The sequence below is a fragment of the Sphingomonas sp. GW821-FHT03E12 genome (assembly GCF_059420685.1).
The window spans coordinates 115344-335869 of sequence record NZ_JBWKUF010000003.1 but is presented as its reverse complement, the minus strand read 5'-3'; the positions used below and the strand labels follow the sequence as shown (position 1 = coordinate 335869).

Sequence of the window (220526 nt, the reverse complement as noted above, 5' to 3'; positions counted from 1 at the left end):
CCGGCGAGACCTGCCCGCCGGGCGAGGCACGGAACTCAGTCGGGCAGCAGCCATTCGCCATTGGTGACGAAGAAGCGTTCGAACACCGCGTCGCCATGGCCATGGGCGCGGAGATTCTCGGCAAGGCGGTGGATGGGCGCCTTGCCGCCCTCGACATGCGGATAGTCGGACGCGAAGCAATAGACCTCGGACAGGCCGTGCTTCTCGATATACTCGCCCACCGGTTCGAAATCGAACGGCGCGACGCGGACGTTGCGGCGGATATAGTCGGAGGGCTTCATCGAGAGTTCGCTGGCCTGCTGCCCCGCGACCAGCACTTCGTTGCGGCGCGCCATGTCGTTCCACATGTCGAGCATCGGCGCGAGCGGGCCGATGAAGTGCGCGCCATATTCGACGACGCCCACGCGCAGTTCCGGATGCCGTTCGAACACCCCGCCCAGCACAAGCGCGGAGACGAAATTCTGCGCGGCGAGGTGCATGGTCGACAGACGAAGCGGATCGCCGCTCATCTCCTCATTGACCTTGAACCCGTCGAACGCCTGTGCGTCGGTCCACACGGTTGAGCGGAACAGCATCGCCTCCCCGCCGACATGCATGGTCAGCGCGACCTTCGCCTCCGCGAGCATCGCGTAGAAGGGATCGAGCGCATTGTCCGCAGGCGACACGCCGCCGGGCGGAAGCGAGGCGGAGATCATCAGGGCGCGGATGCCCTGCCCGATCAGCGCCCGGGCATTGGCGGTGAGTTCCTCCACCGTCTCGCCATAAAGGTTGGCCACGGGGCGGACGCGGTCGGAGATGCGCGCCTGCGCCACCATCCATTCATTGCCCGCGGCCATCATGCGGCGGCCCATGTCCCGGCTGGCGTCGCCGAACACCCGCCACATGCCGCTGCCCTCGGGCGCGGTGTAGACGAGCATGCCATAGATCCCGGCCGCGGTCGGGAACATGAGCTGGCGGCGAATCTGCATCAGGTCCATCACCTCGAGCCGGCGGCGGACATCGACCGCGCCGGGGGCGATACACCCCTTGTTCGTCCAGACATTTTCGCGAGTCAGCGCGATCGTATCGCCGGCATAGCCCTCGACATTGGGATGATTGCCGTTGGCGTGCGGCTGGGCGAGCTTGACCTCGGCGAAGGGGCGCATCGCCTCTCCGAAGGTCTCAGCCCACAGCTGAGCCGGGACTTGTTCATGCGAATCGACGTCGGTGATGCGCCCCGCATAGGGCTGGACCGACGGCGGGAGTGCGGATGCCTCGACGCCCATAAGCCTCTCCTCTCCGGCCGGAGTCGCATGAACGCGACCTCTCAGCCGGGATGCAGGCTAGACTCGATTCGGACTATTTGTCCAGACCAATTAACGCTCAACGCGACGGACGGAGCATCGACCAGAAATGCGGCCCGCCGCCAGGGACATCCCATTCCTCACGGACATGGAAGCCGAGACTCTCATAGAAGCCGAGATTCTCCCGCTTGGCGGTCTCAAGATAGGCGGGCGCATTTCCGATGCGATCGAGTCCCGCCTGCACGACCGCCCGCCCAAGCCCCTTGCCCTGATGCGCCGGGTCGGCGCCGGCGATGTGGAGGTACCAGAAGGGCTGCGGCGGGAAATGCGCCTCGACCGCTTCGCTGATACGCTTGAAGCGGAAGAAGGCGCTGCCGGCCACGCGCCACAGATGCCATGCCTCGCGAAGGCCGCCTTCATCGGGAGGGTTCGGCGCGTGCCAAAGGGTAGCGGCAGTGCAGTCCCCGGTGACCAGGCGCATATTGGGCGCCGCGTTCTGCGCGAAGAACATGTCGAAGACCTTCGGGCCGCGCCGCGCACGGACAGCCGGATCGGGGAACACCCAGCCGAACACCGGGTCCTCCGCGAACGCCCTGGTCAGCGTGGCGACCACGCACGGCGCATCGGCCGGCGCGGCGTCGCGGACTTCAATGGGCGTCGGCCTTTCCATGAAACAGCTTCCCGATGACGAGCGCGATCACCGCGCCGATGACCAGGCCGACGATGCCCGAGCCGGTCGCGGTGACGACCCAGTTGATGACGCCGTTATGCGACACGGCTTCGGCCGCGTGGTGGATCACCTCCTCGGGCGCATGCCAACCGAGCTGAGCTGCGCCATGGACGAGGATGCCGCCGCCGACCCAGATCATCGCCGCAGTGCCGATGATCGAGAGCGCCCGCATCACCACGGGCATGCCCTTGACCAGCCCGCGCCCGATCGCCTGGGCGAGCTGAGCCGGGCGGCGGGCAAGGTGAAGCCCGAAATCGTCCATCTTCACGATCAGCCCGACGACGCCGTAGACGAGTGCGGTAATGCCGATGCCGACAATGGCGAGCACCACCCCGCGTTCCCAGAGCGGCTTGTCCGCCACATCCGCCAGTGCGATCGCCATGATCTCCGCCGAGAGGATAAGGTCGGTGCGGATCGCGCCGGAGACCTTGCTTGCCTCAAGATGCGCGGGATCGCCGATCGCCTCGTCCTCGGCGCCGTGATCGCCGGCGCCGAACGCCTCGATCACCTTTTCCGCACCCTCGAAGCACAGAAAGGCGCCGCCGATCATCAGCAGAGGCGTGATCGCCCAAGGCACGAGCCAGCTGAGCAGCAGCGCGCCCGGGAGCAGCAGAAGCAGCTTGTTGCGGAGCGACCCCATCGCGATCTTCCAGATGATCGGAAGCTCGCGGTCGGGCGAAAGGCCGGTGACGTAGCGCGGGGTGACCGCGGCGTCATCGACCACCACGCCCATCGCCTTGCTGCCCGCCTTCCCCGCCGCGGCGCCGACATCATCGAGCGAGGCAGCGGCGAGCTTGGTGATGGCAGCGACATCGTCGAGAAGCGCGGCAAGACCTGACGGCATGAAATCCCCTGTGTCTGGACCGCGATGGCGGATCACGCCTCTCTATGCCGCTCCGCAATGATTCTGCACAGCAATTCCGAAACGGCCGGCGTCAGGCGGCGCGCGACACCGACTGGCTGGGTGCTTCGGCAGGAGCGCCAAGGAAGAATCCCTGGACCTCGTCGCACCCTTCGCTTTCGAGCATCTTGAGCTGGGCGGCGGATTCGACCCCCTCGGCCAGCACCGGCACGTTGAGGCTCTGCCCCAGCGCCAGCACCGCGCGGATGATCGCCCGTGCCTGCGGGCTCTCCCCCGATCCGAGCACGAACGACTTGTCGATCTTGATCTTGTCGAACGGGAAGGAATGGAGCGTGTCGAGCGAGGAATAGCCGGTGCCGAAATCGTCCATGGCGATGCTGATGCCCAGCGCCTTGATCCGGCGCAGCACCTGAAGCGCGCGGAGCTTGTCGCTGATGATCGCAGATTCGGTGATCTCGAGCTCAAGGCGTGACGGCGAAAGGCCGGTCTCCAGCAGGATCTCGGTAACCCGCTCTGCCAGATCGGGCTGCATGAGCTGTACCGGGGACAGGTTGACCGCGATCTTGGTAGCGCCTGGCCAGCGGCCGGCTTCGGCGCAAGCCTGGCGCAGAACCCATTCGCCGATGCGGAAGATCTCACCGGTCTCCTCGGCCACCGGGATGAATTCAGTGGGCGAGATCCAGCCGCGCGTCGAATGGTTCCAGCGCAGCAGCGCCTCATAGCCGCTGAGCTCTCCATCGCGCAGCGAGTGCTGCGGCTGATAGGCGAGCGAGAATTCGCCGCGATCGATCGCCTGACGCAGGTCGTTGGCAAGCTGGCGCCGCGCGCGGGCGGTCTCGTCCATTCCCGGCTGATAATAGCAGGTCGCCGAGCCGATCATCGCCTTGGCGCGATACATGGCTAGATCGGCGTTGTTGAGGATCGTCTCGCGATCCGCCGCGTCGGCGGGCCAGGTCGCGACGCCGATGCTGGCGCCGACGAGGAAGCTGGTCTCGGCATCCGCGAACGGATCGGCGAAGCAGGCTTCGAGCCGGGTCATGAACGCCTCGAGCTCGGCATCGCTCTGAAAGGTCTTGGCCGCGGCGAACTCGTCCCCGCCGAGGCGCGCAACCACCTCGCCTTCGCCGAGCGCCGAACTGAGCCGGGCGGCGAGCGCGGCGAGCAGCATGTCGCCCGCGGCGTGACCGTGGGTGTCGTTGATTTCCTTGAACCCGTCGAGGTCGAGGACGATCACGGCAAGGCGCAGACCGCAACGCTCGGCGCGCTCCATCTCGAAATCGAGCCAGAGGTTGAAACGCGCGCGGTTGGGCAGGCCGGTGAGGCTGTCATGCATCGCGAGGAAGGCGATCTTCTCTTCCGAACGGCGGCGTTCGGTGATGTCGTCGAAGGTGCTCACCCATCCGCCATCGGGCAACGCGCGGCTGGCGATCGACAGGACGAGGTTGGGACCGATCTCCGCGATCACCGGCGCGGCCTCGGGGCCGGCAAGGCTTGCCGAGAGCGCACCGTGCATCCGTGCATACCAGTCCTCGTCCGGCGGAACCGCGGCGCGACCGCCGAGCGCGGCGAAGGCGACTTCCTGCAGAGTGAGGCCGGGGATGCAATCGTCCGGAGACAGACCCCAGAGATCGAGAAACCGCTGATTGCGGAGGATCAGCCGCTCATTGCGGTCGAACAGGCACAGCCCCTGATGCATGTTCGACAGCGCGAGGTCGAGCTGCCGGCGCAACGCAGCCTGCGTCCGCCGGGTCACCAGCACCGCAGCGCAGGTGAGCAGCAGGATGCCGATCGCGCCCGCAGCCAGTGAAACCGACATCGTCCCCGACGACAGCAGCACGCCGTGGAGTTCGTCACTCGGGATCGGCACGACCTTGAGCGCAGTCATCCCGGTGAAGTGGAGCAGAACGATCGCGAGCGTCATCAGCCCCGCAGCGGCCGCACCGCGCGCGAGGCTGCCACCGTCGAGCGCCAGCCGCAGCGCGGGATAGACCGGCAGGATCGCGAAGAGCAGCGACAACAGCACGTAACCGGTGTTCCACGAGAAGGTACCGGGGAACTCGACCGCCGACATGCCGGCATAATGCATCGCGGCGATGCCGCCGCCGATCATCAGTGCCGCAGCCGCGCGCGGAAAACGGTTACGATTGCGGACCGCGACGAAGAAGCCGGCGGTGGTCAACGCCATCGCGATCACCAGCGAAAGCGCGGTCAGCATCAGGTCGTAGCCGACGACGATCCCTGGATCGTAGCCGAGCATCGCGACGAAATGGGTGGTCCAGATGCCAAGGCCGGTCGTGACGCCCGCAACGATCGTCCAGTGCGTGCGCCCCTGCCGCCCCGACAGTTTCGCCTGGCGCAGCAGCAGCACCGCCGATGCCGTCGAGACGAGGCAGACGATCGCCGCCAGGATCACCAGGCGGATGTCATGCTCACCAGTGATGCAATAATAGAGATCGAACATGGGTGCCCCGGCTGGAATCCAAGCCGTCCAGACAGGGGGCGCGGTAAAGTCCGAGTTAATTCAACCGGAACGGACCGCAAAAATATGAGGATTTCCGGGTCATTACCCATTCCGGTCACCGGAATGAGGGGCGACGCATCCGTTTCGGGTAAGTCCGGCATGAAAAAGGCGCGCCCGTTGCCGGAGCGCGCGTTCCTCAATTTCGCGATTCGCGCGAGCAAGAGTTTGGCAGGCATGGATCGTGCCGGACACCTTGGCAGCCTTCCTCTCAAGGGCGAGAAAACCCTTTCCTACACGGAATGTTTCCTGTTTGTTCTGAACGCAATCAAGCAGGAGACACAGGATATGGCCCTCCCCCAAACCACCGTTACCTATAATCGAGGCGACGCGGGCGCTACGACAAGAACGATTGAGAGCAAGCTCAGCGAAACCCTGTCGATCACCGACTTTGGAGCCGTTGCGGGAGACAGCGGAGACCAGACGGCAGCCATCCAGGCGGCCATCGACGCGGCTGCCGCAGCGGGCGGCGGCGCTGTCCTTATTCCGACGGGCGTCTTTCGTATCACCAGCGCGCTAGCGCTCCACAGCAATGTCGAGATCTACGGCTCAGGGCATAAGTCCGTGATTCATCTCGTGAACACCAGCCGCTCCAATGCGTTCCTGGCTATCGGCACACAAGCGCTCCCGCTTTCGGGCATCCGCCTGCGGAACTTCGCGATCCTAGGCGACAAGACATACGACCCGCCCATCTTCCTCACCAATGGCGGCGGCATATTTGCTGAATTCTGCAATAACTGCTCATTCTCGGAGATGCTGGTCGACGGCTTCTCCGACGGCGGTATCTTTGTCCTGAATGGCAATGAGAACAGCATTTGCAACAACCGGATCCGCCGCACCGCTCAAGGCTGCGGCTATTATGCCAATGCGATCAATTGCTACGGAAACGTCCTGATCGGCAACCAGGTGTCGGAGACCGGGCTCTATAACGGGTTGCATCTGGAGGGATCCTTCGGAGATGTCGGCGATGGTTTGGTCATCGGCACCGTCATCACCGGAAACACCGTCATCGATACGCATGAGTGCGGCCTCAATATCGAGCTAGCACCACAAACGGCAGCGACTGCCAACACGATCATCAACTCGGGCCTGGGCTCGACAACCATCGATATGGGGATCAAGCTCTTCGGTGCATATCAAAGCACCGTCGTGGGCAATATCGTCGTCAATGCGCGGGGCTACGGGATCATCGCCGGTGCCAACAGCGGCAACAGCACGATCGCGGGAAATACGACCTACGACAACGGAGGCGGCAGCCTCCTCGTCACCGACAGTTCGCACCCCGGGGGCGCGCCCATCCAGACCTGCGAGAACATATGTATCGGGGCGAACCGCTTCATCGAAGGCGAACCTGCGTTCAGCGGCAACGCGAGCGCCGCCAGCACCGTCCTCGCCTCTACCGATCCCAACCTGCTGGTGCTCAGGCGCGTTTCGTCCAGCAAACGAAACGCGCAGATCGTCTATGGAGATACGCTGACCGCCACGGCGTGGCGCATGGGGGTCGACATTTCGACCGACAACGGGAGCACCCAGTTCGAATGGTGCCGGGACGGAATCGGATCCCTGCTGAAATTGCGGGCCGACGGTCAATTGGTGCCGACGCTGATTCAGGCGGCGGACGATACTGCCGCCGCCGCGGCGGGCGTCGGCATCGGTGCCCTGTACCACACGGCCGGCAATATCCGTGTGCGCCTGAGTTGAGCCCGAATTATCGGCGGGGCTAACACATCAAAGAAAGCGAGCAGGCGCCTGGAAAGGGCGCCTGCTCTCTATCGCTTCGAGGCTAGGCGGCGTCGCCCGTGGCCCCGGCCTTCTTCTTCTCGGCATAGACGCGGATCGGTTCCTTGCGGCCCTCAACCACGTCCTTGTCGATCATCACTTCGTCCACCCCGTCCATCGACGGCAGGTCGAACATGGTGTCGAGCAGAATGCCTTCGAGGATCGAACGGAGGCCGCGGGCGCCGGTCTTGCGCTCGATCGCCTTCTTGGAGACCGAGACCAGCGCGTCATCGGTGAAGCCGAGCTTGACGTTCTCCATCTCGAACAGCTTCTGATACTGCTTGACCAGCGCATTCTTCGGCTCGGTCAGGATCTTGACCAACGCCGCGATATCGAGGTCCTCGAGCGTCGCGACGACCGGCAGACGGCCGACGAATTCGGGGATCAGGCCGAACTTGAGCAGATCCTCCGGCTCGGTCTGGCGCAGCACCTCGCCGGTGCGGCGCTCTTCCGGCGCGGCGACATAGGCGCCGAAGCCGATCGACTTGCCCTGAAGGCGATCGCCGATGATCTTTTCGAGGCCCGAGAAGGCGCCGCCGCAGATGAACAGGATGTTGGTCGTGTCGACCTGGAGGAATTCCTGCTGCGGATGCTTGCGGCCGCCCTGCGGCGGGACGGAGGCGGTGGTGCCTTCCATCAGCTTGAGCAGTGCCTGCTGGACGCCCTCACCCGACACGTCGCGCGTGATCGAGGGATTTTCGGCCTTGCGGCTGATCTTGTCGATCTCGTCGATATAGACAATGCCGCGCTGCGCCCGCTCGACATTATAGTCGGAGGCCTGGAGCAGCTTCAGGATGATGTTCTCGACGTCCTCGCCGACATAGCCGGCTTCGGTGAGCGTCGTGGCATCGGCCATGGTGAAGGGCACGTCGAGGATGCGCGCCAGCGTCTGCGCCAGCAGCGTCTTGCCACAGCCGGTCGGGCCGACGAGCAGGATGTTCGACTTGGCCAGCTCGACCTCGGCACCCTTCGCGCCGTGGTTGAGACGCTTATAGTGGTTGTGCACTGCCACCGAGAGGACGCGCTTCGCCTGCTTCTGGCCGATCACATAATCGTCCAGGACGTCGCAGATCTCCTGCGGCGTGGGCACACCGCCGTCCTTCTTGCTGACCAGCGCCGACTTGGTCTCTTCACGAATGATATCGTTGCAGAGCTCCACGCACTCGTCGCAGATGAACACGGTCGGTCCGGCGATGAGCTTGCGCACCTCGTGCTGCGACTTGCCGCAGAACGAGCAGTAGAGCGTGCTCTTCGAATCGCCGCCACTCAATTTGGTCATTCAATCACCTTTCGCACCAGAAGGGGCGCGTTCCTTTTCCGGGCACATATCCTAACGCGCGCCGGTAAACCCACAATAAAAATCCGGCAGCGCTAACGAAGCGTCACATCGGACTGCCGCATTGCCTCGATATAGTCATGGGCTTCCTTAAGCCCAACCCCCGTGCGGTCACGCACCAGCTTGATCGCCATGATCGGGTTTCCGGTGTGGATCAGCTTCCACAATTCGAGCCGCAACTCCTCCGGCACGTCGATCGCCCTCGCGCTTGCCTCTGCGGGTACGGGAGGGAGCGGTCGCGACGAATCGAAACGCGGCGGGTCGAAACGCGGCGGGGCGATCAGATCATTCCGCTCCCCTGCCCTCCGTCGCAGCGCCCAGAAGAACACCGCCAGCACGACGAGCGCGCCAAGGATCAGCAGGGGAAGCGGGATGTAGATCGCCCGGTCTCCGCTCAGGCGGCGCTGCCGCCCTCGCCTTCCGCCGGCTGCGGACGCTTTTCATACACTTCGTCGACCAGACCGAAGGCCTTGGCCTCGTCCGCCTCGAGGAAGGTGTCGCGGTCCATCGCGGCTTCGATCTTCTCGAGCGACTGACCCGTATACTTGACGTACAGGTCGTTCATCCGGCGCTTGATCCGCAGGATTTCCTTGGCCTGGATCTCGATATCCGACGCCATGCCCTGCGCACCGCCCGAAGGCTGGTGGACCATGATGCGAGCGTTGGTGAGCGCGACGCGCAGGCCCGGCTCACCCGCGGCGAGCAGGAAGCTGCCCATCGACGCGGCCTGGCCGATGCACACCGTGCCGACGCGCGGACGGATATACTGCATGGTGTCGTGGATCGCCATGCCGGCGGTGACCACGCCGCCCGGCGAGTTGATGTACATCCAGATGTCCTTCTTCGGGTTCTCGGACTCGAGGAAGAGCAGCTGGGCGGTGATCAGCGAGGCCATATGGTCCTCGACCGGTCCGGTCACGAAGATGATCCGCTCACGCAGCAGCCGCGAGAAGATGTCGAAGCTGCGCTCGCCGCGGCTCGACTGTTCGATGACGATGGGAACCAGCGCACCGGTGACGGGGTCGGCGGTCATCTGACCGATAAGGGGATGCATGTGCGGGAATCTCGTGCGTGTTGTTTTTGCCCGGGGACTACATCGGCGCTCGGCAAGCCCCGCGCAAGGGGGGAAGACGGTGAACGGATCACCGCTCACGCGGAAGCCGCACGCGAACGGTGAAGCCGCGACCGCCATGCTCGAACCCGATTTCGCCGCCATGGCTGCGCACCGCGTCGCGGCTGATGGTGAGGCCAAGGCCGGTTCCCCCGGTCTCACGCCCGCGCGAGCTTTCGAGCCGCACGAACGGGGCGAAGGCGCGCTCCGCCTCCTCGGGCGGGATGCCGGGGCCGCGGTCACGGAAGGCAATCGAGGCCCAGCCCTCCTCCGCTTCGAGCACGATGTGCACCGCCTCGCCATATTTGCAGCCATTGGCGATGAGGTTGGCGAAGGCGCGCCGTATCGCCACCGGACGGCAACGTATGTCGAGATGGTCCGGCCCTTCGTAGAGGACATCGTCGCCAAGGTCGTGATGCGTGTCCGCAAGGCTGATCAGCATCGCGGCGAGATCGACGGTCTCCATCGGCTCCTGGCTCGCCTCCTCGCGCATGAAGGCCAGCGCGTCGGTCACCATCGTCTCCATCTCGGCCACGTTCGAACGCAGCTGGGCACGCTGATCCTCGTCCTCGACATATTCGGCGAGCAGGCGAAGGCGGGTGAGCGGGGTACGCAGATCGTGCGAGATCGCAGCGAGCATCTGGATGCGCTCATCCACGAAGCGCTTGAGGCGGAGTTGCATCGCGTTGAAGGTGCCCGCGATCGCGGCGAATTCGGGCAGGCGCATGTCGCCGATCAGCGTCGGCTCGCGGTCGCGCCCCAACCGCTCGGCGGCATTGGCGAGGCGGGTGAGCGGCGCGACGATGCTGCGCGCCATCCAGATCGAGAAGATCATCAGGATCAGGAAATTGCCCGCAAAGGTCAGCACCATCCGCATCTGGTGCCAGCGCGCGTCCGTCGTCCGGCGCGCGGTCACGACCAGCCATTGCCCATCGGCGCGCCGCACAGCGATCTCGAGCCGGCCGAGCACGCTGCTGCGGTTGCTCGCCAACTCCTCTGCCGTCAGCAGGGTCGGCACCTTCGGGATAATCGCAACCGCAGTATCGGAAGAACGCTCCCAGGCGTTGTCGCTGAACGTATCCGCCCAGACGCGTACATCGCCTTCAGGCTGTTCGAGCGCGGCCGCTATGGCAGTGCGCAAGCCGCGGCCGAACTCGGCACCGCGGCCGCCCTGCTCGAACGGTGGCGCGACCGAAATACGGTATTCGAGGAAGCCGGCGGCCTCGGCATCACGCGCCGCCTCGACTGGAGCCTTCGCCTCGCGGGCCACTGCCCCGACCAGCCAGTCGCGTTCGACCATCAGAAAAGGCGGCGGCGGGATCAATATGCGCAATGCCTGATCGAGGAGGAATGACGACACCACCGCCAGCACGATGGCAATGCCAAGCCGCATCGAAAGCTTGAGCCGGGGGAGCCGCGGGATCATGCCTGCCCCAGCGGGTCCGCCGCGGCGGAGAAGTAATAGCCACCGTTGCGCACGGTCTTGATCAACTCGGGCGCGTGCGGATCGGCCTCGATCTTGCGTCGCAGGCGGCTGACCTGAACGTCGATGCTGCGATCGATGTTCAGGCTGGAGCGGCCATGCACATAGTCGAGCAGCTGATCGCGGCTGAGCACCTGTTGCGGATGCTGGACCAGCGCGACCAGCAGGTCGAACTCACCCGTGGTCAGCTCGACCAGCGAGCCCGCGGGCGAAACCAGCGTGCGCTTGGCCGTATCGAGCGTCCAGCCCGCGAAACGGAAACGGTCGGCGGCGATCTCCAGCGGTGCAGCCGGGATCATCGCGGCGCGGCGCAATGCCGCCCGGATACGGGCAAGCAGTTCGCGCGGGTTGAACGGCTTGGGGACATAGTCGTCAGCACCGAGTTCGAGCCCGATCACCCGGTCGGTATCGTCGCCCCTTGCGGTCAACAGGATGATCGGGATCGTGCTGCGTGCGCGCAGCCGCTGGCATAGAGTGAAACCGTCGTCGCCCGGCATCATCACGTCGAGCACGACGACATCGAAGCGGAACTTGCCGATCAGCTCGGTCATCTGCCGCCCGTCTTCGGCCGCCGTCACGCGCAGGCCGTTGTCGCTGAGATACCGAGCGAGCATCGTGCGGATCTGCCGGTCGTCATCGACGACGAGGATATGGGCGCCTTCCTGCCTTGCCATGGCCGTCAGATAGCGTCCGGCCGGACCCGAGTCTGCAGCCGTAACATTCTGCAACAAACCGAAACCGGGCTGAAATCGGGTGGGCCGCACCGCGGCCTATAGCGCCGCTACCCCATTCCCCATGGAGTATCCCCTATGCCCGTCATGCTTGCATTCCATTGCCGCGTCAGCCTGCGCAGCGCGCTGCCGCTTCTCATCGTTCCCGCCATCTGCCTGATCGCATCGCAGGCGCGCGCGCAGTCGCGCGAAGACGAGGGCGGCGACTGGCAGGTGATGCTGGGCGCGGGCGCGATCTACTCGCCCGATTTCGAAGGATCGGACGAATATGAGGTTCAGCCCTTCCCCTTCGTCTCGGTCGAGTATCGCGACCTCGCCTATATCCGCGGGCCGGAGATCGGGGTGAACCTGATCCGCCTCAAGGCATCCGACGACTTCAGCATCAAGGCGGGGCCCCTTGCGCGCTATCGCCGCGACCGCAAGGTCAAGCGCAATGCGGACCTGAGCGGACTTGGCGATGTCGGCACCGCGGTCGAGCTGGGCGGCGCGGTGGCGCTCGAATACAAACAGGCCTGGGTCCGCCTGTCGCTGGCCAAGGACGTCGCCGGCGGTCATGACGGCCTGGTCGGCGAAGGCGAAGCGGGGGTCCGCTTCAACCTCAGCGACACGCTGATCGCCTCCGCCAGCGCCAAGGCGAGCTGGGCCGACAAGGACTATATGGGTACCTATTTCGGGGTGACCGCGGTGCAGGCCGCGCGAAGCGGCCTGCCGGTCTATCGCGCCGAAAGCGGGCTCAAGGACGTCGGTGCAGGGCTGAGCCTCAGCTACATGCTCGGCCGCAACTGGATGGTGACCGCGGTAGGCGGCTATTCGCGGCTGATGGGCGATGCCGCCGATGCGCCGCTGGTGAAGCGCTACGGATCGCCGGACCAGTTGCAGGGCGGGCTGTTCCTCGCCTACCGATTCTAGGATCCGTAAGTCTCTTCCCCGCCTTCCTCCTCCGCCATTCCCCCGGCGGAGGGGGATTTTCTATTCGGGGCGAAGCGGTCCGGGCAGGGCCAGATAGGCGAGGCGCCGCACCTCGCGCCGCCCGCGCACCACCGTATCGAGGATCAGCCCCGCGAACAGGCTGAGCGCCGAGAGGATGACGAGACCGGTAGCAAGGATCGCGGTCGGGAAGCGCGGCACCAGGCCGGTCTGCGCATAGGTGATCGCCAGCGGCACCGAGAGAAGCAGCGCGAGGAGTCCGAGCAGCCCCGCAACCCAGCCGAAGAACAGCATCGGCTTCTCGATCCGGTAGAGCGTCAGGATCGTGCGTGCGATGCGGAAACCGTCGCGATAGGTAGAGAGCTTCGACGCCGAACCCTCGGGCCGGGCGAGGTAGCGCGTCTCTGCCTCCCCAACCGGCATCTTGAGCTCGAGCGCGTGGACGCTGATCTCGGTCTCGATCTCGAACCCCGCCGAGAGCACGGGAAAGCTCTTCACGAAGCGGCGCGAGAAGACGCGGTAACCTGAGAAGATGTCCGTGAAGCTGCGCCCGAACAGCCGCGCAAGCAGCCCGGTCATCACGCGATTGCCCAGCACATGCCCGCGGCGATAGGCGTCGGTCGCCTCATGCACGCGCGTGCCGACGACCATGTCGAGGCCGTCGTTCAGCACCTTGTCGATCATCGCGGGCGCGGCGGCGGCGTCATAGGTCGCGTCGCCATCGGCCATCACATAGATGTCGGCATCGACGTCGGCGAACATGCGGCGGACGACATTGCCCTTGCCCTGCATCCGCTCGCTGCGGACGATCGCACCAGCTTCGCGCGCCACCTCGACCGTGCGGTCGCGGCTATTGTTGTCATAGACATAGATGGCCGCCCCCGGGAGCGCAGCGCGGAAGGCCGCGACGGTCTGCCCGATCGCGGCTTCTTCATTGTAGCAGGGCAGGATGACCGCGACTTTGGATTCCATAGCCGTGCCATAGGGCCGAAATCGTAACGATTCGACCACTTTGTGGTGTGGCGCCGAGGCACTCGCCTGAAACGAAGAACCCCGCCGCGCCGGGTGGCGAGGCGGGGTCCTTGTGTCGCTTGCGCGGAAGAAAGCGTTAGTCGGCCTTCTTCTTGGCCGGAGCCTTCTTCTTGGGGGCTTCCTCAGCCGCGTCGTCGGCCTTGGCGGCTGCCTTCTTGGCCGGCGCCTTCTTGGCAGGAGCCTCGGCTTCGTCAGCCGCAGCTTCCTTCTTGGCGGCAGCCTTCTTGGCGGGCTTCACCTCTTCAGCGGCAGGAGCCTCGTCCTTCTTGGCCTTGGCCTTCTTCGCCGGCTTGTGGTCGTGGTCATGGTCGTGACCGCAGCCCGGGCCGTGGACGTGGGGGACCGCGCCCTCCTCGCTCTCGATCGCGGCTTCCAGTTCCTCGCGCGTCACTTCGCGCTCGGTGACTTCGGCCTTCTCGAACAGGAAGTCGACGACCTTGTCCTCGTACAGCGGCGCGCGCAGCTGGGCAGCGGCCATCGGCTCCTGCTGGATGTACTGGACGAAGCGCTGCTGGTCCTCGGGGCGGTACTGCTGGGCTGCCTGCGCGATCAGGCGGTTCATCTCCGCCTGGGTCACCTCGACGCCGTTCGCCTGGCCGATCTCCGACAGGAGCAGGCCGAGGCGCACGCGGCGCTCGGCGATCGCCTGATAGTCACCCTTCTCGGCTTCCAGTTCCTTCTTGGCAGCCTCAGGATCTTCCTCGTGGCTCGCCTCATGCTCGAGCTGAGCCCAGATCTGCTGGAACTCGGCTTCGACCATCGACGGCGGGACCGGGAAGTCGTGGCCCGCGGCGAGCTGGTCGAGCAGCTTGCGCTTCATATAGGTGCGGGTCAGGCCGCCGGTCTCGTTCTCGAGCTGGCCCTTGAGGATAGTGCGCAGCTGGTCGAGGCTCTCGAGGCCGAGATTCTTCGCGAAATCCTCGTCCACCTTGGTCTCGCCGGCGGTCTTCACCGCGGTGATCTTGAGGTCGAAGGTCGCGGGCTTGCCGGCCAGCGTGTCGACGCCATAATCCTCAGGGAAGGTCACTTCGATCTGCTTCTCGTCGCCGGCCTTCACGCCGACGAGCTGGTCCTCGAAGCCCGGGATCAGACGGCCGGTGCCGATCTCGACCGACATCGCTTCTCCGGTGCCGCCGTCGAAGGCGACGCCGTCGACCTTGCCGACGAAGTCCATCGTGACCTGGTCGCCCTGCTTCGCCTTGTGCTTGGCGGGCGCGTCTTCCCATGCCTTCTGCTGACCGGCGATCTGCGCGATCTGCGTGTCGATCGCGCTCTCGTCCGCCGGGACGATCAGGCGCTCGAGCTTCAGGCCCTCGATCGACGGGGTCGGGACGTCAGGGAGCACTTCGAGCTCGACCTTGACCTCGGCGTCCTTGCCGGGCGCGAAATCGCCCTCGAGGCTGACCGAAGGCTGCATCGCCGGACGCAGCTTGTGGTCGGCCAGAAGCTGCTGAACGCCTTCCTGGATCGTCGTGTTGAGCGCGTCCTGGGTCAGCGCTTCGCCGTGCATCTTGCGGACGAGGTTGGTGGGAACCTTGCCGGGACGGAAGCCGGGCATGCGGATCTGGGGCGCCACCCGCTTCACTTCGGCATCGACGCGCGAGTCGATGTCCTTCGCAGTGATCTTCAGGGTGTAGGCGCGCTTCAGGCCCTCGTTAAGCGTCTCGACAGTCTGCATTTCTTTCAGGCTTCCTGCTCTGGAAGTGGAATCGGTTTCGCGGCGTCCACCACGTGCGCCGGGCGGAAACTGGTGCGGGCGAAGGGACTCGAACCCCCACATCTTTCGATACTGGTACCTAAAACCAGCGCGTCTACCAGTTCCGCCACGCCCGCATTCAGGGACACCGCAGGTCGGGCGCGTCTATAGCAAGGGATGGGCCGGGGGCAAGCGGCGATACGTCCGTGGCGTGACGGAACCATTGCAAGGCGAGACGGGCAAGGATGAACCGCGGCGCGGCGCGGCGCGTTGATCGAGGGAAAAGGAGTTTCCCGATGCCCGTCGAACCGCCGATCCGTCCAACGGTGCCCCCGCCAGAGGCGCCCCCTGCCCCGCAGCCCGGCCAGCCGGTGCCGGGCGGGCCGGAGATCCACCCGCCCCAGCCCGATATCGATGTGCCGGCGCCACAGCCCGACGGCGATCCGCCCGCGACGCCGGTCCAGCCGGTGGCGTGAACCACGCATGATGGAAAGCAATCGGCCGCCCCGCCTTCTCCAGCGGTTAACCGGCTACCGCGAACTCATACACCTGTTCCGATACGTCCTTCTTCCGGGCGGAGGCTGGTGCAACCACGACGCTTATGAAACCATATTGCCCGGGCTCGAGGTCGCGGGACGGGGTCACCCGATACTGGCCCGGCGCCACCTCTTCGCTCGTGAACGGAATCGCGGATTGCGAAACCTTGCCCTCAGGGCCGGAGAAGCCGCCGACGGCAGCCAGCGTCAGTTGCCGCTGATTCTCATGCACTTCAAAGCGGACCAGTTGATAGTCACGCGGCGAAATCCCCGTCGTAACACCGACATAGTCGGACGATGCGCCGCCGGTGGCGGCCGGTGCGGCGAAGCAGAAACGAAATGCGGGCCGCACGGCAGCCAGCCGGGTCGATGCGCTCATCCCGGGCAGGACCGTCTTGACCTTCATCTTGTTGCCGCCGACCGGACCCAGCAACATGGCACCCAGCATGCCGGTTACCTTGCGGCGATCCGCCTTGACCAGCGGCAGCGCGATCAGCGTATCATCGGCAGCGACGGCGTGGACACCAGGGGCACAGGCCGAGGCGGCGTCCTGCTGCGGTACGGTGAGGACCAGCGATTTCAGCAGCATTGCCGAGGCGAAAGACATCATGCTCATTGTCCGGCCTCGATCGGCAGCGCCCGGTTCAGCAACTGGCCGGCATGATTGCCGAAACGCACGGCCGCCGTGTAGCGCGCCGGCTCACGCGCCAATCCGCTGACGCCCTGCGGCAGGCTCATCGACTCGCGCCAGGGCTGCACCTGCATCGCCTCCGCCACGGTATAGGCGCGCTCCTCGATGTCGGCGCTCGATCGCAGCGGTTTGAGTGCCGCCCAGGGGGAACTGCCGTTCTCCGGCCCGATATGGATCGTGCCCATGTCCGTGATACGGCCGGGAGCGACTTCGAACTGATAGCTGCCGAGGCAGAAGCAGGTCGTCGGCCCACCCTGGATGACATAGAGGCCGGGCGTGACCGCGACGAGATAGGTGCGAACATGATCGCCCTCCGCCACGAACGGCTTGGTGCCGATCGACACGGTGCGATCCGCACCCTTCGCAACAGGATTGCCCTTGGCCCGCCCTTCGCCGCGAATGTCCTGCAAGACCGGATCATAAGGCGCGATCTGCAGCACGTTCCACAGATCCGGCGCCCGTTCGCCCATCCGTACCAGGATATAGCCGCTGGCAGGGTCAAGCGTGGCGGGCACCGTCTTCATCACGGTGGCGGGCGGCGGTGCGGCAGGAGCAGCCGCGAGCGCAGCGGCAAGAACGAGCGTCTTCATGGTTCCATCCTCGTCATGCCGTCGGTCGAGGCGAGCGCGCGATCGGCGAGCTTCTCGCGCATCTCCTTCCACGAACCGTCATAGGTGAGCTTGGCCTGCTCCTTGCTCATCGGGTAGCGGGCATAGCCCTTGACGCTCATGCACTTACGCAGCGCCGCGTCGAACATGTGCCGCCGCTGCGCGCCCTTCATGAAGCCTTGCACCAGACCGACCGCGGCGGCACCGGCGATACCGGGCGCATAGACATAGCCCGGCTGCGGAGGCTTCACCCCGCTCGCTAGGTCGCGACATTCCTCAAAGTCGGCCAGAACCTGCTCGCGCGATGCGGTGGGCTGGCTGAAGAAGTTATATTTGTCGGCGTCGTCCGCTTCCTGAGCCCGGCCTGCGGCCGCCGGCTCCCGAGCCGCCGCAGTTCCCGGCAATATCGCCGACACGGCCACAAGCACGGCGCAGACGCGACGCGCCAATCCACTCGATGGCATCGAAATCCTCCCCCTGTTCAAAGGCTTCCCGCGATTCGCCGGGAGGCCGCCCCAAGGTGAAGACTATCGCGCGTGCAGGGCCGCGCAAGCGGGAAACCGGAGGGTTGCGTTCGCGCGAACTAGCGCGTGCAGAAGGCGACGAAGTGCTTGATCGCCTGTTTGCCCGCCGCAGTGCCGGTCATGCCGGTGGTGGTGCCCGCGGCGGTCATGCGCAGCCAGCCATTGGCGGCGAAGGCACGGATGAATGGCGAACCCCCCGCAACTTCCTGCGAGGTGAAGTGCGGGGGCTCGTCTTCCAGCGCCTCGGTCGTGCCGGGGAGGCGCAGGGTTTGCGGGCCCGATGTCAGCACGATCGCCTTCAGCGCGGGATCACCGCCGGAAATGCTTGCGAAGATCCGGTTGCCGCCCTGCTCGCAACTGAAGTTGAGCGGCTGATCGTCGGTGCCGTCGACCTCATAGGCGAGGATCGCACTCGACACGCGGCTCTCCTCGTCGATGCGGATCGCCCAGTCATAGCCGTCGCTGACCGGCGGCGGAGCGGCGACGCGCTGAGCGCTGGCCGGACCCGCAATCAGCAGGCCGAGCACAGCAACGGACAGCAACGGCTTGCGCTTCATCGACCCGTTCTCCGTCCGCTCAGCCGGCGAGTGCCTTCTTGAGCAGCTCGTTGACCACGCCCGGATTGGCCTTGCCGCCCATCGCCTTCATCGTCTGGCCGACGAAGAAGCCGAACAAGGCTTCCTTGCCGCCGCGATACTGTTCGAGCTGGCCGGGATTCCTGGCGAGGACGTCGGCGATCATCGCCTCGATCGCGCCGGTATCCGAGGTCTGCTTGAGCCCGCGCTCCTCGACGATCGCCGCCGGGCTGCCGCCGGTTTCGAGCATGATCTCGAACACCTGCTTGGCGAGGCTGCCCGAGAGGGTGCCGTCTGCGACCAGGCCGAGCAGTTCAGCCGCCTGAGCGGGCGAGACCGGGCTGTGCTCGATATCCTTGCCGAGCTTGTTGAGCGCGCCGAACAGCTCCGAGGTGACCCAATTGGCCGCCGCCGGCCCCTTGGCGCCCGCGTCGAGCAGCGCATCGAAGTAACGCGCCGATTCGACCTCGGCGGTCAGCACGCCCGCATTATACGGGGTGATGTCGAGCGCGAGGTAACGCGCGCGCTTGGCGTCGGGCAGCTCGGGCAGCGAGGCACGGCAGGCGTCGAGAAACGCGTCGTCGAGCTCGAGCGGGAGCAGGTCGGGATCGGGGAAATAGCGATAGTCGTGCGCATCCTCCTTGGAGCGCATCGACCGCGTCTCGCCCTTGTCCGGATCGAACAGGCGGGTTTCCTGGACGATCTTGCCGCCGCTCTCGATCACGTCGATCTGGCGCAGCGCTTCGATCTCGACCGTCTGCATGACGAAGCGGACCGAGTTGACGTTCTTGGTCTCGGTCCGGGTACCGAAGGCCTCACCCGGCTTGCGCACCGAGACGTTGACGTCGGCGCGCATCGAGCCCTGGTCCATATTGCCGTCGCACGAGCCGACATAGCGCAGGATCGAGCGCAGCTTCGACAGATACGCCCCTGCTTCCGCGGGCGAGCGCATATCGGGCTTGGAGACGATCTCCATCAGCGCCACGCCCGAACGGTTGAGGTCGACATAGGAGAGGCGCGGATGCTGGTCGTGCATCAGCTTGCCCGCGTCCTGCTCGACATGGATGCGCTCGACGCCGATCGTCTTGATGGCGCCTTCCACCTCGATCTCGATCTCGCCCTCACCCACCAGCGGGTGGTAGAGCTGGCTGATCTGATAGCCCTGCGGCAGATCGGCGTAGAAATAGTTCTTGCGGTCGAACCGCGACCATTTGTTGATCTGGGCGTCGATCGCCATGCCGGTGCGCACCGCCTGACGGATGCACTCGCGGTTCGGGACCGGGAGCATGCCGGGCATCGCCGCATCGATCAGCGACACCTGGGTGTTCGGCTCGGCGCCGAACTCGGTCGCGGCGCCCGAGAAGAGCTTGGCGTTGGACGTGACCTGGGCGTGGACCTCAAGGCCGATCACGACCTCCCACTCACCGGTTGCGCCTTTGATGCGATAGCTTGATTCAGTCATTTGCCTGCAACTTCCGTTCGGCGCGCTTAGCGCGGCGCCTTTTGGAGTAGTATCCCCAGCCCAGCCCCGCACAGAGACCGAACACATCCGCAGCGAACATCGCGAGCGGCATAGCGACGATGGCTATGGCCGCGATGCACGCATCTTCCATCCTACCACCATTGCTCCGGCTGTGCCGTGAACCCGGCGCGCTGTTCGATCGCGAGCGACGCATTGAGCACGCCCTGTTCGTCGAACGGCTTGCCGATGATCTGCAGGCCGAGCGGGAGCCCGTCCTTGTCGAGCCCGCCGGGGACCGACATCGCCGGGATGCCCGCGAGGCTGGCCGGAACCGTGAAGACGTCGTTCAGATACATCGCCAGCGGATCGGCCTGCTTCTCGCCCAGCGCAAACGCCGCCGAGGGCGCCGTCGGGGTGAGCAGCAGGTCGCACTGCGTCCACGCCTTCTCGAAATCCTGCGCGATCAGCGTGCGGACCTTCTGCGCCTGCGTGTAATAGGCGTCATAGAAGCCTGCCGAGAGCACATAGGTGCCGATCAGAATGCGGCGCTGCACTTCCGGGCCGAAGCCCGCGGCGCGGGTCGCGGCGTACATTTCCTGCAGGTTTGCGCCATCGGGCAGGTCGCGCTGGCCGTAGCGCACGCCGTCATAGCGGGCGAGGTTCGACGAGGCTTCCGCCGGAGCGATGATGTAATAGGCCGGGAGCGCGTATTTGGTGTGCGGCAGCGAGACCTCGACGATCTCGGCGCCCGCATCCTTCAGCCAGTCGATGCCCTGCTGCCACAGCGCCTCGATCTCGGAGGGCATGCCGTCGACGCGATATTCCCTGGGGATGCCGACCTTCTTGCCGCGCAGATCGGCCGAGAGCGCCGCTTCCCAATTGGGCACGGCCATGTCGAGCGAGGTCGCGTCCTTCGCGTCGAAGCCGGCCATCGCTTCGAGCATGATTGCGCAGTCGCGCACGTCGCGCGCCATCGGCCCGGCCTGATCGAGCGAGCTGGCGAAGGCGACCACACCCCAACGCGAGCAGCGGCCATAGGTCGGCTTGATGCCCGAAATGCCGGTGAACGCCGCAGGCTGACGGATCGAGCCGCCGGTGTCGGTGCCGGTCGCCGCGGGAACGAGCCGCGCGCTGATCGCCGAGGACGAACCGCCCGACGAACCGCCCGGCGCGAGCGCGGCATTGCCGCCATCCTTGCGCCGCCAGGGCGAGATCACGTTGCCGAAATAGCTGGTCTCGTTCGACGAGCCCATCGCGAACTGGTCGAGGTTGAGCTTGCCGAGCATGCCCGCGCCCGCATCCCACAATTTCTGCGAGACGGTCGATTCATAGACCGGCTTGAACCCCTCCAGCATGTGGCTGGCGGCGGTGGTCTGCACGCCCTTGGTGCAGAACAGGTCCTTCATGCCGATCGGCACGCCGGCGAGCGGCTTGAGCGTCTCGCCCGCAGCGCGCGCGGCGTCGGCAGCGCGGGCCGCGGCGATCGCGTGATCGGGGGTCTCGACGATGAAGGCGTTGAGCTGCTTGGCGGCGCTCACCTTGGCGACGAAAGCGTCGGCGACCTCGACCGCGGAGAAATCGCCCGAACGGACGCCGTCACGGATCGCCGCGACGCCGAGGGTGGTTACATCAGTCATTATTCGATCACCTTCGGCACGGTGAAGAAGCCATGCTCGGCGAGCGGCGCATTGGCGAGCACATCCTCACGGATGCCGCCGTCAGTAACGACGTCGTCGCGCAGGCGCAGCGTGTTGGGGATTACGGCGGTCATCGGCTCGACCGACGAGGTATCGACCTCGCCCAGCTGCTCGATCCAGCCGAGGATGTTGTTGAGCTCGGGCACGAGGCGCTCGGCGGCGGCATCGTCGATCGCGATGCGCGCGAGGCTCGCGACCTTCTTCACGGTTGCGGTATCTACGGACATGAAGGGGCGCCTAGCAGCGACGCCCCCATTGCATCAAGCGCGGTTATTCGAAGGGGACGCCGACCGGTTCGCCACCGACAAAGACCTGGCGGCGTTCAACCTTGCGGATTTCGACCGCGCCGGACTTCAGTCCCGCCTCGGTGCGTGCAGCAGCGACGGTATCGACGGGCGCCTCAGGGAGCTTGCCGGCAGGGGTCCATTTGTTGTCAACGAACACATAGCGATCCAGATCTGAGAGCGCGCAGCCGCTCCCTCTCTGCTTTCTGCTCTGCACCGCAGCTGCCCCGAAACAGGAATCGATCAGCAACACCGCCTCGCGTCCGCCGGGCTGGAAGGCCAGGGTGCAGGGCACATCACGACACTGCCAGCTCGCGGCAATCGCCGCACGCAGATCGGGCGGCAGGGCAGTCCCCACTGGCAGGACGCGAAGCGTCCTGTCGAGCGCGGCAAGGCGGGGCGCGGGATCGGGCTCCGTGCGTTCGACATCCCAGCGGGATTCCTTCTTGGCGATGTCGGCGGCGATCCGGCGGAAGACCGGGTTCCCGGATGCCGCCAGCTTTTTGAGCGCCGCCCTACCCGGCTCACCGAAGTCGAAGGCCAGCGCCGCCCAGTCGAACCTGTCGGGCGCGACCCGCCCCGATTCGAGCCGTGCGACCTGATCGCGGGTCGAGATCGCGTTGAAGCTGACGATCGGGGTCGCGAGCAGCAACGCGACGCCGCAAGTGATGATCGCCAGGTTGAGGTTGGCGGGCCGCACCTTCTCCGCCCAGTCCTTGCGCCCCCGGATCACGCTGACGAGATACGCGACCGCCACCACGCTGGCGAGAATAACGAAGGTCAGCGCCCAGAGCCGGTCGGGCGTAAAGCCGTATTGGCCGATGCGAAGCCCTGTCGCGACCGCGGCAATGCCGGCGAGCGGGAAGATCACCACCGCCAGGATCATCGCGGCCCAGCGCAGCACGCGGTTGCGTGGGGCGTCGTCGGCGCCATTGCCGATCACCGCATTGACCAGCAGCAGGGCGCCGAGCGTGCAACCGAGCAGGATCGGCGTGGTCGACTTGGTTGCATCCCACAAGGGCTGAAGCCCGGTAAAGGGCAGTGCGAGCAGGAACAGGCCAAGGCCGATCGCCAGCACCGGCGCGAGTACGCCCAGCACCAGCATCGCAACATTCTGAAGCAGCGAGACGATCCGGCTATGCTCGCGGAGCAACGCCAGGCCGGTACCGAAGGACAAGCCCACCAGCGCGCGCCAGAACCATTCGTCCCGCAGCAGGTTGCCGAGGAACTTGATCCCGATCAGTTCGAACAGCGCCGCGAGCAGGAACGACAGCAGTAACGTCACCCCGACGAACGCCCAGCCCAGGCACCACAGCACCGCGTTGGTCCAGGCGTGATCGTGCGCGGCAGCGTAGGCGATCGGCCGGAAGCCCGATTCGCGCCCTGCCTGAAACAGCGGCGCGGCGATGCCGACGGCGAGCGCGAGGCTGAACACGCGCCACCCCTCGGTGCTGCTCCAGCCCGATGTCGCGCCGTTGAAATAGAGGATCAGCGCGGCCACCGCACCGCAACTCAGCGCGAACGCGACCGAGCGCCGCAGGTCCGTGCGGATCACCACAAATCCGAACACCAGCGCCGAGACGCTGGCGAAACTGAGCAGCGCAAGCCGGGCGGCACTGATCTGAGCCTGATAGCCGGTGCCGACGATCCAATGGACGACTAGTCCTGTGGCAAGGCCAAGGCCCGCCAGAATCGCCGGCAAGAGCGGCCAGCGCTCGTCCTGATCCTCAATCCGAATCGTCATGCCCCTGCCCTCTCCCACGGTGCCGTGTCATGAAGGTTGCATCCTTCGCAACCATCGCGCAACGGAACGCGATTGCCCGGCAGCGCATTATGCTGCAATGCACAATAGGAGCCCTGAGTGGCGCGCAAGTTCCTCTATATCGTGGCGGTATTGATCGTGCTCGCGATTGCAGCAACCTTTGCCTATCGGATCTGGGGTGCCGAACTGCTGCGGCAGGCGATGGTGCCGGGCGGGCGATTCGAATCGCAGGCGGCACTCCCGGCTGACAGCTACAAGCGCGCCGAAATGTGGCTGGCGCGGCCCGACAAGCCGGGTAATCCGGCGCTGTGGGTGCCCGAAGGCTATGCGGCGGCGAAGGAACCGGCCGCAGCTGTGTTCTTCATCCACCCGACATCCTACCTCAACCGCGCGCACTGGAATGCACCGCTGGAGGACAAGGAGGCAAATGACCGCGCCGCCCTGTTCCTGCGCGGACAGGCAAGCGCGTTCAACGGTGCGGGCGCGGTTTGGGCGCCGCGCTATCGTCAGGCGACCTTCGGGGCCTTCCTGACCAGCAAGGAAGATGCTCAGCAGGCGCTCGACCTCGCCTATCGCGACGTTTCGGCGGCTTTCGACCAGTTTCTCGCCGAAGCCGGCGACCGCCCGATCATCCTGGCCGGACACAGCCAGGGTGCACTCCACCTGACGCGCCTGTTGCACGACCGGGTGGCGGGCCAGCCGCTCGCGAAGCGGGTGATCGCGGCCTACGTCGTCGGCTGGCCGGTTTCGAAGACCGCGGATCTGCCCAAGCTCGGCCTCGGCGAGTGTACCGCCGCCGACCAGACCGGCTGCATCCTGTCGTGGCAGAGCTTCGCCGAGCCGGCCGATCCCTCGCTGCTGCTCGATACCTTCGACGCCTCGAACGGCTTCACCGGTGCGGCGCGTGCGGGCACGCCGATGATCTGTACCAACCCGATTACCGGCACACCGGGCACGAAGGCCGATGCGAAGGCCAATCTCGGCACCCTCGTCCCCTCCGCCGATTTCTCGAGCGCGGCGCTTCAGAAGGGCACGGTCCCGGCGCGATGCGACGGGCGCGGCGTGCTGACGATCGGTAGCGCTCCGGAAGGCATTGGCGGGCAATATGTGCTGCCCGGCAACAATTATCATGTGTTCGACTATTCGCTGTTCTGGGCGAATGTCCGCGCCGATGCCGAACGGCGGCTGGGCGCGTTCCGCAAGCAGCGCGTAGCGGCGCTGATCACGCAGAGCGCATTCGGATGATCACCACCGACCGAGATACCTTTCGCGAGGCGCTGCCCCAAGGCGGGCGGCTGCTGGGGCTGGACGTCGGCACCAAGACGATCGGCACCGCCCTTTGCGATGCGGGCTGGTCGTTCGCCAGCCCTGCTCACCTGATCAAGCGAACCAAGTTCACCCTGGACAAGGCGGCGATGGCCACCCTGATCGCCGAACAGCAGGTGAAGGGGCTGGTGATCGGCCTCCCGCTCAACCTCGACGGCACGGATTCGCCGCGCACCCAGTCCACCCGAGCCTTTGCCCGGAATGTCGAGGATCTGGGCCTGCCCGTGCTGCTGTGGGACGAGCGCTGGTCGACCGCCGCGGTCGAGCGGCAGATGATCGCCGAGGATCTGTCACGCGCCAAGCGTGCCGAACGGGTGGACAAGCTTGCCGCCAGCTACATCCTGCAAGGGGCGATCGACGGGCTGGCCACCGGCTGAACGGTTTCCGAGGTTACAATGTTGCACTAGCGCGCCGGAACGGGCAGCGTCGCGCAACTTCACAGACTCGGGGGTTCTTCATGCGCCAGTTGCTTCTCGCCGCCACGTTCCTTGCTGTTCCCGCTTTGACACCGGTCGCGGTCGCGCAGGACAAGCCCGCAGCGGCAAAGGACGGCCCCCTCTCCGCCAAGGCAGAGGCCGAAGCGGCGCAGGTGCGTGCGCCGGTCGAGGAGCAGAGCGCGGTGAGCAAGGGCAGCGTCACCGTAAGCGGACAGCGCATCGCCTATACCGCGACCGCGGGGACGCTGACGATCCGCGACGACGAGGCGAAGCCTTCCGCCAGCTATTTCTATACGGCCTACACCAAGGACGGCGGCGGTAGCGATCGCCCGGTCACCTTCTTCTACAATGGCGGTCCGGGGTCACCGACGATCTGGCTGCACATGGGCAGCTTCGCGCCGGTGCGCGTGACCACCGCCAATCCCGAATATATCCGCCCCGCACCCTATGGCTTCGGGCCGAACCCCTATTCGCTGATCGACAAGAGCGACCTTGTCTTCATCGACATGATCGGCGCCGGCTGGTCGCGGCCGCTGGGCGAGAAGACCGGCAAGGACTTCTGGGGTGTCGACCAGGATGCCGAGGGCTTTGCGCGGGCGATCACCCGCTACATCACCAAGAACAACCGCTGGCGCAGCCCCAAGATCCTGTTCGGCGAAAGCTATGGCACGCTGCGCAACCCGGTGGTCGCGGCAAAGCTGGAGCAGGCGGGCGTCAGCCTGAACGGCATGGTCCAGTTCTCGACCATCATGAACTATGGCGTGCGCCAGTCGGGCTATGACCAGAATTACCTGACGCTGCTTCCGACGATGGCGGCGACGGCCTGGTACCATAACCGCCTGCAGAACCGTCCGGCCGACCTGCGCACCTTCCTCGACGAGGTGCGCGGCTTCACCACCGGCGCCTATGCCGCGGCGCTGGCCAAGGGATCGAACATCCCGGCGGAGGAGAAGCAGGCGGTCGCAAGGCAGATGGCTGGCTATATCGGCCTCAGCAAAGCCTTCATCCTGCGCGCGGACCTGCGCATCGACCTGTCGCATTTCCAGACCGAGCTCATGCGCGACCGGCGGCTGGCCGCTGGGCGGCTCGATTCGCGCTACACGCTCAACATGACCGACGCGAATGCGGACAGCCCGGGCGACGACCCCTCCTCGACCGCGATCTCGGGCGCCTTCGTCGCGACGTTCCAGGATTATGCCACCCGCGTACTCGGCTTCAAGACCGACCTCACCTATCGCATGACCGCGCGCGGACCGGGGTTCAACTGGGACTGGAACCACCGCGCGCCCAATACGACCCAGCCGCAGACCACGCCCAATACCGGGCTGGACCTTGCCTGGACGATGCGGACCAACCCCTATCTCAAGGTGATGTTCGTCAACGGCTATTACGACTTCGCCACGCCCTTCTTCGGCGCGGAGTTCGACGCCTCGCACATGCTGCTGGACGAGGGGCTGCAGCGGAACATCGACTTCACTTACTATGAGGCGGGGCACATGGTGTACCTCAACCCCGACGAGCTGGCGAAGATGCACGCCGACCTTGGCCGCTGGTACGACAAGGCGCTCTCCGCCCCTGCCCGTCCGGCACCGCGTCCTGCGACGCAGCCCGCGGACTAGGCCGGCGGCGGGCCGTAGCGGTTGGCTCCGGGCGTCCCGCTCTTGGTGGTGAAGAACACGAGCAGCAAGATCGTCGCCAGATAGACGACGTTGTTGACGAACAGCAGGAAGAAGAGCTGCATATCGGGGGCCGCACCGCGGCTCCCGAACAGCTGGGGCATCAACCAGAATCCGACCAGCAGAAATGGGATTGGCAGCAATGCCCAGAACCCGCTCCGCCCGCTGTCATGGAGACGGCGCGTCAGCGCGGCGCCGAGGAGCAGGATCACAATCGCGCCGAATGCTGCGCTTAGCGTCAGAAAGGGGAGAAACGCCGGAACCAGCTCCGGGTGATGTCCCTCGACTCGCACCGAATAGTGACCCGGGCCGACCGTGCGGGTGACGAGCTCGGGATTCTCTCGCGCAATCCGTTCGACGCCGGCGAACCAGCCACTCAAGGCGAAGCGCGCCGCAAAGCTGAAGGCGACGAACAGCGTGAACAACACCGTTCCCGCCCATGCCCAGAACTGATCCACCGTCTCGCGCCCGGAAAAGCGGTGGAAGCTGGTCAGGTGACGCCGCAGGTTCGCGAGATAGATCTTCATCGCCTTCAACGTCCCGCAACCGAAACGACCGGTCAAGCGGCTTGCGCCCCCCGCCCTCCCCCGCTAACCGCAGGGTTTAATGCAACCGCCGATCGATCATCGCCCCGGCGCCCAGATTCAGGGGCGCGCCGTGTTTCCGCACGCGCACCTGACGGGTATTTCCGGGCTTCAGCCGCACGAGATATTGTTCCTCCTCGACGAGGCCGAACAATGGATCGAAGCCAATCGCAGCCGCGCCAAGAGCGACCACCGGCTCGACGGGCTCACCCAGATCAATGCCTTTTTCGAGAATTCGACGCGCACGCTGCTCTCGTTCGAGATTGCGGGGAAGCGGCTGGGCGCGGATGTCGTCAACATGCACGCCGCGCAGTCGAGCGTGAAGAAGGGCGAGACGCTGATCGACACCGCGATGACGCTCAACGCGATGCGGGCGGATGTGATCGTGATCCGGCACATGAGCTCGGGCGCGGTTCAGTTGATCGCCGACAAGGTCGACTGCCCGGTGCTCAACGCCGGCGACGGCAGCCATGAACATCCCACTCAGGCACTGCTGGATGCGCTGACGATCCGCCGCCGCCGCGGGAGCATCGCGCATCAGCGCGTGGTGATCTGCGGCGACATCCTGCACAGCCGCGTCGCGCGCTCGAACATCCTGGCGCTCACCGCGCTCGCCGCAGAAGTGCGCGTGGTCGCGCCCTCGACCTTGATGCCCGCGGCGATCGAGAAGATGGGCGTCACGCCCTATACCGATTTCGATGCGGCGCTGGAGGGCGCGGATGTGGTAATGATGCTCCGCCTCCAGAACGAGCGCATGTCGGGCGCGTACATCCCGTCGACCCGCGAATATCACCTCAACTACGGCCTCACCGAAGAACGGCTCAAGCGCGCCAAGTCCGATGCGCTGGTGATGCACCCTGGCCCGATGAACCGCGGAGTCGAGATCGACTCGTCGGTCGCCGACATGCCGGGCCGGTCAGCGATCACGGAGCAGGTCGAGATGGGCGTCGCGGTACGCATGGCGTGTCTCGACGTGCTGACGCGCCGCGCGCGCGGCGTGGAGGGCTGGGCATGAACCTGATCTTCAAGAACGCCCGGCTGGTCTGCCCTGAAGGCGGCGAATATGCAGGCGAGCTCTACGTCGCCGATCACGAGATCGTGACCAAGGCGCCCGAAGATGCGCAGGTGGTCGATTGCGGCAGCAAGCTGCTCGCCCCTGCCCTGATCGACCTTGGCGCCTTTGCGATGGACAAGGCCGCATGCCGCGCGGGCGGCATCGCGCGCATCGGACTGATGCCCGATCAGTCGCCGGTGCTCGACGGCCCCGGCATCGTCCAGCGCGCCGCCGACATGGGCAAGCCCGAGCTGTGGGTGCACCCGATCGCCGCCGCGACCCGCGGTCTGGAGGGCGCCGATCTCGCCGAGTTCGCGATCAACGCCGAGGCCGGCGCGCGCGCCGTCTCCACGGGACGGCGCTGGATCGCCGATTCGGGCGTGATGCGACGCGTGCTGGCCTATGCGCGCGACTGCGGCCTCACCGTCATCGCGCATGCCGAGGATAGCGGGCTTGCGGGGCAAGCGGTCGCGACCGAGGGCGAGACCGCGACCCGGCTGGGTCTGCCCTCCGCGCCCGCAGTCGCAGAGGCACTGGCGATCGCGCGCGACCTGATGCTGGTCGAACAGACCGGCGCGTCGATCCATTTCCGTCAGGTGACTACGGCGGCAGGCTTCGACCTGATCCGCGGCGCGAAGGACCGCGGCCTGCGCGTCACCTGCGGCATCACCCCGGCGCATCTGCTGCTGTCGGACATCAACGTCACCGATTTCCGCACCTTCGCCCGCCTCTCCCCGCCACTGCGTGACGAGAACGACCGGCGTGCAGCGCTCGCTGCGCTGGCGGACGGGACGATCGACATCCTCTGCTCAAGCCACGATCCACGCGGGCCGGAAGAGAAGCGCTTGCCCTTCGCCGATGCGACGCCGGGCATGGCGGGCGCCGAGACGCTGCTGACCCTGGGGCTCGGCCTTGTCCGCGACGAGCGCATCACGCTCGACCGGCTGTTCGCACTGGTTGCAAGCAATCCGGCGAAACTGCTTGGGATCGAAGCCGGAACGCTGGCACCCGGCATGCCCGCCGACCTTGTCCTGATCGATCCCGGCGCGCCGTGGCAGATCAACTCGGACCGGATGGCGGGCAAGGCGGGCAATACGCCGTTCGATGGCCTGCCCGTTCAGGGCAAGGCGGCCCGCCTGTTCAAGGGCGGTGCCGAGATCGCCTGAAACGAAAAAAGGCCGGGCGCATACCCGGCCTTTCCCCCTTTTCGTTGAAACGCGGATCTAGCGCGACGCGACCTGGGTCCGCGCCGGCTTTGCCCAGCTCGCGGCCTTGTCGCCGGCGCCCGAACGGACGAAGCAGTTGCCGCCCGTCACGCGCACCTTGCGGCACAGCGTATCGGCGCCCGCGCGGTCGAAACCGCCGACGGCGAGCCGCTGGAAGCTGCCTGCGCGGGTCGAAACGCTGGCGCTCGACGGCGTCATGCCCTTGAGTGCAGGCGTACGCTTCACCGCGCGGCCCCACGCACTTTGCGCAATACCGGCGCTGTCATAGGCGCCCAGCTGGACGAACCAGCTGCCCTTGCCGGGATTGAACTCGTCGACCGGTGCCTTGACCGCAATCGCAAGCGGCTTGCGCGCGCCGACATCGGCCCTCGCCACCGCCGGAGCCACCGCCGGTTTGACCGCACGAGCGGGGATCGCCTGAACGACTTCCTGGCGCGGGCCGAACACGATCTGCGTGCCGCTGGGCGCGGTGATCGCCGGTGCGATCTCGGCGCCGGTCATCGCGGTGTCCACGGCAGTCGCGGCCGGAGCCGCAGTGGCCGAAGCCGTCGCGACGCCCGTATCGGGCATATAGTTCTCGACCGGATCTGCGACCTGCTGCGCGGCGACCGCGGTGGTCATCGAGCGGGCGAGCGCAAGCTGCTCGGGCTGGCCGCGATCGGCGGCGGGCGTTACGCCCAGCAGCGACGCGACCTGATCATAGGCGTTCTGCGGGCGCGAGAAGCTGGCCCATTGCATCAGCCGCGCATCGAGCTTGTCGGGCGACAGATCGACGCCTGCAACCGCGCGCGCCTGCTGCCACTGACCCGCCAGCGCGAAGCTGAGCGCAAGGTTCTGGCGCGTCTTGGCGTCGGCACCCGGCTGACGCGCGGCGTCGGTCAGCAGCGTGACGGCCGTTGCCGGATCGCCGGCCAGCGCGATGGCGAGGCCGCGATCGCTGGCCGGAATGCTGCTGGCATGGGTCTCGAGCGTCTGGCGCGCGGTGCTCCATTCGCCGACCGCGATCTGCGCCAGCGCGAGGTTGAGCGCGGTGCGGCCATTGGCCGGATCGAGCGACAGCGCCTCGTTGAGCGCCTGCGCGGCCGAGACGAAGCGCCCGGCGCGCAGATAGGTCTCGCCCAGAAGCTGGCGATACTCGCCATTCTTCGGGTCGAACGCGACCGCCGCTTCGGCATGGGTCACGGCCTTCTGCGGATTGTCACCCTTGAGCGCCTTGCGCGCGGCCTGTGCTTCCTTCGCGGCCCGCTTCGCGTCCTGCGCAACGACATCGCTGGCGGCGGCGAGGCCACCGATCAGCGACGGACCGCCGACGACCGGCGCACCAAGGACCAGGGCTGAAACCCCGATGGTGAGAAAACGACGTGGGTTCATGGCTCCGATCCCCCCGGTTAGCGAGCCTTGCCCGCCGGGAGCTGGCCAGCCAGCGCCGCGACTTCGGGCAATGTATCGAGAAACGCGTCGAGCGCCTCGGTCACGAGCAATTGGGCCGAACGGCCCGACAGCGCCGAGGCGAGACGAAGCTTGAGATGACGTTCGGTATCGAGACGCAGCGTGAAGGCGGCCTTGCCCTTCTTCGACGCGACCTCGCGGCCGATGCGGGCCGCGGTTGCGGTCGAAACGGGGCGCGGTGCGGGCGCTTCAGGTGCGAGCTCCGGAACCGCCTGTGCGACCGGCTCGGGCGTTGCGACGGGTTCGGGAATCGGCTGCGTCTGCACCGGCGGAGCCGGCTGCGGCTGCGGCTGCGGCGCGAACTCCTCGACCAGCGCGTTGCGCTGTGCAAGCACCGGCGGCATCTCGTGCGTCACGGGCTGCGCGGACTCGAAGCCCTCGAACCCCATGTCGTTCCAGCCGAGATCGTCGAGCGAGGTGCCGGGGTTGAGGCCGACGAACCCCTGCGGGCGCATCGCGGGACGAGCCTGGCCCTTACGGGCCAGCAGGCCCGAGGAAAGCGAGGCGGCGGGTTTTGCGGAACCGAACATCAGCTCACCACCCGGCGGCCGAAGCCACCCTGCGGGCGTCCCGTGAACGCGACATGGGTCGCGGCAGGCGCAGTGAATACGGTGCGGCGGAAATTCTTCTCGAGCCGGTCGTTGATGTACGACCAGAGCGCGGTGACCTCGAGCGAGGACTTGCCGTTGGGATCGATCTCCATGACCGTCCGGCCGTCGATCATCGACGAGGCGAAATCGGTGCGCTGATGCAGCGTGACCGGTGCGACGGTGCCGTGCTGCGACAGTGCAACCGCGGCTTCGCTGGTGATCTTGGCCTTCGGCGTCGCGGCGTTGACCACGAACAGCAGCGGCTTGCCCGCGCGATCGCACAGATCGACCGTGGCACCGACCGCACGCAGATCGTGCGGCGACGGACGGGTGGGAATGACGATCAGTTCGGCGACCTGGATCACGCTCTGGATCGCCATGGTGATGGCGGGTGGCGTGTCGATCACCGCGAGGCGGAAACCCTGCTGGCGCAGGACTTCGAGGTCCGCGGCGAGCCGGGCGACCGTGGTCTGCGCGAAGGCGGGGAAATCCGTCTCGCGCTCGTTCCACCAGTCCGACAGCGAACCCTGGGGGTCGATGTCGATCAGCACGACCGGGCCATGGCCCGCGCGCTGCGCCTGCACCGCAAGGTGCCCGCTGAGCGTGGTCTTACCCGATCCGCCCTTTTGTGATGCCATCGCGAGTACGCGCATCTACCCCTCTGAAAATCCCGGTTGCCCAACGCTGGGATGCCAGTGGGAAACTAAGAAGCGGTTAATGGCGCGACAGCGACACCTTCTTCATTCTGACGGAACTATTCCGGTCGCATTTAACGCTTGTGCAAGCATTGCTTGGCCAGATGTTGGTTAACTGGCATTATCCAAGCGGTGCCAATGTGACCGGGGACTGGCGGTATGCGTAAGATTTCATGGGCGATCTTGCTCGCGGCTGCGGCGCTGCCCGGCGCTCCCGCGCTGGCTGACGTCAAGGCGGGCGTCGATGCATGGCAGCGTGGCGACTATAAGAAGGCGCTCGCCGAATGGCGCGGCCCGGCCGCGAAGGGCGATGCCGATGCGCAGTTCAATCTCGGCCAGGCCTATAAGCTCGGCCGCGGCGTTCCCGTCGATCTTGCCATGGCCGAGGACTGGTATCGCAAGGCGGCGCTGCAGGGACATCCGCAGGCCGAGGAAAGCTATGGCCTCACCCTGTTCGAGAACAACAAGCGCGCGCAGGCGGCGGAATGGCTGCAAAAGGCCGCGAGCCGCGGTGAGCAGCGCGCGCAATATGTCCTCGGCACCATGTACTTCAACGGCGACGGCGTGGAGCGCGACTGGGTGCGCGCCTATGCCCTGACCGTCCGCGCCGCCGCGCAGGGGATGCAGCAGGCGTCCAGCGCACAGGCGCAGATGGACCGGCATATCGCGCTGGCGGACCGGCAGAAGGGGCTTGAGCTGGCGCGGCAATATGAGCGCGACGCCGGACGGCCGCAGGTCGCGATGGCGGCGCCTCCGCCCGCCTCCCGCCCCGGCAACCCGGTCGCCCGGACCGACATTCCCGCCAGACCGCAGGACCGCCCGGTGCAGACGACGGAGGTGCGCCCTGCCCCGCCCATCGTGCGCCCTGCACCGCGGCAGACCGTAGTCGCAGCGGCGCCAGCCCCGGTCCGGCCCACTGCCGCGGTGCGCGACGGCGGCTGGAAGCTCCAGCTCGGTGCGTTCGGCGATCCCGGCAATGCCCGGCGGCTCGGCACACAGATGAGCGGCCGCTTCCCGGGGCGGCAGGTCTCCTATGTGAAGGCGGGCAAGCTCACCCGCGTGCTGGTCGGTCCCTTCGCCTCGAATGCCGAGGCCAGCGGCGCATGCCGCGGTATCGGCTCCTGCGTGCCGGTCCGGAACTAGGCCGTCAGTCGACCCACTCGGCGCGCGGAATGCCCTGCGCGTAGAGCAACGCGGTCAGGTCATTATGGTCGATCCGCGCACCCGCTGCCGCGGCAACGATCGGCTTGGCGTGGTAGGCGACGCCCAGGCCTGCCTTCCTGATCATCGCAAGGTCGTTGGCGCCATCGCCCACTGCTAGCGTCGCGCTCGCGTCGAGGCCGAGTTCCGCCATGGCACCGAGCAACGTCGTCTCCTTGGTCGTGGAATCGACGATCGGCTTGGTCACGGTGCCGGTCAGCGCATCGGCCTCGATCAGCAGTTCGTTGGCGATCACGCGGTCGAAGCCGATCTGCTCACCCACCGGCTGGGCAAAGCGGGTAAAGCCGCCCGAGACGAGGATCGCAGTGGCGCCATTGGCCTTCATCGTCTGCACCAAAGTCCTCGCGCCAGGCATCAGTTGAACGCGTTCGGCAAGGCACCGGTCGATGGCATCCGCGCCCAGCCCCTTGAGCAGCGCGACGCGCGCATCGAGCGCCTCGGCGAAGTCGAGCTCACCGCGCATCGCCGCTTCGGTCACCTCGGCGATCTGCGCCTTGATCCCGGCATAGTCGGCCAGCTCGTCGATGCATTCGACGGTGATCATGGTCGAGTCCATGTCGGCGACGATCAGGCGCTTGCGGCGGCCTTCGGCGGGCTGGACGACGATGTCGACGCGGTCGAATACGCCTTCGAGCGCGGCGCGGGCGGCATCCGGGTTCGCGGCGAAGGGAAGGTCCGCCGCCCTGCCCGGCTCAAGCTCGACCGCTTCGCCCGGTTCGCAACCGGCATCGCGCAGCTTTTGTTGCGCGGAGGAAATATCGCCCGCTTCAAGCCGATCCGCTGCTATCAGCGTAACGATGAACATGCCGCACTCCCAGAAGCCAAGGGTGGCGCTCATTGCAGGCCCGACCGCCAGCGGCAAGTCCGCATTGGCGATCGCGCTCGCGCAGCGCACCGGCGGGACGGTGATCAACGCGGATTCGGCGCAGGTCTATGCCGAGCTGCGCGTGCTGAGCGCGCGGCCGTCGCCGGAGGAAGAAGCACAGGCACCGCACCGGCTGTTCGGTCATGTGGCAGGGACCGAAGACTATTCGGCAGCGCGCTGGGCCGAGGAAGCCAAGACCGAGATCGCCGCCGCGCACGAACGGGGGAGCCTGCCGGTGCTGGCGGGCGGGACCGGCATGTATATCCGCACCCTGCTCGACGGCATCGCGCCGGTGCCGGAGATCGATCCGGCGATCCGGGCGGAGATCCGGGCGTTGCCCGTCGCGGAAACCCATCGCCAGCTCGAGCAGGCCGATCCGGAAGCGGCCGGCCGCCTCAACCCGTCCGACACGACGCGCGTCGCCCGTGCGCTGGAGGTTGTACGCTCGACCGGTCATACGCTTGCGGCGTGGCAAGGCGAGCGGGTCGGCGGGATCGGTGATACGATCGACCTCGCACCACTGATCCTGCTTCCCGACCGGACATGGCTGGCGGAACGTTGCGATCGTCGCCTGGGCTCGATGTTCGACGAAGGCGCGATCGAGGAGGTCGAAAGCCTGCTGCAGCGCAACGACATTCCCGCCAACGCGCCGGTCCGGCGGGCCATCGGCGTTTCGGAAATCGCAGCGTTTCTAGAGGGTTCGCTCGACCGCGAAGAGGCGCTAGAACGCGCGCAGGCGGCGACGCGGCAATATGCCAAACGCCAGTACACCTGGCTCCGTCACCAGCCGCCGGCGGACTGGCCGCGCACAAGCTCGACAGATATTTCCAAACAAGCCGATCATTTTGCACGATTCTTATAATCTTTATGCTTGACACGTAGTTTTCATACGCATAGCAGCGCCATTCCCCGACTGCTATTGCAGTGCGGAAAAACTGGAAGGAGACGTACAGTGACCGAGAAAAGCGGAGCAGACATCCTGATCGAGGCGTTCAACGACCTCGGTGTGGAAGTCATCTTCGGCTATCCAGGCGGCGCTGTACTTCCCATTTACGACGCGATTTTCCAGCAGTCGAAGATCAGGCACATCCTCGTCCGCCACGAGCAGGCGGCGACCCATGCGGCGGAGGGCTATGCCCGCGCCACGGGGAAGCCCGGCGTGGTGCTCGTCACCTCGGGCCCCGGCGCGACCAATGCCGTCACCGGCATCACCGATGCGCTGATGGACTCGATCCCGATGGTCGTCATCACCGGACAGGTGCCCTCGCACCTGATCGGCTCGGATGCGTTTCAGGAAGCCGACACGGTCGGCATCACGCGCCACTGCACCAAGCACAACTATCTGGTGAAGGATCCGGCACATCTGGGCAGCATCGTCCATGAGGCGTTCCATATCGCTACGTCGGGCCGCCCCGGTCCGGTGGTGATCGACATCCCCAAGGATGTCCAGATCGCGACGGCACGCTACAGCAAGCCCGGCCCGATCCAGCACAAGACCTATCGCCCGCAGGTCAAGGCCGACAAGGCGCTGATCGAGAGCGCGGTCGAGATGCTGGCCGCAGCCGAGCGCCCGGTCTTCTACACCGGCGGCGGCGTCATCAACTCGGGCCCGCAGGCCTCGCAGCTGCTGCGCGAGCTGGCCCGGATCACCGGGGCACCGGTCACCTCGACCTTGATGGGCCTGGGCGCCTTCCCGGCTTCGTCCGACCAGTGGCTCGGCATGCTCGGCATGCACGGCACCTACGAAGCCAATTACGCGATGAACCAGGCCGATCTGATCATCGCGATCGGCGCGCGGTTCGACGATCGCGTGACCGGACGTCTGGACGCCTTCGCGCCGCACGCACGGAAGATCCATATCGACATCGACCGTTCGTCGATGAACAAGACGGTGCGCGTCGATCTGCCGATCGTCGCCGATGTCGGCCACGCGCTCGAAGATATGCTCCATATCTGGAAGGCGCGGCAGCATCCCAAGCCCGATTTGTCCGAATGGTGGAGCCGCATCGAGGGCTGGCGCGCCGTGCGCTGCCTCGACTTCCCCGAGGACAGCAACGAGATCATGCCGCAGCGCGCGATCCGGGCGCTGTGGGAGGCGACCAAGGACAAGGCGCCGATCATCACGACCGAGGTCGGCCAGCATCAGATGTGGGCTGCCCAGCATTTCGACTTCGAAAACCCCAACAAGTGGCTGACGAGCGGCGGTCTCGGCACGATGGGCTATGGCCTGCCCGCAGCGATCGGCGCGCAGCTGGGGCATCCCGACGCGCTGGTGATCGACATCGCCGGCGAAGCCAGCATCCAGATGAACATCCAGGAGTTGGCAACCGCGACCCAGTACCGGCTTCCGGTCAAGATCTTCATCCTCAACAACGAGTATATGGGGATGGTCCGCCAGTGGCAGGAGCTGACCTATTCCAGCCGTTATTCAGAAAGTTACAGCGACGCGTTGCCGGACTTTGTGAAGCTGGGCGAGGCCTATGGCTGGAAGGGCATCCGGATCGAGGGCAAGGATCAACTCGACGACGGCATCGCCGCAATGCTCGCCCATGACGGGCCGGTGATCGTCGATTGCCGCGTCGCGAAGCTCGCCAACTGCTTCCCGATGATCCCGTCGGGCGCCGCCCATACCGACATGCTGCTCCAGTCCGCCGAAGTTTCCGGCGAAATGGACGACGAAGCCAAGGCACTGGTCTGAACCCATGCACATCAAGGAAGAAAAAGCCGAGCGGCATACGCTTGCCGTGATCGTCGACAACGAGCCGGGCATCCTTGCCCGGATCGCCGGCCTGTTCACCGCGCGCGGCTACAATATCGAGAGCCTGACCGTGTCCGAGATTACCGAGGACAAGGCGGTAAGCCGGATCACCATCGTCACCTCGGCGAGCCCCGCGACGCTCGAGCAGATCGTCGCGCAGCTCGACCGGCTGGTGCCGGTGCACAAGGTCCACGACCTGACCGCCGAGGGCGAACATGTCGAGCGCGAGCTGGCGCTGGTGAAGGTGGCCGGTACCGGCGATCACCGGATCGAGGCGCTTCGCCTGTCCGAAGTCTATCGCGCCCGTGTGGTCGATGCGACGATCTCGAGCTTCGTGTTCGAGGTGACGGGGACGACCGAGAAGATCGACAAGTTCATCGAGCTGATGGGCGAAGTCGGCCTGATCGAGGTCGCCCGGACCGGCATCGTTGCCATTTCCAGAGGGAAAGAGGCGGCCTGAAACCGACGGCCTGATCGGCCAACAGATTAATTGTCCCCCGCATTGCGGGCGAATGGATTAAGGCGCGGCGGAATGACGCCGTCCGCGCGGGAATGACGAAAGGGAATTTTCGAAATGCGTGTCTATTACGATCGTGATGCCGACCTGAACCTGATCACCGGCAAGAAGATCGCCATCGTGGGGTACGGTTCGCAGGGCCATGCCCATGCGCAGAACCTGCGCGACAGCGGCGTCAAGGAAGTCGCGATCGCGCTTCGCGAGGGCTCGGCGACGGCGAAGAAGGCCGAAGCCGCGGGCTTCAAGGTGCTGTCGAACAAGGAAGCGGCACAATGGGCCGACGTCCTGATGATCCTGGCGCCCGACGAGCATCAGGCCGCGATCTGGGAGAACGACCTCAAGGGCAACATGAAGCCCGGCTCGGCGATCGCCTTTGCCCACGGCCTCAACATCCATTTCGGCCTGATCGAAGCGCCGGCGGATATCGACGTGATCATGATCGCGCCCAAGGGCCCGGGTCACACCGTGCGTAGCGAATATGTCCGCGGCGGCGGCGTGCCCTGCCTGATCGCCGTCCATCAGGACGCGTCGGGCAACGCGCATGACGTGGCGCTCGCCTATGCCAGCGGCGTCGGCGGCGGCCGTTCGGGCATCATCGAGACCAATTTCCGCGAGGAATGCGAGACTGACCTGTTCGGCGAGCAGGCGGTGCTGTGCGGCGGCGCCACCGCGCTGGTCCAGGCCGGGTTCGAGACGCTGGTCGAGGCCGGCTATGCCCCCGAAATGGCCTATTTCGAGTGCTTGCACGAGCTCAAACTGATCGTCGACCTGATGTATGAGGGCGGCATCGCCAACATGCGCTACTCGATCTCGAACACCGCCGAATATGGTGACATCAAGACCGGCCCGCGCATCATCACCGAAGAGACCAAGAAGGAAATGAAGCGCGTGCTCGCCGACATCCAGTCGGGCCGCTTCGTCAAAGACTTCGTGCTCGACAATCGCGCCGGCCAGCCCGAGCTCAAGGCTTCGCGCATCGCCTCCAAGCGCCACCAGATCGAAACGGTCGGCAGCGAACTGCGTGCGATGATGCCGTGGATCGGCGCGAACAAGCTGGTGGACAAGGAAAAGAACTAAGTCCTGCGAATAAGTCCTGAAAAAAGGACGGAGAGGATGCTGGGGCGGGGTTGGATTCCCCGCCCCAGCCACATACACCGGGGCATGTTCCGCCCCGCTTTCCCCGTCGCCCTCGCATTGGCGTTTCTGGCGGGTGGGTGCGGCCAGCGCCCCGACGATATCGCGGTGGTGGCGAGCGCGATCGGCGGCGACGCGAAACTTGCCGATCCGGCCCGCGGCGAACTCGATTTCGCCGCCCGCGTCATGCTCGATTCGACCGCACAGGGGCTGGTCCGGTTCGACGCCAATGGCGGGATCGAGCCGGGGCTTGCCGAGCGCTGGATCGTCATCGATGGCGGCCGAAGCTACATTTTCCGCCTGCGCGCGGCGGAGTGGCCCGACGGAACGTCCGTCACCGCCGCCGACATCGTCAGCAGCCTCAAGCGGGCGATCGAGCCGCGCAGCCGCATCGCCATCGCCCCCTTCATCGCGGTGATCGACGAGGTCGTCGAAATGACCCCGCAGATCGTCGAAGTGCGGCTCAAGCGCCCGCGCCCCGATCTGCTCAAGCTCTTTGCGCAGCCCGAACTGGCGATCCTGCGCCGCCCCGCGCTCGCCGGGACCGGCCCGTTCCGTGTCGAGCCCGGCGCAGGGCCGGTGCTGCTGCGCCCGGGCTTCGATCCCTCGCACGTGGCGGAGGAGCTCGAGGAACCCGATCCGGCGGACAATATCCGACTGCGCGGGGAACGGGCAGCAAAGGCGATCGTGCGGTTCGCGGCGCACGAATCCGATCTGGTGCTGGGCGGCACCTATCGGGACTGGCCATTGCTCGCGCGCGCCGATGTCGCGCCGGCCAATATCCGGATCGATCCGGCAGCCGGCCTGTTCGGCCTCGCCGTGGTGTCGCGCACCGGCTTCCTCGCCAAGGCGGAGAACCGCGCCGCCATCGCGATGGGGATCGATCGCGCCGCGCTGACCGCATTGTTCCGGCCCGAATGGCAACCGGCCGAGACGCTGTTGCCGGGCAAGCTCGATTCGGCAGGCGATCCGGCAATCCCGGAATGGACCGCGCTGGCGCCCGAGGCCCGCAAGGCGACCGCACGCAACCGCGTCGCGGCCTGGCGCTCGCTCAACCCCGGTGCCTCGCTCACCATCCGCGTTGCGCTTCCCCGCGATCCCGGCAGCACCTTGATATGGGTCCGGATCGCACGCGACCTGATGGACATGGGCCTGCGCCCCGAGCTCGTGGCCGAGAATGTCGATGCCGATCTGCGGCTGATCGATGCCGTCGCACCCTATGACAGCGGCCGCTGGTACCTCGTCACCGCCTGCCAGTCCTGCCCCGCGCCGCTGATGGAGGCGATCGAGGCGGCGCGCGACGCCCCCACCCTCACCGATCGCGCGCAGCGTATCGCCGACGCCGACATGGCGCTGACCGCCGACTCCGCCTATATCCCGATCGCACAGCCGCTGCGCTGGTCGCTGGTCGCGCTGCGTCTGCGCGCCTTCCAGCCCAACGCACGCGCCTGGCACCCGCTCACGCATCTGCGCGAGCGCGGACAATGAAGGATGAACTGATGGCCGAGGCGACCCGCATGGATCAGGAACCGGAGACGGTGTCGTACACCGGCAACGATCCCGCATCGGTGCGCTACCGGATCGAGATGATCGAGAAGCTGCTCGAGCGCGCAATCATCATCCCGGGCACGCGCCAGACGGTCGGCTTCGACGCGGTGCTGGGGCTGATCCCGGTCGCGGGCGATATCGTCGCGGCGGCGATGGGCGCCTATATGATCTGGGAAGCGCGCAACCTGAACATGCCCAAGAGCGCGATGTTCCGCATGGCCGGCAATGTCGGGTTCGACTGGCTGATCGGGCTGGTCCCGGTGCTGGGCGACACGGCGGACTTCTTCTTCCGCTCGAACAGCCGCAACCTCAAGATCATCAAGAAACACCTCGACAAGCACCACCCCGGCACCGCGACGATCCGGAACTAGCGCCAGATCCGGACCGGCACGTGCGCGGGTATGCCGCGCTGGTGCGCCGGACAGGCCCGCGGGCGGAAGCGCGTGTCGAGGCACACCCACAATTCGTCGAGCCAGCGATCCCTGCCCGCTTGCACGCGGAGCATCGCCGGGGTCATGCCCGGATTGGCGCGTGCCACCGCTGCGGCGAGCTGGCCCGCCGTGAGGCCGGGACGGCGCGACAGGCCGTCCATGTCGGGATAGCGGACGGCGGCATAGGCCTCCCGTGCCCGGTCGAAATAGGCAGCCGGCGGCAGGCCGGAGCAGCTGCCATGCTTGGCATATTGGTAGCGCTGGAGCGCGGGCGAGGGCATCGCGCAGAGATTGCGCCGCACCACTGCTTCGGGGATGCGCGGCGCGGGCGCGCAATATTGCGGCCAGCTCGCCCCCTGCCCGTCCGGCCACAGCCCATGAAGCACAAAGCCGAAGCGGTTGCCGGGATCGCACTGGAACCGGTCGCGATTGGCCGACTGGCGGCAAAAGCCCGGATTCCAGGTCAGCGCCAGCGTATAGCCGCCGACCGGCGTTATGCGGCGCGGGCCCGGACGCCCAAGCTGCTCCGAAGCCTCGGGAAGCCGGTCGGGAACCACGCAGCGATCGGCCTGAGCCGCCGCGACGCCGGGAAAGGCCAGCATCAGGGCGAGCAGCGCCGCGCGGCGGATCATTCGAACGGCGCGCTGTCCGATCGCGCGTCGTCACCGGCGAACCAGCTCTGCGCGTCGGGCCGGAACAGGAGCCAGACCGCATAGGCGGTGCAGGCAAAAGTCGCGAGGCTCAGCGCCGTGCCGAGCACACCGGTCACCGGATAGCTCATCACCGTGAACGGCAGCCCGAGCACCGACACGCCGAACAGCACCACCACCACCCATTTCGCGACCGAGCTCGCCCGCCGCGCGGTGAAATACCAGAGCAGCAGCCACAGCGCGAGCATGGCGAGCGAGACGGCGATCATCATCGTCTCCGCGATCTCCGCCATCTGCGGATTGCCGGCAAAGGCCGGGTTCTTGTTGACGCTCTCAAGCCGGGTCCCCCACCCCTGCGCCAAATTGACCAGCCACAAGAGGGTCGCCCCCAGATAGGCCTGCTCGAAACGGACAATCGATTGCGGACGCATGGAAATTCCCTCTCTGTTGCGTCCAGCTACGACTCAAGCCTGCGCGAAGTCCAGCCCGATATCAGCAGCAGGCGCAGACTGCGTAAGCCGCCCGACGCTGACGAAGTTCACCCCGGTCTCGGCAATCGCCCGGATCGTGTCGAGCCGTACCCCGCCCGATGCCTCGGTCGGCACGCGTCCGCCCACCAGGGTCACCGCACCGCGCAGCGTAGGCGGGTCCATATTGTCGAGCAGCAGGTGCGTCGCGCCGGCGGCCAGCGCGGGCTCGATCTGCTCGACGCGATCGACCTCGACGATGATCCGTTCGATCCCGGCATTCACGGCACGGCGCACCGCCTCCCCCACCGATCCCGCGACCGCGACATGATTGTCCTTAATCATCGCCGCGTCCCACAGGCCCATGCGGTGGTTCTGCGCGCCGCCCATGCGCGTCGCATATTTCTCGAGCCGGCGCAGGCCGGGAATGGTCTTGCGCGTATCGAGCAGGGTCGCGCCGGTTCCCGCGATCCTGTCGACATAGCCGCGCGTCATCGTCGCGATGCCCGACAGATGCTGGACGGTGTTGAGCGCCGCGCGTTCGGCGGTGAGCAGCGCGCGCGCATTGCCGCGCAGCCGCATCAGGTCGCTGCCGGCCGCAACCTGTGCGCCTTCCTCGGCCAGCAGCTCGATCTCCACCATCGGGTCGAGCGCACGAAAGAACGCCGCGGCGATCGGCAGACCTGCCACCACGATCGCATCGCGGCTGTCCATGACGCCGGCGAACACCGCATCCGCCGGGATGACCGCCGCGGAGGTCACGTCTCCGCTGCCGACATCCTCTGCCAGCGTGGCGGCGACGAACGCCGGAAGATCGAAGCCGTCGAGCTGGAACGAAGTCATGCGTCTATCCTTGGCCTGAACCGGCCGCGGCTATAGCCGAACCGGCGTCACAGCGAAGCCCCTGTGCGGCAGGAATTCGGTCAACCCGTTGTCATGCCGCAATCGCGAACCTATCTCCGAGCCGAAACAATCAAGGGGTTTTTAGGGATGACGACCTTCGACGATCGCGAGCGTGCGTTCGAGGCCAAGTTTGCGATGGACGAGGAAATGGCGTTCCGCGTCACTGCGCGCCGCAACCGCCTGCTCGGCCAATGGGCGGCGGCAAAGCTCAACCTGACCCCGGAAGAGACCGACGCCTATGCCAAGGCGGTGGTCCAGGCCGATTTCGAGGAAGCGGGCGACGAGGACGTCATCCGCAAGCTGCTGGGCGACCTGACCGCGGCGGGCGTCGAGGTCGACGAAGCGACGGTACGCCAGGCGGTCGAGGAACAGACCGTCGAAGCGCGCCGCCAGCTGATCGAGGCAAAGTAATCATGGCGATGGCGGCGGACGAGATCGAGGCGCTGATCCGGCAGGGCATCCCCGATGCCCAGGTCGAGATTACGGACCTTGCCGGTGACGGCGATCACTATGCCGCCCGCGTGGTGAGCGAGACCTTCCGGGGCGTTCCCCGGATCCGGCAGCATCAGGCTGTCTATGCAGCGCTCGGCGGGCGCATGGGGGGCGTGCTGCACGCCCTCCAGCTCACCACCGCCGTGCCCGCGAACAATGAATGACCTCGGAGCGAGTGACATGACCGACGAAACCCAGACCCACATTCAGAGCATCGTCGATGCCAACGACGTGCTGCTGTTCATGAAGGGTACGCCACTGTTTCCCCAGTGCGGCTTCTCGAACCGGGCGGTCTCGATCCTCAACCATCTGGGCGTCGCGTTCGAAAGCGTCGACGTGCTCCAGGATCAGGCCGTACGTCAGGGGATCAAGGAATTCTCCGACTGGCCGACCATTCCCCAGCTCTATGTGAAGGGCGAGTTCATCGGCGGTTCGGACATCATGATGGAGATGTACGAGTCGGGCGAGCTGGCGCAACTTCTGGAAGAGAAGGGCGTTTCAGCAGCGTAACAACCGCGGTGTTTTGCGCGGTTTTGTAAAGGTAGCGTATCATGTTCGTGCAACCTCTGGCTGCGGCGCTTGGCGTCGCGGCAAGGGACAGTGCGTCCCTGACGATTTGTGATTTGACGCAGAGCTATTCACCTGCGGGCGGCGGCGGGATCAGCACCTACCTCCGCGAGAAGCGCGATTACGTGCTCAACCATACCCCGCACCAGCTGCTCCAGATCGTTCCCGGCCCCGAGGACAGGGTGACGATCAACGGCCGTCACATCTTCGCCGAGGTCGGTGCCGAGCCGGTGCGCGGCAGCCCGAACTACCGCTTCATCCTGCGGACCGATGCGGTACGCGACCTGCTCGAACATTATCGGCCCGACATTATCGAATCGCTCTGCCCCTGGGTGCTGCCCTGGACCGCGATCAACCACCGGCGCGACTATCCCGAGACTATATTGGTAGCGGGCTACCGTACCGATTTCCCCAATGCGCACGTCCATCGCGTCGTTGAGGCGAAGGCCGGCAATCTCGCGGCGCGCTTCATGCGCATGCTCGCCTATGGCTATGCCGAGATCACCTATCGCGAGTTCGACCGAGTCTACACGCTGAGCGAGGACGCGCAGCGCACGCTGGCGCGCAAGACGATCACGCGCACCGACGTGATGCCGCTGGGCGTCGATACGACGATGTTCACTCCCTCGAAGCGCGACCTCGGCTATCGCGCCTCCCTGGGGCTTCCCGGCGACGGACCGCTGCTTATCTATGCCGGCCGCATCGATAACGAAAAGCGCACCGACCGGCTGGTCGAGATGTTCCGCAAGCTGCCCCGCGATCTCGGCGCCGCCATGGTACTGATGGGCGACGGCAAGCTGCGCGAGCGGCTGATGCGTGAGGCGCAGGGCCTGCCGATCGCCTTCCCAGGCTTCGAGAAGGACCGGATCGGGCTGGCCCGCGCCCTCGCCTCTTCCGACATCTATGTCTCCGCGATGGCAGACGAGACCTTCGGCATCTCGGTGCTCGAGGCACAGGCCTGCGGCCTGCCCGTTGTCGGGGTCGCGAGCGGCGCAATGCCTGATCGCGTGCCCGAAGGGCTCGGCCTGCTCGGCCCGGTCGACGACACCGCGGCAATGGCCGCCAATGTCACGAAGCTGTGGAACGACGGCGCCCAGCTGATGGGTGCCCGTGCTCGCGCGATGGTGGTGGAGACCTATGGCTGGCACCGCACCTTCGAGCGGCTGTTCACCGAAATCTATCCCGCCGCCCGCGCCCGCGCCGCCGAACGACTCGAGGAAGACGCCGCGAAGATCTTCCGCCGCCGCACGCGGCGCGATGGATCGCCAGTGGTATATGGCGCTGACAGACGGGGGCTAGAAACGGGCGAGGCGGGCAGCCCGGTATGTGCTGCCCGCCTCTGAAGCGTTACACGCGCTTAGTGAACAGCGGTGTGCCCTTGTCGTTGCAGTCCGCGTGCCAGAATGAGTAACCTACGGAAAACCGGCGTTTTCATGGTTAACGAAATTCTCGCCCTACCCATTTTGTAAGAAGTTCCGACACTTTCCCCGCCTCCTTCGCCTGAATGCCGTTCAGACAGTGTTCAGCCTATTGACTACAGATGTGGTCGAAACGATTACAGGCGTAATCGAAGGGGAGTGAAATGACCGAACGGATCAGCGACGCCGAGCACGCCGTGATGGAAGTGCTGTGGGACGAATCGCCCCTCACCGCCAACGATGTTGCCGAGCGCGTGGCCCCGTCACGCGGCTGGAGCGCCAATACGGTCAAGACCCTGCTCGGCCGCCTGCTCGCCAAGAACACCATCGCCGCCGAAGAAGACGGCCGCCGCTACCTCTATCGTCCGCTGGTCGAGCGCGGCGATTATGTCGAGGGTGAATCGCGCCGCCTGATCGACCGGCTGTTCGGCGGCAAGCTCACGCCGCTGGTCGCCCATCTCGCCGAGCGCGATGCGCTCACCGACGAAGACATCGCCGAAATCGAAGCACTGTTGAAGGAGATCAAGCAATGATCGCCTGGGTTGTAGAGACGTTCGTCGCGACGACGCTGCTGATGCTGCTGGTGCTTGTGATCCGCAAGCCGGTGAGCCGTCATTTCGGGCCCAACATCGCCTATGCGTTGTGGGCGCTTCCTGTCCTTCGCCTTGCGCTGCCCCCGCTTCCCGAAAGCTGGCGGGCGAGCGCCGAGACCCCGGTCGCCGCGGCGAGCGAAGTCATCACATATTACATGGTCGATCCGGTCACCGTCCCTGCGGCGGCGGCAGCGTCCGCCACGGCTCCGATCGAGGCCGCACCGTTCGACTGGCTGCCGGTGATTGTCGCGATCTGGGCCGTGGGGGCGCTTGCCTTCCTCGCTTATCATCTGATCGCTCATAGCCGGTTCTGCGCACGGCTGCTGCGCCGCGCGAAGATCGAACGCACTGTTGCCGAAGGGCGCGTGCACGTGATCGAGACCGATGCGGCTACCGGCCCCCTCGCCTTCGGCATCTGGCGCAAGTACGTCGCCTTTCCGCGCGACTTCCATGAGCGCTACGATCCGCTCGAGCGCAACCTCGCGCTTGCCCACGAACTCGGTCACCACCTGCGTGGCGACTTGATCGCCAACTGGATCGCGCTGGTCGTGCTCGCGCTCCATTGGTTCAACCCGGTCGCATGGCGGGCGTTCCGCGCCTTCCGTGCCGATCAGGAGATGGCCTGTGATGCCCTGGTGCTCTCAGGCCGCGCCCCGGCGCTGCGCCACGCCTATGGCCGCGCCATCGTCAAGTCCGCGCATGGGGGTGCGGTCTCGGCTGCCTGTCATCTGCATACCATCAACGAACTCAAGGGGAGGCTCAAAATGCTCGCGAAGCATGACCGGAAGTCGCGCACGCGGATCACCGCCGGCGTCACGGGCGCCGCGGCGCTGACGCTGGCCGGCCTGGCGTTCACCGCATCGGGCACCCAGGCAGCGGCGAACCTGCGTGCCGATGTCGGCGACGCGATCGGCGTCGATCTGCAGGAAGTACCGCCTGCGCCGGAAGCGCCTGAGGCCCCCGAAGCGCCCGCCGCCGTTGCAGCCGCCCCGGCCGAACCGGCTGAGCCGGCCGCCCCCGCCGACGAGGCCAAGGCGGTCAAGAAGATCCGCATCGTCACGCGCGACAGGGACGGCAAGATCACCGTCACCGAAGATGGCGACACCGACAGGATCGTCATGCGGAACAAGCGTCTCATCATCAAGGATGGCAAAGTCGTCAGCGGAGACGGGATCCCCGACGATCTGCCGGTTGTCCTGTCGGCCAAATGCGGTGCGCCCGCGGACGGTGAACTCAAGATGGAAAGCAAGGACGGCAAGCGCCGCACGATCACCATCTGCAGCGACCGGATCGAGATGCGCGCCAATGCCGCCACCGCCCGGGCGCTGTCCGCCCAGGCAACGGCCGACCGGGCGCGTACCATCGCCCTCGCGCAAGCCGACCGGGCACGCATCGTCGCCCTCGCAAAGGCTGATCAGGCGCGTTTCGTCGCCATCAGCCGGGCCGATATAGGCAAGCGCCACGCCATGATCGGCCTCAAGATGGCCCGCAAGTCGATCGAGGCGCAGGACGACCTGACCGCCGCGCAGAAGGCCGCAGCGCTCAAGGGCATCGATGACGCCATCCGCGAAGTCGAGGCTGCCGAAAAGGATTGATCCGCACGATCAACGAAAGGGTGGAGGAAAGTCCGCGGTCTGATGCCCATCGCCGCGGAGGGTGCTCCAACCGGGCCGGTCGCTTCCCCTATGGCGGCCGGCCCTCCTTTTCCCGTTGCGGACTTGCCTGAGCGCCGCGCAGCCGCCATCTCGGCGGCATGACCGATCCCGCAACCGGTGAAGCGATCCGGCTCGAGCCGCTAGTGACCCGCATCCTCGCGGCGAACCCCTCGCCCTTCACCTATACCGGCACCGAAACTTATCTGGTCGGCACCACCGATCTGGCCGTGATCGATCCGGGTCCCGACCTGCCCGGGCATGTCGATGCGCTGCTGCGTGCGATCGATGGCCGCCCCGTCGTCGCGATCCTCTGCACCCACACGCATCGCGACCACAGCCCGGCGAGCCGTGCCATAAAGACCGCGACCGGTGCGCCGATCATCGGCTGCGCGGCGCTTGCTCTGGACGACGACGGCCCCCGCGCCGACGCGGCGTTCGACCGCGACTATCTGCCCGATCGCGTCCTGGGTGACGGCGAGCAGCTGCGCGGCGACGGCTGGACGCTCACTGCGGTGGCCACCCCCGGCCATACCTCCAACCATCTCTGCTTCGCGCTCGAAGAGAGCGGCGCGCTGTTCACCGGCGATCACATCATGGGCTGGTCGACCAGCGTGATCGCGCCGCCGGACGGCGACATGGGCGACTATATGGCCAGCCTCGACAAGCTGCTCGCCCGCAAGGATCGCATCTACTATCCCGCGCATGGCGATGCGGTGGAGAAGCCCCAGCGGCTGGTGCGCGGCATGATGGGGCATCGCAAGCAGCGCGAGGGGCAGATATTGCGCCTGCTCGGGCAAGAGGCTCGTGAAATCCCCGCGATGGTCGAGAAGATGTACGTCGGGCTCGACCCGCGCCTCACCGGTGCGGCGGGCCGTTCGGTGCTGGCGCATCTTATCGACCTGCGCGAGCGCGGCATTGTCACCGGCACGGAGGGCGGTCCGTGGCGGATGTCGTGACGCGTGATACGCTGGTCCGCGGCCTGCTGGCCGCCGCCGCGATCGCCGTCATCCTGGCGGCGGCGTGGATCGCATGGGATCGCTATGCCGAAACCCGGATGGCGACCTTGCCCGAAGACGGCGGCGCGCCCGTGACCCGGATCGTCACCGCCAAGCTCGCCGGTACCGGCAAGCTTCAGGTCGCCGAGCTTTCCGGTATCGTCCAGGCTACCGCGTCCGACATTCGCGGCTTTGGCTGGCTGCGGAGCGATCAGGTGGTCAAGATGCCCTATTCGGTGGGCTATTTCGTCGATCTGTCGAAGCTGCGCGACAGCGATCTGCAATGGAACGCGCAGACCAAGACGCTGATCGTCGATGCGCCCGACGTCACGGCTGCCGCGCCCAATACGGACGAGGGCCGCCGCACCCTTGTGGAGACCAGCGGGCTGTTCGTGACGCGCGATGCCGCCGAAGCGCTCAGCCAGCGCACCTCGGCCCGTGCGACCGATGTCGCCGGGCGCGAGGCCCGCAGCCCCGAACGCATGGCGCAGGCCCGCGAGCATGCCCGGCGCGCGCTTGCTCGCCTGCTCTCCCAGCCGCTCACCGCCGCGGGTCTCGGCGATGTCCGGGTGGTCGTCACCTTTCCACCCGAGCGCGGCGCGCAGACCCGCGAACATTGGGACGTATCGCGCTCCCCCGAACAGGTGATGAAGGACATCGAGGCGCGCGAGGGCGCAAACTAGTCATTCGGACCGCCCGCCAAACGTGATAGTCTCCCCACCGGGTGATCTTGGGGAGCATCACCATGGCCACAATTTACGACATCACAGATGTACCGCAGCGTAGCGACGACAGGTTCTTCCTGTGGAGTGCCTTCGCGATGGCGGCGGTGCTCGTCGCCGGCTTCTCGCTCCATCTCGCCGCGGGACGATCGAGCTTCGGCGCACCGCTCTATGTCCACGCCCATGCCATCGTCTTCTTCGGCTGGGTTACGATCTATTGCGCGCAGGCCGTGTTCGCGACGCGCGGGCCGCTGCGGTTCCATCGTCTGCTCGGCTGGGTCGCGGTCGGCTGGGTGGTGGCGATGGTGGTGGCCGGGATCGCGGTGACCGTCCTGCGCATCCGTGCCGGACAGGCGCCTTTCATCTTCCGCCCACAACATTTCCTGATCGCTAATCCGCTGATCGTGCTGCTGTTCGCCGGGCTGACCACCGCCGCGGTCAGGATGCGGCGGCGTACCGACTGGCACCGCCGGCTGCACATGTGCGCGATGATCGTATTGCTCGGCCCCGGCTTCGGCCGGCTGCTGCCGATGCCGCTGCTGATCCCCTGGGCCTATCAGATCGCGAACCTGCCCGGCCTGATCTTCCTGTTTGCCGGCATGATCGCCGATTACCGCCGCGACGGGCGCATCCATCCCGCTTGGTGGTGCGGTCTGGGCGCGATCCTGAGCGTCATGCTCGCCACCGAGCTGATCGTCTATTCGCCGCTCGGCACCGCAATTTACCAGACGGTGACCGCGGGTTCGCCCGGTGCTGCGGTCGCCCCGCTCGATTTCGCGCCGCCACCTGCGCCAATGGGTTGAACCCGGCCCCGGACAAGGCCATGTGAGGGCCAAAATCTGAGGGTCATACAATGAACGCACCGAGCAACCTGTCCGGCGTCGATATCCGTGCCGAGATCGAGCGTCTGCGCAAGGAGCGCAACGCAGTGATCCTCGCACACTATTATCAGAAGCCCGAGATCCAGGACCTTGCCGATTTCGTCGGCGACTCGCTCGAACTGTCGCGCAAGGCGGCAGAGACCGATGCCGAGGTGATCGCGTTCTGCGGCGTGCGCTTCATGGCCGAGACCGCGAAGATCCTGAGCCCCGACAAGACCGTCATCCTGCCCGACATGGACGCCGGCTGCTCGCTCGAGGACAGCTGCCCGCCCGAACAGTTCGCCGCGTTCCGTGCGCAGCACCCCGACCATATCGCGCTGACCTACATCAACTGCTCGGTCGAGGTGAAAGCCCTGTCCGATATCATCGTCACCAGCTCGTCCGCCGAGAAGATCCTGAGCCAGATCCCCAAGGACCAGAAGATCATCTTCGGCCCCGACAAGCATCTGGGCGGCTATATCAACCGCAAGATGGGCCGCGACATGTTGCTGTGGCCGGGCGTGTGCATCGTGCACGAAGCGTTCAGCGAAACCGAGCTTCTCAAGCTCAAGGCGCTGCACCCCGGCGCGCCCGTCGCTGCACACCCGGAATGCCCGCCGCACGTTCTGGATCATGCCGACTATGTCGGGTCGACCAGCGGCATCCTGCAATATGCCAAGGATTTCGACGGCGACACGATGATCGTCGCGACCGAGCCGCACATCATCCACCAGATGGAAAAGGCGGTTCCGGAGAAGACCTTCATCGGCGCGCCCGGCGCGGACGGAAACTGCAACTGCAATATCTGCCCCTACATGGCGATGAACACGCTGGAGAAGCTCTACATCGCGCTCCGCGACCTGGAGCCGCGGATCGAGATCGAGGACGAGATCCGGCTCAAGGCCAAGAAGAGCCTCGACCGGATGCTGGCGATGGCGAGCGGTACGGTGGGCCTCGGTGATCTCGGCCCGCTCAAGGTCACCGGCGACTGAAACGATCGGTTTCCGCTGGCGGGATTGATCAAACCGGGCAAGCGTGAAAGGTTTCACCTGCGCAACGGCGTTCAGGCCGCGCGAGGAGACCCATCATGCCGATCCCTGCAAGCTGGTCCGACAAGCTGCTTTCCGTCCTGCGCATCGTCGCGGGACTTTCGTTCCTTCAGCACGGCACGTCGAAATTCTTCAACCTGCCGCCCTTCCCCATGCCGCTCAATCCGCTGCTCTATGCAGCCGGCGCGATCGAGCTGGTCGGCGGCGCGCTGCTGGTGATCGGGCTGTTCACCCGCCCCGTCGCCTTCATCGCCGCGGGCATGTGCGCCGTGGGTTACTGGCTCGCCCACGGGTCGAAGGGCTTCTTCCCCGCGGCCAATGGCGGCGAGGCGATCCTGCTGTTCACCTTCATCTTCCTCTACCTCGCGGCGGCTGGCGGCGGCGCGTGGGGCCTGGACGGAAAGAAGGCCTGACCGTTCAGCGCCACTCCGGATGCGTGGTGAGCGCGGGCGAGTAATAGGTGAGATATTGCGCCAGCCGTGGCCGCGCCGAGCGGTTCGGGCTGGCGCCATGCGGCAGATCCTGCCGCCAGATCACCAGATCGCCCGCGCCCGCCGGAATCGGGACCGCCTCACCACTCAGGTCGATCCGGCGCGGATCGCGATCCCCGATTTCCGCCAGCCAGGTTTCGAGCCGGTGGTGGAAGCCCGGAACCAGCGTGAACGCGCCCTGATCCGCCGCAGTGTCGGTGAGGTAGAGGATTCCCTGCGTCGCGAATGGAATGGGCAAGGTAAGGCTCGCGTCCCAGTGCAGCCGCGGCCCCTGAAACCGGCGCGTGGCCGTCTCGGGCGGATTGAAGCTCATCCGGTCGACCGTGACCCACAGATCCGCCGTGCCCCAAAGCTGCGCGAACGCCTTGTGGATCCGCGGCGACCGCCGGGCGGCTTCAAGCGCCGGGTGCTGGAACTGCTGCACCATGATCCCGTTGCCGCGATAGTCGTACCAACTCGCCGGAACTGCCGGATCGCCGCCCACGATCTCCCATAACAATGCTTCGGCGGCAGCGGCCTCGTCGGCGCTGATCGCTTGCCGTAACAGCACCCAACCCTCGCGCTCCCAATGCGCGAGATCGTCGGCGTCGAGTGCAGGGGCCGCCGCATCGATCGCATCGATTCGCGCCTGCGCGCTTGCGGGAGGCGGCGCGCGGTCCAGCCAGGCATGATAGCGCGCAATCGTCTCGGGATCGGGCGGCCCGGCGGTGGCAAGCACCCATGTTTCGAACGCCGCCAGTTCGGGCTGTTCCTGCCCAAGATACTGGATCGCTTGCTCCAGCCCCAGACCGAGCGCATCGAACAGCATACGTTCGGTCTGATCACGCAGAGCCCGCCGTGGCGCGCGGAAAGTGAGCTGCGCCCAGAGGTCCTTGAAACCGCGAACATCGGTCAGATCGAGAGAGGGCTGCATTGCCCGCACCTTTCAGGCTGAGGTGCAGGCGTCAACGGTCGATACCTTCCCCGGACCGGATCGACTATGCGATCAGCAAAGCTGATGCGCCCCCGCGCCGGACGGAGCCTGCAACCGATGTCGAAGATCCCTGCCCTGACTGCGATCCTGCTGGCCGGCACCGGCGTTGCGCAGGCGGAGGAACTGCGACCGCTCTGCGCGGACCGGCCCGGGCTCGGCACGCCCGCCTGCACGGTGGACGCGGGCCGCACCGTCGTCGAGCTCGGCGGGCTCGACTGGACATTCGATCAGGATGACGCGCAGCGCAGCGACACGCTGATCGCCGGCGATCTGCTGATCCGCCACGGCGTGACACCGAATCTGGAGATACAAGCAGGCTGGACCGTGTTCGGCACGGTCCGCGTGCGTGACAAGGTGACTGGCGCCGTCGCGCGCAGTTCGGGGGTCGGCGATGTTACTCTCGCCGCGCGCTACAATCTGTCTAACCCGGACGGCTCGGGCCTCTCGGTGGCGATCATGCCCTATGCGACCCTGCCTGCCGGTGGAGACGCCATCGGCGCGGGCGATTGGGGGGCGGGCCTGATCATCCCGGTCAGCTACAGCCTGAACGATACGATCGGGATCGCGCTGACACCCGCGATCGACGCAGCCGTCGACAGCGACCGGAACGGGCGGCACCTCGCTTATGGCAGCGTCATCGGCCTCAGCGCCGCGCTCAGCGAGTCGGTGAGCGGCGCGCTCGAAGTTCAGGTGACCCGTGACGAAGACCCGGCCGGGTATACGACAGAGGCGCTTGCCAGCCTGTCCTTCGCCTGGGTGTCAAAGGATCGTCTGCAGATCGACGCGGGCGCCGTGGCCGGTCTCAACGCCGACAGCCCTGACCTGCAGCTTTATATGGGAATAACGCGCCGTTTTTAGGCGGCGCGTTATTCGATCTCAGCGGGTCAGCTTCTTGTAGGCAAGGCGGGTCGGGCGATCCGCCGCGTCGCCCAGGCGGCGGCGCTTGTCTTCTTCATAGGCCTCGAAATTGCCCTCGAACCATTCGACATGGCTGTCGCCCTCGAAGGCGAGGATATGGGTAGCGAGACGATCGAGGAAGAAGCGATCGTGGCTGATGACCACGGCGCAGCCCGCGAAATTCTCGATCGCCTCTTCGAGCGCGCCGAGCGTTTCGACGTCGAGGTCGTTGGTCGGTTCGTCGAGCAGCAGAACGTTGCCGCCACGCTTCAGCATCTTGGCGATGTTGACGCGGTTGCGCTCACCGCCGGAGAGCTTGCCGACATTCTTCTGCTGGTCCTGGCCCTTGAAGTTGAAGGCCCCGACATAGGCGCGCGTCGACTGGTCGTGGCCATTGACCTTCATGTAATCGAGCCCGTCCGAGATTTCCTCCCAGACGTTCTTCGACGGGTCGAGATGGTCGCGGCTCTGGTCGACATAGCCGAGGCGGACGGTGGTCCCCATCTCGATCGTGCCCGAATCCGGCGTTTCCTGGCCGGTGATCAGCTTGAACAGCGTCGACTTGCCCGCGCCGTTCGGCCCGATCACGCCGACGATGCCGCCGGCCGGAAGGGTGAAGGACAGGTTCTCGAACAGCAGCTTGTCGCCATAGGCCTTGGAGACGTTCTCGACCTCGATCACCTTGCCGCCCAGGCGCTCGGGCACCTGGATGACGATCTGCGCGCCGCTCGGCTTGCGGTTCTCCTGGCTTGCGACGAGTTCGTCGAACTTCTTGATACGCGCCTTGGACTTGGTCTGGCGGCCCTTGGTGCCGGCGCGGATCCACTCCAGTTCGTCCTTGATCGCCTTCTGGCGGCCCGTCGCTTCACGGTCCTCCTGCTCGAGGCGCTTCGACTTCTTTTCGAGATAGGTCGAGTAGTTGCCCTCGTACGGGAAATACTTCCCGCGATCGAGCTCGAGGATCCAGTCCACCACATTGTCCAGAAAGTAGCGGTCGTGGGTGATCATCAGCACCGCGCCGGCATATTCCTTGAGGTGGTTTTCCAGCCACTCGACGCTTTCGGCGTCGAGGTGGTTGGTCGGTTCGTCGAGCAGCAGGATCGACGGCTTCTGGATCAGCAGGCGGGTCAGCGCCACGCGGCGCTTTTCACCACCCGACAGGTTGTCGACGGTCCAGTCCGACGGTGGGCAGCGGAGGGCTTCCATGGCGACTTCGAGCTGGTTGTCGAGCGTCCAGCCGTCGACCGCGTCGATCTTGGTCTGGAGATCGCCCATCTCCTCCATCAGCGCGTCGAAATCGGTGTCGTCCTTGGGATCGCCCATTTCGGCCGAGATCGCGTTGAAACGCTCGACCAGGTCGGCAGTCTCGCGCGCGCCGTCCTTGACGTTCTCCAATACGGTCTTGGTCGGATCGAGCTGCGGCTCCTGCTCCAGATAGCCGACAGTGATGTTCTCGCCCGGCCAGGCCTCGCCCGAGAAGTCCTTGTCGATCCCCGCCATGATCTTGATCAGGGTCGACTTGCCGGCGCCGTTGGGACCGACGATGCCGATCTTGGCACCCTGATAGAATTGCAGGTTGATGTTGCTCAGCACCGGCTTCGGGGCGCCGGGGAAGGTCTTGGTCATGTCCTTCATCACGAAGGCGTATTGGGCGGCCACGTGCGGGTCTCCGTTCGAATATCTGGGTGTCCGGGAATTTGGCGCCGATGTAGCGATGCACCCGCCGATTGGCAAACCTGTCGCTTGTCGAAAAGACGCCGCGGACGGGTTGCCGCCGCCCCGGCCCTTCCGTTACGTCACGCCGCAACAATATTTCGGCGGAGGAAAAGAATGCGTGTGAAGACCCTGACCCTGGCTGCCATGCTGAGCCTCCCCCTCCCCGCACTCGCCCAGACCGACCCGGCCGCGCTGCGCGACGCCGCACTGAAGGACGAGATCGCCTGGGACATCACCGAAGGCCTCACCACCGAGATCGGCCCGCGCCTTGCCGGAACCGAAGCGGAAGCGCGCGCCCGTGCCTGGTCGGTGAAGAAACTCGCCGCGCTCGGCTTCAGCAATGTCCGCAACGAGCCGTTCCAGATGAAGACCTGGGTCCGCGGCGTCGAGACGCTGGAGGTGCTCGCGCCCTTTCCCCAGCCGCTGCGTCTCACCGCGCTCGGCAATTCCGGCGCCACATCCGCGGCCGGCCTGAATGCCGAGATCGCCTATTTCCCCAACCTCGCGGCGCTCCAGGCCGCCCCTGATGGCAGCCTCAAGGGCAAGATCGCCTTTGTCAGCCACAGCATGACCCGTACCCAGGACGGATCGCAATATGGCGCGTTCGGCGCGGTCCGCCGCTCCGGCCCCGCGACCGCCGCGCGCAAGGGCGCGGCTGCGATCCTGATCCGCTCGGTCGGCACCGACTATCATCGCAACCCGCATGCCGGCGGCACCGGTTTCCCCGAAGGCGTGACGCCGATCCCCGCCGCCGCACTCTCGCTCCCCGATGCCGAACAGCTCGAGCGCATCCTGAAGCGCGGCCAGCCGGTCAGCGTCAAACTCACCCTCACGCCGAAGCAGGTCGGCATGACCGAATCGGGTAACGTCATCGCCGAAGTCCCGGGCAGCGACCCCGCAGCCGGAATGGTCGTTGTCGCCTGTCACCTCGACAGCTGGGATCTGGGCACCGGCGCATTCGACGACGGCGCGGGCTGCGGCATCGTCACCGCAGCGGCCAAGCGGATCATGGACGCAGGCAAGCCCCGCCGCACGATCCGTATTCTCTGGGCCGGGGCCGAAGAGGTCGGCGTGTTCGGCGGCCGCGCCTATTTCGAAGCGCACAAGGGCGAGAGGCACGCGCTTGCCGCCGAATCCGATTTCGGTGCGGACCGGGTCTGGCGCGTCGATTTCAAGCTTCCGGAAAGCGCAAAGGCGGTCGGCGATCGCGTCGCCGCGGCCCTCGCGCCGCTGGGCATCAGCCGCGGGCGCGATGCCGCGAGCGGCGGCGCCGATGTCGGCGCGCTGATCGCTTCAGGTGTCGCAGGCGTGGACCTGCAGCAGGACGGCACCCGCTATTTCGACCTGCACCACACGCCCGACGACACGCTCGACAAGATCGACCCGGAGCAGCTTCGCCAGAACGTTGCGGCGTGGACCGCGATGCTCGCCGTGGTTGCCAATGCACCCGAGGAAATTGGCGCCGTTCAATGACGCAGCGCATCATTTCGGCTCGCCGCAAAGCTTGCTGTCAGATGAATTCCCATTGACGACGGCGTAACGGGCGTTATTCCGACTAACTCGCACGGCAATCGGGCCGGGGCGAACCGAATAATTTTTGCTTGGGAGCAAAACGAATGAAGAAGGTCCTCATCGTCGCTGCCGCGACCGGCCTGATGTCGCTCGCCGCCTGCAACACCACGCCGGCTGCGAACAACACCGTCGAGAACGTTGCTGAGTCGCTCGAGAACGGCGCTGACCTGCTCGCCGCCGAAGGCGCGAACGCAGCGAACGAAGTCGGCGCGATGCTCGACAACGCTGGCGAGACGCTCGACAACGTTGCTGCTGGCAACACCGCCGAGTAATCGGATCAGTTCTTCCTGGGCTCGCAAGAGCCCGGTTGAATCGAAAGGGCGCTCCTCACGGGGCGCCCTTTTTCGTTGCCCGTGCCTGCCGGCAGGGCAATGTTCGTCGCCGACGATCGGCCGTTCGTCGTATCGAACGGTTTCGGTGGACGCAGTTCGCCGCCTTATCGAGCATCGATGGCCCCTCACCAACCGGGAGCGTAGCCGGGGATCAGCGTTCAATCAGGACGCGCCCCGTAACCCCGGAGTGACCCATGTTGTCCAACCTCGCCCATGCGGCCGCGATCGCCGCCGCGCTCATCGCCGCAGTTCCGGCCAGTGCCGGCGGCGCGAAGTCCGTGAAGGTCTCCTACGCCGGTCTCAATCTTGCCAGTGCTTCGGGCAAGGCCGAGCTCGACCGCCGCGTCACACGCGCAGCCACGCGCATGTGCGGCGTCGGTCTCGAGCAGCACCTTGTCCTCGAGGCAGCCGCCCAGCGCTGTGCGATCGCAGCACGCGAATCGGCGCAGCCCGGCATCGAGCTCGCTTACCGCAACGCCGCCAACCGGCAGCTCGCGGCGCGGGATATGAGTGTCACGATAGCACCCTGACATTCATCCACCTGCCCCGCCCGCTGGATGGACCGGTGGGCGGGGCTATTTTGCCATGATCGCCTTGGCTGCGGCCTGGTAGGTGCGGCCGATGCGTACCAGGTCGCCATCGGCGAGCTCGGCGTGCCACACGCCAAGACCGTCATGCCTGAGCTTGGCGATCCGGTCCCTGCGCACGATCGTCGATCGATGGAGGCGGATGAAGCGATCCGGATCCAGCCGCCGCTCAAGTTCGCTGATCGTCTGGTGGATCAGGTAGCTCCGTCCGCCGACGCCCAGCCGCATATAGTCCCGCTCGGCATCGACACGTTCGATATCGCCCGCGCTGACGCGCACCATCTCCGACCGGTGCGGCACCCAGAATTCCTCGATCCAGCGCGAATTGGCCGGCTGGGGCTCAGCATTCGCCCGTCCCGCCACCTCGACCGCGCGGCCGATCGCTCGTGCCAGCCTTTCAGCGCTCACCGGCTTCAGCACATAATCCACCGCTGCCACGTCGAACGCCGCGACGGCATGCTGCTCGAACGCTGTACAGAAGATCACCGCCGGCCGATGCACCGTCGCCGACAAGGCCTCCGCCACGCCGATTCCGTCCCGGTGCGGCATCGCGATGTCGAGCAGGACCAGATCGGGGTCGAGCGCATCGATCAGCCGCAATGCGGCCTCGCCATCGCTGGCGGTACCGATCAGATCGATCTCCGGAATGCCGGCGCACAGGATCTGCATCCGTTCGACGGCAAGCGGCTCGTCATCGACGATCAGGGTGCGCAGGCGTTCAGCAGCCATTGGTCACCAGCGGCAGCGTCAGAATCGCGACAAATCCGCCCTCGGCCCGTTTGCCGGCGGTCAGCCAGGCTGCATCGCCGAACCGCGCGCGCAGCCGGTCGCGAACGTTGCGCAGCCCGACCCCGGTCCCGTTCGACGCCCTGGCGCCGTCGCCATCGTCGCTCACCGTCACCTCCAGCTTGTCGCCGTTCACGCGGGCGCGGACACAAATCTGCACCGGACGGCGCGCCGGCGCGACCCCGTATTTCACCGCATTCTCGATCAGCGGTTGCAGGATCAGGCCCGGGACGCACGCCCCGGCCGCCGCGGGCTCGATCTCGAAGCTCCCGCGCAGCCGCTCGGGAAAGCGCACTGCCTCGATCTCCAGATAGAGTTTCTGGACCGCAATCTCGTCCGCCAGCGGCACGTCGTCGGTCGGCTCGCTGGCGAGGCTGGTGCGGAAGAAATTGGACAGGTTGAGGATCATCGCCTCGGCATCCTCGCGCTTGCCCGACATGACGAGCGAAGAAATCGAGTTGAGCGTGTTGAACAGGAAGTGCGGATTGACCTGGTAGCGCAGCGCCCGCAGCTCCGCGGTCTGTGCGGCAGCCCGCAATCGCGCAGTCTCGCGCTCCGACGCGCGCACCGCCCCGGCATAGGACAGAGCGAGGTAGAACACGGACCATGAGAGGAAGAAGAAGTACCAGCCGAGCGCATTCTCCGCGATCAGATCTGCCGGTTTCTCTGTCTTATGCTCGGGCTCGGTCCCCGGACGCTTCTGCATCTCCGGCGGCTTCGGATCGACGACGTAGAAGGACAGATAGTTGACGGTCGAATAGGCCGTGGCGGCAACGGCGGAAAACAGGAATGCCGCTGCGACCCGAACGCGCAGCGTGTGATGGCAGAACAGCCGCAGGATCCGATAGAGAAGATAGGTGAAGCCGATGCCGAACAGGCTCACCCAGGCCCGGTTGTCCAGCATCAGCCAATAGCCGGGATAATCCATGATCCACGACCGCAGCGTGATGCTGACATAGTAGAAGACCCAGAAGGCGACGATCGACAGCACCGCAATCCGCTGCGGTACCGTGAACGGCGTGGAGTCTGAATGGTTCTCGACGGCCATTTAAGACCCTAACGCAATGGTTGCTGAAGAAACCATGTGCCGCGCTACCACTGGTCGAACACTATGGCACGCTAGTCGAAATCAGGACCGGCCGTGATCGAAATGGTCGGGGAGACAGGATTCGAACCTGCGACATCCTGCTCCCAAAGCAGGCGCGCTACCAGACTGCGCCACTCCCCGACGCTGGGCGCGGTTAGGCGCTAATGCGTCCCCGCACAAGGCCCGCTACAGCAAATGCCGCTTTATTGGCTGCTGCATGGGACGCCGCTGGTGGGCCCGGCAGGACTTGAACCCGCAACCTAGCCGTTATGAGCGGCCAGCTCTAACCAATTGAGCTACAGGCCCCCAGCGGCCCCTGCGCTTAAGGGCGAACGCGGCGTCCGGCAAGCGCCGCGCGATCCAGCGCCGCCAGGATTTCATCATGCGATGCCGATGCGATGCCGAGCTTCGCAAGCAGGCCGAACGCCGCCTCCCACCAGGCATGGAATGCGCGCAGCTCCGCGGCGTCGCGCACATAGGGGGTGTAGCCAGGCGCGGCCGAGGGGGAGTGATAGGAGAAGAGCAGCATCCGCGCCCCTTCCCCTGCCGCGATCCGGATCGCCTCCAGCGCCAGTTCGACCGGCATTTCCTCCGGCGTCAGCGCAACGCGCGCGAGCAGGCCCAGCCGTGCCGCCACACCGCGTCCGCGCGGGACATGGCCCAGCGCGCCGTACAGGCCCGCGCCGCCCGATCGCGCCGCCCCGGTGTAGATCGTCGTCAAGGGCAGTTCGGCCAGCCCGGCTTCACCCGTCCAGAAGCCATGATTGCCGATCGCGGTGAAATCCGGACCGCCCTCCGCCGAATAGTCATAGCCCGAGCGCATCGATGTATCGACGCGATACCCCTCAGCCGCCAGCAGCGGGAGCGAATTGGGGCCGATCCCGTAGCGGCCTGCCCGGAACATCACGGGCCGCCGGCCGAATGCCGAGGCGATCGCGCCGGTCAGCACCGCGAGCTTCGCGGCTTCCAGTTCGCGCGGCAGATTGCCGACGAAGCTGTTGTGCGGCACCACCGCCTCATCGAACGGCGGGTTGACCCAGGGGTGAAGCTGAGTGCCGATCGCCGAACGCCCGTCGGCGAGCATCTCGCGCAGGATCTCGATCGACATGGGGCAGGTCACGATGGGATGATCGACCATATAGGTCGCAGGCACGCCGTGCGCCGCGAACAATGCGTGCATCTCCGGAAGCGCACGCATCGCCTGCGTCGCGCGATTCTCGCGGCGCAGCGGCTGCGACCAGTCGAACTCCTCTTCGGTATCGACAAACACGGTGAAGCGCGTGCCGAAATCTTCCGGCCACGCGATTGCGCTGCCCTGCGCCGGCGCAGGCACGCGATATCCCCGCCCTTCGGCGCCCCCTTGTCCGCTTCCCATGCCGGGGTCTCTAGCGCACTTGCTCCAAAGACTTAGTTACTGCCGCCGGAAGACGGATCGTCAAGCGCTCAGGCTCGATCACCAGCGATCCGGACAGCTCGCGCGTCAGGTTCCGGATCAGCCGCAGCGCAAAACCGGTGCCAAGCAGCGCAGCCTCTTCACGTTCGTCGTCGATCGTGAAGATCGCGTCGCCCGGATAGGCGGCCAATGCCCGCGGCCGGTCGAAATCGATCGCGACGGTATCATTCTCGGCGGTCAGCCGCACGCCCATCCGCTCGCCCTCACCCGCGGCCGAGAGCAGGGTCGCCAAGGTACGCGAGAGCAGCCGTTCGATCGCGCGCGCATCGCCCGCCACGACCAGTTCGTCCGCCGGGAGCGCGACATCGGCACCGCGCATCACCGCCAGCGGCGCAAGCTCGTCCGCCACCCGGTCGAACAGCGGCTGCAACGCCACTTCCCCCGGATGGAGGCGCAGGGCCGAGGCATCGATCCGCGCGGCAATGTCGAGATCGTCGATCGCGGCCAGAAGCGCACGCGCGCGATCGCGAATCAGCGCCGCCCGGTCGCGGTAGACGGGCGCGGCCTCGCCCAGGATCTCGCGCTCGATCAGTTCGGAAAAGCCGGCGATCGCATTGGTCGGCGTCCGCAGTTCGTGCATCAGCTGGCGCAGCGAATCCGCGCCGTGGGTGCCGCCGGACTGTACTGCGGTCTCGTCGGCGCGCGGGCGCCGGGCGGTGCCGCGATAGCCGGTGAAGCGGCCGCTTGCCGGATCGAAGGCCGCATTGGCCGAGATCCGCCAGTCGCCGCCCGCGTCGCTGTCTCCTGCGACGAACAGCCGCGCGCCGGAGAAGCGCGTGCGCTGGCGGAGCGCGCCCGCCGCCACACCATCGACGCGCGAGCCGTCGGGCATCGCGGTCATGTCGAGCGAGAGGCCGATCAGCGGCGATCGCGAAATGCCGTCAACCCAGCGGATCACGCCCTGTGCGTCGGTCTCGAACCGGAATCCGCTGGCACGTTGGGGCAGGCTCGCCGCCGCGGGCCGCTCGGGCTGGCGCGTGTAGAAGGCGTCGATCCGCGCGACGACGTCGGCGATCTCGAACGGGCCGCCCGGCCCCTGAACTTCTGAAGGAACCTCCGGCCCGGTCGAGTCCTTGCGCTGGGTCTTGATCAGGTCGCCATGGAGCGCCGCGGGCTTCTGCGCTTCGCCGTCCGGCGCTGCTGCCTGCTGGAGCGCCGCGGCGACCAGCGGAATCCCGAGCGCGGCGACGCCGACGGGTATGAAGGGCGAAGCCGGTGCCAGAACAGCCGCTTCGGCCGGAACCTCTTCGTCCGATTCGGACATGACAGGTGGAGCAGCCGGAGCGGCTTCGCTCACCACCGCCTCAGAACCCAGCACGAAATCCGCCGCGCGAAACCCTTCCAGCGCGCTGTCGACGCCCACGGGCAAGTCGCGCCGCCCGCGCAGCACGCCGCGCGCCGGAGCGGACAGATGTGGCAGCAGCTCGATCCATTCGCCTGAGCTCAACCGCGCCGTGCGCAGGATCGGCGCGGCGACCGCGATCTCATCCACCACGCACAATTGCACCAGCGCAGCGGGCGGCTCCGCCATTTCGAGTGATCGGGTGCTGGTGATCCGCACCGCGACCGGCACGTCGCCGCGAATCGATTCGAGCAGCGCAAGCGCGCGCGCATCGTCCGGGATCCGCCGGCGGCCGATCAGGTCGACGAGCTGCCGCCAGGCCGAGGCCTTGCCGAACGCCGTCGAGACATCCGCTGCCAGCACCGTTTCAAGGGTATCGTCGAACCGCACCGAATCTGTCGTTCCCACCCGCAGAAAAGCCTGCTGCAATCAAACCTTAACGCGGCAAAACGCCCGCGCAAACTGGTGATTTCGGGACGTCGCATAGTGGGACAATTGCGCTTGCGCGTAATTATCTTATGTGTACGGGACACATGGCGACTGTTGCTGTCGCGCTACAGGGGAATGGATGCATGGCTTTTGACGAGATCGATCGGCAGATCATGGCACATCTTCAGGCCGATGGCCGGATGACCAATGTCGATCTGGCCGACCGCGTCGGCCTCACCGCGCCGCCCTGCCTGCGCCGGGTCCGCACGCTCGAGGAAAAGGGCGCGATCCGCGGCTACCACGCCGATCTCGATCCGGTCTGGCTGGGCTATACGATCACCGTCTTCGCGATGGTGAGCCTCAAGAGCCAGGCCGAAACCGATCTGGAGGCGTTCGAGGCGCATGTCGCGAACATTCCCGAGATTCGCGAATGCTACATGCTCAACGGCGATATCGACTTCATCCTGAAGATCGTCGCCAAGGATCTGAGCAGCTTCCAGCAGTTCCTGACCACCAAGCTGACCACCGCGCCCAACGTCGCGCATGTCCGCACCTCGCTCACCATCCGCTCGTCCAAGTCGCTTCCGGGTGTTCCGGTTGAACCCTGAAGCCCAGGCCTGAGGCGCAAACAAAAAGGGGCGGCCCAACGGCCGCCCCTTTCTTTTTGAGATGCCCCAGCCTCAGGCCAGCGGCAGATCGAGCCAGGTGGTCCAGAACTTCGCGATCTCGCCACGCGGCGTGCCCGTGACGGCGGCGAAGGCGGTCTTCGCTTCGGCCTTCTGGCCCGACAGCGCCAGCGCGATGCCAAGGCGCGTGTTCACGACATTGGTGTCGACGCCGCCCTTCTGGAGCGCGAGCCGGTACAGCTCGACCGCCTTGGGATAGTTGCGGGTGCCGAGATAGGCATCGCCGGTCTGCTGCGCGACATTGCCCTTGGGGGCGGCAGTCGCACGCTTTTCCTCGGTCGCCAGCGGAACCTCCGCCTTTTCCTGAGCGCTCGCCGTCGTGTAGAGCTGGTTGATCGCGGCGTTGGTCTTGGTGACCTTGCCGCTCGCGCGGCCCTCGTCGATCACCGACTTGACCTCGCCCGGCAGACCGCGGCGCTGCGCGACGTCAGCATATTGCAGATAGTCGCTCTCGCCGCCCATCGCCTTCGACGCGCGCATCAGGCGCAGCACGTCGAGCCGCTGGTCGGGGTCGAGCTGGACGCCCTTGTCCTGAAGCTGCTCGAGATAGATGAGCATCGACGAGCGCCATGCCTCAGGGCTCGGATAGGCAGCAATCTGGCGGCCCAGCCAATCGGCGGCCATGGCCTTCGCGCCCGACGTGTACAGCTTCGACACGACCAGCTTGTACCAGTTCTCCGGCGCCTTGCGGCCCGCAGCTTCCTCAGCCTTGATCGCCGCGTCGATGGCGGCGATTCCGGCGTCGCGCTGGCCCGCATCGAACTGTGTCTGCGCGATCAGCAGGTTCATGTTCACGCCGTTCGGCACATAGCCCAGGTCACGCGCCTTGGTGAAATAGGCCAGCGCGTCCGCCGGCTTCTTCGCCTTGTTGGCGAAATCGCCGCGGAAGAAGTTGAACCGGCCGCGATCCGCCTGCGGCGTCTTGGGGTTGGCGATCAGCGCATCGAGCGCGGTGATCGTGCTCGCGGTGTCGTTGGTGTTGGCAGCGGTCTGCAGGCGGAAGTTCGCCGCATAGAATCGCTCGTCGTCGCTCTTCGCCACCGCGTCGAGCGCGTCGAGCTGCGCCTTGGCGCCGGCCCAGTCCTTCGCCTCGATCAGCTTCTGGACTTCCGACGCAGGCTTGCGGAATTCTGCGCTGAGCTTGAGCTCAGGCGCCTTCTCGTCCTTCTTCTGGGCCGCGGCGGGCGCGGCTCCGGCGGTGGCAGGCACGCCGATCAGGAGCACTGCAGCCAGCGCGGCTTTGGAAACAGACTTCATTCGGGACTCTCCTTACGCGGGTACGCGTAGCAAATGGGGCGCAACCGCTCTAGTAATCCGCCTCGCCCGGTCAAGGCACAGCGCGTCATTTCAACCCTTGGTTGCGCGCGCTGAACGCACATTGAACGCCTTCGATCCCGGAACGCCCTTCACGCGCGTGCGCACGCGCGTGGGCTTGGCAGGTGGTCCCCGCCCCGCTAGAGCGGTCACAACACTGAAACAACCCTTCGAAAGCACCGAAACTTGACCGACGAGACCGTCCTCGCGGACCCTTCCGATATCACCCCCATCTCGATCGTCGACGAGATGAAGACGAGCTACCTCGATTACGCGATGAGCGTGATCGTGGCGCGCGCGCTGCCCGATGTCCGCGACGGTTTGAAGCCGGTTCACCGCCGAATCCTCTATGCGGCGCAGGAGGGCGGCTATCTGCCCGGCCGCGCGTATCGCAAATCGGCCCGCCTGGTCGGTGACGTGATGGGTAAATATCACCCGCACGGCGACAGCTCGATCTACGACGCCATGGCCCGCATGGCGCAGGACTGGGCGATGCGCGTGCCGCTGATCGACGGCCAGGGCAATTTCGGATCGATGGACCCCGATCCCCCCGCCGCGATGCGTTATACCGAGGCGCGCCTGGCCAAGGTGGCGATGTCGCTGCTCGACGATATCGACAAGGACACGGTCGATTTTCAGGACAATTATGACGGCTCGGAGAGCGAGCCGACGGTCCTGCCCGCGCGATACCCGAACCTGCTGGTCAACGGCGCCGGCGGTATCGCGGTCGGCATGGCGACCAACATTCCGCCCCACAATCTGGGCGAAGTGATCGACGCCTGCCTCGCGTACATGGACAATGGCGCGGTCACGGTCGAAGACCTGATGGAGATCGTCCCCGGCCCGGACTTCCCCACCGGCGCGCTGATCCTTGGCCGCTCAGGCTGCCGCAGCGCCTATCAGACCGGCCGCGGGTCGATCATCGTCCGCAGCCGCCACACCTTCGAGCAGCGCGGCGAGCGCCGCTCGATCGTCCTCACCGAAATCCCCTACCAGCAGGGCAAGAACGCGCTGGTCGAGAAGATCGCCGAAGCCGCGAAGGAAAAGCGCGTCGAGGGCGTCAGCGATATTCGCGACGAATCGAGCCGTGAAGGCGTGCGAATCGTCATCGACCTCAAGCGCGACGCGACCCCCGAAGTCGTGCTCAACCAGATCTGGCGCAACACCCCGGCGCAGTCGAGCTTCCCGGCCAACATGCTCGCGATCCGCGGCGGCCGTCCCGAACTGCTCAACCTGCGCGACATCGTCGAGGCGTTCGTCCGTTTCCGCGAACAGGTCATCACCCGCCGCTCGAAGTTCGAGCTCGCCAAGGCGCGCGACCGGGCGCACATCTTGCTCGGCCTCGTCATCGCGGTCACCAACCTCGATGAGGTCGTCCGCATCATCCGCAGCTCGTCCAGCCCGGTCGCGGCCCGCGAAGCGCTGCTGATGCGCGAATGGCCGATCGCCGAGATCGCACCGTATATCCGCCTTGTCGAAGCGGTCGAAACCGAGGTGACGGGCGACGTCTATCGCCTGTCGGACATCCAGGTCCGCGCGATCCTCGACCTGCGCCTGCACCGCCTCACCGCGCTGGGCCGCGACGAGATCGGCGACGAGCTCAAGGGCCTCGCCGATTCGATCGCCGAACTGCTCGAAATCCTCGCCAACCGCATCAAGCTCTACGAAGTGCTGCGCGAGGAGCTGGTCGCTGTCCGCGATCAATACGCCACCCCGCGCCGCACCGAAATCGCCCCCGCCGCCGACGGCATCGAGGACGAGGATCTGATCGAGCGCGAGGACATGGTCGTTACCGTGACCATGCAGGGTTATATCAAGCGCACCACGCTCGACACCTTCCGCGCCCAGGCACGCGGCGGCAAGGGCCGCGCCGGCATGGCGACCAAGGACGAGGACGTCGTCACCGAGCTGTTCGTCACCTCGACTCACACGCCGGTGCTGTTCTTCTCGACCCTGGGCAAGGTCTACCGGATGAAGGTGTGGAAGCTGCCCGAGGGCGGCCCCGCCACCCGCGGCCGGCCGATGATCAACCTCCTCCCGCTCGCGGCGGGCGAGACGATCTCGACCGTGCTTCCCCTGCCCGAGGACGAGGCCGAGTGGGGCAAGCTCCACGTCATGTTCGCGACCGCCAAGGGCTCGGTCCGCCGCAACTCGATGGACGCGTTCACCAACGTGCCGTCGAACGGCAAGATCGCGATGAAGTTCGAGGGCGAGGACGAAGACGATCGCCTGATCGGCGTCGCCCTGCTCGACGAGGCCGACGACGTTCTTCTCGCCACGCGCCAGGGCAAGGCGATCCGCTTCCCCGGCGACGATGTCCGTGAATTCCAGAGCCGCAATTCGACCGGTGTCCGCGGCATGCGGCTTGCCGAAGGGGATGAGGTCATCTCGCTCTCGATCCTGCACAAGGCGGGGATCAAGGATCAGGAAGAGCGCGACGACTATCTGCGTCACGCTCCGTGGAAGGCGGACAAGGACAGCGAACCGCAGATGACGCCCGAGCGCTTCGAGGAGCTGAAGGCGAAGGAGCAGTTCATCCTCACCGTCTGCGCCAACGGCTATGGCAAGCTGTCGTCCGCCTACGAATATCGCCGCACAGGCCGTGGCGGTCAGGGCATCACCAATATCGACAACATCGCCCGCAACGGCCTTGTCGTCGCCAGCTTCCCGGCGACCCAGGCGCATCAGCTGATGCTCGTCACCGATCAGGCGAAGATGATCCGCCTGCCGCTGACCAGCCTGCGCGTCATCGGCCGCGGATCGGCGGGTGTGCGCCTGTTCAACGTCGCCGATGACGAGCATGTCGTCTCCGCCGCCCGCATCGAGGAGACCGAGGAGGAAGAGACGGCGATCGAGGGTGAAGGCGAAGGCGCGGAAGCGGCCGATGCCACGTCCGGCAACGACGTCGCGGAGCCGGAAAGCGACGCGTAACCCCAAACCGTCACCCCGGCCTTGTGCCGGGGTCCACCGCTGGGCAAGCGGTGGGATCGAGCCTCATGCCCATCGGTTGCGTTACCGTGGATCCCGGCACAAGGCCGGGATGACGCCGGAGTGAGAGCAATGCACCCTACCACTGCCTATAAGGTGCTGACTGCCGAGCAGATGATCGCGCTCGAAGCCGGCACCTTCGCCGGTGCGCCGATCGATCTGGCCGATGGCTATATCCATATGTCCACCCGCGACCAGCTCACCGAAACGGTCGACAAGCACTTTGCGGGCCTGCACGATCTGTGGGTCGCCGCAGTCGATCTCGACGCGCTCGGCGAGGCGGTGAAATGGGAAGTCTCCCGTGGCGGCGCGGAGTTCCCGCACCTCTACGGCCGGCTCACGCTCGAAACGGTGATCGCCTATTCCCCGCTCGAGCGCGAGGACGACGGCACCGTCAGGCTTCCGGTCACGGGCTGAATCAGCCGTCCAGCCGCACGCACCAGATGCGGTCGTCATCGATCCGGTCGCCCAGCTGAAAGGTACAGCGGCCAACCTCGCGAAACCCGTAGCGGGTGTAGAAGCGCTTCGCACGCTCGTTATGGTCGAACACCGTGAGGTAGAGTTCCGGCGCGCCGGCTTCCCGCGCGGTCGCAAGACCCCATTCCATGAATCGCGCGGCAACGCCGGCCCCATGCCAGCCGGACAGAACATAGATCTGCTGCAGCTCCATAGCGCCCGGCGCAGCGTCAATTGCCGGCGCGCGCAACGGCGTCAGTTTCGCATAGCCGATCGGCGCTCCATCAACGGTGGCGACGCGCCAGCGCACTGCGCCGTCGGCAAAGTCCCGCGCCATCGGCCCGTCCGGCGCATAGACCGTATCGCAGAACGCCTCGAACGCGGCCGGGGCGTAATCGCTGGCGAAGGTGTCGGTGAAGATCCGCCGCGCAACAGGCAGCAACGCGTTCAACACCCCCGCATCGGGATCGACATACCGGACTTCCACTGGCGCTCCTGCGGCTGAACCTCTTTGGAGATTCATCATATAAAGAATTCTTTATATGATAGTCCAGCACCTCAGATTCCCCGATAGCGCCCCGGGCTAGCCCGTCACGGTCGGATAGAGCGACGCAATCAGCAGCACCGCCGCTGAGATGTTGAACATCCGCAGCCGCCGCCTGTCACCCAGCCAGCGCCGCAGCTTCACGCCCATCACGGCCCACAGGCCCACGCATGGCAGGTTCACTGCACCGAACAATCCGGCCACCAGCGCCAGCCCGATCCACGGCTCGACCGGCGGCAGATAGACCGTCACCCCGGTCAGCGCCATCGTCCACGCCTTGGGATTGACCCACTGGAACAAGGCCGCCTGAACAAAGGTCAGCGGGCGCCCGGCGGCGTCCCCTTCGCCCGGCGGCGTGGCCGTGGCGACCTTCCAGGCAAGGTAGAGCAGATAGGCGACGCTCACCCATTTGAGCACCGTGTGTGCCAGCGGATAGCGCGCGAACAGCTCCGCCAGTCCCAACCCGACCAGGACGATCATCAGGACGAAGCCCAGCGACACGCCCAGCATGTGCGGGACGGTGCGCCGGAGCCCGAAATTGGTACCCGACGTCATCAGCATCAGGTTGTTCGGCCCGGGCGTGATCGAGGAAACCAGGGCGAAGACGCTCAGCGCCGGCAATGTCTGCATCCACAACATCGCGCAAGAATATGCGATTCCGCGCCGAATGAGCTTGCAAATACACTTGATATTTGACGATAGATTGCAATCTATGGCCGATTTTGACGCGATTGATCGCAATATATTGCACGAGCTGACGGCAAATGCGCGGATCACCAATCTCGCGCTTGCCGAGCGAGTCGGCCTCTCACCCTCGGCCTGCCTGCGCCGCGTGCAGGATCTCGAGCGGATCGGGGTCATCAAGGGCTATCGCGCAATCCTCGACCAGGCCGCGCTCGGGATCAGCTTCACCGCCTATATCGCCGTCGGCCTGTCGCGCCACACCAAGAGCGAGCAGCAGGAGTTCGAGCGCGCAATCGATGCCGCCCCCGAAGTCCGCGAATGCCATAACGTGACCGGTACAATCGAATATCTGCTGCGCGTCGAGGTCAAGGACCTCGCATCCTACAAGCGCTTCCACACCGATGTGCTCGGCGCCCTGCCCCAGGTCTCCACGCTCACCTCGTACATCGTGATGGGGTCGCCCAAGGACGAGCGCGCCTAGGGGATCAGATCGACGACTTCCGCGCCCTCTCCCTCCGCAGCGATCAGCAGCGTACGGTGGCACATGGCGGGGTCGCGCTCGAAGCAGAGCAGCGCACTCGGCATCTCCGCGATCAGCGCCCGCATCTGCGCGGCCTGGGCCTGGGCCTCGGGCAATTCGAGCTGACCGGCATAGACCGTCTTCAGCGTCGCCCGATCGCCCTTCTTCGCCGCGTCGCGCCCCGGCTTGGGCGTCCCCAGTGCCTTCAGATGCACATAGCCGATGCCGTGCTCCTTCAGCGCGGCCGCCAGCGGCGCCCTGGAGAAGCCGGGGCGGCGGGAGAGCGGCAACTGGCGCACATCGATCACCTGCCGCACACCCGCCCCTTCCAGCGCGGCGAGGAAGCTCTCCATCGTCGCGCCCTCATAGCCGATGGTGAAGACCTTCATTCCGCGCTCCCAGCTACTCCGGCTTGTGGCACACCGCCTCGACGTTGATCCCGTCGGGATCGTAGACGAACGCCCCATAATAGCCCGGATGATAATGCGCGCGAATACCCGGCGCGCCATTGTCGCGGCCGCCCGCCGCCATTGCCGCGGCGTAGAAGGCATCCACCTCCGCCCGGCTCTCCGCAACGAACGCGATATGGATGCCGGCGCCCTTCGGTCCGCCATTGCTCAGCCAGAAGTCGGGCTTGCCGTGCTTCCCATAGCCGATGCCGTGATAGATGCCGCCGGTCATCGCGGGGGTGACCTCCATCACCACGCTCGCACCGATCGCCCCCAGCGCCGCATCATAGAAACGGCGCGAGGCTTCGAAGTCGCTCGCCGAGACACCCATATGATCGATCATCGCATCCTCCCGAAATAAAGGGCCAGACTAGCTCAGTGCTGCCCCACCGCTGTCAGCAGTGTGCAGTGCTTGACGATCATGCCCGGCAATCCGTGACATAGCCGTGGAAATTTCCACGCCCGCGGATACAGGCCACGGCATGATCCGGAAGCTCGCGCCCGAATACCATCATCGTGCCCTCCCGTTGCTCGGCCCGGACGATTCGATCAACGCGCTCAGCCTCAACGCCATCATCGCGGGCACGAACCGCGGCGCGGTCTATGTCGACGATCCCGAACAACCGCGCACCGCGCTGATCGACCAGACGGGCATCATCAGCTTCCTTGTCGGCGATCCGGAGAATCCCGCCTTTCTCGATGACTTTGATCGCTTCCTTGACCAGCAGCTGGGGCCGGACACATTGGCCTCCTGCGGCGGAGACACCTTCGTTGCCGTGCTCCACAACACCGCCTGGCAGCGGGCGCTCGAGCCCGTTCTCGCCCAGCGCGAGCCGGAGGGCGACGAGGAATGCTATTTCACGTTCGGTGGTGATGCGTACCTGCCTAGCCTGCCCACGCTACCCGCAGGCTTCACGGTCAGGCGCATCGATGCGGCTCTCGCCGCCAATGAGGATATCGCCGAGTGCCTGCTCGAAAGCTGGCTCGACACCGAGCACTTCCTCGCGCACGGCATCGGCCAGGCGGTGATGGAGGGCAATCGCGCGGTGAGCCTCGCCTTCTCCTGCGCCGCATGGAACGGGCGGCAGGAAATCAACTTGCTGACCTTCGACGACGACGATCAGGGCCGCGGTTTTGCCACCCATGCCTGCACCGCCTGGCTTGCCGACGCGCTGCAGGCCGGCGTCACCCCGCACTGGACCGCCATGGCCAGCAACACCGCCTCGCTTCATCTCGCACGCAAGCTCGGGTTCGTCGAAACGGCGCGGCGTCCGACGATCGAGTTCCAGTTCTAATCCCAGCGTAAGGGGCACGGCCACGCTCATTCGGGCCTGTGGCAAACCGCTTCGACATTCATCCCGTCCGGGTCGATGACGAACGCGGCATAGTAATCGGGATGATAGTGTTCGCGTATCCCCGGCGCGCCATTGTCCCGCCCGCCCGCCGTCAGCGCCGCGGCATGGAAACCATCGACCGCAGCCCGGCTCTCTGCGCGAAACGCATGATGCACGCCGGTGCTCACCGGCTCGCCATCGGCGATCACGAAATCCACCTCATCCACCCCGAACAGTATGATGGCGTTGCCAAGGCCATTGGTCTCCTCGCCCATCACCCGGTAACCAAGCGGCGCCAGCGCAGCCGCATAGAAACGCCGCGACGCCGCGATGTCGGTTACCGGAATGCCGAGATGGTCGATCATGATTGACTCCTTCAATTTCTGAAATTACAGAAATAACCAACATGACCCGCTTCGCAGACCATCCCGACGCCAAGGCGTTCATCCTCCACTGGGGTGAGATGGGAACGCAATGGGGCGTCAATCGCTCCGTGGCGCAGGTTCATGCGCTGCTCTACCTCGCCGATCGCCCGCTCCATGCGGAAGAGATCGTCGACACGCTCGGCCTCGCCCGCTCCAACGTCTCGACTGCGCTCAAGGAGCTTCAGGGCTACGGCATCGTCCGCCGCGTCCATGTCGAGGGCGATCGCCGCGACCATTTCACCGCCGAGACCGATCTGTGGGAAATGCTCATGCGCATCGTCGCCGAGCGCAAGCGGCGTGAGGTTGATCCGACCATCCAGCTGCTCGGCGAGCTCGCCGCGCGCCTTGCTGCTGACGAGACCGCCCCGCCCCAGGTGCGCGAGCGTGTCGGCCGGATGCACGAATTCATCGGCACGCTGGGCAGCTGGTATGACCAGGTTCGCGTGCTGCCCAAGCCCACGCTCGTTACCCTCATGAAGCTCGGCGGCAAGGTCGCGCGCTTCATCCCCGGTTCCCGCAACAAGGACTGATCCGACACCGCGCCCGACGCCCCGATCTCGCACGCCAACAGATTTCTGAAATTACAGAAATATCAGCAAGGGAGAAATGAGATGGCCAGACATCATCCCGCCGCCGCCGATCCGGCACTCGCCCATGTCGCATGGCGCGATCTGGTGACGATGCGCCCGCGCGACGGACTGATCGAATGCCTCCACCCCCTCCCGTGGCTCGCGCTGTCGTTCGCCTTTGCGCAGTTCGATCTCTGGCTGCTCGCCATCCCCGCCAGCTTCATGTTCTTCCTGACGGCGTTGCGGCTCAATCATGAGGCGATCCACCACAATCTGGGCTTCAGCGCGCGCGGACATCGCCGCGTGCTCCATGCTCTCAGCGCCCTGATGCTCGGCTCCAACAGCTCGGTCGCGTTCAACCATCTGCTTCACCACCAGAAGGTCGGCACCGACGACGATATCGAGGGGAAATGCGGCAATATGCGCCTGCTCGAGGTGCTGCGCTTCGGGCCTCGCTTCCCGGTTGAGACGCACCTGTTCGGCTGGCGCAACGGCGGGCCGCAGCTCCGGCGGCGCATGGCGATCGACCTTGCGTTCAACCTGTTGGTGATCGGCGCCGCAATCGCCAGCCAATGGGCGCCCCTGCTCTACCATATTGCCGCGATGCTGGTGGCGCAGAGCCTGACCGCCTTCTTCGCGGTGTGGATCACGCATCATGGCTGCGAGGAGGGGCTGGTCGCCCGCACCCAGCGTGGCCGGCTGTTCAACCTCGTCAGCTACAACATGTTCTTCCACCTCGAGCACCACCTCTTCCCCGCGGTGCCCGTCAGCCGCCTGCCTGCCCTCGCCGCCCGCATCGACGCCGCAGCGCCAAAGCTCGCGAAGCGGCTGCGGATGGTGGTGGTGCTGCCGAGATTCGGAGGTGCTCGGTGACTGGCTTCACCTATAGACGCGGCGCCTTGCTCGCCACGCTCTGCGCAGGCCCGGTGTACGTCCTGCCGATCATCTTCCTTATACTCCCTCAGGCCGACACCGTCGCGGATACAGTCGGATTAGTCTTCATGATTGCGATCTCGATCCCGTTAGGCGTGATGGGTGCGTTCCTGCCGATCTCTTTCGGCGGCTATGTCATGGCGGTGTGGGGCAGCCGCAATCCGCGCGCACGCTGTCCCGCGCTGTGGGGCATGGCTGGCGCCGCGGTGGCGGCGTTGATCGCCGCCATCCTGTACGGGGAGGACCGCGATATGCGGTTCCTGGTCGCCATCATCGGCATGTTCGCCATCACTGGCGCCATCTGCGCTCTCCTCATCCGCTTCGGAACGCGGTGGGACGACGAAGCCCCTGCCAACGTCATCAATGCTCACGAAGGAGAAGTGAAATGATCGAGACCGTCTATGCGCTCTATCTCGCGATCACGATTGCGCTCACCATCTGGGTCGCACGCACGCTCAGCCGCAACGGCATCGTGTTTCTGACGCAATGTTTCGGCCAGAACGAGACGCTGGCCCAATCGACCAACCACTTGCTGGTCGTCGGCTTCTACTTGATCAACCTTGGTTTCATCACCCTGACGCTGAGCATTGGCAGCGAACCGGTGACAATCCCCGACGCGATCCGCTTCCTCAGCGCCAAGGTCGGCCTCGCCGTAATCGTGCTGGGCGCGATGCACTTCTTCAACATGGGTGCGATCGCAAAGTTCGGGCGCAAGGTGAATGACTGGCTGAACAGCACGGTTCGCCCTGCCACCGCATAAGGCATCATCGGAGCGCCGGAAACGGCGCTCCGATACCTCTGCTACCGTGTGCTTTTCTCCGACGACAGCGTCTGAACCACGCCCCATGCGATCAGCGCCTGTGCCGCAAAATAAGTCGGCCAGATCAGCAGGCCGGGCACCGCCGATTCCTTGAGCACGCCAAAGCGCGAGAAGATCAGCAGATCGCTCACCACGAACAGCACCGCGCCGATCCCGACGCGATAGCGCGGAAACCGGCTGGTCCATGCCGTCGCAGCCATGATGCCGAGGAACGCGCCATAGGCGCCCACCGGCAGCGCCTGCCCCGCGGGGGCCGCAAGCAAAGCGCTGATCAGGATCGTCGCGGGGGCAAGCAGATAGCCGAGCAGCTTCTGGCTCGATGACGGGTTCGCCCTGCGGTTCCTCAAGTACAGCGCGATCGCTACCGCATGGCCCGCCGCAAACGCCGCGCCGCCGATGGTGAAGCCATGCGTCTCGAGCAGCAGATCGCCCAACGCGCCTAGTCCCAGCGCGCCCGCGATCAGCCAGCCATCGGTGCTCCGCGCCTGTGTCGCCGCCCAGATCGCGAGCAAGGCCACCCCGCTGGTCTTCCACGCCGCCTTCAGCGCGCCCCCGTCGGCCAGGCCCCACGCCGTCAGCGAATAGCTCGCCCCCGCCAGCACCGCGATCCAGAACAGCCCCCGCATGCACTTTCCCTTTTCCTACAGCCCTGCCCTTGGCGTAAGGGCTTTGACAAGGGCGTCCGGTACGACCGGTCGCGTGTCAAGCAGGCGCGAAAAATCCCTGCATATGTGTCAACTTCCCGAGAGAGCCGTGTCAACTTCGCTCCCCCATCAAGTCCATATCATCGGCGGCGGTCTCGCCGGTTCGGAGGCCGCCTGGCAGCTCGCCAATGCCGGTATCCGCGTGAAGCTCTCCGAAATGCGCGGCAGCGGCGACATGACACCCGCGCACCAGACCGATGGCCTCGCCGAGCTGGTCTGCTCGAACAGCTTCCGTTCCGACGACGCAGAACGCAACGCCGTGGGCCTGCTGCATCAGGAGATGCGCGACCTCGGTTCGATCATCATGGCGCAGGGCGATCTCCATAAGGTACCCGCCGGCTCCGCGCTCGCGGTCGACCGCGACCATTTCTCGGACGGCGTCACCGCCGCGCTCGAAGCGCATCCCAACATCAGCATCGTCCGCGAACGAGTGGATCAGCTTCCCGCCGAAGGCCTGACGATCGTCGCCACCGGCCCGCTTACTGCGCCCGGCCTTGCCGACAGCATCGGGTCGGCCACCGGCAAGGACAGCCTCGCTTTCTTCGACGCCATCGCCCCGATCGTCCATCGCGAGAGCATCGACATGGACGTGGCGTGGATGCAGTCGCGCTGGAACAAGGTCGGCCCCGGCGGCACGGGCAAGGATTACATCAACTGCCCGATGACCAAGGACCAGTATCTGGCCTTCCATCAGGGCCTGATCGACGGCGAAAAGGCCGAGTTCAAGGAATGGGAGAAGGTCCCCTATTTCGAGGGCTGCATGCCGATCGAGGTGATGGCCGAACGCGGAGTCGACACACTGCGCTACGGCCCGATGAAGGGCGTGGGGCTGGACGACCCGCGCACCGCCTGCGCGGAGTTTCCGAACGGGCGCTGGCCCTATGCCTGTGTCCAGCTGCGTCAGGACAATGCCAATGGCACGCTGTGGAACATGGTCGGCTTCCAGACCAAGCTGAAGCATGGCGCACAGGTCGCGCTGTTCCGGACGATCCCCGGTCTTGAGAATGCCGAGTTCGTGCGGCTTGGCGGCCTCCACCGCAACACCTTCATCCGCTCGCCCGAGCTGCTCGATCCGACGCTGCGGCTGAAATCGCGCCCACATATCCGCTTCGCCGGGCAGGTGACCGGGTGCGAAGGCTATGTCGAAAGCTCGGCGATCGGCCTGCTCGCGGGCCGTTTCGCCGCCGCCGAGATCCTCGGCCGCACGCTCGCTCCGCCTCCGGTCGAGACCGCGCTGGGCGCGCTGCTCGGCCACATCACCGGTGGCGCGGAGATCGAGACCTATCAGCCGATGAACGTCAATTTCGGCCTGATGCCGCCGATCGAGGGTCGCACCAAGAAAGCCGATCGCAAGCTCATGTACACCGCCCGCGCGCGCACTGCGTTTGCGGAATGGGTCAAGGCGGCCTGACCTACTCTTCCGCCGCTTCGGCCAGTGCCTTCGCCACCTCGGCGCGGCAATCGCATTGCGGCCGCGCCCCAGCCTTGCGCTTGGGGGCGGTGGTGGCGAATTCGGCGCGGGTCAGCCCGCCCGACTTGTCCTTGTCCGCCTCGGCAAACTTGGTCGAGGTCCGCACCGTCCACTCCTCGAACGACAGCTTGCCGTCGCCATTGGTATCGAGCTTGGCAAAGGCCTTGCGCCGCGGCTGCTGAAGCTCGGCGAGCGTGACGATGCCGTTCTTGTCCTTGTCGTTGCGGTCGAAACGCTTTTCCTCACGGCTTCGATCCGCCCGCGGGACTTCGGCAGGCTGCGCCTCCTCGCCCTTCGCCTCAGCCTGCTGCACGGCCTTGGGTGCCGGCGGTACCGGCTCTGGGGTCGCCCGGCTCTGGAACAGGAAGATTCCCGCCCCCGCCATCAACAACGCCGCGATGCCGCCCGCGAAATAGCGCCACATGCCGACTCTCCCCCCGCAAGGGAATCAACCTACGCCTTCCATCCGCGGCAGCAAGACGTCACTTTCCGGTCAGCCGGTGCCACAGGGCGCGTCCCGTCCGCCGCGGCGATCCGAGGGGCACGCCGGCGAGGTCGAGCCTCGCCAGATGCGCCATCGCCCCCAGTGCGCGTCCGTTGCGGCTCCAGCGCACTGCGGTGGCTTCGGCCAGCGCCTGCTCCGCGATCATGCGGGCACCCGCCACCTCGCGCGGATCGCTGAGCCCCTGCGCCAGATCGGCCAGCGCCCATCCCTCTCCCGCCGGCGTCAGCGGATCCTCAGGCGAGGCACCGGCGAGCGCGCCCGCAAGCTCGAACAGCCGCGCGCCGCGTTGCGCAAAGGCCTTCAGCGCCGCCCCGTCCAGCTCTTCCTGCAGCAGCGCCTGCCAGGCCTCTGCGATCCCAGCAGCCGCCGCACCGGTCACACCATCGCGCAGCACATCGCGCGCCATCTCCTCCAGAACCGGCTCGGCAGGCGGCGGCGCGCTGTCGAGTTTCACCAGTGCATCATGCCACCATTGCAGGCGGATCTGGCCCAGCATCGGTTCGGTCGTCGTGCGCACCGTCTCCGCCAGCTTGTCGTCCAGCGCCAACAGCGCCGCCAGCGCCCGGCCGGCCGCTGCACCGGGCGCATAGGCCAGGATCATCCTTCGTTCCGGATCGGCAATCATCGGCCGCCTCCGTAGCGGAGCGATCGATCACGATTGGTTAACCATGCGCTTTCAGCGGGCGTTAGCCGCACCTGGTCCATGTGGCGCGATGGAACCGGGGACGAGGCATCGATGATCCAGCGCGCAGGGGCCGCGAACAGCGCCCGCACATGGTTGACGTCACTCGCACGCGACACACGCGGCAACACGATCGCGATCATCGCGGCATCGATTATCCCTTTGGCGGGCATGATTGGCGGTGGCGTGGACATCAGCCGCATGTACATCGTCAAGACGCGGCTGCAACACGCCTGTGACGCGGGCGCGCTCGCGGGACGCAAGATGATGGGCGGCGGCAGCTGGTCAGCGAACGACTATGCGGCACGAGCCGAAGCCGGGCGCTTCTTCGACGCCAACTTCAATCCCGACGCCTATGGCACCACACGCGAAGCGGACGCGACGCGCCGCAGCTTCACCGAAAGCGCAGGCAAGGTCACCGGGAGCGCGCGCGCAATCGTGCCGATGACGCTGATGCGCGTATTCGGCAAGACCAGCGAAACGCTCACCGTCACCTGCGACGCCGAAATGCGGCTGCCGAACACCGACGTGATGTTCGTTCTCGATACGACCGGATCGATGGACTATTGTCCGAATGGCGATCCAAGCTGCAACGGCGACGCGAACTCGCGGATTGCCGCACTGCGCATCGCCGTGAAATGCTTCTATCAGATCGTCGCCCGGCTCGATGTCGCCGACACCGAGTGCGAGGCTGGCGAACCCAGCGGCGGCACCGGCAACCAGGTGCAGATCCGCTTCGGCTTCGTGCCCTATTCGACCAATGTGAACGTCGGCAAGCTGCTGCCCAACGACTATATGGTGGACCAGTGGGACTATCAGACCCGCAGGGCCAATATGGCCGTGCCGCCGCAGAGCACCAGCACCTATTGGGAGACCTATGGCGGCGGTTCGATCAGCCAGGCCGAATGCCTGTCGTTCATGAAGAACGAGGCGTTCGGCACCTTCACGCCGACCGCGGCCGACTCAGGCGGCCCCGCACCGGATCCGACCGTCGTATCGTCCTTCCCCCATGACGGCTCTGCCACGGCGGGCGGCAATAACGGCGAATGGGGCTGGTCGGGTGCGCCCAAAACGAGCGGCACGACGCGCAGCTGCCGTCGGCGCCGCACCGATACGACCACCTTCTATGTCGAGAAATTCGCCAGCTGGACCTACAACCAGATGTCGGTGAACGTCAGCGGACTCAAGGCCGGCGGCAACAACTGGAACAGCAGCTTCACCATGCCGGGCTCGCTGACCGATCCCGACACACAGTCGATCGCCGACCCGGTCACGGGTTCCAACGGCAGGGATGTTCCGCAGGCAACGATCAACTGGTCCGGGTGCATCGAGGAGCGTCAGACAGAAGCGACGACCAACTATGATCCGATCCCGTCGGATGCGCTCGACCTCAATATCGACCTGATTCCCAACAGCAATGAATCGCGCTGGAAACCGGCATTGCCGCAGCTGATGTTCACGCGCGGCACGACCAGCGGCACCAACTGGAACGGCACCAGCTGGACCAGCGGCAATACCAGCGGGTGGAGCACGGCACCGATCACCCAGAACATCGACTATGCCAACCGCTCGACCTTCTTCTGCCCCACCGAAGCGCGCAAATTGCAGAGCTGGGCCGATGCGTCGGTCTTCCAGAACTATGTCAACTCGCTCCGCACGGACGGTAACACCTATCACGATATCGGCATCATCTGGGGCGCACGCCTCATGTCGCCGACAGGGCTATTCCGGACCGAAAACCAGGCAACGCCGAACGGCGGTGAGATCGAACGGCACATGATCTTCATGACCGACGGCGATACCAATGCAAGAGCCGGCGACTATGCGGCCTATGGCTTGCCATTCTTCGATCACCGCCAGACGCCGGACAACCCGACGGACACGCAGCTCAACGAGCAGGTGAACCTGCGTTTCCTCGCAATCTGTCAGTGGGTCCGGAACAAGAACATTACCCTGTGGGTGATCAACTTCGGCGAAGGGCAGAGCCAGACTACGCAGGACCGGCTACGCACGTGCGCCTCAACCGGGCGCTATTTCTCGGCTGCGGATTCGGCTCAGCTCCAAACGACCTTCAAGTCGATCGCCGACCAGATCTCCCAGCTGAGGCTCACCCGGTGAGTCTGCGCATCCGCCTTCCCCGGCTCGCCGATGACCGGCGCGGTGCCACAATCGTGGAGTTCGCGATCGTGGCGCCCGTGCTCGGCATGCTGCTGCTCGGCGCGTTCGACATCGCGCACACGCTCTACATGCGCGCGGCGCTTCAAGGCGTGATACAGAAGGCCGCACGCGACCTGACGCTCGAATCCGGTCTGGTCGAGGCCAAGCAGAACGAAATCGACGACAAGGTGAAGGCACAGGTCAGGGCACTGGCCAACAACGGCACGGTATCGATCACGCGGCAATATTACCGGTCCTACGAACACGCCGCCGTATCGAGGTTCGAACCCTGGACCGACACGAACAACAACGGAACCTGCGACGGCCCGCAGGGCAGCACCCCGGGCGAGCCCTATGAGGACACCAACAACAACGGCCGCTGGGATGCCACCGGGGGCAATTTGAGCCAGGGCGGCGCCAAGGACGCGGTGCTCTACACTGCGTCGATCACCTATCCGCGCTTCTTTCCGATGTACAATCTGATCGGCGGATCGCGCACGACCAAGGTGACCGCGTCGACCATCCTGCGCAACCAGCCTTATGGCGATCAGGCCGTCTCTACCGTGAGGAACTGCACATGACGCCCCTCACTCTGGCCGGCAGCACGGGCCGGCGGCTCGGCCGCGACACCAGCGGAGTGGCGATGCTCGAACTCGCCTTCGGTCTGCCGGTTCTGCTGTTGATGAGCCTGACTGGTGCAGAACTGACCAACTACATCATCACCAAGATGCGGATCAGCCAGATCGCGCTTCAACTGGCGGACAACTCGGCGCGCATCGGTTCCGGCAGCCAGCTCGAATCCAAGAAGATCTACGAAGCCGACATCGACGATCTGTTCACGGGCGCGAACCTGCAATCGGGTGAACTCGCCCTGCTGGCCAACGGCTACGTCACGATCTCGAGCGTCGAACCGCATGAGACCACGGCCAATCGCTATCGCATCCGGTGGCAGCGGTGCAAAGGCAGCCAGACCAGCCTGACCTCCACCATCGGCACGCAGACCGACACCGCGACTACCATCGGCGCGGGTGTCACGGCTGTCGGTCCGCCTAGCCGCCAGATCACGGCACCTCCAGGCGGCGTTACGATGGTCGTCCAGGTCCGCTACCGGTATCAGCCGCTGATCAAGACGTCGCTCTCACCAACGAGTGAAATCGATGAAATCGCATCGATGATGGTCCGCGACGCCCGCAACACCAGCGATGACAGCCCCCTCGGTGTGAACAACGCCTTGCATCCGCGCGGCATCTACAAGGGGACTGCAGTCACACGATCGCTGTGTGCAGGTCAGTCGGACGTTATCGAGAAGCGACCGCCTTCCTAACGGCTGTAGGTCACCTTCTTGACGCCGGCGACCACCTTGTCCGCGGTGATCAGCGCCAGCTTCTCGAGGTTCGCCGCATAGGGCAGCGGGACGTCCTCGTTGGTCACGCGGATCACCGGCGCGTCGAGATCGTCAAAGCCCTCTTCCATCGCGATCGCCACGATTTCGGACGAAATCGAGCAGACCGGCCAGCCTTCCTCGACCACGACCATGCGGTTGGTCTTCTTGAGGCTCTCGAGCACCGTCGCCTTGTCGAGCGGGCGCAGCGTACGCAGGTCGATGACCTCCGCGTCGATGCCCTCTGCGGCCAGCGTCTCGGCAGCTTCAAGCGCGACGCCGACGCCGATCGAATAGGACACGATCGTCACGTCCTTGCCCGGGCGGACGATACGGGCCTTGCCGATCGGCAGCACCCAGTCGTCGAGCTTCGGAACGTCGAAGCTGCGGCCGTACATCAGCTCGTTCTCGAGGAAGACGACCGGATCTTCCGAACGGATCGCGGCCTTGAGCAGGCCCTTGGCGTCCGCCGCGTCATAGGGCGCGATCACGATCAGGCCCGGCACGCTGGCGTACCAGGGACCGAAATTCTGCGAGTGCTGCGCTGCGACGCGGCTCGCCGCACCGTTGGGACCGCGGAACACGATCGGGCAGCGCATCTGGCCGCCCGACATGTAATTGGTCTTGGCCGCCGAGTTGATGATGTGATCGATCGCCTGCATGGCGAAGTTGAACGTCATGAACTCGATGATCGGCTTGAGGCCGCCCATCGCCGCGCCGCTGCCGACACCGGCAAAGCCATATTCGGTGATCGGCGTGTCGATCACGCGCTTGGCGCCGAACTCGTCGAGCAGACCCTGCGTTACCTTGTACGCGCCCTGATATTCGGCGACTTCTTCGCCCATCACGAACACGCGGCCATCGGCGCGCATTTCCTCGGCCATCGCATCGCGCAGCGCTTCGCGGACGGTGGTCTTCACCATCTCGGTGCCCGCGGGCACTTCGGGATCGGCCACGGTCGCCGCCTTGTCGCTGGCGAGCTGCTTGGTGCCGCTGTCGGCCTTCTTGGGACCGCCATCCTCGCCCGGAGCGGGTTCGGCAACCTTGGGGGCTTCCACCGCGGCAGGCGCAGGCGCCGGGGTCGAGGCGTCTTCGCCCTCGCCCGCAATCGTCGCGATCACGGTGCCGACCTTCACATTGTCGGTACCCTCGGCGACTAGAATCGACGCGATCGTGCCTTCATCGACGGCTTCGAATTCCATCGTCGCCTTGTCGGTCTCGATCTCGGCGAGGATGTCGCCGGACTTCACGGTGTCGCCTTCCTTCACCAGCCACTTGGCGAGGGTGCCCTCTTCCATCGTGGGCGAGAGCGCCGGCATCTTGAGCTCAATCGCCATCTCAGTACGTCCCCACCAGAACATCGGTATAAAGTTCGGCCGGATCGGGCTCCGGCGTCTGCTCGGCAAAGTCGGCGGATTCGTTCACCGCCTTGCGGATCTCGGCCTCGATCGCCTTCAGCTCGTCTTCCTTGACGCCGATGGCTTCGAGTTCCTTCTTCACGCCTTCGATCGGATCGCTGTTGTCGCGCACCGACTGGACCTCGTCGCGGCTGCGATACTTCGCCGGGTCCGACATCGAGTGGCCGCGATAGCGATAGGTCTTCATCTCGAGGATGATCGGCCCCTTGCCCGCGCGCACCCATGCGAGTGCCTCTTCGGCCGCGCCGCGGCATGCCAGCACGTCCATGCCGTCGACCTGGATGCCGGGGATGCGGAAGCTCTCGCCGCGGCGATAGAGCTGGTCCTCGGATGAGGAGCGGTTGACGCTGGTGCCCATGGCGTATTGGTTGTTCTCGATCACGTAGATGATCGGGAGCTTCCACAGCTCGGCCATGTTGAACGATTCGTAGACCTGGCCCTGGTTCGACGCGCCGTCGCCGAAATAGGCCATCGCGACGCCGCCGTCCTCGTTATATTTGTGCGCGAAGGCGAGGCCGGTGCCGAGCGAAACCTGGGCGCCGACGATGCCGTGGCCGCCGTAGAACTTCTTCTCGGTCGAGAACATGTGCATCGACCCGCCCTTGCCGCGGCTGATGCCGGCGGCACGGCCGGTGAGCTCGGCCATGATCTCCTTGGGATCGATGCCATAGGCGAGCATGTGACCATGGTCGCGATAACCGGTAATCACCGAATCCTTGTCGCCGTCGAGCGCCGACTGTAGGCCCACCGCGACCGCTTCCTGACCGATATAGAGGTGGCAGAAGCCGCCGATGAAGCCGAGGCCATAGAGCTGGCCCGCCTTCTCCTCGAAGCGGCGGATGAGCAGCATCTGGCGATAGAATTCCAGCAATTCCTCTTTCGAGGCATTGTACCGATCCGGTTCGTTTGGACGTTCACGGTTAGTTACAGCTGGTTCTATTTTACGGCTCTTGGCCGGCGCTTTTGCCACGTTGACCCTCATCCTGGGGAGAGATGGAAGCGGCCCTATAGGCCGGTTATCGACCGGTGCGCAATGATGACGCGCGCGTAAGGCTGCGACTGGGCGCAGCCCTACGGTAACCGGTGTTCAATTGAGCGGGACGATGACTTCGTCAGGGTGGACGACGTTGAGCTTCTTGCGCGTCAGCTCGTCCACCATATCGGGGTCAGCCCCCTTCTGGTTGAGCAGCGCGACGCGGTTGCGCAGCTCGCCCCGCTCCTTTTCGAGCTTGGCGAGTTCACCCTGCTTCACCGCAAGCTGGCGCTTGTAGTCGCCATAGGTGAGCACCCCGTTCGGACCCAGCACCGCCGAATAGGCGAAGAAGCCCATGAAGATGATCGCGACGGCCGGGAGACCGGCTCGCGTCAGGATCGCCTTGAACGGGGTTGCACGTGCCATAGTTAATTGTCGCCCAACTCGAATCCGCGATCAAGCCCGCAAAATCGAGCGCCCCGCATAAACCGCCGCATCGCCCAGTTCTTCCTCGATGCGGATGAGCTGGTTGTACTTGGCGAGCCGGTCCGAACGCGCAAGCGAGCCGGTCTTGATCTGGCCGCAGTTAGTGGCGACCGCGAGATCGGCGATCGTCGCATCCTCGGTCTCGCCCGAACGGTGCGACATCACCGCGGTGTAGGACGAGCGCTGCGCCAGGCTCACCGCCTCGAGCGTCTCGGTCAGCGTCCCGATCTGGTTGACCTTGACCAGCAGCGAGTTGGCATAGCCGCCGTCGATGCCGCGCTTGAGGCGGGCAGGATTGGTGACGAACAGGTCATCGCCGACCAACTGGACCTTGCCGCCCAGCTTCTCGGTCAGCAGCTTCCAGCCCTCCCAATCGTCCTCGGCCATGCCGTCCTCGATCGAGAAGATCGGGTAGTTGGCGCACAGGCCTGCGAGGAAATCGGCATTCTCGGCCGAGGAGAAGGTCTTGCCCTCGCCCACCATCTTGTAGGCGCCGTCGCGATAATATTCGGTCGCGGCGCAATCGAGCGCCAGCATCACATTGTCGCCCGGCTTGTAGCCCGCCGCCTCGACGCTCGACATGATGAAGTCGAGCGCTTCGGTGGTCGACGCGATGTTCGGGGCGAAGCCGCCCTCGTCGCCCACGCCGGTTGCGAGGCCCTTGTCGTGGAGCTTCTTCTTGAGCGTGTGGAAGATCTCGGCGCCGCAGCGCACCGCTTCGGCCAGGCTCTCCGCGCCGACCGGCACGATCATGAATTCCTGGAAGTCGATCGGGTTATCGGCATGCTCGCCCCCGTTGATGATGTTCATCATCGGAACGGGAAGCACATGCGCCGAAACGCCGCCGACATAGCGATAGAGCGGCAGGCCGCGTGCATCCGCCGCTGCCTTGGCGGTGGCGAGGCTCACGCCCAGGATCGCGTTCGCACCCAGACGCCCCTTGTTCGGGGTGCCGTCCAGTTCGATCATCGCGCGGTCGATATCGGCCTGGTCCTCGGCATCGAGACCGACGATCTCCTCGGCAATCTCGCCGTTCACGCCCTCGATCGCCTCGAGCACGCCCTTGCCCAGATAGACGCTCTTGTCGCCGTCGCGCTTCTCGACGGCCTCATGCGCGCCGGTCGAGGCGCCCGAGGGGACTGCTGCGCGGCCGAAGCTGCCGTCTTCCAGCAGCACATCGACCTCCACCGTCGGGTTGCCGCGGCTGTCGAGAATCTGACGGGCATGGATGTCGATGATTGCGGTCACGAAATGGTCTCCCTACCTTGGGGTCGATACGAACGGCGTCGGTGTCGCGCGGGCCTCTATCCCGTTCGGCGCCGCCGGGCAAATCATGTAACGGATGGAACCGTCGGTCTGCGCCGTGGTTGATCCGGGGAAGCTAGTGGAAGGGATTTTGCGCATGGCTGACGAGACGAATTCGATCGACGAAGGCGGCACGCTGGTCGCCGCCGAGTCCAAGCGCGGCGCGGCCGAAAAGGTGCGCGAGGAAGCCGGCAAGCTCGCGGGCCAAGCCGGCGACAAGGCGCGCGCCTTTGCCGACACGGGCAAGGAAAAGGCGACCGGTGCGCTCGACGGCTTTTCGGACCTGATGCGCGACGCCGCCGGTTCGGTCGATGAACGGCTCGGCGAGCAATATGGCCAGTATGCCCGTTCCGCCGCCGACCAGATTTCGGGACTCGCCGAATCGCTTCGCGGCAAGCAGGTCGACGACCTGATCGACGACGCGCGCGGCTTCGTGAAGAAGAGCCCGATGGTCGCGGTCGGCATCGCCGCCGGCGTCGGCTTTGTGCTCGCGCGCCTGCTCAAGTCCGGCCTCGATGCGGCGGGCGACCTCGCGGACAAGGGCGCGACCGACGATGCCGGTTCCGGCAAGCCCAAAGCATAAGCGCCGGTTCCGGGGGGTCAGGTGGACGAGCGTCACGAGCCCGATGACGAAGAAGGCATCGGCACGCTGATCGCACGCGCGGTCGGCGATGGCCGCGCCTATGCCGAGGCGGAGATCGCCTATTGGCGCGCGCTGGCGCTCGATCGGCTGGCCGATGCGCGGGCGGCGGCGGTGCTGGGCATCGCCGTGCTCCTGCTCGCGCAGGCGGCGGCGATCGCGTTGATCGTCGGGCTGGTGATGATCCTCACCCCTTATGTCGGCCCCGGCCTTGCGACGCTGATCGTGGTACTGGCCGCTGCAGGTGCGGCGGCGCTGTTCGCCCGCGCTGCGCTCCGCCGCTTCCGCCGGGCCACTCGCCCCAAGGACGCACCATGAGCGACGAACAGCTTCCGGTCTCACTGCTCGAGGCGCAAGCGCGCGCGCATAATGCCCGCCAGCGGCTGTTCGGCACGCTCGAAGAAATGCATGGCCGGCTCAACCCGGTGACGCTGGCGCAGGATGCGGTCGAGAACGTCGCGGGCCGGCTGGTGCGCGACAGTGTCCAGGCCGTCCGTGCCCGGCCCAAGGCGATCGCCGCCGCCGCGGGGCTTGCGATGCTGTTCATGGCACGCAAGCCGCTGGCGCGATTGCTCTGGTCCGGCACCAAGCGTGCAACCGCGGCCGGCGCGAAGAGTTTGAAACGTTCGAAGAAAGGATCCAGCAAATGACCGAGAGCAACGGAGCTTCGAGCCGCCGTCAGCGCGCGAACGACAAGATCGAGAACAACCCGCTGGCGCTGGTCGCCGGCGGTGTTGCGCTGGGCGCCGTGATCGGGGCGCTCCTGCCCCGCTTGAACAAGGAGAAGGAGTTGCTCGCTCCCGTCGGCAAGCGGATCGCGGAGGGCGCCAGCGCCGCTGCGGCGGCCGCGCGCGATGTCGGAAAGGCGGAGATCGATGCCCTGCTGCCCCAGCGCGACGTCGCGAAGGATCAGCTCGGCAAGATCATCGGCAACGCTTTCACCGCGGCCAAGGACGCGGCGACCGCAAAGACCGACGCCTGACGGCTTTGTCCGAACTCCACTTGAGTGCGGTGCGAGGTGCACGCTAAGGCGACGGGGATAGCCAATCCCCAGGAGTTTCCATGAGCAAGCTGCACCTCGTCTTCGGCGGTCGCGTGACCGATCCGATGACGCTCGATTTCCAGGATCCGACCAAACTCGACGTCGTCGGCATCTTTCCCGACTATGCCAGCGCCGAAAAGGCATGGCGCGGCGCCGCGCAGCGCACGGTCGACGATGCCGAGATGAAATATGTGGTGGTGCATCTGCACCGCCTGATGGAGCCGGATCAGGCCTGAGCACCACGCTTCCGACAACGTGACCCGTCACCCCGGCCTTGTGCCGGGGTCCACCGCGCGGCGAACGATGCCTGTCAGGCTCCAGCGCAGTCCGCGCGGCACCGTGGATCCCGGCACAAGGCCGGGATGACGGTAAGGGGGAATCGCCCTCTTAGATGAACTCGATCTTGCTGACTTCGTACCAGCGGTCGCCCGCAGGCACGGTCACTTCGACCTCATCGCCCACGCTCTTGCCGATCAGCGCGCGGCCGATCGGCGAATTGTAGCTGATCCGGCCGGTCTTCACGTCCGCTTCGGCAAGGCCAACAATCTGGTAGCGGATCGACTTGTCGTCCTCGTCCAGCAGCGTCACCGTGGCGCCGAACACGATCTTGTCGCCCGACAGTTCCTTCGGATCGATGATCTGGGCGCGCGACAGCTTGTCCTCGATGTCGGCGATGGTCGCCTCATTCTGGCCCTGCTGCTCCTTGGCGGCATGGTATTCGGCGTTTTCCGACAGGTCGCCATGCGCGCGCGCTTCCTCGATCGCATCCACGATCAGGGGTCGCTCGGCTTTGAGGCGCTTCAGTTCCGTCGAGAGCTTCTCATAGCCCTCCTGGAGCATCGGCATCTTTTCGACCGTCGCCATCGCATTCGTCCTTCGTCAAAACCCCTTTCCCCGGCGCGCCAGAATTGGCTCGCCCGCACCCTAACCTTCGTTGTGGGGGATCAATTGTGCGATTGCGAATAGTAGGACTGCAACGGTCGGACTTCAAGGGACTGGACCGCAAGTGCAGCAATTGCCCGCGCCGCCGCCACGCTCGCCGGGGCGGTCGTGAAGTACGGAATCTTCAGCGACAGCGCCGAAGCACGGATCGATTCGCTGTCCTTGAGCGACTGCCAGCCTTCGGTAGTGTTGAAGATCAGGGCGATTTCGCCGTCGACGATGCGGTCGACGATGTGCGGGCGACCCTGCGCGACCTTGTTGACGCGCTCTACGGGCACGCCGTTGGCCTCCAGATAGTCCGCGGTGCCGCCGGTCGCGACAATGGCAAAGCCCTGTTCGACCAGGATGCGGACCCCCGGCAGCACCACCGGCTTGTCGCCGTCCTTGACGCTGACGAACACGCGGCCCTCGGTCGGCAGGGTCATGCCGGCGCCAAGCTGGGACTTGGCGAAGGCGATCGGGAAATCGCTATCGATCCCCATCACTTCGCCCGTGGACTTCATTTCCGGTGACAAGACCGGATCGACGCCCGGGAACTTGTTGAACGGGAACACCGCTTCCTTGACCGCGACATAGTCGATGTCGCGATCGATCTTCGGCAGATCCTTGAGCTTCTCGCCCGCCATCACCCGGCTCGCGATCTTGGCGATGGGCGCGCCAATCGCCTTGGCGACGAACGGTACCGTGCGCGAGGCGCGCGGGTTGACCTCGATCAGGTAGACTTCGCCGTCCTTGACCGCGAACTGGATGTTCATCAGCCCCTTGACGTTGAGTCCGCGCGCCAGCGCCTCGGTCTGGCGCTCGATCTCCGCGATGATCTCCGCCGAGAGCGAGTAAGGCGGGATCGAGCAGGCGCTGTCGCCCGAATGGACGCCGGCTTCCTCGATATGCTGGAGCACGCCCGCAACCACGACATCGTCGCCATCGGCGATCGCGTCCACGTCCACCTCGACCGCATCGCGCAGATACTGGTCGATCAGCACGGGCGCGTCGCCCGACACCTGGACCGCGGTCTGGATATAGTGATCGAGCTGCTCGACCGTATCGACGATCTCCATCGCGCGGCCACCCAGCACGTAGCTCGGACGCGTCAGCACCGGGTAGCCGATCCGCTCGGCCACCGCGATCGCCTCTTCCCGGCTGCGCGCGATGCCGTTGGCGGGCTGCTTGAGGCCCAGCTTCGACACCAGATCGGCGAAGCGCTCGCGATCCTCGGCCAGATCGATCGCGTCGGGCGAAGTGCCGAGGATCGGAATCCCCGCCGCCTCGAGCGAGCGCGCCAGGTTGAGCGGGGTCTGCCCGCCGAACTGGACGATCACGCCGAGCAATTCGCCCTTCGACTGCTCGACATGCAGGATCTCCAGCACGTCCTCGGCCGTCAGCGGCTCGAAATAGAGGCGGTCCGACGTGTCATAGTCGGTGCTGACCGTTTCCGGGTTGCAATTGACCATGATCGTCTCGAATCCGGCGTCCGACAGCGCGAAGCATGCATGGCAGCAGCAATAGTCGAACTCGATCCCCTGCCCGATCCGGTTCGGACCGCCGCCCAGGATCACGACCTTCTTGCGGTCCGAAACCTGGCTCTCGCACTCGGGTTCGCCAAAGCTCGGCGCCTCATAGGTCGAGTACATATACGGCGTCTTCGCGTCGAACTCCGCCGCGCAGGTATCGATCCGCTTGAACACCGGGCGCACGCCCAGCTTGTGACGGTGCGCACGCACGTCCGCCTCGGTCACGCCGCCGGTCATCGCCTTGACGACCTCGCCGATCAGCCCCGAGGAGCGCGCCATCGCGCCCGCACCTTCGCGCAGGTTCGCCGACTGCAACGCCAGCCAGGCGAGCCGCTTGTCGGAGAAGCCCATCGACTTGAGCTTGCGCATCCCCGCCGCGTCCTGCGGCAGGCCGTTGGTCGCGACCTCGGTCTCGGCGCGGACGATCTCGGCCATCCGCTCGAGGAACCACGGGTCATACTTGGTCAGCGCATGCACTTCGGCGACGGTGAAGCCCTCGCGCAGCGCCTGCGCCGCAATCAGCAGCCGGTCGGGCGAGCGGATCGCCAGTGCCGCCTCGATCTCGTCGCGCGGCGCGCCGGCCAGCGCATCGACATTGTTGAAGCCGCTGAGCCCGGTTTCGAGACCGCGCAGCGCCTTCTGCATCGATTCATGGATATTGCGGCCGATCGCCATCACTTCGCCGACCGACTTCATCGCGGTGCCCAGCGTCGGCTCGGCGCCCTTGAACTTCTCGAACGCGAAGCGCGGGATCTTGGTGACGACGTAATCGATCGTCGGCTCGAACGACGCGGGAGTCGCGCCGGTGATGTCGTTCTCGATCTCGTCGAGCGTGTAGCCGACCGCGAGCTTGGCCGCGACCTTGGCGATCGGGAAGCCGGTCGCCTTCGACGCCAGCGCCGAACTGCGCGACACGCGCGGGTTCATCTCGATCACGATCAGGCGGCCATCCTTGGGATTGACCGCGAACTGCACGTTCGAACCGCCGGTTTCGACGCCGATTTCCCGGAGCACCGCGATCGATGCATTGCGCATGATCTGGTATTCCTTGTCGGTCAGCGTCAGCGCCGGCGCGACGGTGATCGAATCCCCCGTATGGGTGCCCATCGCATCGATATTCTCGATCGAGCAGATGATGATGGCGTTGTCGTTGCGATCCCGCACGACCTCCATCTCATATTCCTTCCAGCCGAGGAGCGATTCCTCGATCAGCACCTCGGTCGTCGGCGACAGGTCGAGGCCGCTGCGGACGATCGTGAGGAATTCCTCGCGGTTATAGGCGATGCCGCCACCCGAACCGCCCATGGTGAAGCTGGGACGGATGATCGCGGGCAGTCCAACCTTCTCCAGCGCCGCCAGTGCGTCCGCCTCGCTATGCGCGATCGCCGAACGGGCCGATTCCAGCCCGATCTTGGTCATCGCGTCCTTGAACTTCAGCCGGTCCTCGGCCTTGTCGATCGCCTCGGCGTCCGCGCCGATCATGATGCAGCCGAACTTCTCCAGCGTCCCGTCATTGGCGAGCGCGAGCGCGGTGTTGAGTGCGGTCTGGCCGCCCATGGTGGGCAGGACGGCGTCGGGCCGCTCCTTCTCGATGATCTTGGCGACCACCGCGGGCGTGATCGGCTCCACGTAAGTGGCGTCGGCCAGCTCGGGATCGGTCATGATCGTCGCCGGGTTCGAATTGACCAGGACGATGCGATAGCCCTCTTCTTTGAGCGCCTTGATCGCCTGCGTGCCCGAATAGTCGAACTCGCATGCCTGCCCGATCACGATGGGACCGGCGCCGATGACGAGGATGGAGGAGATGTCGGTGCGTTTGGGCATTTTAGTGTATCAATCCAGTTTCAGCGACACATCCCCAGCCTTCATATTCGAGGCCAAAGATCAGTTCGATTTGCAAGCAAGTCTCGGTCAGCGCCCTGATCGACGCTTCATCAGCCTTTTGCGAACGCTCGAGGAAGAGGCATGGATCGCCATCCGCAGATGGTTCGGTCTCCAAAACGACGAATCCGAACTCGGCAGCGCGCTCTTCTAGAGCAGCAAGCGCTTCAGGACTTCCGCGAAAGTTCACATCGACTGGTCGAGCAATCTCGGGTCGATCACCATTCGCAGCTAAACTAGCGAGGACGTCCAGATCGGCTTCCCATTCCCTTTCGAGCCTTTCAGGATCGATTGGCAATGGGTTCATGCCCTTTCCTCCAGCATCCCCACAAACCGCTCGAACAGATAGAAGCTGTCCTGCGGCCCCGGCGAGGCCTCGGGGTGGTATTGCACGCTGAACGCGCGGCCGCCGTCGATCTCGATCCCGCAATTGCTGCCGTCAAACAGCGAGACATGCGTCTCGGTCACCCCGGCGGGCAGCGTGTCGCGATCCACCGCGAAGCCGTGGTTCATGCTGGTGATCTCGACCGCGCCGTCGCTGAGGCGCTTGACCGGGTGGTTGGCGCCGCGATGGCCCTGGAACATCTTGGTGGTCTGCGCGCCCACGGCGAGGCCGAGCAGCTGGTGGCCGAGGCAGATGCCGAACAGCGGCTTCTTCGTCTCCAGCAGTTCGCGGATCACCGGCACGGCATATTCGCCGGTCGCGGCGGGATCGCCCGGGCCGTTCGACAGGAAGATGCCGTCGGGGGCGAAGCTCAGCACCTGCTCCGCCGTCGCGGTGGCGGGCAGCACCGTCACCTTGGCGCCGGCCTGGACGAGGTTGCGGAAGATATTGTGCTTCGAGCCGTAATCGATCGCCACGACGTGCGGGCGGTTGTCCTCCGCGCCCTCTTCGCCATAACCGAAGCCGAGCCGCCACACGCCGCCTTCCCAGCCGAAATGGGTTTCGGTGGTGACGGTGATGGCGAGGTCCATCCCCTCGAGGCCCGGCCAGGCACGTGCGCGCTCGAGCAGCCAGGGGATATCGAACTTGCCGTCCGCCGCATGGGCGATCACGCCGTTGGGCGCGCCCTGCCCGCGAATGCGGCGGGTCAGCGCGCGAGTGTCGATCCCGGCAAGCCCGATGCGATCGTGCTTGCGCATCCAGTCGTCGAGCCGCTCGGCGCTGCGGAAATTGCTCGGCTCGGTCACGTCCTCTCGCACGATCATGCCGAGCGCGTGGGGATTGTCGGCCTCGACGTCGTCGGGGTTGGCGCCGACATTGCCGATATGGGGGAAGGTGAAGCAGATCATCTGGCCCGCGAAGGACGGGTCCGTCATGATCTCCTGATAGCCGGTCATCGAGGTGTGGAAGCAGACTTCCCCCGCGGCATGGCCCTCGGCCCCGAAACCACGCCCCCAGATCACCTCACCCGACGCAAGAACAAGAACGCCTGTAGCTCCTTCAGGCACGGTAAAAGGCGTCGCGTCGGCCATTATGAGAGGGCGCTCCTACAGGGGTTTCCGGCAATGTGTGCTAAGGCCCGCCCGCTAGACCCCTCCCCCCAATTCGTCAACCCTCGCGTCGGACGGCCGGGGGGGCTAAGGCCGGATAATTCCGATTCACCTGTGGGTAGAGACAAAATGATCCGCGACGATATCCAGGCCGCCGTCATCACCGCCATGAAGAGCGGCGACAAGGAAGGCACGGCCGCCATCCGCCTGATCCAGAGCGCGATCAAGAATCGCGATATCGAGGTGCGGACTCAGGGCCCAGTCACCGACGACGACGCATTGGTGGTCGAGGTCCTCCAGAAAATGGTCAAGCAGCGCCGCGAGTCGATCGAGATGTTCGAAAAGGGCGGCCGCCAGGAGCTTGCCGATAAGGAGAAGGCCGAGGTCGCGGTGATCGAGCGGTTCCTGCCGGCGCAGATGAGCGAAGCAGAGACCAGCGCCGCGATCGAGGCGATCAAGGCCGAGCTGGGCGCGTCGGGAATGAAGGACATGGGCCGCGTGATGGCGGAGCTGAAGGCGCGCCACGCCAGCCAGCTCGACATGAGCAAGGCATCGGGACTGGTGAAGGCGGCGCTCGCGTAAGGTGACGAAGGACGCCAACTCTCTCCCCCTCCCGCAAGCGGGAGGGGGCCGGGGGGTGGGCCCTCGCTATCGGCTCGATCGGCCGACCGAGCGGGCGCGCGAGCTTCGCAACAACTCGACTGAGGCTGAGAATCTACTCTGGTCCCGCCTGCGGCGATCCCAGCTTGGCAGATTCAAGTTCACCCGGCAGTTTCCGATCGCCGGTCATTTCGCCGATTTCGCGTGCCGTAGTGCCAGACTGGCCATAGAACTCGATGGCAGCCAGCATGCCGAAATGGTGGCGCGGGACGAAGCTCGCACTCGGCGGATCGAGGCGCACGGCTATCGTTTGATCCGCTTCTGGAACAATGATTTGACCACCAACATGGATGGCGTGTTGGAAACGATTCTCGCTGCAGCTCTTGCGAACGGAGAGCGGGCACCCACCCCCCAGCCCCCTCCCGCTTGCGGGAGGGGGAGCAGGAACGAATGACCCTAACCCCCGCCTTTCTCGACGAACTGCGCGCCCGGACCACGTTGTCCGCCCTGATCGGGCGCAGCGTGAAGATCACGCGCGCGGGGCGCGAGTGGAAGGCGTGCTGCCCGTTCCACAACGAGAAGACGCCGTCGTTCACGATCAACGACGACAAGGGCTTCTATCACTGCTTCGGTTGCGGCGCGCATGGTGACGCGATCCGCTGGATGACCGACCAGCAGGGCCTGCCCTTCATGGATGCGGTGAAGGAGCTGGCCGCCGCCGCCGGCATGGACGTGCCCCAGGCCGATCCACGCGCGGCGGAGAAAGCGGAGAGAGCCAAGGGGCTGCACGAGGCGATGGCCGATGCGGCCAAATTCTATGTCGATCAGCTCCATGGGCTGGCCGGTGCGGAGGCGCGCGCATTGCTCGAACGGCGCCGCATCACCGCCGACACCGCCCGCGCCTTCGGCATGGGCTATTCGCCGGATTCGCGCACCAAGCTGCGCGAGACGCTGAAGACCTATGGCGACCCCATGCTGGTCGAGGCCGGGATGCTGATCCAGGTCGAGAACAAGGAACCGTATGACCGGTTCCGCGGCCGGCTGATGATCCCGATCAAGGATGCGCGCGGCCGGGTGATCGCGTTCGGCGGACGCATCATCGGCGAGGGCGAGCCGAAATATCTGAATTCCCCGGAAACCCCGCTCTTCGACAAGGGGCGGACGCTCTACAATCTCGATCGCGCGCAGGCGGCGTCGCGCAAGACCGGCCGCGTGATCGCGGTCGAGGGCTATATGGATGTGATCGCACTGGCGCAGGCGGGGTTCGGCGAGGCGGTGGCGCCGCTCGGCACCGCGCTGACCGAGCATCAGCTGGAGCGGCTGTGGCGGATGGCCGATATTCCGCTGCTCGCCTTTGACGGTGACAATGCCGGGCAGAAGGCCGCGATGCGCGCCGCCCACCGCGCCCTGCCCCATCTGGCTCCCGGCCGCAGCCTCGCCTTCGTGACGCTTCCGAACGGTCAGGATCCCGACGATCTCGTCCGCTCGGCGGGTCCGCAGGCGTTCGAGGCATTGCTTCAGGCTGCCCAGCCGCTCGCCGATCGCATCTGGCAGCACGAACTCGCCGCCGAGCCGCTGGAAACGCCCGAGGCGCGCGCAGGGCTGAAACGCCGCCTGTCCGATCTCGCCGCGACCATTCAGGACGGCAATGTCCGCCACGAATACGTCACCGAGTTCCGCAACCGCTGCGACGCGCATTTCGCGCCCGCTCCCCGTACCTTCACGCCGCGCGCGCAGGGCGGCCGCGCGCCTGCCCGTCCCGGCCAGCGCTGGCAGCCGCCCGAGCCGCCGCCCAGCCCCGCGGTGCAGGCAGTGGGCGCGACCGGGATTGACCGCGTCCTGGCCAAGGCCGTGCTAGCCGGGCTGATCCGTCATCCGGCCGAGATCGCCCGTCACATGGAGACGCTTTCCAGCCTGCGCCTTGCCGACGGCGCACTGGGGCGGCTGTTCGAGGCGGTGATCGATGTCGCCCTTGAAGATCAGGCGCTTGATACCGCCCGCCTGCGCACCATATTGGCGGCGTCCGGTTTTGATCAGATAGCTGCGGAACTGCTCCGCGCCGACGCGCTCCGCTTCACCTTCACGCAGAAAGAGTGGGATGCGGGACGGGCGGCGCTCGATCTTGGCGAAGCGATCGCGGTGCTTGTCGCAAGGCCGCAGGTCGATGCTGCACTGGCAGAGGCAACCGCTGCGGTTCAGGCGCGTTTCAGCGACGAAGCGTTCGATCGTCAGGTGGCGCTGGTGCGGCGCAAGGCGGAACTCGAAGCGCGGCTCGCGAATCTGATGCTTGCGGACGAGGCATAATTCAGGAATAGGCGGCGTATAATAGCCGCCATCCGGTTTTCGAAGGCAATCGATGGCAAAGGCAATGATGACAGACGGCGCGGACACGACCGAGGCTGGCGACGCGCCGCTGATCGACCTCAATGAGGGGTCAATCAAGAAGCTCGTCGCGCGCGCCAAGAAGCGCGGTTACATCACCGTCGACCAGCTCAACGAAATGCTCCCGCAGGATCAGTTCACCTCGGAGCAGATCGAGGACGTGATGTCGGCGCTGTCCGACATGGGCGTCAACGTCGTCGAGAATGAAGATGTCGGCGAGGACGAGCAGCCCGAGGACGACACCCCGGACGAGGTGGATTCGTCCGACAAGGACGACGAACCCTTCGAGATCGCGAAGAAGAAAGAGACGGTCGATCGCACCGACGATCCCGTCCGCATGTATCTGCGCGAAATGGGCGCCGTCGAGCTGCTCAGCCGCGAGGGCGAGATCGCGATCGCCAAGCGGATCGAGGCCGGCCGCGACACGATGATCCTGGGCCTGTGCGAATCGCCGATCACCTTCAACGCCATCATCGGCTGGTCGGACGCGCTCAACGAAGGCACGATGCAGCTGCGCGAAATCCTCGATCTCGACGCGATGCTCTCCAAGGGGCCGTCGGCCGAGCAGGTCGAGGGTGCCGAAGAAGACGATAACGGCGAGATCAGCGAGAAGACCGCCGGCACCTCGTTCAAGGAAGAGGAGGAGCCCGAAGAGGTCTCCGCCGACGATGATGACGACGAGATGACCGAGCGCCGCACGCCGCGCCCCTCGGACGATGAGGAGGAGGACAACACCCTCTCCCTCGCCCAGATGGAAGAGACACTGAAGCCGCAGGCGCTGGAGCGCTTCGCGAGCATCACGTCGATCTACAAGAAGTTCAGCAAGGTTCAGCAGCAGCGGCTCGACGCGATGGCGGCGGGCGGCGAGCTGACCGTTGCGGACGAGAAGAAGTACCAGAAGCTGCGCGAGGAGCTGACCGCAGAGGTCGAGTCCGTGCAGTTCCACCAGGCGAAGATCGAGTATCTCGTCGACCAGCTCTACAGCTTCAACCGGCGCCTCACCGCGCTGGGCGGCCAGATGCTGCGCCTTGCCGAGCGGCACAAGGTCAACCGCAAGGACTTTCTCGACCGCTATATGGGCCATGAGCTCGACGAGAGCTTCATCGCTTCGGTCGAGAAGATCGACAAGAAATGGGCAGCGTTCGCAGCGAATGAGGGCGCGGCGGTCGACCGCATCCGCGTGGAAGTGAGCGAGATCAGCCAGCAGACCGGCATGGCGCTCACCGAATTCCGCCGCATCGTCAACATGGTGCAGAAGGGCGAGCGTGAGGCGCGTATCGCCAAGAAGGAAATGGTCGAGGCGAACCTGCGCCTCGTCATCTCGATCGCCAAGAAATACACCAACCGCGGCCTGCAGTTCCTGGATCTCATCCAGGAGGGCAATATCGGCCTGATGAAGGCGGTCGATAAGTTCGAGTACCGCCGCGGCTACAAGTTCAGCACCTATGCGACGTGGTGGATCCGTCAGGCGATCACCCGCTCGATCGCCGATCAGGCGCGCACCATCCGTATTCCGGTGCACATGATCGAGACGATCAACAAGCTGGTCCGCACCAGCCGCCAGTTCCTGCACGAGCAGGGCCGCGAGCCCACGCCCGAGGAAATGGCCGAGCGCCTGTCGATGCCGCTCGAAAAGGTCCGCAAGGTGATGAAGATCGCCAAGGAGCCGATCAGCCTCGAAACGCCGATCGGCGACGAGGAAGACAGCCATCTGGGCGACTTCATCGAGGACAAGAACGCGATCATCCCCGTGGATGCCGCGATCCAGGCGAACCTCAAGGAAACGGTCACCCGCGTCCTCGCCAGCCTCACCCCGCGTGAAGAGCGCGTGCTGCGCATGCGCTTCGGCATCGGCATGAACACCGATCACACGCTTGAGGAAGTGGGCCAGCAGTTCAGCGTGACCCGCGAGCGTATCCGCCAGATCGAGGCGAAGGCGCTCCGCAAGCTCAAGCACCCGAGCCGCTCGCGGAAGATGCGGTCGTTCCTCGACCAGTGATCCGGGGTCAGCGATAGAAACGGAAAGGGCGGGATTTTCCCGCCCTTTTTCGTGTTGTTAGCGTTCCGTGGTTGCACCCGCGCCTATCGTGGCATAGTCATATTATGACTTATCATAATATGAAATGGAGAGCGGTGAGATGGTACGGCGGACGATTGCGATTGCGGCGACCCTGTTGGCGACGGCATCCGTGTCCGCGCAGAACTATAATCTCGACCAGCGCGACGCCAGCTTCCGCGAGAAGCTGACGATCATCGAGGAAACGCAGGGGCCCGTGATCGGTCCCGACAGCAATCAGCTCGGCGACAACAAGTCCGGCTTCGAGACCGGGATGACGCTCAAGATCGACGGCACCTACCATCTCTTCATCTCGGAGATGTTCGGCCGTCCCCATCTCGATCTGCGCATCGCCCACTGGACCAGCCCCGACGCGACCAACTGGACGCGCCAGGGCACGGTGGTCGAGAGCGTACCCGGCCGGTCGCACCTCAACCACCGCTCCGAGGTCTGGCTTCAGGGCGTGATCTTCGACGAGAAGACCGATCGCTGGAACCTGTTCTACATCGCCTATCGCGGCGGCAACCGCGAGAAGGGCGAGGCGCTCAACCTCGATTACGAGGGCATCGCCGTCCGCGCCGTGTCGCAGACACCCGGCCGCAAGGGCATCGGCGGCCCGTACAAGGACGCCGATGTGTCGATGGCCCCCGGCGGCAAGGATGCCGCCAAATGGGAAGGGCAGCAGGGCCTCGACAGCTTCTTCCCCTACAAGGTCGGGAACAAGTGGGTCGCGCTGCACGGCAGCCACAATCATTTCCCGGTCTCACCCTGGTATGTCGGCGTCGCAACCGGCGACAGCCTGACCGCGAACAAATGGACCCGCGTGCCGAGCGAGCAGCCCTCGCCAATCGAGAGCCTGTTCATCGAGAACCCGATCGTCGAGAAACTGCCCAACGGCCATTACATGGCGCTCTACGATTCCAACCACTTCACGCCCGTCCAGCCCGATCTGCCGGCACGGCCCAACAATTCGGTCAGCTACAGCGTATCGAAGGACGGCATCCGCTGGCATCAGGGCCGCTCGCTGATCGTGCAGAGCGACGCGAACAACTGGGCCTCGGACCTGCGCACGCCGCTCGGCCTGGTGGCGGAGGGGAACGGGATCTACACGATCCTCTATACCGGCCGCATGAAGGACCGGCCCTTCTGGGCGATCGGCAAGGTCAAGGTGAAGCTCACCGAGTGAGCTGAACTGTGCCGATCGCGCCGCGTGCGTCCGCTATCGGGGGCCTTGACGCCTGACCAGCGCCAGGGTGCCCTTGCTACCGCCGGAACGACTGCGAATGGGTGGATTCCGGAAATTGCCGACCGGCAACAGACCGCCCGGAAGTTGACGAAGTTACGCGGAACGCGATTTATTCTGTCAACTTTGTTGACCTTGTCCGGCGCGGGTTCCGGGGACAATCGAACCGAACGGACCGATGCAAGCAAATCAATTCCAACATTGCAAGCGAGGTCGGGAATTGGGTGGTTATCGATCGTCCAGCTCATCGGCTCGTTGGTTTCTTATCTGGGGAGTCTCCTGACTTAAGTCTGCCCGCCCGGAGTATTTTTTCCACTCACGTTCGCGACGGCGCTGCCATGAGCAGAACATGTCAGTAGAGATTTCACCTACGCAGCCGATGGCCGCGACATTGCGTCTTTCCACATCCTGGCCTTCGAGCCGTGACAGAGCTGCGGCCCAACTGCCCGGGGCGACAAACACTCGCAGCAGCTTGTCCTCTTGCTCCTCTTCGCGAACCTGCTGAAGTCGATCGGCGTCTATCGGGCTTCGTTCGTGCTGCGCCTGCGCGCGCGCGTCTTTGACAAAAAGGTCAGCACATCCTCCCTGCAACAACAGAGCGAGAACGAAGATATTCTTGAGCAGATGTCGTTTACGCATTCTGGCAGAATACACGCGCTACCGGCGTCCGCTACGGGGTCGTTTGCCGACCGTCCATCTTATAGTTGGGGAAGCCTCCCGCTCCTCACTCCAGCGTATCGCCATAGCGCCGCACCGCGATCACCGCGAACACGGCGCCCAGCGCGGCAAGGATCAGCAGCTGGGTCAGCGCCTCGCTGGGGTACCAGCCCTTGAGCATCACCCCCCGCACCACGCGGAGGTAATGGGTGACGGGCAGCAATTCGCCCAGCCACTGCGCCCAGCGCGGCATGCCGGCATAGGGAAAGGCGAAGCCGGAGAGCAGGATGCTGGGCAGGATGTAGAAGAAGCTCATCTGCATCGCCTGCATCTGCGTCTTGGCGAAGGTCGAGAGGGTGAAGCCGAGCAACAGGCTCACCGTGATGAAGACGAGCGTCGCCAGCGCCAGCAGCCAGGCGGCTCCCGCAAAGGGCACGTGGAAGATCAGCCCCGCCAGCACCACGATGATCACCGTCTGCGCTGCGCCGATCAGCACATAGGGCAGGATCTTTCCCGCCATCACCTCCAGCGGGCGAAGCGGCATCGCCAGGAGGTTCTCCATCGTCCCGCGCTCGCGTTCGCGCGCCACGGCGATCGAGGTCATCATCACCATCGTCATCGACAGCACCACCGCAAGCAGACCCGGGACGATGTTGTGGCTGGTGATCCCCTCCGGATTATAGCGGCGCTGGATGACGACCTCGACCGGCGAAGGGGTTGCCGCGCGCGACGCGAGCGGACCGATCAGGTCGTGGCGAAGGCCGGAAAGCACCGCCTGCTCCACCGCGAAGGTCGCATTGCCCGTGGCTGCCGGATCGGTCGCATCGGCCAGCACGAGCAGTTGGGGCCGCTCACCGCGGATCAGATCGCGCGTGAAGTTGCTCGGCACGACGATCAGGAACTGCACCGATCCGCGGCGCAGCATCGCCTCCCCCTCTCCGGGCTTGCTCACCGGCACCAGCTCGAAATAGGAACTCGCACGAAGCGAATTCTCGACGGTGCGCGTGATCGAGCTGTGATCGTTCATCTCCAGCGCCGCGCGCAGATGGCGGGGATCGTTGTTGATCGCGAAACCGAACAGGATCAGCTGGACGAGCGGAAGCCCGACCACCATGCCGAAGGTCAGTGGATCGCGGCGCAGCTGATGCACCTCCTTGACCAGCACGGCCCAGATGCGTCGCCAGGCGAGGGCGAAACCCTGTGTCATGCGCGCGCTTCCGTACTGTTATCCGTCGCGCCGCGCATCAGGTGGATGAACACATCCTCCAGCGTCGGTTCGGTCTCGCGCCAGCTGATCTCGGGCGCGATGTCCGCCACCGCGGCGCGCAGCGCCGCCATGTCGCGGCCGCAGACATGCACCGTCGGCCCGAACGCAGCGGCCATCGCCACACCCGGCGCCTTTTCCAGCTTCGGCGCGAGGCGATCCGCGCCCGGCCCCTCACCCGCCAGCGCGACCAGCCCCGATTGCGCGACGATCTCTTCCGCGGTCCCGCGCGCGAGCAGCACGCCATAGGCGATGTACGCGATGTCGTGGCAGCGCTCGGCCTCGTCCATATAGTGGGTCGAGACGAGCACGGTCGTGCCCTCCGCCGAGAGCATATGGACCTGATCCCAGAACTCGCGCCGGGCGAGCGGGTCGACGCCGGCGGTCGGTTCGTCGAGCAGCAGGATTTCGGGATCGTGCAGCACGCAGGCGGCGAGCGCGAGCCGCTGCTTCCACCCGCCCGAGAGCGTTCCGGCCAGCTGATCGGCGCGGGTTTCAAGCCCCAGCCGCTCCAGCGCGGCATCCACCCGCTTCGTCTTCTCGTCCAGCCCATAGGCGTCGGCGACGAAGGCCAGATTCTCGCGGATCGTCAGATCCTCGAACAGGCCGAAGCGCTGGGTCATGTAGCCGATGCGGCGCTTGATCAGCTCCCGCTGGGTGCGCAGGTCCATCCCCAGCACCTCGCCGCCGCCGCCGTCGGGGATCAGCAGCCCGCAGATCATCCGCAGCGTCGTGGTCTTGCCCGATCCGTTGGGGCCGAGGAACCCGCAAATCCGGCCGCGGCCGACCTCAAGGCTGACATTATCGACCACCGTCCGGTTGCCGAACCTTTTGGTCAGCCCCTCAACCGAAATGGCCGCGCCATCGGTCACCGCGGCTGCACCTCGACCGGCAGGCCCGGACGGAATTTCTCGATGCCACCGTCCGGATAGGCCTCCACCAGGAAGACCAGCTTGGCACGGGCTCGCTCGCTGTAGATCACCGGCGGAGTGAACTCCGCCTGCGGCGCGACGTAGCGCACGGTAGCCGCGATGGGACCGCCGCAACCATCGCAGGTGACCGTCACTTTCACTCCCGGCTTGAGCGCAGCGACCGACGACTGCGGGGCATAGAAACGGATCTTCACCCGGCCAGGCGGCAACAGCCGCACCACCGGCGTGTTCGCAGGCACCCATTCGCCCGGGTTGAAATAGGTCTGCTCGACCAGCCCCGCTGCGGGAGCCAGCGGCGCGATCTCCTCGCCGCGGCGGCTCTGGGCGGCGATCGCAGCCTGGGCCGCCGCGATCTGGGCATCGGCAGCAGCGATCTGATCGACGCGGCCGGCGAGTTCGCCTGAGGCTTCGCTGGCCTGGGCCTGGCTCAGCGATGCGCGCGCGCCGTCCGCCGCCGCACGCGCCGCGTCGAGCTGGCTCTTGGTAGCGAATCCGCGCTGGGCGAGCGTCGCGATCCGCTGATACTCGCGTGCGGTCCGCGTCACTTCGGCCCCCGCCGCTGCCTGCTGCGCGCGAGCGATGTCGAGTTCGGCCGGCCGCTGGCGCGCCTTGGTCAGGTCATCGCGCTGCGCTTGCGCCGAAGCGAGCTGCGCCTGCAGCCGCTTCAGCTCCGCCTCGGTGGTCGCAGCATTGAGTGCGAACAGCGCCTGCCCCGCCGCAACCTGTCCACCGCGCTGGACGTTGAGCGCAGCGAGCTGGCCCGAGACCGGCGCCGCGACCTCGATCGCCTCGCCCTCGACATAGCCGAGCCAGGGTTCCGGCCCCTCATCGCGCCCGAACGCCCACCAGATCAGCGCGGCCAGCACCGCGATCCCGATCGCCGCCAGCGGCAATATCCGTTTCATGCGCGCACTCCCGCAAGCAGCCCATTCAACACGATGTCGATATGCGAGGCCGCGAGCCCCTCCATATCCACCGGAACGGCGCCGATCGGCTCGAACACCGTCTTCCACAATGCGCCGAGGAGCAACGCACCGGCGACCGTCCGAGCCGTCAGATAGGGATCGACTCGCCGGAAACTGCCGTCGGCGATTCCCCGCGCGACGATGCCGGCAACCAATGTCAGGATGCGATCGACGACGCGATCATGATAGGTGCGCGCGATCTCCGGAAAATTGCCGCCCTCGCCGATCACCAGCCGCGGCAGGAATGCGATCTCGGGCTCGGCGAGCTGGCGGGCACCCAGCCGCACCAGCGTCTCGAGCTGAACTGCAGGAGGGGCAGATTCCACCTCCGGCGGAAGTGCGGCGGGCAGCCGCGTCAGCAGCATCCCGTCCACCATCTCGCGGAACAGCGCCGCCTTGTCGGCGAACTGCAGGTAGAGCGCAGCCTTAGAAATGCCGACCCCCGCCGCCACATCCTCCATCCGCGTTCCGGCATAGCCGCTCGCCGCGAACTGGACGCGTGCTGCGTTCAGGATCGCCTCGCGGCGATTGGGCGGAGTCCGGCGCGGCATGGATAATAAATAACTGACCAGTCAGTTATTGTGAAGCCAGATTTCCTTTGGTCGCTCCGGACGACCCCTTCACCGTGGTAAACCGCGTATCAACCAGGTCTTTACGTGGTTCGGTATAGACCTGTGGGTCACAGCAGTTCCGCAGGCGCCGGATCGTCCGGTGCGGATCAAACGCGGGGATCGAATGGCTTTGAAGTCGGTGCAGACGGCAGGACTTGGCGGCGCTTCGGGCACGCTGACGGCGCTCGTCGCCGCAGACGGTAGCGCGAGCCACCGCTTTCTTGCGCGGCTTACCACCGGCATCGCGCCGATGCGCGATCTCGCCGACGCCGTGCATATGATCTGCCTGCTCCACGCGCGCCACCCCGATGTCGTCGAACAGGCCAGCATTCATTCGCGCGAACCGGCCACTGCGGGCTGGATGGCGCAGGCGGCCGAGGGATTCTCGGCGGAACGTGCCTTCATCGTCCGCCTGGTCGCAGCGGCGGGGCCACTGCCCAGTACGCCGGGGCAGGCCCAGTCCGAAGCCGCCGTCGCGGCCCAGCGTCACGCGCTGGATATGCTCGCCCAGTCCGACCGCACTGGCTGTGCCGACGGCACGGCGATTGCGCTCGTGCTCGATTGGCCGGTGATCCGCGGCCTGCTCGATATTGCAGCTGGGCGTATGGGACTCGATTCGCCCGAATCGTTCCTGCCTCCGGTGCACGAGACCGCAACGGTGATCGATGCGCTCGCCGCCACGTTGCCGGCTGAGCGGGCGATGCTGTTCGGCGCCCAGCAGATGCTGGCCCAGCATCGCGGCATCTGGGACGTACTCGAAGCCCGCGCGTCCGCCCGCGACATGCTCTGACGCGAAAGGGCGGGACGCTCCGCGCACCCCGCCCTCCCGATCGTCGCGTCAGATCAGCTCTTGCGTTCGCTGCAGCTCGAAACCTTCTTCTCGTCGGCATCGGTGCCGCCGACCTTACCTTCATAGAGCGTGCCTTCCGGTCCCTTGGTCCACCAGACCAGGGTCTTGCCCGCCGATCGGCCCTGATCGGTCGCATATTTGGCGCCGCTCGCGGCCTGAACGCCGGTCAGGTCATAGCTCTTGTCGCCGATCGTCAGCTTCGCCTTGGGCATCACACCGCTATTGTCATAGGTGGCGCTGAGCAGCAGCGCGGGCATGCAGTCATAGGCCGCAGTCAGCGGCGCGGCAGCGGTGCTATTAGCCGGCAGCGTCTCATTCGCCGTCATCGCAGGTTCGGACGTGTTCGCCGGTGCGGTCTCGCTCTTCTTGCCGCAACCGGCGAGGAGCGCGAGCGCGAATAGCGGCGAGGTGGCAAGAAGGATTCCGGAATACGGCTTGGGCATCGGACGTTCCTCTCTTCTGCGCGGCGATGAGTCGAACCGCGGCCGGACCTTACGAAAGCACCGGGATACAGGCAAACAGCTTGCGTCCCGGCGCCCAATCCCGCTACCCCATACCCGATCTTCCAATTTCCGGCGGGAACACAGATGCGCTTCGAAGGCACCCAAAGCTATGTCGCGACCGACGATCTCAAGGTCGCGGTCAACGCCGCGGTCACGCTGCGCCGTCCGCTGCTGGTGAAGGGTGAGCCGGGGACCGGCAAGACCGTCCTTGCCTATGAGATCGCCAAGGCGGTTGGCGCGCCGCTGATCGAGTGGAACGTCAAATCGACCACCAAGGCGCATCAGGGCCTGTACGAATATGACGCCGTCGCCCGGCTGCGCGACGGTCAGCTCGGCGACGAGCGAGTCCACGACATCTCCAACTATATCCGCAAGGGGAAATTGTGGGAGGCCTTCACCTCCCCCACCTTGCCCGTGCTGCTGATCGACGAGATCGACAAGGCGGATATCGAATTCCCGAACGACCTGCTCCAGGAACTCGATCGCATGGAATTCCATGTCTACGAGACCGGGGAGACGGTCCGCGCGACCGAGCGCCCGATCGTCGTCATCACCAGCAACAACGAGAAGGAGCTGCCCGACGCCTTCCTGCGCCGCTGCTTCTTCCACTATATCAAATTCCCCGATCGCGAGACGATGCAGGCGATCGTCGACGTCCACTTCCCCGGCATCCAGAAGATCCTGGTGAGCAAGGCGATGGATATCTTCTACGATATCCGCGAAGTCCCCGGCCTCAAGAAGAAGCCGAGCACCAGCGAGTTGCTCGACTGGCTCAAGCTGCTGCTGCACGAGGACATGCCGCTCGACGTGCTCCAGTCGCGCGATCCCAGCAAGGCGATCCCGCCGCTCCACGGCGCATTGCTCAAGAACGAGCAGGACGTGATGCTGTTCGAACGGCTGGCGTTCATGGCACGGCGGCAGGCGAAGTGACCCACGGCGCCGGATGCCTGTGCGGCGCCGCCCGTATCTGACCTTCATCCGCGCCGGCGCGCTCGACGACCCGAACCTGCGCGCGCCCGAAGCCGTGATCTGGACCGGCGCGGCGCCCGAATGGGCATGCCTCGATCCGCAGCTGCCCCAGTACTCGGCTCAGATCCCGCTGGTAGCCTGAATCAATCCGAACGGCCGGCCAAGGTTTCCGGCCTATTTGACAGGAACCGGCGCGGTATCCTACCCACGCGTCATGTCTGAACTTGTGTGAACCTCATGCGTCCCGGTGACCGGGACTGTCGGCGATCGATATGCGTTCGCGCACGATTTCGCTCGCCTGAGATCCGTCTCACACACGAGTTTACCAATGAACATCTCACGACTGGAGCAGCGCGTCCTGCACGTGCTGGCTCAAGGCGGCTATATTCGTCACTGCCGTGACGAACACGGCCGGGTTTACGAAGTCCTGTGCTTCACGCGCGAGGGCTATGTGCTGTCGGACTGCACGCTGGGCATCTTCAAGGCCTTGCGGCGCAAGCGCCTGATCGAGTCCCGGGCTTCGGCGCCCTATCGCATCTCCCACACGGGCCGATGCTCGGTGCGGGCGCAACTCGACAACCGCTGACACCCGTAACCGGTGGCAGGCAGCCCGCGACGGGCTCGCCTGCCACCACGCGGTGTTCAGTCCGCCACCTTCACCACCAGCTTGCCGATCGCGCCGCGGCTGGCGAGCTTGGCGATCGCCTTGCCGCCGTCCTCGAAGGCGAAGGTCTCGCTGACATGCGGGTTGATCTTGCCCTCTTCCCACAGCCGGAAGAGATGATCGACATGCGCGGCATTGGCCTTGGGATCGCGTGCGGCGAAGGCGCCCCAGAACACGCCGCACACGTCGCAACTCTTGAGCAAAGTGAGGTTGAGCGGCAGCTTGGGAATGCCGGCGGGGAAGCCGACGACGAGGTAGCGCCCCTCCCACCCGATCGAACGCAGGGCCGGCTCGGCATAGTCGCCGCCGACCGGATCATAGATCACCTGTGCGCCGTCCGGCCCGACCGCGGCCTTGAATTGCTCGGCCAGCGCCTTGGACTGATCCTTGTCGAATGGCGCGCGGCCATAGACCACCGTCTCGTCGGCACCGGCAGCCTTGGCCGCAGCAGCCTTCTCCTCGCTCGACACGGCCGCGACGACACGCGCGCCGAATGCCTTGCCCAGCTCGATCGCCGACAGGCCGATGCCGCCCGCGGCGCCCAGGATCAGCAGCGTATCGCCGGCCTTCAGATGCCCGCGGTCGAGCAATGCGTGGATGCTGGTGCCATAGGTCATCAGCAGCGAGGCGCCCTGCTCGAAGCTCTTGCCCTCGGGCAGCGGGAATAGCCGACGCTGATCGACCGCGATCTTCTCGGCCATCCCATTCCAGCCGGTCATGCCGAGCACGCGGTCGCCGGGCTTCAAGGCGGTGACACCCTCACCTACCGACTCCACCACGCCCGCAATCTCGCCGCCCGGGGCGAACGGGCGCGGCGGCTTGAACTGGTATTTGTCCTCGATGATGATGACGTCGGGATAGTTGAGCGCGCAGGCCTTGATCGCGACCACGACCTCACCCGGTTTCGCGACCGGGTCGGGCAATTCACCGATAGTTAGAGTTTCAGGTCCGCCCACTTCCCGCGACAGCAAGGCCTTCATCCGCTCTCTCCCATGCCACGCATTTTCAAGTCGGGCGCCAGCCCGGCGCCAGAAAATGCGATCCTGTAAGCCAGCTCGAAGCTGACCCGGAGGAGTCAGGTTCGAGCGATCCACGGGCGCGAAGCGGCGACCGTCGATTCGTATTTCGAAATCACGGTATCTTTTGCCAGCGTCAGACCGACCTCGTCCAGCCCCTGCATCAGGCAATCGCGGCGGAACGGGTCCATCTCGAAGGTGAAACGGTCCTGATAGGGCGTCGTCACCGTCATCGTCTCGAGATCGATCGTGACGGAATCGGTCTTCGCCACCTCGACCAGCCGGTCGACCGCTTCCTGCGGTAGCACCACCGCGACGATGCCGTTCTTGAACGCGTTGCCGGAGAAGATGTCCGAGTAGCTCGGCGCGATCACCGCGGTGATGCCCATATCCTTGAGCGCCCAGGCGGCATGTTCGCGGCTCGACCCGCAACCGAAATTCTCGCCCGCGATCAGGATCGGCGACCCGGCATAAAGCTCGTCGTCGAAGATGTTGCCCGGCTCCGCGCGCACGCTCTCGAACGCGCCCTTGCCCAGCCCTTCGCGGCTGATCGTCTTGAGCCAGTGCGCGGGGATGATGATGTCGGTGTCGATATTCTTGGCGCCCCAGGGATAGGCACGCCCCTCGACCTTCTTCACCGGTTCCATGTCTACGCTCCAATCATCGCTGGACGACGCGCACCGGCAAGGGCGCCCGCCCCTGCCCGGACGGCCGCCCGCAAGCCTTCAATTCGTTCGATCAGCGGGCGACGCGGCCCTGCGGCTTCGTCACGCCCGGCTTTGCCGCCGGTGCGCCCGGCTTCGCATTCGCCGCCGCATAGACCGCCGCCGCGCCGCTCAGCACGGTACCCGCCACCAGCAACACCAAAACACGCTTCACGGGTCATCCCCCTACAAGGTCACGCACGTCGGTGAGCCTTCCCGTTACCGCCGCCGCCGCCGCCATTGCGGGTGAGACAAGGTGGGTTCGGGCCCCCGGACCCTGCCTTCCTACGAAATTCCGGTTGGAAGTGGAAGCACAGCGTTCCCCGGCCGGCACCTTGTCCGGATTCATCGCCAGGCACATCGAGCAGCCCGGCTCGCGCCATTCGAACCCGGCCTCCAGGAAGATGCGGTCCAGTCCCTCGGCTTCGGCCTGGCGCTTGACCAGGCCCGAGCCCGGCACGATCAGCGCCTGACGGATGCCGTCGGCGACATGGCGGCCCTTCACCACATCCGCGGCGGCGCGCAGATCCTCAATCCGGCTGTTGGTGCAGCTGCCGATGAAGATGTTCTCGACCGCAATGTCCTGCATCCGCGTCCCGGGGGCGAGGCCCATATAGTCGAGCGACTTCTGCGCCGCGACGCGCTTGGCGGGATCGGCGAAGCTCTCGGGATCAGGCACGACACCGGTGATCGGCACCACGTCCTCTGGGCTCGTTCCCCAGGTAAGCGAGGGGGCGATGTCGCTGCCGTTGAGCGTGACGACGCGGTCATAGACCGCACCCGCATCGGTCGGCAGCGTCTTCCACCACGCCACCGCCTGTTCCCATTGTTCGCCCTTGGGTGCCATGGGGCGGCCCTTGAGATACTCGAAAGTCTTCTCGTCGGGCGCGATCAGGCCCGAACGCGCGCCGCCCTCGATCGACATGTTGCTGACGGTCAGCCGCCCCTCGATCGACAGCGCGCGGATCACCTCGCCGGTATATTCGACGACATAGCCAGTACCGCCCGCAGCGCCGGTCTTGCCGATGATCGCGAGCACCACGTCCTTGGCCGAGACGCCGAAGCCCAGCGTGCCGTCGACGCGGATCTCCATCGTCTTCGACTGGCTCAGCAACAGCGTCTGGGTGGCGAGCACATGCTCGACTTCGCTGGTACCGATGCCGAACGCCAGCGCGCCCAGCGCGCCATGCGCCGAAGTGTGGCTGTCGCCGCACACCAACGTGGTACCGGGCAGCGTGAAGCCCTGTTCCGGCCCCACGACATGGACGATGCCTTGCTCGGCCGAAGTCGCGCCGAAATAGTCGATGCCGAATTCGGCGACGTTGCGCTCGAGCGCCGCGAGCTGCTGCGCGCTCTCGCGATCGGCGATCGGCAACCGGTTGCCCGCCGCATCGACGCGTGGCGTGGTCGGGAGGTTATGGTCCGGCACTGCTAGGGTGAGGTCGGGCCGCCGTACGCGCCGGCCATTGGCGCGAAGCCCTTCGAACGCCTGCGGGCTGGTGACTTCGTGGACAAGGTGACGGTCGATATAGATCAGGCACGTGCCATCGTCGCGGCGTTCCACGACGTGCGCGTTCCAGATCTTCTCGTACAGGGTGAGCGGTCTGCTGGACATGATGCCGCCCACTTACGCCTTTGTTGCGCCGGAGCAAGCACAGGCGGCATTTTCGTACGTGAAGCTGGGGTTGGGCGACGCCCCGTTCAGCTGAACTGGGTGAAGTCGGGCTCGCGGCGCTGGGCAAAGGCCATGAAAGCTTCCTTTGCCTCGGGACTTTGCAGCCGCGCGGTGAACTCCTTGCCTTCCACCGCCATCTGCCCGGTGAGCTGCTCCGCATCCCGCATCAGCCGCTTGGTCGCCTGGATCGCGCCCAGCGGCTGTCGTGCGATACGCGCCGCAGCGGCCTCGATCGCGTCGACCAAGTCGCCAAGCGGGACAACCGCATTGGCCAGTCCCCACTCGACCGCCTGATGCGCTTCGACGGCCTCGCCGAGGGCCAGCATCGCAAAGGCCCGCAAATGCCCGATCCGCGCGGGCAGGAGCAGGCTCGACGCGGCCTCGGGGACCAGGGCGAGATTGACGAAGGGCGTGGTCAGTTTCGCATCCTCGGCAAGAACCACATAGTCGCAGTGCAGCAGCATCGTCGTACCGACCCCGACCGCACGGCCCTGAACCGCGGCGATCAGCGGCTTGGTCGCGCGCGCCAGGGCCTGAATGAACCGGCTCACATTCCGCGCGCCGTCATCCGGCTTTGCCGCGGCGAAATCCGCCAGATCATTGCCCGCGGTGAACATGTCGCCCTCGCCGCGGATCACGACGACGCGGGTGGTGCTGTCGGTCTGCGCACCCTCGATTTCGTCGGCCAGCACACCGTACATCGCGTCGGTCAGGGCATTCTTCTTCTCGGGCCGGTTCATGACCAGCGTCAGGATGCCGTCCGCCTTGCTCACAATGATGTGCGCCGTCATCTCACCATCTCCCTTGGAAATTTCTCGCGAACCGCGTCCAGCCAGCGTGCGACCACCGCCAGTTCGGCGTCGTCAAATCCCTCACACAATCTCTCGTTGAGCTGCCGCGCGACAGGCACCGCCTCCGCGCGGCGCGCCTTCCCGGCCTCGGTCAGCGCGATATTCCACGCGCGTCCGTCGTTCGGATCGGGGCTGCGCGAGATCAATCCATCGCGCGACATGCGGTCGACCAGCCCCGAAAGCGCGGATGCGCTGAGATCCAGCGCCTCACCCAGCTGCCCCAGCGGCATCGGGTCGCCGCTGGCGCTCAGCGTCATCAGCAGCCCCGCGCGCGCCGCGGTCTTGCCCTCGGCATCGCCCTGTGCCGCCGACAGGAGCCGCCGGTGCGCGACGTTGAGCAGGAACAGGAAGCGCGGTTTGCGCCCCGGACCGCGTTGCCCGTCCGTCAAGGATGCCGAATCGCTTCGCATACGAAGCATTTATTTCGTATACGAAGTATAAGGGCAAGCGCATCGTTCATACAGGCCCTGCCGCGGCATCTCCGGCATCCGCCCAATCCCCCCGCCGCCTGAGCCAGGGATTGAGGAACAGCACGGGCAGCTTGAAGAACAGAAGTTCGGAATGGATGAATCCGTCGATCGCGCGCTCCCACCATCTGGGGTCACGCTTGCCGTTCGCCTTGAGCCAGCCGTCATAGGGCGCCCAATGGCTCGGCTCGTCGCGATGGATCACTTCGAAGATGCGGATCAGCGCACGATCATGGCGGACCAGCGGGTGGCGCAGCAGGATCTCGACCTGGCGAAACCCGCGCTGCTCGGTGAGCGAGATGACGCGGCACAATTTCTCGAACAGGTCATCGCGCGCGATCACTGCGTCGGTATCAAGGTCGTCGATCGTCTGGCGGAACATGATCTCGACGAAGCGGTCGATATGGCCGCAGGTGCGATCGACCGTGAGCGGCATCTTGCCGCGCAACTCGAACCAGCGCTTGAACATCGTATAGTGTTTGTACTCGTCGGCGCGATGCTTCTCGATCGCAGCGATCAGCGCATGGTCGTCCGGAGACCGTGCCCGCACCGCCTCCAGTACCCGGTCGATGCTCGTGTAACCGCGATGCTCGTTATAGATATATATCGAGCAGAGAAGGTCGAGATAGCGGCGGCAAAACCACGCGATCATCGGCGGATGCTACGCCTACCCCAGCCCCGCGGCAAGCGCGCCGCGCCGCGGGGACAGCGCTATTTCGGCTTACCCGTTCAGCCGTACCAGATCGCGGCGATACGCCCGCCCACCAGCCCGAAATTCACGCGCCGTTCGACGTAGTCATCGGTGATCATGTCGCCGACGGTGTAGACGCGGCACGGGCGGCCATAGAGTTCGGCGATCGTTGTCGGCGTGCCGCCCCCGCCGAGCAGGCCGATCGTCTTCCCGTCGGGAACTCGCACGACATAGCTGCCTTCGCTGCCCGCGAGCAGGCGCGGAGCAAAACTGCCCTCACTGCCGACCGCGAGCCGTGCCGCATAGCTGCCTTCGCTGCCAGCCAGAAGGCGGCCGGCGTCACCATCCACCCAGGGCCGGAACCCGATCGGCCCGACAAAGCCATGAAAGAGCAGCCAGAAGCCAAGCTCGGTCAGTTCGAACGCGTTGACCTGACCCGTCGGCGCCCCGCACAGCGCGATGACCGGCCCCGGGAGCGTGCGCTTCTCGCCGCCCAGGATGTTCTCGCCGCCGATGATCGCCGCCAGCGCAGCGCGCGCCTCATCCAGCGATTCCTCGACGCCAAACCCGCATTGCAGCGTACCGTCGTGCCGCCAGACCCATGCCGATGTCATGATAGTTTCCCCCTCTCCGCAACGGTGGAAACGCAAACGCGACCCGGGCCACCGGGTCAGGCCGGGAGTATCGCCGGCCAGCGACAAACCACAACCGCCGCCCGGCCCGAAGCGGATCAAACTGCGGCTACGCGACTTCCTTGGGTGAGATATAGTCCGCGTCATGTTCGAACGGCAGCGGTCCGCCGTCGCGCAGGACGCCTAGGATTTCGGCAAATCCGGTTTCGAAGGCGAAGTCCAGCTCGCGCATGATCCGCCGGCTGTCATAGACCCGCCCGATCCGCTCGGGCAGCACCCAGCCGCGCGCGGCGTAGAGGCCCGGCGCCTCCGGAAAATAGCGCGCGATCACCGCAGCGGCATCCTGTTTGAGCTCCGCTGCATCCTCGCGCGAGAATGGCGTCGGTGCCGAGACGAGATAGGTGCCGAAGCCGATCTCCTGCGCCTTCTCCAGCGCCGCGATATGCGCGCGCGCCGCGTCCTCGACCGTCAGCCGGCGGTGAAGGAACTCATTGGCCTTGAGATTCTCACCTGGCGGGAAGCTGTGCGTGTCGTCATCCTCGGGGAAGAAACGGCCGGTACGCAGGACGATGTTGGCAAGGCCATGCTCGGCATGAAACAGGCGGCAAAGCTGCTCACCGGCATATTTGGTGACGCCGTAGATATTGCGCGGCTCGATCGGGCCGCTGTCCTCGTCGAGCCATACCGCAGTGTCCCCCGCCTCGTCGCGAATCGCCTGGCTGATCATCAGCGAGGTGGTGGAGGTGGAGACGAAGCGGTCATGCCCCGCACGCACCGCCGCTTCGAGCAGGTTGAGCGTCCCGGTCACGTTGACCTCGACGAACGTCTGTTTGGAATAGCGGACGATATCGGGCTTGTGCAGCGCGCCGCCATGGATGACGGCTTCGATCCCGTGCTCACCAAACACGCGGTCGATCAGCGCAGCGTCGGCGACGGTGCCGACCACATCGGTATCCGCGCCCGGCGCGACGTCGAGGCCAATGACCTGATGCCCGGCCTCACGAAGCATGGGCGCAAGATAGCGGCCGAGCCAGCCGGACGAACCTGTCAGAAGAATACGCATGGCGGCGCGATTAGCCGGTTCGCACGCGCAGCGAAAGTGCCAGAGGGCCTGTAAGCCGGGTTCTGTCCACGCGGCCCTTTCCTTACGGAGGTGCACGCGATGGGCGACCATTCCTCTAGGCCTGCACTTGCGTGCAGGCTCAAGCAATCAACCCGGACCGCAAGGCGGAACACCCCATGCGCGGTCCCTATTCGATCTTGCTCCCGGTGGGGTTTGCCATGCCGCTTCCGTTGCCGGTCGCGCGGTGCGCTCTTGCCGCACCCTTTCACCCTTGCCCTTAGTCCGAAGACCAGTGGGCGGTCTGCTCTCTGTGGCACTTTCCCTGACCCCGGCCGAAGCCGGAACCGCCGGGCGTTACCCGGCACCGTGTTTCCGTGGAGCCCGGACTTTCCTCGGTGTACCGAAATACAACGCGGCCGCCCGGCCCTCTGGCGCGGCCGGAATAGGCGGAAAGTTTGCGCAGGGCAAACGGCTTACTTGGCCGCGCCGCTCTTCACCGTCGCGGGAAGCCGGTAGCGCGCATCGTCGATCGCCACCTCGATCGTCCCGCCGCCGACAATCGAGACCTTCGCCTCCCGCGCGCCATCCGCCGCGACCACGCCGCGGCCATCGGTGGTGACACGCAGGCGATGGAAGCCGCCATCGGGATGGCGCACGGTCAGGATCAGCCCGTCCTCGGTCTGCGCACGCTCGATCGTGCAGTTGGAGGCGAATTCGGTCGCGCCGCCGACCGCACAGGGGATGCGATCCCCCTCGCTGCGCGCAACCTGGTTCGCATTGTCGCCACAGGCGGTGAGCGTCAGCAGCGCCGCGCTCACCCCCAGCGTCTTAGATATCCGCGTAGACATGCTTTTCGGACTTGGCCCCCGGATGCGTTACCGCTCCCTTATAGGCCGGTCCGACATTCTGCGAATACCGCCAGAGTGCCCCGGATTGATACGCATTCTCCCGCGGCTGCCAGCCCGCGCGGCGCTCGGCGAGCACATCTTCGGCGACATGAAGGTCGATCGTTCCCGCCTCGGCGTCGATGCGGATCGTGTCGCCGTCCTCGACCAGCGCGATCGGGCCGCACTCAGCCGCCTCCGGACCGACATGACCGATGCAGAAGCCGCGCGTCGCGCCCGAGAAGCGCCCGTCGGTGATCAGCGCGACCTTCTCGCCCATGCCCAGGCCATAGAGCGCCGCGGTGGTCGACAGCATCTCGCGCATGCCCGGGCCGCCCTTGGGCCCTTCGTAGCGGATGACGACGACCTCGCCCTCCTGGATCTCGCGCTTCTCGACCGCCGCGAAGGCGTCCTCCTCACAGTCGAAACAGCGCGCCGGCCCTTCGAAGACCAGCCGGCTCATCCCCGCGACCTTCACGATCGCGCCATTGGGCGCCAGCGTGCCGCGCAGCCCGACCACACCGCCCGTGGGCGTGATCGGCGTCTTGACGTCATAGATGACCTTCTGGTCCGGGTTCCACGTCACCTGGTCGATATTCTCGCCCAGCGTCTTGCCCGTCACGGTCATGCACTCGCCATGCAGCAGGCCGTTCTCGAGCATCGACTTCATCAGCATGTAGACGCCGCCGGCCTCGTACATGTCCTTGGCGACATACTTGCCGCCAGGCTTGAGGTCAGCGGCATAAGGTGTTGATTTAAATACTTCAGCGACGTCGAACAGGTCGAAGTCGATCCCCGCTTCGCTCGCCATGGCGGGCAGGTGCAGCGCGCCGTTGGTCGATCCGCCGGTCGCGGCGACGATACGCGCGGCGTTGATGAACGCCTCCCGCGTGCAGATGTCGCGTGGGCGGATGTTGCGTTCGAGCAGTTCCATCACCTGCCAGCCTGCCGCAACCGCGATCTGTTCGCGGCTGGTATAGGGCGCCGGGACCATGTTGCTGTTGGGCAGCGACAGCCCGATCGCCTCACCGACACAGGCCATGGTGTTGGCGGTGTACTGGCCGCCGCACGCCCCGTGGCCGGGACACGCGACCTTCTCGAGCGCATGGACCTCGCTGATCGGACAAGTTCCGGCGGCAAACTTGCCGACCACTTCGAACACGTCGACGACGGTAACGTCGCGGTCCTGATAGCGGCCCGGCAGGATCGATCCGCCATAGACGAAGATCGACGGGATATTGAGGCGGAGCATCGCCATCATCATGCCCGGCAGCGACTTGTCGCATCCGGCAAAGCCGACCAGCGCGTCATAGCAATGGCCGCGGACCGACAGCTCGACCGAATCCGCGATCACCTCGCGGCTGACGAGGCTGGACTTCATCCCCTGATGGCCCATCGCGATGCCGTCGGTCACCGTGATGGTGTTGAACCGGCGCGGCAGGCCGCCATTGTCCGTCACGCCCTTGCGCGCGGCATCGGCCTGCGCGTCGAGCGTGGTGTTGCACGGCGCGCTGTCGTTGCCTGCGCTGGCGAGCGCGACGAACGGGCGGGCAATCTCCTCCTCGGTGATGCCCATCGCGTAATAATAGCTGCGGTGCGGAGCGCGTTCGGGACCGACGGACACGTGGCGCGACGGCAGGCGGGATTTGTCGAAACGATTGGTCATGGCGCGAACGCCTATGTCGCCGGAGCCCCCGTTTGCGCAAGTCTGTTGCGCACATCATTTGCTATCGACGCCAGTAGCTGCGCCCAATGTGCAACACCTGCGGGGTCGGAGATCAGGTCGTTGCGGATCTCGATCCCCAGATAGGGGATGCCGTTACTCTCGGCATGGCGGTTCATCGTCGCGTTGAGGATGCGGCCCGAATAGGGCTCGTTGTCGCCGGTGACGACATCTGCCGCCTTGAATAGCTCAATCCCCATTCGCGCGGCACGCGCATCGCGGTTGTAGAGGATGCCGATCTCCCACGGACGATCGTTGCCGTCATGCTGTTCCAGCCGCGGCGTGAAGCTGTGGACCGAGACGAGCAGCTTCGGGCGCCGAGCACGGATCGTCTGCGCGACAAGCCGGTGATAGGGCGCATGGAAACGGGCGATCCGCTCGGCACGCGCGGCGCTGCCATTGCCGGAAATCGCATGCCCGTCACTGACGTGCGGAATCAGCCCGGCGCTGTCCGGCTCGCGATTGAGGTCGATGACAAGGCGCGAGACCGTGGCGAGGATCGCCGGCGCGCCAAGCTGGACGGCTATCGCCTCGCTCACCGCAGCGGCGCCGATATCGATCGCGATATGCTTTGCCAGCAATGCAGTATCGATCCCCAGATCGATATCGGCCGGAACCCGGTTGGAGGCGTGGTCACACAGGATCAGGATATCCGCGGCACCATCGATCACCTGCGCCACGCTCATCTCTTGCCCTCCAGAAACGCATCCAGCCGTTCGCGAAACGCGTCCGATCCGAACGCATCGTCAAATGTCTGCCGATGGCCCTCGCCACCCGGATCGCGCAGCACCGCCTTGAGCGCGCGCACCGCCTCCGGCACGTTCGCGGCAATGGCATTGGCCAGTTCGTGCGCGGCCGGCTGGGCATGCGCGACGCGGCGCTGCGCCAGACCGATCCGTGCAGCCTCATCGGCGTCGATCCGCGCGCCGGTGAACAGCATCAACCCCGCCTGCCCCTCGCCCACCCGCGCCTTGAGCCGCGCAACGTCATTTGCGGGATAGGTCAGCCCGAGCTTGGCAGGCGTGGTGGCGAACACCGCCTGGTCCCCTGCCAGCACGATGTCGCACGCCAGCGTCAGCGCCACCGCCGCCCCGAAGCATCCGCCATCGACCGCGCAGATCACCGGCACCGGCAACGCCGCCACCGCCTCGATCCCCGCGGCCATCGCCTCGCGAAAGCGGAAGCGCAGCGCCGGCTCCTCGGTCAGCCTCCGGAACTCGGCGAGATCGGCCCCGGCCGAGAAGACGCCCGACATCGCCGAACGGAGAATCACCGCGCGAGCATTCGAAGCGGCGATTTCGCGCGCGGTCCCGGCCAGCGCTTCCCACGCCGCGGTCGGGATCGCATTGCGCGCGCCGCCGCGGTCGAGCGTCAGGATCGCGATGCTGTCATGGAGTTGCCAGCCGATCATCGGCGGCCTCGGTGCTGGCGAGGATAGCGCCCGCTCGCATCAGCGAGCGGGGGCCATCCACGGACGTTTCGCTCCCGGCGCATGGCCCGCACAAAAGCTACAGCAAGAGCGATGCCAATCGCCTTTCCCCAGAGAGGGTCGGCGGCGCTATAGACTGAACGTCCCGTTTTGGAACAGGAAACTGTCACAACAGCACCGTTTCGAGACACCACCAGCCGGGATGCGCCTGCCGCACGGCCGCAGCTGCGCGGTCGCGCGTGGCCGCATCGCCGAACAGCGCAAAGCAGGTCGCACCCGATCCTGACATCCGCGCCAGTGTCACGCCCGCCTGAGCGCGGAGCAGCGCCAACACCGCCCCGATCTCCGGCGCCACCGCCAGCGCCGGCGGCTCCAGATCATTGCGCCCCGCGGCGGCGACTGTCAGCAATTCGCCTTCGCCCAACGCGCCGCGGTCGATCCCGTCCCAGCGCGCGAACACCTCCGCTGTCGAAACCGCGACGCCCGGATTGACCAGCAGCACAGGCGTGCCGGGGGCACCCGCGACCGGTTCCAGCTGCTCGCCCCGCCCGCGCCCGATCGCGGTTCGGCTGTAGAGACAAGCGGGGACATCCGATCCCAGTGCATCGGCGCAATCGAACAACCGCGGATCGTCGAGCGCGATGCCCTCCCGCCGCGCCAGCAGCCGCAGCGTCGCCGCCGCGTCCGCCGATCCGCCGCCCAGCCCCGACGCCACCGGCAACCGCTTGGTCAGCGCGATCCGGCCCGCCACCCCGACCCCGAACACCTGCACGAACTTTGCGGCCGCCCGGGTGACGAGGTTGTCGCCTTCCCCTGCCAGCGCCCCGGCGAATGGCCCGTCGACCGCGAATCCCGTGCCTTCGCCCAGCGCTACCGTGTCGCCGTCCGCGACAAAGGCGAACAGCGTCTCCAGCTCATGAAAGCCGTCCTCGCGCCGCCGCCGTACGTGCAGAGCGAGATTGAGCTTGGCGGGCGCAGGCTCGGTCAGAGTCAGTTTGCTGCGATCCCTTGGTCCAGTCCGTCGGCCAACTTCGCCGATAGCCGGGTCTTCTGCTCGCCCTCGGCATAGAGCGCGGCCGCACGCCAGGCGTAGCGCGCTTCGAACCGCCGCCCGATCCGCCAATAGGCGTCGCCCAGATGCTCGTTGATCGTCGCGCTGCCCGGTTCGCCCTGCGCTGCCTTCTCCAGCAACGGCAGCGCCCGATCGAGCTCCCCGCTCCGGAAATAGGCCCAGCCGAGCGAATCGACGATTGCCGGGTCGTCGGGCCGCAACTTGCGTGCGCGTTCGAGCAGCGCAGTCGCTTCCTTGAGATTCTCGCCGCGCTCGATCTGTGCATAGCCCAGATAGTTGAGCGCGATCGGCTGTTCGGGCGCCAGATCCACTGCCTTGCGCAGATGCGGCAACGCCGCGTCCCATTGTCCCGCGCGCTCCAGCGCGCCGCCCATCTGGAGATGATTGACCCAGGTGGCGTCGTCGCCCGCCTGCGCCAACACTTTGGCATAGACCGCCGCCGCCTCCGCCTCGCGCCCCTGCCCCGACAGCAGATCGGCATAACGTTGCCTGTCGGCGATGCTCGCGTCCGGCGCATTCGCCAGCGACGCTGCAAGTGCCAGTGCGCCCGCAGCATCCCCTTGCTTGCCGCGCAGTCCGACGCGCTCGCTGAGCGCCGTCGGGTAGAAGGCGCTGTTCTTCTTCACCGCGTCCAGCGCGGCGAGCGCACGCGGATAGGCCTGTTCGCCCGCCAGTGCATCGGCGAGCAGCAGCCGCGAGCGATCCTCGGCCGGATCGAGCAGCAGTGCCGATCGCGTCAGCAGGATCGAGAGTGCCTGGGTTTCCTGCCCTGCCAGGTCCGCCGCGAGCCGGGTGAATGCTCGGCTCGCGCCAAAGATCGCGCCGGGCTTCGGCCCCTTCTTCAGTCGCGCACGCAGCCCTGACAGCACCGGATCGTCGCCCGCGAGCAACGCGACCGCCGCGTCGCGCTTCCCCTTCGCCATCAGCAGTGTCGCCGCGTTCCAGCGCAGGTCGATACTTCCCGGATCGGCGCCCACCGCCGCCCGCAGCGCCGCAAGGCCATCCTCGGTGCGGTTCGACGCGATCAGAAGCAGTGCGCGATGCTCAGCAATATATCGCCGGCTCAACCCACTCTCATTCGCCTTGTCGAGCAGCGGCATGGGATCGGCACCGCGATCGAACGCCATCCAGGCGCGCAGTACAGGCGCGAGAAAGTCGAGCGGGCCCGCGCCGATCCTTCCCAGCGCATCGTCCGCCGCCGCTGTGCTGCGCCCTCGCAGCGCCACCGCAAAATCGAGGATCGACACATCCGCCGGCGCGACATCAGCGCGCTTCAACACCTCCGCTGCGCGCTGCGCGAGCAGCATGTCCCCGGCCGCCAGCGCATTGCGATAGGCGCGGATCGCGACGACCTCATCGTTCGGCGCAGTCGCCATCGCTGCGGCATAGCCCGCCGCGGCGACATCGACCGCCCCGTCCGCCGCCGCTGCCCGTGCGCGGACATAGGATCGCGCATCGGCCAGCGCCGCACTCGGGAGCACCAATCCAGCAAGGACCAGCGGCAGGATCAGGCGGCTACATGTTGGGATAGTTCGGCCCTCCGCCGCCTTCGGGCACTACCCAGTTGATGTTCTGGGTGGGATCCTTGATGTCGCACGTCTTGCAGTGGACGCAATTCTGCGCGTTGATCACGAACTTCGGCATCCCTTCGGCCTCGCCCACAATCTCGTAAACGCCCGCCGGACAATAACGCTGCGCCGGCTCGTCATACAGCGGCAGGTCGTATTCGACCGGGATGTCCGGGTCCTTCAGCGTCAGGTGAATCGGCTGATCCTCCTCATGGTTGGTGTTCGACAGGAACACCGAGGAAAGCCGATCGAAGCTCAGCACGCCGTCTGGCTTGGGATAGTCGATCGGCTGGACCAGATCCTTGCGCCAGAGGCTCTCGTGATCGGGCTTGTGGCCCATGGTGAAGGGCATCTTCACGCCCCAACTCTCGAGGAACATGGTGACGTTGGCCAAGCCCGATCCGACCAGATCGCCGAATTTCTTCACCAGCGGCACGACGTTGCGGACGACGCTCAATTCCTTGTGGAGCCAGCTGTCGCGGAACGCCTCCGGATAGGCGGTGAGCTCGTCGCCCGAACGATCGGCCTGCACTGCCGCGAACGCTGCCTCGGCCGCCATCATGCCGCTCTTCATCGCACCATGCGTGCCCTTGATCCGCGGCACGTTGAGAAAGCCCGCGCTGTCGCCGATCAGCGCGCCGCCCGGGAAGGTCAGCTTGGGGATCGACTGCAGCCCGCCATCGCTGATCGCGCGCGCGCCGTAGCTGACGCGCTTGCCGCCCTTCAGGATTTCGGCGATCGCCGGATGTGTCTTCCAGCGCTGCATCTCGTGGAAGGGCGAGAGATAGGGGTTGGTGTAGTTGAGCCAGGTCACGAACCCCAGCGCCACCTGCCCGTTGGCCTGGTGATACAGGAAGCCGCCGCCATTGGACCCGCGCGTCTCGTTGAGCGGCCAGCCCTGGGTGTGGATAACCCGGCCCGGCTCATGCAGCGCGGGGTCGATGTCCCACAATTCCTTGATGCCGATGCCATAGATCTGCGGCTCGACGCCCTCGTTCAGGTCGAACTGGCGCTGGATCTGCTTGGACAGATGCCCGCGCACGCCCTCGCCGAAGAAGGTATAGCGCGCATGCAGGTCGAGACCCGGCTGATAGTCGGGCTTGTGGGTGCCGTCGCGTGCCACGCCCATGTCGCCGGTCGCGACGCCCTTCACCGACCCGTCCTCATTGTAGAGGATTTCCGCAGCCGCAAAGCCGGGGAAGATCTCCACCCCCAGTCCCTCGGCCTGCTCGGCGAGCCAGCGGCACAGATTGCCGAGGCTGCCGGTATAGGTGCCTTCGTTGTGCATGAACTTGGGCATGATGAAGTGGGGCACGTCCCACTTGCCCGTCTTGGTCAGCAGCCAGTGCTGGTTATCGTTGACCGCGACTTCGGCGAGCGGGCAGCCCTGCTCGCGCCATTGCGGGAGCAGTTCGTCGAGCGAGCGCGGATCGATCACCGCACCCGACAGGATGTGCGCGCCAACCTCGGATCCCTTTTCGAGGATGCACACGCTGATCTCGCTGCCGGCTTCGGCAGCAAGTTGCTTCAGCCGGATCGCGGCGGAAAGGCCCGCAGGCCCGGCACCGACGATCACGACGTCGTATGGCATCGACTCGCGTTCGCTCACTCTTCGTCTCCCCTCGGGGACGCGACCTGCACATGTCGTCGCATCTGCGGCGCGTCCTGTCCCTCCCCCGATGGCGGTAGATTGACGGTGGCGTCAAGGCATGACTCTGTGAAATCGATGGGTATATCGGGGGCAATCGACTGGCGCGCCGAAGCGGCAAGCGCCCTGGAATGGTGGCGCGACGCGGGCGTGGACATGCTCGTGGACGAGGATCCGCGCGACTGGACCGTACGCGAGGCAGCACCTGCCGTAGCGTCGAATACGCCCCAGCCGGTCGCACTTGCGGAACCCGAACCGGAAGTCCCCCTCCCCGCGACCCTCGAAGCATTCATCGACTGGCGCTTCGGCGGCGCAGCGCCCGAATCGGGCTGGGTCGAGCCGATTGTCGCCCCGACCGGCAATCCTGCAGCGCCGTTGATGGTCATCACCGACTTCCCCGAATCTGGCCACGAATCGGCGGGAGAGGTGCCGTCGCTACTGTCCGGGCCGGCCGGACGGCTGTTCGACCGGATGCTCGCCGCAATCGGCCTCGACCGCGACTCCGTCTATTTCGCCCCGCTCTGTGCCGCGCGCCCGATCACCGGATCGGTTCCGCGAGAGGCGGAGGAGCGACTGGGCGAACTGGTCCGCCATCATATCAGCCTTGCCGCGCCGAAGCGGCTGCTTCTGCTGGGGCAAACGGTGAGCCGTGCGGTTATTGGGAGTGATGGCGGGCCGCAACGCGGTCGTTTACAAGCCGTTAACCAGGAAAATGGACAATCGCTGATGGTCGCGACCTTCCATCCGCGGTTCCTGCTGACCAGACCCGCCGCGAAGGCCGATGCCTGGAAAGACCTGCAATTGCTTCTCGAGGAGCAAGCCGAGTGAACCCGCGTATCCTTTTTTTCGCCGCCGTATCGGCATTGGCTCTCACAGCCCCTGCCGTGGCGCACGCCGCCGATGAATCGGCCCCGGTCGAGCGCGAGAAGCGCGGTGACAAGGACGGCGTTCCCGAACAGCTCGACCGGTCGGAGCGCGAGTCCTATCGCGCCGTCTTCGCCGCAATCCGTGAGTCACGCTGGGCCGATGCGCAGCTCCGCCTCGACGCGATGCGCCCTGGCCTGCTCCACGCCACCGCGCGCGCCGAACTCTATCTCGCCAAGGGGTCGCCCAAGGTCGAGCTGCCTCAGTTGCTTGCGCTGTTGAGTGAAGCGCCCGAGCTTCCGCAGGCCGAACAGATCGCCCGCCTTGCCCGCACCCGCGGGGCGACCGAGCTTCCGTCGCTTCCCGTTGCGCAGCGCATGGTGTGGCACAACGCCGCACCCGCACGCGTCCGCTACAAGTCCACTCCCGCTTCTGACGCCGCCGCGATGCAGGTCGTGCTGATGATGCAGCCGCTGATCAAGGCCGACGACGCCACCGGCGCCGAAGCGCTGATCGAGACGCGCGGTCCGGAGCTCTCGCCCGAAGTGCTCACCGAATGGCGCCAGCGTGTCGCCTGGATGTACTACACGACCGGCCGCGATGCGGATGCGCGCCGCGTCGCCGCCAAGGCGCAGGCGGGCAGCGGCGAATTCGCTCCGCTCGCCGACTGGGTGCAGGGTCTCGCCGCCTGGCGGCAGAAGGATTGCGCCACCGCACAGGCGGCCTTCACCTCGGTCGCGCAGCGCGCTGCCGATATCGAGAAGCGTACTGCCGGCCTCTACTGGGCCTCGCGCGCCGACATGGCGTGCGGCCGCCCCGATCTGGTCAGTGCGCGGCTCAAGAACGCTGCCCAGCACAGCGAAACCTTCTACGGCCTGCTCGCGCGACAGGCGCTGGGCATGAAGGAGGCCCCCGCCCGCCCCGAGAAATTCGTCTCGACCGACTGGAAGGCGATCGAGCGCCGTCCCAATGTCCGGGTCGCTGCGGCCTTGATCGAGATCGGCGAGGACAACCTCGCCTCAGACATCATCCGCCATCAGGCGAAGATCGGCGATGCGCGCGAGCATGCTGCGCTGACCCGCCTCGCCGCCCGCCTCGCGCTCCCCGCGACGCAGTTGTGGCTCACCCACAACTGCCCGCCGGGCGCGAGCCCGCTTGAGGAAGCGCGCTATCCCGCACCCAACTGGACGCCCGATGGCGGCTGGCGGATCGACAAGTCGCTGGTGTTCGCCCACACGCTTCAGGAATCACGCTTCAACCGCACGGTTGAAAGCCCTGCAGGCGCCTATGGCCTGATGCAGATCAAGAGCGGCGCGGCGATCGATGTCGGCCGCCGCATGGGCGTGACGATCGGCCGCGGCGATCTGTCGCGCCCCTCCACAAACATGGAGGTCGGCCAGTCCTATATCGAGCAATTGCGCGACCAGAGCTTTACCGGCGGCCTGCTCCCCAAGGTGATCGCGGCGTATAATGCCGGGCCGACGCCGGTGACCAACTGGAACTACCAGATCCGCGACAATGGCGACCCGCTGCTCTATATCGAGAGCATCCCCTATTGGGAGACGCGCGGCTACGTCATGACCGTGCTGCGCAACTACTGGATGTACGAGAAGAATGATGGCCGCGAGAGCGCGAGCCGTGCCGCGATCACGCAGGGTCTGTGGCCCAAGGTGCCGGGCCGGAACGGCGGCGGCGCAGTGCGGATGCAGGGGGTTACGGCGAGCCTGACGGGCACCACCGGTGCCAATTGACCCTGAAGCCGCGTTCCGCGCGGTGCGGATCGCGGTCCTCACCGTCTCCGACACGCGCACCCATGAGAATGACAAGTCCGGCGACACGCTGGTGGAACTGCTGACCGCAGCCGGCCACGAACTCGCCGACCGCGCAATCGTCTCTGACGATCCCGACCTGATCGTCGGCAAGCTGCATGCCTGGATCGATGACCCGCAAGTCGATTGCATCGTCACCACCGGCGGCACCGGCGTCACCGGCCGCGACGTTACGCCCGAGGCGCTGGAGCGCGTCGCCGACAAGATGATCCCCGGCTTCGGCGAGTTGTTCCGTTTTCTCAGCTACGCCAAGATCGGCACCTCGACCATCCAGTCGCGCGCCACCGCCTGCGTCGCGCGCGGAACCTACATCTTCGCTTTGCCCGGCTCGACCGGCGCGGTGCGCGACGGGTGGGACGGCATCCTGGCCCACCAGCTCGACAGCCGCCACAAGCCCTGCAACTTCGTCGAGCTGATGCCGCGCCTCACCGAGCGCTAGGCTACTTCCCCTCCGCTGCGTTCCATGCCGCGACCTTGGTCTTGGCTTCTGCCAGCATCGCGTCCAGCGCCACCCGGTCATGCACCTTGCCGTTCATCACCACGGTGCGGACCGCCCGCGTCGCCGCGATATCCTCCAGCGGGTTGCGGTCGAGCAGCACGAGGTCGGCCGCCATGCCCGGCTTGATCGCACCATAGCGGTCGAGCTTGCCGAACCAGGCCGGCCCGGCCCGCGTGGCCGCGGACAGTGCCTGCGCCGGAGTCAGCCCGTATTTCACGAATACCGACATCTCGTCATGCAGTCCGATGCCCGGATAATTGTACGAGTTGAGGAAGCCCGCATCGGTCCCCGCGATGATCGTCACCCCCGCCTTCTGGAGCATCGGCAGGATCGCGCCCATCCGGTCGATATGCGCATGGCGCGCCGCGATCGCCGCGGCATCGGCCTGCGCCGCGCGCTGAACGCGCCAGTCATAGGTCTTGCGCAGCTTCGGCCCGATATAGGCGAGATAGGCGTCCTTCGAATGATCCTCGCTGTCAAGCCAGGCGATGATCCGGCTGCCGTTCAGCGTCGGGGTGACGAACACGCCCTTCGCCGCAAAATTCTGGTATGCCGCCATCGCGGTCGCGGGGTCGAACCCGGCCGCCAGCCGCCGGTTGGCCTCGGCGCGATCGATCCGCCCCGCAGCGAAATCGGCGGCGACCTGCGCCTCGTCCTTCACCCCGGCCTTGAACGCGTAATCAAGATGCTCGATCGAACTGATCCCGGCATCCACCGCCTGCCCGACGGTCAGCGCCATCGGGATATGGCCCGACGTCCGCATCCCCCGGGCCTTGGCCTGGCGCAGCGCATAGAGGAACAGATCGGGCTTCAGGGTGCTGTCGGTGATCTTGACGAAATCGACCTTGTCGCGCTGCTGGAGCCGGTCGAGCGCGCGGTCGACATCCGCCTCGCTTCCCGTTTCGATCGTCCCTTTCCAGACCGGGGCCAGACCCTCGATCTTGGCCCCCGAGGTCAACAGGTGCGGCCCGAACAGCTTGCCGTCCGCAATCTCGCCCCGCCATGCCAGCACCTGATCGGGCAGGTCGCCCGATGCGTCCCGGACCGTGGTGATGCCGTGCGCGATATAGAGCGGCAGCAGCGCCTTGTTCTCCTCGATCAGCTCGGGCCCGCCCCCGAAATGGACATGCATGTCCCACAGGCCCGGGATCAGGAAGCGGCGCTTGCCGTCGACCGTGCGCGCGGCGCGCCATTCACGCGCGATCCGCGCATCCGGCCCCACCGCGACGATATCCTTTCCGCGCAGCACCACCGCCTGCCCGGCCACCGGCTGCGCCCGCTCGACATCGATGACCGTGACGTCGCGGATCAGCACATCCGCGCTCTGTTGCTTCGCAGCAGCGGGAGACACGGCGATGGCAAGCACCGCCCCAAAGGTCGTCAGCAACTTCTTCAACGCGCATCCTCTCGCAACATATCGACTCGTATGATGGCCTCCTGCCATATCCGCCGTGCCTAACTCTACCCGTTCGCGCGGGATACAACCGACAGGGATCGCCGATGGAATCCTTCCTCGCCGAATATGGAGTAGTCGCGATCCTCGTCAGCGCCTTCTTCCAGGGCGAGCTTGCGGTAGCGATGGGCGGCGTGCTCGCGCATCAGGATCTGGTGTCTGTGCCGGGCGCGGTCGGCGCCGGATCACTTGCCGCCTTCACCTCGAGTCAGGGATTCTTCTTCCTCGGCCGCAGCCTGCGCGACCGGCCGTTCGTGCGGCGCATGATGGCGCGGCCCAGCTTCGCGCGCGCCAGATCGCTGTTCGAACGCCATCCGAGCGGGTTCGTCTTCGGTTATCACTTCATTCCCGGCTTTCAGGCGGTCAGCCCGCTCGCGATCGGCACGACCGGAATCGGCGGAACGCGCTTCGCGCTCCTCAACGCCATCGCATCCTTCATCTGGGCCAATTCCTTCACCGGGCTCGGCTATGCACTCGGCAACAGCATGGCGTTCGTGCTGGGCGAATTGCGCCTGATCGAACATCTGCTGCTCGGGTTCGCCGCGGTGCTGGCGCTGTTCCTGATCGCCCGCCGCCTCGTCCATCGCTGGACACTGGCGCATCGCGCCTGACGCGCATGCCTAGTCCAGCCGCTTGAAGCGGATCGCCGTTCCACCACCGGGACGAAGCGCAAGCTCAAGACGGTCGGCGCTGGTGACGACGCGGCGCTCGATCTCCAGCGCAAGCGGGTTGTGCCGGAAGTCCGCGTCGGGCGCATCGCGATAGATCTGCGCTTCGTAGCGCTTGCCCGGCGCCAGGAAGTCGAGCGGCTGGAGCAGCTTGCGCGGCATCTCGTCGGTCACCGCACCCAGGAACCAGTCCTGTCCGCCGCGCTGCTGGCGCGCGACGACGGCATAGTCGCCGATCTCGCCCGCCAGCGTCTTCGAGGTCTCCCAGTCGGTCGGCACGTCGCGGATGAACTGGAAGGCGTCGAGCCGCGCCGTATAATTCTCCGGAAGGTCGGCGGCCATGTGCACGGGCGAATAGATCACGACATAGAGCGCCAGTTGCGTCGCCAGCGTCGATTGCACCCGGCGCGTCAGCTCGGTCTTGCCTTGCGTCAGGTCGAAGATCCCGGGCGTATAGTCCATCGGCCCGGCGAGCATGCGCGTGAAGGGCAGGATCGCGACATGTTCGGGCGGGTTGGTGGGGTTGCCCCAGGCATTGAACTCCTGCCCGCGCGCACCTTCGCGGCTCACCCAATTGGGCCAGGTGCGGCGCAAGCCGGTGTCCTTGACCGGCTCGTGCGTGTCGATCGCGATGCGATGTTTCGCCGCTTCCTCCACCACATGCAGATGGTGGCGGACCAGATACTGGTCGGCGAACCAGTGCTGACCGCCCGCGGTATCGACCAGCGTACCGCTCGGGCGGACATAGCCGGTCTTGATCACCGACACGCCGGCGCCCTCGTAGAGTTTGAGCGCATCGGCAAGCTGTGCCTCGTAATTGGGGATCGCGCCCGCGGTCTCGTTATGCCCGATCAGCTTGACCCCGCGCGCCTTGCCATAGGCGGCCAGCCCGGGAAGGTCGAAATCGGGATAGGGCTGAGTGAAGCTGAACTTGTCGCCATTGGCGATCCAGTCGCCGTCCCAGCCCTTGTTCCATCCCTCGACCAGCACACCGTCGAACCCGTATTTGGCGGCGAAGTCGATGTAGCGCTTGACGTTGGCGGTGGTCGCGCCGTGATAGGCGCCGCTGCCCCAGCTGGTCTTGTTGAGGTGCATCTCCCACCACACGCCGACATATTTGCCGGGTTTGAACCAGCTGACATCGCCGAGCTTGTTGGGCTCGTTTAGGTTGAGGGTCAGCCGGTTGTCGGCGAGCGCGGCGGCGCTGTCGCCGATCAGCACGGTGCGCCATGGCGTGACGAACGGTCCGGTCTTGCGCGCCGCGACCCCGCCGGGCAGCGGCATCAGCCACGCCTTGAGCGCACCCGCGCCGTCGCCCTGCAGCAGCATGCTCGGAAAATCGACCAGCGCCGCCTCATGAAAGGAGAGATGGACGCCATCCGCGCTCCGCATCGTCAGCGGTGTCTCGGCCAGTGTGATGCGGCGGGCATCGGTCTGGGTGTAGAGATATTCGTCGCGATCCGAACCCAGCGCCTGATACCACCAGGCCTGCCACGCGCCGGCCGGGCGGAACTCGGTGCGCTCGCCGGCGACCTCGACCGCCTGCCCGGCGGGGATCGCATCATAGGCGTAGCGAAAGCCGAAGCCGTCATCGAACAGCCGGAACTCGACGCGCACCGCGCGATTGAGCGGCGTATCTCCCGTCAGTGTCACCCCGAACTCGGTATGACGGTCGCGGATCAGCCGTTGTTCACCCCAGGGCTGTTCCCAGCTCGTGTCATTCGCCCGCCGCCCGGCTGCGGCGAGTGCCGTGAACCGGGCAGCGGGCTCCCCCTTAAAGTCCAGACCAAGACGCGCGGGTGCGAGCAGTTCCTTGCCGTTGCGGTGCACCGTGTAGTGCGCCTCTCCCCGCTCTACCGACACGCACAGCTCGATGACCTTGCCCGGCGATTGCGCGCATTCGGCGGCATTGGCCGCGGCGGGCGCAGCGATCAGGGTCAGCACAGTCAGGATGCGCAGGATCATCGGGAAGTCTCTTCCATGGGAGGTCGGTTTCAATGAAGCGGGTCGCGTCACGACAGCGGCTTGACCAGGATGCGCGCGAGATACTGATCATGGGTCGGCGCCTTCAGCACCTGTTCCCGCACAAAGCCTAGCATGCGCCGCAACTGTGCTTTCACCTCGTCGGGTGGCGTGCGATCGATCTCGGGCAGATGGCTTTCGGGAACAATCCCATGACCGCTGAACAGCATACGCCAGCTGTCCGGAAGGAAGCTCTCCTGCTCGAACGGCGGCATCTCGCCCCGCACGCGGAACAGGTCGATGGCATGGGACACCGCCTCCGGCCGCGGCGCAGCCCGGCCCTCCACCCAGAAGCTTCCGGCATAACGGGCGAGCGCGTAGTGCGCAGACTGGAAGTCGCGCACCCGCTCGAACGCCGCGTGCATGACGCGGTTATACTCGGCGCGACGCGCGTCATACCCCCCGTTGCCCGCGGGAAAGTTCGCAAGCAGTTGCACCAGCCCCAGCTGGATCGCATGCAGGTCGACACCATGCGCCGGATCGAAGACGCATGCCGCCTCGCCGATCGCGATACAGTTGCGCCGCCATGCCGTCCGACGGCCAGGATCGAGTTGCCGGATCACGGCATCGTCGAGTGCCAGCCCGCTCACCTTCCGGGCGCGATCCGATGCCGCGTCATCGCTGCACGCGCCCGCGGCATAGGCCTGCACGACATGCGTCGCCCCGATCGCGGGGTGGAGCGCGGTCCACCCGCCTTCCCAAGCCCGGACTTCGGCATAGACCGGGATCGGCGCGATGCCCGGCCCGCGCGCCACCAGCATTCGATCGGCCGGGAACTGGGTACGCCAGCTTTCACGCCCCGGATCGATCGCCGCAATCAGCGCCGCTTCCGGCCCGGTGGCATCGATGAACAGGTCGCCCTCGACCCGCCCGTTGCGGGTTTCGATCGCGACAATATCACCGCGCTCAGGGTCCAAGACCGGCCGCAAGCCTTGCGCCGAATGGACGACGACGCCCGCTCTTTCCGCCAGCGACTTCAGGCTCTGCGCATAGGCGGCCGCAGGCAGATGATAGCCATAGTCGCTGCGCCCATAGACTTCGGTCTCTTCGTTCGGGATCAGCAGCCGGCCATGCCGCGCCGCTGCCGCGGCGAGTGAGAATTCTTCCAGCGGGACCGGCAGCCCGTAGCGACGGGCCTTGAGCCAATAGGCGAAGAAGTCGCCGCCCGCGATCGGTGCACCGGCTACGCCATAGGCGTGGAGGAAAGCCGGTACCATGCCCGATGCGTCGGTGAAATTATGCCCCAGCGAGAAGCAGCCGCCAACGGTGCGCAGCAACGCGGCCTCGTCGATCCCGATCCGGTTGTGAAGCGCCTCCAGGGGCGGCAGCGTGGGATGGACGTCGGCGGGGCTGCCTATTCCCGGCAGTTCGACCACGGCGACCACGACACCCGCCGGCTCCAGCGCACGCGCCAGCATCACTGCGCTCAGCCAAAGCGCTGTATCGCGCCCTGCAACCACGATGCGCGTCGCCATTCTCATCGGGCGCGCTCCAGTTCGACTTCACCGCAATACCCCGCAAGGAACGCGGCATGCGAAATGCGCCCGGTCGCGCTGGAAGCAATCCGCGCGCGCAGATCATTGAGACGGCTTTCGAGGGCATTGATCGGGATGCAGTCCGCCAACCGGTTGTAGGCGCGCGGCAGCACCCCCTGCCCCTCAAGTACCGAGAGCCAGCTGTCGCGCGAGAACAGTCCGAGCGTATAGTCGGGCGCCGCCGCGCACTCCTCGAACAGCGCGATCTTGTGCGCGAGACTGTCAGGCAGCTCCATCGTGCGGACATGGTCCCACAACGGCTCACCCGTTCGCGCATTGGCGGTATAGTGCAGTACGATGAAGTCGCGGGTGCGGTCGTAGTGGAATTCGAACAGCCGGTTGAACTCGGCGGCAAGCCGCGGGTCGATACCTGTCGTCCGTGTCGGCATCAGGCCGGCCAGGTCAGTGACTGCGGCCTGGATCAGGAAGATGCTGGTCGACTCCAGCGGCTCGAGGAACCCGCCGGCAAGACCGATCGCCACGCAATTGCCCTCCCAAGCCCGGGCACGCCGCCCGGCCTGAAAGCGCAGCAGCCGCGGCTCGGCAAGGGCTGGTCCATCGATCGCCGCCATCAGCGTGGCGTGCGCTTCGTCCTCGCTGCAATAGCTGCTCGCAAAGACATGGCCGTTGCCGGTGCGGTGCTGGAGCGGGATCCGCCAGATCCAGCCGCCGCGTTGCGCGCTCGCGCGGGTGTAGGGGGTGAGCGGCGCCACCCGCTCGCACGGCACGGCAAGCGCGCGATCGCACGGCAGCCAGCGGCTCCAGTCGCACCACGGCACCGCCATCGTCTGTCCCACGAGCAAGGAGCGGAACCCGCTGCAATCGACGAACAGATCGCCGGCGATCTTGGCGCCGGACTTGAGCGTCAGCGTTTCGACGTTGCCGGTGGCCGTGTCGCGGCCGACCTCCATCACCTGCCCCTCGACCCGCTCCACCCCGCGCGCGGTCGCCCAGTTGCGCAGGAATGCGGCGTAGAGGCCGGCATCGAAATGATAGGCGTAGGAATAGGTCGAGCGGATCGACTTCGGGTCGGGATCCGGGAGCTCGAACCCGTTCGCGCGCGCCAGCGCGATCGCGTAGCTATAGTCCTGGAGCGAACCGATATCGCGCCCCGCCAATCGTGCCCGCGCCCAGCTATGCTGGAAATCCACCCCGGCCCAGGGCTCACCGAACGTGCCGAACGGGTGGATGTAACGGTCGTCCGGCCGGTTCCAGCCAACGAACTCGATGCCCAGCTTAATGCTGCCGCGCGTGTCGCGCAGGAACTCGGCCTCGTCGAGCCCGAGCATGTCGTTGAAGGTCTTGATGTGCGGCAGCGTCGCCTCGCCGACCCCCACCGTGCCGATCTCGTCGGATTCGATCAGCGTGATGCTGTAGTCTGCGGCATCGAGTAGCCGAACCAGCCCGGCCGCGCACATCCAACCGGCCGTGCCGCCGCCCAGGATCACGATCCTGAACTGCTCGCGGGAAGAGGACTGGAGGTTCGCCTGCATCTGCGCGCCCTGGCTGGTCAGCGGAAGAAAAAAGGCGCCGCCACGGCAGATCGCGGCGGCGCCAAGGGGAAAGTCAGAATTTGAACCGTGCGCCGAACTGGACGCGCCGGTCGACACGGTTCCAGGCCGAGTCGATGAACTTGGGCGCAGCGCCCGGCGTCTGCGGCGAGTCCCCGAACACCTGCTGCTGGTACACGGTGGTGGTGTTCAGCAAGTTGGATCCCTCGATCGAAAGCTCGAGGAACCGGGTCGGCGAGACACGGAGCGACGCATCGAGGAACCCGGCCGCCTTCTGGAACACCGGGAGGCCGATGCAGCAGTCGAGATTTTGCGTCAGGTAGCGCGACCGCCAGTTATACGCGACGCGCAGGCCGATCGGTCCCTTCTCATACAGCGCCACCGCGTTGAACGTATGGTCCGAAATCCCGGCGAGGCGCTTGGAGTCGATCACGAAACCGGTACCGCCCAGCGCCTGCTGCCCCGCACCGAACGCCCCGATATCACCGCTCGACGATGCGGTGATCAGGTTCGAGTTCTTGATCCCCGACTGATGGACATAGGTATAGTTGAGCTGCGTGCCGAGACCACTCAGCCAGCCGGGCAGGAAGTCGAAGAAGGTCTGGTAACCCACTTCAACGCCCATCAGCCTGCCGCCATTCTTGACGTTGCTCGGCCCGTTGATCTGGACGGTCTGGGTCGAAGTGCCATTGGGAATGGTGCGCAGGAACTGGCCATAGGAAATGGCATTGTGCAGTTGCTTGTAGAACACGCCGATCGTCAGCGACGTGCTCGGCCCCATATAGCGTTCGAACGACAGATCGAACTGGTGTGCGCTCAGTGGCTTCAACGCCGCGTTGCCCGAATTCGCCGAGAAGACGAAGTTGTAGCCCACGACATTGGCCGCGGTCTTGGGTGCGGTCGGCGAGTTGAAGATGATGTAGGGCGAGTCCGGCGTCGTGTTGATCATCAGGTTGTTGATCGCCAGCGAATTGCGCAACAGACCGATGTCGGGCCGCGACATCGCCTTGGAATAGGCGAAGCGGATGAAGTTCTTGTCATCCAGCCCGAACCGCACGTTGAAGCTCGGCAACCAGTCCGTCCGTGACGACTGGAAGGTATCGCCTGTGGCAGCACCATTGGCATAGGCGCGGATCGCTGGCGTCAGGTAGCAGCTGATGTTGACGATGTTGTTGCCTGACAACGGCGTACCGCAAGCCGGCAGCCCGTCGAAGATGTTCGCCGCCGGGAAGGCGATGCTGCCGATGCTGTCCTCTTCGGTACGCACCACACGGACGCCGACATTGCCCGCCACCGTGATCCCGCCGAAGATGGTCTTGTCGGGCCCGCCGAAGCGCAGCATCGCATAGGCCGCCTTGGTCTTCTCGCGGACCTGCATCACCTCACCCGGGGTGAAGCAATCGTCCACCGTCGCCTCGGCGCGGTCGCAGATCGCGGTATAGCCGGTGCCGAGCGGCGAGTTGGTCGCCGCGCCGCTCAGCGACGAGATCAGCTTGGGAAAGTTCTGGAGCGTCGCTCGATTGAGATAGACCAGCGGCCCGTTGGGGTAGGACTGGCCGTCATAGAAATCGCCCAGGCTCGCCGATTCCCAGATACCCGCGCCATAGCCCTTGAACGGCGCATGCCCCGCGTTGCCCCCGCAATTGCCGGTGCCGGTCGGATAGGCACCGCCCGTGGTGTTGTCGATGTTGAAGCCCGGTCCGTTGCAGTTCCAGTTCTGCGCGATCGCGGTCCAGTTGAAGGTCGAGTAGCGCACCTTCTGGCGGCGGTTGGCATAGCGCACGCCGACCTTGAGCGAGTCGAGCCAGCCGCCATCGGCGAATTCATACTCCGCGTCGGTGCGGAAGGCGAATTCCTGCGCGTCATTGTCCTCGACATGGCCCTGGATGAAGGGAAGCCAGTAATTGTGCGGATTGGCGAGCCCGCCCGCCGCATAATTGACGTTGCTGCCCGGCAGCAGTTCGACCCGTGGCGTGCCGTCCTTGTTCACGCTGTACTGCATGTTCGCCATCGAGCCGGTCGCGACCAGGATGTCGTTATTGTAGGTCGATGCGTCGATGAACTGCACGTCGGCGCTCAAGTGGAGCCGGTCGGTCGGATCCCATTTGATATTCGCCGAAAGGTCGCTCGTGCCTTCCTTGTGCGCGAAATTGCGCGCCTCGTTCTGGAAATAGAGACCGTTGCGGGGGTTGGCCCCGCACACGCCTGCGCCACAATAGTTGACGAAGGGCATGCCGGGCACCGCGGAGCCCGCGTTGATCGCCGCCTGCACGCTCTCGAACGTGCCGCTGAAGCTGCCGTGCGGCTGGGTCAGCAGGCCCGACTGCAGCATGCCGTTCGACCCGAAGGTCAGCCCGCTACTGCCAGCAAGGACGGATCCAGAACGCGGATTGAATGCCCGCGTGCCGAAATAGTTGCCGTCGAAGACGGTGTGGCTGGCACGCTCGAGCCAGGCATTGGTGTAGTGCGAGTCGATATACTGCACCACCGCCTTGAGCGTGCCCGAATTATTCTCGAACTGGGCCGCGCCGGCGATACCACGGCGTTTGCGGTCATAATCGACCTGCGAATAGCGGATGCCGTCCGGCGCATAGGCCCAGCTGGTGCCGCCGAACGGGTTGGCAGTGCACGGGATGGTGCCGTCGGCCGACACGATCGCACGATCCGCCGTGCCGAAGCCGGCGGTGCAATAGGTGTCGATCTTGTCCATGATGACGCTTTCGGTGCGCGTCACCACATGACTCTCGGCATAGTTGCCGAGGATACCGAAGCGGCCGATCCCGGTCTCGACCGAGTAGCTGATCAGGCCCGAGAATTCGTGCGTCCAGCGCTCCGAACGATCACCATAGTTCGCCTTCACGCTGCCGGTCAGCAACAGCCCCTTCTGGTCGAGCGGCAGGCGGGTGCGCAGGTTGACCGTGCCCGCGATCCCGCCCTCGATCATCTCGGCGGTCTGGTTCTTATAGGCATCGACGCCTGCCAGCAGTTCCGGCGACACGTCGTTGAACTGGAGGCCGCGCGCGGAGTCCGCGGAGAAGCTGTCGCGGCCGTTGAACTCGGTGCGGACCTGGGTGAGGCCGCGGATCAGCACGCTGGTCGGCTCACCCGACGGGTGCGTGCTGTCGTCGGCGGACTGAAGCCGGCCGACGGTGATGCCCGGCACGCGCTGAAGCGCTTCAGCGGCCGACTTGTCGGGGAAGGCACCGATATCGGTCGCAGTGATCGAATCGACGAAGGTGTCGGCGTTCTTCTTGATGTTCTGCGCCGTGGCGAGTGCGGCACGAACCCCGATGACAACGATGTCGGCGTTCGACGCGTCTTCTTGCGGCGTGCCGTCCGCGGGCGCCTGCTGCGCGGTCGATGCGCTGTCCTGAGCCTGTGCGGCCCCTGCCATTGCGATGATTGCAAGCGCCGCCAGCGATACGCCACCGCGCAAAGCGGCATGACAGCCGCGGCCCCAGTCCGTTCCCTTCATCCCCATCCTCCCCATGACCGCCCCATCGGAGTCGGCCCGTTCTGATCAGCGGGACCGGGCGCATGCGCAGCACCGCCCCTCTGACTTGCGTAACTTTGCGTAAACTGCGCAAAGAGGCAAGCAGAAATTTGCAGAGCACTCCGGATCGTGCGAATGGCCCATATTATTACTATTTTACAAATATATATATGACGTCATGGCTGATGACGCAGCCTGAATCATGCGACGAAACTCGAATACACGTTGCACATAATGCAAATATTTGCATAGATAGCGCCATGCGGAACCGCTCCCCCATGCGCGCCGACTCGGGCGGCGCAAGGATCGCGTCAGGCAGCGCAGCGTTTGGGAATGGTGAAGCTGGCGAGCGCCGCCAGCCCCAGGGACGCGGCGGAGAGCAGCAACGCCGCAATCGCCTGGCCATGGAAGACCTGCCCGATCAGCGGCCCCAATATGGTTGCGGCGACGAGCTGGGGCAGCACCAGGAACATGTTGTGGATGCCCATATAGACCCCGGCCTTGCCCGGCGGCACCGCGCTCGCGACCATCGCATAGGGAATCGACAGGATCGACGCCCAGGCACAGCCAAGACCCAGCGCGCAAAGCCACAGCATCCGTGGATCGTCGATCACCGCGAAACCGAGCATCGCGGCGGCTCCGGCGAGCAGGCAGAAGGCATGGGTCGCGCGCCGCCCGATCCGCGACGCGACCAGCGGCAGCAGGAAGGCGCCCAGCGCCGCGACCCCGTTATAGCCCGCGAACAGGATACCCACCCAGTCCGCTGCCGCGTGATAGGCGGGCAGCGTGGGATCGGCGGTGCCGTAATGGCGCTCCGCGACCGCGGGCGTCGCGTAGATCCACATCGCGAACAGCCCGAACCAGGTGAAGAACTGCACGATCGCCAGCCGCGCGAGCAGCTTCGGCATGTGCAGGATATCCTCGACGATCTCGAGCATGCCCAGCGATTGCCGGCCACGGCGGCGCAGCCACACCGCGGCGAGCTGGGCAAGACCGAAGACGACCGCCATCGCCGCAAGCAGATAGATTTCGCGCTTGCCCCCGGCGAGCCATGCGGCCAGCGCCACACCCGCCCCGCCGATCAGCCAGATGACGCCCCTGCGCGCCAGCGCCGCCGCACCCGCCGCGGTCGGGATCATATGCGCATCGATACGACCGGGATCGGCACGGCCCGGACGTTCGGACGTGGTCAGTACCGACCAGCCTACCGCCAGGAACAGGCAGGTCCCGCCGATGTAGAAGGCCGCACGCACCGACATCGGCAACACGCCGGGCTCGGCATGTGCGCTCACCCCGAACCAGTTGGTGAGCATCCATGGCAAGGCGGAGGCGAACACCGCGCCAAGGCCGATGAAGAACACCTGCATCGCGAAGCCGGTGGTGCGCCGCCCCTCGGGCAGCTTGTCGGCGACCAGCGAGCGGAACGGCTCCATCGCAACGTTGATCGACGCGGTGAGCAGCCACAGCAACAGGCTCGCGCCCCACAGGGTCTGCGCATTGGGCATCGCGAAGAGCGCCAGCGCGGCGAGCGTCGCGCCCGCGAAGATATAGGGACGGCGGCGGCCGAACCGCCCCGCGGTACGATCGCTCAGATGCCCGATCAGCGGCTGTATCAGCAGCCCCGCTGCCGGCCCGGCGATCCACAGGATCGCCAGTTCGTCGATGTTCGCGCCCAGCGTCTGGAAGATGCGGCTCGTGTTGACGTTCTGGAGGCCCCAGACGATCTGCACCCCGAACAGGCCGAGGCACATGTTCCAGATCTGCACGAAGCGCATGGGTGGAGGACCGGCGGCATCCGCCCCGGCATGATCCCCCCGCGCCTCTCCCCTTCCTTGCAAACTCACACTTTCGGTGCGTTAACCCCGGCGGTGCCGGCGAAGAGGTCAATTTGAGGCGAATGAACCACACGGGCAACAACAATACGACGCTCGAGGATCTGGCGCGGCTCGCCGGCGTCTCGATCTCGACCGTCTCGCGCGCGCTCAACGATCATCCGTTGATCAGCGCGCGGACCAAGCAGCGCATCTGGGCGCTGGCGCGGGATCATGAATATCCCTTCCGCCGCCACATGCCCGCCGCGCCGATCGGGGCGGAAGGATCGATCGCGATCGTGACGCCGCACATGCGCGGCGGCCCGCTGCCGCTCTCGCACCCCTTCTTCCTCGAGCTGCTCGCCAATATCGGCGAGGCGGCGCGCGCGCGCGGCTGCGACTTCACCGTCAGCCACACTGCGCCGACCGACTATGACGACCTCGTCTCGGTCGTCACCACCAGCCGCGCGAGCGGGGTCATCTTCCTCGGCCAGAGCATGCTGCATGAGGAATTCAACCGCCTTGCCGAGACCAATGCCCGGTTCGTGGTGTGGGGCGCGCGCATGCCCGGACAGGCCTATGGCAGCGTCGGATCGGACAATCTGCTCGGCGGCCGCCGCGCGACGCTTCACCTGGCGCGGCTGGGGCGCAAGAAGATCCTGTTCCTCGGCGGCAGCGATCCCGAGGCCGAGCAGCGCCGCCGCGGCTATCTGGAAGGGCTCAAGGAAAGCGGGCTCGAGGTCGATCCCAAGCTTTCAGCCCAGGTCGAGTTCGAGCTCGAATCCGCCGAAGCCGCCGTCACCCGCCTGTTGCGACGCCATATCGCGTTCGACGGCATCATCGCCGCCAGCGACCTGATCGCGCTCGGTGCGATCCGAGCGCTGCGCCGCGCCGGGCTGTCGGTGCCGAACGACGTGTCGGTGGTGGGCTATGACGACATGCTGCTCGCACGGCTCAGCACCCCCGCGCTGAGCACGATCCGGCAGAATACGCAGGAAGCGGGGCGCAAGCTCGTCTCGCGCGTGCTCGACCCCAATCCCGACCACCAGCCCGAATATCTGCCAACCGACCTGATCGTCCGCGAATCCTGCGGCGCCTAACTCGACCGCGTCGGATCAGTCACCGGATCGAGTTCGCGCGCGTCGGGCGCACGCGCATCGGGCAGCGATCCGGTCTGGCGCTCGATCCGGCGATGCACGACCGGCTCATAGCCCTCGATCTCGAGCGCGCGGATCGCCGCGCTGTTCGTCGCATCGGCATTGGTGCGCCGCTGGTTATGGCGGACATAGTCGATCCAGGTCGGCACATGATAGCGTTCGACCCACAGATCGGGCTCGCCCAGGTCGCGCAGCAGGGTCCAGGCGAGCGCGCCGTCGCGGCGGCGGATGCGGCGCCGCTCGCTCATCACGCGCAGGAATTCGGGGACGTTGGCCGCCGCGATCCGGTGTTCGATCGTGATGACGATAGGCCCGCTGCGGGGCTCGACGGGGATCGCGGTCTCAGGCTCCTGCCAGCCATCGCGCGGATCGAGGTCGAATTGGTTGATCGCCGGAACGCGATAGCGCAGTCCGGCAAGGATGCTGACCAGCAGCACGCTGCCCGCTGCGATCAGCGCCGCAGGCAGCCCGCGCTGCTCGACGATCGTGCCGAACGCCCAGCTCCCGCCCGCCATCCCGCCGAACGCAGCCATCTGATAGAGCGCGATCGCGCGCGCCACGACCCAGCGGGGCGACGCCATCTGGACGCTGACGTTGAAGGTCGACAGCGCGGCGACCCACCCTGACCCGCCCAGCACCAGCGCGAACAGGGTCAGGACCAGTCCCGGATCGAGCGCGATCAGCACAGCGCCGCCGCCCAGCATCAGTGACGCGACCCGCACCAGCGCTTCGGTCGACAGCAGCGTGCGCAGCCGCCGGCTGCCGATCGCGCCCAGCACCGCGCCTGCGCCGAACCCGCCGAGCAGCAGGCCGTAGGTCAGCGCTCCACCGCCCACGAGGTCACGCGCGATCAGCGGCATCAGCGCGGGTAACGCACTCGCGCCGAACCCGAACAGCGCCGCGCGCGCCAGCACCACGCGGATATTGGGCGACAGGCGCACATAGCGGATGCCCGCCGCCATCGCGACGCCCAGCCGTTCGCGCGGCAACCGCCGGGGCGGCAGGCCCGGCTTCCAGCGGAACAACACCGCGATCAGCCCGATATAGCTCAGCGCGTTGACCAGGAACGCCGCTGCGGCGCCCGCCACCGCGACGATCGCGCCGCCCAGCGCCGGCCCGGCGCTGCGGGCGATGTTGAACCCCATGCTGTTGAACGCCACCGCATCGGGCAGCACCGGGCGGGGCACCATATCCCCCACCGACGCCTGCCAGGCCGGGCCGTTGATCGCGGTGCCGCAGCCGATCAGGAAGGTGAAGATCAGCAGCGACCAGGGCGTGATCAGCCCGGCCCAGGTCAAGGCCGCCAGCGCCGCCGAGACGACCAGCATGAACGACTGGGCGGCCAGCATCACGCGGCGGCGGTCGAGATTGTCGGCGACCGCACCCGCCCAGAGCGAAAGCAGCATGATCGGCAGCGTCGTCGAGGCCTGAACCAGCGCGATCATCTGCGCCGACGCGCCAAGGCCGATCATCATCCATGAGGCGCCGACCGACTGGATGAGCCCGCCGAAGTTCGAGAAGAGGCTCGCCATCCATACCGACCGGAACAGCGGGATGGCGAACGGACTCGGGTGACTCGGCGGCATGGAAAGCATCCATGCCGGACCCGGCCGGGCGATCCAACAGGCAACACGCTTCAGGCTACCGGCAGGCGGCCTTTATCTGCGCTCCTACGCTCCGCCGGCGCGCAGCAATCCCTCCAGCATCGCCTTGAACGCCGGGATCGCGCGGCGCGAGGTTTCTGCCGGATCGGGGGCGTTGGCGATCCACATCGCCGCATCGGTCGATGCGCCGGAGATCATCCGCGCCGCTGCCTCGGGATCGATCTCGCTGCGCACCACGCCATCGGCCTGCAATTGCTCGATATGGCGGCGGATCGATGCGATGCAGGCGAGCGCACCCGGCCAGTTGGCGGGGTCGCCCAGCACCGCGGGGCCGTCGCGCAGCATGATCCGCTGCACCTCGGGCTCCAGCGCAAGCTCGATATAGCCGATATTCTCCGCTACCAGCCCGTCCCAGCGGGTCGGCGCCGCCGCGGTGACCGCTGCCAGCCGCCCGGCCATCTCCGCATCGATCTCAGCGATCACGGCTTCCAGCAGCCCCTGCTTGCCGCCGAAATGATGATAGAGCGCCCCGCGCGTCAGGCCCGCCGCGGCGGTCAACTCATCCATGGACGCCTCGGCATAGCCTTGCTCGCCGAACGCCTTGCGCGCCGCGGCGATCAGCTTGGCGCGGGTTTCGGCGATCATTTCCGGACGCGATCTGCGCGACATCTCACCCTCAGATTTTTTCCCGAGCAATGCATTGACATACGCAACGTATGTCACCACTTCACTCGCATACGGACCGTATGTAAGCTGTCAGGGCCTGCATTTCCAGTCCGGGAGATCAAGGCCATGTTCGGTTCGTATCGCGAGATTTTCCGTGCCCCGGGGACCAAGGGATTTGCCGCCGCCGGCTTCGTCGCCCGCCTGCCGATCGCGATGGCGCCGATCGGGATCGTGACGATGATGGCGCAATCGGGCACCGGCTATTGGCTGGCCGGCGCGGTCGCGGCTACCTTCACGCTGACCAACGCCTTCATGGCGCCGCAGATCTCGCGGCTGGTCGATCGCTATGGGCAGAGCCGGCTGCTGGTCCCGGCCACCGCGATCGCTGTCGCTGCGTTTACCCTGCTGATGCTCGCCACCCGCCTCGACTGGCCGGTCTGGACCCTCTTCGCCTCGGCCCTCGCCGCAGCCGCGATGCCCAGCATGCCCGCGATGGTTCGCGCACGCTGGACCGAGATATTCCGCGACAAGCCCGAGCTCAACACCGCCTTCGCCTTTGAATCGGTCGCGGACGAGCTGGTTTACATCGCCGGTGCCTCGCTCTCGGTCGGGCTCAGCGTCGCGCTGTTCCCCGAAGCGGGCGTACTGGTCTCGACCCTGTTGCTCGCCATCGGAATGACCGCCTTCGTCCTACAGCGCGCCACCGAGCCCAAGGTGCGCGTAAACGAGAACAGCGCACATCGCTCGGCGATCTTCCTGCGGCCGGTCCAGTTCGTGACCCTTGCGCTGATCTTCGTGGGGTCGATCTTCGCCACCGCCGAAGTCACTACCGTCGCGCTGACCCGCGATTTCGGAGAGCCGGGTGCGGCCAGCCTGGTGATCGGCGTCTATGCGCTCGGTTCGTTCGTCGTCGGCCTGATCCTCGGCGCGCTCAACCTGCGCTTCCCGCTCCACCGCCAGCTGCTCGTCGTGCTCGGCGTGCTGCTCCTCACCACCCTGCCGCTGCTGCTGGTCGGGAGCGTGACCGCGCTTGCCATCGCGATCTTCATCAGCGGCGTTGCGGTCTCGCCGACCTTCATCACCGCCTTCGGACTGGTCGAGCGTCGCGTCCCGCCCGAGGTGCTGACCGAGGGCGTGACCTGGGTGATGACCGGCATCGGTATCGGCATGGCGCTGGGCGCGTTCGTCGCCGGCTGGGTGGTCGACAAGTTCGGCGCACAGAACGGCTTCTGGGTCTCGGTCGCCGCTGCGGTGCTGGCGCTGCTCGTCACCGCGCTCGGTCAACGCGCGCTCGGTGGCAGCCGGGAGGCCGGCGCGGTGCCCGAAGACGCGGCGCTCGCCAGCGAACAGCCCGCCTGAGGCGCCGGGCCGCGCCGCCTATTTGGCTGGCGCGGCGGCCTTTGCCTTGGCGGGATTTTCCTCGTCGAAGAATTCGAACAGATCGCTGGTGACCACCGTCCACCAATCGAGGCTGTCCGCAAACGACTCACGCGTCCCGCCCAGCGCGGTGATGTCCATATAGGTCGAAAAGTCGCCGTCCTTGTCGATCGCCGCCTTGATGAAGCGCTTCTTCGCGTTCCACTTGTCGGTCAGCGCCGCATTGTACCAGGGCTCTTTCTTGTACCATGCGAAGAACTGGATCGACGTGCATTTCACCGCCTTCTCGCATCCGTAGAACTCGATGCTGAAGTTGGATCCGTTGGCGGCGCTGTTGATATAGGGTTCGCCGTTGTCGCGGGCCTTGAGCTCGGCCTTGTAGCCCAGATCCTGGACCAGCTTCGCGACCTTGGCGGGATCGGTGAGATCGACCGGAGTCGGCGCCTGCTGCGCCTGCGCATTCGCCGTGAACGCGGCCAGCGCCGCTCCGAACCAGATCATGTTGCGCACGATTATTCCCCTGAATTGAGGGCCTTCTACAGCGCAAACCCTGCCCAGAGGCAAGGGGTCATCCGCACCACTGGATCATCGCGCCCAGCAACACGTCCGGCCCCGCCGCCTGCCACAGCCACCAGCCCCCGGCGAGCACCAGCGCGAGCGCGATCAGGCCGAGCGCCTTCACGCCGCAGCCTCACGCAGCCGCGGCACGGGCCGGTCGGGGATCGGCGCGTGGACGATCGCCGCCATGAAGCCGAGCGCGACCGACGCCGTCCAGATGCTGTCATAGCTGCCCGTCAGGTCGAACATCAGCCCTGCGCTCCACGCGCCGAAGAAGCTGCCGACCTGATGGCTCAGAAAGACGATGCCATAGAGCGTCGAGAGATAGCGGATGCCGAAGATCTGCCCGATCAGCCCGCTGGTCAGCGGCACCGTGCCGAGCCACAGGAACCCCATCGCCGCGGCAAAGGCGAGCGCGGTGAACGGCGTCAGCGGCAGCGCGAGAAAGGCGATCATCACCACGCTGCGCGCGGCATAGAGCCCGCTCAGCAGATATTTCTTGCTGCGCTTGTCGCCCCAGATGCCGAAGAGATACGAGCCGAAGATGTTGAACAGCCCGACCAGCGCCAGCGCATTGGCGCCGATCGACAGACCCAGCCCCTTATCGGCGAGGTAGGCGGGAAAGTGCGTCGCGATGAACGCAATGTGGAATCCGCAGACGAAGAAGCCGGCGTTGAGCAGCCAGAAACCGCGATTTGCCGTCGCCTCGCGCAACGCCTCACCCAGCGTCTGGCTCGGCGCGTCGCCCGTGGCCGCCACAGTGGCAGGCTTGCCCGCCACGCCGATCGCCAGCACGAACATCACCGCGACAATCCCGGCCATCGCGACCAGCGCCATGCGCCAGCCGAGTTCGCCGATCAGCAACTGCCCGGTCGGCACCAGCAGGAACTGGCCAAGCGATCCGCCCGCGGTGACGATGCCGAACGCCATGCTTCGCTTCTCGGCCGGAACCGCCCGGCCGACCGCGCCCAGCACGACGACGAAGGTGGTCGCCGACAGCGCCATGCCGACCAGCACGCCGAACGAAAGGTGGAGCCCGATGGCATTGGTCGCCAGCGACGCGCCGATCAGCCCGACGATATAGACGAACGTCCCCACCGCGACGACGCGTCCGGCCCCGTGCTTGTCGCCGAGCGCCCCGACAATGGGCTGAACGAGACCGAACAACAGGTTCTGAAGCGCAAGGGCAAGGCCGAAGCTCGACCGGCCGATGCCTAGCCCCGCGCTCATGTCGGGCAGGAACAGGCCGAACGCCTGGCGCACGCCCATCGCGATGGTGACGATGATCGCCGCGGCAGCGATGACGATGGATGCGCGCTTCATATGATACCCCCTGCCAGCGGACAGGCGCCCTATATCGTGCATCACCCGCGACTTTCCATGCTCTATGCGTTTTGAAATGAAATCTTTCCAAGCCGCCTTTGCTGGTGCAGCTTCACGCGATTGATTTCGGGGGAGGATAATCGATGCACGCACAGATTCTGGGACCGGTGATTGCGCTGGTCGGCTGGTCGCTCGTGATGTGGGTATGGCTCTACGCGCGCCGCATCCCGGCGATGCGCGCGGCGAAGATCGATGTCGGCAAGCTGACCGGGGGCACCGGCAAGGACCTCAAGCAGATCATCCCGGCACAAAGCCAGTGGCCGGCCGACAATTACAACCACCTGATGGAACAGCCGACGATCTTCTACGCGGTCGCACTGACGCTCGCACTGATGGGTCAGGGCGATGGCTTCAACGCCCAGATCGCCTGGGCCTATGTCGTCCTGCGCATCATCCACAGCCTGGTGCAGGCGACGGTCAACCGCGTCATGGTGCGCTTCGCGCTGTTCACGCTGGCGACGATCCCGCTGGTCATGCTCACCGTCCACGCCGCAATGGCGTTCTGGGGTGTGAGCCTGCATTGAAGTAGCTCCTCCCCCACCGGGGGAGGTGGCATCGCGAAGCGATGACGGAGGGGTCGCCGCGCAGACGGCGGTGTACCACCGCCGCCCCTCCACCATCCGCTCCGCGGATGGTCCCCCTCCCCTGAGCAAGCTCAGGGGAGGAATTGTCCTACCCGAACAGGCGCGCGAGGCTCCGTTCGAGCATCATCAGCTGCCACAGCGTCCGTCCGTGCTCGGCACGGCCGCTGCGGTGCTCCTCGGCAAGGCGGGCGATCGCCCTGGGGTCGAACCAGCCGCTTCCCACCAGCACGGGAGAACGCGACAGCGCCGCCGCCTCGTCCGCCAGCGCCTTGCGGAACCAGGCCGAAACCGGGGTCACGAACCCCATTTTCGGGCGGTAGAGAATGTCCTTGGGCAGATAGGGCTCGAGTGCCTTCTTCATCAGCCATTTGCCCTGCCCGCCCCGGATCCGCATCGATGCCGGCAAGGTCGCGGCGAACTCGACGAAGCGATAGTCGAGCAGCGGTTCGCGTGCCTCCAGGCTGACGGCCATGCTGGTGCGGTCCATCTTGGTCAGGATGTCACCGGGCAGCCAGTGCTTGAAATCGGCATATTGCGCACGGTCGAGGCCGTCGCGTGCGGGGGCATTGTGCATCGTCTCGACATAGCGGGCCTCCGCCCGGTGCCCGCCGAGCTGCGCGCGCGCGGCGTCCGTGTAGAGGCCAAGACGCACCGACGGCACCGTCACCCCCACCGCCTTGGCATAGGCCGCGCCCGAGTCCTCGGCGAGCGCCAGCAACGTCGTTTTCGCGCGCAGCGGGCGCGGCGCCCAGTCGGCCTTGGGATAGAAGCGCCCCAGCGTCCCGAACACGCCCTGCCGCACCGCCGCGGGGAACAGCCCGCGCACCCGTTCCTCGGCGGCGTGGAATTTGTAGCGGCGATAGCCCGCCAGAGCCTCATCCGCCCCGTCTCCCGACAGCGCCACCGTCACCGTCTCGCGCGCCAGCTCGCACACCCGATAGGTCGCAAGCGCCGATGCGTCGGCAAACGGCTCGTCGAAATGATGGACCAGCGTATCGAGCAGCTCGAAGTCGTCCGCCGCGACGGTCTTGACGCGATGCTCGGTCCGGAAGCGCTCGGCGACTGCGCGGGCATAGACGCGCTCGTCATGGCCCGCTTCGTCGAACCCGATCGTACAGGTCTTCACCGCGTTACGGCTGGTCTCGGCCATCAGCGCGACCACCGCGCTCGAATCCACACCGCCCGACAGGAATGCGCCCAGCGGCACGTCTGCGATCATCCGCGATCGCACCGCCGCGCGCATATGGTCGATCAACTGAGCCTCGAGATCGCGGACCGATCCCCTGGCCCGTTTCGAGAAGTCGACGTCCCACCATTGCGTCGGCGCAGGCACCGGCTTGCCGCGCTCGAGCAGCAGATAATGGCCCGCGGGCAACTTCTTCACCCCGGCCAGAACCGACGTGTCGTCGGGCACATAGCCCAGCCCCAGAAAATCCTCGACCGCGCTGAAATCGGGTTGCCGCCGGAACAGAGGATGCGCCAGTAAGCCCTTGATCTCCGATGCGAATGCAACCGCACCGTCGGACAATTCGGCATAGTGGAGCGGCTTCACCCCAAGCCGGTCGCGCGCCAGCAGGAGCGATTGCGTACGGGCGTCATACAGCGCGATCGCGAACATGCCGTTGAGCTTGCCCAGCATCGCCGGACCCCAGGCGCGCCAGCCATGCAGCAGCACTTCGGTGTCGCTGTTGCTCAGGAACAGCGCCCCCTTGGCCTCCAGCTCCGCGCGCACCTCCAGGAAATTGTAGATCTCGCCATTGTAGCTGACGACGACATCGCTCTCAGGCGTCGCCATCGGCTGCGCGCCGCCCGCGAGGTCGATGATCGACAGGCGGCGATGCCCCAGCCCGACGCCCGGCGCGGTCCACACGCCCGACCCATCGGGACCGCGATGCGCGAGAACGTCCGTCATCGCCTTGATGCGCAAGGGCTCGACCGGCTTCGGCACGCCCGGATAATATAGACCCGCAATCCCGCACATCAGCTGATCGTTCCCGCCCCGTACATGGCTCCCGCTTTCGCGGGGATGACGTCAAGGTGCAAGCGCCGCCCGCGGCGGACCGTGCTCAATTCGCTCCGGCCGCGCGGTCGGCAAGCCTGTCGATCGGCCCGATCGCGCCCAGCAACCGCTTGATCGCGGCCCGCGTCGGCAATTCGCCCTTCTCGGCCGAGACCATCACCGCCACGGCGCGCTGCTTGCCGCCGAGCAGCTTGGCCTTGAGCGTTTCCGCCTTCACCCGCGAGTCGCTTGGCGTCAGCACATTCCCCACGCGATACCAGGTCACCACCTCGCGCTCGACCGGACCGGGTGCGGTCATGCGCAGCGCCTTGCCGCCCTCCAGATCGGGCAGATCCTCGATCCGCACCCATTTGTCGTTCTCGCGGATCGCACCCTGGCCGAAACCGACCAGCTCCTTGCCCTCGCGCTGGCTGCCATAGACAGCCAGCACCAGATCGACCTGTGCGCCCATTCCGTCCGAATAGCGGCCCATCAGGAAATGATCGGCGCCGGGGAAATTCGGCTTCCACTCGGCGCGCTTGCTGAGCGGAACCTGGGTCCAGCCCGCCACTTGCGGCATCGCGACCTTGTCCGGCAGCGTATCGGCGCGCGAGGCGATCGCGCCGCCCCAGGCCATGAACAGGCTCACGATGAACAATCCGGTCAGCGCGACCACGGCGGGCATCCGCGCGGTACCCCACCAGCGCCGCTGGAGTTTCGATGCGTCGAACCACGGCGCATCGGGATCGCGATCGAACCATTTCCAGCCGATCGCGAGCACGCCCGCCATCACCGCGCCGAAGAAGAACCAGCCATAGACGATATGGTCATAGCCCGTCGCCGCCTCGACCGAGGTCAGATACGCCGCATAGACCGTCCCGAACGCGCGCACGCCATTGGCCAGCATCGGCACGATCAGCGCCACCGCCATAAACGCCGCGCGCCGCGTCCAGCTGACATAGCAGACGTTCGCGACCAGCGTGCCGTACGCGATCATCGCGATCACGAACTTGGAACCGGAGCACGCCTCGGCCACCTCGAAATAGCCGTTGGGCGTGGTGATGAGCACGCCATCGACATGCGCGGGCACGCCGAACAGGTCGAGCAGCGGCACCATGATTGCTACGGTCAGGTCCTGAAGCGGCTTTTCCAGCGCATCGCCAAAGGGGACGAGGAAGATCATGTAGCAGAGCGGGAAGAACAGCGCCCGGACGGCATTGGGGCCGAGCAGCGCGACCACCGCTCCCTGCAGCATCACCACCAGGCCAAGATGACGGAACAGCGCCACCCCCGCCGCATCGCCGAGCAGCCAGGCAAACCCGCCCCCGCCGATGACGACCAGTCCCGGCCACCATGCTTCCGCGCGCACCGCAGGCAGATCTGCCCGGCGCTGCCAGACCAGCCAGGCCACAACCGGCGCAATGAAGAGGCAATGGCCGAAGGTCGTGTTGGTCCAGTAGATCGCCGCGAGATCGGCGACATCGCGGTGGAACAGCAGCAGCAAGACAGCCCAGACGCCGGCAAGCAGCGCCGCGCTTCGCCGCCAGTCTATATCGAATCCGCCCGCCGGGGCCCCGATCTCGCCACTCACCGCCGCACTCGTCATGCTGCCGCCTTGCTGCGCGGCAGTGGATCGCTGCGCCCTTTGCCAAAGCCCATAATCGGATCGAGCGCCGACAGCTTGGCATCCCAGCCATAGAGGTCGATGACCCGCTGCCGCGCCGACACGCCCAGTTCAGCCGCGCGTGCCGGGTCGGCAATCATCGCATTGACCGCATCGGCCATTCCGCCGACGCCCTCGCCGATCTCGATCGTGCCGCCATGGTCGATGCCCGTCGCCGCGGCGGTGGATGCGACCACCGGGCGCGCCATCGCCATCGCCTCCAGCACCTTGTTCTGCACCCCGCGCGCGAGCTTCAACGGCGCCACCACCACCGACGCCGCGGCGAGCCAGGGGCGCACATCGGGCACTTCGCCGGTCACCGTCACGCCTTCGATCCTGGCCAGCGCCTGCACCGCTGCGTCGGGCTTGCGCCCTACGATCGCGAATTGCGCGTCGGGATGGCGGACGCGGATATGCGGGAAGACGCTCTCGGCGAACCAGGTCACGCCCTCGATATTGGGGCGGTAATCCATCTGGCCGGTGAAGACGATCAGCGGCGCCACCGCTTCGATCCGTGAGAAGGACGACGCGGGATCGAACTTCACCGTGTCGATCCCGTTCTCGACCGCGTGGACGCGCTCGGCACGGGTGCGATCGCGGAACAGGCTGGCTTCGGCCTCGCTGACGAACAGGCTGGCATCGGCCCTGGCCGCCACCGATTTCTCGAACTGGGCGAGCAGCCGCGCCTCGCGCCGCATCATCCATCCGGTGAAACCGCGCGTCGTCTTGCCATAGGTCGCGAACTTGGCCGAATCCATGTCGACGAAATCCATCACCACGCGCTGGCGCGGCTTGGCGGGCAGATACTGCGCCATCTGGCCGGAGAAGACGTAGATGGTGTCGATCGAGCGCTGCGCGAGCGCGGACGTTACGGCGTTGCGGAGTTCCGGATTGTCGAACGCCGTGAGCGAAAAGGGGCGCCGCGCGGCAAGCGCCTGCAGGCCAGCCGCCGCCTGCCCCTTGCCGCGCCAGATGATTTCCCGGCTCGCAGTGACCTTGGCCAGCCCGCTGCGATGCTTGAGGTCCGCAGGATCGTCCGCAAAGGCGATGAGATGGACGCGCTTGTGGCGCGACAGATAGCGCAGGATGTTGAAGGCGCGGATCTTGTCGCCGCGGTCGGGCGGAAACGGCACGCGATGGGCGAGGAAGAGGATGTCGCCCATCAGCCCAGGCCCCGCGAGATCCACGGGCCCACGCGGTTGGCGATGACGAGCGGCAGCTTGCTCCACACCGCCACCTGAAGCCGGTATTTGGGGTTGAGCGGGTTGGCGTCGCGGATCGACGCGCCGTCCGCCACCCGGTCGTAATAGACCAGCGGCTCCGGCTCGAACCCCCAGTTCTTCTTGAACGCCGCGGCGCCGGTGCCGACCTTCGACCTGCCGAAATCGAAGCGGGTGCAGCCGCGCGTCCGGGCATGGCGCATCAGCTCGAAATACATGCGGTCATTGGCGCGCAGCCGCCGCGCGTCCGCGGTTCCGCCGCCCCAATAGGGATATACCGTCCCCCGCCAGTACAGGCTCAAAACTCCAGCCACTGCCTTCCCCCCGTCCCGCACGATCAGGACGTCGGCAGCTGTGCCGAATTCGTGCAACATTTCCGTGAACAGGCGGCGCGGAAAGACGGGGGTGCCCAGATTCCGTACCGATTCGGCATAGACCGCATAGTGCGCGGCGACATCCGCAGGATCCTGCCCCACCGAAATGTCGAGGTCATAGCCCAGCGACTTGCGTACCTCGGCACGCTGTTTCCGCGGAATCTGGAGCAGTTCCGCCTCGTCGTCCGCCGCCAGATCGCGCGCGAACCCGAGATAATGGATATCGTCCACGCTCCATTCCGGACCGGGCTGCGATCCGCCGCGCACCTCGGCGCTGGGGCAGCTCAATTGCACCGCAAGCGACCAGCAGGCATCGGCCAGCTGCCGTGCCACTTCGGGCCGGTCGGTCAGGATGCCGCCGCCCACGCCGAAGCCGGCCGACGCCAGGACGCGCCCGAACAGCGGCGAGTGCAGTTCGGTGAGCGGCATCACCCCGGCAATGCCCTGTCCGTCCCGATCGACGACCAGATAATGCGCCCTCTGCCCACAGCCCTTCTCGACCGCCGCGCTCCACGCGGGAAGGTGGAAAGGCGTACCGTCCGGATGCGCCTCGACAAAGGCCTCGATCCGCGCCCGCTCGCCCGGGTCGCCAAGGTCGGCCACGCGCAGCATGGTCAAAGGCAGGCGCACCGGCGCGTTCACCCGAGCTTCGCCGCTTCGGCCGCGGCGACGCGATCGGTGCGATCCCAGCGGTGCCTGCGCATCAGTGTGCCGAGCTTGCCTGCCATCGCGCCGAGCCGGCTGTAGTGGCGCAGCTTCGACTTGAGCGGGGCATCCGCGACGCGCGGCTGGGCCGGATCGACCTCCCATGGGTGGAAATAGAAGATCGCCGGCTTGCCCGCGCCGTTGAGCGCATCGATCGCGCGATAGATGACGTTGCCGGGCAGCAGACGGAAGAAGCCGCCGCCGGTCGTGATCTCGCGCCCCATGAACTTCGCAGTCGTCACCGGCAGCTCGATCAGATCGCTGCCCGCGACCGGCCGGAAGGCGCTGCGCGGCGCATCTTCCCAGCCATAGTGATCATGCCCGATCGGCGCGACGCTCGACGAATAGACATAGCCCTGCTCGGCCAGAATTTCGTGGGCCCAGGGCGTCCGCGTGTCGATCGAGAAACTCGGTGCGCGATAGCCGGTCACCTTCTGTCCGCTCGCATCCTCCAGCGCCTTGCGGGCACGGCCGATGTCGTCGCGGAACTGGTCGGGGGTCAGGTTGAACACGCGCTGGTGGTCCCAGCCATGGCTCGCCACCTCATGCCCCGCCTCGGCAATGCGGCGCATCAGCGCAGGGTATTTGTCTGCGACCCAGCCGAGCGTGAAGAAGGTCGCCTTGACCCCGCCGGCGTCGAACAATTCCAGCACCTTGTCGGTGTTGGCTTCGACGCGATGGTCAAGTCCGTCCCAATCGCCGCGCGCGATCACCTTCTCGAACGCGCCGACCTGGAACCAGTCCTCTACATCGACGGAAAGGGCATTCGCGGTCATTGCCAGGCGGCAGTTTCGCGCCGCGGCGCTCCGATTCCCGCCGTCTCTTCTTCACGTTCGATGAAGTCGACCATCAGCGTCAGCACGCGGCGAAGCGCCGCATCCTGCTCCTCAAGCCGTGCTTCAAGCCGCGCCATCCGCGCGCTGAGCGCATCGATCGCAGCGGAATCGACCGCCGGAGCAGCTTCATGACGCATCGGCTCAGCCGCTTCCGCCAGCCCCGCCGCGCTGAGCGCCACGGCGCTACCGGTCGCGGCGTTTGCCGCGGCGGCGAGCGGACGCCCGGCAACCACCGTGTCATTGTCGAGATCGGCGATCACCGCCTCGACCTCGTCGGCGCCGAAGCTGTCGAGCTGCTCGATCGCGCCGAACAGCATCACCCGGCCGGCAAGCTGGTTGACCCGCCGCGGAATGCCGTCGGACCAGCGATGCATTGCCGCAACCGCATCCGGCTCGAAGCGCGGCCGGCCGTTCCAGCCGACCTTGGACAGACGGTGGACCAGATAGGGCTCAAGCTCCTCCAGCCCCATCGGATCGAGCTGGTGCATCGCGATCACGCGCTGGCGCAGCTGTTCCAGCCGCGGATCGGCGAACAGTGCGCGGAATTCGGGCTGACCGAGCAGGAAGATCTGGAGCAGCGGATAGCCGCCCGCCTGGAAGTTGGAGAGCATGCGCAGCTCCTCCAGGCTCTCCATCGGCAGCGCCTGTGCCTCGTCGACGATCAGCAAGGTGCGCTTGCCGCTGCGCGCGACGCTGTGCAGGCCCTTCTCGATCGCCGCCAGCGTCTGCGCCTTGGCAAGGCCGGTCGTGTCCGCGCCCAGCCCCTGCGCGACGAGGTGAAGCAGATCCTCCGCCTGCACCTGCGTGGTCACGATGCGGATGACGTTCAGCCGCTCGCGATCGATCGTGTCCATCAGATGGCCGACCAGCGTGGTCTTGCCCGCGCCCGGCGATCCGGTGATGACGATGAAGCCCTCGCCCTGGCTCAGGCCATAGCCGAGATACGCCATCGCCTTGCGATGCGTCGCGGTGTCGAACCAGAAAGCCGGATCCGGCGTGAGCTGGAACGGCCGACCGTTCAGGCCATAATGCTCGTCGTACATCATTCCACCCGTCAGAAGCCGTAACGAAGACCGAGCAGTGCCTGGGCAGAAGTATTGCCCGCACCCTCGACATCGAACGTCGAAATCCCAAGCGTCGCCATCGCACTGAGCGCGCCGAAGCTACGATAATAGGAGCCGTTTGCGCCAGCCCCGAACACGCCGGGCGCGCCCGGCAGATTGCTCTCGTAATAGTTGGCATAGACGTTGCCGCTCAGGCTCGACACCGAGTCCAGCATGTGCGACGCGAACAGCTGGCCATACCAGTTGTCGTCGCTCGTCCCCGCCACGATCACGCCCGGCGGCACCAGATAGCGGCGGTTGGCATAGCCAAGGCCCAGGCCCAGCGTCGTCGGCCCCGCATTCATCGAGAGCACTGCATTGACGCCGCGCGCACGATAGCTGGCGGTCGAAATCGAACCCAGCGAATTGGTCAGGCACCCGCCCGCCGCGGTTGCGGTATCGCCGAACACGCAGCCATTGAAGCCGTCGCCGAACGGATCGCCGGGGATGTTGAAGCTGGTCGGCAGCGCCGCGAGGTCGCGGACCAGCTGACGGCCGAAGCTGTCGACCGAGTCATAGACACCGATCTGGAGGCCGGAGCGGCGCGAGATCTGCCACTGGAGCGATCCGGTGTAGCTCATCGAGTCATAGCGGCGGCCCACCCGCGCCTCGAGCATCAGCCGCGCGCTGGGCTTGTACATCACGCCCGCATCCCAGAAGAGGCCGTCGGTCTCATAGGCGATGCGCGGCGGCGATGCCGGATCGGTGACGAAGCGGCCGTTGCGGTCGCGGACGATGTTGCCCGAACCGTCGCGCAGCGGATCCTTCTGGGTGATCTCGATCTTCTCGTACCCCACGCCGCCGATGACCGCGAGGCCGCCGCCGACCGGCAGCACCGCATCGACACGCGCGAACTTGCCGTCATAGCGCTGGTCGAGCTGGCTCGCCTCCTCGCGCTGCCAGGCGCCGGCGACGCTGAGGCCGACGGGCAGGATCACCCCGGCCTTCACGCCCGCGCGCACCTGCGCCAGATGGCTGGTCGAGCTGTCATAGACGTCGAGCGGCGGCAGCAGCGGATCGACCCCGATGATATCCGGCGCCTCAGCCTTCACATAGCCGAAGCGATACGCGGCGCTGACGTCCACCGGGCCGCTGCCGGCATGGAAGGTCGGGCCGGCATAGAGCGAGTAGATCTGGCTGACGTTGCGGACATTGCCGGCCAGGTTGCCCGGCGCGTCACCGCGGAAATCGCTGCGGGTCCGGGTGGCGAGCGCCCCGCCCTCCAGCGTCAGCCCGCGTCCGACGCGAACGGCCGCGCGCGCGATGCCGCTATGCGTATCGCTGTCCGCGACATCCCGGTCATAGGAGAAGCGATGCTCGTATTTGTACGAGAGCTGCACCTCGACCCGGCGGGTCTGGATCGACGCGTCGATGCCCGCACCGACCGACGTATAGGTCAGCACTTCGTCGGAATCGAAATCGGCGACGAGTACCTGCGCGGCATCGACATGCGCCTCGATCGACTTGCTCCGCTCCTGTGCGGCGGCCGGAAGCGTCAGAACGGTCGAAGCGGCGATCGCCGCAGCGAGCAACCTCATGACTCGGATTCCCCGTAATAGGCACCATAGCTGCCGAAGCGGCGTCCGCCCGGCTGGAATGAAACGCTGTTGAGCACGAGCTGGATCTGCTCGCACCCGTCGAGCAGGCCGACCGCTTCGCGCAGGTCGCTCTCGCTCGTGCGGTCGGCACGGACCACCAGCATCACCTGCCCTACCTTCCCCGCCAGCACCGAAGCGGGCGACGCGGCGAGAACCGGCGGCGAATCGAAGATCACGATGCGGCGCGGATCGGCGGCGGCCAGCGAGTCGAGGATCGCGTTCGCGCGCTCGCTCGCGAGCAATTCGGTGTCGGCATGCGATCGCGTGCCTGCGGGCAGCACGGACAGCTGCGGAACATCCGTCGCGATCACGCAGGATTCGACATCGTCGACCGTCCCTGCCAGCACGTCGAGCAGGCCTGTCGTCTCGGTCGCGCCCAGCCGGTTCATCACATCGGGCTTGGCGAAATCGGCATCGACCAGCAGAACCTCGACGTCCTTCTCGGCCGCCATCGAAAGCGCAAGGTTGATCGCGCAGAAGGTCTTGCCGTCATTGGGCTTGGCCGAACAGACAAGGATCGTCCGCGCCCGGTTCTCGTTTGCAGCGCTGTCCGCCGCCCAGATCGACCGCGCTGCGTTGAGCAACTGGCGCTTGATGAGCCGGAACTCCTCCGCGAGCGCAGTCACCGGCGCACCGGGGACCAGCATGCCCTCTTCGGCCAGCTTCTCGCGGTCGATCGCGATCGAGATGCGGGCACCGCGTGCCCGGGCCGGACGGACGGCGGGCTGCACCACGGGTGCGTCCGGCGCCGGAGCGACGACCGCAACTGCTTCGACCGGGGCTTCCGGTGTTTCAACCGGTGCTTCGACTTCCGGAGCCGCGGCGGGTGCCTCCACCGCTGCCTCGACAACGGGGGTTACGGGCGCTTCAGGCTCGGGCTCCGCATGCGCCGGCTCATCCGCCGGTACCGGCGGAATGACCCGCGGCTCGTGCATCAGGTCATAGCGTTCGGCCGCCCGCTCGAGCAGCGATCCGCGATAGCGGCGGGGAGTCTCGTCGTTCATCGCTTTCCCCGTCATGCCGCCATGCCGCGCTGGAATATCTCCAGCCCAAGCAGCGCTACCCAGGCGACCAGCAACCCGCCGGTCGCCGCGGCGAACATCTGCAGCCGCTTCTTGCGCAGCGCAGTCTGAACCTCGGTCACCACTTCGCCCACCGATCCGATCACCGGCATTCCCGATGCCTTCTCCAGCCGCTTGGCGGTCGGAAAGGTCCCGGCGAGCTGGCTGAGGCCGAATGCCGCCGCCACGCCGCCGCCAAGGCCGACGATCAGCACTCCGGTCAACAGCAGCATCCGGTTCGGCGCGCTCGGCGCGGTCGGCGTAACCGGCGGATCGACCACATTGAACTTCACCGCATTGGCCTGGCTCGCGGCCTGGCTGCGCAGTTTCACCTGCTCGCGATCGGTCAGCAGCTTGTCATATTCGGTCTTGAGCACCTGATAGTTACGATCGATCTCCGCCTGTTCCTGCGCGGCCGCAGGGTCGCTGGCGATCTTCTGGTCGAACGCGTTGATATCGGTCTCGATCTGCGCCTTGCGATTGGCCAGCGCCGCCACCTGTGCAGCGCGCTCGGCCTGCATCGTCTTGAGGCCCAGATAGAGCGGGTTCGCTCCGGCGCCACCGCCACCGCCCGCGACCGGCTTCTCGCCGCGTGCGGCGATCTGCGCCTGAGCCAGCTGGCTGCGCAGTGCCGCGACATCGGGATGATTGTCGGTCCAACCACGCGCGCGGGCTTCGGCCAGCTGTCCTTGAATAGCCGAAACACGCGCGCGTGCGGGACCGGCGACGGCAACGCCGCCGACCCCGGGAGTTGTGGCAGCGGTTCCGGCCATCTGGCCATTGACCGCGGCGAGACCGCTTTGCGCAGCCGCAAGCTGCGCGTTGACATCGGCAAGCTGGCTGCGCGCCGCCGCGAGCCGCTCGGTCAGCGGCCCCGTACCGGGCAGCGAGCCAAGATAGCGCGCCTGGAACTCGGCCTGCTTCGCCTCGGCTGCCTGAAGCGCCTTCTGACGCTCGGCCAGCTGCTGGTCGAGGAAGGTGAGCGACTGGCTGGCCTGATCGCGGCCCTGCGTCAGATTGTCCTCGACGAAGATGTCGATCAGCTTCTGCACGATCCCGCGCGCAAGCTTGCCGTTCGATGCGGTCGCGCTGATCTCGAACAGATTGTCCTGCTGCGCGACGACCTTGATCTTCTGCTGCAGCCCGGCGACCCGCCCTGCCACGTCCTGATCGGTGACGACGGTGTTGGCCAGCTCGGTGCCGCGGACGACCTTTTCCAGATTGACCGCGCTGGTCAGCGTCTGGCGGATCCGGTCGATGTCCTTCTGCTGCTCCTGCTGCGTGTCCGCCCCCTGACCCGGCAGGATCTGGCGCAGCTGCACCATGATGCGCGCGCGGCTCTCATACTGGTTGGGGATCTGCGACACGACCAGCCAGCCCGCCAGGCACAATGCCCATGCGATCGCCAGCGCGATCCAGCGGCGTTGCCAGATCCCGTGGAGCAGTGTCCGGATTTCTTCCCAAAGACCTCCCATCGGCGCGCCCTTAGAACATGCTTTCGGGGATGATAATCACGTCGCCCGGTTCCAGCCGGACGTTCGCGCTCGTATCCCCGTTCTTGAGCAGTGCCGACAGACGCAGGCGATATTCGCGCTGCTGGCCGGTATTCTTGTCGAATCGGATCAGCCGCGCGCGGTTGCCCGCCGCGAATTCCGAAAGCCCGCCCACCGCGATCATCGCATCGAGCAGGGTCATGTTCGCGCGATAGGGCAAGGATGCCGGCTTCTCGGTCGCACCGACCACGCGAATCTGCTGGCTGAACGTGCCGCTGAAATTCTCGACGATCACCGAGACGATCGGATCCTTGATATACTCGCCCAGCGCGATCTTGAGATCGTCGGCGAGCATTGCCGGGGTCTTGCCGACCGCGGGCATGTCGCTGATCAGCGGCGTGGTGATGCGGCCGTCGGGGCGCACCTGAACCTTGGACGACAGCTCGGGATTGCGCCACACGAAGATCTGCAGGCTGTCGAGCGGGCCGATCACATATTCCTCGCCCGGCCCCTCGCGGCTGGCGACGAAGGTCGTCGAAGGCAGTTCGGGCCGGCTATTCCCTCCCGAGCAGCTCGACAGCGCGATCGCGACGATCGACACCGCCGTCAGAACCTTCGCATTATGCCCAAAACGCATCACCCAAAACCTCCGTCCCGCACGCAACTGGAGCCGGCGTCCCGCCCCCGCATATCACGCGCCTTACGGAACGCTTAGGGTTACATGGGTAAAGATACCGTTAGGAAAGAAGCGCGCGGGACTTGCGCATAACCTGCGCTATGCTCAGTCGAAATGGCATGGCCCGATTCGGTTTCGGGCCCGTATTGAAGGAGAGAAGCGGCAATGATCCGGAGCCACTTGCTTTCGATGAGCGGCCAACATGGCGGCTATCCGCCGTCACCCTCGCCGCCGTCTTCGCCTGGTACGCCGTCCTCGCCCAAGCCCCCCCGGGAAAAGCCCACCCAGCCGGGCTGACAGACTTAGATGGGTCCGGGGCACCTCTACTATCTCGGCATCGTCCTGACCGGCCTCTTCGTGGCGCCGTTCAGCCCGCTGGCGCGCGTCATCGTACTGAGCTGGCTGGTCGGGGAGTTCGCCTGGTGGCTTGGTGCCCCGCATTACTGGGTCAACCTGATCCAGCATCTTTCGGCCTTCATCATCGGCAGCCGCTATCTGCGCAATGAATGGTGCATGGCGGCATGGGTGATGTTCGTACCGATGCTGGCGTGCGATGCGCTGGCGCTGATCCGCGAGCAGGAAGTCTTCGCCTGGTGGGGATTGCTCTGCACAGCATTGGCCCAGCTCGCCCTCCTGCCGCCCGGCATGAATTTCGGCGCGGCGCGATCGGGCTTTCTGGGCCAGGGCGAACCGGAGTCCTCCGACCATCTGCGGCTCCGCATGTTCTCGGGCTGATCAGCCGCCCGCGACGATCTCCACAGCAGGACCGTGTCCCAGAAACGCCGCCGGACTGGCGCTCGCGCCATAGGCCCCCGCCAGGAACACCGCGATGACATCGCCCGGCTCCGCGCGCGGCAATGCGACACGATCGGCCAGCCGGTCGAGCGGGGTACATAATGGCCCCACAATGGACACGGTTTCGACTGGCTCCGCATCCATTACCCCGGCAATCGCGACCGGATAGTTCCGCCGCACGACCGTCCCGAAATTGCCGGACGCGGCGAGTTGGTGGTGCAGACCGCCGTCGCAGACCAGGAAGGTCTCGTCCCCGCTCGTCTTCCGGTCGATCACGCGCATCAGATAGACGCCGCACTCGCCGGCTATCCACCGTCCCAGTTCGATCGCAAACGCCGAGTTCGCAAGCACCGCGGGCCGCGTCGCCAGCACCTCGCCCAGCGCCATACCCACCGCATCGATATCGACGGGCACATCGCCTGCGAAATACGGTATCCCGAACCCGCCGCCGAGATTCACCAGCGGCGGCTCTGCCCCCGCCTCTTCCGCCAGCCGTGCGGCGAGTGCCACCGTCGCAGCCTGGGTCTCGATGATCGCCGCGGTATCCAGCGATTGCGATCCTGCGAAGATGTGGAATCCCCGCCAGTCCGCTCCGGCCGCGATCAGACGGTTCACCAGTGCCGGCACGCGCGCGGCATCGACCCCGAAGGGCGAAGCCCGTCCACCCATCTTCATACCGGATCCGCGCAGTTCGAAGTCGGGGTTGACCCGCACCGCCAACCTCGGCGCCACGCCCAGCCGCCGTCCGATCGCCAGCGCGCGCTCCGCTTCGCCTTCGGATTCAAGGTTCAGCGTTGCACCCGCCGCGATCGCCGCTTCGAGCTCCACATCACGTTTGCCCGGCCCCGCAAAGCTGATGTGCGCAGCATCCTTCACGGCCAGCGCCTTGGCAAGCTCCCCGCCCGACGCGACGTCGAGCCCGCCCGCCAGCGGTGCCACCGCCGCGAGGAATTCGGGCAGCGGATTGGCCTTGATCGCGAAGTGAATCTCGCACGCCTCGGGCAACGCCGCGCGCAACCTGGCCAGCCGCTCGCGGACAATGCCGGTGTCATAGACGAACAGCGGCGACCCCGCCTCTGCGACCCAGTCCGACGCGGCCCTGCCCGCGATCATGAGTTCGCTCTGCTCAGCGAAATAAGGGGGGATCGGCCCCATTGGCTTCATGACGTCACTCCGCATTTCACACGATCGAAATAGGCCGAGTAAGCCTGCGCATCCGCGTCCTCGAACACGACATCAAGCCGCTTACCGGAAATTACCGGAATATGCTGTCCGTGCCGCCACCGTTCGAACTTCAACATTGGTCCCTTTGACAGCACCCGGACGTTATCGATTTCGATCAGATCACCATGTTTTCCGGCATTGGCTGGAATGATCCGGTATGGCCATTGGCCATCGGCGGTCATCACCTTTCCACCCGTCGTGAGTTCGATGCCAACATCATTCCATTGATAGCATCCGGCGTACTGCGACAGTGGCACGGCCCGTACCGGCTGAACGGGACGGATAAACATCCAGACGAACAATCCGAACATCAGCACCACGAACATGACATATGCGCCGCGGACTGCCTGTTCGTCTGTCAACGATTTCACGTCAGCTCTGCTTTCAACCCGCTGCGGTCGAACTTTCCGTTCGCATTGCGCGGCAGGCTGTCGCGCCATTCGTAGCGCGCGGGCTGCATGAAGCTCGGCAGCTCGCGCCGCAACCGTTCGCGCAGCGCCGCCTCGGCCACCGCCGCGTCCCCCCGCGCCACCGCTACGACCACGATCACCTGTCCCAATCGCTCGTCCTTGATCCCGAACGCCGCGGCCTCGCGCGCCTCGCCGCCGGCCAGCACCGCTTCCTCGACCTCGGTCGGGCTGATCCGGTTACCCTGCGACTTGATCATCTCGTCATCGCGTCCGACGAAGCGGAGCAGCCCGTCTTCGCCCTCGACGACCGTATCGCCCGAAAACACCGCCATCCCGCCATAGCGGGAGAAGGCAGGCGCGGGCTTGAAGCGCTGCGCGGTGCGCTCTTCATCTTCCCAATAGCCCTGCGCCACCAGCGGCCCGGCATGCACCAGTTCGCCCGGCTCCCCGGCATCGGCGCGCGCGCCGTCCGGACGCACCACCATGATCTCGGCAAAGGGGATCGCGCGTCCCATCGAATCCGGATTGGCATCCACCAGTCCGGGATCGAGATAGGTCGAGCGGAACGCCTCGGTCAGGCCATACATCGGATAGAGGTCCGCACTCGGGAATTTCGTCCGCAGCCCCCGCACCATGCCAAGGGTCAGTGCCCCGCCCGAATTGGTCAGCCGCTTGAGCCGCCACGCCGTCGTCTCCGGCCACTCGGCATCGAGCAGTTGCACCCACAAGGGCGGCACGCCTGCGATCGTGGTGACGCCATGCCGGTCCACCGCCTTGATCACGTCCTTGGCCGTCAGATAGTCGAGCGGGATCACCCGCCCTCCACCCGCCCAGGTCGAGAAGAGCTGGTTCTGCCCATAGTCGAAGCTCAACGGCAGCACGCCCAGCACACGGTCCCCGGGCACGATCCTGAGGTAGTGCGCGACCGAAATCGCCCCCAGCCACATATTGGCATGGCTGAGCATCACCCCCTTGGGCCGCCCGGTCGATCCGGAGGTGTAGAGGATTGCCGCCAGTGCCTGCGGATCGGCTTCCGAGACCGGCAGTCCCGGCCCGTCCAGCACGGCTTCATCATCCCCCGTGATCCGGCATTGGTCGGGCAGATCACCACTCTCCAGCGTCATCGACCGCGCCGGCTGGGTCAGCAGCATCGACGCGCCGCTATCGGCCAGAATATGCGCCACCTGCGCACGCTTGAGCACCGGATTGACCGGCACATGCACCAGCCCCGCACGCGCCGCCGCGAGCGGCATCAGGCAGGCCAGCCGGGTCTTGGGCAGCCAGGTCGCGACCCGCGCGCCCGGCTCGAAGCCCTGCCCCTTCAGCCAGCCCGCGAGCGCGGCCACCGCGGCCTCGAGCCCGGCATAGGTCAGCGTTCCGCTGCGATCTTCCAGCGCGACATCGTCGGACGCACCCATCGCGGGCAGCGCATCGATCGTGCGGGGGTTAGCGTCCAGTTCAACCATCGCATTTCCTTAGCCCGCATCGGTTAACGATACAGTGCCTCTTTGCTGTTAGCAGGTGCAGCACTTGGCAGCGCGGCGCGCAACCGGTAACGGGAGCGCAAAAATAGCAGGGGGACGCAGGTTGCAGCCGGACGGATTTCACGAGGTCGAAGAGACGGTGCGCGGCGTGCTGCGCGACGTGCTCGGGATCAGCGCGGAGCGCGCTGCCGCTTTCGACGAGGCGACGCCGCTGTTCGGCGCGCTGCCTGAGCTCGATTCGATGGCGGTCGCCGGCGTGCTGACCGAGATCGAGGACCGCCTTGGCATCATCATCGAGGATGACGAGGTCGACGGCGACATGCTCGAGACCTTCGGCGCACTGGCGCGCTTCGCCGCGTCCAAGGCGCTCACCTGATCGGCTTCGACGCCTATGACTGGCCCGGCGGGCGCGAAGCGATGCTCCGCTTCGGCTCCGCCGCCGGGCCCGTCGTCGTCGTCGCTTTGCCATTGTTCGAGGAAGCCAACCGCACCCGCGCCTTCGCGGTGACGATCCTGCGCGCGCTGGCCGAGCGCGGCATCGCCGGCGCGCTGCCCGACCTGCCGGGTCAGGGCGAGAGCATGGTTCCTACCCCGGAAACCAGCCTTGCAAAGATGCGAACCGCCTTTGCGGCCGCGGCGGCCGGTCTCGGAACACCCGTCTTCACGCTGGCTATCCGCAGCGGCGCGTTGCTCGATGGCGAGGCTGCGGTGGCGGGCCGCTACCACCTCTCTCCGATGGCCGGCGCGGATTTGCGTCGCGAGCTGGTGCGCGCACGGCAGGCCTCCTCGCGTGAGGCTGGCGAGGCGTTCGACGCGACATCGCTCGACACCGCGACTGCCCCCGTCGAACTGGCGGGTAACCTGATCGCGCCGGCGATGCTCGCCGAACTTGCCGTCGCAACGCCGGTAACCGGCATCGCCCGCACCGTCCGCCTCGAGACCGAGGCCAGGCCCGCGGATGCCAAGCTCTCTGGCAGCCCGCTCTGGCGCCGCGCAGAGCCGGACAATGACGAGGCGTTCGCGGAAATCGTCGCGGACGATATCGCGCAGTGGATCGCGACATGCGCCGCCTGACCAGCTTCACCTGCGCCGGCGAAACCCTCGCCGCCACGCTCGACGAAGCGCCGCGGAACACTGGCCTGCTGATCGTCTCCGGCGGAAACGAGATCCGCATCGGCGCACATCGCGGTATGGCCGAGCTTGCCGCAACTGTCGCTGCCGCTGGCCATCCGGTGTTTCGCTACGATCGCCGCGGAATCGGTGATTCGACAGGGGAAAACAACGGCTTCGAGTCCACTGCTGAGGACATAGGAGAAGCAGCCCTCGCCTTCCGAAGCGAAGCCCCCCACCTCACGCGCATTGTCGCCTTCGGCAATTGTGACGCGGCGAGCGCGTTGATCCTGTTTCAGGCCGATACTTGCATCGACGCCCTTATCCTCACCAACCCCTGGACGATCGAGGCCACTGACGATCTTCCCCCCGCCGCAGCGATCCGATCGCGCTATATCGAGAAGCTCAAGAACCCGCGCGAGCTGCTTCGCCTGTTCACCGGTGGCGTGAATATTCGTAAGCTTGTCAGTGGATTGCTAAAGGCCTCTACTAAACAGTCGCAACCACCGGCCAGCCTCCCCGCCCGCCTCGCCACAGCGCTTGCCGCAAGCGACACGCCGGTGACGATCCTGCTGGCGAAGGCCGACAACACCGCCCTCGCCTTCGCCGATCACTGGAAGGGCGATGCCTACAGCCCAGCCCGCACCCGCTGCGAGGTCGCGACCTGCGACACCGACAGCCACAGCTTCGCGCGGCCGCAGGACAAGGCCTGGCTGACCGAGCGGGTATTGGCGGGGCTCGGCAGGACCTGAGCCATTGCCGCATATCGGGTTTGGGATAGTCTGCAGCGATGGTTGCCAAACGACGCGACACCACCCTGCCGCCGCCCTTCCTGCGTCGCATCTGGCTGCCGCCTGCTGAGGGCGAGGCGCAGGAAACGCGCGCGCACTATCCCTTCACGCTGCCCTTGATCCGGAACGACGGCTTCGATTTCCACTTCGAAAAGGCGGTCACCATCCTGGTCGGAGAGAATGGGACCGGCAAATCCACCATTCTCGAAGCAATCGCGAAAAATGCGGGGTTCAGTGATGCGGGCGGCGCCCAGGGGATGCGGGCGGTCGACGCAGCCCCCTATTCAGGGGCAGATGCCGGATCACTTGGCCTGCAGCTTCGATCGTCCTGGCTTCCTCAGGTTAAACAGGGCTGGTTCTTTCGCGCCGACACCTTCTTCACCGTCGCCCGCTATCTCGACGATTCGGGATCGCCCTTCGCCAACTATCTGTCGGCATCGCATGGCGAAGGCTTCATGGCCTTCTTCGAAGAACGATTGAGCCGGCAGGGTCTCTACATCCTCGACGAACCCGAATCCGCACTTTCGCCCAAGCGCCAGTTCGATTTCCTGAAGCTGTTACGGCAGCTCCAGCGCGCCAATCGCAGCCAGATCATCCTTGCGACGCACTCGCCGATCTTGATGGCCCTGCCTGATGCCGATCTCTGGCAGCTTGACGAATTCGGCGTGCAGCCGGTCAGGCTTGAGGAAACCGCGCACTACCGTCTCTACCGGGAGTTCTCGCTCTATCCCCGCGAAACCGTGGAGGCGATGATCGACTGATCGTCCGGGCGAGAAACAACTTTCCTACACCCCCATCGCAAGCGCATAGACTCGTCGATGCGCCCCTCAGTGCCCCTCCCCGCTGCTACAGGCGACGGCCTGCACCATCTGCGGGGAAAGCCTGGCCAGGGTACAGATCATGTCAACTTCGTCAGCCGCCGCGCCTCCGCAGCTGTCAACCGCGCACGAAAAAACGCGCCGAAACTGTCAACTTCGTCACCTGACAAGCGGGACAAAGGTGACAGCTTCACGCGCGTTTCGCGTAACTTCGTCAACTTCGGACGATTACTCCGCCGCTTCGGCGACCGCCTCGAAATCGGCCTCGGCCAAGAAGCGTTCGGCGTCGAGTGCCGCCATGCAGCCGGTGCCCGCCGCGGTGATCGCCTGGCGATAGACCTTGTCCATCACGTCGCCGCACGCGAACACGCCGGGCACGCTGGTGCGGGTGGTGCCGATTTCGACTTCGATGTAGCTGTCAGCGTCGAGCTTCAGGTGGCCGCGGAACAGCTCGGTCGCCGGGTGGTGGCCGATCGCGACGAAGCCGCCCTCGACATCGATGTCGGACAGCTCGCCCGTCACCGTGTCCTTGAGCTTCAGGCCGACCAGCCCCTCGGGGTCGCCGCCGCCGGTGAACTCGACGACTTCCTTGTTCCACAAGGTCTTGATCTTGGGGTTGGCGAACAGCCGCTGCTGCAGGATCTTTTCGGCGCGCAGGCTGTCGCGGCGGTGGATCAGCGTCACATCATGGCTGTGGTTGGTCAGGTACAAAGCTTCCTCGACCGCGGTGTTGCCGCCGCCGATCACTGCGACCTTCTTGCCGCGGTAGAAGAAGCCGTCGCAGGTCGCGCACGCGCTCGCGCCCTTGCCCTTCATCGTCTCTTCGCTGTCCAGGCCCAGCCACTTGGCCTGTGCGCCCGTCGCGATCACCAGCGTGTCGCCGAGATAGACGGTGCCGCTGTCGCCGACCATGCGGAACGGGCGCTGGGTCAGGTCGACCTCGACGATCGTGTCGTACAGCATCTGCGCGCCGACATGCTCGGCCTGTGCCTGCATTTCGCCCATCAGCCACGGCCCCTGGATCACCTCGCGGAAGCCGGGATAATTCTCGACATCGGTGGTGGTCATCAGCTGCCCGCCCGGCTGGATGCCCTGCACCACGATCGGCGCGAGGCCGGCACGCGCGCCATAGATGGCGGCGGAGAGCCCGGCAGGGCCGGAACCGAGGATCAACATGCGGGTCGAGTGAGTGGCGGTCATCTTCTGTCCTGTTGGCCCCAAAAAAACGGAGGCGGCACCGCATCTAGGGGGTCGGCACCGCCAAAGGCAACATGGGTGGCGTCATGCCGCGCACCAGCAAAGCGATTCTGTTGTGGACGAAAGCCGGTTGAAGCCCGGCCCGGCTTGCGCGAAGCTGGCCGCATGATGATCCGCCGCACCCTCCTCGCCCCGCTGGTCCTTGGCGTCTTGCTGGCCCCGCTGACCGTCCTCGCCCAGACCGTGCCGCCGCCGCCCGCCACGCCGGCGATCGAGGAATCGACACCCAAGCCTGCAACACAGAAAGTGGCGATCGAGACCAGTCTCGGCCGGATCGTGCTCGAGCTCGAGACCGCGCGTGCGCCGATCACCGCGCGCAATTTCCTGCGTTATGTCGATCAGAAGCGGCTCGACGGCATCGGATTCTACCGATCGGTCAAGGTCGCGGACAAATTCGGCTTCGTGCAGTTCGGCGTGGAGGGGAATCCCAAGCGCATCCTGCCCCCGATCGCGCACGAACCCACCACCAGGACCGGCGTCAAGCACGTCAACGGCGCCATCTCCACCGCGCGGCTCGCGCCAGGCACTGCCCGCGGTGAGTTCACGATCAGCGTCGGGGACCAGACCTCGCTCGACGCCGATCCGTCGGCACCGGGCGACAATCTGGGCTATGCCGCCTTCGGCAAGGTGGTCGAGGGGATGGACGTGATCTGGAAGATCCTCGACGCCCCCACCTCGCCTACGCGCGGTGAGGGCGTGATGAAGGGACAGATGCTCGAGCCCCGGATCAAGGTGCTGAGCGTCCGGCGGGTGCCTTGAGCCCGGTCAGCCAAAGACGAGGAGAGCAATCACGCCCCAGAGCACGAGCGACAGGGCGATCGCAATCAGAAGTCCGGCTGCCAGTGGCAGTGGCTGGTTGTCAGGGGCGGGTTGATCGAGCATCGCTTCATCACCGCAACTTTCGACATCTTCTACCCGTCAAGTAAACGTCCCGCTATCCGCAATGTTCCTAAGTCGCCGATCGTTCCGGGACCGTTCAGCGCTGCCGCGCCGCATCCGCAGCGCGCATGATCCGCAGCACATTACCCGACCAGATCTTGGCAATGTCCGCCTCGGAATAGCCCGCGGCGACCAGCCGCTCGGTAACCTTGGGCAATGCGGTGATATCCTCGAACCCGCGCACCCCGCCGCCGCCGTCCCAGTCGGCGCCCATGCAGACATGATCCGGCCCCGCCACCTTGAGCAGATAGAGCAGGTTGGTCATGAAATTCTCGAAATCGGTATCCTGAACCGGTGCCACCTTGTCGAGCGCGCGGACCTGCGCGGTCAGCTTCGCCTGTTCCTCGGGCGAAAGCGTGCCGATCTTGTCGACCAGCGCCGACAACCGGTTGCGCTCGTCGGTATAGTTCATCTTGGTCAGGAACACGCTGTTCATGCACACCGCCCCGCCCTTCGCCGCCAGCCTGCGGATGCGGTCGTCATCGATGTTGCGGTTATGCCCCCACAGCGCCTTGGGGCCGGAGTGCGAAAGGATGATCGGCGTCTTGCTGAGCTCCAGCAGCTGATCGAACGTGGCATCGGACGAGTGGCTTCCGTCGATGACCATGCCCAGCCGGTTCATCTCGGTCACCCATTGCTTGCCGAGCGGCGAAAGGCCCTTCCATTTCCCGTCCCCGGTCGCGCTGTCGGCGAACTGGTTGTCCTTGGAGTGCACCGGCCCCGCCATCCGCACGCCGCCGTCGTAGAATGTCTTGAGCAGCGACAGGTCTTCGCCCAGCGGATAGCTGTTCTCGATGCTGATGAAGGCGAAGCGCAGGCCGGCCTTGTCGGCGCGCTCCGCCTGATCGGCGGTCGTCACCAGCTCGATCCGGCTGGGATAGGCGCCGATCGTCTTCTGGATCTCACCCAGCCGCTTGAACGCGAATGCCTTGGCGTCAGCGAAGCCCTGCGCCGTCACCGGCCCTTGCGCCGTGTAGATCACGAACATCCCGCCATCGAGCGCACCGGTATCCATCCGCCCCAGGTCGACCTGCGCCAGATCGGTTTCCCAATCGTGCCTGTCGCCGAACTTCCAGTTGGGATTGGAGAACCATACCGGCGTGTCGAGATGCGTATCGATCGTCATCAGCCGCTGATGCAGCGACGGCGGTGGCCCCGCCTCGCCCGGCTTGGCCAGCGGCGACGAACAGGAGGCAGCGGCAAGGGCGAACAGGGGCAGAATCACAATACGCATCTTGGTCTCCGGAATTTGCGGGCAGCCTAGCGCCTGTCGCCCTGCCGTAAAGCGGCCGGTCTATTTCGCCGGCGGATATTTCTCGGCCAGCATCGCCTGCACCTCGCTCACCTTAATCGCGCGCCAGTGCCGGCCCGGCTCCTCGCCGGCGGAAATGCTGATCGGGCGGATCAGCAGCCGGTATTCGTGCCCCGAGTTGGAGGTCGAGCTCCCGATATACATGCCATAGGTGGTGGTCGTCCGCTGGATCAGCTGAGCGCTCTCGATCACGAAGGCGTCCTTGCCCAGCCCTTGGGCGTGGTTCGCGGCGACAAGCAGGGTCGCCTCCTCGACCATTGCCGGACTCGCCGAAAGGCTACCCAGGCGAACATTGACCAGCGCGGGATCGTCAGCAGCCATCACGCGATAGCCCTCAAGATCGGTCCGCCAGAAATTGCTCCCCTCGTTGCGCATCTTCGGGCGCCCCTCATCGCTTTCGAGCCGGGGAAGCATCTTGATGAGGTCGGTGAAGTTGAGTTGGAACGCCCTGGTCAATCCCGCGTCGTTGAGCTTGCCCAGTTCCTCGACCGCCGCCTCGATCTTCCTGGCTTCGGCAAGGTCGTCGGTACGGAGCTGCGCGAGCAGATCGCCAAGCACGACCAGCGCTTCGCCCTTGGGGCGTTCGGGTTCTTCGCCGAACGCCTTCATCGTCATCTTCGGCGCGCGCATCCTCAACGCGATGGCCCGGGACCAGTCGTCGAGCACAGCGGTCGCACGGTCACCGGCAGCCACCCGCTTCTCATAGTCCTGCTGCACGCGCTTGGGTTGCTTGCGGCCGTTGGGCAGCGGCACGGGCGGCTCGACGGCGAAGCTTACCTCGTCGCGCGCGCCCTTGAGTTCGCGCGCCGACTCCTCGGTTCGTGCCAGCGTCAGCAGCGAATAGGCTCGGGCGCCACGGATCATCGCCCGCTGCCCGATCTCGTCATATTTGCGTTCTGCCTCGCCCGTCACGGTCCAGCCGCCCCGCCCCTTGGGCAGATCGAAGCTGATCTGACCGGAATAGAGCAGTGCATTCTCGAAGTCGCCATTCTGCAGCGCCATCATCAACATCAAGCTGAGCGTTCCGGGGTTGAACGGCGTCTGTTCGCGGAGCCGGGCGATCCGTTTGCCGCGATCGACGTCGAACAGCATCCGGATCGCCGCGGTCAGCCGCCGAATGCTCGCGGAGAAGGGCCGGCGCTCGTTGATCGAGACGAGCATCTTCTCGGCATCGGCGGTCTTCTTGGTGCGGTAGAGCGCGACTGCTCGCAACGCGTCGCTGGCAAGTCTGGTCGAGGCCAGTTCACCACCGCTCAGGTTCGCGGCGTACAGCGCATCGACCGCGTCCAACGTATCGAGCGCCACTGCGTCGCTCTTCTCGCCCATCTCATGCAGCGCCCGTGCCTTGAGCAGCGAGGCGCGGCGTCCCCAGAATTCGGGCACGAGGACGGGATCCGCCAGCACCCGCTCGCACGCCGCCACGCCGCGCACGCCGTAGCTCGGCGGGCGCGCGTCGAACGCGGAGCCGTTACCCCAGCCGCGCCAAGCCTGCTGCTTCTCGCCAGGCTTGAGGTTCTTCTTGGGCTTGGGCGCAGGACTGCCGTCGCAGCTATGATAGTCGGCGGCAGTTACCGGTTGGCCGGCGGTGGCAGACGCCTGCAGCGGTGGCGGGGGCGCCGCCGGAACCGTCACGACCGGCTTGTCCTGCCCGGCCAGCGCAACGGTGGCGGACATGCCGGTCATCAGCGCGCCGGTCAGCGCGATACGAGTCGTTTTCACAGAGCCCCCTCCGGATAATTGGAGGGATCATATCCACCGACCGCAACCGCAGAAAGTGCCAAAAACGCAGCGGTTTGGGTTGCCCCGGGGATGCGGCCGAGCCGCGCCCCGGGGCAATGATCACTGCACCCGCTTGACGTCGAGCCCGGTCCATTTTGCCGCAAAGGCCCAGAGGTCCGAGGTTTCCTCGATGACCTTGTCGGTCGGCTTGCCGGTGCCGTGACCGGCGCGGGTTTCGATGCGGACCAGATGCGGCTTGGGGCCGATATCCGCCGCCTGAAGCGCCGCGGTATATTTGAACGTATGCCCCGGAACGACACGATCATCGGTATCCGCGGTGGTCGCGAGGATCGCCGGATACGCCTTGCCCGCGACGATATTGTGGTAGGGCGAATAGGCGCGCAGGGCCTTCCAGTCGGCCTCCTTCGACGGATAGCCATAATCGTCCACCCAGTAGCGGCCGGCGGTCCAGCGATCGAAGCGCAGCATGTCCATCACACCCACCGCGGGCAGCGCCGCGGCGAACAGATCGGGCCGCTGGTTGACCACCGCACCGACCAGCAGGCCACCGTTCGACCCGCCCTGAATGGCGAGGCCGTCCTTCCTGGTGATGCCCTGCGCGATCAGATACTCGCCCGCACCGATGAAGTCGTCGAACGTGTTCTGCTTGTTGGCGAGGCGGCCGCCGTCGTGCCACGCCTTGCCATATTCACCACCACCGCGAATGTTGGCGAGGACGAAGACACCGCCCTGCTCCATCCATGCGACGCGCGACGCGGAGAAAGCCGGGCCGTAGCTGACATTGAACCCGCCATAGCCCCAGAGCAGGGTCGGCGCCGGACCGGTCACGTCCTTACGCTTGACGATGAACATCGGCACCTTGGTGCCGTCCTTCGAGGTGAAGAAACGCTGTTCCACCCCGTATTTCGCGGGATCGAACGCCACCTTGGGCTGAGCCCAGACCGTCGCCTTGTCGGCCTTGACATCATAACGATAGACGGTCTTCGGCATGTTGAAGCTGGTGAACGAGAAGAACATCTCGCTATTGTCAGCATCGCCGCTCGACCCGGCGATGCTGCCGATGCCGGGCGTGGCGACCTTGCCCAGCAGCTTGCCGTCAAGCGCGTAGCGCCGCATCTCGTCCTTGGCATCGACCATGTAGCTGACCAGCAACTGCCCGCCGACGATGCCCGCGCCCTCCATCGTGGCCTTGTCCTCGGGGATCAGGTCGGTCACGACGGGGGTCGCCTGCGCGATGTCCATCGTCACCACCTTGCGCTTCGGCGCGCTCTTGTTGGTGGTCCAATAGAAGCGCGTGCCGACATTGCCGGCGAGGCTCCAGTTATTCTCGAGCCCGGCGATCAGCTTGCGCGGCTTGGCGCCGGGGGTCTTGAGATCGAGCAGCGTGATCTCATAGCGATCGTCGGTACCCTCGGTGGTGGTGATGACCAGCCAGTTGCCGTCATCGGTCACTTGCGCGAAATGGCCGCGCTTCGGGGTTTCCGGCGTGGCGTAGATCAACGTGTCGGCGCTCTGCGGCGTGCCGATCTTGTGGAAATAGACCGACTGGTTCTCGTTGAGCTGCTGGAACGCCTGTCCCTCGGCCGGTGCGGGGAAGCGGCTGTAATAGAAGCCCGACCCGTCCTTCGCCCAGGCGAGGTTGCTGAACTTCATCCATTTGACCTCGTCGTCCAGCGTCTTGCCGGTGGCGACGTCGAGCACCTTGACCGTGCGCCAGTCGCTGCCGCCGTCCTGGATGCCGTAGACGAGCAGCTTGCCGTCCTCCGAGGGAACCCATTCGGACAGCGCCGTCGCACCGTCCTTGGCCCAGCCATTGGGGTCGATCAGCACCCGGCCCGGGCCGTTCAGGCTGTCGCGGACCCACAGCACCGACTGGTTCTGAAGGCCGGTATTATGGCTGTAGAAATAATGCCCACCCTTGCGCGTGGGGGCCTCGAAGCGTTCATAGTCGAACAGTTGCTTGATCCGCGCCTTGAAGATGTCACGGCCGGGAAGCGTCGCCAGATAGGCATCGGTCACCTTGTTCTGCGCCTCGACCCAGGCCGCGACCTCCTTGTCGTTGCGCACGTCGTTCTCGAGCCAGCGATAGGGATCGGCGACCTTCTGCCCGAAGGATTCGTCGGTCACATCGACACGCTTGGTCTCGGGATAGGCGATCGGGGCAGACATCGTGCTGGGCGACTCCGGGCTGGCGTGAACGGCTGGGGCGGCGAAGAGCAGCGGGAGAGCGAGAAGCGGCGCGCGGCGCATTGGTATCTCCTGAAACGGGAACCGCGCACCCTATTGCCGCGCGACCGGCGGTCAAGCGCCGCCGTTACCCGTTCAGGAAAAGGCGCTGAGGCCTGTCGAGTAGCTGACCCAGCCCATCACCAGCAGCGGCAGCGTGGCGAAACCGATCGTCACCACATTCCCCGCACCATTTCGCGTGTTCGAACGCATCTCAACCTCCGGGCGAGGAATAGCCTCGCCATCTTGCCGGAGAGATAGGAAGTCGTTGCGGTTTCGAAAGGTTCAGCAAATCTTTCGAAGCGAAAATACCCGCTTTGCACATAGCAAAAGGGCGGCCGCACCGCAGTGGGACCGCCCTTTCGATTGGCTTGCGAGCGCGCGGATCAGGCCGCTTCGTCGAAGTCCTCGTCGCCCTGCACCGGGCCCGAATCCTGGCCCTTGGCCGAGACGTCGCGATCGACGAACTCGATGATCGCCATCGGCGACGCGTCCGAAGCGCGCGGGCCGGCCTTGATGATGCGGGTGTAGCCGCCGTTGCGGTCGGCGTAGCGCGACGCGAGCACGTCGAACAGCTTCACCAGCTGCGCATCGTCGAGCAGACGGGCATGGGCGAGACGGCGGTTCGAAAGACCACCCTTCTTCGCCAGCGTCACCAGCTTCTCGACGTAAGGACGCAGTTCCTTCGCCTTGGCGACGGTGGTGGTGATCTGCTCGTGCTTGATCAGCGCGGCCGACATGTTGCGGAACAACGCGGCGCGATGGGCCGAGGTACGCTGAAGCTTACGACCGCCGTACTTATGGCGCATGATTTCTTCCTTCGTTCGTTAGGGGGCCGTGCAAGGTACCCCATACCAGGCGGTGATAAGGGCCACCGCCCATAACCCGTTCAGAAGGTCACAAAGGTCACGGTGACTCGCGCTTGCGCGCGAGCCCGCCGGTTAACCCATGATTTCCTGTTCCAGCTTCTTGGCCATCTCTTCGATGTTCTCAGGCGGCCAGCCCGGGATTTCCATGCCGAGGCGCAGACCCATCGACGACAGCACTTCCTTGATTTCGTTCAGCGACTTGCGGCCGAAATTCGGGGTGCGCAGCATCTCTGCTTCGGTCTTCTGAACCAGATCGCCGATGTAGATGATGTTGTCGTTCTTGAGGCAGTTGGCCGAACGGACCGACAGCTCGAGCTCGTCCACCTTCTTGAGAAGGTAGCGGTTGATCGTCGCGGTGTCGCCCGCGCCACCTTCCGCCGCGGCCGGAGCGGCCACGCCGATCGGCGCCGAACGGGTGATCGCCGAGTCGTCGAAGTGGACGAACAGCGCGAGCTGGTCCTGCAGGATGCGCGCGGCATAGGCCACGGCGTCTTCAGGGGTCACGGTGCCGTCGGTCTCGACCGAGAGGCTCAGCTTGTCGTAATCGAGCTCCTGCCCGACGCGGGTGTTCTCGACCTTGTAGCTCACCTGACGGACCGGCGAGTAGAGCGCATCGACCGGGATCAGACCGATCGGCGCATCGGCCGGACGGTTCGCCGCGGCAGGGACATAACCCTTACCGGTATCGGCGACGAGTTCCATGTTCAGCGTCGCGCCGTCGTCGAGGTGACACAGCACCAGATCGGGGTTCATCACTTCGATGTCGCCCGAAACGGCGATGTCGCCGGCCTTGACTTCAGCCGGGCCGGTCGCGCTGAGCTGGAGGCGCTTGGCGCCCTCGCCCTGCATCTTGAGCGCGATCTGCTTCACGTTGAGCACGAGGTCGGTCACATCCTCACGCACGCCGGCGAGCGACGAGAATTCGTGAAGAACGTTCTCGATCTTGATCGAGGTCACCGCCGCACCCTGGAGCGACGAGAGCAGCACGCGGCGCAGCGCGTTGCCGAGCGTCAGGCCGAAGCCGCGCTCCAGCGGCTCAGCGACGAAGGTCGCCTTCCGCTTGCCGTCACCGCCCTTTTTCTCAAGGCCGTTCGGCTTCTTCAGTTCCTGCCAGTTCTTTGCGTTGACAGACACAGGCTTCCCCTGGGTTGGGCAGGACGGGGGGCAGTCCTGCCAGGATTGGAGCCGCCTCCGGCCCGGATCCGGCATCCCGGACCCGCGGCGGAGGCGGAAAGTCAAATCAGACGCGACGACGCTTGCTGGGGCGAACGCCGTTGTGCGGAATCGAGGTCACGTCGCGGATCGACGTGATCTGGAAACCAACCGCCTGCAGCGCGCGCAGAGCCGACTCGCGGCCCGAACCCGGACCCTTGACCTCGACCTCGAGCGTGCGGACGCCGTGCTCGGCAGCCTTGCGGCCTGCGTCCTCGGCGGCGACCTGCGCGGCGTACGGGGTCGACTTGCGCGAGCCCTTGAAGCCCATCATGCCGGCCGACGACCAGCTGATCGCGTTGCCCTGGGCGTCCGTGATCGTGATCATGGTGTTGTTGAAGCTGGCGTTCACATGGGCGACGCCGGCGGTGATGTTCTTGCGTTCGCGACGGCGAAGACGCTGCGGTGCTTGTGCCATTATTCAGTAATCCTTCGAATCTGCGAAGAAAGGCGGGCCACCGGTCAGGCGGCCCAGCGGCTTACTTCTTCTTACCAGCGATCGGCTTCGCCTTGCCCTTGCGGGTGCGCGCATTGGTATGCGTGCGCTGACCGCGAACGGGCAGACCCTTGCGATGACGCAGGCCGCGATAGCAGGCCAGGTCCATCAGGCGCTTGATGTTCATCGCGGTCTCGCGACGAAGATCACCCTCGACGGTGTAGGCGCCGTCGATGGTCTCGCGGATCTGAAGCACTTCCTGGTCCGACAGGTCCTGCACGCGACGCTCGGCAGCGATGCCCAGCTTCGTCGTGATTTCCTTGGCCTTCGCAGGGCCGATGCCGTGGATATACTGAAGCGCGATCAGTACGCGCTTGTTGGTCGGGAGGTTAACACCCGCAATACGTGCCATGAATCTTGTTCTCCCAGCTCCACGGGGCGTGCATGGCAGCAAACCCCATCTCGTAGCGTTGACCCGAAACGCAGTCGCGCGGCACACGCTCATAAGCGCTGCCGGTCGAACGGGTTTCGGAAGATGCGCGACATATGGAGTCGGACCCGCGCTGTCAAGCGCCGGAGCCGATGCGATTTCGCGTTACGGGGACATACACCATTTGGGCCGATCGGCCAAGCATGCCGGCACCGCACATTCGGGTCATTCGGCAGGCACCATGATCGTCGCGATCAGACCCGGATGATTGTCCTCAAGGACAAGCCGGCCGCCATGAAGCCGGGCGACGCTTTCGACCAACGCAAGACCAAGGCCCGCACCGGGGCTGCCGCGGGCGGAATCGAGACGGCCGAAACGGGCGAGTGCCTCGCCACGCTCCGCTTCAGTGATACCCGGCCCTCCATCCGCGACCGCGATCGCCATACCGCCCCCGGACGCCGCGGCCAGGCTCAGGACGATCCTGGTGCCGGGTGCATATTTGAGCGCGTTGTCGATCAGGTTCGCCAGCGCCTGCGACAGCAACTCGCGATGAACCGGAAACGGATCGGGCGGTTGCGCAGGCAAGGCCACCTCCAGCGTGGCGCCGGCATCTTCGGCGACCGGGGCATAGAGCTCGCCCAGCTCGTCGAGCATCGCGGCGAGATCGACCCGCTGGAAGGTCACGGCACCGCCAGCCTCGGCGCGCGAGATTTCGAGCAAGGTGCTCAGCATCCGAAGCATGGTGTCCGCTTCAGAGAGTATGCCGGCCAGCGCGCTATCGCGCACGGCCGTGTCGCTGGCAGCCGCTGCCTGCTCGGCGCGGCTGCGCAGGCGCATCAGAGGGGAGCGCAGGTCATGGCCGACGCTGTCGGTAACCACGCGCAATTCGCCGACCAGCCGCTCGATCCGCTCGAGCATACCGTCGACGCGCGCACCGAGGCGGTCGAATGCGTCGCCGCCCGTCGGCCGCAGTCCAACGCGGCGCGACATGTCGCCCGCCGCCGCGCCCTCGACCACATCGGCGATCCGATCCACACGCCGCGCAACATAACGGCTGAGGATCACCCCGCCCGCGACACCGAAGAGCACCGCGGCGGCGACCGCCAGGAGCAATGCGCGCTCGATCGCGCGCTGGGTCCGTTCCCAGTCATTGAGCAGGCGTCCGGCGACCAGATAGTCACGGCCGAGCCGACGCAGCTCGACCCCCGCCTCGCTTTGCGACCAGGGCTCGCCGCTGCCGATCACGCCGATCTCGAATCCCGGCCGCAGCGGGCGGGCGAGCCGGTCCGGCCCGACGCCGATCCGCCGTCGCCCCTGAGCATCGACGACCGCCGCGACGAGCGAGTTATCCGGGTCGTCGGCGCTGATTTCGGCGATCGCGGCATCCAGCGCGCGGATCCCGCCGGTGCGGTGCACCGAGGCGAGCGTATCGGTCTGTTGCGCGGCATCGCGGCGCAGCACGCCGATCGCGTCCTCGTGGGTCTGCTGCCAGATCAGCGCGGCAAGCGCGATCGCGGTGGCGATCGACAGCAGCGCGGCAAGCGCCGCGATCCGCACCGTGATCGGCAGGCGGCTCACCGGTCGACGGCCAGCCGGTAGCCCGCCCCACGCACGGTATGCAGGATCGGCGGCTCCATCCCTTCCTCCAGCTTGCGCCGGAGCCGGCCCATATGAACATCGACGACATTCGATCCCGGATCGAAATGATAGTTCCAGACCTTCTCGAGCATCATCGTCCGGGTCACCACCTGCCCGGCATTGCGCGCAAGATACTCCAGCAAGGCGAACTCGCGGCCGCCGATCGCGATCTGGCGCCCTTGCCGGGTGACCGTGCGTGCGACAAGATCGACCTCAAGATCGCCGACGACCAGCCTGGATGCCGGTGCGCTCCCACCCGCCGCCGATCCCGAGCGCCGCAGCAGAGCGCTCACCCGAGCGAGCAGCTCCGAAAAGGCAAAGGGTTTGGGAAGATAGTCGTCGGCACCGGCTTCCAGCCCGGCGATACGGTCGTCTACCGTTCCGAGCGCCGACAGGACCAGCACCGGCGTGCCGACACCGGCGGCGCGGATCGCGGCGATCATCGCCAGCCCGTCCAGCCCCGGCAGCATCCGATCGGCAACGATCGCGTCGAACAGGCCGTCACTGGCCAGGAACAGCCCGTCACGTCCGTCGCCCGTCTGCTCGACAGCGAAGCCTGCCTCCGCCAGCCCCTTGGCGACATAGGCGGCGGTGGCCGCGTCATCCTCGACGATCAGGATCTTTCGGGTCATCGTGCGCCTCGCCTCGCCGGGAAGCTAATCACGCAGAAAGCCGGCGGACAGGGGACTCCGCCGGCTTTCGACACGGTAGGAAAGACGGATCGTCCGGGCGTTACGATGCCTTCTTCGCCTTGTGCACCTTCTTCGCCTTGACCGTCTTGTGAACCTTGACCGTCTTCTCGGCCTTGGGCGCGGCGGTGGGCGTGCTGGCCATCGCCAGCGTCGGGGCGGCGATCAGCGACAGGGCAACGGCAGGGAGCAGGAGTTTGCGCATAGCTTGAGATCCACTCGTTTGCGGGAGAGGCATTGCGCCTCGCCCTGCCCCCGCTTCTAGACCCGGCTACCCGTCGTGGTGATGACCGGCAGATGAAAACTTCTTCATCTTGCAGCTTCGGCCGCCGCCTTGAGGCCCGGCATCTGCGCGCCGATCACCCCGTCCACCGCCGGAGCGAACCCGGCCAGCCCGGCCGGATGATAGCCGCCGGCGACATAGGTGACGGTCAGCTCCGTCCCCTGCCCGGCCGCCTTCAGCGAAAAGGTCATCGTCGCATTCACCGCGCCGCTCTGCAGCGGACCGAACGCGCCGGAGATACGCAGTGCCTTGCCGCGCACCGCATAGAGGGTGCGGCCATGCTCGACGCCGCCACCCGGCAGCTTCTCGCACCAGCAGCCCCCGGGGTTGGTATCCCAGCTGATGTTGGCGCTGTCGCCCGAATAGGTGTGGTCCTTGCTCCACCACAGCGCCGGTTTGGCGACGGTGTCCCACACCTTCTCGGGCGGGGCCGCGATGACCAGCTTGTGGGTCGAGACGAAGCCGCCCGGCTCCGACTTGGTCACCTCGGCCGCCGCGGGCCAGCCCGCCAGCAGCGCCGCCGCCACGATCATCTTGCGCATCGTTCCGCCCTCCTGCCCGCAAAGGCTGATCCTGCGGCGATGCGCCGTCAAATCATTTCGCGGGCGCATCCTTCGCCGCGACGCTGCGGTCGAGGAAGTCGAGGATCGTCTTCCACAGATGGACGCTGACACCCGGGCCGCCGACCTTGTGGGTCTGGCCGGGGTAGAGCATCACCTCGAACGGCACCGCCGCGCCCTGAAGCTTCGACATCATCACCGTCGAATGCTCCAGCACGACATTGTCGTCGGCCATGCCGTGAATCAGCAGCAACGGATCGCTGATCTTCGTGGCGTCGGCGATGGTATTGGCCTTGTCATAGGCGCCCTGCACCTTGCGCGGATCGCCCATATAACGCTCGGTATAATGGGTGTCGTAGAGTTCCCACTTGCTCACCGGCGCGCCCGAAACGCCCGCCGCGAAAGTGCCCGGCGCGGCCTGGAGCATCTTGAGCGTCATATAGCCGCCATAGGACCAGCCATAAGTGGTGATCTTGGCCGGATCGACGAAGTCGAGCGTCTTGAGATAGGCGGCACCGGCCAGCTGGTCCTGAACCTCTACCCCGCCCATCGCCTGGAACAGGTGATCCTCGAACGCCTTGCCGCGATTGGCCGCGCCGCGATTGTCGAGGACGAACCAGATATAGCCGCGATCGACGATGTATTGTGGAAGCGCGCCCGTCCACTGACGGCTGACCTGCTGCGAATGCGGGCCGCCATAATGCTGGAAGAACACCGGGTATTTCTTGCCCGGCTCCAGCTTGGGCGTGATCATCTCCCAGTGCAGGACGGTGCCGTCGGCGGCCTTGATCGTCCCGAACTGCTTCGCGCGATGCGCGGCGAGATAGGGCGCATAGGGGTGATCGCCCGCGACCTTGTTCTCATTGACCCAGGCCAGGCGCTTGCCCGCCGCGTCGGTCAGCATCACCTGAGTCGGTTGATCGCCCTTTGAGCGGGTGACGACCATGCGGCTCGCGGTGTCATTGGTCTTGGCGGCGTACCAATATCCCGGCTCGCTGATCCGCGTCACCGCACCGGGCTTGCTCAGATCGACGGTGTAGAGGTGCCGTTCGAGCACCCCGTCCTTGTTGCCCAGGAAGGTCACCCGCCCCTTCGCCTCATCCACGCCGACCAGCTCGGCGACTTCCCACTCGCCCTTGGTCAGCTGGGTCCAGCTGCCATCCTTGAGACGGTAGAGATGGCCATGACCGTCACGTTCGGACCACCAGATCAGGCTGCCGTCCTTGAGCGGGCGATAGGCGTCGGACAGGTTGACCCAGCTGCGCTCGCCCGACTTCTCGCTGAACAGGATGCGCGACGTGCCGGTGGCGGGGTCGACCGCGAGCATGTCGAGCACGGTCTGCGCACGGTTCTGGCGCTGGACCAGCAGCATCTTGCCGTCGGGCGTCCAGTCGACACGGGCGAGGTAGATGTCGGTCTCGGTGCCGAGGTCGACCTTCACCTTGCCACTGCCGTCAGGGTTGATGACGTAGAGGTCGACCAGCACGTTCGCGGTGCCCGCCTTGGGGTAGCGCTGGTCATAGACCCGCGTCCCCTCCGCGCCGATCGCCGCGCGGCTGACGATGCCGACCGGCGTCTCGTCGAAGCGCTGGACGGCGATACGCTTGTCGTCGGGCGACCACCAATAGCCGGTGCGACGCCCCATCTCTTCCTGCGCGACAAACTCCGCCTCGCCGAAATAGACATTGCCCTTGCCCTCGGTCGTCGCCTTGCTCTCCGCGCCGGTGGCGAGGTTGAGCACCACCAGATTCTGGTCGCGGACATAAGAGGCAAAATGACCGCCGGGGCTGATCTCGGGGTTCAGCTCGCCCGCCTCGCTCTTGGTCAGCCTCCGCACGTCGCCGGTCAGCGTCGCGAGATAGAGGTCGCCGTCGAGCGGCACGAGGATCGCCTTGCCGTCGGGCGCCCAGTCATAGGCGACGATCCCGCGCGTCCCGCCGACGCGCGCGCGCTCGCGCTGCATCTTCTCCGCCTCGGACAGTTCGGCGCCGGTGCCGACCTTCTTGCTGTCGACCAGCATTCGCCACTCGCCCGTGGCGGTGTCCATCGCCCACAGGTCGTAGCGGTCGCGATCCTCGGCGCGGTTGCGCAGCACCGTCACATATTTGCCGTCGGGCGAGAGTTTCAGCGCGCGCGGATTGCTGCCCGCCAGGTCGGGGCTGGCGAAGACGCGCTCCAGCGTCAATTTCTGCGGCGTCGCCTGTTGCGCTTCAGCCGGCATCGCCCACACGCCCGCCATCATCACACCCGCCAGCCATCGCTTCATCAAAACCTCTCCGGAACAAGGCAGCGCTTATTGCGGAGCGTTCACGAGCGGTAAAGCGCCACGGCGGTTGAAGGGCAAAAGGTTTGGGGGAATATCCATTCACGGAACGGACGCGTAACGGTGCGAGTTGTCGCGCAGTCCAGTAAAAGAGGAACAATCATGACCAAGCGAATGACCAAAGGCATCGCTACCCTCGCTCTCATGGCGACAGTCTTTGCGCCGATCGCGGCCGCCGCGCAGGAGAACGACCTGCAGGGCATCCGGTCGAGCCGGGGCGACTCCGAGCTGCGCCAGCGTGGCTACAAGCTCGAGAAGACATCGGGCGATTCGCAATTCTGGTGGAATTCGCGCACCGACACCTGCATCCGCGTCAAGGTGTGGCGGGGCCGGTACGAGACCATCTCGGGCGCGTCCAAGTCCGATTGCGGCAAGGGCGGTCCTTCGGCCGGAGTCGTGGTCGGCGCCGCTGTCGCGATCGGCCTGATCGCCGCGCTCGCGAGCAAGAAGGACAAGGGTCCCGACTATAAGCGCGGCTACGACGACGGCCTGAACGGCAACCCCTATGATCGCAATGGCAACGACCGCTATCGCGAAGGCTATCAGGCCGGCGAGACCGAGGCACAGAAGCGTCCCGATCCGCAGCGCGATCCCGACTATAAGCGTGGCTATGACGACGGTCTCTACGGCAGAAACTATGACCGCCGCGGTAACGACCGTTACCGCGAAGGCTATCAGGCTGGTCAGAACGACGCGCGTCGCCCCGATCCGCAACGCGATCCCGACTATAAGCGCGGCTATGACGATGGTCTGTATGGCAGAGCCTATGACCGCCGCGGCAACGACCGCTATCGGGAGGGCTATCAGGCCGGTCAGACCGACGCGCGTCGCCCCGATCCGCAACGCGACCCCGAGTACAAGCGCGGCTATGACGACGGCCTCTACGGCCAGACCTATGACCGCCGTGGCAACGACCGTTACCGCGAAGGCTATCAGGCTGGTCAGAATGACTCGCGCGACCGCCCGGACGACCGCGGATCGCTCCGCAACGTGCCGCAGGTCTCACGCGACGCCTGCGCCCGCCGCGCCGACGAGGACCTGAATTCGCGTCGTGGAACGAGCGTTCCGGTCAGCGCCCGCGAACTCAACCGCAATGAGTGGGAGGTCGTGGTCGAAACCGGGCGCGAGCGTTCGCGCTGCACGGTCGATTCGCGCGGTTATGTGCGCAACCTGACCACCTACTGACCCAGCTCGGGCCGCGCTTCCGACAGGACGAAGCGCGGCCCGGGACCATTGGCCGCCATCCGGTCGTCGCGATTGTAAAGCCCACAGGTCTTGAGCGACAGACAGCCGCAGCCGATGCAGCTGTCCAGCGTCTCCCGCGTCCGCTCGAGCAGCGCGATCCGCCGGTCGATCTCCTTGCGGAAATGGCGACTGATCCGCTCCCAGTCCGCCTGGGTCGGGGTTCGTCCCTGCGGAAGCTGCGCCAGCTCGGCGCAGATCTCCTCGATCGTCAGCCCCAGCTTCTGTGCGATCAGCGTGAAGGACAGGCGCCGGATGTCCGACCGCAGGAAGCGGCGCTGATTGCCGCCGGTGCGGATCGGCGAGACCAGCCCCCGCCCCTCGTAGAAGCGGATCGCGGAAACCGACAGGCCGGTCCGCGCCGCCAGATCGCCGATCGTCAGCAGGTCGCAGCCGCGCATGCCCCGTCCTCGCAAATTTGTGCTTGATCTCAACTTAAGTTGAGGTTGTACCGGGAACGGGCAATCACGCAACCGCAAAGGATATGTGGATGTCCGGCCCGATCATCGAACACGTCAACCTCACCGTCACCAACCCCGCGCGTACCGCAGAGCTGATGGAGCGGCTTTTCGGCTGGCACATCCGCTGGGAGGGGCTCGCGCGCGACGGCGGCACCTCGATCCATGTCGGCGACGAGCGCTTCTACATCGCGCTCTACGCACCCCCGGGCGAACCGGAGGCGCGTTTCCCGAAGGGCGCGCCGCTCAACCATGTCGGCATTCTGGTCCGCGACCTCGACGCGATCGAGGACAAGGTCACGCAGGCCGGGCTGAAACCATTCGCGCATGGCGACTATTCGCCCGGCCGCCGCTTCTACTTCCTCGACTATGACGGGATCGAGTTCGAGATCGTCTCCTATGGGTGAGTCCACGACAATCCTCCCCCCGGCGGGGGAGGATTGGCGCGACTTCGCTATGCCCCGCGCGGCAGCGGGGTGGCGCAAAGGCTGAGCATGCGGCTGGCGATCTCGCGCTCACCCATCACCACGTCACCCGCCCCCGCCGCCTCGAGATGCGCGACCTCGGCATCCGAATGGGCGCGAGCGACGATGGCGATGTCGGGACGGACCCTGCGCACCGCCTCGACCACCGCGCCGCCCTCGAACCCTTCGGGGATCGCGATCAGCAGCTTGCTCGCCCGCTCGATCCCTGCGGCCTCCAGTGCCGCCGGGTCGAGCGCGTTGCCGCGCACCACGTTGAGGCCCGCTTCCTTCGCTTCATTGGCGGTATCGGGCTGATCCTCGATCAGGATGAAGCTGCGGTCGCGCGCCTTCAGGTCGCGCGCGATCAGCTTCCCGACCCGGCCATAGCCGATCAGCACGACATGGTCGCGCAGATCGCCGGTGTCCGCGGGTGCCTCCACCGGATCGGTCTTCTCCTGCCGTTTGGGCACGAACCAGTTGAAGAGGAACGGGTTGACGAAGATCGACAGCAGCGCACCTGCCAGGATCAGGTCACGGCCCGCTGGGGGCAGGATCGCGAGACTGGTACCGAGCGTGGCGAGGATGAACGAGAACTCGCCGATCTGCGCGAGGCTCGCCGCGGCGGTGATCGCGGTGCGGTGGTTATGCTTGAGCGCGCGCACGATCAGATACGCCGCAAGCGACTTGCCGAACACGATGATCAGCACCGTCGCGATCAGCGGCAGCGGCTGCTCGACGATCACCGACGGATTGAACAACATGCCGACCGAGACGAAGAACAGCACCGCGAACGCGTCGCGCAGCGGCAGCGTCTCTTCGGTCGCCTGACGGCTGAGCGGCGTTTCGCCCAGGATCATGCCGGCGAAGAAGGCGCCGAGCGCGAAGGACACGTCGAACACCACTGCGGCACCGAACGCGACGCCGAGCGCGATCGCGAGCACCGCAAGGCGGAACAGTTCGCGAGAACCGGTATGCACGACCCAATGCAGCGCCCAGGGGATGACCCGGCGCCCGACCAGCAGCATCACGACAAGGAAGCCGGTGATCTTGAACGCGGTCTGGGCGAGCGGCACGAGCAGTGCCGACCAGGTCGCGGGCGCATCGCCCTTCACCACCTCCGCCAGCGCGGGCAGCAGCACCAGCGCGAGCACCATCACCAGATCCTCGACGATCAGCCAGCCGACCGCGATCCGCCCACGCTCGGTATCGACGATCCCGAACCCCTGAAGTGCGCGCAGCAGCACCACCGTGCTGGCGACGGATAGAGCGAGGCCGAAGACGAAGCCGGCGAGCGGGTCCCAGCCCATTGTCCAGCTCAGCCCCATGCCCATCAGCACGGCTGACGCGATCTGCACGATCGCGCCAGGCACCGCCACTTTCCGCACCGCGAGCAGATCGCGTAGCGAGAAGTGGAGGCCAACGCCGAACATCAGCAGGATCACGCCGATCTCGGCGAGTTCGGCGGCCAGGTCGCCGTCTCCGACGAAACCCGGTGTGTAGGGGCCGACCATGATACCGGCGAGCAGATAGCCGGCGATCGGCGAGACTTTCAGCTTATGGGCGATCGACCCCATGATGAAGGCAATGACGAGGCCGGCGACGATGGTGGCGATGAGCGGCGTGTGATGCATAGGCAATGATGTCCCTGTTTGGTGCCCGGGCCGTCAATGCGGCCCGGGAGTATGCGGCTCACTACTCGGTCGTTGCGCCGACCAGTGCCGCGGCGATCGCGGCGCTTCCGGCAATCCCGCTCCAGATCGCGGGTGCAAACCACCAGGGCGGCCGCTTGTTGCGTGGCGTTTCCATGACATTCTCCCAGTTGCGCCGCCCGCAGGCGGCGGGTTGGCAAGGGGAAGGTCAGGAAAGCGGCGGACCACGCGGGCTGCCGTCCAGAACAGGGGGCGACGACAGCGCGGGCGCCGACGTCAACGGCTTGGGGGGGGAAGGAAGAGCGTATTTGGGCGCTGCGGGCGCGACGGCCAGAGGCGCAAGCGCGATCGCGCCGCCCTGCCCGCTTGCCGGCTCATCGTCGCGACGGACGATCTCGGCCACGATGCGTGGCTGCGCACGGCTGGGCTGGAGCGCGACCGCGGTGGTCGCCGGGTTGAACGCGGAGCCATAAGCGGTGGTGCGTGGTACCCCGCCGAACATCAGCGAGGACAGCAGCGCGGTAACGAGCGCAAGCCAGAGTGACGCGAGTTTGAGCGGCAACCGAGGCCGCTGCGTCTTCGCTGTCAGGATCATCCGGTTCGCCACAAGGCGAAAATAATGCGACTCGGCTGAAATTCAACGCGCCGAAACGAAACGGGGCGCGGAAAGCATAGCCTTCCGCGCCCCGCACTGTTCGTTTGCGAACGGCTTACTCAGCCGCTGCGACGTCCTTCGACGGACGCGGGTCGCGGCGCTCGGCGATGCGCGCCGACTTGCCGGTGCGGCCACGCAGATAATAGAGCTTCGCACGACGCACGACGCCGCGGCGGACGACTTCGATGCTGTCGATGTTCGGCGAATAGAGCGGGAAGACGCGCTCGACGCCCTCGCCGAACGAAATCTTGCGAACGGTGAAGTTGCTGCCCATGCCCTTGTTGGCGCGGGCGATGCAGACGCCTTCATAGTTCTGAACGCGGGTGCGCTCGCCTTCGACGACCTTCACGCCGACCTTCAGCGTGTCGCCGGGGCGGAAATCGGGGATCTTCTTGTCGGCCAGGAACTTCGCGACGTTCTCGGCCTCGATCTGCTGGATGAGGTTCATCTCATTCGTCCTTCTTTTGCCGCGCGCCAGAGGGAGACTGGACCCGAGCGCCCTCATGGCGCTCCCAAAGATCCGGCCTCCTTAGCCGTGTATCGATCTCTGCCTGTTGCTTTCGCCAGGCCGCGATCTTCGCATGATCCCCCGATCGCAGCACTTGCGGGATCGTGCGCCCTTCCCATTCGACGGGCCGGGTATACTGCGGATATTCGAGCAAGCCGCTTTCGAAGCTTTCCTCGACCCCGCTGGAAGGCGCGCCCATTACGCCGGGAAGCAGGCGAATGCAAGCGTCAAGCAGCACCAGCGCCCCCATCTCCCCGCCCGAGAGGATATAGTCGCCGATCGAGACCGGCTCGATGCCGCGCGCCTCGAACAGACGCTCGTCGAAGCCCTCGAACCGGCCGCACAGGATCGACACCCCAGGACCCGCCGCCAGCGCACGCACCCGCTCCTGCGTCAGCGGCGCGCCGCGCGGGGTCATCGCCAGCATCGGGCGGTCGTAACCCACGCTGTCACATGCCGCCGCGAGGATATCCGCCTTGAGCACCATCCCCGCTCCGCCGCCCGCTGGCGTATCGTCGACCGTGCGGTGCTTGTCGGTGGCAAAATCGCGGATCTGGACGGTGTCGAGCGACCATTTCCCTTCCGTGAGCGCACGTCCGGCGATCGAGGTGCCGAGCGGACCCGGAAACATCTCCGGATAGAGGGTCAGGACGGTGGCGGCGAAGCTCATTGCGTCAAATTGTCCAGTCTTCGATGCGAAGCCCGGGCACCTCCCGGAAATCGCGAACATTGTGCGTCACCAGCGTCGCGCCGAGCGCGAGCGCGTGGGCGGCGATCAGCCGGTCGAACTTGCCCCGCGCTTTCCGTGCAGCCGGAAAGCGCCGCGCCGCACCCGCGTCGAACGGCAAGACGGCGACGCTTTCGGCAAAAGCGTCCGCCGACGCAAGCGCGCCCTGCGCCAGTTCGGCGAGCGTTACGGCGGAGATCGCCACCCCCTCCTCCCGCTTCGCCCGCAGCGCGACGCGGCAGCCGGGATCACGCAGGATGCGGATGCAGATATCCGTATCCAGCAGGAAACGGGTCATTTGAGCGCCTTTACTTCCCCGGCTGCGGCGCGAAACGCAGCGCCTGGATCGTCGGTGGATTGGTTGGCGCGAGCAGGATCTGGCCGTCAAGCTTGCCCTTCTCGCAGTTCCAGCGGAAGCCGGTCGAGAGATTTCCGGTCGGCGCCAGCGGCTCGGCGGTGGCGCACTCGCCCACCAGCCCCTTGATCCGCGCGAACTCCTTCGCCCAATTCTCCGCCGAGCGATCGAGCAGGAAGTTCATGGCAAGCTTGCCCTCGAGCGGCTTGAGCTCGCCCGCCTGATAGGCGGCGCGCGAAGCATCCTGCATCGTGCCCAGCAGCGGGTTGAGCGGGATTTCGCGCGGAGCGATCGCATTATGGCGGGCGAGCGCCCACAGCGACTGCCACACTGGAACCGACGGCCCCTGATAGGTGCGGTTGGCAAAGCCGAACGCCGCGGTTCCGGTCTCCGGCGCGAGCACCACGAAGCTGCCATAACCCGGATAGCCGCCACCATGCGCCAGCGTCAGGCCGAGGTTGCAGTCCGGGGTGACACGAAAGCCCATGCCATAGGCGGTGGCATGAACACAGTGATCGTCTTCCGCCGCGCCGGGCCGCGGGATGATGCGCACGAAGTTCAGCCCCTGCGCCATTTCGCGCACCGTCGCCCGCCTGACCGGGCCGGTCTCGGCGCCGTCGCGCGCCGGCCAGGCGGAGAGCAGGAAGGCGACCCATTTCGCATAGTCGTTCGCGGTGGTGACGAGCCCGCCCATCGCCCCGAACGCGCCGTCGCGCATCTGCGGCTCCTCGACCCAGCGTTCATTCTCCCAGCGATAGCCAACCGCCAGCTTGTCCTTCGGCACGTCGCCCACCTCATAGGTCGAGGCGGCCATGCCCAGCGGGCGCAGGATCGTGTCGCGGATATAGGCCTGATAGGGCTTGCCCGAGACGTTGGAGACGATGCGGCCGAGCAGCGCATAGCCATAGTTGGAATATTCGTGCTGGCTCTGCCCGACGCGGCTCCATGGTACGCCCGCCGAGATCATCGCGCTGAACTCCGCCTCGGTCAGGACCTGTTGCCGGTCGCCCCAGGGATCATCGGTGACCATGCCGCCGACATGCTGGAGCAGATCGCGGATGCGGATACGCGGGCTGTCGCTGGTGGGATATTTCCAGCCGCGCATCTCAGGCACGTGCTTTTCGGCCAGATCATCGAGCGACAGCTTGCCGTCATCGCGCAGCTTGAGGATGGCGAGCGCGGTGAACGCTTTGCTCATCGATGCGATGCGGAAGCGGGTGTCCATCATCACCGGCGCACCACCGATCGTCTGAACGCCCCGCATCGATGAAAGGACGATCTTGCCGTCCTTGACCACCGCATAGACGAGGCCCGGCACCGGGGTACGTTCCTCGAATTTAGTAAAGGCGTCGCCGACTTCGACGACCGCGGCGGGCGGAAGCTGCGAAACGGTCTGCGCTGCGGCGGGCAGCGCGACAGACGCGGCAAGGATGGCGAGCGGGCGGATCAGACGGTTCATCATCCGTCGAGGCAACCAGAGAAACTCGTGCTTTGGAAGCGAAATCAGCCGTTGCGGCCGCTGCGCAGCGCCTCGGCCCAATCCTCCCGCCCCTCACGCTCAGCCTTGGCGGCTGCAGACAGGTGATCATAGGGAATCGCGCACAGCTCGACCGTGGTGCCGCTCACCAGCGCGTAGCGGGCGAGCGGGTCGCCATTCTCGACCGAATAGAAGGCCGGGTGGTCGTCGGTATAGGCCTGAAGCCCGACGCTGCCGGGGTTGGCGATGGTGCGGCCATCGGGAAGCGTCATGACGCGGGCGACATGGGTGTGGCCGCACAGGGTCAGCGCCGCCGCGGCGCCGCCGAGCCGCTCCACGATCTCGGCATCGGATGCATCGCGCAAGCCGATGCCCTCGACGCTGTGGATCAGATGCTCGACATCGCTGCGCGGGCTGCCGTGGACGCAGAGGATAGCCCCCATTTCCGTCATCCCGGCCCCCGTGCCGGGATCCACATCGCCGCGAGCGATGCCATCGAGGCTCAAGCGCATCGCCTGCCGACCGGTGGATCCCGGCACAGAGGCCGGGATGACGGTAAGCGCTTCGGGTTGATCCGCCAGCCAGGCGAGGTGCGCGTCGCTCAAACAGCCGCGCGCGAACCGGTCCGACGCGTTCATCCGGTCGAGCGAATGCGTGAGCAATTGCCGCTCGTGATTGCCCGCGATCGTCGGCCAACCCTCCCGCATCAGCAGATCGGCGGTTTCGGCGGGCCAGAGCGGGCCGGACAGACTGTCGCCCAGATTGACGAAGCCGGTCGCACCGGCGGCCCGGGCATCGGCGATGACCGCTTCAAGCGCGGGAAGATTTCCGTGGATGTCGGAGAGGACTGCCAGCATCGCGCCGGCTATTCAGCCCAGCCGTCAGCGACGGTCAGCGTCGCCGCATCCCAGCGCGGTACCGCGGCGGGCTTCATCGGGATCATGAAGCGCTTGGCGCCCTGATTTTCGACCGGGGTCCGCTCGATCTCGACCACATCGCCCGCGCCGAAATTCTCGACCGCGACGACGGTGCCAATCGCCTCCCCGGTTTCGGAGACCGCAGCGAGGCCAATCAGATCGGCATGATAATATTCGCCGTCTTCAAGCGGCGGCAGCGCTGTGCGCGGCACAGTCAGTTCGATGCCGCGCATCTTCTCGGCAGCGGTCCGGTCGGCGATTTCGGCGAAACGGGCAATGGCACCGTTATTGCCATGCCGTACCGATTTGAGCGTCAGCGCACCGCTGTTGAAACTGCGGTGCACCGACAGGTCCTCGGCGAAGACCTTGAGACGGACCTCCCCTGTCACACCGTGCGCGCCGATGATGACGGCGAGCGTGACAGGGGCGTCCTTGGTCAAGGGTCAGCCCTCGGCCTTTTCCTCGGTCGCGTCAGCGGCCGAAGCTTCTTCAGCAGCGGCTTCAGCGGCCGGGGTTTCCTCGGCAACCGCTTCGGCAACCTGCTCGGCTTCCGCAGTCGGCTCTTCGGTCGCGGCTTCGACTTCGGCGGCGACGACCTCGACGGCCTCGGCCTGGGCTTCCTCGACAGCCTCGGGCTCGGGCGCCGGCGCGGCGGCAGCGGCTTCAGCAGCGGCCTTCGCCTCTGCAGCGGCTTCCTCGGCGGCCTTCAGCTTCTCGGCACGCTCTTCAGCGCGCTCGACGGCCTTCTCGCCCGGCTTGCCCTTGTTCGGGTTGTTCTTGGCTGCGCGCTCCTTGACGCCGGTGACGTCGAGGAAACGGGCGACGCGGTCGGTCGGCTGCGCGCCGACGCTCAGCCAATGCTTGGCGCGGTCGGTGTCGAGCTTGATGCGGTCCGCATTGTCCTTGGCGAGAAGCGGGTTGTAGGTGCCGATCTTCTCGATGAACTTGCCGTCACGCGGCGAACGCGCGTCGGCAACGACGATGCGGTAATAAGGGCGCTTCTTCGAACCGCCACGCGACAGACGCATGCTGAGTGCCATTGGTAGTCTTCCTTCTTAAAAGTCTGAAATTAAATTACTTTTTCTTGTTCAAAAGCTTTGCCAGCTCGGGCGGAATCTCGCCGTCGCCGGGCAGGCCGGGGATGCCGCCGCCCGGGCCGCCAAGCTTGCCCATCATCTCGCCCATCTGCGGGCCGCCAAGCGCGTTGCCGAGGCCGCCCATGCCACCCTTGCCGAGCATCCCGAGCATGCCCTTGAGGCCGCCCATCTTCTTGATGCGCTTCATCGCGGTGGACATTTCGAGGTGCATCTTGAGCAGCTTGTTCACGTCCTGAACGGTCGTGCCCGAACCCTTGGCGATGCGGATCTTGCGCTTGGCGTTGATCAGCTCGGGCTTGGTGCGCTCCTTGGGCGTCATCGACGTGATCATCGCGTCCATGCGGAGCAGGATACGCTCATCGACCGCGCCATTGGCCATCGCCTGCTGCGCCTTCTTCATGCCGGGGATCATCCCGGCGAGCGCGCCGAGACCGCCCATGCGGCGCATCTGCGCGAGCTGGCCGCGCAGGTCGTTCATGTCGAACTGGCCCTTGGCGAGCCGCGCCGCCATCTTCTCGGCGTCTTCTTGCTCGATCGCCTGAGCGGCCTTCTCGACCAGCGAGACGACATCGCCCATGCCCAGGATACGGCCGGCAACACGCTGCGGGTGGAAGGGCTCGATCGCGTCGAGCTTTTCGCCGACGCCGGCGAACTTGATCGGCTTGCCGGTGACGGCACGCATCGAGAGGGCCGCACCGCCACGCGCGTCACCGTCCATGCGGGTGAGCACGACGCCGGTGAGCGGCACCTGATCGCCGAAGCTCTGCGCGACGTTGACCGCGTCCTGACCGGTCAGGCTGTCGACGACGAGCAGGATTTCCTGCGGCTTGGAGATGTCGGCGACCGCCTTCATCTCGTCCATCAGCTGCTGGTCGACGTGCAGGCGGCCCGCGGTGTCGAGCATCAGCACGTCGAAGCCCTGAAGCTTCGCGGCCTGAAGCGCGCGGCGGGCGATATCGACCGGCTGCTGCCCCGCGACGATCGGGAGCGTCGCGCCCTCGATCTGCGTGCCGAGCACGGCGAGCTGTTCCTGCGCGGCCGGGCGATTGACGTCGAGCGACGCCATCATCACCTTCTTGCCCTGCTTCTTCAGCAGCCTGGCGATCTTGGCGGTGGTGGTGGTCTTACCCGAGCCCTGCAGACCGACCATCATCACGACGGCGGGCGGGGTGACGTCGAGCGCGAGCTCGGCCGTGTCCGGCCCCAGCATCTCGATCAGCGCGTCGTTGACGATCTTGACGACCTGCTGGCCCGGCGTGACCGAGCGCAGCACCTTTTCGCCGACCGCCTGCTCAGTGACGGTCTCGACGAACTGGCGAGCGACGGGGAGTGCGACGTCGGCCTCGAGCAGCGCGATACGCACTTCGCGCATCGCGGTCCGCACATCGGCTTCGGTCAGCGCGCCACGGCCCTTGAGACGGTCGAATACGCCGCCAAGCCGCTCGCTCAGACTATCGAACACTCGCTTCTCCAATTCTTCCCAAGTCCGAAACGCATAAAACGCCGGCGGACGAAACCTCGTCGGCCAGCGTGCCCTTGGGCAACATGCGTCGCGTTCCTGGGAACGGTCGGAGGCGCGCTTAGCCGGAAACGAAGATAGGTGCAACCTCTACCCACTTTAACTCCATCTACACTCTCGACGTGGAAAATCCCGCGATTGACAGGGGTGGGAGATTTGCCGGCATGGCGCTGGATCTCGACAAGCAAGACGAAATCAGGAACGCAGCGCCGGGCACGGACCTGATCACGGGGGCCATCAGCGTCGCCGCGATCCTGATGTTCGTGGGCACGGGCAGCTCGGTCCTGTCCAAGACGCTCAAACACTATTTCGAGGGCGGCGCGCCGGCGGATCGCACGCTGGTGATCGCGCTGCTGCTCAACGTCGCGCTGATCCTGTTCGGCTGGCGCCGCCACACCGCGCTGCGCCATGAGGTGCGCATCCGCGCCGCCGCCGAAGAGCGCGCGCACATGTTGGCGAGTCGCGATCCGCTGACGGGCTTTCTCAACCGCCGCAGCCTGAACGAGGAAGGCGCGGCGATGTTCATGCGCGCGCACAACCGCCGCAAGGCGATGGCGCTGATGATCGTCGACCTCGATCACTTCAAGACGATCAACGATATGCACGGCCATGCGGTCGGCGACGCCCTGTTGCGCGCCGTCGCGGGCGAAATCGCGAACGCCATGCCTCCGGTAGCCCTGACCGCTCGACTGGGCGGCGACGAATTCGCATGCGGCTTCCTGTTCGATCCGGCACACCCCGATACGGTCGAGCGGATCGCCGAGAAGCTGGTCGCGCGCCTCTCCCAGCCGATCGAGGCCGACGGCTTCCGGCTCCATATCAGCTGCTCGGTCGGCGTCGCGCGATCCGACTTCGACTGCCAGAGTATCGATGCGTTGCTGCGGTCTGCTGATATTGCGATGTATGTCGCGAAGAAGTCGGGGCGAAACCGCTATGCGTGGTTCGACCAGTCGATGGAACGCGAGCTGCAGACGCGCAACGAGCTCGAATCGGGGCTGCGCGCCGCGATCCCGCGCGGCGAAATCGTCCCCTATTTCGAGCAGCAGATCGACCTCGCCTCCGGCAAACTCTACGGCTTCGAGGTTCTCGCCCGCTGGGAACATCCGACGCGCGGGCTGATCAGCCCCGAGCTGTTCATCCCGATCGCCGAGGAAACCGGCCTGATCGCCGAGATGTCGCTGTCGATCATGCACCAGGCCTTCACCGCGGCGCGCGATTGGGACCCGGCGCTCAACCTGTCGGTCAACATCTCGCCCTGGCAGCTGCGCGACGCCTGGCTGTCGCAGAAGATCATCAAGGTGCTGACCGAGACCGGCTTCCCCGCCCATCGGCTGGAGCTCGAGATCACCGAGAGCGCGCTGTTCGAGAACCTGGCGCTCGCCCAGTCGATCGTCGGCAGCCTCAAGAACCAGGGCGCCAAGCTGGCGCTGGACGATTTCGGGACCGGCTATTCCAGCCTCGCGCACCTGCGCGCGCTGCCCTTCGACCGGATCAAGATCGACAAGAGCTTCGTGATCTCGCTCAATGAGAGCGCGGACTCCGCAGCCATCGTCAATGCGATCGTCAGCCTGGGCGAGAGCCTCAACCTGCCGATCACCGCCGAGGGCGTCGAGGATGCTGCGATCGAAGCACGGCTGAAGGCGCTCGGCTGCTCCAAGGCCCAGGGTTGGTATTATGGCAAGCCGCTCTCGGTCGCGGGTGCGCGGCGGATGCTGGCGGAAAAGAGGCTGCTGGTGCAGCAGGCCCAGACACCCGCAACGGTCACGCCCGTCGTCCAGATCGCGCCCGACGGCGAACGCCGGGCGAGTTGACCTCCCCCTTCTCCCGGCGCCCGGCCTGATCTAGACGTACGCGACGCACCGGGAGAGGTGAGGACAATGGCCGTCGATCGACGCATAGTGCTGGCAGCCCTGGCAGGAGGTGCCGGGGGCGTCCTTGCGATCCGCACCCTGATGGCGCGGCCATTGCAGCCCGGCCCCTCTGCATTGCCCGCGACGCCGGCTCGGCCCAACCTCTACAATTGCGAGGGCTGCGAAGCCGTGGGCGAGCGCCCCGCCGGAACGCTCCGCGCAACGGTCGAGCTGGCTGACCCGGGCGAACCGGGTGAGCGGATGATCCTGACCGGACGGGTCGTGACCGCGGACGGCACTACCCCCGCTCCAGGCGTGGTCATCTACGCGCACCACACCAACAGTGATGGCCTGTACGCGAACGGATCGAACGAGAGCATGTGGAGCCGCCGCCATGGCCGGCTGCGCGGCTGGGCGCGCACCGGTGCGGACGGGCGCTATACCTTCAACACGATCAAGCCCGCCCCCTATCCCGACCGGACGATGCCCGCGCACGTCCATCTGTTCGTCGGCGAGCCCGGCCAGCGGCCCTATTATATCGACGACGTGGTGTTCGAGGGCGAGTTCGGCGTCACTCCCGCCTATCGCAAGGCGTGCGAGCTGCGCGGCGGCGACGGGGTCATCCGGCTAGGCAGGACTTCGAACGGCATCCTGCTGGCGCAGCGCGACATCAGGCTGGAAACGCACCCGGCCTGATCAGGCAATTCATGCCTGATCATCACCCGGCAGAGTTACCATCCGGCATCCGGACGCTTCAGATACTCGCGCTCGGCAGGCGTGGACTCGCGGCCGAGCGCGGCGTTGCGGCTGGGGAAGCGGCCGAACTGTTCGATCACCACCGCATGATCGATCGCGTACTTCACCTGCTCGTCCTTGCCGATTGCCGCCATCTTGGCGATGCAGAGCTTCTGCGCCTCCGGGCTCTCGGCATGCATCAGCGGCATGTAGAGAAAGACGGCGCGATCGGCGGGTAGTTTTGCGTCCCAGCCCTTGCCGATCGCTTCGAGCGTCAGCGACAGCGCCAGCTTGTCCGCGGCATAGGCCTGTGCCGTGCCGCGATGCATGTTGCGGCTGAACTGATCGAGCACGATGACCGCGGCAAGGAGATTATCCGGCTGGTCACGCCAGCCCGCAGCGCCGCTCGCCATCAGGAAATCGTGCAGCCGCGAGAAGCGCGCGCGAATGGTTTCGTCGAGCGCGTCATCCTTCGCGAAATGCTGTTCGGGCGTGAGCTCCCCAAACCAGAAGTCGAGCACCGCACCGGCCTCGTCATGGACTTCGCCGTCCGCCAGCCCTAGATCGCCGCTCATGTCGTCCTCCTGTTCCGGACCAGAGGTAATCAGCCTGGGCTGCAGGCTCAACCTCGCTGAAAGCGAAACGATCCGGGCGCTGCTTGGGTCCGAGGATGTTGTCGTCGTGAACAGCTGCGCGGTGACCAACGAGGCCGTGCGCCAGACCCGCAAGGCGATCCGCCAGGCGCGGCGCGCCCGTCCCGACGCGCAGCTCGTGGTGACCGGCTGCGCCGCGCAGATCGACCCTAAAAGCTTCGGCGAGATGCCCGAGGTGGACCGGGTGATCGGCAACGCCGAAAAGCTGATCCCGGCCGCATGGGCTTCGGAAGAGGCGGCGCTGGTTCAGGACATCATGGCGGTACGCCAAACCGCGCCCCACCTCGCCGCGAGCTTCTCCGCCCATGCCCGCGCCTTTGTCGAGGTGCAGAACGGGTGCGACCATCGCTGCACCTTCTGCGCGATCCCCTTTGGCCGCGGGAACAGCCGGTCGGTGCCGGCAGGTGCGGTCGTCGAGCGGGTGCAGGCACTGGTCGAAGCCGGGCATCGCGAGGTCGTGCTGACCGGGGTGGACCTGACCAGCTACGGCCCCGACCTGCCCGGCACGCCGACGCTGGGCATGCTGGTCGAGCGGGTGCTGGCGCATAGCGATGTCGCGCGGCTGCGCCTCTCCTCGCTCGACGGGATCGAGATCGACGAGCGGCTGTTCACGCTGCTCACGCAGGAAGCGCGCGTGATGCCGCATGTCCATCTCTCGCTCCAGGCGGGCGACGACATGGTGCTCAAGCGGATGAAGCGGCGGCATGCGCGGGCGCAGTCGGTGGAACTGGTGGCACGGCTCAAGACGGCGCGGCCCGAGATCGCGATCGGCGCGGACCTGATCGCCGGATTCCCGACCGAGGACGAGGCGATGTTCGCCAACACGCTGGCGCTGATCGACGATTGCGACATCGTCCATGCGCATATCTTTCCCTATAGCCCGCGCGACGGCACGCCGGCGGCTCGGATGCCACAGGTCGCACCCGGCATCGCCAAGGCGCGCGCGGCGGCGTTGCGTGAGCGCGCGGCGGCGCGGCGGGCGGCGTGGCTGGACTCGCTGATCGGCACCCGCCAGTCGATTCTGGTGGAAAGACCGGGCGACCGCGGGCATGCGGGCAATTTCGCGGAAGTGATACTTCCGCCACAGGAAGTCGGGGCAATCGCGAACGTGAAGATCGAAACGGTACAGGACGGCAAGCTGATCGGGGCGATCGCATGAGCGGACCTTCGTGGCGCGAACGGCTGCTTGGCGGGTTCAAGAAGACGTCCGACAAGCTGGTCGGCAACCTGGCCGGCCTTGGTGCCGCGCGCCTGGACGACGCGACGCTGGACGAGATCGAGGAGGCGCTGATCGCCAGCGACCTCGGCCCCGGCACCGCGGCGCGTATCCGCAGCCGGCTGGCCGACGGTCAATATGAGCGCGGCATGGAAGACCTCGGCATCCGCCTGGTCGTCGCCGAGGAGATCGAGAAGGCGCTGGTCCCCGTCGCCAAGCCGCTGACCACCGACAAGGCACGGCCGCAGGTGATCCTGGTGATCGGCGTCAACGGATCGGGCAAGACCACGACCATCGCCAAGCTGGCCGCGATCCTCAAGGATCAGGGGCTGAAGGTGATGCTGGCGGCGGGCGACACGTTCCGCGCGGCCGCGATCGGCCAGCTCAAGACCTGGGCCGAGCGGGTCGGCGTGCCGATCATCGCGGGCGCCGAGGGCGGCGACGCTGCGGGAATCGCGTTCGAGGCGCTGAAGCAGGCCACCGACCAGCGTGCCGACGTGCTGATCGTCGACACCGCCGGCCGTCTTCAGAACAAGCGCGAGCTGATGGACGAGCTGGCCAAGATCCGCCGCGTGCTCGGCCGGATCGATCCGGGTGCGCCGCATGACGTGGTGCTGGTGCTCGACGCGACCACCGGCCAGAACGCGCTCAGCCAGATCGAGGTGTTCAAGGAAGTCGCCGGCGTCACCGGCATCGTCATGACCAAGCTCGACGGCACCGCGCGCGGCGGCGTGCTGGTCGCGGCGGCGGAGAAATACGGTCTGCCCATCCACGCGATCGGCGTCGGCGAGAAAGTCGACGACCTGCGCGGCTTCGATCCCAATGAAGTCGCCCGGATCATCGCGGGGGTCGAGGCGTTCAACAAGGGCTGAACCGGCCCCACCTCTTGAAATTGTGGCTCGACTTCGCGCGACACGCACGGAATTCTAGGAACCGATGACCGAATCCACCTCCACCAAACCGGCCCCTACCCCGGGCCTTCGCATGCTGATCGATTTCGGTCCGCTCGCGATATTCTTTGCCGTCAACAGCCTGATGGGCGGGCCGCAGCTGCTGCGGATGATGGCGGCGACCGCCGCGTTCATGGTCGCGATCCTCGTCGCCATCGGCGTCTCGCTGTGGAAGACCAAGCATGTCTCACCGATGCTTTGGATTTCGGGTGCGCTGGTGCTGGTGTTCGGCGGGCTGACTTTGTGGTTCCGCGACGAGACCTTCATCAAGGTGAAGCCAACGCTCGTCTATTCGATGTTCGCCGCGGTGCTGGCCTATGGCCTGATCACGAAGAAGCCGCTGCTGCAGATGCTGCTCGAAAGCGCCTATCCGGGGCTGACCGCCAAGGGCTGGCGCCTGCTGACGATCAACTGGACGATCTTCTTCGTCGCGATGGCGGTGCTGAACGAAGCGGTGTGGCGCACGCAGAGCTGGGATTTCTGGGTCGGCTTCAAGCTGTGGGGCGTGGTGCCGCTGACGCTGATCTTCGCGATGGGCAACGTGCCCATGCTGCTGCGCCACGGCCTGACCACCGACCGCGAGATCGTCGACAAGGCGCTGCCGCCAGAGCAGTGAGCTCCACCATACGGACAAGAAAAAGGGCCGCGGTTCGGGTGAACCGCGGCCCTTTTCATTTACGCCGTCGGGCGATCAGCCGTTCTGGTCGGCCCGGCTCACGCCCTCGCCGTCGAGGTTCGCAGCGACGAAATCCCAGTCGATGATCTTGGTGATCGCATCGAGATAGCCCGGACGCGCATTGCGGTAATCGATGTAGTAGGCATGCTCCCACACGTCGATCGTCAGCAGCGGCTTGTAGTCATAGACGACGGGCGTGTCGGCGTCGTGGAGCGAGGTCACCTTGATCTCGTCGCCGTCGAGCACCAGCCAGCCCCAGCCGTTGGAGAAGTGGTTGGTCGCCTCGGCGATCAGCTTCTTCACCAGCTCTTCCTTCGAACCGAAGGTCTTCTCGATCAGCTCCGCGAGCTTGCCGGTCGGCTCCTTGGGCTCAGGCGTCAGGCCGAACCAGTAGAAGCTGTGGTTCCAGATCTGCGCCGAGTTGTTGAAGAGCGCCTTGTCGCCGGTTTCCTTGGCGTGCTTGATGACTTCCGAGAGCTTCTTGCCCTCCAGTCCCTTGTCCGCGACGAAGCCGTTGGTCTTGTCGACATAGGCCTTGTGGTGCTTGCCATAGTGGAAATCGAGCGTCTCGGCCGAGATGGTCGGCGCGAGCGCGTCCTTGGCGTACGGCAGCGTGGGAAGTTCGAAAGCCATGGGGTTACCCTCCTTATGTGTCTGGCGCCCGCCTAACGCATCAGCCCGGGCTTCGCCGCACAAATTTTTCTCGTGTCGCAATCGAAATGGGCGATCAGTGGGGGAGCCAGCTCCAGATCGGATTGGCGGGGTCCGACAGCAGCTTCACGGTGAGCGCGACCGACATGAGAACCAGCAGCGGCCGCACGCCCTTGCCGCCGAAGCGCATCGCCAGCCGCGCGCCGATCTGATTGCCCACGATATTCGCGGCGGCCATGCCGAGGCCGAGCATCCACAGCACCTTGCCGCCAGCGATCATCGCCAGCAGCCCGGCGACATTGGTGGCAAAGTTGAGGAACTTGGCATTGGCGATGGCGCGGACGAGGCCGAGCCCGGCGAGTGCGACGAGCATCGTCGTCAGGAAGGATCCCGCCCCGGGGCCGAAGAAGCCGTCATAGAAGCCCAGCACGACCGACACCGCGGTGATGCCGATCCGGCCGAGCCGGGCGTGGCGATCCGCCTCTCCCATCGGCGGCGCAAGCAGGAAGTACATCGCCATCAGGATCAGAAGGATCGGGACGAAGGCGGTGAGAAAGCCAGGATCGACGTGCTGGACGGTGAATGCACCCGCCGCGGAACCCAGGAACGCGCCCGCCGCAGGCAAAGCGAAGCGGCGCAGGTCGAGATGGCCGCCGCGCCAATAAGCGATGCAGGCCGATGCGGTTCCGAACGCGCTCTGCAGCTTGTTGGTGGCGATCGCCGCGACCGGCGGGACGCCTGCCGCCATCAGCGCGGGGATGGTCAACAGCCCGCCCCCGCCGGCCATCGCGTCGATCGTTCCTGCGACGAAGGCGATGGCGAGGAGGAAGGCGACGATCTCTGCGGTGAATTCCATGCCGGGCGCGATAGGCCGCGCGACGCCCGGATGGCAACCTATCCCCCGGCGTTCAGCAGCTCGTGGCGCTTCAGGGCGTGGCGGAGCTGGTCATAACTCAGGCCAAGCGCCTCCGCCGTCGAACGCTGGTTGAAGCGATTCTCGGCGAGCGCACGGCTGAGCAGCTCGCGCTCGAAACGGTTGACGCGGCTCTTGAAGTCGCCGGCGAGATCATCCTCGCGGCGCGGCAGCGGCCCGGGCTCCTCGGTAACGAGCTGCACCGGCGCGGCGTTGCCAGGGATGCCGTGCGGCATGGGCGCCGGGCGATAGGGCGAGGCGAAGGGATCGATCTGAATCGCATCGACCGGCCCGTAGCCGTCCCAGCGATAGATCGCGCGCTCGACCACGTTGCGCAGCTCGCGGACGTTGCCGGGCCAGCTGTAGTTGGTCAGCGAGTCGAGTGCGGTCGGGCCGAACCCTTCCCAATCCTTGCCGATTTCCGACGACATGCGCCTGCCGAAGAATTCGGCAAGGACGAGGATGTCGCCGGCGCGCGCACGCAACGGCGGCAGCGTCACCACCTCGAAACTCAGACGGTCAAGCAGGTCGGCGCGGAAGGTGCCCCGCTCGACACGCTCAGGCAGATGTTCGTTCGTCGCGGCGACGATTCGGACATCGACCTGGATCGGCCGCGACGCACCGATGCGGGTGATTTCCCCATATTCGACCGCGCGGAGCAGCCGGTCCTGCGCCGCCATCGAAAGCGTACCCAGCTCATCGAGGAACAATGTGCCGCCATCGGCCTCTTCGAACCGGCCGGCACGCCCCTTGGTCGCGCCGGTGAACGAGCCGGCCTCATGCCCGAACAGCTCGGCCTCGATCAGCGTTTCGGGCAGCGCGGCGCAGTTCATCACCACCAGCGGCTGGTCCCAGCGCGGCGACAGGCGGTGGAGACGCTCGGCGACCAGCTCCTTGCCGGTCCCGCGCTCGCCGATCACCAGCACCGGCCGGTCGAGCGCCGCTGCGCGCGACGCGAGTTCGAGCGCATCCAGAAATGCGCCGGATTGGCCGATCACCTGGGTCGTGCGCTCCATATCCGAACCTTTGGGGTATTTTCCCAACACTTGGCAAGGGGACAATTGCAACGATCGGCCGGAACCGGTTGAAACTGGCGGATTTCAGCCAGTTTTCAAACTTGGCACGCCCCCTGCAATATTGCTGTCATGCCGCATCGGGCGGCAAAGAGATACCAAGGGACGGAACGACAATGTACAAGGGCAACAACAGCTTTCGCACCACGATGGCGGCGCTGATCTGCACCCTGGTCGTGAGCACCACCTGCCTCGCCAGTGTCGTCGGCCCCGCCGCCACCGCGACGGCCAATGTTTCCACTCAGGCCACGGCCTGAGCGGTCCCGCCGGGCGGGTAACCCCTAGCCCGCCCGGCGGCACGGAGTTTCAAGGAGCAAGTTGAAGATGGGCATTTTCTCTCGCACCCGCGATATCATCGCAGCCAACATGACCGACCTTCTCGACAAGGCGGAAGATCCGGCGAAGATGATCCGCATGATCATCCTCGAGATGGAGGAGACTCTGGTCGAGGTTCGCGCCAGCGCGGCGCGCACCATCGCCGACCAGAAGGAAATGCGGCGCCATATCGCGAAGCTGGAGAATCTGCAGCTGAGCTGGACCGAAAAGGCCGAGCTCGCGCTGAGCAAGGACCGCGAGGACCTGGCCAAGGCCGCGCTGGTGGAGCGCCAGAAGGCGTTTGATATGTGCGATCAGCTCCAAGCCGAGATTTCGGTTCTGGACGACGCGCTGCGCGCCTCGGAAGAGGACATCGCCAAGCTTCAGACCAAGCTGCGCGACGCCCGGGCCCGCCAGAACGCGATCACGACCCGCCTGGAAAGCGCCAACAACCGCGTCAAGCTGCGCGAGATGACCCACGGTTCGAAGGTGAGCGAGGCATTCAGCCGCTTCGACCTGCTCGAGCGCCGGGTCGACTTCGCCGAGGGCCGCGCCGATGCGCTGGCACTGGGCGCGCCGAAGAAGACGCTGGAAGAGGAAATCGCCGAGCTTCAGTCGGCCGAGAAGGTCGATGCCGAGCTGGCCGCGCTCAAGGCGCGCCTGAACAAGGAGGGCTGAGACGATGGAAGATGTTTTCATGGCACTCGTCGTCGTCGGCTTCATCTTCGTCGCGATGCCCTGGGTGATCCTGCACTATGTCACCAAGTGGAAGCAGGCGAAGACCCTGACCGGTGAGGACGAGAACCTGCTCGACGAGCTGCACTATACGGCACGCCGGCTGGAAGATCGTCTTCAGACCATCGAGCGGATCATCGCCGCCGACAATCCGGAGTTCCGTCTGCGCGGTCACGATACGCCGCCGGTCCGCGAACTCCCCGACTATGAACGCGCACGGAGGAACTGAAATGTCTGTCAGCCGCACGCAACTCTATCGCGACAAGATCAACGGCAAGTGGCTGGGCGTCTGCGAGGGTCTTGGTGAGTATACCGGCGTCGACCCGCTGTGGATCCGCCTGGGCTTCCTGGCCCTGCTGGTCGCCACCTTCCCGCTGATGTTCTTTGTCTATATCGGCCTGGCGATGGTCACTTCGCAGAAGCCGATCGGCCTCTACCACAGCGATGAGGACAAGAAGTTCTGGCAGGGCGTGCGGGCCAATCCGCGCCGCTCGACCCAGGAAGTCCGCTCGAAGCTGCGCGATATCGACCGCCGCATGGCCGACATCGAAACCTTTTATACGAGCCGCAACACGCAGCTCGCCGACGAGATCGAGCGCCTGCGCTGAGCCGCGGCGTTCAACAGGAGGGAACAACCAATGAGCTGGAGTGGACCGGGTTTCGTCATCGCCATCATCGCGATCTCGACCTTGGGCTGGCTCGTATCGACCTGGATCCGTGCAAAGCACGGTTATCCGATCGAGAATGAGTGGAGCGGGATGACCAACAAGGCCGACCCCGCCGCAGAACGCAAGATCGAGCTGCTGACCAACGAGAATGAGCGGCTGACGGGGCAGATCGGCCGGCTGGAAGAACGGATTGCGGTGCTGGAACGCATTGCCACCGACCCCGCCGAACGCACCGCCCGCGAAATCGACTCGCTGCGCTGAAACCAGAACAGAATTTAGGGAACGCACAATGGATCCGCAGTTTCTTCAGCCCTTCTTTCCCCTCGTCGCCATCATGGGTGTTCTGGGTATCGGCGGATGGGTGCTGACCACCTGGCTGCGCATCAAGCACGGCTATCCGCTCGAGGGCGGCTGGGGCCAGGCAATCTACCCCAAGAAGAACGATGAGGCGATGGAGCGGATCAAGCTGTTGACCAGCGAGAATGCTCAGCTTCGCGCCGAACTCGGTTCGATTAAAGACCGTTTGGCGAATGTCGAACGCATCGTCACCGACGGAAGTGTAGCGCTGGATCGCGAGATCGAAGCGCTCCGCGTCACCACCAAGAACTGAAGGATCCGGAGATATGCCCACCAGCCTGCTCATCTTCTTCATGATCGTCGTGGGCATTCCGGTGATCGGCGGCATCGGCTCCAGCATGTTCGCGCGCTGGCTGAAGCACAAAGAGAAGATGACCGAGGCGCTCAACGCCCAGACTGCCGAGAAGGCCGCGCAATATGCGGCGCATACCGAGCGGCTGGAGCAGCGGGTGCGGGTGCTGGAGCGGATCGCGACCGACAAGGGTCTCGACCTCTCCGACGAAATCGAACGGCTGCGTGACGAGCGGCCTGTAAACTGAACCAACCCCCGAGTATTAGGGAGTAGCAACAATGTTGATCGGGTTCTTCGCGGTACTGGGCGTGATCGGCGCAATCGGCGTCACGCTTTCCGAGATGCGCGACCGCCCCGTCCGCCGCGCCGAGAGACTGGCGCGCGAACAGGCGGAAGCAACGAACTGAAACGACGCCGGACCAACGGCGCAAAGGCCAAGGAGGCTTTGAATGAATCCGTTTGAGATGGTGATCGGGATCGTGCTGATCGTGACGATCGGCAGCGTCATCCGGGCGAAGATGGGTGTCCGCAAGGACAAGTGGGGCAACGAGCATAGCGTCAATGACGGCGCGAATACCGCCGAAGCCCGCCGCCTGCAGGAAGAGGTGCGCACGCTGAAGGACCGCATCGCCGTCCTTGAGCGGGTGATCACCGACAATCACAGCGCAACCAACCTCGACCGCGAGATCGAGAAGCTGCGCGACGGCCGGAACTGACCGGCACAACCGAACGCAACGCGTCTGATGGAGGGCGTGATGAGTGACCCTAATTTCTACCTTGTCATGGCGACCGCGGCCCTTGCCGGCCTGGGTATGGTCACCGCGGCGGGCCTCGCCGGATGGCGCGGCTGGCTGTCGCTGAAGCGGCAGGAACTGAGCCTGGCGCATGCCGGCGACAACCACCAGCCGGCACCCACCCACGCCGGTGCGCGGATCGAGATCGCCGATCTCAAGGAACGGATCCGCAAGCTCGAAGCGATCGCCGCCGGGGTCGATCTGTAACCATTGCTTACCCGGGAGCGGCACCCCTTGCAGCCGCTCCCGACCCGGCGCCGGATCCGCCCGTCAGCGCGCGATCCGGTGCCGCTTCAGGAAACGGACTGCTTCCGTTTGAAGGCGGGCCTGGACATCATCCTCGAACTGGCCATGGCCGCCGCCGGGCACGATCTGAAACTCCGATGGAACCCCGGCCTTGTCGAGCGCTGCCTTCAGTAATTGTGACGACTGGATCGGCACCACATCGTCGGCGTCGCCATGGACGATGAACACCGGCGGCTGCCCCTTGCGCACCAGCGTGAGCGGCGACATCCGCGCCGCCAGAGTCGACGCGTCCGGCCCCTCCCCGATCCACTTCGTGATCGACGGGCTGTGCCAAGCGCCAACCGATTCCGGGCGCAGGTCGCTCGGCCCGTAGAAGTCCACGATCGCCGCAGCGCGCGGCACGGGACCGCAGGCAGGCAGATCGATGTCTGATTTCGCCCCCATCATCCCCGCCAGCAACGCCAGATGCGCACCCGCGCTGCTCCCCATCACCACAATCTGACGCGGATCGAGCTGGTAGCGATCCGCTTCGCGCGCCGCCCAGGCCATCGCGCAGCGCGCATCCTGAACAGCCGCAGGCGCCCGCGCGGTGCCCGACAGGCGATATTGAACGCTGACCACCGCATAGCCCGCTTCGACGAAGCGCTTGAAGCCGGTCCAGCTCTTCGGCCGCTCGCCGCGGGCCCAGCCGCCGCCGTGCAGGAAGATCAGTACCGGCGCCCGCCCCTTCGCTGCCGGACGGTGCAGATCAAGATGCAACGGGCCTGTGGAATGAGTCGCGTAGACGATATCGGTGGTAGTGGTAACCGGCGCGCGCGCCATCGCCGGGGTTTGCGCGCCAGACGCTCCGGGCAGTGCCAGCAGGAGCGCCCATGCCGTGAGTCCCGATCGCCCCCAACGTGCCGTCATACCACTCTCCCGTACTCGTCGATGCGCACAATGCCGGGGTGGCGCGGGGACGCAAGCCCGCTATAGGCGCGGCCATGTCGAACCTTGACGATATCCGCGACGAATATGCGTTCCTCGACGCCGACGACCGCTATCGGCTGCTGATCGACCTTGGCCGCGCGCTGGAACCGATGCCCGATGCGCTCAAGACCGACGCGACCCTGGTGCGCGGCTGTTCGGCGGCGGTGTGGGTCTATCCGATGGCCCGCGACGACGGCACGCTCCACTTCCTCGCCGACAGCAACGCCGCGATCACCAAGGGGATCATCGCACTGGTGCTGCTGACCGTGCAGGATCGCAACCCGGCGAATATCCTGGCGACGAGCATCGAGGACGCGCTCGCGCCGTTCGACCTGCGCAATCAGCTCAGCTCGAACCGGACCCAGGGCATCCCCAACATGATCGCGCTGATCCGCGCGACGGCGGAGCGCTATACGGGCTAGGCCAGGCCCGCTGCTTCGGCGACTTCGTCGAGGTCTGCGCCCTCCGGCACGATCAGCCATTCGCGGCTGGCGGAAGCATTGACCAGGGTCACCGCGCCGCGCGGACACACGCCCAGGCATTTGACATCGACCACGCCCGCCTCCGCCTTGCGGCCCTTCTTCAATCCCAGATGCTTGCGCAGCGCCTTGCCCAGCGGCTGTTTGCCCTTGGGGCCGAACCCGCCGCCCAGCTTCTTCGAGCATTTGGCGCAGACCAGGACGGCGCCGGACCAATTGGAGCGGATGCGCGCCTTCAATCAGGCCGCCACTGGCGGCGTTCCTCGGCGGCGCGCAGCACTTCATACGCCGTCTGAATCGCCTGAAAGCGCTTCGCCGCCTCGGTATCATTGGGACGAATGTCCGGGTGATTCTCCTTGGCGAGCCGCCGCCACGCCGTGCGAACGCCCTCGAAATCGGCGTCAGGATCGAGGTCGAGCACGTCGAGCGCCCGCATCTCGTCGCGCGACCGGCTGCCGTCGCCCGGGCCGGCCCAGGCGTTGTGGCGGCTCTCCGCATAGCCGTTGGCGGTGCGGCGCTCATCGGCTTCACGCTTGGCCGCTTCCTCGGCGGTCAGGCCCTCGAAATAATTCCAGTTGCGATTGTATTCGGCGGCATGCGCTTCGCAGAAATACCAGCGCTCGGGGCTGTTGGGCGATTTGGGCGCCGGGCGGTCGCCCGGTTCCTCGCACCCCTCGCGATCGCACAGGCGCACGCGCACGGCCTCACGCTCGGACCCGTAGGGCCGCCAGCGGGGGAAGCCCCAGTCCATCGAACGGGTCGAACGCGCCATCGCCCGCCAGATAGGCGCAGACGGCGGGAATTTCCAGCGCTGGCGGCGGGTTTCGCAAAGCCGGACGGACAGCGCTTGACGCCCCCGCCCGCCCCCTGTAGAGGCGCCGCTTCCCGCTTACACGGCCCCTTCGTCTAGCGGTCAGGACGTCGCCCTCTCACGGCGAAAACACGAGTTCGATTCTCGTAGGGGTCACCAGCGGGTTCGGGGCGCCGTCACCGCATCTCTGCCGTGACCTGCCCTTTCCGAAAGCCCTGCCGAGAATGGGCCCGAGCGATCCCCCGCCGGTACCTTCTGCGCACCTGCCCACCCCGCCCGACACCTATGGAATAGTCCGGCTACCACGATTGGGTGGTGGGTAACCCCGATGCCCGAATCGCTTCCCGCGACAGCTTCCCTACTCTGTGCCGACCAGTCTGGCGTGCCCAGTATCAGGTGGGAGGAACGGCGCGATGCAGGTCGTTTTGATGGCGGGGGGCCTGGGCTCACGCCTTTCGGAAGAAACCGTCCGCATACCCAAGCCGATGGTCGAGGTCGGCGGCAAGCCGATCATCCTGCATGTCATGGACATCTATGCCCAGCACGGCGTCACCGATTTCGTCGTGGCGTGCGGCTACAAGATGATGCTGCTGAAGCAGTTCTTTCACGACCTGCACTTCATGAGCAACGATTTCACCGTCGCCACCGGCAACGGGCACATCGCGCTGCGGCAATGCCGATCGCTCGACTGGAACATATCGGTGGTCGACACGGGCGAACTCACCATGACCGGCGGACGCCTGCTCCGGTTGCGCGACTGGCTGGAGGGCGGGACCTTCATGGTCACCTATTCCGACGGGGTGGGCGACATCGATATCGGTGCACTGCTGGCGTTCCACCGCTCGCACGGCAAGCTTGCGACGGTCACTGCGGTGCAGCCGCCGGCGCGGTTCGGCAATCTCGAGCTCGAGGGCGCGCGCGTCGCCGAATTCACCGAGAAGGTGCGCAAGCACGAGACCTGGATCAACGGCGGCTTCTTCGTCTTCGAGCCCGGCGTTCTCGACTATCTGAGCGGCGACGAAGAGCCGCTGGAACAGGCGCCGCTGAGCCGCCTTGCTCAGGATGGCCAGCTGTTCGCGTACAAGCATACCGGATTCTGGCACCCGATGGACACGGTCCGTGACCGGGATCACCTCAACCAACTTTGTGTAGCCGGTTCGCCGCCATGGGCGAAAAGCCCCCCTGCTCCATGGCAGCTCGCCGTACCGTCGGCAGGAGCGCATGCACATGCGTAATGCGCGGTTCGACGAAGACCGGTTGAGCCGCGCGCTGGCTGGCCACCGGATCCTCTTGACCGGTCACACCGGCTTCAAGGGGGGCTGGTTAGCGCTGTGGCTACGGCGGCTGGGCGCCGACACCACCGCGGTCGCATTGCTCCCGCACGGCCGCGAACCCAGCTTTTTCGAGGCCGCCAGCGTCGCGGATCTGGTCGATCACCGCGTATGCGACATCCGCGACGAGGCGGCCTTTCTGAGAACGGTCGAGGATTGCGATCCGCATCTCGTCATCCACATGGCGGCGCAATCGCTGGTCCGCCCGTCCTATACCGCGCCCGTCGAGACACTGCAGACCAACGTCGTCGGCACTGCGATCGTGCTGGAAGCCGCACGGCGCTTCCCCTCACTGAAGGGCGCCATCGTCGTCACCAGCGACAAATGCTACGAGAATCGCGGCTGGCCCTGGGGGTATCGCGAGACCGACCGGCTCGGCGGCAGCGACCCCTACAGCGTGTCGAAGGGCTGTGCGGAACTGGTGGTCGAGGCGTATCGCCGCTCCTTCTTCCGCGATCCCGGCAGCCCCGTGCTCGCCACGGTACGCGCGGGCAATGTGTTCGGCGGCGGCGACTGGGCGACCGACCGGCTGGTGCCCGACATCGTCCGCGCGGTCGCGGCAGGCACACCGGTGCATATCCGCAATCCGGCGAGCGTGCGCCCCTGGCAGCATGTTCTCGAACCGCTTGCTGGCTATCTGATGCTCGCCGCCGGAATTGCGGAGGGCGACCGAAGCCTCGCCGGCGCATGGAATTTCGGCCCGGACCCCGAAGCCACGGTCGATGTCGCGACGCTCGCCGCGCTGCTGGAAAGCGCCTGGGGCCGCCGCAGTCCGCAATTCCTGTTCGGCAACGAGGAGGATGCGCCGCCCGAGGCGCACGTCCTGCACCTCGACAGCGCCAAGGCCCGCTCGGTGCTCGGCTGGCGCCCGCGCCTTGCACTCGATGAGGCGGTCGCGCTGACGGTCGAGTGGTACGGCGCCGCGCTCGACGGAAGCACCAGGCTGCGCGCACTCAGCGAGCGCCAGATCGACCGCTACGTCCGCGGTCTTCACCCGGTGCAACCCAGGGGTTTCGCATTCGATCCGATATTCGGAGGGGCCGCCGCATGCGCGTGAACTATGGCCAGAGCGTCCATGGAGAGGAGGAGATCGCGGCCGTCGTCGACGTGCTGCGCACCTCCACACAGATGGGCACGCATGTCCGCGCGATGGAAGCGCGCGTCGCCGCGCTCTTCGCGAAGCGGCACGGAATCATGGTGAACTCCGGCTCGTCGGCGAATTATCTCGCCGTCGAGCTGCTTCGTCTTCCGCATGGCAGCGAGGTGATCACGCCCGCGCTGACCTTTGCCACCACCGTCGCGCCGATCGTGCGCCACGGGCTGGTCCCGGCGTTCGTCGACGTCCGCGAGGGGACATACAATATCGATGAAGACGCGATCGAAGCGCGTATCACGCCCTGCACCCGCGCGATGATGATCCCTTCGCTGATCGGCAATCTTCCCGACTGGGACCGGCTTCGCGACATCGCCGACCGGCATAATCTGATCCTCATCGAGGATAGCGCCGATACACTCGGCGCAACGCTGCGCGGCGAGAGCACGGGCAAACGGTCGGATATCAGCACCACCAGCTTCTACGGCTCGCACGTCGTCAACGCGGCAGGCAATGGCGGCATGTTGTGCGTCAACGACGAGGCCCTTGCCCGGCGTGCGCTGCTGATGCGGTCATGGGGCCGATCTTCGTCGCTCTTCGTCGAATCCGAAGCGATCGAGCGCCGCTTCGACGTCAAGCTGGGCGACATTCCCTATGACGCGAAATTCCTGTTCGAGGAGCTCGGCTATAATATCGAGCCGTCCGAAATGGGCGCCGCCTTCGGCCTGATCCAGCTCGACAAGCTGACGCACAATATCGACCTGCGCGAACGGAATTTCGCGCGGCATTGCGAATTCTTCGCCGACTATGCCGACTGGTTCATCCTGCCGCGGCAGCTGCCCCGGACACGCACCGGCTGGCTCGCCTTCCCGCTGACGATCCGGCCGGAAGCGCCGTTCGGCCGGCGCGAACTGCAGATCTGGTTCGAGCGCGCGGACATCCAGACGCGCGTCGTCTTCACCGGCAACATCCTCCGCCAGCCGGCGATGGCGAACGTCAAGGTCAACGCCGATCCGCTGGGCTATCCGATGGCCGATGCAGTCACCCGCGGCGGCATCCTGCTCGCCTGCCATCACGGCCTCAGCGACGAACAGATCGACCATATCCACGCAACCTTCCGCAGCTTTGCCGAGCGTCACGTGTCGCTCGCGGCGCGCGTCGCGTGAGAGGCGCAGGACAGGAGAGAGGACCTCGAATGGAACGATTGCAGCATTGCCGCGCTTGCCTTGCCCCGGCGCCCTATCTGTTCCTGCCGATGGGCCACCATCCCCCGGCCAACATGTTCGTCCGGCCCGAGGAATATGACGCCGATCAGCCGACCTTCTCGCTCAACACGGAAGTGTGCCTCAACTGCGGCCTGATCGAAATCGCGGACCAGATCCCCGCGGACTTCTTCCGCCACTATCTCTATGTCCCCTCGGGCGCAGCGACGATGCACACGCATTTCGACACGCTGGCCGGGGTTCTCGGGGACATCGCCGGTGGCGGGCTGATCGTCGATATCGGCTGCAACGACGGATTGCTCCTCACCGCCTGCAATGCCCGCGGGGAGAAGACGCTGGGGATCGATCCGGCGGCGAACCTGGCCGAGGCCGCCGCCGAACGTGGCGTGAACGTCCATGTCGCCTATTTCGATCCTGGCACCGCGGATGCGGTCCGCGAAGCCCATGGGCGCGCCCAGGTGATCGTCACCACGAACACGTTCAACCATATCGGCGACCTGCACCGCTTCATGGAAGGGATCACCCGCCTGCTTGCCGCTGACGGCACCTTCGTGGTCGAGGTCCCCTGGGCCAAGGAACTGCTCGACCGCAACGAGTTCGACACCGTCTATCAGGAGCATGTCTCGGAGTTCAGCCTGCTCTCGATGCAGAAGCTGGGCGCCTTCTTCGATCTCGAGGTGGTCGATGTCCACCGCCTGCCCATCCATGGCGGTTCGATGCGCGTGTTCTTCCGCAAGACCGGCATTGCCGAGCCCATGCCCGAGGTCGGGGCGATGCTCGGCGAGGAGCTTGCCGGCGGCATGCTCGAGCCCGAAACCTATCAACGCTTCGCCGAGCGCGTCGAAGCCGTCCGCGTCCGCCTATTGGCGATGATCGACGAGCTCAAGGCGCAGGGGAACAAGATCGCGGGTTATGGCGCGCCGGCAAAGGGCAACACCTTGCTCAACTATTTCGGGATCGGTCCCGACCGGCTCGATTTCCTGGTCGATCGCAATCCGCTGAAGCAAGGCCTCTATTCGCCGGGCATGAAGATATCGGTCAAATCGGTCGACGCGATTGCCGACGAGAAGCCCGATATCCTGATGGTGCTCGCCTGGAACTTCTTCGACGAGATCCGCGAGCAGCAATCGGACTTCGTGGCGCGGGGCGGCCGTTTCCTCGTCCCGTTGCCCGAGCCCGTGCTGGTCAGCTGAAGCGGGGCCGGCCGATGCCCGAGCGCGTGCTGATCACTGGAGGGGCCGGCTTCATCGGCTCGCACCTCGCCGCAAGCCATCTCGACAGCGGCGACGAGGTTCATCTGATCGTGCGTCCAGAGGGTATTTCGCATCCCGAGCGGGTTCGCCCCGGCGCGATCGTGCATGCGGTGGACCTCAAGAATCTGACGAAAGTGCGCGCGTGTTTCGACCGCGCCAATCCGACGATCCTCTACCATCTCGCGAGCGGCACCGGCCGCGATCCGGGCATTCCCGATCCGGCCGAGTGGCCGGCGATGACGCGAGACCTCGACCAGCTCCTCGTCTTGCTTGCTGCCGCGGCCGAGAGTTCCGGCCTGCGGGTCATGGTCCGCGCAGGATCGCTCGCCGAATATGGCAATCAGCCCACACCCTCGCCCGAAACCCGGCGCGAACAGCCGCGCACCGTCTACACGACCGCCATGGTGGCCGGCGCACATTATTGCGCGATGCTCCAGCCCCGGCTGGCCTTTCCGGTGCTGACGGCCCGGTTCGCGCTGACCTACGGCCCCGGCCAGTCGGAGGACTTCCTGCTGCCCGCATTGCTGCGCCGGTGTCTCGCGGACGAAACCGCGGTCGTCCGCCAGCCGGACAACCGGCGCGACATGGTGTTCATCGATGACGTCGTCGCCGGCCTCAGGGCGATGGCGCGATCGGACCTGCCCGGGGGAACGATCCTCAACCTTTCGAGCGGAAACGCGCGGAAGATCCGCGAGATCGTCGCGACCGTGCTTCGGGTGACCGGCACACCGGCCGGGCAGGTATCGATGGAGACGGGCCCCGATCTGCGCATCGACACGGTGTCGGGCGCGCCGGACCTTGCGGCACTCAATCTGGGCTGGCGTGCCCGCACCTCGCTGGAGGATGGCATCGCCATCACTGCCCGGTCGCTCGCGGAGGTCATGGCATGACCACCCTGGTTTCCGTCATCGTGCCGGCATTCAACGAAGAGGCCACGGTCGAGCGCGCCTATCAGTGCATCGCCGAGGTATTCCGGACCCTGCCGGGCTACGCACTCGAGCTGATCTTCATGGACAATCACTCGACCGACGCGACCTTTCCGATTCTGCAGGGAATTGCGGCCGCGGACCCGCGCGTCCGCGTGGTGCGCTTCTCGCGCAACAACGGCTATCAGCGGTCGCTGCTGGTCGGCTATCAGCGTGCCCGCGGCGCTTGCGCCGTTCAGATCGACTGCGACCTCCAGGACCCGCCGGGCCTGATCCCCGAGATGCTTGCGCGCTGGCGGGAGGGTCATCAGGTCGTCTACGGCATCCGCCGCTCGCTGCCCGACGGACCTGTCACGGCGCAGCTCCGCAAGGCCTTCTATGCCGGAATGCGGATGCTGAGCGATGACGACCTGCCGCGCGACGCGGGCGAATTCCGCCTGGTCGACGCCTGCATCCTGATCGAGCTGCGCAAGGTCAACGACACCAGCCCCTATCTGCGCGGGCTGATCAGCGCGATGGGCTTCTCGCAGATCGGGCTGCCCTATGATCGCGATGCGCGCATTGCAGGGCAAAGCAAGTTCCCGCTCAGCAAGATGCTTGGCCTCGCGCTCGACGCGGTGCTCAACCACTCGCTGGTTCCGCTGCGCGTCGCCTCGATCACCGGACTGGTGATCGGGATCGCGACCTTCCTCCTGACCCTGGTGTACCTCGCCGGGCGGCTGGTCTTCGGCCAGAACTGGCCCGCCGGCTTTGCGACGACGACGATGCTGCTCCTGCTGGCGATCACGCTCAACGCGATCTTCCTCGGCATCATCGGCGAGTATCTCGGCCGCATCTTCAGGCAGGTCAAAGGGCGCCCGACGCCGATCGTCGAGACCGAAATCGGACGCCCGGGCGCGCGCCCGCTTCGCCCTGTGAACAAGCAGGATCTGGCGGAGCGGATGCTCGACCGGGCGCGTGGCTGATCAGGGCGCGAGATAGAGGCGCACCCGTTCCGCGTCCTCGGCCTTCTTCAGCGTCAGCGGCATTGCCCGGTAGCCGCGCTGCGTCGCGAACCTGTCGAGCGCCGCGTCGGTATCGCCTTCCATTCCGGTGAGGATCGCTGCGGGCGGCCGGGCGTCGAGCAGCTCCGGAATGGCATCCGGCGTGACGAAATAGGTGTAGTGGCGGCGCTCGCCTTCCGGCACCCAGGGCGCGGCGCGGACGATGAACGGCCCCAGCGCGAATTGCGGATAGATCGGCAAATGCCCCTCCAGCGCGTGGATCGGCGAAAGCGTCGCAACCGCGCCGTCCGGCGATCGCTCCCGGACCAGCGCCGCGATCATTCGCCCATCACGTGCCACCTGGACGCCGGTCCAGCCCCCAGGTCTGGCAATCCCCGCGAGCGAGGGCAGCAGCACCGGAGCGCCGGTGATCGCCGTCAGTACAAGCACGGCCGCAATCAGCGGCTTCGCGATATCCCGGCCCGGCGCGTCCAGCGATCCGAACAACAGGCCGGCCAGAACGACGGCGAAGGGCAAGGGCGGCGTGAAATATTGCGGGAAGGCCGGGGTCGGCACAAAGGAAATGACCGCCCCGATCGCCGCGAGGCTGCCGACGAGCAGGAGCGGCCAACGCAGGACGAAGGTCTGCCGACGCGCCGCAGCGATCGCGGCCAGCCCCAACAGCAGGACAAGCACCAGCATCGTGACCCCGGACAACCACAGACGATGCGCGAGCATCAGCTTGTCGGCGATGCCGATCACCTTCGGATCGTTGGGATCCGCGTGCGCCGCCCAATAGGCGAGCTGCGGGCCGCGATGCGCGCTCACCACATGAGCAACAAAGCCCTCCATGTCGTTCACTGCATAGAGGATTGACGGGAGACCGCCGACGAGGCCGCCGGCCAGCAAGGGCAGCGCGACACGGATGAGGCGGCTGCGCAGCGGCAATGCCCGCGGCACCAGCAGCGCGGCAAGCGCGAACGGAATCAGGAACAGCAGATAATTGGCCTTGAATCCCGCCGCCACCGCCAGAAGGAACCCGCTCGCAAATGTCAGCGCCAATGAAGGCAGCTCCCGGTCGACCGCGCGGAGGAACAGGTAAAGGCCGAACAGCATGAGGGGCACCGGGAGGAAATTGTTGGTCGCGGTCATGCCCGTCGCGTTGAGGAACATCGGATTGAGCGCGAGCAGCGCGAACATCAGCCCGCCGATCGGCCAGCTTCGCGCATAGCTGCGCGCGATGAGCAACAGCGCGACGCAGGTCCCGATCCACGCGGCGAAGACCAGAAGGCGGCCGGTCAGCAGATAATGCGCATCCCCGAACAGCGCGAACGCCCCGGCGAAGAGCAGGGCAATGTTCGGAAAGTGGCTGAATCCGATTCCCGAATAGAGCGGGTAGCGATCGAACAGCGCTCCGGCGCCGATGTAGAATTGTTCGTCATGCTGCATCGGATAGGTCATGATGCGCGCGAACAACGCGACCAGGCCCAGCGCGCATGCCGCCATCACGGCGATGCGCCAGGACCGATCCGGCGTATCGGCCCGGACCGCGTCGCGAAGACCACGCGCTTCCTGAAAATCGGTCTTCAGCATCACCTTATCCCTGCTTGCTGCGACATCATGGATAGCTTGATGCGACCGCTGGTGCTGGTGGGCAGGAGGGGTACCCCGAGCGTTCCTCTCACCACCGCCGCCGCCGGTGCTAAACCCGAAAGCGCGCCGCACCCTCGCGGCCGGAGGTCACGCGGGAGCCGAAGCCGACATGCATTGCGCCAGCGCGTTCTTCTCCGCCGCTCCGGAGGACATTACCGCCCGCGACGAAGCGCGGTTCTTCGGGCTGCTCAAGACGGCGAACAACACATTCAAGCGCACCGAGCCATCCCGCCTGGAGCGAATCGACGCCGCGCTGATCGCCTCGCTCGCGGCCTATCGCTGCCGCATCGACACCGTGCTCGACCTCGGGATTTCCTCCGGCGTCACCACGCTCGAACTGATGACCGCGCTGCGTGCCGCGGGCCATCACGCGCGGGTGACAGGCACTGACCGGTCGGTGCGAGCGCGGCTCGTCCCGCTTCCGCACGGGTGCCGCGCGCTGGTCGAGTCCGGCGGCCATGTGCTGCAATATGAAGTGTGGGGCCGCGCCATCCGTCCGTGGAAACGGCGGCTCGACCGCTGGACCGGAATGACGCTGGCGCGCGCGCTGGTCGAGTGGCGGCTGCGCGAACCCGCGATGGCGCGCGCCGCATCCGGTGCGGGCGAGGAAGTCGCGCTCCTCACCCCGCGCCTGGGGCGATCGAATGCCTTTCGATGGGTTGAGGACGACATCACGCACCGTCGCGAGTCCCTGACCGGGCGTTTCGATCTGGTGCGCGCGGCCAACCTGCTCAACCGGCATTATTTCGAGCCGCCAGCGCTGCGCGATGCGGTCGCCAACGCCATCGCCTACCTGTCCGGCCCGGGTGCCTGGCTGCTGGTCCTGCGGACGCATGGCGCGTCCGATCATCGCGGCACCTTGTTCCGGATGGACGACGCCATGCGGCTGTCGGTCGTCGAGCGCTACGGCGCGGGGTCAGAGGTCGAGGACATCGTCCTGGAACTCGGCGGCTGATCGCACGACGCGGCGTTATCGTTCGCGCCGCCCCGCCATCCGCATCTCGTGCGCGTGGTTCAGAAACTCTTCGAGATTGGACCAGCCATTGCCGTCGACATCCCCCCAGGCATCGTTCCGCTTTGGGTCGAGGCCGCGCCGGCGCTCCCAGGCGTCGGACATGCCGTCGCCGTCCGTGTCGACATAAGGTGTGCCGCCGCGCAGGACCGGGAGCACGCGGTTGTCGCGGCCGATCTTGCCTTTGCGGGTGCGGACTTCCTCGACGATCCGCGTATCGACCGAATCATGTGGAAAGGCCCCTGCCCCGTCCAGCACCCGCGCATAAGCCGTGCGCGCATCCAGTACCGCGCTCTCGAGCGGACAGACGGGCTTGTCCACGAATGCCTCTGTGGCGATGGGCGCGAAGGTCACCCGATCGCCATCGATCACATTCCCCGTCTGATAGATGCGTGCCTTGCCCGTGGATGCGACCAGCGGCCGGTCGATGGCATAGGCACGCCCCGCCGTACTCGGGCCCTGACGGTAATAATTGCCGACGATGTTCGCCGGGGTGCCCCCATAGCTTTCCCACACCTCGGTGAACTGCGAGCTCGCATCATAGAGCACGTTGTTGATCACCTCGACGCACGAGCCCGGCGGAAAATTCACGTCCGGATTGCGATCGCCATTATGCGCACAAAGGTTCCGCACGAAGCTCAGCCGCTGCGGCCCCGTGGGGTCGCTCGACAGCAAGGCGCATTTGTCGTGGCGCGGCACACCCTCGGCGAAGATCGACCAGGAAATGGTGATCGTATCGTTGGACCCATAGCCGCCGACATTCTCATCCAGCGCCCAGGACGCGCTGACGTGATCGAGAATCACGTTGCGGCTGTTCTCGATGATGAACCCGCTGTTCGAGCCGCGTTGTTCGCCACGAAGATCGGTGCGGACGCGGATATGGCGGATCACGACATCATGCGTATTCTTGATGACCAGGGGCGTGAACGCATCCTTGCCCCCCGAATGGGTGAGCAGGATGCCGTCGCCCGGTGCGGTCTCGCCGGCGATGGTGAGATACGGGTTCGCGATAATCGGACGTTTGCGGACGTAGCGGATCACCCCCGCCACGCGGAACACGCAGACGCGCGGCCCCGCCGCCTCGATACACGCGCGAAGCGACCCTTCGCCCTCGTCGGCCAGCGTCGTGACCGGGATGATCCGCCCGTCGCGCCCCCCGCGGGCGAAGCGGCCATGCCCCTCCGCACCCGGAAACGCCGGCCGATTCTCGCGCGCGATCGGCGCCAGCGGCCGCTCGACGACCGGTTCGTCATCGGCGGCCTCCTGACACGCCGCGGTGGTCGAGCAGGACAAGGCGACCATCAACATCACCACCCCGGCATGCCTGCTGCCCGGAATGCGATGGCGGCGATTCAACGGATGCATGGGCGTTCTCACGATCGTCTTCAAAAGCGGGCGCGGATCCCGGCCTGGATCTGGGCACGGGAGAATCGATCCAGACGATCGCTGGCGGTGCGCCGCGCATAATTCGCACCGACGAAGAGCGAATAGGTGCGATTGACCAGATACTCCCCCTCCACCGCCAGGCTCCACGTGTTCAGCGTATCGGAACCGACGCCGCGATATTTGCTCTGCGTCCAGCCCGCGCGGCCATGGAGCAGGACATTGTGATAGGCTTCCTGATCGATGGTCAGCGCGACACGCGTGTCGGTCCGCCCGCTCGCCCCGGCGCGCGCGGTACCGACGTCGCCGCGGAAAAGTTGCGCCGTCAGCGCAGTCCGCGCGCGCGGGTTCCAGGTGACATCGCCGCTCAGCGCGAAGCCGGAATAGCCGTTGAGTGCACCGTCGTCGGGATCGAAGCGAAAGACGCCGGCGCCGATCCGGCCACGCAGCCGCGGACTCACCTCCCGGCTTACGCCAGCGAGAAACCCGTAGGTGATCGCATCGCGGTTGATGCCGCTCAGATCGACCGACGTGCGGAAGTTGCGGCGGTTGACATAGGCTTCGGCGAAGAACGCGACCGGCGCTGCCGGCCGCCAGGTAGCGCGCGCCGAACCGCGCCAGCTCGTGAAGTCGCGATCCTGTTCGTTTGGATCGAGGAAATCGAATTTCTGGACACCTCCGGTCAGATCGAGACGCAAGCGCGATCCGTTCAGCGCATAGCCGAGCTCGCCGGCCAGAATGTTGATCTTGCGCGGGGGGAGCAAGCGGCTCGCCCGCGCTTCGGGATCGGCCCTGCTCTCGATATCGCGATCGAACCGCATCTCTCCGGAAAGGACATGCTCGCGCGCCAGCGTGGCCTGGCCGGACACCGCGGCACCAAAGCTGGTCGCGCTTTCCCTTCCCTGATCGAGATAACGCCGCGTGGCGGCATAGGCCTCCCCGTGCAGTTCGGCATTGGCGCTGCGCCAGTCGATCTCGACCCGCGGGCGTGCGATCACTGCAGCGTCGCCGGTCGCGGCCGTCGAGGTCGCGTAGACATTGCTGTCGTACAGCGCCGCAACTTCGACATCGATCCGGACCTCCGCAGAACCGACGCGGGTCGTGCGGCGTTCATATCCCGGCCGCGGCAGATCAAGCGGCGACGCACCGCGCCGGGCCTGCTGCGCATCGGCGACCGGAACGGCGGCCAGCAGGATGGCAATCAGCGGCGGCGCACGGAAGCACATCCGGCCTGGCCGTCCTGTCGAAGCGGATCGGCGCTTCGCCACCCCCCGCGCCTCAGAACCAGGCTTCCGGAATTTCGATGGTGTCACCGGGCATGATCACCGAATCGGCGCTGAGCCGTCCCTTCGCCGCAACACCGCTATTCGACCGGTTGACGACGACGGCGCGTTTGTTGGCGCGGAACGTGTACCCGCCGGCGATCGCTACGGCCGTCAGCACGGTCATCCCCGGTACATAGGGATATTGGCCAGGCCGCTCGACCTGCCCGAGGATGAAGAAGGGCCGGTATTTCTCGACCTGCACGCTGACATTCGCGTTCGGTGCCAGATCGCGGGCGCGCAGCACGCTGGCGATTTCGGTCTCGAGTTCGGGCGCGGACTTGCCGGAGACCCGGATCGTGCTCAGCATCGGGAGCGAGATGGTTCCGGCGTCGCTGACGGTGTAGCTTCCGGCCATCGCCTCAAAGCCATAGACCGCGACCTTGATCGAATCTCCAGGCCCCAATGTGTAGCGGTCGCTCGATCCGGCTGCAGCGATCGGCAGACCGGAATAGCCGTTCGCGCATGCGGCCAGGGGCAGCGCGAGCATCCCACTCAATAGCATTCGGCGGTTCACGTCAGTTCCCCTCAAGATGCAGCATGAGTTTACCGGCTGAACCTGTCCGTTGGTGAACGCATGGTGGGCAGCACGCGCCCCAAAGGGATTAGCTCTGTCGGACTGGCCGGCTCGCGGCCATGGGCTGCGTCAGGGCAATGCCCATCGCCAGGATCAGCGGTACCACCCAGCTGCGCGCGTACATATGCGGTGCGGCGTTGGAGACGATCACAAAGGTCAGCATCACCGCGATGAGAAGCGCAGCCGCCGCCCGGTCGGCGGCGAAGCGCCGCACCGCGATCGACAGCGGCACGAACATCATGACCAGCCAGCCAAAGAGCGACAGCAGCCCGCCCTCGGCCCAGGCAAGCAGGTAGATGTTGTGGACGGGCGCGCGATCGGCGCTGACGACGCGGTACTGATCGACACCGAGGCCTACGAACGTCGTGTCGCCGACAATCTCCCACGCTTCACGCACAAGCTCCATCCGCCCTGCAAAGGTTCCCGCCTGGCTGATGTCGCCCTGGACGAGCGCGGTCGCCACCCGGTTCTGGAAGGCGGGAGGCAGAGCGACCCCGGTGAGCGTCATCGCGCCGGCGAGCGCGGCGATACCGAGCAGCATGCCGATCGACCTCCTTCCCCAGTCAAGGATCAGGAAGGCGAGGACTCCCACTGCGGCGCTGGAGAAGCCGGTGAAGGAGCCCGACAGCAGCAGGCCCGAGCAGAGGATGCCCAGAATCACGAAGGCGGTGGTCAGTTTCATCCGCCCGATCCGCGCAAGATAGAGGACGAAGGGCGTCGTCATTGCGATCATCGCCGCGTTCCAGTTCGCATCGGCCATGAACGCGCCCAGCCGATGCGTACCGGTGACGAACTCGAACCCGAAGCGCTTCGCCTGTTGGTAGGAGCCGTCGGTTGCGTAGTAGACGATGGACCCGAACAGCTCCATCGCGGCCACGCCTGCAACCAGCGCCATCGCGGCAAGGACGAGCGATCGCCGCCGCTCGCGCAGGAGCAGAGCCGGCAACAGGGCGAAGGCGAAGCCGTACTGGCCCGCGACGACGATCCAGCGCAGTGCATCGCCATTGACCACGCTGCCGATGAAGAAGCCGAGCAGCAGCCCCGCAAGACCCAGTATCCACAGCGCCCACCAGTCCTGCAGCGGACGGACGGCGACCCCGCGTCCTGCGAGCAACAGCACCGCAGCGACGCAGAAGAGCGCGTCGCTGACGGTAAACAGATAGGGCGGCACCACGCGCCAGACTACATAGGGGGCAAGGAACACCGCGGTCAGCAGCACCGGTGCCGCCAGCCGCAGCATCGCATGGTGATAGGGCGTCCGGTCCTGATCCTCGGCCACCCAGACGGACGAAGCGATGTCGCTATAGCTCATGGCGCGGCCGATGCCGGATTGGTCCAGGCGCCAAGATCGCGCCCCAGGGTCCGGCCTAGTTGCTCGACATCGTCGCGATAGAAGTCTGCCAGCCGCTTGCGCGTGTCGTCCG

Annotated in this window: 227 protein-coding genes, 4 tRNA genes and 1 other RNA gene (1 of these 232 only partly in view); 96 read left to right on the top strand and 136 right to left on the bottom strand. The window is 66.0% G+C overall.

The features are described 5' to 3' along the window. Positions 1 to 35: 35 nt before the first annotated feature. From AC07TU_RS11205 to AC07TU_RS11190, 4 genes are all read right to left on the bottom strand, one after another. Entirely contained in the window at positions 36 to 1265 is a 1230-nt protein-coding gene (locus AC07TU_RS11205; protein ID WP_495187987.1) for an amidohydrolase family protein, read from the bottom strand. Between the two features lie 97 nt (positions 1266 to 1362). After that, on the bottom strand, positions 1363 to 1953 hold the full coding sequence (locus AC07TU_RS11200; RefSeq protein WP_495187986.1) for a GNAT family N-acetyltransferase: 591 nt from the start codon (positions 1951 to 1953) through the stop codon (positions 1363 to 1365). Then, a complete protein-coding gene (locus AC07TU_RS11195) occupies positions 1931 to 2857 on the bottom strand; it encodes a DUF808 domain-containing protein (protein ID WP_495187985.1) in 927 nt (308 codons plus the stop codon). The genes AC07TU_RS11200 and AC07TU_RS11195 overlap by 23 nt, the downstream gene beginning before the upstream one ends. 91 nt (positions 2858 to 2948) lie before the next feature. Then, a complete protein-coding gene (locus AC07TU_RS11190; protein WP_495187984.1) occupies positions 2949 to 5336 on the bottom strand; it encodes a putative bifunctional diguanylate cyclase/phosphodiesterase in 2388 nt (795 codons plus the stop codon). Positions 5337 to 5495: 159 nt separating this feature from the next. Between AC07TU_RS11190 and AC07TU_RS11185 the strand changes: the two genes are divergently transcribed. Beyond that, entirely contained in the window at positions 5496 to 7094 is a 1599-nt protein-coding gene (locus AC07TU_RS11185) for a glycosyl hydrolase family 28-related protein (RefSeq protein WP_495187983.1), read from the top strand. 82 nt (positions 7095 to 7176) lie between these two features. Here the strand turns inward: AC07TU_RS11185 and clpX are convergent, their stop codons facing one another. The 5 genes from clpX to AC07TU_RS11160 form a co-directional block, all read right to left on the bottom strand. Beyond that, positions 7177 to 8451: an ATP-dependent Clp protease ATP-binding subunit ClpX gene (clpX, locus tag AC07TU_RS11180; protein ID WP_495187982.1), complete on the bottom strand. Its 1275-nt coding sequence runs from the start codon at positions 8449 to 8451 to the stop codon at positions 7177 to 7179. 92 nt (positions 8452 to 8543) lie between these two features. Then, positions 8544 to 8699: a hypothetical protein gene (locus AC07TU_RS11175; RefSeq protein ID WP_495187981.1), complete on the bottom strand. Its 156-nt coding sequence runs from the start codon at positions 8697 to 8699 to the stop codon at positions 8544 to 8546. Between the two features lie 203 nt (positions 8700 to 8902). Next, complete coding sequence (locus AC07TU_RS11170) at positions 8903 to 9541, bottom strand: ATP-dependent Clp protease proteolytic subunit (RefSeq protein ID WP_495187980.1); 639 nt, start codon at positions 9539 to 9541, stop codon at positions 8903 to 8905. 109 nt (positions 9542 to 9650) lie between these two features. Then, entirely contained in the window at positions 9651 to 11045 is a 1395-nt protein-coding gene (locus tag AC07TU_RS11165) for a sensor histidine kinase (RefSeq protein ID WP_495187979.1), read from the bottom strand. After that, on the bottom strand, positions 11042 to 11776 hold the full coding sequence (locus AC07TU_RS11160) for a response regulator (RefSeq protein ID WP_495187978.1): 735 nt from the start codon (positions 11774 to 11776) through the stop codon (positions 11042 to 11044). The genes AC07TU_RS11165 and AC07TU_RS11160 overlap by 4 nt, the downstream gene beginning before the upstream one ends. Positions 11777 to 11911: 135 nt before the next feature. Here AC07TU_RS11160 and AC07TU_RS11155 point away from each other — a divergent pair, with 135 nt between their 5' ends. Next, positions 11912 to 12742 carry a MipA/OmpV family protein gene (locus AC07TU_RS11155; RefSeq protein WP_495187977.1) on the top strand — a complete coding sequence of 277 codons (831 nt, stop codon included), beginning with the start codon at positions 11912 to 11914 and terminating at the stop codon, positions 12740 to 12742. 60 nt (positions 12743 to 12802) lie between these two features. On the opposite strand, the gene AC07TU_RS11150 is transcribed toward AC07TU_RS11155, so the two are convergent. The 3 genes from AC07TU_RS11150 to AC07TU_RS11140 all read right to left on the bottom strand — a co-directional run bounded on the left by AC07TU_RS11150 (position 12803) and on the right by AC07TU_RS11140 (position 15625). Next, on the bottom strand, positions 12803 to 13732 hold the full coding sequence (locus AC07TU_RS11150; protein WP_495187976.1) for a glycosyltransferase family 2 protein: 930 nt from the start codon (positions 13730 to 13732) through the stop codon (positions 12803 to 12805). Between the two features lie 136 nt (positions 13733 to 13868). Then, on the bottom strand, positions 13869 to 15470 hold the full coding sequence (gene tig / locus AC07TU_RS11145; protein ID WP_495187975.1) for a trigger factor: 1602 nt from the start codon (positions 15468 to 15470) through the stop codon (positions 13869 to 13871). A 70-nt stretch (positions 15471 to 15540) separates the two neighbouring features. Then, positions 15541 to 15625: transfer RNA gene (locus tag AC07TU_RS11140), tRNA-Leu, on the bottom strand. Between the two features lie 159 nt (positions 15626 to 15784). Here AC07TU_RS11140 and AC07TU_RS11135 point away from each other — a divergent pair. Beyond that, positions 15785 to 15964 carry a hypothetical protein gene (locus AC07TU_RS11135; protein ID WP_495187974.1) on the top strand — a complete coding sequence of 60 codons (180 nt, stop codon included), beginning with the start codon at positions 15785 to 15787 and terminating at the stop codon, positions 15962 to 15964. A gap of 46 nt (positions 15965 to 16010) precedes the next feature. Here the strand turns inward: AC07TU_RS11135 and AC07TU_RS11130 are convergent, their stop codons facing one another. The 8 genes from AC07TU_RS11130 to AC07TU_RS11095 form a co-directional block, all read right to left on the bottom strand. Next, positions 16011 to 16634: a hypothetical protein gene (locus AC07TU_RS11130; protein WP_495187973.1), complete on the bottom strand. Its 624-nt coding sequence runs from the start codon at positions 16632 to 16634 to the stop codon at positions 16011 to 16013. 2 nt (positions 16635 to 16636) lie between these two features. Next, positions 16637 to 17305: a hypothetical protein gene (locus AC07TU_RS11125; protein ID WP_495187972.1), complete on the bottom strand. Its 669-nt coding sequence runs from the start codon at positions 17303 to 17305 to the stop codon at positions 16637 to 16639. Then, positions 17302 to 17772, bottom strand: a complete 471-nt coding sequence (locus tag AC07TU_RS11120) for a hypothetical protein (protein ID WP_495187971.1) — start codon at positions 17770 to 17772, stop codon at positions 17302 to 17304. The genes AC07TU_RS11125 and AC07TU_RS11120 overlap by 4 nt, the downstream gene beginning before the upstream one ends. Before the next feature lie 134 nt (positions 17773 to 17906). Next, the gene (locus tag AC07TU_RS11115) at positions 17907 to 18404 is read right to left on the bottom strand and encodes a hypothetical protein (RefSeq protein WP_495187970.1); all 498 of its coding nucleotides are present in this window, start codon (positions 18402 to 18404) and stop codon (positions 17907 to 17909) included. Between the two features lie 19 nt (positions 18405 to 18423). Then, positions 18424 to 19884 carry an Asp-tRNA(Asn)/Glu-tRNA(Gln) amidotransferase subunit GatB gene (gene gatB, locus AC07TU_RS11110; protein WP_495187969.1) on the bottom strand — a complete coding sequence of 487 codons (1461 nt, stop codon included), beginning with the start codon at positions 19882 to 19884 and terminating at the stop codon, positions 18424 to 18426. 152 nt (positions 19885 to 20036) lie between these two features. Next, complete coding sequence (gene gatA, locus AC07TU_RS11105; RefSeq protein WP_495187968.1) at positions 20037 to 21521, bottom strand: Asp-tRNA(Asn)/Glu-tRNA(Gln) amidotransferase subunit GatA; 1485 nt, start codon at positions 21519 to 21521, stop codon at positions 20037 to 20039. Next, the gene (gene gatC, locus AC07TU_RS11100; RefSeq protein ID WP_495187967.1) at positions 21521 to 21808 is read right to left on the bottom strand and encodes an Asp-tRNA(Asn)/Glu-tRNA(Gln) amidotransferase subunit GatC; all 288 of its coding nucleotides are present in this window, start codon (positions 21806 to 21808) and stop codon (positions 21521 to 21523) included. Before gatC ends, gatA begins: the two co-directional genes overlap by 1 nt. Positions 21809 to 21851: 43 nt before the next feature. Next, entirely contained in the window at positions 21852 to 23609 is a 1758-nt protein-coding gene (locus AC07TU_RS11095; RefSeq protein ID WP_495187966.1) for a DUF4153 domain-containing protein, read from the bottom strand. A 117-nt stretch (positions 23610 to 23726) separates the two neighbouring features. On the opposite strand from AC07TU_RS11095, the gene AC07TU_RS11090 reads away from it, so the two are divergent. The 3 genes from AC07TU_RS11090 to AC07TU_RS11080 all read left to right on the top strand — a co-directional run bounded on the left by AC07TU_RS11090 (position 23727) and on the right by AC07TU_RS11080 (position 27009). Next, entirely contained in the window at positions 23727 to 24872 is a 1146-nt protein-coding gene (locus AC07TU_RS11090; RefSeq protein ID WP_495187965.1) for a DUF3089 domain-containing protein, read from the top strand. Further along, positions 24869 to 25330 carry a Holliday junction resolvase RuvX gene (gene ruvX / locus AC07TU_RS11085; protein ID WP_495187964.1) on the top strand — a complete coding sequence of 154 codons (462 nt, stop codon included), beginning with the start codon at positions 24869 to 24871 and terminating at the stop codon, positions 25328 to 25330. The genes AC07TU_RS11090 and ruvX overlap by 4 nt, the downstream gene beginning before the upstream one ends. Positions 25331 to 25410: 80 nt before the next feature. Continuing rightward, complete coding sequence (locus tag AC07TU_RS11080; protein ID WP_495187963.1) at positions 25411 to 27009, top strand: S10 family peptidase; 1599 nt, start codon at positions 25411 to 25413, stop codon at positions 27007 to 27009. Here AC07TU_RS11080 and AC07TU_RS11075 read toward each other — a convergent pair. Next, positions 27006 to 27593 (bottom strand): DUF805 domain-containing protein, encoded by a 588-nt coding sequence (locus AC07TU_RS11075; RefSeq protein ID WP_495187962.1) that lies wholly within the window; start codon positions 27591 to 27593, stop codon positions 27006 to 27008. The genes AC07TU_RS11080 and AC07TU_RS11075 overlap by 4 nt on opposite strands. Positions 27594 to 27672: 79 nt before the next feature. Between AC07TU_RS11075 and AC07TU_RS11070 the strand changes: the two genes are divergently transcribed. Next, entirely contained in the window at positions 27673 to 28665 is a 993-nt protein-coding gene (locus tag AC07TU_RS11070; RefSeq protein ID WP_495187961.1) for an aspartate carbamoyltransferase catalytic subunit, read from the top strand. Then, positions 28662 to 29870 carry a dihydroorotase gene (locus AC07TU_RS11065; protein WP_495187960.1) on the top strand — a complete coding sequence of 403 codons (1209 nt, stop codon included), beginning with the start codon at positions 28662 to 28664 and terminating at the stop codon, positions 29868 to 29870. The genes AC07TU_RS11070 and AC07TU_RS11065 overlap by 4 nt, the downstream gene beginning before the upstream one ends. Before the next feature lie 57 nt (positions 29871 to 29927). Here AC07TU_RS11065 and AC07TU_RS11060 read toward each other — a convergent pair whose 3' ends face one another. The 3 genes from AC07TU_RS11060 to AC07TU_RS11050 are packed head-to-tail and all read right to left on the bottom strand — an operon-like array spanning position 29928 to position 32622. Beyond that, the gene (locus AC07TU_RS11060) at positions 29928 to 31301 is read right to left on the bottom strand and encodes an SPOR domain-containing protein (protein WP_495187959.1); all 1374 of its coding nucleotides are present in this window, start codon (positions 31299 to 31301) and stop codon (positions 29928 to 29930) included. Between the two features lie 17 nt (positions 31302 to 31318). Next, the gene (locus tag AC07TU_RS11055) at positions 31319 to 31909 is read right to left on the bottom strand and encodes a hypothetical protein (RefSeq protein ID WP_495187958.1); all 591 of its coding nucleotides are present in this window, start codon (positions 31907 to 31909) and stop codon (positions 31319 to 31321) included. Continuing rightward, positions 31909 to 32622 carry an AAA family ATPase gene (locus tag AC07TU_RS11050; RefSeq protein ID WP_495187957.1) on the bottom strand — a complete coding sequence of 238 codons (714 nt, stop codon included), beginning with the start codon at positions 32620 to 32622 and terminating at the stop codon, positions 31909 to 31911. Before AC07TU_RS11050 ends, AC07TU_RS11055 begins: the two co-directional genes overlap by 1 nt. 201 nt (positions 32623 to 32823) lie before the next feature. Between AC07TU_RS11050 and AC07TU_RS11045 the strand changes: the two genes are divergently transcribed. Continuing rightward, a complete protein-coding gene (locus AC07TU_RS11045) occupies positions 32824 to 33807 on the top strand; it encodes an SPOR domain-containing protein (protein ID WP_495187956.1) in 984 nt (327 codons plus the stop codon). 4 nt (positions 33808 to 33811) lie between these two features. On the opposite strand, the gene serB is transcribed toward AC07TU_RS11045, so the two are convergent. Then, complete coding sequence (gene serB / locus AC07TU_RS11040) at positions 33812 to 34690, bottom strand: phosphoserine phosphatase SerB (protein ID WP_495187955.1); 879 nt, start codon at positions 34688 to 34690, stop codon at positions 33812 to 33814. Here serB and miaA point away from each other — a divergent pair. The 6 genes from miaA (at position 34689) to AC07TU_RS11010 (ending at position 41078) form a co-directional block, all read left to right on the top strand. Next, complete coding sequence (gene miaA / locus AC07TU_RS11035) at positions 34689 to 35612, top strand: tRNA (adenosine(37)-N6)-dimethylallyltransferase MiaA (RefSeq protein WP_495188381.1); 924 nt, start codon at positions 34689 to 34691, stop codon at positions 35610 to 35612. The two genes, serB and miaA, sit on opposite strands and share 2 nt — an antisense overlap. Before the next feature lie 90 nt (positions 35613 to 35702). After that, positions 35703 to 37448: an acetolactate synthase 3 large subunit gene (locus AC07TU_RS11030; protein ID WP_495187954.1), complete on the top strand. Its 1746-nt coding sequence runs from the start codon at positions 35703 to 35705 to the stop codon at positions 37446 to 37448. A 4-nt stretch (positions 37449 to 37452) separates the two neighbouring features. Next, positions 37453 to 37968 (top strand): acetolactate synthase small subunit, encoded by a 516-nt coding sequence (ilvN, locus tag AC07TU_RS11025; RefSeq protein WP_066580033.1) that lies wholly within the window; start codon positions 37453 to 37455, stop codon positions 37966 to 37968. Between the two features lie 114 nt (positions 37969 to 38082). Beyond that, the gene (ilvC, locus tag AC07TU_RS11020) at positions 38083 to 39102 is read left to right on the top strand and encodes a ketol-acid reductoisomerase (RefSeq protein ID WP_495187953.1); all 1020 of its coding nucleotides are present in this window, start codon (positions 38083 to 38085) and stop codon (positions 39100 to 39102) included. Positions 39103 to 39186: 84 nt separating this feature from the next. After that, the gene (locus AC07TU_RS11015) at positions 39187 to 40647 is read left to right on the top strand and encodes an ABC transporter substrate-binding protein (RefSeq protein ID WP_495187952.1); all 1461 of its coding nucleotides are present in this window, start codon (positions 39187 to 39189) and stop codon (positions 40645 to 40647) included. Positions 40648 to 40658: 11 nt separating this feature from the next. Then, the gene (locus AC07TU_RS11010) at positions 40659 to 41078 is read left to right on the top strand and encodes a DUF4112 domain-containing protein (protein ID WP_495187951.1); all 420 of its coding nucleotides are present in this window, start codon (positions 40659 to 40661) and stop codon (positions 41076 to 41078) included. Here the strand turns inward: AC07TU_RS11010 and AC07TU_RS11005 are convergent. The 3 genes from AC07TU_RS11005 to nadC are packed head-to-tail and all read right to left on the bottom strand — an operon-like array spanning position 41075 to position 43098. Further along, complete coding sequence (locus AC07TU_RS11005) at positions 41075 to 41770, bottom strand: ribonuclease T2 family protein (RefSeq protein WP_495187950.1); 696 nt, start codon at positions 41768 to 41770, stop codon at positions 41075 to 41077. The two genes, AC07TU_RS11010 and AC07TU_RS11005, sit on opposite strands and share 4 nt — an antisense overlap. Further along, positions 41767 to 42219, bottom strand: a complete 453-nt coding sequence (locus AC07TU_RS11000) for a hypothetical protein (protein ID WP_495187949.1) — start codon at positions 42217 to 42219, stop codon at positions 41767 to 41769. The genes AC07TU_RS11005 and AC07TU_RS11000 overlap by 4 nt, the downstream gene beginning before the upstream one ends. Positions 42220 to 42252: 33 nt before the next feature. Next, the gene (gene nadC / locus AC07TU_RS10995) at positions 42253 to 43098 is read right to left on the bottom strand and encodes a carboxylating nicotinate-nucleotide diphosphorylase (protein ID WP_495187948.1); all 846 of its coding nucleotides are present in this window, start codon (positions 43096 to 43098) and stop codon (positions 42253 to 42255) included. 147 nt (positions 43099 to 43245) lie between these two features. Here nadC and AC07TU_RS10990 point away from each other — a divergent pair, with 147 nt between their 5' ends. The 11 genes from AC07TU_RS10990 to AC07TU_RS10940 all read left to right on the top strand — a co-directional run bounded on the left by AC07TU_RS10990 (position 43246) and on the right by AC07TU_RS10940 (position 51922). Continuing rightward, positions 43246 to 43569: a DUF1476 domain-containing protein gene (locus AC07TU_RS10990; protein WP_495187947.1), complete on the top strand. Its 324-nt coding sequence runs from the start codon at positions 43246 to 43248 to the stop codon at positions 43567 to 43569. A 2-nt stretch (positions 43570 to 43571) separates the two neighbouring features. After that, the gene (locus tag AC07TU_RS10985) at positions 43572 to 43814 is read left to right on the top strand and encodes a BolA/IbaG family iron-sulfur metabolism protein (protein WP_495187946.1); all 243 of its coding nucleotides are present in this window, start codon (positions 43572 to 43574) and stop codon (positions 43812 to 43814) included. 16 nt (positions 43815 to 43830) lie between these two features. Further along, complete coding sequence (grxD, locus tag AC07TU_RS10980) at positions 43831 to 44160, top strand: Grx4 family monothiol glutaredoxin (protein WP_495187945.1); 330 nt, start codon at positions 43831 to 43833, stop codon at positions 44158 to 44160. A 41-nt stretch (positions 44161 to 44201) separates the two neighbouring features. Further along, positions 44202 to 45560 (top strand): glycosyltransferase, encoded by a 1359-nt coding sequence (locus AC07TU_RS10975; protein WP_495187944.1) that lies wholly within the window; start codon positions 44202 to 44204, stop codon positions 45558 to 45560. Between the two features lie 239 nt (positions 45561 to 45799). Further along, positions 45800 to 46168, top strand: coding sequence for a BlaI/MecI/CopY family transcriptional regulator (locus AC07TU_RS10970; protein WP_126003585.1), 369 nt, complete (start codon positions 45800 to 45802; stop codon positions 46166 to 46168). Continuing rightward, entirely contained in the window at positions 46165 to 47823 is a 1659-nt protein-coding gene (locus tag AC07TU_RS10965; RefSeq protein WP_495187943.1) for a M56 family metallopeptidase, read from the top strand. The genes AC07TU_RS10970 and AC07TU_RS10965 overlap by 4 nt, the downstream gene beginning before the upstream one ends. 158 nt (positions 47824 to 47981) lie before the next feature. Continuing rightward, a complete protein-coding gene (locus AC07TU_RS10960; protein WP_495187942.1) occupies positions 47982 to 48839 on the top strand; it encodes an MBL fold metallo-hydrolase in 858 nt (285 codons plus the stop codon). Then, positions 48824 to 49561: a DUF4230 domain-containing protein gene (locus AC07TU_RS10955; protein ID WP_495187941.1), complete on the top strand. Its 738-nt coding sequence runs from the start codon at positions 48824 to 48826 to the stop codon at positions 49559 to 49561. Before AC07TU_RS10960 ends, AC07TU_RS10955 begins: the two co-directional genes overlap by 16 nt. Before the next feature lie 62 nt (positions 49562 to 49623). Next, positions 49624 to 50403, top strand: coding sequence for a DUF2306 domain-containing protein (locus tag AC07TU_RS10950; RefSeq protein WP_495187940.1), 780 nt, complete (start codon positions 49624 to 49626; stop codon positions 50401 to 50403). Positions 50404 to 50453: 50 nt separating this feature from the next. Then, the gene (gene nadA, locus AC07TU_RS10945; protein WP_495187939.1) at positions 50454 to 51452 is read left to right on the top strand and encodes a quinolinate synthase NadA; all 999 of its coding nucleotides are present in this window, start codon (positions 50454 to 50456) and stop codon (positions 51450 to 51452) included. Positions 51453 to 51547: 95 nt separating this feature from the next. Next, positions 51548 to 51922: a DoxX family protein gene (locus tag AC07TU_RS10940; protein ID WP_495187938.1), complete on the top strand. Its 375-nt coding sequence runs from the start codon at positions 51548 to 51550 to the stop codon at positions 51920 to 51922. A gap of 4 nt (positions 51923 to 51926) precedes the next feature. On the opposite strand, the gene AC07TU_RS10935 is transcribed toward AC07TU_RS10940, so the two are convergent. Further along, positions 51927 to 52913: a phytanoyl-CoA dioxygenase family protein gene (locus AC07TU_RS10935; protein ID WP_495187937.1), complete on the bottom strand. Its 987-nt coding sequence runs from the start codon at positions 52911 to 52913 to the stop codon at positions 51927 to 51929. A 117-nt stretch (positions 52914 to 53030) separates the two neighbouring features. Here AC07TU_RS10935 and AC07TU_RS10930 point away from each other — a divergent pair, with 117 nt between their 5' ends. Further along, the gene (locus tag AC07TU_RS10930; RefSeq protein ID WP_495187936.1) at positions 53031 to 53831 is read left to right on the top strand and encodes a transporter; all 801 of its coding nucleotides are present in this window, start codon (positions 53031 to 53033) and stop codon (positions 53829 to 53831) included. A gap of 18 nt (positions 53832 to 53849) precedes the next feature. On the opposite strand, the gene ettA is transcribed toward AC07TU_RS10930, so the two are convergent. Continuing rightward, complete coding sequence (gene ettA, locus AC07TU_RS10925; RefSeq protein ID WP_495187935.1) at positions 53850 to 55529, bottom strand: energy-dependent translational throttle protein EttA; 1680 nt, start codon at positions 55527 to 55529, stop codon at positions 53850 to 53852. A gap of 171 nt (positions 55530 to 55700) precedes the next feature. Here ettA and AC07TU_RS10920 point away from each other — a divergent pair, with 171 nt between their 5' ends. The 3 genes from AC07TU_RS10920 (at position 55701) to AC07TU_RS10910 (ending at position 58020) form a co-directional block, all read left to right on the top strand. Further along, a complete protein-coding gene (locus AC07TU_RS10920) occupies positions 55701 to 57059 on the top strand; it encodes a M28 family peptidase (RefSeq protein WP_495187934.1) in 1359 nt (452 codons plus the stop codon). 143 nt (positions 57060 to 57202) lie between these two features. Continuing rightward, a complete protein-coding gene (locus AC07TU_RS10915; protein WP_495187933.1) occupies positions 57203 to 57430 on the top strand; it encodes a hypothetical protein in 228 nt (75 codons plus the stop codon). A 254-nt stretch (positions 57431 to 57684) separates the two neighbouring features. Beyond that, positions 57685 to 58020: a UrcA family protein gene (locus tag AC07TU_RS10910; protein WP_495187932.1), complete on the top strand. Its 336-nt coding sequence runs from the start codon at positions 57685 to 57687 to the stop codon at positions 58018 to 58020. 45 nt (positions 58021 to 58065) lie between these two features. On the opposite strand, the gene AC07TU_RS10905 is transcribed toward AC07TU_RS10910, so the two are convergent. From AC07TU_RS10905 to AC07TU_RS10880, 6 genes are all read right to left on the bottom strand, one after another. Beyond that, complete coding sequence (locus tag AC07TU_RS10905) at positions 58066 to 58806, bottom strand: LytR/AlgR family response regulator transcription factor (protein WP_495187931.1); 741 nt, start codon at positions 58804 to 58806, stop codon at positions 58066 to 58068. After that, positions 58796 to 59911 (bottom strand): sensor histidine kinase, encoded by a 1116-nt coding sequence (locus tag AC07TU_RS10900; RefSeq protein ID WP_495187930.1) that lies wholly within the window; start codon positions 59909 to 59911, stop codon positions 58796 to 58798. Before AC07TU_RS10900 ends, AC07TU_RS10905 begins: the two co-directional genes overlap by 11 nt. A 103-nt stretch (positions 59912 to 60014) precedes the next feature. Beyond that, positions 60015 to 60091, bottom strand: a tRNA-Pro gene (locus tag AC07TU_RS10895). 88 nt (positions 60092 to 60179) lie between these two features. Then, positions 60180 to 60256 (bottom strand) — tRNA-Ile (locus AC07TU_RS10890). Between the two features lie 16 nt (positions 60257 to 60272). Further along, entirely contained in the window at positions 60273 to 61325 is a 1053-nt protein-coding gene (locus tag AC07TU_RS10885) for a polysaccharide deacetylase family protein (RefSeq protein WP_495187929.1), read from the bottom strand. A gap of 10 nt (positions 61326 to 61335) precedes the next feature. Beyond that, the gene (locus tag AC07TU_RS10880) at positions 61336 to 63153 is read right to left on the bottom strand and encodes a sensor histidine kinase (protein ID WP_495187928.1); all 1818 of its coding nucleotides are present in this window, start codon (positions 63151 to 63153) and stop codon (positions 61336 to 61338) included. Between the two features lie 164 nt (positions 63154 to 63317). On the opposite strand from AC07TU_RS10880, the gene AC07TU_RS10875 reads away from it, so the two are divergent. After that, positions 63318 to 63782, top strand: coding sequence for an Lrp/AsnC family transcriptional regulator (locus AC07TU_RS10875; protein ID WP_495187927.1), 465 nt, complete (start codon positions 63318 to 63320; stop codon positions 63780 to 63782). Between the two features lie 72 nt (positions 63783 to 63854). Here the strand turns inward: AC07TU_RS10875 and AC07TU_RS10870 are convergent, their stop codons facing one another. Then, positions 63855 to 65117, bottom strand: coding sequence for a hypothetical protein (locus AC07TU_RS10870; protein ID WP_495187926.1), 1263 nt, complete (start codon positions 65115 to 65117; stop codon positions 63855 to 63857). A gap of 243 nt (positions 65118 to 65360) precedes the next feature. On the opposite strand from AC07TU_RS10870, the gene gyrA reads away from it, so the two are divergent. Further along, positions 65361 to 68105, top strand: a complete 2745-nt coding sequence (gene gyrA, locus AC07TU_RS10865; protein WP_495187925.1) for a DNA gyrase subunit A — start codon at positions 65361 to 65363, stop codon at positions 68103 to 68105. A 129-nt stretch (positions 68106 to 68234) separates the two neighbouring features. After that, positions 68235 to 68579, top strand: a complete 345-nt coding sequence (locus AC07TU_RS10860) for a DUF952 domain-containing protein (protein ID WP_495187924.1) — start codon at positions 68235 to 68237, stop codon at positions 68577 to 68579. A gap of 1 nt (position 68580) precedes the next feature. Here AC07TU_RS10860 and AC07TU_RS10855 read toward each other — a convergent pair whose 3' ends face one another. Beyond that, positions 68581 to 69105: a GNAT family N-acetyltransferase gene (locus AC07TU_RS10855; RefSeq protein ID WP_495187923.1), complete on the bottom strand. Its 525-nt coding sequence runs from the start codon at positions 69103 to 69105 to the stop codon at positions 68581 to 68583. A gap of 96 nt (positions 69106 to 69201) precedes the next feature. Then, positions 69202 to 69801 (bottom strand): LysE family translocator, encoded by a 600-nt coding sequence (locus AC07TU_RS10850; protein WP_495187922.1) that lies wholly within the window; start codon positions 69799 to 69801, stop codon positions 69202 to 69204. A gap of 73 nt (positions 69802 to 69874) precedes the next feature. On the opposite strand from AC07TU_RS10850, the gene AC07TU_RS10845 reads away from it, so the two are divergent. Further along, on the top strand, positions 69875 to 70327 hold the full coding sequence (locus tag AC07TU_RS10845; protein WP_495187921.1) for an Lrp/AsnC family transcriptional regulator: 453 nt from the start codon (positions 69875 to 69877) through the stop codon (positions 70325 to 70327). Here the strand turns inward: AC07TU_RS10845 and AC07TU_RS10840 are convergent. Further along, positions 70324 to 70755: a DUF488 domain-containing protein gene (locus AC07TU_RS10840; RefSeq protein ID WP_495187920.1), complete on the bottom strand. Its 432-nt coding sequence runs from the start codon at positions 70753 to 70755 to the stop codon at positions 70324 to 70326. The two genes, AC07TU_RS10845 and AC07TU_RS10840, sit on opposite strands and share 4 nt — an antisense overlap. A gap of 13 nt (positions 70756 to 70768) precedes the next feature. Further along, entirely contained in the window at positions 70769 to 71158 is a 390-nt protein-coding gene (locus AC07TU_RS10835) for a VOC family protein (protein ID WP_495187919.1), read from the bottom strand. 139 nt (positions 71159 to 71297) lie between these two features. Between AC07TU_RS10835 and AC07TU_RS10830 the strand changes: the two genes are divergently transcribed. Beyond that, positions 71298 to 72110: a GNAT family N-acetyltransferase gene (locus tag AC07TU_RS10830; RefSeq protein WP_495187918.1), complete on the top strand. Its 813-nt coding sequence runs from the start codon at positions 71298 to 71300 to the stop codon at positions 72108 to 72110. 26 nt (positions 72111 to 72136) lie between these two features. Here AC07TU_RS10830 and AC07TU_RS10825 read toward each other — a convergent pair whose 3' ends face one another. Then, positions 72137 to 72514 (bottom strand): VOC family protein, encoded by a 378-nt coding sequence (locus tag AC07TU_RS10825; RefSeq protein ID WP_495187917.1) that lies wholly within the window; start codon positions 72512 to 72514, stop codon positions 72137 to 72139. Between the two features lie 41 nt (positions 72515 to 72555). Here AC07TU_RS10825 and AC07TU_RS10820 point away from each other — a divergent pair, with 41 nt between their 5' ends. The 4 genes from AC07TU_RS10820 (at position 72556) to AC07TU_RS10805 (ending at position 74836) form a co-directional block, all read left to right on the top strand. Continuing rightward, positions 72556 to 73104, top strand: a complete 549-nt coding sequence (locus AC07TU_RS10820) for a GbsR/MarR family transcriptional regulator (RefSeq protein WP_495187916.1) — start codon at positions 72556 to 72558, stop codon at positions 73102 to 73104. An 81-nt stretch (positions 73105 to 73185) separates the two neighbouring features. Continuing rightward, positions 73186 to 74016, top strand: coding sequence for a fatty acid desaturase (locus tag AC07TU_RS10815; RefSeq protein WP_495187915.1), 831 nt, complete (start codon positions 73186 to 73188; stop codon positions 74014 to 74016). Then, on the top strand, positions 74013 to 74465 hold the full coding sequence (locus tag AC07TU_RS10810) for a hypothetical protein (RefSeq protein WP_495187914.1): 453 nt from the start codon (positions 74013 to 74015) through the stop codon (positions 74463 to 74465). Before AC07TU_RS10815 ends, AC07TU_RS10810 begins: the two co-directional genes overlap by 4 nt. Continuing rightward, positions 74462 to 74836 carry a hypothetical protein gene (locus AC07TU_RS10805; RefSeq protein ID WP_495187913.1) on the top strand — a complete coding sequence of 125 codons (375 nt, stop codon included), beginning with the start codon at positions 74462 to 74464 and terminating at the stop codon, positions 74834 to 74836. Before AC07TU_RS10810 ends, AC07TU_RS10805 begins: the two co-directional genes overlap by 4 nt. A 41-nt stretch (positions 74837 to 74877) precedes the next feature. Here AC07TU_RS10805 and AC07TU_RS10800 read toward each other — a convergent pair whose 3' ends face one another. Next, on the bottom strand, positions 74878 to 75522 hold the full coding sequence (locus tag AC07TU_RS10800) for a lysoplasmalogenase family protein (RefSeq protein WP_495187912.1): 645 nt from the start codon (positions 75520 to 75522) through the stop codon (positions 74878 to 74880). Positions 75523 to 75649: 127 nt separating this feature from the next. Between AC07TU_RS10800 and trmFO the strand changes: the two genes are divergently transcribed. Further along, positions 75650 to 77011 (top strand): methylenetetrahydrofolate--tRNA-(uracil(54)-C(5))-methyltransferase (FADH(2)-oxidizing) TrmFO, encoded by a 1362-nt coding sequence (trmFO, locus tag AC07TU_RS10795; protein ID WP_495187911.1) that lies wholly within the window; start codon positions 75650 to 75652, stop codon positions 77009 to 77011. Between the two features lies 1 nt (position 77012). Here trmFO and AC07TU_RS10790 read toward each other — a convergent pair whose 3' ends face one another. Further along, positions 77013 to 77495, bottom strand: a complete 483-nt coding sequence (locus AC07TU_RS10790) for an EF-hand domain-containing protein (protein WP_495187910.1) — start codon at positions 77493 to 77495, stop codon at positions 77013 to 77015. A 58-nt stretch (positions 77496 to 77553) separates the two neighbouring features. Continuing rightward, positions 77554 to 78177, bottom strand: a complete 624-nt coding sequence (locus tag AC07TU_RS10785; protein WP_495187909.1) for a squalene/phytoene synthase family protein — start codon at positions 78175 to 78177, stop codon at positions 77554 to 77556. A gap of 102 nt (positions 78178 to 78279) precedes the next feature. On the opposite strand from AC07TU_RS10785, the gene AC07TU_RS10780 reads away from it, so the two are divergent. The 3 genes from AC07TU_RS10780 to AC07TU_RS10770 are packed head-to-tail and all read left to right on the top strand — an operon-like array spanning position 78280 to position 81739. Next, positions 78280 to 80376, top strand: a complete 2097-nt coding sequence (locus AC07TU_RS10780; protein ID WP_495187908.1) for a TadE/TadG family type IV pilus assembly protein — start codon at positions 78280 to 78282, stop codon at positions 80374 to 80376. Beyond that, on the top strand, positions 80373 to 80996 hold the full coding sequence (locus AC07TU_RS10775; protein ID WP_495187907.1) for a TadE/TadG family type IV pilus assembly protein: 624 nt from the start codon (positions 80373 to 80375) through the stop codon (positions 80994 to 80996). The genes AC07TU_RS10780 and AC07TU_RS10775 overlap by 4 nt, the downstream gene beginning before the upstream one ends. Beyond that, complete coding sequence (locus AC07TU_RS10770) at positions 80993 to 81739, top strand: TadE/TadG family type IV pilus assembly protein (RefSeq protein WP_495187906.1); 747 nt, start codon at positions 80993 to 80995, stop codon at positions 81737 to 81739. Before AC07TU_RS10775 ends, AC07TU_RS10770 begins: the two co-directional genes overlap by 4 nt. On the opposite strand, the gene AC07TU_RS10765 is transcribed toward AC07TU_RS10770, so the two are convergent. The 4 genes from AC07TU_RS10765 to eno all read right to left on the bottom strand — a co-directional run bounded on the left by AC07TU_RS10765 (position 81736) and on the right by eno (position 85921). After that, the gene (locus tag AC07TU_RS10765; RefSeq protein WP_495187905.1) at positions 81736 to 83133 is read right to left on the bottom strand and encodes a pyruvate dehydrogenase complex E1 component subunit beta; all 1398 of its coding nucleotides are present in this window, start codon (positions 83131 to 83133) and stop codon (positions 81736 to 81738) included. The genes AC07TU_RS10770 and AC07TU_RS10765 overlap by 4 nt on opposite strands. A 1-nt stretch (position 83134) precedes the next feature. Beyond that, the gene (pdhA, locus tag AC07TU_RS10760) at positions 83135 to 84196 is read right to left on the bottom strand and encodes a pyruvate dehydrogenase (acetyl-transferring) E1 component subunit alpha (protein WP_495187904.1); all 1062 of its coding nucleotides are present in this window, start codon (positions 84194 to 84196) and stop codon (positions 83135 to 83137) included. Positions 84197 to 84301: 105 nt separating this feature from the next. Next, the gene (locus AC07TU_RS10755; RefSeq protein WP_495187903.1) at positions 84302 to 84613 is read right to left on the bottom strand and encodes an FtsB family cell division protein; all 312 of its coding nucleotides are present in this window, start codon (positions 84611 to 84613) and stop codon (positions 84302 to 84304) included. Positions 84614 to 84643: 30 nt separating this feature from the next. Beyond that, a complete protein-coding gene (eno, locus tag AC07TU_RS10750; protein ID WP_495187902.1) occupies positions 84644 to 85921 on the bottom strand; it encodes a phosphopyruvate hydratase in 1278 nt (425 codons plus the stop codon). Positions 85922 to 86075: 154 nt separating this feature from the next. Here eno and AC07TU_RS10745 point away from each other — a divergent pair, with 154 nt between their 5' ends. The 5 genes from AC07TU_RS10745 to AC07TU_RS10725 all read left to right on the top strand — a co-directional run bounded on the left by AC07TU_RS10745 (position 86076) and on the right by AC07TU_RS10725 (position 87896). Further along, positions 86076 to 86561 carry a hypothetical protein gene (locus tag AC07TU_RS10745; protein ID WP_495187901.1) on the top strand — a complete coding sequence of 162 codons (486 nt, stop codon included), beginning with the start codon at positions 86076 to 86078 and terminating at the stop codon, positions 86559 to 86561. Between the two features lie 21 nt (positions 86562 to 86582). Further along, entirely contained in the window at positions 86583 to 86936 is a 354-nt protein-coding gene (locus AC07TU_RS10740; RefSeq protein ID WP_495187900.1) for a phage holin family protein, read from the top strand. Continuing rightward, the gene (locus AC07TU_RS10735) at positions 86933 to 87268 is read left to right on the top strand and encodes a hypothetical protein (RefSeq protein ID WP_495187899.1); all 336 of its coding nucleotides are present in this window, start codon (positions 86933 to 86935) and stop codon (positions 87266 to 87268) included. Before AC07TU_RS10740 ends, AC07TU_RS10735 begins: the two co-directional genes overlap by 4 nt. Continuing rightward, positions 87265 to 87600, top strand: a complete 336-nt coding sequence (locus tag AC07TU_RS10730; protein WP_495187898.1) for a hypothetical protein — start codon at positions 87265 to 87267, stop codon at positions 87598 to 87600. Before AC07TU_RS10735 ends, AC07TU_RS10730 begins: the two co-directional genes overlap by 4 nt. 80 nt (positions 87601 to 87680) lie before the next feature. Continuing rightward, entirely contained in the window at positions 87681 to 87896 is a 216-nt protein-coding gene (locus AC07TU_RS10725; RefSeq protein ID WP_495171412.1) for a DUF4170 domain-containing protein, read from the top strand. Positions 87897 to 88047: 151 nt separating this feature from the next. Here AC07TU_RS10725 and greA read toward each other — a convergent pair whose 3' ends face one another. The 4 genes from greA to carA all read right to left on the bottom strand — a co-directional run bounded on the left by greA (position 88048) and on the right by carA (position 93470). After that, positions 88048 to 88524, bottom strand: a complete 477-nt coding sequence (greA, locus tag AC07TU_RS10720; protein ID WP_495187897.1) for a transcription elongation factor GreA — start codon at positions 88522 to 88524, stop codon at positions 88048 to 88050. Between the two features lie 80 nt (positions 88525 to 88604). Further along, positions 88605 to 91937 (bottom strand): carbamoyl-phosphate synthase large subunit, encoded by a 3333-nt coding sequence (gene carB / locus AC07TU_RS10715; protein ID WP_495187896.1) that lies wholly within the window; start codon positions 91935 to 91937, stop codon positions 88605 to 88607. A gap of 1 nt (position 91938) precedes the next feature. Then, positions 91939 to 92301: a ribonuclease E inhibitor RraB gene (locus AC07TU_RS10710; protein ID WP_495187895.1), complete on the bottom strand. Its 363-nt coding sequence runs from the start codon at positions 92299 to 92301 to the stop codon at positions 91939 to 91941. Next, positions 92298 to 93470 (bottom strand): glutamine-hydrolyzing carbamoyl-phosphate synthase small subunit, encoded by a 1173-nt coding sequence (gene carA, locus AC07TU_RS10705; protein ID WP_495187894.1) that lies wholly within the window; start codon positions 93468 to 93470, stop codon positions 92298 to 92300. Before carA ends, AC07TU_RS10710 begins: the two co-directional genes overlap by 4 nt. Positions 93471 to 93617: 147 nt before the next feature. Between carA and AC07TU_RS10700 the strand changes: the two genes are divergently transcribed. From AC07TU_RS10700 to AC07TU_RS10680, 5 genes are all read left to right on the top strand, one after another. Next, positions 93618 to 94070 carry a GatB/YqeY domain-containing protein gene (locus AC07TU_RS10700; protein WP_495187893.1) on the top strand — a complete coding sequence of 151 codons (453 nt, stop codon included), beginning with the start codon at positions 93618 to 93620 and terminating at the stop codon, positions 94068 to 94070. A gap of 1 nt (position 94071) precedes the next feature. Continuing rightward, positions 94072 to 94542, top strand: a complete 471-nt coding sequence (locus AC07TU_RS10695; protein ID WP_495187892.1) for an endonuclease domain-containing protein — start codon at positions 94072 to 94074, stop codon at positions 94540 to 94542. Next, complete coding sequence (dnaG, locus tag AC07TU_RS10690) at positions 94539 to 96392, top strand: DNA primase (RefSeq protein ID WP_495187891.1); 1854 nt, start codon at positions 94539 to 94541, stop codon at positions 96390 to 96392. Before AC07TU_RS10695 ends, dnaG begins: the two co-directional genes overlap by 4 nt. A 52-nt stretch (positions 96393 to 96444) precedes the next feature. Next, a complete protein-coding gene (gene rpoD, locus AC07TU_RS10685; RefSeq protein WP_495187890.1) occupies positions 96445 to 98469 on the top strand; it encodes an RNA polymerase sigma factor RpoD in 2025 nt (674 codons plus the stop codon). Between the two features lie 139 nt (positions 98470 to 98608). Then, complete coding sequence (locus AC07TU_RS10680; protein WP_495187889.1) at positions 98609 to 99712, top strand: hypothetical protein; 1104 nt, start codon at positions 98609 to 98611, stop codon at positions 99710 to 99712. 285 nt (positions 99713 to 99997) lie between these two features. Here AC07TU_RS10680 and AC07TU_RS10675 read toward each other — a convergent pair whose 3' ends face one another. The 5 genes from AC07TU_RS10675 to AC07TU_RS10655 all read right to left on the bottom strand — a co-directional run bounded on the left by AC07TU_RS10675 (position 99998) and on the right by AC07TU_RS10655 (position 104138). Beyond that, positions 99998 to 100408, bottom strand: a complete 411-nt coding sequence (locus AC07TU_RS10675) for a hypothetical protein (protein ID WP_495187888.1) — start codon at positions 100406 to 100408, stop codon at positions 99998 to 100000. A gap of 85 nt (positions 100409 to 100493) precedes the next feature. Then, a complete protein-coding gene (locus AC07TU_RS10670; protein ID WP_495187887.1) occupies positions 100494 to 101633 on the bottom strand; it encodes an ABC transporter permease in 1140 nt (379 codons plus the stop codon). After that, positions 101630 to 102562, bottom strand: coding sequence for an ABC transporter ATP-binding protein (locus AC07TU_RS10665; RefSeq protein ID WP_495187886.1), 933 nt, complete (start codon positions 102560 to 102562; stop codon positions 101630 to 101632). The genes AC07TU_RS10670 and AC07TU_RS10665 overlap by 4 nt, the downstream gene beginning before the upstream one ends. Beyond that, on the bottom strand, positions 102559 to 103527 hold the full coding sequence (locus AC07TU_RS10660; RefSeq protein WP_495187885.1) for an HlyD family secretion protein: 969 nt from the start codon (positions 103525 to 103527) through the stop codon (positions 102559 to 102561). The genes AC07TU_RS10665 and AC07TU_RS10660 overlap by 4 nt, the downstream gene beginning before the upstream one ends. Further along, the gene (locus AC07TU_RS10655) at positions 103524 to 104138 is read right to left on the bottom strand and encodes a TetR/AcrR family transcriptional regulator (RefSeq protein WP_495187884.1); all 615 of its coding nucleotides are present in this window, start codon (positions 104136 to 104138) and stop codon (positions 103524 to 103526) included. Before AC07TU_RS10655 ends, AC07TU_RS10660 begins: the two co-directional genes overlap by 4 nt. A gap of 184 nt (positions 104139 to 104322) precedes the next feature. On the opposite strand from AC07TU_RS10655, the gene AC07TU_RS10650 reads away from it, so the two are divergent. Beyond that, positions 104323 to 104988: a DUF6975 family protein gene (locus tag AC07TU_RS10650; protein ID WP_495187883.1), complete on the top strand. Its 666-nt coding sequence runs from the start codon at positions 104323 to 104325 to the stop codon at positions 104986 to 104988. A gap of 53 nt (positions 104989 to 105041) precedes the next feature. Here AC07TU_RS10650 and AC07TU_RS10645 read toward each other — a convergent pair whose 3' ends face one another. Beyond that, complete coding sequence (locus AC07TU_RS10645) at positions 105042 to 105491, bottom strand: MliC family protein (protein ID WP_495187882.1); 450 nt, start codon at positions 105489 to 105491, stop codon at positions 105042 to 105044. Positions 105492 to 105635: 144 nt separating this feature from the next. Here AC07TU_RS10645 and AC07TU_RS10640 point away from each other — a divergent pair, with 144 nt between their 5' ends. The 3 genes from AC07TU_RS10640 (at position 105636) to AC07TU_RS10630 (ending at position 107106) form a co-directional block, all read left to right on the top strand. Beyond that, positions 105636 to 106481 (top strand): AAA family ATPase, encoded by an 846-nt coding sequence (locus AC07TU_RS10640; protein WP_495187881.1) that lies wholly within the window; start codon positions 105636 to 105638, stop codon positions 106479 to 106481. Positions 106482 to 106500: 19 nt separating this feature from the next. Beyond that, positions 106501 to 106662: a hypothetical protein gene (locus tag AC07TU_RS10635; protein WP_495187880.1), complete on the top strand. Its 162-nt coding sequence runs from the start codon at positions 106501 to 106503 to the stop codon at positions 106660 to 106662. Positions 106663 to 106848: 186 nt separating this feature from the next. Further along, complete coding sequence (locus AC07TU_RS10630) at positions 106849 to 107106, top strand: YjhX family toxin (protein ID WP_495187879.1); 258 nt, start codon at positions 106849 to 106851, stop codon at positions 107104 to 107106. A 56-nt stretch (positions 107107 to 107162) separates the two neighbouring features. On the opposite strand, the gene AC07TU_RS10625 is transcribed toward AC07TU_RS10630, so the two are convergent. From AC07TU_RS10625 to AC07TU_RS10545, 17 genes are all read right to left on the bottom strand, one after another. Continuing rightward, the gene (locus AC07TU_RS10625; RefSeq protein WP_495187878.1) at positions 107163 to 108164 is read right to left on the bottom strand and encodes an NADPH:quinone oxidoreductase family protein; all 1002 of its coding nucleotides are present in this window, start codon (positions 108162 to 108164) and stop codon (positions 107163 to 107165) included. 95 nt (positions 108165 to 108259) lie between these two features. Next, positions 108260 to 108847, bottom strand: coding sequence for a 3-isopropylmalate dehydratase small subunit (gene leuD / locus AC07TU_RS10620; RefSeq protein ID WP_495187877.1), 588 nt, complete (start codon positions 108845 to 108847; stop codon positions 108260 to 108262). 91 nt (positions 108848 to 108938) lie between these two features. After that, positions 108939 to 109079 (bottom strand): hypothetical protein, encoded by a 141-nt coding sequence (locus AC07TU_RS10615; protein WP_495187876.1) that lies wholly within the window; start codon positions 109077 to 109079, stop codon positions 108939 to 108941. Positions 109080 to 109082: 3 nt separating this feature from the next. After that, a complete protein-coding gene (gene leuC, locus AC07TU_RS10610; protein WP_495187875.1) occupies positions 109083 to 110519 on the bottom strand; it encodes a 3-isopropylmalate dehydratase large subunit in 1437 nt (478 codons plus the stop codon). Positions 110520 to 110605: 86 nt separating this feature from the next. After that, positions 110606 to 111370: an enoyl-CoA hydratase gene (locus AC07TU_RS10605; protein ID WP_495187874.1), complete on the bottom strand. Its 765-nt coding sequence runs from the start codon at positions 111368 to 111370 to the stop codon at positions 110606 to 110608. Next, the gene (locus tag AC07TU_RS10600; protein WP_495187873.1) at positions 111367 to 111849 is read right to left on the bottom strand and encodes a MarR family winged helix-turn-helix transcriptional regulator; all 483 of its coding nucleotides are present in this window, start codon (positions 111847 to 111849) and stop codon (positions 111367 to 111369) included. The genes AC07TU_RS10605 and AC07TU_RS10600 overlap by 4 nt, the downstream gene beginning before the upstream one ends. A 37-nt stretch (positions 111850 to 111886) precedes the next feature. Continuing rightward, positions 111887 to 112549 carry a ferritin-like domain-containing protein gene (locus tag AC07TU_RS10595; protein ID WP_495187872.1) on the bottom strand — a complete coding sequence of 221 codons (663 nt, stop codon included), beginning with the start codon at positions 112547 to 112549 and terminating at the stop codon, positions 111887 to 111889. Between the two features lie 77 nt (positions 112550 to 112626). Then, on the bottom strand, positions 112627 to 113202 hold the full coding sequence (locus AC07TU_RS10590; RefSeq protein ID WP_495187871.1) for a hypothetical protein: 576 nt from the start codon (positions 113200 to 113202) through the stop codon (positions 112627 to 112629). 127 nt (positions 113203 to 113329) lie between these two features. Continuing rightward, positions 113330 to 114283, bottom strand: a complete 954-nt coding sequence (locus AC07TU_RS10585) for an NAD-dependent epimerase/dehydratase family protein (protein ID WP_495187870.1) — start codon at positions 114281 to 114283, stop codon at positions 113330 to 113332. Between the two features lie 35 nt (positions 114284 to 114318). Next, an RNA gene (gene rnpB, locus AC07TU_RS10580) (RNase P RNA component class A) lies at positions 114319 to 114715 on the bottom strand. 41 nt (positions 114716 to 114756) lie between these two features. After that, on the bottom strand, positions 114757 to 115101 hold the full coding sequence (locus AC07TU_RS10575) for a hypothetical protein (protein WP_495187869.1): 345 nt from the start codon (positions 115099 to 115101) through the stop codon (positions 114757 to 114759). 10 nt (positions 115102 to 115111) lie between these two features. Further along, positions 115112 to 116833 carry a dihydroxy-acid dehydratase gene (gene ilvD / locus AC07TU_RS10570; RefSeq protein ID WP_495187868.1) on the bottom strand — a complete coding sequence of 574 codons (1722 nt, stop codon included), beginning with the start codon at positions 116831 to 116833 and terminating at the stop codon, positions 115112 to 115114. A gap of 11 nt (positions 116834 to 116844) precedes the next feature. Then, positions 116845 to 117576 (bottom strand): N-formylglutamate amidohydrolase, encoded by a 732-nt coding sequence (locus tag AC07TU_RS10565; protein ID WP_495187867.1) that lies wholly within the window; start codon positions 117574 to 117576, stop codon positions 116845 to 116847. Continuing rightward, entirely contained in the window at positions 117573 to 118301 is a 729-nt protein-coding gene (locus AC07TU_RS10560; protein WP_495187866.1) for an enoyl-CoA hydratase/isomerase family protein, read from the bottom strand. Before AC07TU_RS10560 ends, AC07TU_RS10565 begins: the two co-directional genes overlap by 4 nt. 184 nt (positions 118302 to 118485) lie before the next feature. After that, positions 118486 to 119313, bottom strand: a complete 828-nt coding sequence (locus AC07TU_RS10555; RefSeq protein WP_495188380.1) for a 4-(cytidine 5'-diphospho)-2-C-methyl-D-erythritol kinase — start codon at positions 119311 to 119313, stop codon at positions 118486 to 118488. Continuing rightward, positions 119310 to 120872, bottom strand: coding sequence for a tetratricopeptide repeat protein (locus AC07TU_RS10550; RefSeq protein ID WP_495187865.1), 1563 nt, complete (start codon positions 120870 to 120872; stop codon positions 119310 to 119312). Before AC07TU_RS10550 ends, AC07TU_RS10555 begins: the two co-directional genes overlap by 4 nt. A gap of 34 nt (positions 120873 to 120906) precedes the next feature. Then, positions 120907 to 122568 (bottom strand): electron transfer flavoprotein-ubiquinone oxidoreductase, encoded by a 1662-nt coding sequence (locus AC07TU_RS10545; protein WP_495187864.1) that lies wholly within the window; start codon positions 122566 to 122568, stop codon positions 120907 to 120909. Positions 122569 to 122655: 87 nt separating this feature from the next. Here AC07TU_RS10545 and AC07TU_RS10540 point away from each other — a divergent pair, with 87 nt between their 5' ends. Genes AC07TU_RS10540 through moaB form a run of 3 tightly spaced genes read left to right on the top strand, consistent with a single transcriptional unit; the run spans position 122656 to position 125739 of the window. Next, complete coding sequence (locus tag AC07TU_RS10540) at positions 122656 to 123435, top strand: uracil-DNA glycosylase (RefSeq protein ID WP_495188379.1); 780 nt, start codon at positions 122656 to 122658, stop codon at positions 123433 to 123435. A 56-nt stretch (positions 123436 to 123491) separates the two neighbouring features. Beyond that, positions 123492 to 125222, top strand: a complete 1731-nt coding sequence (locus AC07TU_RS10535; RefSeq protein WP_495187863.1) for a lytic transglycosylase domain-containing protein — start codon at positions 123492 to 123494, stop codon at positions 125220 to 125222. After that, positions 125212 to 125739, top strand: coding sequence for a molybdenum cofactor biosynthesis protein B (gene moaB, locus AC07TU_RS10530; RefSeq protein WP_495187862.1), 528 nt, complete (start codon positions 125212 to 125214; stop codon positions 125737 to 125739). The genes AC07TU_RS10535 and moaB overlap by 11 nt, the downstream gene beginning before the upstream one ends. Position 125740: 1 nt before the next feature. On the opposite strand, the gene AC07TU_RS10525 is transcribed toward moaB, so the two are convergent. Continuing rightward, complete coding sequence (locus tag AC07TU_RS10525) at positions 125741 to 127195, bottom strand: amidohydrolase family protein (RefSeq protein ID WP_495187861.1); 1455 nt, start codon at positions 127193 to 127195, stop codon at positions 125741 to 125743. A 104-nt stretch (positions 127196 to 127299) separates the two neighbouring features. On the opposite strand from AC07TU_RS10525, the gene AC07TU_RS10520 reads away from it, so the two are divergent. Next, positions 127300 to 127863: a DedA family protein gene (locus AC07TU_RS10520; RefSeq protein ID WP_495187860.1), complete on the top strand. Its 564-nt coding sequence runs from the start codon at positions 127300 to 127302 to the stop codon at positions 127861 to 127863. A gap of 9 nt (positions 127864 to 127872) precedes the next feature. Here the strand turns inward: AC07TU_RS10520 and AC07TU_RS10515 are convergent, their stop codons facing one another. The 5 genes from AC07TU_RS10515 to AC07TU_RS10495 form a co-directional block, all read right to left on the bottom strand. Then, positions 127873 to 129885, bottom strand: coding sequence for a glycoside hydrolase family 97 protein (locus tag AC07TU_RS10515; protein WP_495187859.1), 2013 nt, complete (start codon positions 129883 to 129885; stop codon positions 127873 to 127875). A 47-nt stretch (positions 129886 to 129932) separates the two neighbouring features. Then, a complete protein-coding gene (locus tag AC07TU_RS10510) occupies positions 129933 to 131423 on the bottom strand; it encodes a tryptophan 7-halogenase (RefSeq protein ID WP_495187858.1) in 1491 nt (496 codons plus the stop codon). After that, positions 131420 to 132970, bottom strand: a complete 1551-nt coding sequence (locus tag AC07TU_RS10505; protein WP_495187857.1) for a tryptophan halogenase family protein — start codon at positions 132968 to 132970, stop codon at positions 131420 to 131422. Before AC07TU_RS10505 ends, AC07TU_RS10510 begins: the two co-directional genes overlap by 4 nt. Before the next feature lie 73 nt (positions 132971 to 133043). Beyond that, complete coding sequence (locus AC07TU_RS10500; protein ID WP_495187856.1) at positions 133044 to 136463, bottom strand: TonB-dependent receptor; 3420 nt, start codon at positions 136461 to 136463, stop codon at positions 133044 to 133046. A gap of 329 nt (positions 136464 to 136792) precedes the next feature. Then, positions 136793 to 138256: an MFS transporter gene (locus AC07TU_RS10495; RefSeq protein ID WP_495187855.1), complete on the bottom strand. Its 1464-nt coding sequence runs from the start codon at positions 138254 to 138256 to the stop codon at positions 136793 to 136795. A 122-nt stretch (positions 138257 to 138378) separates the two neighbouring features. Here AC07TU_RS10495 and AC07TU_RS10490 point away from each other — a divergent pair, with 122 nt between their 5' ends. Next, a complete protein-coding gene (locus AC07TU_RS10490) occupies positions 138379 to 139392 on the top strand; it encodes a LacI family DNA-binding transcriptional regulator (RefSeq protein ID WP_495187854.1) in 1014 nt (337 codons plus the stop codon). Here AC07TU_RS10490 and AC07TU_RS10485 read toward each other — a convergent pair. Together AC07TU_RS10485 and AC07TU_RS10480 are read right to left on the bottom strand one after the other, a co-directional pair. Continuing rightward, positions 139389 to 141044, bottom strand: coding sequence for an MFS transporter (locus tag AC07TU_RS10485; RefSeq protein WP_495187853.1), 1656 nt, complete (start codon positions 141042 to 141044; stop codon positions 139389 to 139391). The two genes, AC07TU_RS10490 and AC07TU_RS10485, sit on opposite strands and share 4 nt — an antisense overlap. A gap of 75 nt (positions 141045 to 141119) precedes the next feature. Next, positions 141120 to 141698, bottom strand: coding sequence for a TetR/AcrR family transcriptional regulator (locus AC07TU_RS10480; protein ID WP_495187852.1), 579 nt, complete (start codon positions 141696 to 141698; stop codon positions 141120 to 141122). 147 nt (positions 141699 to 141845) lie between these two features. Here AC07TU_RS10480 and AC07TU_RS10475 point away from each other — a divergent pair, with 147 nt between their 5' ends. Continuing rightward, a complete protein-coding gene (locus AC07TU_RS10475) occupies positions 141846 to 143078 on the top strand; it encodes an MFS transporter (protein WP_495187851.1) in 1233 nt (410 codons plus the stop codon). Positions 143079 to 143096: 18 nt separating this feature from the next. Here the strand turns inward: AC07TU_RS10475 and AC07TU_RS10470 are convergent, their stop codons facing one another. Beyond that, on the bottom strand, positions 143097 to 143597 hold the full coding sequence (locus tag AC07TU_RS10470; protein ID WP_495187850.1) for a YbjN domain-containing protein: 501 nt from the start codon (positions 143595 to 143597) through the stop codon (positions 143097 to 143099). A 177-nt stretch (positions 143598 to 143774) separates the two neighbouring features. Continuing rightward, positions 143775 to 144977, bottom strand: a complete 1203-nt coding sequence (locus AC07TU_RS10465; protein WP_495187849.1) for an MFS transporter — start codon at positions 144975 to 144977, stop codon at positions 143775 to 143777. Positions 144978 to 145120: 143 nt separating this feature from the next. On the opposite strand from AC07TU_RS10465, the gene AC07TU_RS10460 reads away from it, so the two are divergent. Beyond that, a complete protein-coding gene (locus tag AC07TU_RS10460; RefSeq protein ID WP_495187848.1) occupies positions 145121 to 145561 on the top strand; it encodes an MAPEG family protein in 441 nt (146 codons plus the stop codon). 148 nt (positions 145562 to 145709) lie between these two features. On the opposite strand, the gene AC07TU_RS10455 is transcribed toward AC07TU_RS10460, so the two are convergent. The 10 genes from AC07TU_RS10455 to AC07TU_RS10410 all read right to left on the bottom strand — a co-directional run bounded on the left by AC07TU_RS10455 (position 145710) and on the right by AC07TU_RS10410 (position 158310). Beyond that, a complete protein-coding gene (locus AC07TU_RS10455; protein ID WP_495187847.1) occupies positions 145710 to 147602 on the bottom strand; it encodes an XrtA/PEP-CTERM system amidotransferase in 1893 nt (630 codons plus the stop codon). Positions 147603 to 147687: 85 nt separating this feature from the next. Next, a complete protein-coding gene (xrtA, locus tag AC07TU_RS10450) occupies positions 147688 to 149226 on the bottom strand; it encodes an exosortase A (protein ID WP_495187846.1) in 1539 nt (512 codons plus the stop codon). Continuing rightward, positions 149223 to 150446 carry a TIGR03087 family PEP-CTERM/XrtA system glycosyltransferase gene (locus tag AC07TU_RS10445; protein WP_495187845.1) on the bottom strand — a complete coding sequence of 408 codons (1224 nt, stop codon included), beginning with the start codon at positions 150444 to 150446 and terminating at the stop codon, positions 149223 to 149225. Before AC07TU_RS10445 ends, xrtA begins: the two co-directional genes overlap by 4 nt. Beyond that, on the bottom strand, positions 150446 to 151519 hold the full coding sequence (locus AC07TU_RS10440) for a FemAB family XrtA/PEP-CTERM system-associated protein (protein ID WP_495187844.1): 1074 nt from the start codon (positions 151517 to 151519) through the stop codon (positions 150446 to 150448). Before AC07TU_RS10440 ends, AC07TU_RS10445 begins: the two co-directional genes overlap by 1 nt. Then, positions 151516 to 152358, bottom strand: coding sequence for an XrtA system polysaccharide deacetylase (locus AC07TU_RS10435; protein WP_495187843.1), 843 nt, complete (start codon positions 152356 to 152358; stop codon positions 151516 to 151518). The genes AC07TU_RS10440 and AC07TU_RS10435 overlap by 4 nt, the downstream gene beginning before the upstream one ends. Next, positions 152355 to 153461: an AAA family ATPase gene (locus AC07TU_RS10430; protein ID WP_495187842.1), complete on the bottom strand. Its 1107-nt coding sequence runs from the start codon at positions 153459 to 153461 to the stop codon at positions 152355 to 152357. The genes AC07TU_RS10435 and AC07TU_RS10430 overlap by 4 nt, the downstream gene beginning before the upstream one ends. An 11-nt stretch (positions 153462 to 153472) precedes the next feature. Further along, entirely contained in the window at positions 153473 to 155059 is a 1587-nt protein-coding gene (locus AC07TU_RS10425) for a hypothetical protein (protein ID WP_495187841.1), read from the bottom strand. Further along, positions 155056 to 156123, bottom strand: coding sequence for an AAA family ATPase (locus AC07TU_RS10420; RefSeq protein WP_495187840.1), 1068 nt, complete (start codon positions 156121 to 156123; stop codon positions 155056 to 155058). The genes AC07TU_RS10425 and AC07TU_RS10420 overlap by 4 nt, the downstream gene beginning before the upstream one ends. An 11-nt stretch (positions 156124 to 156134) precedes the next feature. Next, the gene (locus tag AC07TU_RS10415) at positions 156135 to 157655 is read right to left on the bottom strand and encodes an XrtA system polysaccharide chain length determinant (protein WP_495187839.1); all 1521 of its coding nucleotides are present in this window, start codon (positions 157653 to 157655) and stop codon (positions 156135 to 156137) included. 10 nt (positions 157656 to 157665) lie between these two features. Beyond that, entirely contained in the window at positions 157666 to 158310 is a 645-nt protein-coding gene (locus tag AC07TU_RS10410) for an XrtA/PEP-CTERM system exopolysaccharide export protein (RefSeq protein WP_495187838.1), read from the bottom strand. Positions 158311 to 158655: 345 nt separating this feature from the next. Between AC07TU_RS10410 and AC07TU_RS10405 the strand changes: the two genes are divergently transcribed. Next, positions 158656 to 159084, top strand: a complete 429-nt coding sequence (locus AC07TU_RS10405) for a hypothetical protein (protein WP_495187837.1) — start codon at positions 158656 to 158658, stop codon at positions 159082 to 159084. Here the strand turns inward: AC07TU_RS10405 and AC07TU_RS10400 are convergent, their stop codons facing one another. Genes AC07TU_RS10400 through AC07TU_RS10390 form a run of 3 tightly spaced genes read right to left on the bottom strand, consistent with a single transcriptional unit; the run spans position 159085 to position 162244 of the window. Then, complete coding sequence (locus AC07TU_RS10400; protein WP_495187836.1) at positions 159085 to 160308, bottom strand: pyridoxal-dependent decarboxylase, exosortase A system-associated; 1224 nt, start codon at positions 160306 to 160308, stop codon at positions 159085 to 159087. It abuts the gene before it with no gap. Continuing rightward, the gene (locus AC07TU_RS10395; protein WP_495187835.1) at positions 160305 to 160739 is read right to left on the bottom strand and encodes a hypothetical protein; all 435 of its coding nucleotides are present in this window, start codon (positions 160737 to 160739) and stop codon (positions 160305 to 160307) included. The genes AC07TU_RS10400 and AC07TU_RS10395 overlap by 4 nt, the downstream gene beginning before the upstream one ends. Continuing rightward, entirely contained in the window at positions 160736 to 162244 is a 1509-nt protein-coding gene (locus AC07TU_RS10390) for an acyl-CoA ligase (AMP-forming), exosortase A system-associated (protein ID WP_495187834.1), read from the bottom strand. The genes AC07TU_RS10395 and AC07TU_RS10390 overlap by 4 nt, the downstream gene beginning before the upstream one ends. Before the next feature lie 121 nt (positions 162245 to 162365). Between AC07TU_RS10390 and AC07TU_RS10385 the strand changes: the two genes are divergently transcribed. Genes AC07TU_RS10385 through AC07TU_RS10370 form a run of 4 tightly spaced genes read left to right on the top strand, consistent with a single transcriptional unit; the run spans position 162366 to position 164924 of the window. Beyond that, the gene (locus tag AC07TU_RS10385; RefSeq protein ID WP_495187833.1) at positions 162366 to 162638 is read left to right on the top strand and encodes an acyl carrier protein; all 273 of its coding nucleotides are present in this window, start codon (positions 162366 to 162368) and stop codon (positions 162636 to 162638) included. Between the two features lie 41 nt (positions 162639 to 162679). After that, the gene (locus tag AC07TU_RS10380) at positions 162680 to 163336 is read left to right on the top strand and encodes a hypothetical protein (protein WP_495187832.1); all 657 of its coding nucleotides are present in this window, start codon (positions 162680 to 162682) and stop codon (positions 163334 to 163336) included. Continuing rightward, positions 163324 to 164124 (top strand): hydrolase 1, exosortase A system-associated, encoded by an 801-nt coding sequence (locus AC07TU_RS10375; RefSeq protein WP_495187831.1) that lies wholly within the window; start codon positions 163324 to 163326, stop codon positions 164122 to 164124. The genes AC07TU_RS10380 and AC07TU_RS10375 overlap by 13 nt, the downstream gene beginning before the upstream one ends. Before the next feature lie 38 nt (positions 164125 to 164162). Beyond that, on the top strand, positions 164163 to 164924 hold the full coding sequence (locus tag AC07TU_RS10370) for an AAA family ATPase (protein ID WP_495187830.1): 762 nt from the start codon (positions 164163 to 164165) through the stop codon (positions 164922 to 164924). Positions 164925 to 165209: 285 nt separating this feature from the next. Here the strand turns inward: AC07TU_RS10370 and trxB are convergent, their stop codons facing one another. Then, on the bottom strand, positions 165210 to 166181 hold the full coding sequence (gene trxB, locus AC07TU_RS10365) for a thioredoxin-disulfide reductase (RefSeq protein ID WP_495187829.1): 972 nt from the start codon (positions 166179 to 166181) through the stop codon (positions 165210 to 165212). Positions 166182 to 166346: 165 nt separating this feature from the next. On the opposite strand from trxB, the gene AC07TU_RS10360 reads away from it, so the two are divergent. Then, the gene (locus tag AC07TU_RS10360; protein WP_495187828.1) at positions 166347 to 166997 is read left to right on the top strand and encodes a peptidylprolyl isomerase; all 651 of its coding nucleotides are present in this window, start codon (positions 166347 to 166349) and stop codon (positions 166995 to 166997) included. A 217-nt stretch (positions 166998 to 167214) separates the two neighbouring features. On the opposite strand, the gene AC07TU_RS10355 is transcribed toward AC07TU_RS10360, so the two are convergent. From AC07TU_RS10355 to AC07TU_RS10300, 12 genes are all read right to left on the bottom strand, one after another. Next, positions 167215 to 168411, bottom strand: coding sequence for a dipeptidase (locus AC07TU_RS10355; protein ID WP_495187827.1), 1197 nt, complete (start codon positions 168409 to 168411; stop codon positions 167215 to 167217). Positions 168412 to 168471: 60 nt separating this feature from the next. Beyond that, entirely contained in the window at positions 168472 to 170208 is a 1737-nt protein-coding gene (locus AC07TU_RS10350) for a hypothetical protein (RefSeq protein ID WP_495187826.1), read from the bottom strand. A gap of 120 nt (positions 170209 to 170328) precedes the next feature. Further along, complete coding sequence (locus AC07TU_RS10345) at positions 170329 to 172479, bottom strand: prolyl oligopeptidase family serine peptidase (RefSeq protein ID WP_495187825.1); 2151 nt, start codon at positions 172477 to 172479, stop codon at positions 170329 to 170331. A 362-nt stretch (positions 172480 to 172841) separates the two neighbouring features. Further along, positions 172842 to 173264, bottom strand: coding sequence for a 50S ribosomal protein L17 (gene rplQ, locus AC07TU_RS10340; protein WP_495187824.1), 423 nt, complete (start codon positions 173262 to 173264; stop codon positions 172842 to 172844). 132 nt (positions 173265 to 173396) lie between these two features. Further along, the gene (locus AC07TU_RS10335) at positions 173397 to 174458 is read right to left on the bottom strand and encodes a DNA-directed RNA polymerase subunit alpha (RefSeq protein WP_495187823.1); all 1062 of its coding nucleotides are present in this window, start codon (positions 174456 to 174458) and stop codon (positions 173397 to 173399) included. A gap of 106 nt (positions 174459 to 174564) precedes the next feature. Further along, entirely contained in the window at positions 174565 to 174954 is a 390-nt protein-coding gene (gene rpsK, locus AC07TU_RS10330) for a 30S ribosomal protein S11 (protein ID WP_066579261.1), read from the bottom strand. A gap of 61 nt (positions 174955 to 175015) precedes the next feature. Further along, entirely contained in the window at positions 175016 to 175384 is a 369-nt protein-coding gene (rpsM, locus tag AC07TU_RS10325) for a 30S ribosomal protein S13 (RefSeq protein WP_495162301.1), read from the bottom strand. A gap of 243 nt (positions 175385 to 175627) precedes the next feature. Then, positions 175628 to 176980, bottom strand: coding sequence for a HAMP domain-containing sensor histidine kinase (locus tag AC07TU_RS10320; RefSeq protein ID WP_495187822.1), 1353 nt, complete (start codon positions 176978 to 176980; stop codon positions 175628 to 175630). Beyond that, entirely contained in the window at positions 176977 to 177672 is a 696-nt protein-coding gene (locus AC07TU_RS10315; RefSeq protein ID WP_495187821.1) for a winged helix-turn-helix domain-containing protein, read from the bottom strand. Before AC07TU_RS10315 ends, AC07TU_RS10320 begins: the two co-directional genes overlap by 4 nt. Before the next feature lie 100 nt (positions 177673 to 177772). Further along, entirely contained in the window at positions 177773 to 177934 is a 162-nt protein-coding gene (locus tag AC07TU_RS10310; protein WP_495187820.1) for a hypothetical protein, read from the bottom strand. A 104-nt stretch (positions 177935 to 178038) separates the two neighbouring features. Further along, positions 178039 to 178554 carry an SRPBCC family protein gene (locus AC07TU_RS10305; protein ID WP_495187819.1) on the bottom strand — a complete coding sequence of 172 codons (516 nt, stop codon included), beginning with the start codon at positions 178552 to 178554 and terminating at the stop codon, positions 178039 to 178041. Between the two features lie 52 nt (positions 178555 to 178606). Then, complete coding sequence (locus AC07TU_RS10300) at positions 178607 to 180838, bottom strand: S9 family peptidase (RefSeq protein ID WP_495187818.1); 2232 nt, start codon at positions 180836 to 180838, stop codon at positions 178607 to 178609. A 159-nt stretch (positions 180839 to 180997) separates the two neighbouring features. On the opposite strand from AC07TU_RS10300, the gene AC07TU_RS10295 reads away from it, so the two are divergent. After that, the gene (locus AC07TU_RS10295; protein WP_495187817.1) at positions 180998 to 182080 is read left to right on the top strand and encodes a hypothetical protein; all 1083 of its coding nucleotides are present in this window, start codon (positions 180998 to 181000) and stop codon (positions 182078 to 182080) included. Here AC07TU_RS10295 and soxR read toward each other — a convergent pair. Beyond that, positions 182074 to 182538, bottom strand: a complete 465-nt coding sequence (gene soxR / locus AC07TU_RS10290) for a redox-sensitive transcriptional activator SoxR (protein WP_495187816.1) — start codon at positions 182536 to 182538, stop codon at positions 182074 to 182076. The genes AC07TU_RS10295 and soxR overlap by 7 nt on opposite strands. 89 nt (positions 182539 to 182627) lie before the next feature. Between soxR and AC07TU_RS10285 the strand changes: the two genes are divergently transcribed. After that, on the top strand, positions 182628 to 183002 hold the full coding sequence (locus tag AC07TU_RS10285) for a VOC family protein (protein ID WP_495187815.1): 375 nt from the start codon (positions 182628 to 182630) through the stop codon (positions 183000 to 183002). A gap of 47 nt (positions 183003 to 183049) precedes the next feature. Here AC07TU_RS10285 and AC07TU_RS10280 read toward each other — a convergent pair whose 3' ends face one another. The 10 genes from AC07TU_RS10280 to ffh form a co-directional block, all read right to left on the bottom strand. Further along, entirely contained in the window at positions 183050 to 184690 is a 1641-nt protein-coding gene (locus AC07TU_RS10280; protein ID WP_495187814.1) for a cation:proton antiporter domain-containing protein, read from the bottom strand. Positions 184691 to 184916: 226 nt separating this feature from the next. Beyond that, on the bottom strand, positions 184917 to 185303 hold the full coding sequence (locus AC07TU_RS10275; protein WP_495187813.1) for a hypothetical protein: 387 nt from the start codon (positions 185301 to 185303) through the stop codon (positions 184917 to 184919). Between the two features lie 115 nt (positions 185304 to 185418). Continuing rightward, positions 185419 to 185811, bottom strand: a complete 393-nt coding sequence (rplS, locus tag AC07TU_RS10270) for a 50S ribosomal protein L19 (protein WP_066579235.1) — start codon at positions 185809 to 185811, stop codon at positions 185419 to 185421. A 1-nt stretch (position 185812) separates the two neighbouring features. After that, positions 185813 to 186541: a tRNA (guanosine(37)-N1)-methyltransferase TrmD gene (gene trmD, locus AC07TU_RS10265; protein WP_495187812.1), complete on the bottom strand. Its 729-nt coding sequence runs from the start codon at positions 186539 to 186541 to the stop codon at positions 185813 to 185815. Between the two features lie 4 nt (positions 186542 to 186545). Next, entirely contained in the window at positions 186546 to 186896 is a 351-nt protein-coding gene (locus AC07TU_RS10260) for a type II toxin-antitoxin system VapC family toxin (RefSeq protein WP_495187811.1), read from the bottom strand. Between the two features lie 10 nt (positions 186897 to 186906). Further along, positions 186907 to 188412: a serine hydrolase domain-containing protein gene (locus AC07TU_RS10255; protein WP_495187810.1), complete on the bottom strand. Its 1506-nt coding sequence runs from the start codon at positions 188410 to 188412 to the stop codon at positions 186907 to 186909. Positions 188413 to 188456: 44 nt separating this feature from the next. Further along, positions 188457 to 189287 carry a metallophosphoesterase family protein gene (locus AC07TU_RS10250; RefSeq protein ID WP_495187809.1) on the bottom strand — a complete coding sequence of 277 codons (831 nt, stop codon included), beginning with the start codon at positions 189285 to 189287 and terminating at the stop codon, positions 188457 to 188459. Positions 189288 to 189295: 8 nt separating this feature from the next. Further along, positions 189296 to 189787: a ribosome maturation factor RimM gene (rimM, locus tag AC07TU_RS10245; RefSeq protein WP_495187808.1), complete on the bottom strand. Its 492-nt coding sequence runs from the start codon at positions 189785 to 189787 to the stop codon at positions 189296 to 189298. A 3-nt stretch (positions 189788 to 189790) separates the two neighbouring features. Then, positions 189791 to 190387, bottom strand: a complete 597-nt coding sequence (gene rpsP / locus AC07TU_RS10240; protein ID WP_495187807.1) for a 30S ribosomal protein S16 — start codon at positions 190385 to 190387, stop codon at positions 189791 to 189793. A gap of 34 nt (positions 190388 to 190421) precedes the next feature. Further along, complete coding sequence (gene ffh / locus AC07TU_RS10235) at positions 190422 to 191906, bottom strand: signal recognition particle protein (RefSeq protein ID WP_495187806.1); 1485 nt, start codon at positions 191904 to 191906, stop codon at positions 190422 to 190424. 221 nt (positions 191907 to 192127) lie between these two features. Here ffh and AC07TU_RS10230 point away from each other — a divergent pair, with 221 nt between their 5' ends. Together AC07TU_RS10230 and AC07TU_RS10225 are read left to right on the top strand one after the other, a co-directional pair. After that, positions 192128 to 193774 carry a putative bifunctional diguanylate cyclase/phosphodiesterase gene (locus AC07TU_RS10230; RefSeq protein WP_495187805.1) on the top strand — a complete coding sequence of 549 codons (1647 nt, stop codon included), beginning with the start codon at positions 192128 to 192130 and terminating at the stop codon, positions 193772 to 193774. 66 nt (positions 193775 to 193840) lie between these two features. Beyond that, positions 193841 to 194509 carry a dioxygenase family protein gene (locus tag AC07TU_RS10225; protein ID WP_495187804.1) on the top strand — a complete coding sequence of 223 codons (669 nt, stop codon included), beginning with the start codon at positions 193841 to 193843 and terminating at the stop codon, positions 194507 to 194509. A gap of 35 nt (positions 194510 to 194544) precedes the next feature. On the opposite strand, the gene AC07TU_RS10220 is transcribed toward AC07TU_RS10225, so the two are convergent. Continuing rightward, positions 194545 to 195123: a DUF924 family protein gene (locus AC07TU_RS10220; protein ID WP_495187803.1), complete on the bottom strand. Its 579-nt coding sequence runs from the start codon at positions 195121 to 195123 to the stop codon at positions 194545 to 194547. Between AC07TU_RS10220 and mtaB the strand changes: the two genes are divergently transcribed. From mtaB to AC07TU_RS10205, 3 genes are all read left to right on the top strand, one after another. Continuing rightward, positions 195122 to 196360, top strand: a complete 1239-nt coding sequence (gene mtaB / locus AC07TU_RS10215; RefSeq protein ID WP_495187802.1) for a tRNA (N(6)-L-threonylcarbamoyladenosine(37)-C(2))-methylthiotransferase MtaB — start codon at positions 195122 to 195124, stop codon at positions 196358 to 196360. The two genes, AC07TU_RS10220 and mtaB, sit on opposite strands and share 2 nt — an antisense overlap. After that, the gene (ftsY, locus tag AC07TU_RS10210; protein ID WP_495187801.1) at positions 196357 to 197289 is read left to right on the top strand and encodes a signal recognition particle-docking protein FtsY; all 933 of its coding nucleotides are present in this window, start codon (positions 196357 to 196359) and stop codon (positions 197287 to 197289) included. The genes mtaB and ftsY overlap by 4 nt, the downstream gene beginning before the upstream one ends. A gap of 64 nt (positions 197290 to 197353) precedes the next feature. After that, complete coding sequence (locus AC07TU_RS10205) at positions 197354 to 197983, top strand: septation protein A (protein WP_495187800.1); 630 nt, start codon at positions 197354 to 197356, stop codon at positions 197981 to 197983. A gap of 75 nt (positions 197984 to 198058) precedes the next feature. On the opposite strand, the gene AC07TU_RS10200 is transcribed toward AC07TU_RS10205, so the two are convergent. The 3 genes from AC07TU_RS10200 to pspF form a co-directional block, all read right to left on the bottom strand. After that, complete coding sequence (locus AC07TU_RS10200) at positions 198059 to 198676, bottom strand: superoxide dismutase (RefSeq protein WP_495187799.1); 618 nt, start codon at positions 198674 to 198676, stop codon at positions 198059 to 198061. A 94-nt stretch (positions 198677 to 198770) separates the two neighbouring features. Then, positions 198771 to 199550, bottom strand: coding sequence for a TSUP family transporter (locus AC07TU_RS10195; RefSeq protein WP_495187798.1), 780 nt, complete (start codon positions 199548 to 199550; stop codon positions 198771 to 198773). Between the two features lie 38 nt (positions 199551 to 199588). Further along, on the bottom strand, positions 199589 to 200623 hold the full coding sequence (pspF, locus tag AC07TU_RS10190) for a phage shock protein operon transcriptional activator (RefSeq protein WP_495187797.1): 1035 nt from the start codon (positions 200621 to 200623) through the stop codon (positions 199589 to 199591). Between the two features lie 101 nt (positions 200624 to 200724). On the opposite strand from pspF, the gene AC07TU_RS10185 reads away from it, so the two are divergent. The 10 genes from AC07TU_RS10185 to AC07TU_RS10140 all read left to right on the top strand — a co-directional run bounded on the left by AC07TU_RS10185 (position 200725) and on the right by AC07TU_RS10140 (position 204048). Further along, positions 200725 to 200937 carry a hypothetical protein gene (locus AC07TU_RS10185; protein WP_495187796.1) on the top strand — a complete coding sequence of 71 codons (213 nt, stop codon included), beginning with the start codon at positions 200725 to 200727 and terminating at the stop codon, positions 200935 to 200937. A 67-nt stretch (positions 200938 to 201004) separates the two neighbouring features. Beyond that, positions 201005 to 201673, top strand: a complete 669-nt coding sequence (gene pspA / locus AC07TU_RS10180; RefSeq protein WP_495187795.1) for a phage shock protein PspA — start codon at positions 201005 to 201007, stop codon at positions 201671 to 201673. 4 nt (positions 201674 to 201677) lie between these two features. Continuing rightward, positions 201678 to 201959: an envelope stress response membrane protein PspB gene (pspB, locus tag AC07TU_RS10175; RefSeq protein ID WP_495187794.1), complete on the top strand. Its 282-nt coding sequence runs from the start codon at positions 201678 to 201680 to the stop codon at positions 201957 to 201959. 1 nt (position 201960) lies between these two features. Next, on the top strand, positions 201961 to 202338 hold the full coding sequence (gene pspC, locus AC07TU_RS10170) for an envelope stress response membrane protein PspC (RefSeq protein WP_495187793.1): 378 nt from the start codon (positions 201961 to 201963) through the stop codon (positions 202336 to 202338). 30 nt (positions 202339 to 202368) lie between these two features. Beyond that, the gene (locus AC07TU_RS10165; RefSeq protein ID WP_495171511.1) at positions 202369 to 202659 is read left to right on the top strand and encodes a hypothetical protein; all 291 of its coding nucleotides are present in this window, start codon (positions 202369 to 202371) and stop codon (positions 202657 to 202659) included. Positions 202660 to 202687: 28 nt separating this feature from the next. Then, positions 202688 to 203008, top strand: a complete 321-nt coding sequence (locus tag AC07TU_RS10160; protein ID WP_495187792.1) for a hypothetical protein — start codon at positions 202688 to 202690, stop codon at positions 203006 to 203008. Positions 203009 to 203021: 13 nt separating this feature from the next. Next, positions 203022 to 203294: a phage holin family protein gene (locus tag AC07TU_RS10155; protein WP_495187791.1), complete on the top strand. Its 273-nt coding sequence runs from the start codon at positions 203022 to 203024 to the stop codon at positions 203292 to 203294. Positions 203295 to 203325: 31 nt separating this feature from the next. Next, positions 203326 to 203454: a hypothetical protein gene (locus tag AC07TU_RS10150; RefSeq protein ID WP_331027323.1), complete on the top strand. Its 129-nt coding sequence runs from the start codon at positions 203326 to 203328 to the stop codon at positions 203452 to 203454. A 42-nt stretch (positions 203455 to 203496) separates the two neighbouring features. Continuing rightward, positions 203497 to 203763, top strand: coding sequence for a hypothetical protein (locus tag AC07TU_RS10145; RefSeq protein WP_495187790.1), 267 nt, complete (start codon positions 203497 to 203499; stop codon positions 203761 to 203763). 39 nt (positions 203764 to 203802) lie between these two features. Further along, a complete protein-coding gene (locus AC07TU_RS10140) occupies positions 203803 to 204048 on the top strand; it encodes a hypothetical protein (protein WP_495187789.1) in 246 nt (81 codons plus the stop codon). A gap of 63 nt (positions 204049 to 204111) precedes the next feature. Here AC07TU_RS10140 and AC07TU_RS10135 read toward each other — a convergent pair whose 3' ends face one another. Continuing rightward, positions 204112 to 204996 carry an alpha/beta fold hydrolase gene (locus tag AC07TU_RS10135; protein WP_495187788.1) on the bottom strand — a complete coding sequence of 295 codons (885 nt, stop codon included), beginning with the start codon at positions 204994 to 204996 and terminating at the stop codon, positions 204112 to 204114. 74 nt (positions 204997 to 205070) lie between these two features. Here AC07TU_RS10135 and AC07TU_RS10130 point away from each other — a divergent pair, with 74 nt between their 5' ends. Further along, positions 205071 to 205478, top strand: coding sequence for a SufE family protein (locus AC07TU_RS10130; protein WP_495187787.1), 408 nt, complete (start codon positions 205071 to 205073; stop codon positions 205476 to 205478). Here AC07TU_RS10130 and AC07TU_RS10125 read toward each other — a convergent pair. Continuing rightward, the gene (locus AC07TU_RS10125) at positions 205475 to 205774 is read right to left on the bottom strand and encodes a (2Fe-2S) ferredoxin domain-containing protein (protein WP_495187786.1); all 300 of its coding nucleotides are present in this window, start codon (positions 205772 to 205774) and stop codon (positions 205475 to 205477) included. The genes AC07TU_RS10130 and AC07TU_RS10125 overlap by 4 nt on opposite strands. Then, entirely contained in the window at positions 205771 to 206307 is a 537-nt protein-coding gene (locus tag AC07TU_RS10120) for a J domain-containing protein (protein ID WP_495187785.1), read from the bottom strand. Before AC07TU_RS10120 ends, AC07TU_RS10125 begins: the two co-directional genes overlap by 4 nt. Positions 206308 to 206430: 123 nt before the next feature. Between AC07TU_RS10120 and AC07TU_RS10115 the strand changes: the two genes are divergently transcribed. From AC07TU_RS10115 to AC07TU_RS10085, 7 genes are all read left to right on the top strand, one after another. Continuing rightward, positions 206431 to 206505, top strand: a tRNA-Glu gene (locus AC07TU_RS10115). Positions 206506 to 206759: 254 nt separating this feature from the next. Further along, the gene (gene rfbF, locus AC07TU_RS10110; protein ID WP_495187784.1) at positions 206760 to 207581 is read left to right on the top strand and encodes a glucose-1-phosphate cytidylyltransferase; all 822 of its coding nucleotides are present in this window, start codon (positions 206760 to 206762) and stop codon (positions 207579 to 207581) included. Beyond that, positions 207574 to 208734, top strand: a complete 1161-nt coding sequence (gene rfbG, locus AC07TU_RS10105) for a CDP-glucose 4,6-dehydratase (protein WP_495187783.1) — start codon at positions 207574 to 207576, stop codon at positions 208732 to 208734. The genes rfbF and rfbG overlap by 8 nt, the downstream gene beginning before the upstream one ends. Further along, a complete protein-coding gene (locus AC07TU_RS10100; protein WP_495187782.1) occupies positions 208725 to 209936 on the top strand; it encodes a DegT/DnrJ/EryC1/StrS family aminotransferase in 1212 nt (403 codons plus the stop codon). Before rfbG ends, AC07TU_RS10100 begins: the two co-directional genes overlap by 10 nt. Before the next feature lie 29 nt (positions 209937 to 209965). After that, positions 209966 to 211186, top strand: coding sequence for a methyltransferase domain-containing protein (locus tag AC07TU_RS10095; RefSeq protein WP_495187781.1), 1221 nt, complete (start codon positions 209966 to 209968; stop codon positions 211184 to 211186). Between the two features lie 14 nt (positions 211187 to 211200). Next, a complete protein-coding gene (locus AC07TU_RS10090; RefSeq protein WP_495187780.1) occupies positions 211201 to 212136 on the top strand; it encodes an NAD-dependent epimerase/dehydratase family protein in 936 nt (311 codons plus the stop codon). Next, positions 212133 to 213137: a glycosyltransferase family 2 protein gene (locus tag AC07TU_RS10085; protein ID WP_495187779.1), complete on the top strand. Its 1005-nt coding sequence runs from the start codon at positions 212133 to 212135 to the stop codon at positions 213135 to 213137. The genes AC07TU_RS10090 and AC07TU_RS10085 overlap by 4 nt, the downstream gene beginning before the upstream one ends. On the opposite strand, the gene AC07TU_RS10080 is transcribed toward AC07TU_RS10085, so the two are convergent. Beyond that, entirely contained in the window at positions 213138 to 214748 is a 1611-nt protein-coding gene (locus AC07TU_RS10080; RefSeq protein ID WP_495187778.1) for a glycosyltransferase family 39 protein, read from the bottom strand. 169 nt (positions 214749 to 214917) lie between these two features. On the opposite strand from AC07TU_RS10080, the gene AC07TU_RS10075 reads away from it, so the two are divergent. Further along, entirely contained in the window at positions 214918 to 215763 is an 846-nt protein-coding gene (locus AC07TU_RS10075) for a hypothetical protein (RefSeq protein ID WP_495187777.1), read from the top strand. A gap of 15 nt (positions 215764 to 215778) precedes the next feature. Here AC07TU_RS10075 and AC07TU_RS10070 read toward each other — a convergent pair whose 3' ends face one another. From AC07TU_RS10070 to AC07TU_RS10050, 5 genes are all read right to left on the bottom strand, one after another. After that, the gene (locus AC07TU_RS10070) at positions 215779 to 217185 is read right to left on the bottom strand and encodes a pectate lyase (RefSeq protein WP_495187776.1); all 1407 of its coding nucleotides are present in this window, start codon (positions 217183 to 217185) and stop codon (positions 215779 to 215781) included. A gap of 20 nt (positions 217186 to 217205) precedes the next feature. Further along, positions 217206 to 218429, bottom strand: coding sequence for an outer membrane beta-barrel protein (locus AC07TU_RS10065; RefSeq protein ID WP_495187775.1), 1224 nt, complete (start codon positions 218427 to 218429; stop codon positions 217206 to 217208). A 52-nt stretch (positions 218430 to 218481) separates the two neighbouring features. Further along, entirely contained in the window at positions 218482 to 219015 is a 534-nt protein-coding gene (locus tag AC07TU_RS10060; protein ID WP_495187774.1) for a polysaccharide biosynthesis/export family protein, read from the bottom strand. Between the two features lie 115 nt (positions 219016 to 219130). After that, on the bottom strand, positions 219131 to 220414 hold the full coding sequence (locus AC07TU_RS10055) for an O-antigen ligase family protein (RefSeq protein ID WP_495187773.1): 1284 nt from the start codon (positions 220412 to 220414) through the stop codon (positions 219131 to 219133). Then, positions 220411 to 220526: the end of a sulfotransferase gene (locus tag AC07TU_RS10050; protein ID WP_495187772.1), read on the bottom strand. Its footprint extends 730 nt past the window's final position; only the last 116 of its 846 coding nucleotides appear in the window; its start codon lies beyond the right edge, outside the window; the stop codon is at positions 220411 to 220413. Before AC07TU_RS10050 ends, AC07TU_RS10055 begins: the two co-directional genes overlap by 4 nt.

Excerpts from the sequence above, each read along its gene's own strand:
- AC07TU_RS11205 (WP_495187987.1), bottom strand. The coding sequence starts at position 1,265 with ATGGGCGTCGAGGCATCCGCACTCCCGCCGTCGGTCCAGCCCTATGCG.
- AC07TU_RS11200 (WP_495187986.1), bottom strand. The coding sequence starts at position 1,953 with ATGGAAAGGCCGACGCCCATTGAAGTCCGCGACGCCGCGCCGGCCGAT.
- AC07TU_RS11195 (WP_495187985.1), bottom strand. The coding sequence starts at position 2,857 with ATGCCGTCAGGTCTTGCCGCGCTTCTCGACGATGTCGCTGCCATCACC.
- AC07TU_RS11190 (WP_495187984.1), bottom strand. The coding sequence starts at position 5,336 with ATGTTCGATCTCTATTATTGCATCACTGGTGAGCATGACATCCGCCTG.
- AC07TU_RS11185 (WP_495187983.1), top strand. The coding sequence starts at position 5,496 with ATGAAAAAGGCGCGCCCGTTGCCGGAGCGCGCGTTCCTCAATTTCGCG.
- clpX (WP_495187982.1), bottom strand. The coding sequence starts at position 8,451 with ATGACCAAATTGAGTGGCGGCGATTCGAAGAGCACGCTCTACTGCTCG.
- AC07TU_RS11170 (WP_495187980.1), bottom strand. The coding sequence starts at position 9,541 with ATGACCGCCGACCCCGTCACCGGTGCGCTGGTTCCCATCGTCATCGAA.
- AC07TU_RS11165 (WP_495187979.1), bottom strand. The coding sequence starts at position 11,045 with ATGATCCCGCGGCTCCCCCGGCTCAAGCTTTCGATGCGGCTTGGCATT.
- AC07TU_RS11160 (WP_495187978.1), bottom strand. The coding sequence starts at position 11,776 with ATGGCAAGGCAGGAAGGCGCCCATATCCTCGTCGTCGATGACGACCGG.
- AC07TU_RS11155 (WP_495187977.1), top strand. The coding sequence starts at position 11,912 with ATGCCCGTCATGCTTGCATTCCATTGCCGCGTCAGCCTGCGCAGCGCG.
- AC07TU_RS11150 (WP_495187976.1), bottom strand. The coding sequence starts at position 13,732 with ATGGAATCCAAAGTCGCGGTCATCCTGCCCTGCTACAATGAAGAAGCC.
- tig (WP_495187975.1), bottom strand. The coding sequence starts at position 15,470 with ATGCAGACTGTCGAGACGCTTAACGAGGGCCTGAAGCGCGCCTACACC.
- AC07TU_RS11135 (WP_495187974.1), top strand. The coding sequence starts at position 15,785 with ATGCCCGTCGAACCGCCGATCCGTCCAACGGTGCCCCCGCCAGAGGCG.
- AC07TU_RS11130 (WP_495187973.1), bottom strand. The coding sequence starts at position 16,634 with ATGATGTCTTTCGCCTCGGCAATGCTGCTGAAATCGCTGGTCCTCACC.
- AC07TU_RS11125 (WP_495187972.1), bottom strand. The coding sequence starts at position 17,305 with ATGAAGACGCTCGTTCTTGCCGCTGCGCTCGCGGCTGCTCCTGCCGCA.
- AC07TU_RS11115 (WP_495187970.1), bottom strand. The coding sequence starts at position 18,404 with ATGAAGCGCAAGCCGTTGCTGTCCGTTGCTGTGCTCGGCCTGCTGATT.
- gatB (WP_495187969.1), bottom strand. The coding sequence starts at position 19,884 with ATGACTGAATCAAGCTATCGCATCAAAGGCGCAACCGGTGAGTGGGAG.
- gatA (WP_495187968.1), bottom strand. The coding sequence starts at position 21,521 with ATGACTGATGTAACCACCCTCGGCGTCGCGGCGATCCGTGACGGCGTC.
- gatC (WP_495187967.1), bottom strand. The coding sequence starts at position 21,808 with ATGTCCGTAGATACCGCAACCGTGAAGAAGGTCGCGAGCCTCGCGCGC.
- AC07TU_RS11095 (WP_495187966.1), bottom strand. The coding sequence starts at position 23,609 with ATGACGATTCGGATTGAGGATCAGGACGAGCGCTGGCCGCTCTTGCCG.
- ruvX (WP_495187964.1), top strand. The coding sequence starts at position 24,869 with ATGATCACCACCGACCGAGATACCTTTCGCGAGGCGCTGCCCCAAGGC.
- AC07TU_RS11080 (WP_495187963.1), top strand. The coding sequence starts at position 25,411 with ATGCGCCAGTTGCTTCTCGCCGCCACGTTCCTTGCTGTTCCCGCTTTG.
- AC07TU_RS11075 (WP_495187962.1), bottom strand. The coding sequence starts at position 27,593 with ATGAAGATCTATCTCGCGAACCTGCGGCGTCACCTGACCAGCTTCCAC.
- AC07TU_RS11070 (WP_495187961.1), top strand. The coding sequence starts at position 27,673 with ATGCAACCGCCGATCGATCATCGCCCCGGCGCCCAGATTCAGGGGCGC.
- AC07TU_RS11065 (WP_495187960.1), top strand. The coding sequence starts at position 28,662 with ATGAACCTGATCTTCAAGAACGCCCGGCTGGTCTGCCCTGAAGGCGGC.
- AC07TU_RS11060 (WP_495187959.1), bottom strand. The coding sequence starts at position 31,301 with ATGAACCCACGTCGTTTTCTCACCATCGGGGTTTCAGCCCTGGTCCTT.
- AC07TU_RS11055 (WP_495187958.1), bottom strand. The coding sequence starts at position 31,909 with ATGTTCGGTTCCGCAAAACCCGCCGCCTCGCTTTCCTCGGGCCTGCTG.
- AC07TU_RS11050 (WP_495187957.1), bottom strand. The coding sequence starts at position 32,622 with ATGCGCGTACTCGCGATGGCATCACAAAAGGGCGGATCGGGTAAGACC.
- AC07TU_RS11045 (WP_495187956.1), top strand. The coding sequence starts at position 32,824 with ATGCGTAAGATTTCATGGGCGATCTTGCTCGCGGCTGCGGCGCTGCCC.
- miaA (WP_495188381.1), top strand. The coding sequence starts at position 34,689 with ATGCCGCACTCCCAGAAGCCAAGGGTGGCGCTCATTGCAGGCCCGACC.
- serB (WP_495187955.1), bottom strand. The coding sequence starts at position 34,690 with ATGTTCATCGTTACGCTGATAGCAGCGGATCGGCTTGAAGCGGGCGAT.
- ilvN (WP_066580033.1), top strand. The coding sequence starts at position 37,453 with ATGCACATCAAGGAAGAAAAAGCCGAGCGGCATACGCTTGCCGTGATC.
- ilvC (WP_495187953.1), top strand. The coding sequence starts at position 38,083 with ATGCGTGTCTATTACGATCGTGATGCCGACCTGAACCTGATCACCGGC.
- AC07TU_RS11015 (WP_495187952.1), top strand. The coding sequence starts at position 39,187 with ATGTTCCGCCCCGCTTTCCCCGTCGCCCTCGCATTGGCGTTTCTGGCG.
- AC07TU_RS11010 (WP_495187951.1), top strand. The coding sequence starts at position 40,659 with ATGGCCGAGGCGACCCGCATGGATCAGGAACCGGAGACGGTGTCGTAC.
- AC07TU_RS11005 (WP_495187950.1), bottom strand. The coding sequence starts at position 41,770 with ATGATCCGCCGCGCGGCGCTGCTCGCCCTGATGCTGGCCTTTCCCGGC.
- AC07TU_RS11000 (WP_495187949.1), bottom strand. The coding sequence starts at position 42,219 with ATGCGTCCGCAATCGATTGTCCGTTTCGAGCAGGCCTATCTGGGGGCG.
- nadC (WP_495187948.1), bottom strand. The coding sequence starts at position 43,098 with ATGACTTCGTTCCAGCTCGACGGCTTCGATCTTCCGGCGTTCGTCGCC.
- AC07TU_RS10990 (WP_495187947.1), top strand. The coding sequence starts at position 43,246 with ATGACGACCTTCGACGATCGCGAGCGTGCGTTCGAGGCCAAGTTTGCG.
- AC07TU_RS10985 (WP_495187946.1), top strand. The coding sequence starts at position 43,572 with ATGGCGATGGCGGCGGACGAGATCGAGGCGCTGATCCGGCAGGGCATC.
- grxD (WP_495187945.1), top strand. The coding sequence starts at position 43,831 with ATGACCGACGAAACCCAGACCCACATTCAGAGCATCGTCGATGCCAAC.
- AC07TU_RS10975 (WP_495187944.1), top strand. The coding sequence starts at position 44,202 with ATGTTCGTGCAACCTCTGGCTGCGGCGCTTGGCGTCGCGGCAAGGGAC.
- AC07TU_RS10970 (WP_126003585.1), top strand. The coding sequence starts at position 45,800 with ATGACCGAACGGATCAGCGACGCCGAGCACGCCGTGATGGAAGTGCTG.
- AC07TU_RS10965 (WP_495187943.1), top strand. The coding sequence starts at position 46,165 with ATGATCGCCTGGGTTGTAGAGACGTTCGTCGCGACGACGCTGCTGATG.
- AC07TU_RS10960 (WP_495187942.1), top strand. The coding sequence starts at position 47,982 with ATGACCGATCCCGCAACCGGTGAAGCGATCCGGCTCGAGCCGCTAGTG.
- AC07TU_RS10950 (WP_495187940.1), top strand. The coding sequence starts at position 49,624 with ATGGCCACAATTTACGACATCACAGATGTACCGCAGCGTAGCGACGAC.
- nadA (WP_495187939.1), top strand. The coding sequence starts at position 50,454 with ATGAACGCACCGAGCAACCTGTCCGGCGTCGATATCCGTGCCGAGATC.
- AC07TU_RS10940 (WP_495187938.1), top strand. The coding sequence starts at position 51,548 with ATGCCGATCCCTGCAAGCTGGTCCGACAAGCTGCTTTCCGTCCTGCGC.
- AC07TU_RS10935 (WP_495187937.1), bottom strand. The coding sequence starts at position 52,913 with ATGCAGCCCTCTCTCGATCTGACCGATGTTCGCGGTTTCAAGGACCTC.
- AC07TU_RS10930 (WP_495187936.1), top strand. The coding sequence starts at position 53,031 with ATGTCGAAGATCCCTGCCCTGACTGCGATCCTGCTGGCCGGCACCGGC.
- AC07TU_RS10920 (WP_495187934.1), top strand. The coding sequence starts at position 55,701 with ATGCGTGTGAAGACCCTGACCCTGGCTGCCATGCTGAGCCTCCCCCTC.
- AC07TU_RS10915 (WP_495187933.1), top strand. The coding sequence starts at position 57,203 with ATGAAGAAGGTCCTCATCGTCGCTGCCGCGACCGGCCTGATGTCGCTC.
- AC07TU_RS10910 (WP_495187932.1), top strand. The coding sequence starts at position 57,685 with ATGTTGTCCAACCTCGCCCATGCGGCCGCGATCGCCGCCGCGCTCATC.
- AC07TU_RS10905 (WP_495187931.1), bottom strand. The coding sequence starts at position 58,806 with ATGGCTGCTGAACGCCTGCGCACCCTGATCGTCGATGACGAGCCGCTT.
- AC07TU_RS10900 (WP_495187930.1), bottom strand. The coding sequence starts at position 59,911 with ATGGCCGTCGAGAACCATTCAGACTCCACGCCGTTCACGGTACCGCAG.
- AC07TU_RS10885 (WP_495187929.1), bottom strand. The coding sequence starts at position 61,325 with ATGGGAAGCGGACAAGGGGGCGCCGAAGGGCGGGGATATCGCGTGCCT.
- AC07TU_RS10875 (WP_495187927.1), top strand. The coding sequence starts at position 63,318 with ATGGCTTTTGACGAGATCGATCGGCAGATCATGGCACATCTTCAGGCC.
- AC07TU_RS10870 (WP_495187926.1), bottom strand. The coding sequence starts at position 65,117 with ATGAAGTCTGTTTCCAAAGCCGCGCTGGCTGCAGTGCTCCTGATCGGC.
- AC07TU_RS10860 (WP_495187924.1), top strand. The coding sequence starts at position 68,235 with ATGCACCCTACCACTGCCTATAAGGTGCTGACTGCCGAGCAGATGATC.
- AC07TU_RS10850 (WP_495187922.1), bottom strand. The coding sequence starts at position 69,801 with ATGTTGTGGATGCAGACATTGCCGGCGCTGAGCGTCTTCGCCCTGGTT.
- AC07TU_RS10845 (WP_495187921.1), top strand. The coding sequence starts at position 69,875 with ATGGCCGATTTTGACGCGATTGATCGCAATATATTGCACGAGCTGACG.
- AC07TU_RS10840 (WP_495187920.1), bottom strand. The coding sequence starts at position 70,755 with ATGAAGGTCTTCACCATCGGCTATGAGGGCGCGACGATGGAGAGCTTC.
- AC07TU_RS10835 (WP_495187919.1), bottom strand. The coding sequence starts at position 71,158 with ATGATCGATCATATGGGTGTCTCGGCGAGCGACTTCGAAGCCTCGCGC.
- AC07TU_RS10830 (WP_495187918.1), top strand. The coding sequence starts at position 71,298 with ATGATCCGGAAGCTCGCGCCCGAATACCATCATCGTGCCCTCCCGTTG.
- AC07TU_RS10825 (WP_495187917.1), bottom strand. The coding sequence starts at position 72,514 with ATGATCGACCATCTCGGCATTCCGGTAACCGACATCGCGGCGTCGCGG.
- AC07TU_RS10820 (WP_495187916.1), top strand. The coding sequence starts at position 72,556 with ATGACCCGCTTCGCAGACCATCCCGACGCCAAGGCGTTCATCCTCCAC.
- AC07TU_RS10815 (WP_495187915.1), top strand. The coding sequence starts at position 73,186 with ATGGCCAGACATCATCCCGCCGCCGCCGATCCGGCACTCGCCCATGTC.
- AC07TU_RS10805 (WP_495187913.1), top strand. The coding sequence starts at position 74,462 with ATGATCGAGACCGTCTATGCGCTCTATCTCGCGATCACGATTGCGCTC.
- AC07TU_RS10800 (WP_495187912.1), bottom strand. The coding sequence starts at position 75,522 with ATGCGGGGGCTGTTCTGGATCGCGGTGCTGGCGGGGGCGAGCTATTCG.
- AC07TU_RS10790 (WP_495187910.1), bottom strand. The coding sequence starts at position 77,495 with ATGTGGCGCTATTTCGCGGGCGGCATCGCGGCGTTGTTGATGGCGGGG.
- AC07TU_RS10785 (WP_495187909.1), bottom strand. The coding sequence starts at position 78,177 with ATGATCCTGGCCTATGCGCCCGGTGCAGCGGCCGGCCGGGCGCTGGCG.
- AC07TU_RS10780 (WP_495187908.1), top strand. The coding sequence starts at position 78,280 with ATGTGGCGCGATGGAACCGGGGACGAGGCATCGATGATCCAGCGCGCA.
- AC07TU_RS10770 (WP_495187906.1), top strand. The coding sequence starts at position 80,993 with ATGACGCCCCTCACTCTGGCCGGCAGCACGGGCCGGCGGCTCGGCCGC.
- AC07TU_RS10765 (WP_495187905.1), bottom strand. The coding sequence starts at position 83,133 with ATGGCGATTGAGCTCAAGATGCCGGCGCTCTCGCCCACGATGGAAGAG.
- pdhA (WP_495187904.1), bottom strand. The coding sequence starts at position 84,196 with ATGAGGGTCAACGTGGCAAAAGCGCCGGCCAAGAGCCGTAAAATAGAA.
- AC07TU_RS10755 (WP_495187903.1), bottom strand. The coding sequence starts at position 84,613 with ATGGCACGTGCAACCCCGTTCAAGGCGATCCTGACGCGAGCCGGTCTC.
- AC07TU_RS10745 (WP_495187901.1), top strand. The coding sequence starts at position 86,076 with ATGGCTGACGAGACGAATTCGATCGACGAAGGCGGCACGCTGGTCGCC.
- AC07TU_RS10735 (WP_495187899.1), top strand. The coding sequence starts at position 86,933 with ATGAGCGACGAACAGCTTCCGGTCTCACTGCTCGAGGCGCAAGCGCGC.
- AC07TU_RS10730 (WP_495187898.1), top strand. The coding sequence starts at position 87,265 with ATGACCGAGAGCAACGGAGCTTCGAGCCGCCGTCAGCGCGCGAACGAC.
- AC07TU_RS10725 (WP_495171412.1), top strand. The coding sequence starts at position 87,681 with ATGAGCAAGCTGCACCTCGTCTTCGGCGGTCGCGTGACCGATCCGATG.
- greA (WP_495187897.1), bottom strand. The coding sequence starts at position 88,524 with ATGGCGACGGTCGAAAAGATGCCGATGCTCCAGGAGGGCTATGAGAAG.
- carB (WP_495187896.1), bottom strand. The coding sequence starts at position 91,937 with ATGCCCAAACGCACCGACATCTCCTCCATCCTCGTCATCGGCGCCGGT.
- AC07TU_RS10710 (WP_495187895.1), bottom strand. The coding sequence starts at position 92,301 with ATGAACCCATTGCCAATCGATCCTGAAAGGCTCGAAAGGGAATGGGAA.
- carA (WP_495187894.1), bottom strand. The coding sequence starts at position 93,470 with ATGGCCGACGCGACGCCTTTTACCGTGCCTGAAGGAGCTACAGGCGTT.
- AC07TU_RS10700 (WP_495187893.1), top strand. The coding sequence starts at position 93,618 with ATGATCCGCGACGATATCCAGGCCGCCGTCATCACCGCCATGAAGAGC.
- dnaG (WP_495187891.1), top strand. The coding sequence starts at position 94,539 with ATGACCCTAACCCCCGCCTTTCTCGACGAACTGCGCGCCCGGACCACG.
- rpoD (WP_495187890.1), top strand. The coding sequence starts at position 96,445 with ATGGCAAAGGCAATGATGACAGACGGCGCGGACACGACCGAGGCTGGC.
- AC07TU_RS10680 (WP_495187889.1), top strand. The coding sequence starts at position 98,609 with ATGGTACGGCGGACGATTGCGATTGCGGCGACCCTGTTGGCGACGGCA.
- AC07TU_RS10675 (WP_495187888.1), bottom strand. The coding sequence starts at position 100,408 with ATGCGTAAACGACATCTGCTCAAGAATATCTTCGTTCTCGCTCTGTTG.
- AC07TU_RS10670 (WP_495187887.1), bottom strand. The coding sequence starts at position 101,633 with ATGACACAGGGTTTCGCCCTCGCCTGGCGACGCATCTGGGCCGTGCTG.
- AC07TU_RS10660 (WP_495187885.1), bottom strand. The coding sequence starts at position 103,527 with ATGAAACGGATATTGCCGCTGGCGGCGATCGGGATCGCGGTGCTGGCC.
- AC07TU_RS10655 (WP_495187884.1), bottom strand. The coding sequence starts at position 104,138 with ATGCCGCGCCGGACTCCGCCCAATCGCCGCGAGGCGATCCTGAACGCA.
- AC07TU_RS10650 (WP_495187883.1), top strand. The coding sequence starts at position 104,323 with ATGGCTTTGAAGTCGGTGCAGACGGCAGGACTTGGCGGCGCTTCGGGC.
- AC07TU_RS10645 (WP_495187882.1), bottom strand. The coding sequence starts at position 105,491 with ATGCCCAAGCCGTATTCCGGAATCCTTCTTGCCACCTCGCCGCTATTC.
- AC07TU_RS10640 (WP_495187881.1), top strand. The coding sequence starts at position 105,636 with ATGCGCTTCGAAGGCACCCAAAGCTATGTCGCGACCGACGATCTCAAG.
- AC07TU_RS10630 (WP_495187879.1), top strand. The coding sequence starts at position 106,849 with ATGAACATCTCACGACTGGAGCAGCGCGTCCTGCACGTGCTGGCTCAA.
- AC07TU_RS10625 (WP_495187878.1), bottom strand. The coding sequence starts at position 108,164 with ATGAAGGCCTTGCTGTCGCGGGAAGTGGGCGGACCTGAAACTCTAACT.
- leuD (WP_495187877.1), bottom strand. The coding sequence starts at position 108,847 with ATGGAACCGGTGAAGAAGGTCGAGGGGCGTGCCTATCCCTGGGGCGCC.
- leuC (WP_495187875.1), bottom strand. The coding sequence starts at position 110,519 with ATGTCCAGCAGACCGCTCACCCTGTACGAGAAGATCTGGAACGCGCAC.
- AC07TU_RS10605 (WP_495187874.1), bottom strand. The coding sequence starts at position 111,370 with ATGACGGCGCACATCATTGTGAGCAAGGCGGACGGCATCCTGACGCTG.
- AC07TU_RS10600 (WP_495187873.1), bottom strand. The coding sequence starts at position 111,849 with ATGCTTCGTATGCGAAGCGATTCGGCATCCTTGACGGACGGGCAACGC.
- AC07TU_RS10595 (WP_495187872.1), bottom strand. The coding sequence starts at position 112,549 with ATGATCGCGTGGTTTTGCCGCCGCTATCTCGACCTTCTCTGCTCGATA.
- AC07TU_RS10590 (WP_495187871.1), bottom strand. The coding sequence starts at position 113,202 with ATGACATCGGCATGGGTCTGGCGGCACGACGGTACGCTGCAATGCGGG.
- AC07TU_RS10585 (WP_495187870.1), bottom strand. The coding sequence starts at position 114,283 with ATGCGTATTCTTCTGACAGGTTCGTCCGGCTGGCTCGGCCGCTATCTT.
- ilvD (WP_495187868.1), bottom strand. The coding sequence starts at position 116,833 with ATGACCAATCGTTTCGACAAATCCCGCCTGCCGTCGCGCCACGTGTCC.
- AC07TU_RS10565 (WP_495187867.1), bottom strand. The coding sequence starts at position 117,576 with ATGAGCGTGGCGCAGGTGATCGATGGTGCCGCGGATATCCTGATCCTG.
- AC07TU_RS10560 (WP_495187866.1), bottom strand. The coding sequence starts at position 118,301 with ATGATCGGCTGGCAACTCCATGACAGCATCGCGATCCTGACGCTCGAC.
- AC07TU_RS10520 (WP_495187860.1), top strand. The coding sequence starts at position 127,300 with ATGGAATCCTTCCTCGCCGAATATGGAGTAGTCGCGATCCTCGTCAGC.
- AC07TU_RS10515 (WP_495187859.1), bottom strand. The coding sequence starts at position 129,885 with ATGATCCTGCGCATCCTGACTGTGCTGACCCTGATCGCTGCGCCCGCC.
- AC07TU_RS10510 (WP_495187858.1), bottom strand. The coding sequence starts at position 131,423 with ATGAGAATGGCGACGCGCATCGTGGTTGCAGGGCGCGATACAGCGCTT.
- AC07TU_RS10505 (WP_495187857.1), bottom strand. The coding sequence starts at position 132,970 with ATGCAGGCGAACCTCCAGTCCTCTTCCCGCGAGCAGTTCAGGATCGTG.
- AC07TU_RS10500 (WP_495187856.1), bottom strand. The coding sequence starts at position 136,463 with ATGAAGGGAACGGACTGGGGCCGCGGCTGTCATGCCGCTTTGCGCGGT.
- AC07TU_RS10495 (WP_495187855.1), bottom strand. The coding sequence starts at position 138,256 with ATGCGCTTCGTGCAGATCTGGAACATGTGCCTCGGCCTGTTCGGGGTG.
- AC07TU_RS10490 (WP_495187854.1), top strand. The coding sequence starts at position 138,379 with ATGAACCACACGGGCAACAACAATACGACGCTCGAGGATCTGGCGCGG.
- AC07TU_RS10485 (WP_495187853.1), bottom strand. The coding sequence starts at position 141,044 with ATGCTTTCCATGCCGCCGAGTCACCCGAGTCCGTTCGCCATCCCGCTG.
- AC07TU_RS10480 (WP_495187852.1), bottom strand. The coding sequence starts at position 141,698 with ATGATCGCCGAAACCCGCGCCAAGCTGATCGCCGCGGCGCGCAAGGCG.
- AC07TU_RS10475 (WP_495187851.1), top strand. The coding sequence starts at position 141,846 with ATGTTCGGTTCGTATCGCGAGATTTTCCGTGCCCCGGGGACCAAGGGA.
- AC07TU_RS10470 (WP_495187850.1), bottom strand. The coding sequence starts at position 143,597 with ATGATCTGGTTCGGAGCGGCGCTGGCCGCGTTCACGGCGAATGCGCAG.
- AC07TU_RS10465 (WP_495187849.1), bottom strand. The coding sequence starts at position 144,977 with ATGAAGCGCGCATCCATCGTCATCGCTGCCGCGGCGATCATCGTCACC.
- AC07TU_RS10460 (WP_495187848.1), top strand. The coding sequence starts at position 145,121 with ATGCACGCACAGATTCTGGGACCGGTGATTGCGCTGGTCGGCTGGTCG.
- AC07TU_RS10455 (WP_495187847.1), bottom strand. The coding sequence starts at position 147,602 with ATGTGCGGGATTGCGGGTCTATATTATCCGGGCGTGCCGAAGCCGGTC.
- xrtA (WP_495187846.1), bottom strand. The coding sequence starts at position 149,226 with ATGACGAGTGCGGCGGTGAGTGGCGAGATCGGGGCCCCGGCGGGCGGA.
- AC07TU_RS10445 (WP_495187845.1), bottom strand. The coding sequence starts at position 150,446 with ATGGGCGACATCCTCTTCCTCGCCCATCGCGTGCCGTTTCCGCCCGAC.
- AC07TU_RS10435 (WP_495187843.1), bottom strand. The coding sequence starts at position 152,358 with ATGACCGCGAATGCCCTTTCCGTCGATGTAGAGGACTGGTTCCAGGTC.
- AC07TU_RS10430 (WP_495187842.1), bottom strand. The coding sequence starts at position 153,461 with ATGTACGACGAGCATTATGGCCTGAACGGTCGGCCGTTCCAGCTCACG.
- AC07TU_RS10425 (WP_495187841.1), bottom strand. The coding sequence starts at position 155,059 with ATGAGGTTGCTCGCTGCGGCGATCGCCGCTTCGACCGTTCTGACGCTT.
- AC07TU_RS10420 (WP_495187840.1), bottom strand. The coding sequence starts at position 156,123 with ATGAACGACGAGACTCCCCGCCGCTATCGCGGATCGCTGCTCGAGCGG.
- AC07TU_RS10415 (WP_495187839.1), bottom strand. The coding sequence starts at position 157,655 with ATGGGAGGTCTTTGGGAAGAAATCCGGACACTGCTCCACGGGATCTGG.
- AC07TU_RS10410 (WP_495187838.1), bottom strand. The coding sequence starts at position 158,310 with ATGCGTTTTGGGCATAATGCGAAGGTTCTGACGGCGGTGTCGATCGTC.
- AC07TU_RS10405 (WP_495187837.1), top strand. The coding sequence starts at position 158,656 with ATGGGTCCGGGGCACCTCTACTATCTCGGCATCGTCCTGACCGGCCTC.
- AC07TU_RS10400 (WP_495187836.1), bottom strand. The coding sequence starts at position 160,308 with ATGAAGCCAATGGGGCCGATCCCCCCTTATTTCGCTGAGCAGAGCGAA.
- AC07TU_RS10390 (WP_495187834.1), bottom strand. The coding sequence starts at position 162,244 with ATGGTTGAACTGGACGCTAACCCCCGCACGATCGATGCGCTGCCCGCG.
- AC07TU_RS10380 (WP_495187832.1), top strand. The coding sequence starts at position 162,680 with ATGCTCCGCTTCGGCTCCGCCGCCGGGCCCGTCGTCGTCGTCGCTTTG.
- AC07TU_RS10375 (WP_495187831.1), top strand. The coding sequence starts at position 163,324 with ATGCGCCGCCTGACCAGCTTCACCTGCGCCGGCGAAACCCTCGCCGCC.
- AC07TU_RS10370 (WP_495187830.1), top strand. The coding sequence starts at position 164,163 with ATGGTTGCCAAACGACGCGACACCACCCTGCCGCCGCCCTTCCTGCGT.
- trxB (WP_495187829.1), bottom strand. The coding sequence starts at position 166,181 with ATGACCGCCACTCACTCGACCCGCATGTTGATCCTCGGTTCCGGCCCT.
- AC07TU_RS10360 (WP_495187828.1), top strand. The coding sequence starts at position 166,347 with ATGATCCGCCGCACCCTCCTCGCCCCGCTGGTCCTTGGCGTCTTGCTG.
- AC07TU_RS10355 (WP_495187827.1), bottom strand. The coding sequence starts at position 168,411 with ATGCGTATTGTGATTCTGCCCCTGTTCGCCCTTGCCGCTGCCTCCTGT.
- AC07TU_RS10345 (WP_495187825.1), bottom strand. The coding sequence starts at position 172,479 with ATGCGCCGCGCGCCGCTTCTCGCTCTCCCGCTGCTCTTCGCCGCCCCA.
- rplQ (WP_495187824.1), bottom strand. The coding sequence starts at position 173,264 with ATGCGCCATAAGTACGGCGGTCGTAAGCTTCAGCGTACCTCGGCCCAT.
- rpsK (WP_066579261.1), bottom strand. The coding sequence starts at position 174,954 with ATGGCACAAGCACCGCAGCGTCTTCGCCGTCGCGAACGCAAGAACATC.
- rpsM (WP_495162301.1), bottom strand. The coding sequence starts at position 175,384 with ATGGCACGTATTGCGGGTGTTAACCTCCCGACCAACAAGCGCGTACTG.
- AC07TU_RS10315 (WP_495187821.1), bottom strand. The coding sequence starts at position 177,672 with ATGACCCGAAAGATCCTGATCGTCGAGGATGACGCGGCCACCGCCGCC.
- AC07TU_RS10310 (WP_495187820.1), bottom strand. The coding sequence starts at position 177,934 with ATGCGCAAACTCCTGCTCCCTGCCGTTGCCCTGTCGCTGATCGCCGCC.
- AC07TU_RS10305 (WP_495187819.1), bottom strand. The coding sequence starts at position 178,554 with ATGCGCAAGATGATCGTGGCGGCGGCGCTGCTGGCGGGCTGGCCCGCG.
- AC07TU_RS10300 (WP_495187818.1), bottom strand. The coding sequence starts at position 180,838 with ATGAAGCGATGGCTGGCGGGTGTGATGATGGCGGGCGTGTGGGCGATG.
- AC07TU_RS10295 (WP_495187817.1), top strand. The coding sequence starts at position 180,998 with ATGACCAAGCGAATGACCAAAGGCATCGCTACCCTCGCTCTCATGGCG.
- soxR (WP_495187816.1), bottom strand. The coding sequence starts at position 182,538 with ATGCGCGGCTGCGACCTGCTGACGATCGGCGATCTGGCGGCGCGGACC.
- AC07TU_RS10285 (WP_495187815.1), top strand. The coding sequence starts at position 182,628 with ATGTCCGGCCCGATCATCGAACACGTCAACCTCACCGTCACCAACCCC.
- AC07TU_RS10280 (WP_495187814.1), bottom strand. The coding sequence starts at position 184,690 with ATGCATCACACGCCGCTCATCGCCACCATCGTCGCCGGCCTCGTCATT.
- AC07TU_RS10275 (WP_495187813.1), bottom strand. The coding sequence starts at position 185,303 with ATGATCCTGACAGCGAAGACGCAGCGGCCTCGGTTGCCGCTCAAACTC.
- rplS (WP_066579235.1), bottom strand. The coding sequence starts at position 185,811 with ATGAACCTCATCCAGCAGATCGAGGCCGAGAACGTCGCGAAGTTCCTG.
- trmD (WP_495187812.1), bottom strand. The coding sequence starts at position 186,541 with ATGAGCTTCGCCGCCACCGTCCTGACCCTCTATCCGGAGATGTTTCCG.
- AC07TU_RS10260 (WP_495187811.1), bottom strand. The coding sequence starts at position 186,896 with ATGACCCGTTTCCTGCTGGATACGGATATCTGCATCCGCATCCTGCGT.
- AC07TU_RS10255 (WP_495187810.1), bottom strand. The coding sequence starts at position 188,412 with ATGAACCGTCTGATCCGCCCGCTCGCCATCCTTGCCGCGTCTGTCGCG.
- AC07TU_RS10250 (WP_495187809.1), bottom strand. The coding sequence starts at position 189,287 with ATGCTGGCAGTCCTCTCCGACATCCACGGAAATCTTCCCGCGCTTGAA.
- rpsP (WP_495187807.1), bottom strand. The coding sequence starts at position 190,387 with ATGGCACTCAGCATGCGTCTGTCGCGTGGCGGTTCGAAGAAGCGCCCT.
- AC07TU_RS10230 (WP_495187805.1), top strand. The coding sequence starts at position 192,128 with ATGGCGCTGGATCTCGACAAGCAAGACGAAATCAGGAACGCAGCGCCG.
- AC07TU_RS10225 (WP_495187804.1), top strand. The coding sequence starts at position 193,841 with ATGGCCGTCGATCGACGCATAGTGCTGGCAGCCCTGGCAGGAGGTGCC.
- mtaB (WP_495187802.1), top strand. The coding sequence starts at position 195,122 with ATGTCGTCCTCCTGTTCCGGACCAGAGGTAATCAGCCTGGGCTGCAGG.
- AC07TU_RS10220 (WP_495187803.1), bottom strand. The coding sequence starts at position 195,123 with ATGAGCGGCGATCTAGGGCTGGCGGACGGCGAAGTCCATGACGAGGCC.
- ftsY (WP_495187801.1), top strand. The coding sequence starts at position 196,357 with ATGAGCGGACCTTCGTGGCGCGAACGGCTGCTTGGCGGGTTCAAGAAG.
- AC07TU_RS10205 (WP_495187800.1), top strand. The coding sequence starts at position 197,354 with ATGACCGAATCCACCTCCACCAAACCGGCCCCTACCCCGGGCCTTCGC.
- AC07TU_RS10200 (WP_495187799.1), bottom strand. The coding sequence starts at position 198,676 with ATGGCTTTCGAACTTCCCACGCTGCCGTACGCCAAGGACGCGCTCGCG.
- AC07TU_RS10195 (WP_495187798.1), bottom strand. The coding sequence starts at position 199,550 with ATGGAATTCACCGCAGAGATCGTCGCCTTCCTCCTCGCCATCGCCTTC.
- pspF (WP_495187797.1), bottom strand. The coding sequence starts at position 200,623 with ATGGAGCGCACGACCCAGGTGATCGGCCAATCCGGCGCATTTCTGGAT.
- pspA (WP_495187795.1), top strand. The coding sequence starts at position 201,005 with ATGGGCATTTTCTCTCGCACCCGCGATATCATCGCAGCCAACATGACC.
- pspB (WP_495187794.1), top strand. The coding sequence starts at position 201,678 with ATGGAAGATGTTTTCATGGCACTCGTCGTCGTCGGCTTCATCTTCGTC.
- pspC (WP_495187793.1), top strand. The coding sequence starts at position 201,961 with ATGTCTGTCAGCCGCACGCAACTCTATCGCGACAAGATCAACGGCAAG.
- AC07TU_RS10165 (WP_495171511.1), top strand. The coding sequence starts at position 202,369 with ATGAGCTGGAGTGGACCGGGTTTCGTCATCGCCATCATCGCGATCTCG.
- AC07TU_RS10160 (WP_495187792.1), top strand. The coding sequence starts at position 202,688 with ATGGATCCGCAGTTTCTTCAGCCCTTCTTTCCCCTCGTCGCCATCATG.
- AC07TU_RS10155 (WP_495187791.1), top strand. The coding sequence starts at position 203,022 with ATGCCCACCAGCCTGCTCATCTTCTTCATGATCGTCGTGGGCATTCCG.
- AC07TU_RS10150 (WP_331027323.1), top strand. The coding sequence starts at position 203,326 with ATGTTGATCGGGTTCTTCGCGGTACTGGGCGTGATCGGCGCAATCGGC.
- AC07TU_RS10145 (WP_495187790.1), top strand. The coding sequence starts at position 203,497 with ATGAATCCGTTTGAGATGGTGATCGGGATCGTGCTGATCGTGACGATC.
- AC07TU_RS10140 (WP_495187789.1), top strand. The coding sequence starts at position 203,803 with ATGAGTGACCCTAATTTCTACCTTGTCATGGCGACCGCGGCCCTTGCC.
- AC07TU_RS10135 (WP_495187788.1), bottom strand. The coding sequence starts at position 204,996 with ATGACGGCACGTTGGGGGCGATCGGGACTCACGGCATGGGCGCTCCTG.
- AC07TU_RS10130 (WP_495187787.1), top strand. The coding sequence starts at position 205,071 with ATGTCGAACCTTGACGATATCCGCGACGAATATGCGTTCCTCGACGCC.
- AC07TU_RS10120 (WP_495187785.1), bottom strand. The coding sequence starts at position 206,307 with ATGGCGCGTTCGACCCGTTCGATGGACTGGGGCTTCCCCCGCTGGCGG.
- rfbF (WP_495187784.1), top strand. The coding sequence starts at position 206,760 with ATGCAGGTCGTTTTGATGGCGGGGGGCCTGGGCTCACGCCTTTCGGAA.
- rfbG (WP_495187783.1), top strand. The coding sequence starts at position 207,574 with ATGCGTAATGCGCGGTTCGACGAAGACCGGTTGAGCCGCGCGCTGGCT.
- AC07TU_RS10100 (WP_495187782.1), top strand. The coding sequence starts at position 208,725 with ATGCGCGTGAACTATGGCCAGAGCGTCCATGGAGAGGAGGAGATCGCG.
- AC07TU_RS10095 (WP_495187781.1), top strand. The coding sequence starts at position 209,966 with ATGGAACGATTGCAGCATTGCCGCGCTTGCCTTGCCCCGGCGCCCTAT.
- AC07TU_RS10090 (WP_495187780.1), top strand. The coding sequence starts at position 211,201 with ATGCCCGAGCGCGTGCTGATCACTGGAGGGGCCGGCTTCATCGGCTCG.
- AC07TU_RS10085 (WP_495187779.1), top strand. The coding sequence starts at position 212,133 with ATGACCACCCTGGTTTCCGTCATCGTGCCGGCATTCAACGAAGAGGCC.
- AC07TU_RS10080 (WP_495187778.1), bottom strand. The coding sequence starts at position 214,748 with ATGCTGAAGACCGATTTTCAGGAAGCGCGTGGTCTTCGCGACGCGGTC.
- AC07TU_RS10075 (WP_495187777.1), top strand. The coding sequence starts at position 214,918 with ATGCATTGCGCCAGCGCGTTCTTCTCCGCCGCTCCGGAGGACATTACC.
- AC07TU_RS10070 (WP_495187776.1), bottom strand. The coding sequence starts at position 217,185 with ATGCATCCGTTGAATCGCCGCCATCGCATTCCGGGCAGCAGGCATGCC.
- AC07TU_RS10065 (WP_495187775.1), bottom strand. The coding sequence starts at position 218,429 with ATGTGCTTCCGTGCGCCGCCGCTGATTGCCATCCTGCTGGCCGCCGTT.
- AC07TU_RS10060 (WP_495187774.1), bottom strand. The coding sequence starts at position 219,015 with ATGCTCGCGCTGCCCCTGGCCGCATGCGCGAACGGCTATTCCGGTCTG.
- AC07TU_RS10055 (WP_495187773.1), bottom strand. The coding sequence starts at position 220,414 with ATGAGCTATAGCGACATCGCTTCGTCCGTCTGGGTGGCCGAGGATCAG.